Origin of the sequence: Paenibacillus sp. Root444D2 (assembly GCF_001426375.1) — a bacterium.
Taxonomy (GTDB): Bacteria; Bacillota; Bacilli; order Paenibacillales; family NBRC-103111; genus Paenibacillus_E.
The window spans coordinates 230,687-448,956 of record NZ_LMEO01000051.1; the positions used below are offsets into that span (position 1 = coordinate 230,687).

General features: G+C 44.4%; 183 protein-coding genes, 5 pseudogenes, 1 riboswitch and 1 other annotated feature (1 of these 190 cut by a window edge). Of the genes and pseudogenes, 135 read left to right on the forward strand and 53 right to left on the reverse strand.

The features are described from left to right. Window positions 1–486 carry the 3' portion of an acetyl-CoA carboxylase carboxyltransferase subunit alpha gene (locus tag ASD40_RS32545; RefSeq protein WP_057307282.1) on the forward strand. 489 nt of this gene lie to the left of the window's left edge, so only the last 486 of its 975 coding nucleotides appear in the window; the start codon falls outside the window, past its left edge; its stop codon occupies window positions 484–486. Next, the gene (gene pyk, locus ASD40_RS32550) at window positions 479–2,233 is read left to right on the forward strand and encodes a pyruvate kinase (RefSeq protein ID WP_057307283.1); all 1,755 of its coding nucleotides are present in this window, start codon (window positions 479–481) and stop codon (window positions 2,231–2,233) included. Before ASD40_RS32545 ends, pyk begins: the two co-directional genes overlap by 8 nt. 446 nt (window positions 2,234–2,679) lie before the next feature. Here pyk and ASD40_RS32555 read toward each other — a convergent pair whose 3' ends face one another. Further along, window positions 2,680–2,889, reverse strand: coding sequence for a hypothetical protein (locus tag ASD40_RS32555; protein WP_057307284.1), 210 nt, complete (start codon window positions 2,887–2,889; stop codon window positions 2,680–2,682). A gap of 113 nt (window positions 2,890–3,002) precedes the next feature. Between ASD40_RS32555 and ASD40_RS32560 the strand changes: the two genes are divergently transcribed. Beyond that, window positions 3,003–3,467, forward strand: a complete 465-nt coding sequence (locus ASD40_RS32560; RefSeq protein ID WP_057307285.1) for an acyl-CoA thioesterase — start codon at window positions 3,003–3,005, stop codon at window positions 3,465–3,467. A gap of 13 nt (window positions 3,468–3,480) precedes the next feature. Further along, the gene (locus ASD40_RS32565; protein ID WP_057307286.1) at window positions 3,481–3,876 is read left to right on the forward strand and encodes an FxsA family protein; all 396 of its coding nucleotides are present in this window, start codon (window positions 3,481–3,483) and stop codon (window positions 3,874–3,876) included. A 24-nt stretch (window positions 3,877–3,900) separates the two neighbouring features. Here the strand turns inward: ASD40_RS32565 and ytvI are convergent, their stop codons facing one another. After that, window positions 3,901–5,037: a sporulation integral membrane protein YtvI gene (ytvI, locus tag ASD40_RS32570; protein WP_057307287.1), complete on the reverse strand. Its 1,137-nt coding sequence runs from the start codon at window positions 5,035–5,037 to the stop codon at window positions 3,901–3,903. A 200-nt stretch (window positions 5,038–5,237) separates the two neighbouring features. Between ytvI and ASD40_RS32575 the strand changes: the two genes are divergently transcribed. After that, window positions 5,238–7,370 carry an RNA degradosome polyphosphate kinase gene (locus tag ASD40_RS32575; protein WP_082562601.1) on the forward strand — a complete coding sequence of 711 codons (2,133 nt, stop codon included), beginning with the start codon at window positions 5,238–5,240 and terminating at the stop codon, window positions 7,368–7,370. Here ASD40_RS32575 and ASD40_RS32580 read toward each other — a convergent pair. Then, the gene (locus ASD40_RS32580) at window positions 7,336–8,871 is read right to left on the reverse strand and encodes a Ppx/GppA phosphatase family protein (protein WP_057307288.1); all 1,536 of its coding nucleotides are present in this window, start codon (window positions 8,869–8,871) and stop codon (window positions 7,336–7,338) included. The two genes, ASD40_RS32575 and ASD40_RS32580, sit on opposite strands and share 35 nt — an antisense overlap. Window positions 8,872–9,173: 302 nt before the next feature. Between ASD40_RS32580 and citZ the strand changes: the two genes are divergently transcribed. From citZ to ASD40_RS32605, 5 genes are all read left to right on the forward strand, one after another. Further along, a complete protein-coding gene (gene citZ, locus ASD40_RS32585) occupies window positions 9,174–10,286 on the forward strand; it encodes a citrate synthase (RefSeq protein WP_057307289.1) in 1,113 nt (370 codons plus the stop codon). Window positions 10,287–10,668: 382 nt separating this feature from the next. Beyond that, window positions 10,669–11,967, forward strand: a complete 1,299-nt coding sequence (icd, locus tag ASD40_RS32590) for an NADP-dependent isocitrate dehydrogenase (RefSeq protein ID WP_057307290.1) — start codon at window positions 10,669–10,671, stop codon at window positions 11,965–11,967. A gap of 51 nt (window positions 11,968–12,018) precedes the next feature. Further along, window positions 12,019–12,960 (forward strand): malate dehydrogenase, encoded by a 942-nt coding sequence (mdh, locus tag ASD40_RS32595; RefSeq protein ID WP_057307291.1) that lies wholly within the window; start codon window positions 12,019–12,021, stop codon window positions 12,958–12,960. A gap of 198 nt (window positions 12,961–13,158) precedes the next feature. Beyond that, a complete protein-coding gene (locus ASD40_RS32600) occupies window positions 13,159–14,733 on the forward strand; it encodes a hypothetical protein (RefSeq protein WP_057307292.1) in 1,575 nt (524 codons plus the stop codon). A gap of 214 nt (window positions 14,734–14,947) precedes the next feature. Then, window positions 14,948–15,382, forward strand: a complete 435-nt coding sequence (locus tag ASD40_RS32605) for a hypothetical protein (RefSeq protein ID WP_057307293.1) — start codon at window positions 14,948–14,950, stop codon at window positions 15,380–15,382. Window positions 15,383–15,481: 99 nt separating this feature from the next. Here ASD40_RS32605 and yfbR read toward each other — a convergent pair whose 3' ends face one another. Beyond that, a complete protein-coding gene (gene yfbR / locus ASD40_RS32610) occupies window positions 15,482–16,063 on the reverse strand; it encodes a 5'-deoxynucleotidase (protein ID WP_057307294.1) in 582 nt (193 codons plus the stop codon). A gap of 40 nt (window positions 16,064–16,103) precedes the next feature. Continuing rightward, complete coding sequence (locus tag ASD40_RS32615; protein WP_063870882.1) at window positions 16,104–17,240, reverse strand: polysaccharide deacetylase family protein; 1,137 nt, start codon at window positions 17,238–17,240, stop codon at window positions 16,104–16,106. 116 nt (window positions 17,241–17,356) lie between these two features. On the opposite strand from ASD40_RS32615, the gene ASD40_RS32620 reads away from it, so the two are divergent. From ASD40_RS32620 to ASD40_RS32630, 3 genes are all read left to right on the forward strand, one after another. Next, window positions 17,357–18,907 (forward strand): fumarate hydratase, encoded by a 1,551-nt coding sequence (locus ASD40_RS32620; protein WP_057307295.1) that lies wholly within the window; start codon window positions 17,357–17,359, stop codon window positions 18,905–18,907. A 147-nt stretch (window positions 18,908–19,054) separates the two neighbouring features. Beyond that, window positions 19,055–20,851, forward strand: coding sequence for a two-component system histidine kinase PnpS (pnpS, locus tag ASD40_RS32625; RefSeq protein ID WP_057307296.1), 1,797 nt, complete (start codon window positions 19,055–19,057; stop codon window positions 20,849–20,851). Window positions 20,852–20,947: 96 nt separating this feature from the next. After that, window positions 20,948–21,664, forward strand: coding sequence for a response regulator transcription factor (locus tag ASD40_RS32630; RefSeq protein WP_057307297.1), 717 nt, complete (start codon window positions 20,948–20,950; stop codon window positions 21,662–21,664). Window positions 21,665–21,698: 34 nt separating this feature from the next. Here the strand turns inward: ASD40_RS32630 and ASD40_RS32635 are convergent, their stop codons facing one another. Then, window positions 21,699–22,799, reverse strand: coding sequence for a MerR family transcriptional regulator (locus tag ASD40_RS32635; protein WP_057307298.1), 1,101 nt, complete (start codon window positions 22,797–22,799; stop codon window positions 21,699–21,701). Window positions 22,800–22,947: 148 nt separating this feature from the next. On the opposite strand from ASD40_RS32635, the gene ASD40_RS32640 reads away from it, so the two are divergent. Then, window positions 22,948–24,030 carry a Gfo/Idh/MocA family protein gene (locus ASD40_RS32640; RefSeq protein ID WP_057307299.1) on the forward strand — a complete coding sequence of 361 codons (1,083 nt, stop codon included), beginning with the start codon at window positions 22,948–22,950 and terminating at the stop codon, window positions 24,028–24,030. Window positions 24,031–24,214: 184 nt separating this feature from the next. On the opposite strand, the gene ASD40_RS32645 is transcribed toward ASD40_RS32640, so the two are convergent. Beyond that, window positions 24,215–25,087, reverse strand: coding sequence for a helix-turn-helix domain-containing protein (locus tag ASD40_RS32645; RefSeq protein ID WP_057307300.1), 873 nt, complete (start codon window positions 25,085–25,087; stop codon window positions 24,215–24,217). 166 nt (window positions 25,088–25,253) lie between these two features. On the opposite strand from ASD40_RS32645, the gene ASD40_RS32650 reads away from it, so the two are divergent. Continuing rightward, entirely contained in the window at window positions 25,254–26,105 is an 852-nt protein-coding gene (locus tag ASD40_RS32650) for a phytanoyl-CoA dioxygenase family protein (RefSeq protein ID WP_057307301.1), read from the forward strand. 58 nt (window positions 26,106–26,163) lie between these two features. On the opposite strand, the gene ASD40_RS32655 is transcribed toward ASD40_RS32650, so the two are convergent. The 6 genes from ASD40_RS32655 to ASD40_RS32680 form a co-directional block, all read right to left on the reverse strand. Continuing rightward, complete coding sequence (locus ASD40_RS32655; protein ID WP_057307302.1) at window positions 26,164–26,448, reverse strand: hypothetical protein; 285 nt, start codon at window positions 26,446–26,448, stop codon at window positions 26,164–26,166. A gap of 14 nt (window positions 26,449–26,462) precedes the next feature. Then, entirely contained in the window at window positions 26,463–27,941 is a 1,479-nt protein-coding gene (locus ASD40_RS32660) for an alpha-N-arabinofuranosidase (RefSeq protein ID WP_057307303.1), read from the reverse strand. A 9-nt stretch (window positions 27,942–27,950) separates the two neighbouring features. After that, entirely contained in the window at window positions 27,951–28,979 is a 1,029-nt protein-coding gene (locus tag ASD40_RS32665; RefSeq protein ID WP_057307304.1) for a GntR family transcriptional regulator, read from the reverse strand. Between the two features lie 274 nt (window positions 28,980–29,253). Then, window positions 29,254–30,000 carry a type I methionyl aminopeptidase gene (gene map, locus ASD40_RS32670; RefSeq protein ID WP_057307305.1) on the reverse strand — a complete coding sequence of 249 codons (747 nt, stop codon included), beginning with the start codon at window positions 29,998–30,000 and terminating at the stop codon, window positions 29,254–29,256. A gap of 7 nt (window positions 30,001–30,007) precedes the next feature. After that, window positions 30,008–30,592 (reverse strand): TetR/AcrR family transcriptional regulator, encoded by a 585-nt coding sequence (locus ASD40_RS32675; protein WP_057307306.1) that lies wholly within the window; start codon window positions 30,590–30,592, stop codon window positions 30,008–30,010. Window positions 30,593–30,881: 289 nt separating this feature from the next. Further along, the gene (locus tag ASD40_RS32680) at window positions 30,882–31,859 is read right to left on the reverse strand and encodes an AraC family transcriptional regulator (RefSeq protein WP_082562603.1); all 978 of its coding nucleotides are present in this window, start codon (window positions 31,857–31,859) and stop codon (window positions 30,882–30,884) included. A gap of 181 nt (window positions 31,860–32,040) precedes the next feature. Between ASD40_RS32680 and ASD40_RS32685 the strand changes: the two genes are divergently transcribed. From ASD40_RS32685 to ASD40_RS32710, 6 genes are all read left to right on the forward strand, one after another. Then, window positions 32,041–33,027 (forward strand): aldo/keto reductase, encoded by a 987-nt coding sequence (locus ASD40_RS32685; protein ID WP_057307467.1) that lies wholly within the window; start codon window positions 32,041–32,043, stop codon window positions 33,025–33,027. Between the two features lie 168 nt (window positions 33,028–33,195). Next, complete coding sequence (locus tag ASD40_RS32690; protein ID WP_057307307.1) at window positions 33,196–33,564, forward strand: nuclear transport factor 2 family protein; 369 nt, start codon at window positions 33,196–33,198, stop codon at window positions 33,562–33,564. Between the two features lie 414 nt (window positions 33,565–33,978). Further along, a complete protein-coding gene (locus ASD40_RS32695) occupies window positions 33,979–34,374 on the forward strand; it encodes a nucleoside 2-deoxyribosyltransferase (protein ID WP_057307308.1) in 396 nt (131 codons plus the stop codon). 98 nt (window positions 34,375–34,472) lie between these two features. Further along, window positions 34,473–35,186, forward strand: coding sequence for a DKNYY domain-containing protein (locus tag ASD40_RS32700; RefSeq protein ID WP_057307309.1), 714 nt, complete (start codon window positions 34,473–34,475; stop codon window positions 35,184–35,186). Between the two features lie 722 nt (window positions 35,187–35,908). Then, window positions 35,909–36,223 (forward strand): hypothetical protein, encoded by a 315-nt coding sequence (locus ASD40_RS32705; RefSeq protein ID WP_057307310.1) that lies wholly within the window; start codon window positions 35,909–35,911, stop codon window positions 36,221–36,223. A 337-nt stretch (window positions 36,224–36,560) separates the two neighbouring features. Further along, a complete protein-coding gene (locus tag ASD40_RS32710) occupies window positions 36,561–36,836 on the forward strand; it encodes a hypothetical protein (RefSeq protein WP_057307311.1) in 276 nt (91 codons plus the stop codon). A 339-nt stretch (window positions 36,837–37,175) separates the two neighbouring features. On the opposite strand, the gene ASD40_RS32715 is transcribed toward ASD40_RS32710, so the two are convergent. Then, window positions 37,176–38,087 (reverse strand): IS3 family transposase, encoded by a 912-nt coding sequence (locus ASD40_RS32715; RefSeq protein ID WP_235549471.1) that lies wholly within the window; start codon window positions 38,085–38,087, stop codon window positions 37,176–37,178. A 406-nt stretch (window positions 38,088–38,493) separates the two neighbouring features. On the opposite strand from ASD40_RS32715, the gene ASD40_RS32720 reads away from it, so the two are divergent. The 11 genes and pseudogenes from ASD40_RS32720 to ASD40_RS32770 all read left to right on the forward strand — a co-directional run bounded on the left by ASD40_RS32720 (window position 38,494) and on the right by ASD40_RS32770 (window position 51,012). After that, the gene (locus tag ASD40_RS32720; protein WP_057307313.1) at window positions 38,494–40,263 is read left to right on the forward strand and encodes a sensor histidine kinase; all 1,770 of its coding nucleotides are present in this window, start codon (window positions 38,494–38,496) and stop codon (window positions 40,261–40,263) included. Between the two features lies 1 nt (window position 40,264). Continuing rightward, window positions 40,265–41,890 (forward strand): response regulator transcription factor, encoded by a 1,626-nt coding sequence (locus tag ASD40_RS32725; RefSeq protein ID WP_057307314.1) that lies wholly within the window; start codon window positions 40,265–40,267, stop codon window positions 41,888–41,890. Between the two features lie 75 nt (window positions 41,891–41,965). Next, window positions 41,966–43,456, forward strand: a complete 1,491-nt coding sequence (locus ASD40_RS32730; protein ID WP_057307315.1) for an ABC transporter substrate-binding protein — start codon at window positions 41,966–41,968, stop codon at window positions 43,454–43,456. Window positions 43,457–43,649: 193 nt separating this feature from the next. Further along, a complete protein-coding gene (locus ASD40_RS32735) occupies window positions 43,650–44,555 on the forward strand; it encodes an ABC transporter permease (RefSeq protein ID WP_082562625.1) in 906 nt (301 codons plus the stop codon). 19 nt (window positions 44,556–44,574) lie between these two features. Beyond that, window positions 44,575–45,462, forward strand: coding sequence for a carbohydrate ABC transporter permease (locus ASD40_RS32740; protein WP_057307316.1), 888 nt, complete (start codon window positions 44,575–44,577; stop codon window positions 45,460–45,462). Window positions 45,463–45,840: 378 nt separating this feature from the next. Further along, window positions 45,841–47,164, forward strand: a pseudogene (locus tag ASD40_RS32745) (transposase). A gap of 211 nt (window positions 47,165–47,375) precedes the next feature. Further along, a complete protein-coding gene (locus tag ASD40_RS32750) occupies window positions 47,376–48,866 on the forward strand; it encodes a glycoside hydrolase family 43 protein (protein ID WP_057307317.1) in 1,491 nt (496 codons plus the stop codon). Window positions 48,867–49,173: 307 nt separating this feature from the next. Continuing rightward, window positions 49,174–49,374, forward strand: a complete 201-nt coding sequence (locus ASD40_RS32755; RefSeq protein ID WP_057307318.1) for a hypothetical protein — start codon at window positions 49,174–49,176, stop codon at window positions 49,372–49,374. Continuing rightward, window positions 49,355–49,687: a hypothetical protein gene (locus tag ASD40_RS32760; protein WP_057307319.1), complete on the forward strand. Its 333-nt coding sequence runs from the start codon at window positions 49,355–49,357 to the stop codon at window positions 49,685–49,687. Before ASD40_RS32755 ends, ASD40_RS32760 begins: the two co-directional genes overlap by 20 nt. A 401-nt stretch (window positions 49,688–50,088) precedes the next feature. Continuing rightward, window positions 50,089–50,352 (forward strand): NUDIX hydrolase, encoded by a 264-nt coding sequence (locus ASD40_RS38925; protein WP_235549472.1) that lies wholly within the window; start codon window positions 50,089–50,091, stop codon window positions 50,350–50,352. A gap of 57 nt (window positions 50,353–50,409) precedes the next feature. Continuing rightward, a pseudogene (locus ASD40_RS32770) lies at window positions 50,410–51,012 on the forward strand (histidine phosphatase family protein). Between the two features lie 172 nt (window positions 51,013–51,184). Here ASD40_RS32770 and ASD40_RS32775 read toward each other — a convergent pair. Beyond that, complete coding sequence (locus ASD40_RS32775; RefSeq protein ID WP_082562604.1) at window positions 51,185–52,282, reverse strand: phosphotransferase family protein; 1,098 nt, start codon at window positions 52,280–52,282, stop codon at window positions 51,185–51,187. Window positions 52,283–52,692: 410 nt separating this feature from the next. Here ASD40_RS32775 and ASD40_RS32780 point away from each other — a divergent pair, with 410 nt between their 5' ends. The 7 genes and pseudogenes from ASD40_RS32780 to ASD40_RS32800 all read left to right on the forward strand — a co-directional run bounded on the left by ASD40_RS32780 (window position 52,693) and on the right by ASD40_RS32800 (window position 61,686). Further along, entirely contained in the window at window positions 52,693–53,271 is a 579-nt protein-coding gene (locus ASD40_RS32780) for a hypothetical protein (RefSeq protein ID WP_057307321.1), read from the forward strand. 229 nt (window positions 53,272–53,500) lie between these two features. After that, a pseudogene (locus ASD40_RS38930) lies at window positions 53,501–53,674 on the forward strand (EAL domain-containing protein); the annotation flags it as partial. Between the two features lie 932 nt (window positions 53,675–54,606). Further along, a pseudogene (locus ASD40_RS39570) lies at window positions 54,607–55,098 on the forward strand (phosphodiester glycosidase family protein); the annotation flags it as partial. Between the two features lie 72 nt (window positions 55,099–55,170). Next, window positions 55,171–59,157, forward strand: coding sequence for an OmpL47-type beta-barrel domain-containing protein (locus ASD40_RS32785; RefSeq protein ID WP_235549473.1), 3,987 nt, complete (start codon window positions 55,171–55,173; stop codon window positions 59,155–59,157). Window positions 59,158–59,785: 628 nt separating this feature from the next. Beyond that, window positions 59,786–60,220, forward strand: coding sequence for a hypothetical protein (locus ASD40_RS32790; RefSeq protein WP_057307323.1), 435 nt, complete (start codon window positions 59,786–59,788; stop codon window positions 60,218–60,220). A 184-nt stretch (window positions 60,221–60,404) separates the two neighbouring features. Continuing rightward, window positions 60,405–61,223 (forward strand): helix-turn-helix transcriptional regulator, encoded by an 819-nt coding sequence (locus ASD40_RS32795; RefSeq protein WP_057307324.1) that lies wholly within the window; start codon window positions 60,405–60,407, stop codon window positions 61,221–61,223. Window positions 61,224–61,308: 85 nt separating this feature from the next. Next, window positions 61,309–61,686 carry a VOC family protein gene (locus tag ASD40_RS32800; RefSeq protein WP_057307325.1) on the forward strand — a complete coding sequence of 126 codons (378 nt, stop codon included), beginning with the start codon at window positions 61,309–61,311 and terminating at the stop codon, window positions 61,684–61,686. A 787-nt stretch (window positions 61,687–62,473) separates the two neighbouring features. On the opposite strand, the gene ASD40_RS32805 is transcribed toward ASD40_RS32800, so the two are convergent. Then, window positions 62,474–63,505: an alpha/beta fold hydrolase gene (locus ASD40_RS32805; protein WP_082562607.1), complete on the reverse strand. Its 1,032-nt coding sequence runs from the start codon at window positions 63,503–63,505 to the stop codon at window positions 62,474–62,476. A gap of 1,273 nt (window positions 63,506–64,778) precedes the next feature. On the opposite strand from ASD40_RS32805, the gene ASD40_RS32810 reads away from it, so the two are divergent. The 4 genes from ASD40_RS32810 to ASD40_RS32825 all read left to right on the forward strand — a co-directional run bounded on the left by ASD40_RS32810 (window position 64,779) and on the right by ASD40_RS32825 (window position 67,546). Next, on the forward strand, window positions 64,779–65,249 hold the full coding sequence (locus ASD40_RS32810; protein ID WP_057307326.1) for a hypothetical protein: 471 nt from the start codon (window positions 64,779–64,781) through the stop codon (window positions 65,247–65,249). 214 nt (window positions 65,250–65,463) lie between these two features. Next, window positions 65,464–65,679, forward strand: coding sequence for a hypothetical protein (locus ASD40_RS32815; protein ID WP_057307327.1), 216 nt, complete (start codon window positions 65,464–65,466; stop codon window positions 65,677–65,679). A 567-nt stretch (window positions 65,680–66,246) separates the two neighbouring features. After that, complete coding sequence (locus ASD40_RS32820) at window positions 66,247–66,522, forward strand: DNA-directed RNA polymerase subunit alpha C-terminal domain-containing protein (RefSeq protein ID WP_057307328.1); 276 nt, start codon at window positions 66,247–66,249, stop codon at window positions 66,520–66,522. A 451-nt stretch (window positions 66,523–66,973) separates the two neighbouring features. Beyond that, on the forward strand, window positions 66,974–67,546 hold the full coding sequence (locus tag ASD40_RS32825; RefSeq protein WP_200957499.1) for a beta-class carbonic anhydrase: 573 nt from the start codon (window positions 66,974–66,976) through the stop codon (window positions 67,544–67,546). A gap of 526 nt (window positions 67,547–68,072) precedes the next feature. Here ASD40_RS32825 and ASD40_RS32830 read toward each other — a convergent pair. Continuing rightward, a complete protein-coding gene (locus tag ASD40_RS32830; protein WP_057307330.1) occupies window positions 68,073–69,350 on the reverse strand; it encodes an IS110 family transposase in 1,278 nt (425 codons plus the stop codon). Between the two features lie 228 nt (window positions 69,351–69,578). Then, window positions 69,579–69,926: pseudogene (locus tag ASD40_RS32835) on the reverse strand (SDR family oxidoreductase); the annotation flags it as partial. Window positions 69,927–70,210: 284 nt separating this feature from the next. Between ASD40_RS32835 and ASD40_RS32840 the strand changes: the two are divergent. The 3 genes from ASD40_RS32840 (at window position 70,211) to ASD40_RS32850 (ending at window position 71,984) form a co-directional block, all read left to right on the forward strand. Beyond that, window positions 70,211–70,435, forward strand: a complete 225-nt coding sequence (locus tag ASD40_RS32840; protein ID WP_156390262.1) for a hypothetical protein — start codon at window positions 70,211–70,213, stop codon at window positions 70,433–70,435. A gap of 155 nt (window positions 70,436–70,590) precedes the next feature. Next, window positions 70,591–71,514 (forward strand): LysR family transcriptional regulator, encoded by a 924-nt coding sequence (locus ASD40_RS32845; protein ID WP_057307332.1) that lies wholly within the window; start codon window positions 70,591–70,593, stop codon window positions 71,512–71,514. Window positions 71,515–71,615: 101 nt separating this feature from the next. Beyond that, window positions 71,616–71,984, forward strand: a complete 369-nt coding sequence (locus tag ASD40_RS32850) for a hypothetical protein (protein ID WP_235549474.1) — start codon at window positions 71,616–71,618, stop codon at window positions 71,982–71,984. Between the two features lie 193 nt (window positions 71,985–72,177). Here the strand turns inward: ASD40_RS32850 and ASD40_RS32855 are convergent, their stop codons facing one another. Continuing rightward, entirely contained in the window at window positions 72,178–73,062 is an 885-nt protein-coding gene (locus tag ASD40_RS32855; protein WP_057307334.1) for a LysR family transcriptional regulator, read from the reverse strand. A gap of 126 nt (window positions 73,063–73,188) precedes the next feature. Here ASD40_RS32855 and ASD40_RS32860 point away from each other — a divergent pair, with 126 nt between their 5' ends. From ASD40_RS32860 to ASD40_RS32890, 7 genes are all read left to right on the forward strand, one after another. Next, the gene (locus ASD40_RS32860; RefSeq protein ID WP_057307335.1) at window positions 73,189–74,067 is read left to right on the forward strand and encodes a LysR family transcriptional regulator; all 879 of its coding nucleotides are present in this window, start codon (window positions 73,189–73,191) and stop codon (window positions 74,065–74,067) included. A 562-nt stretch (window positions 74,068–74,629) separates the two neighbouring features. Further along, the gene (locus ASD40_RS32865; RefSeq protein WP_057307336.1) at window positions 74,630–76,861 is read left to right on the forward strand and encodes a helix-turn-helix domain-containing protein; all 2,232 of its coding nucleotides are present in this window, start codon (window positions 74,630–74,632) and stop codon (window positions 76,859–76,861) included. A 263-nt stretch (window positions 76,862–77,124) separates the two neighbouring features. Next, window positions 77,125–78,738 carry an extracellular solute-binding protein gene (locus ASD40_RS32870; protein WP_057307337.1) on the forward strand — a complete coding sequence of 538 codons (1,614 nt, stop codon included), beginning with the start codon at window positions 77,125–77,127 and terminating at the stop codon, window positions 78,736–78,738. A 98-nt stretch (window positions 78,739–78,836) separates the two neighbouring features. Beyond that, window positions 78,837–79,733, forward strand: coding sequence for an ABC transporter permease (locus tag ASD40_RS32875; protein WP_057307338.1), 897 nt, complete (start codon window positions 78,837–78,839; stop codon window positions 79,731–79,733). 26 nt (window positions 79,734–79,759) lie between these two features. After that, window positions 79,760–80,632: a carbohydrate ABC transporter permease gene (locus ASD40_RS32880; RefSeq protein WP_057307339.1), complete on the forward strand. Its 873-nt coding sequence runs from the start codon at window positions 79,760–79,762 to the stop codon at window positions 80,630–80,632. A gap of 58 nt (window positions 80,633–80,690) precedes the next feature. Then, a complete protein-coding gene (locus ASD40_RS32885; protein ID WP_057307340.1) occupies window positions 80,691–82,442 on the forward strand; it encodes a hypothetical protein in 1,752 nt (583 codons plus the stop codon). Between the two features lie 10 nt (window positions 82,443–82,452). Continuing rightward, window positions 82,453–84,693, forward strand: a complete 2,241-nt coding sequence (locus ASD40_RS32890; RefSeq protein ID WP_057307341.1) for a glycoside hydrolase family 88/105 protein — start codon at window positions 82,453–82,455, stop codon at window positions 84,691–84,693. A gap of 634 nt (window positions 84,694–85,327) precedes the next feature. On the opposite strand, the gene ASD40_RS32895 is transcribed toward ASD40_RS32890, so the two are convergent. Further along, complete coding sequence (locus tag ASD40_RS32895) at window positions 85,328–86,506, reverse strand: MFS transporter (RefSeq protein WP_057307342.1); 1,179 nt, start codon at window positions 86,504–86,506, stop codon at window positions 85,328–85,330. A gap of 213 nt (window positions 86,507–86,719) precedes the next feature. Between ASD40_RS32895 and ASD40_RS32900 the strand changes: the two genes are divergently transcribed. Next, window positions 86,720–87,598 carry a LysR family transcriptional regulator gene (locus tag ASD40_RS32900; protein ID WP_057307343.1) on the forward strand — a complete coding sequence of 293 codons (879 nt, stop codon included), beginning with the start codon at window positions 86,720–86,722 and terminating at the stop codon, window positions 87,596–87,598. Between the two features lie 89 nt (window positions 87,599–87,687). Further along, window positions 87,688–87,894 carry a hypothetical protein gene (locus ASD40_RS32905; protein WP_057307344.1) on the forward strand — a complete coding sequence of 69 codons (207 nt, stop codon included), beginning with the start codon at window positions 87,688–87,690 and terminating at the stop codon, window positions 87,892–87,894. A 401-nt stretch (window positions 87,895–88,295) separates the two neighbouring features. Here the strand turns inward: ASD40_RS32905 and ASD40_RS32910 are convergent, their stop codons facing one another. Then, the gene (locus tag ASD40_RS32910) at window positions 88,296–89,165 is read right to left on the reverse strand and encodes an AraC family transcriptional regulator (RefSeq protein ID WP_057307345.1); all 870 of its coding nucleotides are present in this window, start codon (window positions 89,163–89,165) and stop codon (window positions 88,296–88,298) included. Window positions 89,166–89,303: 138 nt separating this feature from the next. Between ASD40_RS32910 and ASD40_RS32915 the strand changes: the two genes are divergently transcribed. After that, window positions 89,304–90,077, forward strand: coding sequence for a phytanoyl-CoA dioxygenase family protein (locus ASD40_RS32915; protein WP_057307346.1), 774 nt, complete (start codon window positions 89,304–89,306; stop codon window positions 90,075–90,077). Window positions 90,078–90,120: 43 nt separating this feature from the next. Here ASD40_RS32915 and ASD40_RS32920 read toward each other — a convergent pair whose 3' ends face one another. After that, entirely contained in the window at window positions 90,121–90,312 is a 192-nt protein-coding gene (locus tag ASD40_RS32920; protein WP_057307347.1) for a hypothetical protein, read from the reverse strand. Window positions 90,313–90,467: 155 nt separating this feature from the next. Between ASD40_RS32920 and ASD40_RS32925 the strand changes: the two genes are divergently transcribed. Further along, the gene (locus tag ASD40_RS32925; protein ID WP_057307348.1) at window positions 90,468–92,042 is read left to right on the forward strand and encodes a phytoene desaturase family protein; all 1,575 of its coding nucleotides are present in this window, start codon (window positions 90,468–90,470) and stop codon (window positions 92,040–92,042) included. Window positions 92,043–92,133: 91 nt separating this feature from the next. Next, window positions 92,134–92,889, forward strand: a complete 756-nt coding sequence (locus ASD40_RS32930) for a DUF975 family protein (protein ID WP_057307349.1) — start codon at window positions 92,134–92,136, stop codon at window positions 92,887–92,889. A 643-nt stretch (window positions 92,890–93,532) separates the two neighbouring features. Here the strand turns inward: ASD40_RS32930 and ASD40_RS32935 are convergent. Further along, window positions 93,533–94,342 (reverse strand): HAD family hydrolase, encoded by an 810-nt coding sequence (locus ASD40_RS32935; protein WP_057307350.1) that lies wholly within the window; start codon window positions 94,340–94,342, stop codon window positions 93,533–93,535. Window positions 94,343–94,618: 276 nt separating this feature from the next. On the opposite strand from ASD40_RS32935, the gene ASD40_RS32940 reads away from it, so the two are divergent. The 7 genes from ASD40_RS32940 to ASD40_RS32970 all read left to right on the forward strand — a co-directional run bounded on the left by ASD40_RS32940 (window position 94,619) and on the right by ASD40_RS32970 (window position 100,957). Beyond that, window positions 94,619–95,635 (forward strand): hypothetical protein, encoded by a 1,017-nt coding sequence (locus ASD40_RS32940; RefSeq protein WP_057307351.1) that lies wholly within the window; start codon window positions 94,619–94,621, stop codon window positions 95,633–95,635. After that, entirely contained in the window at window positions 95,635–96,450 is an 816-nt protein-coding gene (locus tag ASD40_RS32945) for a hypothetical protein (protein WP_057307352.1), read from the forward strand. Before ASD40_RS32940 ends, ASD40_RS32945 begins: the two co-directional genes overlap by 1 nt. Before the next feature lie 275 nt (window positions 96,451–96,725). Continuing rightward, window positions 96,726–97,391 carry a Crp/Fnr family transcriptional regulator gene (locus ASD40_RS32950; protein WP_057307353.1) on the forward strand — a complete coding sequence of 222 codons (666 nt, stop codon included), beginning with the start codon at window positions 96,726–96,728 and terminating at the stop codon, window positions 97,389–97,391. A gap of 26 nt (window positions 97,392–97,417) precedes the next feature. After that, a complete protein-coding gene (locus ASD40_RS32955; protein WP_057307354.1) occupies window positions 97,418–98,257 on the forward strand; it encodes an ABC transporter ATP-binding protein in 840 nt (279 codons plus the stop codon). After that, window positions 98,190–98,945 (forward strand): ABC transporter permease, encoded by a 756-nt coding sequence (locus ASD40_RS32960; protein WP_063870883.1) that lies wholly within the window; start codon window positions 98,190–98,192, stop codon window positions 98,943–98,945. The genes ASD40_RS32955 and ASD40_RS32960 overlap by 68 nt, the downstream gene beginning before the upstream one ends. A gap of 35 nt (window positions 98,946–98,980) precedes the next feature. Then, on the forward strand, window positions 98,981–100,009 hold the full coding sequence (locus ASD40_RS32965; protein WP_057307355.1) for an ABC transporter substrate-binding protein: 1,029 nt from the start codon (window positions 98,981–98,983) through the stop codon (window positions 100,007–100,009). Window positions 100,010–100,036: 27 nt separating this feature from the next. Then, window positions 100,037–100,957: an MBL fold metallo-hydrolase gene (locus ASD40_RS32970; RefSeq protein WP_235549475.1), complete on the forward strand. Its 921-nt coding sequence runs from the start codon at window positions 100,037–100,039 to the stop codon at window positions 100,955–100,957. A gap of 641 nt (window positions 100,958–101,598) precedes the next feature. Here the strand turns inward: ASD40_RS32970 and ASD40_RS32975 are convergent. Further along, window positions 101,599–103,284, reverse strand: a complete 1,686-nt coding sequence (locus tag ASD40_RS32975; protein ID WP_057307357.1) for a DUF2339 domain-containing protein — start codon at window positions 103,282–103,284, stop codon at window positions 101,599–101,601. A gap of 132 nt (window positions 103,285–103,416) precedes the next feature. On the opposite strand from ASD40_RS32975, the gene ASD40_RS32980 reads away from it, so the two are divergent. From ASD40_RS32980 to ASD40_RS33015, 7 genes are all read left to right on the forward strand, one after another. Next, window positions 103,417–104,526 (forward strand): GerAB/ArcD/ProY family transporter, encoded by a 1,110-nt coding sequence (locus tag ASD40_RS32980; protein ID WP_057307358.1) that lies wholly within the window; start codon window positions 103,417–103,419, stop codon window positions 104,524–104,526. 15 nt (window positions 104,527–104,541) lie between these two features. Continuing rightward, window positions 104,542–106,110 (forward strand): spore germination protein, encoded by a 1,569-nt coding sequence (locus ASD40_RS32985; protein ID WP_082562611.1) that lies wholly within the window; start codon window positions 104,542–104,544, stop codon window positions 106,108–106,110. An 18-nt stretch (window positions 106,111–106,128) separates the two neighbouring features. Beyond that, window positions 106,129–107,328 carry a Ger(x)C family spore germination protein gene (locus tag ASD40_RS32990; protein ID WP_057307359.1) on the forward strand — a complete coding sequence of 400 codons (1,200 nt, stop codon included), beginning with the start codon at window positions 106,129–106,131 and terminating at the stop codon, window positions 107,326–107,328. 287 nt (window positions 107,329–107,615) lie between these two features. Continuing rightward, window positions 107,616–107,894, forward strand: coding sequence for a hypothetical protein (locus tag ASD40_RS33000; RefSeq protein WP_057307361.1), 279 nt, complete (start codon window positions 107,616–107,618; stop codon window positions 107,892–107,894). A 177-nt stretch (window positions 107,895–108,071) separates the two neighbouring features. Further along, a complete protein-coding gene (locus tag ASD40_RS33005; RefSeq protein ID WP_057307362.1) occupies window positions 108,072–109,829 on the forward strand; it encodes a glycoside hydrolase family 2 protein in 1,758 nt (585 codons plus the stop codon). A gap of 173 nt (window positions 109,830–110,002) precedes the next feature. Further along, window positions 110,003–110,557, forward strand: a complete 555-nt coding sequence (locus ASD40_RS33010; protein WP_057307363.1) for a PadR family transcriptional regulator — start codon at window positions 110,003–110,005, stop codon at window positions 110,555–110,557. A gap of 2 nt (window positions 110,558–110,559) precedes the next feature. Further along, on the forward strand, window positions 110,560–111,411 hold the full coding sequence (locus tag ASD40_RS33015; protein WP_235549487.1) for a CPBP family intramembrane glutamic endopeptidase: 852 nt from the start codon (window positions 110,560–110,562) through the stop codon (window positions 111,409–111,411). Between the two features lie 51 nt (window positions 111,412–111,462). Here the strand turns inward: ASD40_RS33015 and ASD40_RS33020 are convergent, their stop codons facing one another. The 5 genes from ASD40_RS33020 to ASD40_RS33040 all read right to left on the reverse strand — a co-directional run bounded on the left by ASD40_RS33020 (window position 111,463) and on the right by ASD40_RS33040 (window position 119,403). Beyond that, a complete protein-coding gene (locus ASD40_RS33020) occupies window positions 111,463–112,338 on the reverse strand; it encodes a carbohydrate ABC transporter permease (protein WP_057307365.1) in 876 nt (291 codons plus the stop codon). A 16-nt stretch (window positions 112,339–112,354) separates the two neighbouring features. Continuing rightward, window positions 112,355–113,284, reverse strand: coding sequence for an ABC transporter permease (locus ASD40_RS33025; protein ID WP_057307366.1), 930 nt, complete (start codon window positions 113,282–113,284; stop codon window positions 112,355–112,357). A gap of 70 nt (window positions 113,285–113,354) precedes the next feature. Beyond that, the gene (locus ASD40_RS33030; protein WP_057307367.1) at window positions 113,355–115,007 is read right to left on the reverse strand and encodes an extracellular solute-binding protein; all 1,653 of its coding nucleotides are present in this window, start codon (window positions 115,005–115,007) and stop codon (window positions 113,355–113,357) included. A 482-nt stretch (window positions 115,008–115,489) separates the two neighbouring features. Beyond that, window positions 115,490–117,859, reverse strand: a complete 2,370-nt coding sequence (locus tag ASD40_RS33035) for an AraC family transcriptional regulator (protein WP_057307368.1) — start codon at window positions 117,857–117,859, stop codon at window positions 115,490–115,492. A 278-nt stretch (window positions 117,860–118,137) separates the two neighbouring features. Continuing rightward, entirely contained in the window at window positions 118,138–119,403 is a 1,266-nt protein-coding gene (locus ASD40_RS33040) for an MFS transporter (RefSeq protein WP_057307369.1), read from the reverse strand. A 155-nt stretch (window positions 119,404–119,558) separates the two neighbouring features. Between ASD40_RS33040 and ASD40_RS33045 the strand changes: the two genes are divergently transcribed. The 3 genes from ASD40_RS33045 (at window position 119,559) to ASD40_RS33055 (ending at window position 121,003) form a co-directional block, all read left to right on the forward strand. Next, window positions 119,559–119,792, forward strand: a complete 234-nt coding sequence (locus ASD40_RS33045) for a cold-inducible protein YdjO-related protein (protein ID WP_052229221.1) — start codon at window positions 119,559–119,561, stop codon at window positions 119,790–119,792. Window positions 119,793–119,911: 119 nt separating this feature from the next. After that, a complete protein-coding gene (locus tag ASD40_RS33050) occupies window positions 119,912–120,358 on the forward strand; it encodes a DUF2663 family protein (protein WP_057307370.1) in 447 nt (148 codons plus the stop codon). A 21-nt stretch (window positions 120,359–120,379) separates the two neighbouring features. Continuing rightward, a complete protein-coding gene (locus ASD40_RS33055; protein WP_057307371.1) occupies window positions 120,380–121,003 on the forward strand; it encodes a carbohydrate-binding family 9-like protein in 624 nt (207 codons plus the stop codon). A 751-nt stretch (window positions 121,004–121,754) separates the two neighbouring features. On the opposite strand, the gene ASD40_RS33060 is transcribed toward ASD40_RS33055, so the two are convergent. Further along, window positions 121,755–122,954: an ornithine--oxo-acid transaminase gene (locus ASD40_RS33060; protein WP_057307372.1), complete on the reverse strand. Its 1,200-nt coding sequence runs from the start codon at window positions 122,952–122,954 to the stop codon at window positions 121,755–121,757. Window positions 122,955–123,476: 522 nt separating this feature from the next. Between ASD40_RS33060 and ASD40_RS33065 the strand changes: the two genes are divergently transcribed. Further along, complete coding sequence (locus ASD40_RS33065; RefSeq protein ID WP_082588180.1) at window positions 123,477–124,895, forward strand: aspartate ammonia-lyase; 1,419 nt, start codon at window positions 123,477–123,479, stop codon at window positions 124,893–124,895. 397 nt (window positions 124,896–125,292) lie between these two features. On the opposite strand, the gene ASD40_RS33070 is transcribed toward ASD40_RS33065, so the two are convergent. The 3 genes from ASD40_RS33070 to rocF form a co-directional block, all read right to left on the reverse strand. Next, window positions 125,293–125,673 (reverse strand): glyoxalase superfamily protein, encoded by a 381-nt coding sequence (locus ASD40_RS33070; protein ID WP_057307374.1) that lies wholly within the window; start codon window positions 125,671–125,673, stop codon window positions 125,293–125,295. Beyond that, window positions 125,670–126,377: a DUF1361 domain-containing protein gene (locus ASD40_RS33075; RefSeq protein ID WP_057307375.1), complete on the reverse strand. Its 708-nt coding sequence runs from the start codon at window positions 126,375–126,377 to the stop codon at window positions 125,670–125,672. The genes ASD40_RS33070 and ASD40_RS33075 overlap by 4 nt, the downstream gene beginning before the upstream one ends. A gap of 195 nt (window positions 126,378–126,572) precedes the next feature. Then, window positions 126,573–127,490 carry an arginase gene (rocF, locus tag ASD40_RS33080; protein ID WP_057307471.1) on the reverse strand — a complete coding sequence of 306 codons (918 nt, stop codon included), beginning with the start codon at window positions 127,488–127,490 and terminating at the stop codon, window positions 126,573–126,575. A 361-nt stretch (window positions 127,491–127,851) separates the two neighbouring features. On the opposite strand from rocF, the gene ASD40_RS33085 reads away from it, so the two are divergent. The 6 genes from ASD40_RS33085 to ileS all read left to right on the forward strand — a co-directional run bounded on the left by ASD40_RS33085 (window position 127,852) and on the right by ileS (window position 136,599). Then, window positions 127,852–128,541, forward strand: coding sequence for a GntR family transcriptional regulator (locus ASD40_RS33085; protein ID WP_057307376.1), 690 nt, complete (start codon window positions 127,852–127,854; stop codon window positions 128,539–128,541). Between the two features lie 122 nt (window positions 128,542–128,663). Beyond that, window positions 128,664–129,407, forward strand: coding sequence for an ABC transporter ATP-binding protein (locus ASD40_RS33090; protein WP_057307377.1), 744 nt, complete (start codon window positions 128,664–128,666; stop codon window positions 129,405–129,407). Further along, window positions 129,407–130,288 (forward strand): ABC transporter permease, encoded by an 882-nt coding sequence (locus tag ASD40_RS33095; protein WP_057307378.1) that lies wholly within the window; start codon window positions 129,407–129,409, stop codon window positions 130,286–130,288. Before ASD40_RS33090 ends, ASD40_RS33095 begins: the two co-directional genes overlap by 1 nt. Before the next feature lie 46 nt (window positions 130,289–130,334). After that, window positions 130,335–131,462: an ABC transporter substrate-binding protein gene (locus ASD40_RS33100; RefSeq protein ID WP_235549477.1), complete on the forward strand. Its 1,128-nt coding sequence runs from the start codon at window positions 130,335–130,337 to the stop codon at window positions 131,460–131,462. A gap of 83 nt (window positions 131,463–131,545) precedes the next feature. Next, the gene (locus tag ASD40_RS33105; RefSeq protein WP_057307379.1) at window positions 131,546–132,916 is read left to right on the forward strand and encodes an allantoinase; all 1,371 of its coding nucleotides are present in this window, start codon (window positions 131,546–131,548) and stop codon (window positions 132,914–132,916) included. Between the two features lie 263 nt (window positions 132,917–133,179). Next, window positions 133,180–133,438, forward strand: a binding site (T-box leader). Window positions 133,439–133,518: 80 nt separating this feature from the next. Beyond that, a complete protein-coding gene (ileS, locus tag ASD40_RS33110) occupies window positions 133,519–136,599 on the forward strand; it encodes an isoleucine--tRNA ligase (protein WP_057307380.1) in 3,081 nt (1,026 codons plus the stop codon). A gap of 65 nt (window positions 136,600–136,664) precedes the next feature. Here the strand turns inward: ileS and ASD40_RS33115 are convergent, their stop codons facing one another. After that, window positions 136,665–137,897 carry an aminopeptidase gene (locus tag ASD40_RS33115; RefSeq protein WP_057307381.1) on the reverse strand — a complete coding sequence of 411 codons (1,233 nt, stop codon included), beginning with the start codon at window positions 137,895–137,897 and terminating at the stop codon, window positions 136,665–136,667. 69 nt (window positions 137,898–137,966) lie between these two features. Then, window positions 137,967–138,740 carry a helix-turn-helix domain-containing protein gene (locus tag ASD40_RS33120; protein ID WP_057307382.1) on the reverse strand — a complete coding sequence of 258 codons (774 nt, stop codon included), beginning with the start codon at window positions 138,738–138,740 and terminating at the stop codon, window positions 137,967–137,969. A 167-nt stretch (window positions 138,741–138,907) separates the two neighbouring features. Here ASD40_RS33120 and ASD40_RS33125 point away from each other — a divergent pair, with 167 nt between their 5' ends. The 3 genes from ASD40_RS33125 (at window position 138,908) to uxaC (ending at window position 142,359) form a co-directional block, all read left to right on the forward strand. Then, entirely contained in the window at window positions 138,908–139,717 is an 810-nt protein-coding gene (locus ASD40_RS33125) for a phytanoyl-CoA dioxygenase family protein (protein WP_057307383.1), read from the forward strand. A gap of 115 nt (window positions 139,718–139,832) precedes the next feature. Continuing rightward, complete coding sequence (locus ASD40_RS33130; protein ID WP_057307384.1) at window positions 139,833–140,765, forward strand: VanW family protein; 933 nt, start codon at window positions 139,833–139,835, stop codon at window positions 140,763–140,765. A gap of 193 nt (window positions 140,766–140,958) precedes the next feature. Beyond that, window positions 140,959–142,359: a glucuronate isomerase gene (uxaC, locus tag ASD40_RS33135; protein WP_057307385.1), complete on the forward strand. Its 1,401-nt coding sequence runs from the start codon at window positions 140,959–140,961 to the stop codon at window positions 142,357–142,359. Window positions 142,360–142,458: 99 nt separating this feature from the next. On the opposite strand, the gene ASD40_RS33140 is transcribed toward uxaC, so the two are convergent. Continuing rightward, window positions 142,459–143,280: a helix-turn-helix transcriptional regulator gene (locus ASD40_RS33140; protein WP_235549478.1), complete on the reverse strand. Its 822-nt coding sequence runs from the start codon at window positions 143,278–143,280 to the stop codon at window positions 142,459–142,461. Between the two features lie 168 nt (window positions 143,281–143,448). Between ASD40_RS33140 and ASD40_RS33145 the strand changes: the two genes are divergently transcribed. The 3 genes from ASD40_RS33145 (at window position 143,449) to ASD40_RS33155 (ending at window position 146,615) form a co-directional block, all read left to right on the forward strand. Beyond that, window positions 143,449–144,732, forward strand: coding sequence for a Gfo/Idh/MocA family protein (locus ASD40_RS33145; protein WP_057307386.1), 1,284 nt, complete (start codon window positions 143,449–143,451; stop codon window positions 144,730–144,732). 24 nt (window positions 144,733–144,756) lie between these two features. Then, window positions 144,757–145,782, forward strand: a complete 1,026-nt coding sequence (locus ASD40_RS33150) for a dienelactone hydrolase family protein (RefSeq protein WP_057307387.1) — start codon at window positions 144,757–144,759, stop codon at window positions 145,780–145,782. 215 nt (window positions 145,783–145,997) lie between these two features. Continuing rightward, window positions 145,998–146,615, forward strand: coding sequence for an SLOG family protein (locus ASD40_RS33155; protein WP_063870884.1), 618 nt, complete (start codon window positions 145,998–146,000; stop codon window positions 146,613–146,615). Window positions 146,616–146,684: 69 nt separating this feature from the next. On the opposite strand, the gene ASD40_RS33160 is transcribed toward ASD40_RS33155, so the two are convergent. After that, window positions 146,685–147,275: a TetR/AcrR family transcriptional regulator gene (locus tag ASD40_RS33160; protein ID WP_057307388.1), complete on the reverse strand. Its 591-nt coding sequence runs from the start codon at window positions 147,273–147,275 to the stop codon at window positions 146,685–146,687. 161 nt (window positions 147,276–147,436) lie between these two features. On the opposite strand from ASD40_RS33160, the gene ASD40_RS33165 reads away from it, so the two are divergent. Further along, window positions 147,437–148,099: a DUF2306 domain-containing protein gene (locus ASD40_RS33165; RefSeq protein WP_082562614.1), complete on the forward strand. Its 663-nt coding sequence runs from the start codon at window positions 147,437–147,439 to the stop codon at window positions 148,097–148,099. 238 nt (window positions 148,100–148,337) lie between these two features. Continuing rightward, window positions 148,338–149,543: an MFS transporter gene (locus ASD40_RS33170; RefSeq protein ID WP_057307389.1), complete on the forward strand. Its 1,206-nt coding sequence runs from the start codon at window positions 148,338–148,340 to the stop codon at window positions 149,541–149,543. A gap of 7 nt (window positions 149,544–149,550) precedes the next feature. Here the strand turns inward: ASD40_RS33170 and ASD40_RS33175 are convergent, their stop codons facing one another. Genes ASD40_RS33175 through ASD40_RS33185 form a run of 3 tightly spaced genes read right to left on the reverse strand, consistent with a single transcriptional unit; the run spans window position 149,551 to window position 152,949 of the window. Then, window positions 149,551–150,630: a mannose-1-phosphate guanylyltransferase gene (locus ASD40_RS33175; RefSeq protein WP_057307390.1), complete on the reverse strand. Its 1,080-nt coding sequence runs from the start codon at window positions 150,628–150,630 to the stop codon at window positions 149,551–149,553. Continuing rightward, the gene (locus ASD40_RS33180) at window positions 150,623–151,729 is read right to left on the reverse strand and encodes a hypothetical protein (RefSeq protein ID WP_057307391.1); all 1,107 of its coding nucleotides are present in this window, start codon (window positions 151,727–151,729) and stop codon (window positions 150,623–150,625) included. Before ASD40_RS33180 ends, ASD40_RS33175 begins: the two co-directional genes overlap by 8 nt. Then, entirely contained in the window at window positions 151,729–152,949 is a 1,221-nt protein-coding gene (locus ASD40_RS33185) for a glycosyltransferase family 4 protein (protein ID WP_057307392.1), read from the reverse strand. Before ASD40_RS33185 ends, ASD40_RS33180 begins: the two co-directional genes overlap by 1 nt. A gap of 207 nt (window positions 152,950–153,156) precedes the next feature. Between ASD40_RS33185 and ASD40_RS33190 the strand changes: the two genes are divergently transcribed. The 16 genes from ASD40_RS33190 to ASD40_RS33265 all read left to right on the forward strand — a co-directional run bounded on the left by ASD40_RS33190 (window position 153,157) and on the right by ASD40_RS33265 (window position 172,805). Further along, the gene (locus ASD40_RS33190) at window positions 153,157–153,456 is read left to right on the forward strand and encodes a helix-turn-helix domain-containing protein (protein WP_235549479.1); all 300 of its coding nucleotides are present in this window, start codon (window positions 153,157–153,159) and stop codon (window positions 153,454–153,456) included. Then, window positions 153,422–154,363, forward strand: a complete 942-nt coding sequence (locus tag ASD40_RS33195) for a DUF1861 family protein (RefSeq protein ID WP_057307393.1) — start codon at window positions 153,422–153,424, stop codon at window positions 154,361–154,363. The genes ASD40_RS33190 and ASD40_RS33195 overlap by 35 nt, the downstream gene beginning before the upstream one ends. Window positions 154,364–154,459: 96 nt before the next feature. Further along, entirely contained in the window at window positions 154,460–155,029 is a 570-nt protein-coding gene (locus ASD40_RS33200) for a 50S ribosomal protein L25 (RefSeq protein WP_057307394.1), read from the forward strand. A gap of 1,054 nt (window positions 155,030–156,083) precedes the next feature. Then, the gene (locus ASD40_RS33205; RefSeq protein WP_057307395.1) at window positions 156,084–158,153 is read left to right on the forward strand and encodes a bifunctional rhamnulose-1-phosphate aldolase/short-chain dehydrogenase; all 2,070 of its coding nucleotides are present in this window, start codon (window positions 156,084–156,086) and stop codon (window positions 158,151–158,153) included. 32 nt (window positions 158,154–158,185) lie between these two features. Next, window positions 158,186–159,406, forward strand: coding sequence for an L-rhamnose isomerase (gene rhaI, locus ASD40_RS33210; RefSeq protein WP_057307396.1), 1,221 nt, complete (start codon window positions 158,186–158,188; stop codon window positions 159,404–159,406). After that, window positions 159,403–160,902, forward strand: a complete 1,500-nt coding sequence (gene rhaB, locus ASD40_RS33215; RefSeq protein WP_057307397.1) for a rhamnulokinase — start codon at window positions 159,403–159,405, stop codon at window positions 160,900–160,902. The genes rhaI and rhaB overlap by 4 nt, the downstream gene beginning before the upstream one ends. 10 nt (window positions 160,903–160,912) lie before the next feature. Continuing rightward, window positions 160,913–161,680 (forward strand): DeoR/GlpR family DNA-binding transcription regulator, encoded by a 768-nt coding sequence (locus ASD40_RS33220; protein WP_057307398.1) that lies wholly within the window; start codon window positions 160,913–160,915, stop codon window positions 161,678–161,680. Window positions 161,681–161,791: 111 nt separating this feature from the next. Next, the gene (locus ASD40_RS33225) at window positions 161,792–162,535 is read left to right on the forward strand and encodes a (Fe-S)-binding protein (protein ID WP_057307399.1); all 744 of its coding nucleotides are present in this window, start codon (window positions 161,792–161,794) and stop codon (window positions 162,533–162,535) included. Continuing rightward, complete coding sequence (locus ASD40_RS33230; RefSeq protein WP_057307400.1) at window positions 162,522–164,039, forward strand: LutB/LldF family L-lactate oxidation iron-sulfur protein; 1,518 nt, start codon at window positions 162,522–162,524, stop codon at window positions 164,037–164,039. The genes ASD40_RS33225 and ASD40_RS33230 overlap by 14 nt, the downstream gene beginning before the upstream one ends. Next, entirely contained in the window at window positions 164,032–164,775 is a 744-nt protein-coding gene (locus tag ASD40_RS33235) for a LutC/YkgG family protein (RefSeq protein WP_057307401.1), read from the forward strand. The genes ASD40_RS33230 and ASD40_RS33235 overlap by 8 nt, the downstream gene beginning before the upstream one ends. Window positions 164,776–165,636: 861 nt before the next feature. Continuing rightward, window positions 165,637–167,070 (forward strand): PTS mannitol transporter subunit IICB, encoded by a 1,434-nt coding sequence (locus ASD40_RS33240; protein ID WP_057307402.1) that lies wholly within the window; start codon window positions 165,637–165,639, stop codon window positions 167,068–167,070. Between the two features lie 64 nt (window positions 167,071–167,134). Continuing rightward, window positions 167,135–169,174 (forward strand): BglG family transcription antiterminator, encoded by a 2,040-nt coding sequence (locus ASD40_RS33245; protein WP_057307403.1) that lies wholly within the window; start codon window positions 167,135–167,137, stop codon window positions 169,172–169,174. Window positions 169,175–169,196: 22 nt separating this feature from the next. Then, a complete protein-coding gene (locus ASD40_RS33250; RefSeq protein ID WP_057307404.1) occupies window positions 169,197–169,634 on the forward strand; it encodes a PTS sugar transporter subunit IIA in 438 nt (145 codons plus the stop codon). Beyond that, window positions 169,631–170,788 carry a mannitol-1-phosphate 5-dehydrogenase gene (locus ASD40_RS33255; protein ID WP_057307405.1) on the forward strand — a complete coding sequence of 386 codons (1,158 nt, stop codon included), beginning with the start codon at window positions 169,631–169,633 and terminating at the stop codon, window positions 170,786–170,788. Before ASD40_RS33250 ends, ASD40_RS33255 begins: the two co-directional genes overlap by 4 nt. 29 nt (window positions 170,789–170,817) lie before the next feature. After that, complete coding sequence (ptsP, locus tag ASD40_RS33260) at window positions 170,818–172,545, forward strand: phosphoenolpyruvate--protein phosphotransferase (RefSeq protein WP_057307475.1); 1,728 nt, start codon at window positions 170,818–170,820, stop codon at window positions 172,543–172,545. Further along, on the forward strand, window positions 172,542–172,805 hold the full coding sequence (locus ASD40_RS33265) for an HPr family phosphocarrier protein (protein ID WP_057307406.1): 264 nt from the start codon (window positions 172,542–172,544) through the stop codon (window positions 172,803–172,805). Before ptsP ends, ASD40_RS33265 begins: the two co-directional genes overlap by 4 nt. An 85-nt stretch (window positions 172,806–172,890) precedes the next feature. On the opposite strand, the gene ASD40_RS33270 is transcribed toward ASD40_RS33265, so the two are convergent. Next, the gene (locus ASD40_RS33270; RefSeq protein ID WP_057307407.1) at window positions 172,891–173,757 is read right to left on the reverse strand and encodes an aldo/keto reductase; all 867 of its coding nucleotides are present in this window, start codon (window positions 173,755–173,757) and stop codon (window positions 172,891–172,893) included. 308 nt (window positions 173,758–174,065) lie between these two features. Between ASD40_RS33270 and ASD40_RS33275 the strand changes: the two genes are divergently transcribed. The 9 genes from ASD40_RS33275 (at window position 174,066) to ASD40_RS33315 (ending at window position 182,334) form a co-directional block, all read left to right on the forward strand. Further along, window positions 174,066–174,524 (forward strand): MarR family winged helix-turn-helix transcriptional regulator, encoded by a 459-nt coding sequence (locus ASD40_RS33275; RefSeq protein ID WP_057307408.1) that lies wholly within the window; start codon window positions 174,066–174,068, stop codon window positions 174,522–174,524. 24 nt (window positions 174,525–174,548) lie between these two features. Continuing rightward, window positions 174,549–175,343: a flagellar motor stator protein MotA gene (motA, locus tag ASD40_RS33280; protein WP_057307409.1), complete on the forward strand. Its 795-nt coding sequence runs from the start codon at window positions 174,549–174,551 to the stop codon at window positions 175,341–175,343. After that, window positions 175,340–176,146: a flagellar motor protein MotB gene (gene motB / locus ASD40_RS33285; protein ID WP_057307410.1), complete on the forward strand. Its 807-nt coding sequence runs from the start codon at window positions 175,340–175,342 to the stop codon at window positions 176,144–176,146. The genes motA and motB overlap by 4 nt, the downstream gene beginning before the upstream one ends. Before the next feature lie 153 nt (window positions 176,147–176,299). Then, the gene (locus ASD40_RS33290; RefSeq protein WP_057307411.1) at window positions 176,300–177,148 is read left to right on the forward strand and encodes an MBL fold metallo-hydrolase; all 849 of its coding nucleotides are present in this window, start codon (window positions 176,300–176,302) and stop codon (window positions 177,146–177,148) included. 160 nt (window positions 177,149–177,308) lie between these two features. After that, window positions 177,309–177,641 (forward strand): metal-sensitive transcriptional regulator, encoded by a 333-nt coding sequence (locus ASD40_RS33295; RefSeq protein WP_235549480.1) that lies wholly within the window; start codon window positions 177,309–177,311, stop codon window positions 177,639–177,641. A gap of 17 nt (window positions 177,642–177,658) precedes the next feature. After that, window positions 177,659–177,862, forward strand: a complete 204-nt coding sequence (gene copZ, locus ASD40_RS33300; RefSeq protein WP_057307413.1) for a copper chaperone CopZ — start codon at window positions 177,659–177,661, stop codon at window positions 177,860–177,862. A gap of 94 nt (window positions 177,863–177,956) precedes the next feature. Beyond that, window positions 177,957–180,386, forward strand: coding sequence for a heavy metal translocating P-type ATPase (locus ASD40_RS33305; protein WP_057307414.1), 2,430 nt, complete (start codon window positions 177,957–177,959; stop codon window positions 180,384–180,386). 215 nt (window positions 180,387–180,601) lie between these two features. Further along, window positions 180,602–180,916, forward strand: a complete 315-nt coding sequence (locus tag ASD40_RS33310; protein WP_057307476.1) for an ArsR/SmtB family transcription factor — start codon at window positions 180,602–180,604, stop codon at window positions 180,914–180,916. A 95-nt stretch (window positions 180,917–181,011) separates the two neighbouring features. Continuing rightward, window positions 181,012–182,334 (forward strand): NAD(P)-binding domain-containing protein, encoded by a 1,323-nt coding sequence (locus ASD40_RS33315; RefSeq protein WP_063860346.1) that lies wholly within the window; start codon window positions 181,012–181,014, stop codon window positions 182,332–182,334. Between the two features lie 111 nt (window positions 182,335–182,445). On the opposite strand, the gene ASD40_RS33320 is transcribed toward ASD40_RS33315, so the two are convergent. Then, window positions 182,446–184,374, reverse strand: a complete 1,929-nt coding sequence (locus ASD40_RS33320; RefSeq protein ID WP_057307415.1) for a methyl-accepting chemotaxis protein — start codon at window positions 184,372–184,374, stop codon at window positions 182,446–182,448. A 296-nt stretch (window positions 184,375–184,670) separates the two neighbouring features. Here ASD40_RS33320 and ASD40_RS33325 point away from each other — a divergent pair, with 296 nt between their 5' ends. The 5 genes from ASD40_RS33325 to phoU all read left to right on the forward strand — a co-directional run bounded on the left by ASD40_RS33325 (window position 184,671) and on the right by phoU (window position 188,977). Continuing rightward, window positions 184,671–185,579: a phosphate ABC transporter substrate-binding protein gene (locus ASD40_RS33325; RefSeq protein ID WP_057307416.1), complete on the forward strand. Its 909-nt coding sequence runs from the start codon at window positions 184,671–184,673 to the stop codon at window positions 185,577–185,579. Between the two features lie 158 nt (window positions 185,580–185,737). Further along, window positions 185,738–186,673, forward strand: a complete 936-nt coding sequence (gene pstC / locus ASD40_RS33330; RefSeq protein WP_057307417.1) for a phosphate ABC transporter permease subunit PstC — start codon at window positions 185,738–185,740, stop codon at window positions 186,671–186,673. Further along, the gene (gene pstA, locus ASD40_RS33335) at window positions 186,670–187,527 is read left to right on the forward strand and encodes a phosphate ABC transporter permease PstA (protein ID WP_057307418.1); all 858 of its coding nucleotides are present in this window, start codon (window positions 186,670–186,672) and stop codon (window positions 187,525–187,527) included. The genes pstC and pstA overlap by 4 nt, the downstream gene beginning before the upstream one ends. Next, window positions 187,528–188,292: a phosphate ABC transporter ATP-binding protein PstB gene (gene pstB, locus ASD40_RS33340; RefSeq protein WP_156390264.1), complete on the forward strand. Its 765-nt coding sequence runs from the start codon at window positions 187,528–187,530 to the stop codon at window positions 188,290–188,292. 25 nt (window positions 188,293–188,317) lie between these two features. Then, window positions 188,318–188,977: a phosphate signaling complex protein PhoU gene (phoU, locus tag ASD40_RS33345; protein ID WP_057307420.1), complete on the forward strand. Its 660-nt coding sequence runs from the start codon at window positions 188,318–188,320 to the stop codon at window positions 188,975–188,977. A gap of 53 nt (window positions 188,978–189,030) precedes the next feature. Here the strand turns inward: phoU and ASD40_RS33350 are convergent, their stop codons facing one another. Next, on the reverse strand, window positions 189,031–190,608 hold the full coding sequence (locus ASD40_RS33350) for a response regulator (RefSeq protein ID WP_057307477.1): 1,578 nt from the start codon (window positions 190,606–190,608) through the stop codon (window positions 189,031–189,033). Between the two features lie 191 nt (window positions 190,609–190,799). Between ASD40_RS33350 and ASD40_RS33355 the strand changes: the two genes are divergently transcribed. Further along, window positions 190,800–192,542: a GGDEF domain-containing protein gene (locus ASD40_RS33355; RefSeq protein ID WP_057307421.1), complete on the forward strand. Its 1,743-nt coding sequence runs from the start codon at window positions 190,800–190,802 to the stop codon at window positions 192,540–192,542. Between the two features lie 10 nt (window positions 192,543–192,552). Here the strand turns inward: ASD40_RS33355 and ASD40_RS33360 are convergent, their stop codons facing one another. Continuing rightward, window positions 192,553–193,302, reverse strand: a complete 750-nt coding sequence (locus ASD40_RS33360; protein WP_057307422.1) for an HAD family hydrolase — start codon at window positions 193,300–193,302, stop codon at window positions 192,553–192,555. Window positions 193,303–193,435: 133 nt separating this feature from the next. Between ASD40_RS33360 and polA the strand changes: the two genes are divergently transcribed. The 5 genes from polA (at window position 193,436) to ASD40_RS33385 (ending at window position 199,165) form a co-directional block, all read left to right on the forward strand. Beyond that, window positions 193,436–196,096 carry a DNA polymerase I gene (polA, locus tag ASD40_RS33365; RefSeq protein WP_057307478.1) on the forward strand — a complete coding sequence of 887 codons (2,661 nt, stop codon included), beginning with the start codon at window positions 193,436–193,438 and terminating at the stop codon, window positions 196,094–196,096. 171 nt (window positions 196,097–196,267) lie between these two features. Continuing rightward, entirely contained in the window at window positions 196,268–197,128 is an 861-nt protein-coding gene (gene mutM / locus ASD40_RS33370; RefSeq protein WP_057307423.1) for a DNA-formamidopyrimidine glycosylase, read from the forward strand. A 96-nt stretch (window positions 197,129–197,224) separates the two neighbouring features. Next, window positions 197,225–197,968: an MntP/YtaF family protein gene (locus ASD40_RS33375; RefSeq protein WP_057307424.1), complete on the forward strand. Its 744-nt coding sequence runs from the start codon at window positions 197,225–197,227 to the stop codon at window positions 197,966–197,968. A 25-nt stretch (window positions 197,969–197,993) separates the two neighbouring features. Further along, on the forward strand, window positions 197,994–198,590 hold the full coding sequence (coaE, locus tag ASD40_RS33380) for a dephospho-CoA kinase (RefSeq protein ID WP_057307425.1): 597 nt from the start codon (window positions 197,994–197,996) through the stop codon (window positions 198,588–198,590). Beyond that, on the forward strand, window positions 198,587–199,165 hold the full coding sequence (locus ASD40_RS33385; protein ID WP_057307426.1) for a lytic transglycosylase domain-containing protein: 579 nt from the start codon (window positions 198,587–198,589) through the stop codon (window positions 199,163–199,165). The genes coaE and ASD40_RS33385 overlap by 4 nt, the downstream gene beginning before the upstream one ends. 102 nt (window positions 199,166–199,267) lie before the next feature. On the opposite strand, the gene ASD40_RS33390 is transcribed toward ASD40_RS33385, so the two are convergent. Continuing rightward, entirely contained in the window at window positions 199,268–199,492 is a 225-nt protein-coding gene (locus ASD40_RS33390; RefSeq protein WP_029199330.1) for an alpha/beta-type small acid-soluble spore protein, read from the reverse strand. 115 nt (window positions 199,493–199,607) lie between these two features. Here ASD40_RS33390 and nrdR point away from each other — a divergent pair, with 115 nt between their 5' ends. Then, entirely contained in the window at window positions 199,608–200,087 is a 480-nt protein-coding gene (gene nrdR / locus ASD40_RS33395) for a transcriptional regulator NrdR (protein ID WP_029199331.1), read from the forward strand. A 164-nt stretch (window positions 200,088–200,251) separates the two neighbouring features. Here nrdR and ASD40_RS33400 read toward each other — a convergent pair whose 3' ends face one another. Next, window positions 200,252–200,443: a hypothetical protein gene (locus ASD40_RS33400; RefSeq protein ID WP_057307427.1), complete on the reverse strand. Its 192-nt coding sequence runs from the start codon at window positions 200,441–200,443 to the stop codon at window positions 200,252–200,254. Between the two features lie 39 nt (window positions 200,444–200,482). Then, window positions 200,483–200,578: riboswitch (cyclic di-GMP riboswitch) on the reverse strand. 83 nt (window positions 200,579–200,661) lie between these two features. On the opposite strand from ASD40_RS33400, the gene ASD40_RS37640 reads away from it, so the two are divergent. Further along, complete coding sequence (locus tag ASD40_RS37640; protein WP_156390265.1) at window positions 200,662–200,835, forward strand: hypothetical protein; 174 nt, start codon at window positions 200,662–200,664, stop codon at window positions 200,833–200,835. Between the two features lie 643 nt (window positions 200,836–201,478). On the opposite strand, the gene ASD40_RS33405 is transcribed toward ASD40_RS37640, so the two are convergent. The 6 genes from ASD40_RS33405 to ASD40_RS33430 all read right to left on the reverse strand — a co-directional run bounded on the left by ASD40_RS33405 (window position 201,479) and on the right by ASD40_RS33430 (window position 206,959). Then, complete coding sequence (locus ASD40_RS33405; RefSeq protein ID WP_057307428.1) at window positions 201,479–201,733, reverse strand: hypothetical protein; 255 nt, start codon at window positions 201,731–201,733, stop codon at window positions 201,479–201,481. 103 nt (window positions 201,734–201,836) lie between these two features. Next, window positions 201,837–203,717 carry a molecular chaperone HtpG gene (gene htpG / locus ASD40_RS33410; RefSeq protein ID WP_057307429.1) on the reverse strand — a complete coding sequence of 627 codons (1,881 nt, stop codon included), beginning with the start codon at window positions 203,715–203,717 and terminating at the stop codon, window positions 201,837–201,839. 130 nt (window positions 203,718–203,847) lie between these two features. Then, a complete protein-coding gene (locus ASD40_RS33415; protein WP_057307430.1) occupies window positions 203,848–204,438 on the reverse strand; it encodes a TetR/AcrR family transcriptional regulator in 591 nt (196 codons plus the stop codon). A gap of 45 nt (window positions 204,439–204,483) precedes the next feature. Further along, entirely contained in the window at window positions 204,484–205,560 is a 1,077-nt protein-coding gene (locus ASD40_RS33420; protein ID WP_057307431.1) for an alpha/beta fold hydrolase, read from the reverse strand. 367 nt (window positions 205,561–205,927) lie between these two features. Continuing rightward, the gene (locus ASD40_RS33425) at window positions 205,928–206,587 is read right to left on the reverse strand and encodes an NAD-dependent epimerase/dehydratase family protein (protein ID WP_057307432.1); all 660 of its coding nucleotides are present in this window, start codon (window positions 206,585–206,587) and stop codon (window positions 205,928–205,930) included. A gap of 45 nt (window positions 206,588–206,632) precedes the next feature. Further along, entirely contained in the window at window positions 206,633–206,959 is a 327-nt protein-coding gene (locus ASD40_RS33430) for a winged helix-turn-helix transcriptional regulator (RefSeq protein WP_057307433.1), read from the reverse strand. Window positions 206,960–207,098: 139 nt separating this feature from the next. On the opposite strand from ASD40_RS33430, the gene ASD40_RS33435 reads away from it, so the two are divergent. After that, window positions 207,099–208,268: an MFS transporter gene (locus tag ASD40_RS33435; protein WP_057307434.1), complete on the forward strand. Its 1,170-nt coding sequence runs from the start codon at window positions 207,099–207,101 to the stop codon at window positions 208,266–208,268. A gap of 58 nt (window positions 208,269–208,326) precedes the next feature. After that, entirely contained in the window at window positions 208,327–208,611 is a 285-nt protein-coding gene (locus ASD40_RS33440; RefSeq protein ID WP_057307435.1) for a hypothetical protein, read from the forward strand. Window positions 208,612–208,714: 103 nt separating this feature from the next. Here ASD40_RS33440 and ASD40_RS39185 read toward each other — a convergent pair whose 3' ends face one another. Then, on the reverse strand, window positions 208,715–209,875 hold the full coding sequence (locus ASD40_RS39185) for a VWA domain-containing protein (RefSeq protein ID WP_082562619.1): 1,161 nt from the start codon (window positions 209,873–209,875) through the stop codon (window positions 208,715–208,717). Window positions 209,876–210,162: 287 nt separating this feature from the next. Here ASD40_RS39185 and ASD40_RS33450 point away from each other — a divergent pair, with 287 nt between their 5' ends. The 5 genes from ASD40_RS33450 (at window position 210,163) to ASD40_RS33470 (ending at window position 217,127) form a co-directional block, all read left to right on the forward strand. Next, a complete protein-coding gene (locus ASD40_RS33450; protein WP_057307436.1) occupies window positions 210,163–211,125 on the forward strand; it encodes an ABC transporter permease in 963 nt (320 codons plus the stop codon). Between the two features lie 15 nt (window positions 211,126–211,140). Then, the gene (locus ASD40_RS33455) at window positions 211,141–212,028 is read left to right on the forward strand and encodes a carbohydrate ABC transporter permease (protein ID WP_057307437.1); all 888 of its coding nucleotides are present in this window, start codon (window positions 211,141–211,143) and stop codon (window positions 212,026–212,028) included. An 80-nt stretch (window positions 212,029–212,108) separates the two neighbouring features. Next, window positions 212,109–213,731: an extracellular solute-binding protein gene (locus tag ASD40_RS33460; RefSeq protein WP_162251358.1), complete on the forward strand. Its 1,623-nt coding sequence runs from the start codon at window positions 212,109–212,111 to the stop codon at window positions 213,729–213,731. A gap of 34 nt (window positions 213,732–213,765) precedes the next feature. Then, the gene (locus ASD40_RS33465; protein WP_156396725.1) at window positions 213,766–215,535 is read left to right on the forward strand and encodes a sensor histidine kinase; all 1,770 of its coding nucleotides are present in this window, start codon (window positions 213,766–213,768) and stop codon (window positions 215,533–215,535) included. After that, entirely contained in the window at window positions 215,529–217,127 is a 1,599-nt protein-coding gene (locus ASD40_RS33470; RefSeq protein WP_057307440.1) for a response regulator, read from the forward strand. The genes ASD40_RS33465 and ASD40_RS33470 overlap by 7 nt, the downstream gene beginning before the upstream one ends. Window positions 217,128–218,270: the final 1,143 nt, after the last annotated feature.

Genomic DNA, 218,270 nt, shown 5'->3' on the forward strand with positions numbered 1-218,270 from the left:
CCTGGGAATGCTGCAGAAGAGCGCGGCCAAGGAGAAGCGATTGCCAGAAATTTACTGGAAATGGCCTCTTTTCGTGTGCCGATTATCTGTATTGTTATTGGGGAAGGCGGCAGTGGCGGCGCACTTGGATTAGGTGTAGGTAACAAGGTATTGATGTTGGAGAATGCTATTTATTCGGTTATTAGTCCCGAAGGCGCGGCTTCCATCTTATATAAAGATGCTTCCAAAGCTTTACACGCGGCAGAAGCAATGAAAATTACTGCAGATCATATCTTGGAGCAAAAGGTGATCGACGGTATTATCCCGGAGCCTAAAGGTGGCGCACACCGGGATTTAGCAGCACAAGCAGAATTGATCAAAACAGCTATCTGGGAACAGCTTCAGCATTTGCTAAGTATGAACGAACAGGAGCTGCTCGAGGACCGTTACCGTAAATTTAGAGAGATCGGCCGGTTCACATTCACTCAGGAGGGAAACCATGCGTAAAACGAAAATTGTCTGTACCATTGGACCTGCAAGCGAATCACAAGAGAATTTGAAAAAGCTTCTAGAAGCGGGAATGAATGTTGCCCGTCTTAACTTCTCCCACGGAGATTTTGAGGAGCACGGCGCACGTATCCGCAACCTTCGCGCTGCATCCGCTGAGACAGGCAAAGTAGCAGCTATTTTGCTTGATACCAAAGGACCGGAAATTCGTACGGGAAAATTGAAAGAAGAGCCGATTGAGCTTGTTCAGGACAAGCACATCATTTTGACAACAGAAGAAATCTTAGGCGATGCAGATCGTATCTCAGTTACCTATTCGAATCTGCCGCGTGACGTTGCTGTTGGATCTACCATTCTAATCGATGATGGTTTAATTGGTCTTTCGGTTGTTGGTATTCGTGGAACCGAAATCGAGTGCCGCATTGTCAATGGTGGAACGATTAAAAGCAAAAAAGGCGTAAATGTGCCAGGTGTAAAAATCAGTCTTCCAGGGATCACGGAGAAGGATGCCAACGATATCGTTTTCGGTATTGAGCAGGGCGTAGATTTCATCGCCGCTTCTTTCGTACGTAAAGCAAGTGACGTTATGGAAATTCGTGAATTGTTGGAAAGACACAATGCTTCACACATTCAGATCATTAGTAAAATCGAGAACCAAGAGGGCGTTGACAACTTAGACGAGATCCTCGAAGTATCCGATGGTCTGATGGTTGCTCGTGGGGATCTTGGCGTTGAAATTCCAGCAGAAGATGTTCCTGTTGTCCAAAAACAGATGATCAAAAAATGTAACATCGTAGGTAAGCCGGTTATTACGGCAACGATGATGCTCGACTCCATGCAGCGTAACCCGCGTCCAACGCGTGCAGAAGCAAGTGACGTAGCCAATGCGGTGTTCGACGGAACGGATGCTGTGATGTTGTCCGGTGAAACAGCTGCTGGTAAATATCCAGTTGAGTCCGTGCAAACGATGGCTCGTATCGCTGAGCGTGCAGAAGAAGCATTAGAATATAAAGAAATTTTCCTTCGTCAGGCTCAAGCTCAGCAAGTTACAGTAACTGAAGCGATTTCGCAAGCGGTAGCTAACTCAGCTTTGGAGTTGGGTGCGAAAGCGATTTTAACAGCCACAGAAAGTGGATATACGGCTAGAATGGTGTCCAAATACCGTCCAAAATCACCAATCATCGCAGTTACGCCTAGCGAGCAAGTCATTCGCCGCTTGTCCCTCGTATGGGGTGTTATTCCAGTGATGGGTGTGCAAGCGAAAACGACGGACGAGCTGTTTAACCTTGCTGTGGATAGCAGTATTAAAACGGGTATCGTGTCTCTTGGGGATATCGTTGTTATTACAGCAGGCGTTCCTGTTGGACGCTCCGGAACTACGAACTTGATCAAGGTTCATCAAGTAGGCGAGATGATCGCCAAAGGAACAGGTATCGGCATGCAGACGGCAAGTGGTATCGTTGTAACAGCTCGTACACCAGAAGAAGCGAATGCGAAAATGGTAGACGGTGCTGTACTTGTAACGGTATCGACGGACAAAGAATATATGCCAGCTGTACAAAGAGCTTCAGCGTTGATTACCGAAGTTGGCGGGATCACTTCCCATGCGGCAGTAGTCGCTTTAAGCCTTGGTATTCCGGTCATTGTAGGCGTCGAGAACGCAGTCGAAATAATCAAAGACGGCACAGAAGTTTCGATCTATCCAGAAGTTGGCGTTATCTACTCTGGTCAAGCGAGCGTTCTGTAAGTAAAGCAAAGAGTGAAGCGAGATTAGTCTCGGCTTCACTCTTTTTATTTTGCTAACTATGGAAACTTAAGCATTCATACCCGTCTCGAAGGTGACAGTCGAACTCAAACCGACGCCAAACGGAACGAGAGAACGCTATTTACTGTTAAATCTCGATTTCAGATGATTAACGGAACGTACAAACGTTATTTTTTCGAAATGAAGGGTTAAAAGGCTCAATTTTGCCGAAATAGCGTCACGTAGTTCCGCTTCATCCTTCTAAAAGGCTGAATTCAGCGAAATAAGGCTTCTGGGTTCCCCTAAGCGTCAGAATGTTGCTAACGTACCGAACAAATCATCCCAAAGAGATCATATAGAGAGAATACGGGACTTAGCATACACACTAACCAAGTGCCTAGACCCCGTCTAGTAGGACTTGGGTAATACTTCCAATTTGAGTACATAAATTACTCCCAGCACTCCGCATCACTTGCATCATTACGCGCCACTCCCAGCTCCGTATCATTCGTCTGACTCCGCATCACTTGCATCACTATGCGCCACTCCCAGCACTCCGCCTCACTTGCATCACTACGCGCCACTCCCAGCTCCGTATCATTCGTCTGACTCCGACTCACTCCCCAGCACTCCGCATCACTTGCATCATTACGCGCCACTCCCAGCTCTCCGTATCCTCAGCCTCACTCTACCTCACTCCCAGCACTACCCATCCCTAACCCTAGCTGTGCTATAATTGTTCTAAGACTTGTATTTGGAGGCGTACATCATCATGACTCAGGAGCGCTGGCATCAGCATCAGTTTCGTGTGAGATATGAAGAAACGGATCAAATGGGGGTTGTGTACCATGCCAACTATTTGACGTGGTTCGAGATTGGGCGGACCGAACTTATCAGGGAGCTTGGATACCCATACAGGCGGATCGAGGAGAAGGGGCTGTTGCTGCCGCTTGTCGAAGCGGAGATTAAGTTTAAGAAGCCTGCTCGTTATGATGACTTGGTATGTGTGAACACGCGAGTGATTGACATGAGCAGTGTTCGGCTCCATTTTGCCTATGAAATCCGTAGAGTTTCAGAAGAAATGATGGCTCTAACCGCAGATTCTGCTGCACAACCTACCGGGGACTTACTTGTTACTGGAGCAACTCATCACGTTTGGGTGAATCCTTCTTGGAAGCCAATACGTATAGAGAAGGAAGCGCCAGAATTATGGCAGCTGTTAGCTAAGTATTCTTAAAGGGGCTGAGCTTATGTTTCGAATCATTCTTGCCATTTTTATTCTAGTACCTGCCATAGAAATTACGCTTCTCATCACATTGGGGCATTTTATAGGCGGCTGGACAACATTCGCGCTTATAATTATTAGCGGCTTCCTAGGTGCTTATTTCGCCAAGCGGGAAGGACGCAAAGTACTGGAGTATGCCAAGTTTGAATGGTCGCAGGGCCAACTGCCGGCACAGCACTTGTTAGATGGAATCTGTATTTTCATTGGCGGCATTTTATTAATTACGCCGGGATTCATCACGGATATTTTCGGATTTCTACTTGTTTTTCCTTACACGAGACCGATCTTCAAAGTGATGCTGCTTGCACTGATTAAAAAACAAATCGGCAGAGGCCGAATCAATATCATAAAGCGTAGATAAAGAATAAAGGCTCGGTCACCCCGCCTATTTGGGAGGAACCGAGCCTTTTTGTATGTAAGTCGCAATATCATGAAAGATTCTTGCGCGATAGAACGCTGCAATCAGAATGAGAGTCACAGGACCCACAATAAGTCCGAGGAGTCCGAATAGTTTCAATCCAACGAACATAGCGATTAACGTAGCCAGAGGGTCTAATCCGACTGAGGAAGCGAGCACCTTTGGTTCCATAATCTGTCTGGCAATCACGATGACGCCATACAGCACACTGAGACCGATTCCGAGAAAAAAGTCTCCCTGCGCAAAGAAAACGTACAAAATCCAAGGCACCATGACCGCACCTGTTCCCAAATAAGGCATCAGGTCTGCTAAGCCTGTTAATAAACCGATGGTTATAGCATAATCAACGCGCAAGACCAACAAGCCAATGATGACCACAAGAGCGGTTAGTGAAACAAGAATGAGTTGGGCACGCATGTAGCCGAACAATGCTTTTTGCAAATCCGTCCGTATCAATTGGGTGGTCTTCACAATCATGTCGGAGAAGATCCCTTTATACCGTTTGATAAGCTGATACCAATCTTTACTAATGAAAAAGGTGGCCAGCATAACAATAATGGTGATGGTCGCGATATTCGGTAAAGAAGTTAGAAATCTTTTCAAAGTATCAAAAACATAGCCAATAATGAACTTACTTACGTCTGCAATAGAGCCTGCTGTCGAGGATAAGTTATTGTTGACGGTTTCTTGATATTTCGGGTTATTTTCAAAAAACTGATTAATACGTTCAATCAAATCCTGGAAAGCTGTAGAATTAATGAAAACATTGAATTGCTCCACCCATAGGTTAATTTGAATCTGCAAGGTATCCGCAAGTGAACCTAATTCTACGACTATATTCGCAACTAGTAAGGTTATGGCCGTAACCATGGCACCTATAAATAACAACATAGATAAGGTAACGGCAAGCCAGCGCGGGAATTTCACTTTGAATTGGAAGAAGTTCACAAGGGGATTAAGCATAAGAGCTAGAATCCACCCGAAAATAAATGGGTAAATCAAAGGGATAACATAGTAGAAAGCGAGTCCGATTAGAACAATAATTAGTGCCACCCAAATGCCCCTGAAAATCTGGTGAACTAAACGTGGATTCAGGATACCCATGGTTTTTTCTCTCCTAGTTTCAAGTCTTTTCATTGTAACATGATCTTGGATAAATACGGAAATAACATCACCTTTACAAAATCTTCATATATTGAAACAGGGGATTCTGCATTGTCGGTGCAGAGCACGCATAGTACAATGAAGATATAAATGGCACAGATAACAGATAGAAAACATAAGAAAATATAAGTGGAGGCTTTATGAGTATTGCGCGTGAACCAGATTTGAAAGAAGTTAAAGAGCTCAAAGAAGTTAAGGAAGTCAAAGAGATTTCGACCAAGTACTTAAACCGGGATTTAAGTTGGATCGAGTTCAATTGGCGTGTTCTGGAGGAGGCTCAAGATGCGAGCACTCCACTGCTTGAGCGTGTGAAATTTCTGTCAATCGTATCCAGTAATCTCGATGAGTTCATGAGTGTTCGTGTCGCAGGACTGAAGGATCAAATCAAGGCTGGGTATACCAAAAAAGACTTCACAGGTTATACCCCCGCCGGACTTATTAAACGAATTATGAAGCGCACTGCCAAAATGGTAACAGAACAGTACAAAACGTACCGTGAAGTAACGAGACTGCTAACCAAAGAAGGCATTGTGTTTACGGAATTTGAAGATTTGAATACGACACAGAAAAAAGCTATGGATGCTTATTATCATGATATTATTTTTCCTGTATTAACACCGATGGCGGTGGATCAAAGTCGTCCATTTCCACTTGTACATAATCAATCCGTCTATTTAGCTGTCTTGCTTGTGCGGGAAGGGGATGATCCGGATGATGAGCCTTATTTTGCCATCGTTCAAGTACCGAGCAATTTATCCCGTTATATTCCCGTGCCAACACGGCCAAATAGTAAAAAAACAGAATTTATTCTTATTGAAGAATTGATCGAGCACCATATTGAATCGCTTTTCAGTGGATACATTCCGATTTCCGTTCACGGGTTCAGGGTAACTCGAAACGCCGATTTAACGCTCAATGAAGAAGGGGCTGAAGATCTGCTTGAGGAGATCGAGAAGGAGCTTAGACGCAGACGCTGGGGCTCTCCTGTTCGACTTGAAGTACAAGAAGGCATTCATCCATATGCGCTTGCACAGCTTCAGGATGAGTTCGAGATTGAAGAACAAATTTTTGAAATTGACGGGCCGCTGGACATCACCTATTTCATGAAGCTGGCCGGTACGTTGAATGGCTATGAAAATCTTCGCTATCCGCGTATTGCTGCCAAATACCCCATAGAATTTGAGGATACGACTGACTTCTTCGAAGTTCTTAAGCAAAAGGATGTATTGGTGCATCATCCCTATGAAACGTTCGACGCCGTAACAGACTTCATCATCCATGCTGCCTATGATCCGAAAGTGCTCGCGATCAAAATGACACTGTATAGAGCGAGCGGAAACTCGCCGATTATTCAAGCGTTAGCCAGAGCCGCGGAGTCCGGGAAGCAGGTCACAGTAGTTGTTGAGCTGAAAGCCAGGTTTGACGAAGAGCGTAATATTGCATGGGCTAGAATGCTTGAAAAGTCAGGCTGTCATGTGGTTTATGGACTTGTTGGGCTCAAAACGCATGCCAAGATTACACTCGTCGTGAGACAAGAAGAACAGACGCTCCGCAGATATGTTCATGTGGGAACAGGTAATTATAACGACAGCACAGCCCGTCTTTACACAGATGTAGGGCTATTCACTGCAAATAGTGTGATTGGAGAGGATGCCTCCGCGCTTTTCAATGAAATTACTGGCTACTCCGCGCCTCATGACTGGCAGTCTTTCGCTGTGGCTCCTACGGATTTGAAGGATAAGCTATTCGAGCTTATCGAACGTGAAGCTGAGCACGCTAGAGCGGGCAGACCAGCCCGAATTATTGCAAAAATGAACTCATTATCCAATCAAGAGATGGTAGATGCCTTATATGCGGCGTCGCAAGCAGGTGTAAAGATTGAATTAATTATTCGCGGCGTCTGCTGCTTGCGTCCAGGGGTTCCTGGGATTAGCGAGAATATTACAGTTCGGAGTATTGTAGATCGTTTCTTGGAGCATTCTCGCATTTATTATTTCGAAAATGGCGGACTAGTTGATGTATATTTATCTTCGGCTGACTGGATGACACGTAATTTGACACGTCGTATTGAGCTGATGTGTCCGGTACTTGATCGGGAAATGAAAAAAGTGATGATACAAATTCTGAATGTTACCCTGCATGATAACGTCAAAGCAAGAGAACTGATGCCCAACGGAATGTACAGTCGCATAAAAAATGAACTGACCCCTTATCGGAGCCAGTTCGAGGCGATGAAAATTACTTCTTGGAAAAAACTCCGGCTTGGGTCTTAAGCTTAAGCCCCCAGATTTTTTCAAAATCTTTACTGATAGCCGCGAGTTCCTTAAGCTCCATAATGGGGTTGTGGATACATAACAGCTTGAGAGTTAGGGCTGATTCGGTTTGCGTTGTTTGCAGCTCTTGAACAGGCTGCGTCTCACTATGATCCAAAGCGATAGCTAATTTAAGCAGCGTACCTAACTTTACTATTAATGCCGCGTCGGATTCCATCAAAAGGTCCTTGTAAGCTAGGACTTGTTGGTGGGTCCGGCTTTTTGTTTTGTAAGTAGCAATCAAAGAGCAAATAACAATTTCTCGATGACTGAGACCGTCGATATGCGCCCCTGTCATCATATATTGTGTATGTTTGAGGTAATGGTAATAATGGACGCTTGCTCCGATTCGATGCAAGAGAGCAGCGGTATGCAAGTATCTTTGGCTTCGATCTTCCGATTCGGGCGGAGCAGTGAGTGTGTGATAAAGCTGCATAGCGAATTTATCTACATGAGAGACATGCTTCACAGCGGCGTTCGGATGGAGCATAAGCAAATTATGGATACTTGCTTCAAGTACATCCGCCTTGATTGGGTGCTTAGGATTGAATGTTTCGTAGAAGAGTCCATCACGAAGTCCTGATCCGCTGATAATGCACGCTGATGAACCCGCTGCTTCGAATATGGTGTCCATAATGATCAGTCCAGGAACCATAATATCTGCGCGATCTTTGGAGAGACCATCTATTTTTTTTCGTTTTTCCAAGGGCATGGAGGATAACAAAAAGAGGAAATCACGAAGCTCCCCAGGTTTCAGCGTGTAATTGTGGGCAAGCTGAAGCGAGTATTTGCTTCGTTTTTGGCTGATTTTCCCAAGGGTTCGAATCGTTCCGCCTAGACCAATCATAGGCAGATTGGGAGAACCGGCAATCCAAGGATAAGCCAAAATCGCATCTTCAACCATCCGGCGAATATCGCCCATTTCCTGCTCGGTTAGATTGCCATTTTTCATAAATTGGCGTGTGGTGTTCACCGCACCGAATGGAAAGGAAACGCTGTGAAGCAATTTCCGGTTACGAAGCAAGGTGACTTCTGTACTCCCTCCGCCAATATCAATAATCAAGGCGTCCCGGATATCGATGGTATTGATTACGCCTAAATAGCCATATCGCGCTTCTTCTGCCCCACTCAGAACTTCAATATGAAGTCCGGTCTGTTCCTGGAGAATCCGCACAATTTCAGCTGAATTGGCCGCGTTACGTATGGCTGCCGTTGCTACGGCTCTTATTGTCGGAATCTCATGAACTTTGCATAACTGAGCATAGTGGGATAGAATTGGTACGATAGAGATAATGTCTTTGCTATGTAAGATGCCATCGGAACCGATGCGTTCGCTGAGTCTAGCGGAATCCTTATGCTCACTGACAACACGGTATGCCCCTTGGGCATTAATTTCGTAGATAACAAGTCGAATCGAGTTGGATCCGATATCAATGATGCCGATACTTGTGCTGCTGCTCATGTATTTGCTCCTTTTTCAGAGAAAAATCACTTTTACTTTGCCTACATTGTATCAATCTGGGCACGACTCGACAAACTTTTCCTACAGGGTTGTATAATTCGGGGAAATTAACAAAAACTTGTATCGTGTGTTTTGAAGAGATGGTTCAAAAAAACAGTGCCGATTTCCGCCAAAAAGATTCTTTATGATAGTGATAATGAAGTTTTATGTCTGCTTTTGTTCACTTATTAAACAAAATACTTTATTATTAAGTTAGGAAAAAAGCAATTTTTTGCTAATAGAGTAGCTAAGGAGAGATTCCCATGTCTGCAACCAAAGGTTTAGAAGGAATTGTAGCCACGACCTCGTCGATCAGCTCCATTGTAGATGGAGTGCTAACGTATCGCGGGATTGATATTGATGACCTCGCAGAAAATGCGACATTTGAAGAAGTTATTTATTTGCTTTGGTTCGGTAAATTGCCTAACCAAGCTGAGCTTGAGAAACTGCAAAGCGACCTGAACGCTTACAGCAAGGTGCCTGATGCGGTTATCAATCAGATTAAAGCATTCCCGAAAGATGTTAATTCCATGGCTGCTCTTCGTACAGCAGTATCGGCTCTTGCACTTTATGATGAAGAAGCGAACGATTTGAGCCCTGAATCCAATGTGCGTAAAGCGATCAAGCTGCAAGCACAAATTCCTGGCATTATCGCTGCTTTCGCTCGTATCCGTGAAGGTAAAGAACCATTAGCTTCCCCAGGATATGCTTCCGTTGCTGCTAACTTCTTGTTCCAGCTAACAGGTAACGAACCGGATAAAATCGCGATCGAAGCTTTGGACAAAGCATTGGTTTTACACGCTGACCATGAGCTGAATGCTTCCACATTCGCTGCACGCGTTACTGTTGCAACACTAACAGACATCTACTCAGGTATTACTTCAGCGATCGGCACGCTCAAAGGACCTCTTCACGGCGGTGCGAACGAAGCTGTTATGGCGATGCTGGAAGAAATCGGTACTGTAGAGAACGTAGTTCCTTACATCAACGATAAATTAGATCGGAAAGATAAAATCATGGGCTTTGGACACCGTGTTTACAAAAACGGAGATCCGCGTGCGAAGCACTTGCAAAAAATGTCCTATGAGCTTGGTAAACTAACTGGCAACCTGAAATGGTACGAAATGTCCATTAAAGCAGACGAATTGGTCACCAGCCTCAAAGGCTTGAAACCAAACGTTGATTTCTACTCTGCTTCCGTTTACACAACGTTGGAAATCCCACGCGACCTGTTCACGCCGATCTTCGCGATCAGCCGTACATCCGGTTGGGCTGCCCACATCTTGGAGCAGTACGAAAACAACCGTTTGATTCGTCCTCGTGCTGAGTACACGGGTCCGGTTAACCAAAAATACATTCCAATTAGCGCTCGCTAATTGTCACTTTAACTCTTTGTGCGGGCAGTTCGGTACCCGTCCTCGGCTCACCCCGGGGGAGTACCGCAACTCCCGTCACTTTTTGTGTGTTTACCTTCACTACTACGGTGACGAGTTAAATTTCTTAGGAAATTTCTCGCAGCAGTTATATAACAAAGTGGAGTGCTTGGCAGTGCCTGGAGAAACGTAAGTGTCCGCCTTTAGAATCCTACCCATACCTAATATAGGGATCTTTGATCGAGATCAAAGTCTCTCCTTAAAATCAATTCAATTGGACAGGATGATAACAGCGGTCGGAAGGCATTGCCAAAAGCATGCAACGTAACGCGCAACAGTAACTTTTTCGATAAACTAATCTACATAAATTTTAGGAGGAACTATCATGCCACAATTCGAATCTTACGAACTACCAAAAGAAGGTCAAAAAATCACCATCGAGAATGGTGTTCTGCAAGTACCTAACAACCCAATCATCCCTTACATTGAAGGTGACGGTACAGGTCCTGATATCTGGGCTGCTTCCGTACGCGTTCTGGATGCTGCAGTTGAGAAAGCATACAAAGGCGAGAAAAAAATCGCTTGGTACGAAGTTTTTGCCGGAGAGAAAGCTTTTAACAAATACAACAACTGGCTGCCTAACGATACATTAACAGCTATGCGCGAATACATCGTGTCCATCAAAGGACCTTTGACTACACCAATCGGCGGCGGTATTCGTTCCCTGAACGTTGCACTTCGTCAAGAATTAGATCTTTACGTATGTTCCCGTCCAGTTCGTTACTTCAATGGTGTTCCATCCCCAGTTAAACGTCCTGAGCTGGTTGACATGGTTATTTTCCGTGAAAATACAGAAGATATCTATGCTGGTATTGAGTGGGAAGCTGGTTCCGACGCAGTTAAGAAAGTTATTAAATTCCTTCAAGACGAAATGGGCGTTAACAAAATTCGTTTCCCAGAAACTTCAGGTATCGGTGTTAAACCAGTATCCTCCGAAGGTACTGAGCGTTTGGTACGTGCTGCAATCGAGTACGCGATCAAACATGGCCGTAAAACATTAACTTTGGTACACAAAGGTAACATCATGAAGTTCACAGAAGGCGCGTTCAAAAACTGGGGTTATGAGCTTGCAGAGCGTGAATATGCTGACAAAACATTTACATGGGCACAATACGATCGTATTAAAGAAGCAGAAGGCGCTGAAGCGGCTAACAAAGCTCAAAAAGACGCTGAAGCAGCTGGCAAAATCATCGTAAAAGATGCAATTGCTGACATCGCGTTGCAACAAGTATTGACTCGCCCAACTGACTTCGACGTAATCGCAACATTGAACTTGAACGGTGACTACCTGTCTGATGCACTTGCTGCACAAGTTGGCGGTATCGGTATCGCTCCAGGAGCAAACATCAACTACTTGACTGGTCACGCGATCTTCGAAGCTACGCATGGTACAGCTCCTAAATACGCAGGTCTTGACGTAGTTAACCCAGGTTCCGTAATCCTATCTGGCGTAATGCTTCTTGAGCACCTTGGCTGGTTGGAAGCGGCTGAATTGATCTACAAAGGTTTGGAAACATCCATCAATAACAAAACTGTAACATATGACTTTGCTCGTTTGATGGAAGGCGCGAAAGAAATCAAATGTTCCGAGTTCGCTAACGAAATCATCAAAAACATGGCTTAATTCTTTTGAGAAAAGTTGATCTACTAAAAACTATTAGGAGGTACATCTCAAATGGCAATTCGTCGTAATAAAATTACCGTTGTCGGCGCAGGTTTCACGGGAGCAACAACTGCTCTTATGTTAGCTCAAAAAGAACTTGGTGACGTTGTTCTTCTCGACATCCCGCAACTGGAAAACCCTACAAAAGGGAAAGCGCTCGACATGCTTGAAGCAGGTCCGGTTCAAGGATACGATAGCCAAATTACAGGTACTTCCAACTATGCGGATGCTGCTGATTCCGATATCGTCATCATTACAGCAGGTATCGCTCGTAAACCGGGTATGAGCCGCGACGATTTGGTAAACACGAATGCAGGTATCGTCAAATCCGTTTGTGAGAACGTGAGAGAAGTAGCTCCTAATTCCATCGTTATCATCTTGAGTAATCCTGTTGACGCGATGACTTACGTAGCATTCCAAGCACTTGGTTTCCCGAAAAACCGCGTAATCGGTCAATCCGGCGTACTCGATACAGCTCGTTACCTGACGTTCATCTCCCAAGAGTTGAATGTATCCGTTGAGGATGTTAAAGGTGTTGTTATCGGTGGACACGGCGATGACATGGTTCCACTCGTTCGTTACACATACGCTGGCGGCGTGCCAATCGAGAAGCTGATCCCAGCTGACCGTATTGAAGCGATCGTTCAACGTACACGTACTGGCGGCGGTGAAATCGTTAACCTACTTGGTAACGGTAGTGCATATTACGCACCAGCGGCTTCCCTTGTGCAAATGACTGAAGCAATCCTTAAAGATAAAAAACGTATCATCCCAACCATCGCTCTTCTTGAAGGCGAATATGGTTATGACAACTTGTTCATGGGCGTTTTAACTGTACTTGGTGCTAACGGTATCGAGAAAATTCTTGACATCGAGCTGACTGAGGAAGAGAAAACAGCTTTGGACAAAACAGCAAGCTCTGTTCGCAACGTAATCAAAGTTGTAACAGGTTAATAAGCTTTGGCAGAAGAATCAACTACCTGTGCGAATAGGTGGTTGGTTCTTTTTTTTGCTCATTTTATTGTGGCGATGCCCAATTTTTTGTTAATATTGTAAATTGTTTTCCAACCACTATTCCCAGTTAATGGTCTATGCTACGATAGGCATAAGCCAGCATAATTGGCTAAAAAATCCATAGGATGGTGGGATTTGATGTTGAAGAAAAGCTTGCTAGGGACAAGAAACTGGAGAAGACTCTGTTTAACCGCAGTATTATCCGTATCAATGTTAGGCATTGTTCCACAAGCTTTTGCGGAAGGTCCGAATGACCCCGCGCCATCGATAACGCCGACAACGGCGAATGGCAAAAAGGTGCTGTTTGACAATACGCACGGTCAAACGGCAGGCGCAGCTGATTGGGTTATTGACGGCGGTTTCTCTGATTTTGCTAACGCATTAGGAAATGCAGGCTATTTGGTAAAAGAACTGCGTAAGAGTACAGCGATTACACTCTCCGATTTATCAGCGTATGATGTGTTCGTTATTGGTGAGGCTAACATTCCATATAAGACATCTGAGCAAAGCGCCATGCTGCAGTATGTGCAAGGCGGCGGCAGCATCTTCTTCATTGGTGATCATTACAATGCAGATCGTAATAAAAATCGTTGGGACGCTTCAGAAGTATTCAATGGCTTTCGCCGCGGCGCGTGGACCAATCCAGCTGCGGGAATGAGTACAGCAGAAGCTGCTTCAGCAGCGATGCAGGGTGTTGCAAGCTCTGATTGGTTGTCGGCCAATTTCGGAGTGAAGTTCCGTTATAACGCATTAGGTGATATTACAGCGAATAATATCGTGAGCCCCTCTCAGGCTTTTAATATTACGAGTGGTGTCTCCACGGTTGCTATGCATGCAGGCTCGACTTTAGCGGTTACTGACCCTAACAAAGCCAAAGGTATTGTTTACCTGCCAGCGACAACGACCAAATGGGCTAGTGCAGTGGATCAAGGGGTATACAACGGCGGAGGAGTAGCAGAAGGTCCTTATGTCGCGGTCTCCAAAGTGAGTGCAGGCAAAGCCGGATTCATCGGCGATTCCTCACCAGTTGAAGATGCGACGCCAAAGTATAAGAGAGAAGAGACAGGCGGTACGAAAACGACGTATGCGGGATTCCAAGAGCAGAATGATGCTTCTCTTTTAGTAAATATGGTGAACTGGTTGGCGACCAAAGAAAGTTATACAAGTTTAACGCAAGTGCCAGGCCTTACCTTGGATTCAGCAACTACAATTTACTCATGGGAGCAGCCGGCTAACACAACAGAGCCGCAGGCCGAGCCTTGGGCAGCACCTGCAGCTGGTTATAATTGGTGGGATCCTTCAACGTTTAAAGTAGGATCTTACGGATATAATACCGCCACGAATACAACAGATCCGTTTGCATTTGTCCATCAAGCGCAATTGCCAAATCAGGCGGTTTTTCAAGTGAAGATTATTCTAAATGGCCTAACAGCAAATTCAACAACAACAGGCTATAATATTGGTATTTATAATGGTTCAGGTACCCAGGTCGCTAAGGTTCAAAATAGCAATGGCACATGGCCTTCCACTTACGGTTACAGCACGAGCTTCTCATTAACAGCTGACGCAAGCGGTCATGCGGAGAAGATTGTGAGTATTCAAATTAATCCAAGTATCTCCGGTTCTGCTAATATGCGCTTGAGACAGAACACGACTGCCAAATTTACTGAGGCCGTTACGATCGCTAATGTTCCAGTTGAGCCACTGCCTTAAAACGTTAAGCGTACAGGAATCAGCTCGATCTATAGGAAGTGAAAATAACCCTGCGATCCTGATGAGTTCGTTGGGTTATTTTGCGTAAAATTGGTCACAGTTTTGTGTAGATATAGTGAATTAGCAGGATTCATGGGATCGCTTTCTTGTCGGGACTGTTCCAGTTCGGTTATACTTAATAAAACCAATACATAAAATTGCGGAGGTTGTCAAAATGTATCCAGTTATGATTTTTTTACATGTCGTTAGTGCTTTATTGCTTGGTGCTTATATCATGTTCCCATTCTTAGTGGGACGAGCTGCAACATTGTCTGGAGCTGCCCAAGAGAGTTTTGTCGGCGTGATAGCTAAGATCAATCGCATCGGTCAATTTTCACTGATTGTAACCTTCCTTACAGGTGGCGCGATGATCAGTCAAGTGGATCCAAAGCCGTCCGTCCTATGGATGATCTCTTCCATTGTTCTTCTTCTGATTGTAGGAGCAATTACGGGTATGGTCGGTGGTAGAATCAAAAAGCTGATTGCGAATAGCAAAGCAGGTAAAAGCACAGCTTCTGATGCTGCCAAAATTAAAACCTTCAGCTGGATCGCAGCCATCGCTGTTATCGTAGCTGTACTGATTATGACGAATCCGCAGCTGTTGTCGTAAGCTTAAGGAAACAGAAAAGAAAGAGCATGTTCATCTTCTGGATGACATGCTCTTTCTGCATTTTCGGGATTCGGATCATGTTCGAACAGGGTGCTCTGATTAATCCAATGTGATTTCATCTAATGTTTTCTCAAATGATGCACTCATATGCTCGAGGAAATAATCAACTTCAGGCATGTTCATTTTCTGTAAGCTTTCCAGAATTTGCTGCTTCGCGACGACGAATTCTCGGTTGCCAGTGGAGAGCTCGGTTAAGCATTTAATATACGCTTCGAGCAAGTCGGCGGCTTTCACCCAGCGGTAGAGCTCAGGGTCTGGCTCTTGAATTAAGCTGCGGTAAATACCGCTGATTTCAGGTGGAATCGTTTGAATAAGCCGTTCGACTGCGACATCTTCGATCTCACGGAAATTCCGCAGTATTTGCTCATTGTTATGCTTCACAGGCTGGGGGATATCCCCCGTTAGTACTTCAGAAGCGTCGTGGAACAATGCGATGGACACTACGCGATCCGTTGGCACATTGCGTCCATATACTTCGTTGGCAATGGTGCATAACATATGCGCAATCGTCGAGACATAGAAAGAATGCTCTGCTACGTTTTCTCTACGCATGTTCCACATGAGACTCCAGCGATCAATATATTTAAGTCGATATAAGTAAGCGAAAAAGTGATGATTCATCGGGTTAACTCCTCTTTCTATTAAAGTAAAACAAAACGGCTTATTTGACGCTCGGCGTCACCCTCACTGCCACCTTCCCGGTGGCCGGGGTGAAGACGAGCGGTTGCCCGATCAGCGCGCCAAGATCATCGAGCGCGATCGTGACCAGCCCGTGCTCGCGCAGCACGGGCTGCCGCAGCGTGACGCGCGCGTTCCCGCGCGTCGCTGACTTCGCATTCACCTGCAGGGTGAATGCCTCTTGCCCGAGGCGGAGGCGAAGCGCTCCGCCTTCCATTACAGCGCTGCCGCCGAGCTGCGCTGCGGCAGCGGCCGCGTCCACGCGCAGCGGGGCGTTGCCCGGCTGCGCCAAGACCCGGCGCTGGACCTGCCGGTGCAGCAGCTCCGGCGTGATGCCGGGGCTGCCCGCGTTGATCCGCGGGATTAACAGATGATCGGCGCTTCGCGTCGCCATCTCTGGCGAAATCGTGAAGGCATAGCGGATGCCCGCCTTCGCTACTTGCTCTGTCGCCGCCGGTGACGTGATGCCGTATGGGTACGCCAACGTGTCCAGCGGCGCATCCGTTAAGCCCGCAAGCTTGCCGATGCAAGCTTGCGTATCCTTGTAAACACGCTGCGTATAAGCATCATCGCTCTCCGCATCCAATCTTCCTACAAGCGCTGCTTCACCACTTGGAAGCTTGTGGTGAAGATTGTTGGTATGGCAGCCAATATCGATAAAGTTCGTGGCATGCGTCATCTCACTGATTTGCTCCTTCGACATGGAAGGGATGTAGGACCCCAGCGGATTCGTTAAGTCATTGGTAATAACGAAATTCACAGCAGGAATTCGCAAGCTTTTCAAAATCGGATAGGCCGCTGTGTAAAAGCTTTGATAGCCATCATCGAACGTAACCAGGACAGCATTCGATGGAACGGTAGCGCCCTCCATGTACTGTTTGAACTCTTCTAAGGAAATAAAATGATAGCCTTTGCTAAGTAGGAATTGAAGCTGATTTTGAAAAAGCGAGCTTGTAATTGTGCTAGAGCTGGTGTCCTTTTCATGTACATGATGATACATAAGAACGGCCACTTGGTCCTGGTAGTAAATATCCTCTGAACGCTTAGCCTGCAGCGGCGTAAGCAAAAGGGTGAGCCCAATCAGGCTAACTAGAATCGAAATAGCGATTCTTTTGTACATGTCAGTGAATCTCCTTGTTTTCCTCACAAGAACCGTCGAACTCTTCATGGGAGGTATGTTATAATAGTTTGTAATTATTATTATGTGTGTATTTGAGAGAGGAGCCAGACCTAGTCATGCAGCATTTTTATCAAAGCGTCTACGATTTGATTGTCGAAACTTCCACAAACCTTCCCGGTGATGTGCGCCGTGCGGTGCAAGCCGCTCAGGAAAATGAGGACAAAGGCACGCGTTCTGCGTTATCTCTATCCCGCATTGCGGATAACATCCATATGGCGGAATGCAATGTATCCCCAATTTGTCAGGATACAGGTATGCCAACGTTTATTATACACTGTCCGGTTGGGGCAAACCAACTTATCATGAAGAAGCAAATCTTAGAAGCGGTTGCTAATGCAACCAAAGCCAGTAAGCTGCGCACGAACTCCGTAGACTCCCTTACAGGTACAAACAGCGGAGATAATCTTGGGCCTGGTACGCCGGTTGTTCATTTCGAGCAATGGGAACGTGACGATATCGAAGTGAAGTTGATTCTAAAAGGCGGCGGCTGTGAGAACAAAAATATTCAATACAGCTTGCCTGCTGATCTTGAAGGTGTAGGTAAAGCAGGACGTGATCTTGACGGCATTCGCAAATGTGTCATGCATGCGGTTTACCAAGCGCAAGGTCAAGGATGCAGTGCGGGTTTCATCGGCGTAGGTATTGGAGGCGACCGTACAAGCGGGTACGAGCTGGCTAAGCACCAATTATTCCGTCATGTTGACGATGTGAATCCACATCCGGAGCTGCGCAAGGTCGAAGAGTACGTCATGGAGCACGCCAATACGCTTGGTATTGGAACAATGGGATTCGGCGGTCAAGTGACTCTGCTTGGCTGTAAAGTTGGCGTAATGAACCGTTTGCCAGCAAGTTTCTTCGTTTCTGTTGCGTACAACTGTTGGGCTTTCCGTCGTCAAGGCGTAGTCTTGAATGCGGAAACTGGTGAAATCAATGGCTGGTCTTATCCAAGAGGGACAGAGGTTTCTTTCCAAGAGGCTTTCGAAGCGAGTGCAGAAGAAGCTAAGAATACGCCAAAAGAAGAGCGTCGTGAGATCGTATTGACAACGCCAATATCGGAAGAGCAAATCCGCAGCCTCAAAGTCGGTGATGTCGTAGTCATCAATGGTACGATGCACACGGGACGCGATGCGCTGCATAAATATTTGATGGATCATGATGCGCCGGTTGATCTCAATGGGGCTGCGATTTATCATTGCGGGCCGGTGATGAGTAAGGATGAAGCTGGCGAATGGCACGTTAAAGCGGCGGGACCAACGACTAGTATCCGTGAGGAACCTTACCAAGGTGATATTATCAAGAAATTTGGCATTCGAGCAGTCATTGGTAAAGGCGGAATGGGGCCGAAAACGTTAGCAGCTTTGAAAGAACATGGCGGTGTTTATTTGAACGCTATCGGTGGTGCTGCGCAATACTACGCACAGTGCTTTAAGAAGGTTGAAGGCGTAGATTACATGGAATTCGGAATTCCTGAAGCGATGTGGCACTTGGAAACAGAAGGATTCGCTGCTATCGTAACGATGGATTCACACGGCAACAGCCTACATGCTGACGTAGAGAAGAATTCACTTGAGAAGCTGGCAGCTCTGAAAGAGCCTGTATTCAAATAATTTTCTAAGCGATGCACTTAACCTTCATCTTTACAAAAAAAATACTGGATTAGGCACGGAAGAAAGGGTTACTATGTAGAGTAGCTCTTTTCTTTTTGTTTTTCACCCATGAAATGGACAGACTGAACCATCGGAGGCTAGTATCAGATGACCAAATTCCGTGCCAAACTAACTTTTATTTTGATTTTATTGATTGGTTGTTCGATGCTGATTGCGGGCATTTTCATGGCTAAGGTACTTGAGAATTCTCACATAAAGTCTTTACAAGACAATATGGAACGCGAGCTGCAAGTTATTACGGCAGCTTTGGATTGGAACCGAAAAGGGACCGATGTAGAGTTGATTTCTTACTATACGGAACAAGCCAAACATCTTAAAGAAGCAACGAATGAGAGACTGACGTATGTTCGAGCGGATGGCAAAGTATTAGGTGACTCTGATCAAAGGCCCGAACAGATGGACAATCACTTGAATCGACCGGAGATTGCTTCGGCAGCAGCGAATGGCGTCGGCTACGTTACGCGTTACAGCGATACATTGAAAGAAAATATGCTTTATGCCGCTATTCCAGTGAAGAATGAAGCGCAGGAGACAACAGGTTTTCTACGTATTTCTATGAGCTTGGAACAAGTAGGGAAGTCGATTCGCAGCTTATGGTACTTCCTGATTTCTGGGTTGATCATTTTATTTCTGATCGCAGGAATCGTTAGTTATCGAATTGCCAAAGGGATTACTCACCCCATTGAGAAGATGACGAAAGTAGCCCAGCAAATTACGAATATGAACTACCAATCTCGCGTTCCGGCTTACAGTAATGATGAGGTTGGACAGTTAGGTCAGGCGATAAATCGCATGTCCGAAAGCTTGCAGCAGCAAATGGCACGGATTCAGGAAAATGAACGCAGGCTTCAAGGCGTTATGGAAAATATGATGAGCGGCATTATGATGATTGACCGTGAAGAGCGGATTATGCTTTTAAATCCTGCTGCGGAATACATTTTAGGTTTCTCCTCACAGGAGCTTCTAGGGAAGAAATATAATGAAGCGAAGCAGCAATTTGAATTTACAAAGTTGATACAAGAATGTATTGAGACACAAGATCCAATTCGCGATGAGATGGTTTTCTATTATCCGGCAGAGCGAATTCTCGATATTCATTTGAGTCCAATTGCCCATGAAGATGAGGAATGGTCAGGTGTTCTTATCGTAATTCACGATATTACGGCTGTACGCAGACTTGAGCGGATGCGCAGTGAATTCGTCGCGAATGTATCGCATGAGTTAAAGACGCCAATTGCCGCGGTTAAAGGCTTTGCCGAAACGCTGCTGGCTGGTGCGCTTAACGATAAGGAAACGGCAGTGTCGTTCTTACAAATCATTTTTGATGAGAGTGAGCGGTTGAATCGATTAATAGGGGATATTCTAGAGTTATCCAAAATTGAATCAAAGCGGATTCCGATGAATTTTTCGCCAATTTACTTGCCTGAATTCCTAGAAAGATCGTTAAGTGTGTTGCGAAAAGAAGCGGAGAAGAAGCATATTGAACTAAGTATGCTGGTCGATGATGATATTTATATCGAGGCGGATGAAGACCGGTTACGGCAAATTATCATCAATCTCCTTTCCAATGGTATTGCTTACACCCATGATGGCGGCAAAGTGAAAGTGCGTGTAGAACCACTCGATATGAATGCTGATGGGGATTATGAACGGCTGCGATTAATTGTTTCGGATACGGGTATGGGCATACCTAAGAAGGATTTACCTCGAATTTTTGAGAGATTCTATCGTGTTGATAAAGCGCGCTCCAGAAGCTCAGGCGGAACGGGATTAGGATTATCGATTGTGAAACATTTAGTTGAGCTGCATAAAGGAACGATTCGGGTCGATAGTGAGGTTGGCGTCGGTACGAGGTTCACGATTGAATTGCCTGTTATACACTAATTTACACAGCGATGACGAAACATTTACATTGTTTTTACAATCATGTGGTAAAATGAGGTTGTGCAATGTAAATATACTGTAAACGCGGGGGATCCCATGGCACAAAAAATACTAGTTATTGAAGACGAGCCAACTCTAGCTCGATTGCTATCGTACAATCTATCTCAGGACGGGTATGATACGAAAGTTGTCGACCATGGTGGCGATGGACTTCAAGAGGCGTTGCAGCAGACTTATGACTTAATTATTCTGGATATCATGCTGCCTGGACTGAATGGCTTCGAGGTATTGGCGAAGCTAAGGCAGAAAGGAAACAGCACACCTGTTATTATTTTAACGGCACGCAATGCCGAGGATGAAGTGGTGCAAGGTCTTAAGCACGGTGCTGATGATTATATAACGAAGCCCTTTGGGGTGGCGGAATTGCTTGCCCGCGTCTCTGCCGTTCTGCGAAGAACACAATCGGAGGACGTGGCAGCGGACAAACTTAAGAGCAATGAGAAAGTGATTCAGGCGGGTGAATTGTTCATTTATCCGGAGAAATATGAAGTTGTCCTGAACGGGGATTCCATTCCGTTAAGACCGAAGGAGTTTGAGGTTCTGCTTTATCTCGTGCAGCGCCCGGGTGTCGTCGTAACAAGAGACGATCTAATGAATATCGTTTGGGGATTCGACTATATTGGCGGTCAGAGAACCGTAGATGTTCATGTGAGCTCGCTTCGTAAGAAGTTGGAAATGAATCAACAGTCTGTTCAAATCGATTCGATTCGTGGCGTTGGCTACAAGCTGGTAGCAAGTATGATCAAAAAATAATGAGCCTTGGGTGCTGGTTAACAGCGGCCCAGGCTCATTTTTGTGCGTAAACAACGTAAATGCTGTTCCCCAATGGCTCCGATTTGACTTGGCTTGTATGAGAGAGCAGCCATTCTGTTATATGAGTATGCGTCATGTAGAGGTCGACCTGCTCATGCATCATAGGCAGCTTGGTTGCCTTAGTCGAGATGAGGTTGGCTAGAAATACATCTGCCTCATTTCGATCTTGCATCATATAATCGGCTAAGCACACGATTCCGCCAGGCTTCAATACCCTCAGCATTTCACCCCATGCGAGTTCTCTTTGAGCTTCTGTCAGATGATGAAGGGCAAACGAACTGACAACATAATCAAATGTGTTATCCATAAACGGAATGGCCAGCACGTTACCAAGCTTGAGTTCAATGTCAGCATATTTGGCTGCGCAAAGCTTGAGCATTTGCTTGGATTGGTCGATGGCGGACATGGTTAGGCCGATCTGCTGCAGCTTGCCGGCTAAGTTGCCGGTACCTGTTCCTACATCAAGCCCCTTAAGGCCATGAGAAGGAGAGATAAGCTGGGCGATTTTGTCTAAAGCTGCTTCGTAGCTTGAATATACGGGAGGGCTGCTCATCTCAATGTCGTTCAGCAGGCCGTTTTCTGTGACATCTACAATCGAGGAAGCAGGATGCAGCAGCTCGTCAAACTGTAGGGCCTTTCGATCGAAATCCCAATGGTCGCGCCAGCTTGCTCTTAGGTCGCGCAGCTCCTTGCTTTGCTGGGCTAGCTCGTAGAGGAGCTCAGTCGGCAGTATGCTGCTTCCTTGAGCGGCTTGGATCATCTGATCCATTGTTCCGATAATTTGTTTCATTTCTGTCCACTGTTGAAATAGCATCGAACGCTGCATTTGCAGAGCGCTTAGCACTTCTTCTTGTTGATTTAAATCGGTTTGGGCTAAGGTTTGACGAATATCTTCAAGTGTCATCCCGACTTCCCTTAGAGAAATAATGGTTTGTAATCTCCACGCATCTTGTTCCGTATAGGTTCGATAGCCATTCTCTTTCTGCTTTGCAGGAGTTAATAGGCCTTTCTGCTCATAGAAGCGAATTGCTCTGGCTGTGATGCCAAGTTTGCGGGAAATTTCGTTAATCAGCATGTATGGTCCTCCATCATGGCACAATTGCATACAATTTTCGCCAGATCAGAAATTTTATTTTTGTGGGTTTTTGTTATACTCTTATATAGTACTAGCTATGAGCAATTGTGAGAAGCCTAACGGTTATACATATCTAAGGAGGATTATCATGTCAAAAACGTATCGTATAGCGATTATTGGATGTGGCGGTATTGCCAATGGCAAGCACATGCCAAGTTTGAACAAATTAAAGAATGTAGAGATGGTTGCATTCTGTGACATTATTTCTGAAAAAGCGCAGGAAGCTGCTGCTAAGTATGGCAAAGAAGACGCTCGTGTCTACGAAGATTACCGCGAGGTTCTGAAAGACAGTTCCATTGACATCGTTCATGTCTGTACGCCAAATGATTCACATGCGGAAATCACGATTGCTGCATTAGAAGCAGGCAAGCATGTCATGTCAGAGAAGCCGATGGCCAAAACAGCTGCAGATGCACGCCGTATGGTGGAAGCAGCTAAGCGTACAGGTAAGAAGCTGACAGTTGGTTACAACAATCGCTTCCGTGGCGATAGCCAGCATTTGCACCATTTGTGCTCGGAAGGCGAACTAGGTGAGATTTATTTTGCTAAGGCTCATGCGATTCGTCGCCGCGCAGTACCTACTTGGGGCGTTTTCCTTGATGAGGAGAAGCAAGGCGGTGGCCCGCTGATCGATATCGGTACGCATGCACTTGATTTAACGATGTGGATGATGAACAACTATGAGCCGAAGGTTGTACTGGGTACTTCTTATCATAAATTATCCCAACGAGAAAATGCAGCTAATGCTTGGGGACCTTGGGATCCTTCCAAGTTCACCGTTGAGGATTCCGCGTTTGGTATGATTACCATGAAAAATGGTGCTACGATTATTCTTGAATCGAGCTGGGCGCTGAATACACTTGAAGTGGATGAAGCGAAATGTACACTTAGCGGAACTGAGGGCGGCGCTGATATGAAAGGCGGTCTTCGCATTAATGGTGAGAAGCACAGCCGTTTATACACGACCGAAGTTGAATTAAATGCTGGCGGCGTAGCCTTCTACGATGGTGAAACAGAAAGTGCGCCGGATTTAGAAATGCGCTTATGGATTCAAGCGATCGAGAATGATACAGATCCGGTTGTAACTCCTGAGCAAGCATGTGTCGTATCCGAAATCTTAGAAGCCATTTATGAATCAGCCAAAACAGGGAAAGCCGTTTATTTCGACTAGTTTCGACTATTTCCTGGGAAATGAAGGAACCCCTTCTTCGATATGGTTATCGGAGGAAGGGGGTTTTTTTGTGCTACCACATAGGAAAGCCGTTTTCTGTTCCAGAAAACGGCTTTCCTATTGGCGATAAAAACTACATCTAAACGCGGTCGCTCATCTTTAAATGGCTTCGATAGAGGTTTTCTCATAAAATGCTCTTGTTAGCTTTCCGATATTCACCAGGTGTAGAGCCCGTTCTTTTCTTGAACATTTTGGAAAAATGGTGTAAATCAGCAAAACCGCAATAGAGTGCTATAGATTCGAGACTAAGATCTGTATTTGTGAGCAGCTCCTTGGCGTGATTAACCCTCATGTTGATTAAATACTGGTGAGGCGAGATGCCATATCGCTGCTTGAACATGAAACTGAATCTGGAAACAGAAAGGCTAGCTCGATTCGCCATGTCCTCTAATGAAATGGGTTCGCTTAGATGATTGGAAAAGTAAGAAGTAATCCAATTGAACGAATGTACAGGTGTCTGTGTCACCTGATAGTAAGTCTCTAGTAGAGAAATGATAATTTCCGTAACGAGATGTTGGGTTTTCAGCTGTATGAGCGGATCCTGCTGCTGGGCATACTCAATAACCTGAAAAAGCGTTTCTTTCAATTTAGAAGGGTTAGACGGATGGACATGAACTGGCATTTGAATCCCATACAGATCGTTGATTGTTGGCTGCATCAGGTTCATATAAGCTGATAAATCAATCTGACCGGGTCGGGTTGGAAAGCTATTTTCACGTTCGGAATTATAGCATAAATCAAAATGAATAAAAGGCGTAACTGTGTTAGTCAGTCCTTCGAGTGTTAGTAAGCTTCCCGGCTGTACGAGGCAGAATTGACCTGATTGAAACATATACTTCTTATGATCTACCCAAAAACAGCAAGTACCCTCTTGAATATAAACGAATAGGTAATCAAGCAACCTTCGCTCCGGATATGACCACGGCTTACGAACAGCAAACTCACTTTGCCTAACAAAAGGAACAATCGCATGTTGTTTCAATAATTCGGTGAGCATGCAGAATCCTTTCTTGTACCAATAATTCTTTCTTATGTCTTATTGTAGTACTTCATGGAACATCTAATCCAGTTGTTTTTGACAATAATAAAACCTTGTTTGACAAAGATTTCGCACCATTAGCCTCCTATAATAAAGCTATAATTATACAAGAGGTGAGCAGAAGATGAGCATTCCGGAAACAAATAATAGTCATGAATTACCCTCCATGGAAGACAACTATGAATTGTCTGAGCAACAGAAAGAAAGTTATCAGAAAAAAGGACATATTGCTCTTAGACAGGTGGCAAGTAAGTCAGAAATCGCTTCTTATGAGCCTATTATTAGTGACTTGGTGAAAGAGTTGAATAAGCATGATAAGCCGCTTGAGCAACGAGATACGTATGGTAAGGCCTTTATCCAGATCTCAAATCTATGGGAGAAAAGTGAAGCGATAAGGAGATTCGTGCTAGCAAAACGATTTGCCAAAATCGCAGCTGATTTAATGGGGGTGGATGGGGTACGAATTTATCATGATCAAGCCCTGTTTAAAGAACCTCACGGAGGTCATACGCCGTGGCATCAAGATCAAATCTATTGGCCGCTAGATACAGATAAGACGATTACCATGTGGATGCCGTTAGTTCCCATTTCCCAAGAGGTGGGATCTATGACCTTTGCATCGGAGTCTCATCTTATGGGCTACATTAATAAAATGGTCATCTCCGACGAATCTCACCGAACACTTGCCGGATACATTGAAGGCAAAGGATTCGAAACGATGTCTCACGGCGCCATGGAGGCAGGCGATGCAACGTTCCACTCCGGGTGGACACTGCACAGCGCGCCTGGCAACCCTACGGAAACCATGCGTAAAGTGATGACTGTGATTTATTATGCCGACGGAACAAGAGTGGCCGAACCGGATAGCAAAGCGCGTGAGAATGATTTGAAAGCATGGTTTCCCGGCATTCAACCAGGCGATGTGGCGGCAACTGCGTTAAATCCATTGGTTTACACCCATAGTAGCGCAAATTAAAAAAGGCTCGCTCCCCCTCATATTTTGAGAAGGGGAGCGAGCTTTGTTATGAAAAGAGCTACCATTTGCTCCCTTGCGGAGCCGGGCAACGGGCAGCCGTTAGTTTGGCCTTGATGGCCATGAGACAACCACACCAACGGCATGTTGTACCGAATTGATAGTCTTTGCAGCCATTGCATATCGCGATCCGCCGATCATACTCTTCTTCCGTAGTCAGCTTAAGATTACGTACTTTGAGGGTTTCGCCAAAAAGTTTGGTGATCTCTTCAGGCGTCACATGTACCGTTGTGGAACAACCTTTGCATGCAGGCATAGCTTCCATATTGTTATTCTGGCTTTCCATATCGGATAGGCTCCTTAAGAAAGACGAAGCGTGACAACAGATTTGGCAGGAAGTGTAACGATAAGCTGATTATTTTCAAATCTGTAGTTGGTGAAATCCGTTAGGTTTACTGTTTCAGGCTCATCGAAGGTATTATGTGATTGTATGGTATCCGAAGTTAGAATTTGACCCGCGACTGATCCCACCGAACGTCCGCGAACGTCACAGTTCACTTCGAGTTGGTCTGAATGGTGCAGATTACATAGCGAAATATGTAATTGGTTAGCCGTATCTAAGGAGGCGGATACGCTGAGTTGATCGATTTTTTTACCATCCATCTCATATGATGGGCTCTCTGCATGAGTGCTAATGAGGCTAGCACCTTGATGAACCTTGTACATATCAAAGACATGATAAGTAGGTGTAAGAAGCATGTCGGCGCCTTCGGTTAAAATGACAGATTGCAAGACATTGACGACCTGAGCAATGTTTGCCATGCGAACACGATCACTATGCTTATGGAAAATGTTTAAATTAATTCCAGCGACGAGCGCATCACGCATCGTATTTTGTTGATATAAGAAGCCAGGATTCGTTCCAGGCTCTACATTGAACCATGTTCCCCACTCATCGACAATAAGGGCAACTCGTTTCTCAGGATCATATTTGGTCATAATGGTATCATGGCGTGTGATGAGTTCGTCCATAAATAAGGTATTCTCAAGGGTTTGGAACCATTCTAGTTCCCCAAAGTCGGTAGCGGAGCCTTTATCCTTCCAATTCCCAGTAGGAAGGGTATAGTAATGAAGACTTAAGCCATCCATATGCTTAGCAGCTTCTCTCATTAATACTTCCGTCCAGTTGTAGTCGGCACTGTTTGCACCACATGCTATTTTGAAAATGCGGTTATCCCCATAATTTCGTACATAACACGCATATCGGCGATAAAGATCAGCGTAGTATTCCGGACGCATGTCACCGCCGCAACCCCAGTTCTCATTACCTACGCCAAAATAGGTAAGTTTCCACGGTTTTTCACGCCCATTTTCTTGACGCCAGTTCGCCATGGGGGACTCGCCATCGAAAGTCATATACTCAACCCATTCGGACATTTCAGCTACGGTACCGCTTCCAACATTTCCACTAATGTAGGGCTCCGCTTCAATTAGCTCGCATAAACGCAAGAATTCATGTGTCCCGAAATGATTATTTTCCAAGACACCGCCCCAGTGTGTGTTAATCATCCGCTTACGTTTCTCAGCTGGACCTACGCCGTCTTTCCAGTGATACTCATCGGCAAAACACCCGCCTGGCCAACGCAAAACAGGAATTTGAAGTTTTTTCAAAGCCTCGATCACATCGTTGCGCATACCTTCCGTGTTCGGAATCGGAGAATCCAGACCAACCCAGATTCCCTCATAAATACAGCGTCCCAGGTGCTCAGAGAAATGACCATAAATATTGCGATCGATCGTGCCATTCGGTGAATCCGCGTTTATAATCAGCTTGGCCATAGTGAGTATCTACTCCCTTAATTGTTTAATATTGGAAACCGACTCGCGACTAACGTAAGCAGCCGAAAGTACGATTTGTTCCCTAGAATCAGTCTGATTGGAAAGGTTCCGATGAATCGCCGAAAGCAGCTCTTCAACTAAATGCTTAGCATCCAAACTAAAAGTCGTAAGTCGTGGAGAAATTTGCGCAGCGAGTGGAATATCATCACATCCGATAACGGAAACATCCGCTGGGACTTGGTAACCATTTTCTCGCAGGCCTTGAATAAAACCAGCAGCCATCCAATCGTTGACGGCAAAGACGGCATCTGTAAGACCGCTTGAAAGCAAAGAGTCAGCTGCTCGCCGTCCGCCTTCCCAATTCATTTTCTCGGTAAAGACCTCTACATGGACACCTTGCTGCTGGCAATACTCTAGAAAGCCTTGTTTCCTTAAGCGCGACGAGTCGTATTTATCAGGTCCTCCAAGAAGGGTGAAGGTACGGTGACCGCTATCGTAAAGTGTTTTGGCTGCTTTGCTGCCGATGCGATAGTCATCAAAATAAATTTGGATGATATCATCACGATGCGCATAACGTTGAATGGCAAATAACTGCCCGGATGCTGACTTGATCTCATCCAATGTCTCGTCATCGATTTGACCGATGATAACAAGCGGACTAGGAATAGAAGATTCCATAGGATGCTCAGGATTAACCATAGAGATCTTAATGGCTTGTTTGGCAGCCAAGTTGGTAATCTCAACAAGGAAATTCGTAAAGAAGGGGTCATTTCCTTTAATATCCCTAGAGCACAATAGATACAGTGTGTCTAAGAGGACAGAAGGGACAATATAAGTTCCTTTGCCGCGCAGTTGGACCAATAGGCCCTCGTTAGCGAGAATTTTAATCGCAGCACGTACGCTGACTCGGCTAGCATCAAAGCTTTCGGCCAAATCACGCTCAGAAGGAATCTTAACAAGTTGATCGGTTTGTAAGGATTGAATCTGATGGCGCAGCTGTTCGATCAGTTTTTCTTTGACAAGCGGAGATTTTTCCATGCAAGCAGGACCACCATTCAATACCAAATTAAAGACTATTTAATACCAATAAGATACCACGTGGTGTGGGGTTAGTCCATCTTTATTTTGTTGTTGTTGTTGTTGTTGTTGTTGTTTGTGTTGAGAGGAAGTGTCGCAGGCGTGGTCGTCCTCGTTTACTGAGGGTCATCTGGCCTTTCCATTTTTACATGATCGCCTGTAACGAATAAAGAAAGATGCTATGCCGAATACGAAAAAAGAAGTCGACCATTTCGTTGGTCGACCTCTAATTTTTCTATTGCGCGGTCAAAATTTGTGGACCTTCAGCCGTGATGGCGATCGTATGCTCGTATTGGGCGGCGAGCTTGTTGTCCATCGTCCGTGCGGTCCAGCCGTCCGGATCGATTGTCATGAAGTAAGTGCCTTCGGTGATCATGGGCTCAATCGTGAACACCATACCTTCCTTGATACGGAGGCCTTTTCCAGGCTTGCCGACATGCATATAAGTCGGCTCCTCGTGCAGGTCGCGGCCGATGCCATGGGCGAGAAGGTCGCGCACAACGCCGAAACTGTGTGATTCCGCATGCCGCTGAATCGCGCTCGTCACGTCGCCGAGTCGATTGCCGGGCTGCGCCTGCTCGATGCCCAGGTCAAGACATTCTTTCGTGACACGCATCAACTTCTCGGCCGTCGGCGAGATCTGACCGACCGCATAACTCCAGGCCGAATCGCCGAGCCAGCCATCGAGCTCAGCGACCGTGTCGATCGTCACGATATCGCCTTCCTCAAGTGGCTTATTGCTAGGGAAGCCATGTGCGATCACATCGTTGGCGGAGGCACAGGTCGCATATTGATATCCCTTATAGCCTTTTTGGTATGGCTTTGCGCCGTGCTTCAACATAATGTCCTCGAATATGCGCTCAATCTCGTTGGTGGTAATACCCGGTTTGATAAGCGGTGCGATTGTACGATGGCATTCAGCCACCACTTGGCATGCCTTGCGGATAGCTTCAATTTCATGTTTGCTTTTTAAAATGACCATGTTTGTATCAGGACTCCTTCGTAATAGCTTGCATAGCGAGTCGGGCGATTCGATCGACGTCCAGGTCGGAATTGCTCGCATAGTAGTGCAGCCCACAGCAACCGACCAGCACGGCAAGCATATGGTCGACGCTGTCGTCTTCGCACTGGGCGATCGATTGGAGTGGAATGTACAGCCGTTCCATAAATTTACTTTTGGCGTGGTGTCGATCCCTTTCAGGCAAGCCTGCATAATGTTCCGCCGCCATTTTGTAGACGAGATATGCGCGGGCGTCCGACTGCCACAGCCGGAGCAGCGCTTTACAATACGTCAACAACTGCCAGTCATCCGGGGGGCTGCCGCTGATGTTCGCCCACTTTGCGATAACTTGCTCGCATCGCTCGAAGCCGCTTCCTAACACATCTTCAATTAATAAATGCCGGTTGGGGTAATAATGGTATACTGTGCCGTAACCAAGCCCTGCCTCGCGGGCGACGTCGCGAATATCAAAGCTGCCGCCCGTGCGAAAGTAGGAGCGCGCGGCGACGTCCAGGATCTGTTCTCTGCGCTGTATGCGTATGAGCTCATTTTGTTCTTTGGTACGGGGGCACATAGCGTGTTAACCTCCTTATATAGACCTGCAAATTTGTCGATATAAAAATAGTAACTCATGGGGTGGAGAAATGCAAAAGATTTGTTGGTGTTCGATAAAATGAAGTACTGAACAATAAAGAACTGTGATAATAAAGTTGTAGACTGGGCGCTGGCGTTAACCTAACTGAGAACGATAGCGCGGCGATGGAACCGATCCATCGCCGATTTGCATTGCTGCAGGCACCCCCCATTGGGGGATTTTATATATTAAAGTATACATATCCAAAGATCCGTGTGACGACAAGTCCTCAATCGATCTCCTGCACCGTCTCTTCCCGCAGCCTTCTGATGTCACTGATCGGCGGGAGTCCGAAAAGCTTTGCGTATTCGCGGCTGAAGTGCGAGGGGCTCTCGTAGCCGACACGGTAAGCGGCATCGGCGGCATCGAGGGATTCAGCCAACAGCAGACGGCGCGCCTCTTGAAGGCGAATCCGTTTCAGGTACTGCAGCGGGCTCAGCGCAGTCACTTCCTTGAAGTAACGGTGCAGCGACGAGGGACCCATATGGGCCATTCTTGCGAGCTCGTCTATATGAAGCGGCTGGGCATAATCCAGCTTGATGCGGGCGATGACTCTGGCGATCCGGCTAGTGCCGCTGCCGGCGAGGGCAAACTGCTTAAAGGCTCCACCTTGGCTTCCCTTCATTATCCGGTAATAGATTTCGCGGACGACCAGCGGCGCCAGATGAGGAATGTCCCCAGGCGTATCCAGCAACCGGACGAGCCGAACCGCCGCGTCCAGAAGCTCGGGACTCGTCCGGTCGACGAAGGCGCCCCGCTTCGCCTCCCTGCCGTCTTCCGCCTCCGGCTCCGCGCCTTTCATCACTTCCAGCACCTGAGCGGGATCCAGTCCAAGCCGAATGCACAAATAAGGCGCTTCGGGAGAAGCCTGAATAAGACGTGAGGTGACCGGCAGATCGACCGATACGACAAAATGCGAGGAGGGACCATATGTAAAGTTGTCTCCTCCCAGCATAACGACCTTCGTGCCTCTGGCGACGATGACGATTGCTGGCTCATAAACCGTATTGACCGGCAGTGTGGTCTTTGAGCTGCGAATCAAATGCAGCGATGGCACGGACGTTCCGAACATCCCGTCACTGCCCGTATGACGCTCGATCAACCAGACCAGCTCGGCGAGCCGGTCAACTGTCTTATGGCCAAAATCGAACGAATGCCTGTCTTGATCGTCGCCTAACAGCGGCACTGCGAGTTGCGGATGCGGCATTTTTTCCCCTCCATCGTTTATCCCCTTTGGTAAGTTCATTATAGCACCGATCGAGGGCACCGTCTGTTCGGTTGGAGGATTAGGCAATAACTTGGTACAAACCGGCTACCCGGTATGGCGCCCATCGTCGCATAATAAAGGCGAAGATCAAACTTACCTAAAAAGAGAGGCGAAACCGAATATGAAAAGAAGAACGTTAGGCAAGAGTGGCCTTGAAGTGTCGGCGCTCGGACTCGGCTGCATGGGAATGTCCGACTTTTACAGCGGCAGGGACGATGAGGAGTCCCTGCGCACGATCGAACGCGCATTGGAGCTAGGCATCAATCTGCTGGATACGGCGGATATGTATGGCGTCGGCAAAAATGAAGAATTGGTCGGCAAAGCGCTCAAGGGACGCCGCGACATGGTAGTAGTGGCGACCAAGTTTGGCAACGTGCGTAGCGAGGACGGCAAGTACCTAGGTATCAACGGCCGTCCGGAATATGTGAAGGCCGCCTGCGAAGCGAGCCTGCGTCGTCTCGGCGTCGACTATATTGATCTGTACTATCAGCACAGAGTCGATCCGAACACGCCGATCGAAGAGACGTTCGGCGCAATGGCCGAGTTGGTACGCGAAGGCAAGGTGCGATACCTTGGCATGTCCGAGGCGGCTCCGGCTACCATTCGCCGTGCGGCAGCCGTGCATCCGATCGCCGCGCTGCAGACGGAGTATTCGCTATGGAGCCGCGACGTCGAAGACGGCATCTTGGCTGTATGTCGGGAGCTTGGCATCGGCTTCGTGCCGTACAGCCCGCTCGGTCGCGGATTTCTGACCGGACAGATTCGCAAGTTCGAGGACCTGGCGGAGGATGATTACCGCCGATTCTCCCCCCGCTTCCAAGGAGAAAACTTCCAACGTAATCTGGATCTCGTCGAGCGGGTCTCCGAGGTGGCCGTCGATAAGGGCTGTGAGCCGTCACAGCTGGCACTTGCCTGGTTGCTGGCGCAGGGAGACGATATCGTGCCAATCCCTGGTACAAAGAGAATCAAGTACTTGGAGGAGAACATAGGCTCGCTTGCAGTCGAGTTGACAGCAACAGACTTGGCGCGCATCGACGAAGTGGCTCCGCGAGGAACAGCCTTTGGCTTGCGTTATCCCGAAGCTGCGATGAGTGGCCTCAACCTGTAAGGCTGGTTCTCACGATCTAATTAAATACGTTAAAGGCGGCCGATCTTTGAGGGAGGCCACTGAAAAACTTACGTTTTTTCGGAAGATCGTCGATTCTTATATGTGAAGTCAAATAAAAAACGAAAGCCGACCAGATAAACTGGTTGCGTGCGCTGGGAGGATTGAAGAATGAGTACAATGAATGAGCTAATGCAAAAACACTTCAAAATCTGGAGTGAAACAGATCACGAAAGAAGAAGAATGGCAATCGATGAGATTTACTCAGAAAACTGCCGTGTGTATGACCCTTTCTATGCAAATGTATTCGTTGGTCGCGATGCACTTATGACTTTGATAGATGAAGTACAAGGTAAGTTTCCGGGGTTTGGTTTCACTATTATTCCTGGATCTTTAGATGAACACCATGGTCATGTAAGGATTAGTTGGTATTACGGATCGACGGACAAGCCTCAAACTTTCACCGGGCAGGAATTTATGATTGTTGAAAATGGATCGATCCATTCTGTGACTGTCTATTTTGACGCACCTGCAGAATAAAGTTTTTTAATTTTATAAACTCGGGGAAATGTTTGAAACCAACTAAGGCTGGAACATATAATTGCGTACGTCCAGAGAAAAGCAAAAAAGCTGACGCCTGTTGCTCACAGACGCCAGCTTTATGCTTTTTAAGGAAGATCAATAAGCATAAATCTTGTATGATCTATTGCAGAAATGTCGGATGACAAGAACATTGTCCTAATCAAGTCCGTGTAAATTGCGGGCTTTTTAGTTATCGGATCAAGTTCTTGTCAATTGGCAATGTCAAGAACTTGATCCGATTGCCGATTTGTGACAAGAACATTGTCCGATTGCCGACAAATTAAAATAAACCGCTCCGCTAACGGGCAGGATACTTCCAATATGTGTTAATATAAAACTGCAATGATTAGAATGTTGAAACGGGGGAATCATATGCAATTTTACATAGCTTCTAGTCTCAAAAATATAGAAAATGTACGGCAAGTCGCAGAAAGTTTGAAAGCCCGTGGTTTTCAACAAACTTACGATTGGACAACGCATTCAAACATAGACTCCATAACCAAACTCCGTAACATAGGCCAAGAAGAAGTAGCAGGGGTTTTGGATGCAGATGTTGTAATTGTCATGTTTCCAGCAGGGAAAGGGAGTCATGTTGAGTTAGGAATTGCTCTGGGGGCTGGAAAGAAAATTTATTTATACTCCTCAACAAATGAACTGAATGAAATTGGAAACACATGTACGTTTTATCATGTTGATTCAGTTGAACAGCGGATTGGCTCATTAGGTGATTTGATAAACTCTGTATGCCTTGAATACCAGCATCATTAAACTAAAGGGCAGGAGAGTACGATAACCTAAACGAATATGTATTAAATCAATGTCTATGGCTTTTGTTTCCTTACTATTAATTAGAATGAGTGGTGTTAATGAAAAAGAAGTTAGCGATAACCGGAATTGTTGTTTGCACCCTTATTGTTTGCATCCTTACTATAAGTCTATATTTATGGTTCTCATTCAAACCGGGATTTGTATATGAAAATGGAACATGGAATTATGTTTCCTATGATGCGGGAGCTGGCAGAAGAGTTAATCCGATCAATGTAAAAAAGGATGAATTCAAGGTTTTAAAGTACAGTGATTTTGCAAGAGATAATAATAGTGTGTTTTTTAAAAACCATAAAGTAGAAGGGTCTGATCCGGAAACCTTCAAAATTATTAGCACCAAAGGCAGAAATCATTACGCAAAAGATAAGAATAATGTATATATTTACGATAGTAATGACTGGTCAATATTTAAAGTAATCAATGCAGACCCAGATAGTTTTAAAGTACTGGAGTATCCTTATTCAAAAGACAAAAACGACGCTTACTGTGGTAGCTTACCACTTTTTGTAGATGATGTTTCTAAATTTGAAGTCATCGAGAGAGCACGTTTTTCAACTCTGTCTTCGTTTAACAGCTTCTTGGGTAAAGAAAATGACCCGAGAGAAAAATCATCAGAGTATGAACGAAATAAGCACGAATATAATCGTAAAAAGTATGGGTTTATTACTGAGAGTGTTATTTATTCTGAGGATGGAAAAGCAAAAACGGATAAACTTACTTATATAGGATATAAATTAGTGGAAGATAAAAGATAAAGAATAAGTAAGATTAAAAGTTATTGAAGACAGATACTGCTGAGAACCATATCATTCATTAAACTAACGGAAACGATAGTTGAATAACACACATTAGATGAGCAGGCACTGCGGTGGCCTGATCATTTTATTAAGCTAGCTGGCAGGGTAGCTTAATAACAAAGGAGAAATTGATTGATAACATCATAAAAGCGAGGACCCCGCGAATTATATCGCAGAGTCCTCTTATAGTGGGAAGCGGTTAATTTCAAAAATGCACTTCTAATGCTAAGTCTTACTCAAAAAGTATCGAAGCAGAAATCTCGATCTTTTTATCCTTCTTAGTGTTTTCATGGTGAATCAACAACCTTTCGAAAACTAAAATTGAATTCCGTTTTTCGCTGGTTTTTAATACCACTTCCCACTTATCGTATGTTTACCCTTTTCCTAATATTTTGAATCAATAAGGGTAATATGGCTCTCAGAAAATAAAGTTTTAGATTGACTTTACCCATGCGACAGAGTGGATGGAAAATAGATATATGATTAATGCTCCTGCTATCTTCGTGGTGGCAGTATTTTTTTGTTTCCATCTTTACTTTTCTCTAGAATCATCTTTTTTCAATTTCAACGTATTACTCCAAGTAAATATGAAAAACGTAATTGTGATTGCAGTATTCTTGAACTTGGGAACAATAGATTATTACAGAGTGATTTATTCATCGTATGTTAGGAGTATAATAATGGAAATAAAGGAATTGCTTATAGCCTGGTTTATTGGCTTTGTGATGATGCTTGGTGGTGGTTTCTTTGGTTATAGAACTTTAAAAGATGTAATTGAACATGGTAAAAGGTACAAAGAAGAAAAAGCAAATAAAGAAACTTTACGGTTTTGGTATCTGGACTGGATTTTTTTATTATTGGAAGCGTTATTAGGGACGCTTACACGACCTGCTGTAGTAATATGTTTAATTTTTTTCTTGATTGGAGCAGTTACTTTCGTTCTATATACCATCAGGATTATTGCCAAATTATTTGGTTATGACCTTGTATTTTAACACTTTCACAGTCCAACTCATGTTTATGGCCTTCGCTCAACTAACGGGAGTTTTACGTAGACATTGTTATTTTTATCCAAATGAAATTTACAAATATTCCAAAAATTGTAGTATAATAAATAAAGCAGTAAGGTGTGTGGGTTGGCACAAGATGGTAAAACAAATTTCAGATTATTTATTTGTTTATGTGTTCCTTATTTTTTTGGTTACAATTTGTCTGTTTTATTTAGGCGGAGACAAAGGGTTGTCAAACAAGACTACGAATATTTAACCAAAAGGATGGGATTTCATCATGAAGTAGAATCAAATAGTTATCTGTCTAGCAAGTCTTATCTTAATGAGTGGGTGTTCTCAGGTAACTAATCAGGAATCTGAAACTGCAACCCCACAAACAACTCAAACGTCGGACAATAGACAAGCTTCACAAAAAGAACCAGTTATAGGAATGACTGCCGGTGAAGTATTAAACTCTAAATGGGGTATGCCTAATAGTATTATTGATGCTAATACTGGGGCTCCCGCCAACATGGATAATGCATCACAAAAATGGGTTTACTCAGGGCATAGATATGTTTATCTAGAAAATAATGTTGTTACATCAATCCAAAAGTAATGGCATGATCCAATCAAGGTATCTCAGCAGTGGTGCTTTTTTATTGTGTTTACTTTTAGAGGGTTATACTGGTAATTGAACATTACGCTAACGGGAAACGATAGTTGAAGAACAGAAAAAAGCAGCCCAAGGACTGCACATGAACTGTGACCCTAATTGTGGACGTTTTAAAAGAAAAACCCCCATGGCCTAATTAGGCCGCTAAAAGGTGGCTTCTGAATTCATCGAGACCACTGAAAAAGTCTTAAGTACAATTTAAATAGTCTTTCAGAACACAAAAAAATCCGTTTTCAGCCTGTGAGAGGGCTTTAAACGGATTTTTTCGTTTTTTATTTGACTTCAACATATAAAATCGATGATCTTCCGAAAAAACGTCAGTTTTTCAGTGGCCTCGAATTCATCAGGAGTCATCTTTTTTAATCCCCATTGGTAACGTTCCGAGTTGTAATACGAAATATAATCGTCCACACGTGCTCTTAATTCGTGTAGTGATTCTGAATCTTTGTATGTCAGATCATCTTTCATATGACCGAAAAATGATTCCATTGATGCATTGTCCCAACAGTTACCTTTGCGAGACATGGATTGGATGAATCCTGCTTTGCTTACTAAGTTTCGGATTTTAGGATGCGTATAGTGTATGCCTTGATCCGAGTGAAAGATGGCTGCAGGATGAATATTACCATCCAATCGCTCTAGGAGTCTGTAAATTGTTTGCTCGACAATAGAGAGCTCTAACGAAGATGAGAGATAGTGAGCTAGTATCTGTTTCGTCGCACCGTCTTTAACGCAAGAGAGGTATGCCCATTGCCCATTCCCATAACGTAGATAGGTAATGTCTGTAAGCAATACTTTCTCTGGTTCTCCTTGGTCAAATTGGCGCTTCAATAGATTTGGACATGTCTGGTGCTCTTGTGTCGATTTAGCCATTTTACGGTATGGATTAGAACGCCTAATGGTCGCAACGAGATTAAACTTACTCATTAACCTTCGGATCTTCTTGTGGTTCATAACGACGCAACTCTTGCGTTCTAATCTCATTTTAATCGCCTGAGCTCCTGCTTTTCCATTCAATGCAAAGTAGTGCTCTTTAATAAGGTAACCGTCACGTTCGTCTGCAAACGCCCTGAGCTGCCGCGATTCTTCAGCTCGTAACCATCTGTAATAACTACTTGGGACAGCACCTGTAAGCTTACAAAGGTAGCGCGTCATACGCTGTAATCCATGTTGACGAATGGTCTGATTGACCAACTGGAAGCGCTCGGAGGGTGTTAATGTTTCCTCAGCATCTTTTGCTTTTCGAGCGCTTCCAGCTTTTTTAAGAACTCATTCTCGACCTCAAGGAGCTTAATTTGTGCCTCGGCTTGCGATCTTGTTCCCGCCGAAGCCCTTGGTTATTACTCTCAGCCTCACACCAGAACGAAGCGTCGCTCGTCAGCCGCTCAGGTATCGAATCAACCGTCGTTCCAACGTTCACGTGTGGAGAGTTTCTTCATCCTCTTTGTGTTTTCTGATAAGATGAACAAATGGAACAGAATGTCTTGAAGCGGATCTTTTTCGATGAGAATAAGCACTGTGACAGATTTGTTCAAAAACATCAGTGGAAAATCCGAGTGAAAGTACTGATGTATATAAAGAAGACAAGGGGTTGAAAATAATGGCTGCAAAAAAAAAGATCGGCGGTATTCCACGTATTTCCTGGAACTCGATTCGCTTCAAGCTAGTCATCGCCGTTTTGCTCATCCTCGTGCCTCTGATCTCGCTGCTCATGTATTTGAGTGATTACGCCGTTCATGTCGTCCGAAATCAGATTGCCGAATCCAACAAAAACCTACTATCGCTATACATGGGACAGATCGATAATAGTTTACAGGTTGTCGACGAGTATTTGATTGGACTCGTGTTAGAGGATGCGGATTGGAAAGACTTGAGGTACTTTGCTGAAGACAAGGACCGTTATTATTTGGCCATTACACGGCTAAGCAACAAGATAACGAACATTCTATCCTATCAACCGATAGACGGCTTCTTTATCTACTCTGTCCCCGGGGATGATTATATAGAGGCGGTTTCAGCAAGAACAACTTTTGAGGAGAGGCAATACGTAAGGACATATATCGAACAGGCGTCCAAAACCGATGCCGCCCCCCAAAAATTATATCAAAATGGCTGGATTGTACAGCGATTTCAGGCCAATTATTACCTGTTTCGGCTGTTGAAAGAAAATGATACTTTTGTCGGCGCATGGATCAAAATGGACAACTTAATGATGCCCCTCAGGTTAATAAATATTGGCGAAAAGGGAGCATCTTTGTTTGTGACCGACCGCGGTGAGCCGATGGTCAACCCAGACTTCGTGTATAATAATGAAATTGATTTAAATCAAGACCTTCACAACTTTTATCTTACCGGAACCGACAATCGTTATTTGGCGGTTGCCGAACATTCCTCAAAAGGTAATTTCAGCTTATTTGCGTTTATACCGGATGAGAAAATACTCGAAAATTTGCCAAACTTGCGAAAAATCATTATTTTCATTCCTCTCGGGTCGGTCATTTTGTTGCCGATTTGTTTTTTGTTCTTGAGAAGATCCTTGATGATACCGATCAATCGTTTGCTACAAGCCATGAAGCGGATCAGGGACGGAAATCTGGACGTCCGTATTCAGCCGTTTCCCACCTCGAATGAGTTTCAAATCGTTAACGATACCTTCAATAATATGATGTCCCAAATTCAAGAGTTGAAAAATAATGTTTATGAGGAACAGTTGAATAAACAAAAGGCTGAGCTTCAGCATTTACAGCTCCAAATTAATCCCCATTTTTATATGAATTCGCTTAATATACTATATACGCTTGCACGGACGAAAAATATTGCGCTCATGGAAGAAATGTCGTTATGTTTAATCCAGTATTTCCGTTATATGTTCAAGAGCAATCTGACCTATGTCGCTTTAAACGATGAGCTGAAGCATGTTCGCAACTATATCCGGATTCAGGAGTTAAGATTTCCCGACTATTTGAAGTGCGATATCGAGGCTCCCGAATTTCTTCTTCCTACTCCCGTGCCTCCTCTGGTGATCCAGACTTTTGTCGAGAATACAATTAAGCACGCGGTTACGATGGATGAGCCGATCCTGCTGTCGATTCGGGTTGAATTGCACAGCTGTTCGGAGGAGCCCTGTTTGCTAATTAGGATTCGAGATACCGGAAAGGGTTTCAACGACGACGTTCTGAAGGAGATACGCAAAAGCATGCGTATAGTGGACGAAGAAGGAGACCATATCGGAATATGGAACGTTCAGCAAAGGCTTCGATTACTGTATCAAAACAGGGCACAAATTTCATTTGCGAATGCAACTCCTTCAGGTGCTGAAGTCGAGATCGTGGTGCCTTTACAACCGGATATCAGAAAAGGGGAATTTTAAAATGCTTCAACTGCTTATAGTGGATGATGAAATCCTCGTCGCAGAAGCGGCAAGAACTGTGATTAATTGGGAAAAGTTCGGTGTTACGTCTGTCTTTACCGCTTATAATATCCGACAAGCTAAAGAAAAATTCGACAGTCACTCGATTGACATTATGTTCTGTGATATCGAAATGCCTCAAGGGAATGGGCTGGAGTTAATGTCATGGGTAAGGGACCATTATCCGGAGACAGTATCAATCATCATGACCTGTCATGCCGATTTCAAATTTGCCCAGCAGGCTGTACAGTTAGGAAGCTTTGATTACTTGTTGAAGCCGGTTCCGCCGGATGATATGGAGAACATTGTTGTCAGAGTCATTGATAAAATCAACAAAGAGAGCGAATTAATGCACTACAGCCAGTTCGGCCACTATTGGTTCCAGCATCAACCGCTTCTTGTCGAGCGGTTTTGGCTGGATATCATTCATCAGTCGATCCCTCCGAACCCTGAGGCGATCAAAAACGCTGCCGAGGAAAGGAACATTCCCTTTTCGGAGCAGATGAAATTCATCCCTATCTTGATCAGTGTGCAGCGGTACTATAAAGAACTGAATTTGCGCGATGAGAAGCTCCTAGAATTCGCTTTAAAAAATTGTGCCGAAGAGGTGATTCTTGCCCAGCGGAACGGCCAAATCATTACATTAACAGAAAGAAAACTGCTTGCTATTTTACCGTTTGAAGGGGAAAACCCGACGATGAAAAAGCTAAAACAAAGCTGCGAATCTTATATCGCTTCTTGTAACCGGTTTTTCTATTGCGATATCTCATGCTACATCGGACATCCAGGATATAGCCACGAATTGTCCGTGGTGATGCATCAATTATCCCTACTGGAGAAAAATAATGTCGCTTGCAATAACAAAGCATTTTTGTTAAGCGGACAAGCCGATTCATGCGCCGTTATCCCGACGCCGGATATGAACCTATGGTCTGTCATGCTGAAAGATGGATCGGAGCAAAAACTGCTCGCCGAAGCGGAGGCGTTTCTCGAACGCCTCATCAATACGGAGGGATTGAACGCGAAGACGCTGTATCAATTTCAGCAGGATTTCCTGCAGATGGTGTATTACGTGCTAAAGCTCAAAGGTATTCAAGCCCGGCAGTTGTTCAGCGATACGTATTCTATGGATCTTACAGCTGATGCGACCCGTTCCGTGTTGGATATAATCGCGTGGATCAATCACATGATCAGCAAAGCGATACAGTATGTAACGGCGGTGGAACAGTCTCAATCCATCGTGGAGAAAGTCATCAAGTATATTTCGCTCCAACTGGATACACAGGACATGTCCCGAGAAGAAGTCGCGAACCATGTCTTTTTGAATCCGGATTATTTGGACAGGACCTTCAAGAAGGAAACAGGAATGTCGGTGACGGAATATTTGGTACAGGAGCGTCTCAAAATCGCGCAGGAGCTGCTTACCAAATCGGACATGACTGTGACCGCGATTGCCGCCCATGTCGGATATTCGAATGTGTCGCATTTTTCTAGGCGATTTAAAAAGCTTACCCGTATGAATCCCAATGAATATAGGCAGCTTAATAGTCGAAATCGGGCAAATGACAAGTCGAAAATGGAGCAGTAAGCTTCCAATGAAGGTGATACGATAAATACAGATTCGAAGCAATCGAGTCGAAATGAATAAATATGGGGGAGTAACATGAAAAAGTTTGGTTGGTTAAGTGTTCTTCTGGCATTGGTGCTACTCGTTTCAGCCTGTGGAGGAAACTCAAATGGCGGCGCAAGCACGAATGCGGGTAATTCAGGCTCTAAGGCCGCAAGTGAAGAGCCGTACGAAGTCGTTTACGCATTCCCTTTCTGGGGAAATATTCCGAAAGACCTTCAATTGGTACAAGATGAAATCAACAAAATTTCCAAAGCGAAAATTAATGTTAAAGTAAAATTTCTGCCTATCAACGGCAGCGCAATGGATCAACAAATCAACTTGATGATGACAAGTGGCGAGAAGCTTGACATGTTTTCAATGTTCAACTACAGCAACCAAGTTACGACTGGAAAACTCTATCCGATTGGCCAGATAATGGAGCAAAACGGCAAAGGCATTATGGATGCTTTGGGCCAGGCTTACTACAATGCAACCAAAATTAAGGGTGTGAGCTATGGTGTGCCTAGTAATCGCGATATGGCCCAAGAATTTGGATATGACATTAGAAAAGATTTGGTGGAGAAGTACAACATCGATTTAAGCCAAGTGAAAAAATTTGATGATTTAGAAAAGATCTTCCGTGTCATTAAAGAAAAAGAACCAGGCATTGCGGCTATGAAACCCTCTGCTTACAGTACAATAGACCCTCTGGATAACAACCTCGGAGTATTGCTGAATAACGGCCAATCCGACTTGAAAGTCGTGAACTGGTTCGCTACGGATGAATATGCTCAGTATCTGAAGACGATGAGAAAGTGGTACCTAGCAGGCTACGTCTTGAAAGATGCCGCGACTACCAAAGAAAGCGAAGAAACGCTTATTAAAGCAGGTAAAATCGCAGGCCATACGACAAATATGAAACCTGGATTCGAAGCTCAAGAGAACCGAGGAATAGGAAAGGAAATGGCCGTCGTCAGATATACTCCTGCAGTTGCAAAGACAACCACAGTAACGAACGTGATGCTGGGTGTATCAGCGAAAGCAGAGAAGCCTGAAAAAGTTGTCCAATTCTTGAATCTGATGTATACCGATAAAGATATCGTGAACTTGTTCGACTGGGGTATTGAAGGCAAGCACTACGTGAAAATAAATGGTCAACAGAACATGATTAAGTATCCGGATGGTGTTAATCCCGAAAATGTTGGATATTCTGGTTCCGGTTGGATGCATGGCAATCAGTTATTGTCTTATGTTTTCGAAGGCGATGATCCAGAAGTATACAAGAAACTAGCGGATTTTAACAAAACGGCCCTCAAATCGAAGGCGCTAGGTTTTTCGTTTAACGCTGAGTCCGTAAAAGCAGAAGTTGCAGCATGCACGGCGGTTCTGGGTGAATATGGAACACCTCTGAATACCGGTGTATTGGATGTAGACAAAATTCTTCCAGAATTATTGAAGAAACTTGAAGATGCGGGTATCAACAAAATTATCCAGGAGAAGCAAAAACAATTGGATGAGTGGGCGAAAGAGAACAACGTCAAGTAATAAAATATGGAATAGGTAAAACGACCGGAAACCTGTATGCACGATCCAATCGGCTGAATAGTTGATTGGATCGTGCACTTTAACCAAGCCAATTACATGGATCTTATAAAAAAAGGAATTGATGATAGTGGAACAAACAGGTCAAATGTATGATACATCTGCAGCTCAAATAACTTTGAAAAATATGTCAGGCATGAAGAAGCTCAAGAGATATCTCCCTTTATTTCTTCTTATGATTCCAGGCTTATTATACCTCATAGTGAACAACTATATGCCGATGTTCGGAATATTCATCGCTTTTAAAAACATCAACTACTCGAAGGGGCTTCTCGGCAGTGAATGGGTTGGTCTTAGGAATTTTGAATATTTGTTCAAGACCTCGGACGCCTTTATTATTACAAGAAATACGATTATGTATAACCTAGTTTTTATCGTGATCGGGACGATCCTCTCCATCGCGGTTGCACTTTTGTTGAACGATATCCGGAATAAAATTCTTAACCGCTTTTATCAAAGTATCATCGTATTGCCCCACTTGATTTCTTTCGTTATTGTTGGGTATCTCGTATATGCGCTGCTCAGTATTGATAGCGGCTTTATGAACAAGACCATTTTGCCAATGTTAGGCATTAGCGAAATTTCTTGGTACACGGAAGCGAAATATTGGCCATTCATTCTGACGATTGTTCATTTTTGGAAATCTGTTGGGTTATCTTGCATCATATACTTGGCTTCGATCATCAGTATAGATCCGGAGTATTATGAAGCGGCAAAGTTAGACGGCGCTTCCAGATGGCAACAAATCCGCTCGATTACACTTCCTCTCATCACACCGGTTATTACGATACTGACTCTGCTTGCGATCGGACGCATTTTTTACGCCGACTTCGGATTGTTCTATCAAGTGCCGATGAATTCCGGCGCCGTAGCGGAAACAACCAACGTTATCGATACGTATGTATTCCGCGCTCTGATGAACGCTGGCGATATCGGCATGTCCTCCGCAGCAGGCATCTATCAATCGATCGTCGGTTTTGTTCTCGTCATCTTATCAAACTATATCGTTCGTAAAGTAAATAAAGAGAATGCTTTATTCTAATTGTCGGGGGTGGGAAACGATGCAATTTGAAAGCAAAAGCTACCAATGGATCGCCAGCATCATCATGATGACCCTATCCATCACATGTATTATTCCTTTCGTTCTATTAATAATGTCCTCCGTAGCAAGTGAAGAAAGTATCATACAATATGGTTACTCCTTCTTTCCGGCGGAATTCAGCTTAAAAGCTTATGAGTATTTGTGGAATCATGCGTTGGAGCTGGGCAGGGCTTATGGTATTACCGTTTTTATAACGGTCTTCGGGACGGCTGTAAGTCTTACGATCACGTCCATGCTTGCTTATCCGATGTCCCGCAGCGATATGCCGCTGAAAAATTTATGGGCGTTTCTCGTATTCTTTACGCTTCTTTTCAATGGCGGATTCGTTTCGAGTTATTTGATCTATACGCAAATTTTTCACATCAAAAATACGATTTGGGCACTGCTATTTCCAGGTTTGCTGATGAATGGATTTAACGTTTTGCTCATGAGAACCTTCTTTAGGACTTCGATTCCGTCTGCTCTGATTGAAGCGGCGAGTATAGACGGAGCGAGCGAAATCAAAATTTTCTACCGCATCGTGCTGCCGTTATCGTTACCGATAATGGCGACGATCGGTTTGTTTCAAGCGATTACGTATTGGAATGATTGGTTCAACGGTCTAGCCTATATAACGGATCCGAAATATTTTAGTATTCAGATGATTCTTAACAAGATGATGGAGGATATTCAGTTCTTGACAAGCAACAGCAATATTTCTGGACGCGCCACCCATGAAATAGGTCAAATTCCAAGCACATCGGTACGTATGGCTATTGCCGTGATCGGAGTTCTGCCGATTCTGATCGCGTATCCGTTCTTCCAGAAGTATTTTATCAAAGGGATTACCATCGGCTCAGTGAAATAAGCGTTCAGATGTTCTTCTTCATGGACTGGAGGTATCGGCCGATTATTCTCCCAAAAAAATAAAAGACGGCGCATGCCGCCATGTGCCATCTTTCGATCTGCAAATGTTACGCCGACGTCGGAGGAGTGAACACGTGCAGGACGAACTCATTGTCAATCATGAAGAACGCGTTGCTTCTGACTACATCTATTGAAATCACATGAATGAATTTCATAATTCAAAAGCCTTACCACACCTGAGTTTTAAGACGCAAAAGAGGGAGTACCTCCCCAAATCTCGAAGTGTTTAGTACCACTACCACACACCTGAGAGAGGGTTGAACTCCCGATGTATAGTATTCGCTAAGAAGAGCTATTTTCCTTGCACGAATTATTAGAAATGTCACCCAAAGATACATACACCCTGGTGTTCGGAACACTCGACATTTCGCCTTTCCTGAAAGTAGTTTCCAAAAAGAGCTTAAACGGAAAACCAACGCAGCTAAATTATGCTGCAATGTTAGTTTCTTTGTTCGTTCGCGTCATGGAACGGATTCCAACAATGAAAGACCTCATTAAAAGATTGGCCCGAAGTGTGGAATTCAGCACGCAATGCGGATTTACCGGTTCAGACCGAATCCCGAGTGAAGCATCTTTCAGGAGAATGATCCGTAAACTGCAAAATTCAGCCGTCTTCCAGGAAACACATAACAAGCTTATCCATCAGGCATTCCAAGAAGGATTTATTGACGCTTCGATTGTTGCTATGGATGCTACTCATATCGAGGCCAGAGATCGCCAGCCGGAAAAGAAAGTGGAATTCACGGATAACACAGATGAATTGCCGACTGAACTTCCAAAGAAAAAGCGCGGACGCAAGTCCAAGACCGAGAGGGATCATGGTTGAAAGAGCAAGCAGAGTTAGAAGCCAATCGGCCTTTGTTTGAGAAAAAGGTTGAGGAACAGCTTCGACACTCGTATTTTGAGCTAGATAAGCAGATTCCACTTGCGCCTGAATGGGGCATTAAAAAGAACTCAGAAGGCAAGAATGTGTTTTGGTATGGCTTTAAAGGGCATCTACTAGTGGACTCTAAAAGTCAATATATCCTGACGGCCCTTCTATCTTCAGGCAACATCAATGATGGCAAAGTGGCGATTCCTTTGCTCAAATCGCTGAGGGAGTTTCATCCATACCTCAAAGTGAATTACGTGCTTTCAGATGCAGGCTACGATCTCGCACCCATTTACCAGCAAGTACAGGTCCTAGGAGCTTCAGCACTCATCGATTACAACAAACGAAATGAACAACCCATCGAAGGAAAAGATAAGTATTTTCGCCCTACCTGCAAAGAAGGAAAGAGCTACAGGTACGATAGTTTCGATCCAAAGTATGAAACGCTCAAGTACACGTCACCAAAGGAATGTGGGAGCTGTCCATTTAACGATAGAGAATGCCAGAAAGTACACAAAGTAAAAGTCGAATCTGATATTCGTAAATACACAGTTCCAGCTCGCGGAAGCGATCGTTACTAGGAGTTATACAAAAACGAACGGCTGTTGAGCGTGTAAATGCTTATCTGAAGGAGTGTTTTCAGCTCAATGATATCCGTCATCGAGGAAAACTAGCAAGCGTAGACTTTCAGTTATCTTGTTTAGTTTATACAGCATGCAAATTAACAGTAGACCGTGTTAGAAAGAGCCAATCTCACAAGGCTGCCGCTTAATTTTTTTAAAAATAGATCGTAAAATTTCGGATAACACTAGCTTCATTCAAAAACATTATGAAATTGATTCACATATATATTAATTTATTGGATTTAACCTGATCTTTCAACCCCTCTCCATTGCAATCATTTGTACGATGGTGTTTAATTTCTTTATCTGCTTATCATATTGAAATCTTATATTTGTGAATTTAAAAAAAGAGGTGGATCAATGAGATACAATAACCCGATCATTAAAGGTTTCTACCCGGATCCAAGCATCTGCAAAGTGGATGGCACCTATTATCTGGTTTGCAGTTCTTTCCAATATTTTCCTGGTGTCCCGTTATTTGAAAGTAAGGATCTGATTAATTGGAGACAAATCGGCCATTGCCTAACCCGAAAAAGCCAGATTCAGCTGGGCACCGTGAATAGCTCCGGCGGCGTGTTCGCTCCAACCATTCGGTACAACAACGGGCGGTTCTATATGATCACGACCAACGATACCACTCGTCAGAATTTCTATATATGGACTGATAATATTTACGGGGAATGGTCTGAACCGATCTATGTGGATCAAGGGGGAATCGATCCGGATTTGTATTTTGAAGACGGGAAGACTTTCTTTATGAGCAACGGGACAGACGATAACGGTATTGGCGGAATCGTTCAGTGTGAAATTGACATTGAAACGGGTGGCAAACTGACGCCGAGCCGTTCGGTATGGCAGGGATCAGGCGGGCGCTATTTGGAAAGCCCTCATTTGTTTAAAGTTTATGGACGTTATTACCTGTTGGCAGCTGAAGGCGGAACCGAATATGGCCATATGGTCACTTATGCAAGGGGAGATTCCCCTTCCGGCCCGTTCGAAGCCTATCCGAAGAATCCCGTACTGACTAATCGTAATTTGGGTGGTTACGAACTGCAAGGGGTTGGCCATGGCGACCTGATTCAGGACCACGAAGGAAATTGGTGGCTCTTTCATTTGGGATTCCGTCAGATTGGACGGTGGCTTCCCTATCATCACCTTGGCCGCGAAGTATTCCTTACGCCGGTTACCTTTGGCGAGGACGGCTGGTTTACGGCAGGAGATAAAGGCACTAGTCTTACCAGTTTCGAGACTGATCGTATCTTCAACACGGTGATTCAGCAGGAGAAAAAGATTTTTACGTTCGAGAACACGGATTGGAATCTGGATTGGTGCTATCTTCGTCATCCTGTTGCAGAACAATATCTGTTAGAACTCGACAAGGCAAAGCTGAAAGGAACCGAAGTGACACTGGATGTTCCGGCATCCCCGACATTTATCGGCATACGCCAAAAAGACTTTTACGTAACAATCTCTTGCGATGTAAGCCTTACGAACGGAGAGGCCGGCATCACGCTCTATATGGATGAACATCATCATTATGATTTGGCTATTCGCAAAGATGAGAACGGGTATAAAGTTATCGAGCGCCTTAATATCGGGGATATCAAATCAATCGAAAATGAAGTGGACCTGGGAAGTGAAAATCATGCCACACTGGTTATAAGGGCAAGCCCTGAACGATATAGCTTCTTCACTCATGCGGACGGCAAGGACATTCTTTTAGGCACGGCACACACGAAATATCTATCTTCGGAAGTTGCCGGAGGATTTACAGGCGTTATCATTGGATTATATGCCTATGGGGAAGACTCTTTGGCTGAGTTTTCTAAATTTAAGTGCGAGTATGTTTAAAGGCTTCATTAATGGTTTATAGTTCAACTGTCAATTTCAAAACCGTTGAAGGACATTAAAGTATTGAAATAGACAATAAAGTCTTGAAGTAACAAATTAAGCTTTGAAATTAAATAGGTGTTCACTCTATTGGGTGAACGCCTATTTAATTTTGTGTATGGAGGGAGGAGGAGGGAGTCCTTAGTCATATCCAGGGCATGGGAGATTAAACTAACGAGCAGGTTAACGCAACCTTTTCAGTTGTTCAACGTCCTATTTTATGGAAGATCTTCAAAGGAAAAGATGATTATAAGATGGGGGGGATGGTATGAAGCAGAAAACGGTTTTCAAGTTTGCTGTATTGATGCTTACTGTTTTACTATTGATTTTTCTTGCGGCTTGTTCTTCCGAAAAAGCCCAACAAGTTCAAGATATAAAAACCGCAATGGGCAACGCAAATATAACTTATGAATCCATTCATCATATCGAAATAATTGATGAAGGTGTTGTTGTTTTATTATATAACTAAAGGTGGTTTAAACGAGGGATTCATTGAACGAAAAACTGATGGATGGAAATGGGTTTTTGGTGGAGGAAGTGCTGAAGAGTTCCCTCAAAATGGTGTTTCCTGGAACGTAACAAATGTAATTGATCGGGGTATTGGTTTAGCTTGTGGTGTTATAACAAACGAAAAGATTATCGGAATAACTTTTAATGGTGAACCCGCTAAGGTAGTTTCTACTAGTGGAAAGACGATTTGGTTTACTATTACAAATTCTCCAATAACTAATTTTCAAGTGAAAGGCTATACAAGTGATAATCAAGAAATTGTAGTCAATTAATTAAATCAATTGCCTTTGTTCAACGAAGAACTATAGTTGAGGGGCTTGCTTCGCGGCAGCTCCTCCTTTTGTTCATTCAAGTAACGGGCAGATTAGTGTAATAACGAGTGTGGATTTAATAGCTTTTATGGAGGGATTATTGGGAGAATCTAGAAATTTATATGGAAGAAAAAGAAGGGTGCTGTGATGACGTATGTTTTTAGTTAATTCTCGTGCAATAATTGAAAGAACTTTGGATGGAACAATCGAAATTGTAGTTCAAACACGAAATAAACCTGGTGAATCTCAACGGATTGAACTTCCTGGTGGGAGAATAGAACAATACGAATCAGAGAAGTAAAGGAAGAGAGACTGGGCTTGATGTAGTAGAAATTGAAGGTGAGGAAACAAGGATTGATACAGTGGGTATCGATCCAAGTTTTGAAGTTGAATGTATAAAACCCTTCGGGGCTTATCAGACCATTAATGGACCCTTTGATACGGTTGGTGTGTACTTCCGTTGTAAGGTACAGGGTGAGTTATTAAAATTAGGTGATGAAACTAAGAACCCCAGATGGATTACCGTAGAAGAATTAAGACAACTAATGAATGAGGATCCCCTCCAATTTTCCAATGTAGACAGAGCAGGAATTATATTTTACTTAAAATATATTGAAATGTTGTAAAACTATACTAACATATGCTCTGATTCACTATCGGATTGTTAGGAGGTATTTTTTAAATTGAAAAATGTATATATAGTCAGACATTGTCAAGCAGAAGGACAATCTGCTGATGCACGATTATCGGATTTAGGTCTAAATCAGGCAAACAAACTTACTGAGTTTCTTATACCGAAAAACATTGATTATATTATTTCAAGTTCCCAAACGGTGATACGCGGTCCCAAGGATGGATAAAACATTGATTATATTATTTCAAGTCCTTATGAAAGGGCTTATCGAACAATTTCTCCATTAGCTGAAAGACTTGGTATCGAAATTGTAACAGATAATCGATTGACCGAAAGGATATTATCTGAAAAAAATCACCCCGATTGGCGTGAAATGCTTCGACAAACGTACTACGATTTAGATTTGTTTTATGAGGGTGGCGAGTCGAGCAATGTAGCTACGCACCGTGTAATTGCTGTGGTTAAAGAACTATTAAATAGTCGGTTTGAAAATATTATAATAGCTTCACATGGAAATCTCATATCTCTGCTCTTGAAATATTTTGATGATCGGATTGGGTATAAGGAGTGGGGAAACCTGTCTTATCCAGACGTGTTCCACCTCTCCTTTATGAAGGATACTCCAAATATAGAACGAATTTGGACTGACTAAGTGAACTATTTTAGTTAGTGGCTTCTTCAAATATCATTAAACTAACAGGTAACGATATTTGAATAAATACCCAAGAATAGACTGCCTGCATGAACGGCACCATTCTTGGCCCTTATAAACTGATTGCAACGTGCTACCTGGATCGTGGAATTAAACCTCCTCGTGATGTGCTTTACAACAGCTCACTGACCTTTAGATCGAAGAAGGCGTTTATAGCTTTTTTTAGTTGCGGGTACCATACCCATCTCATCGGTTCTATCTGTGACGGGTCGGCGCACCATTGGACAGCAACATAAAGGCTCTGCACTACACACAGCCTGTAATCTAGACAAAGCTGCTCCCATGAATAGTGGTTCACTCCATTGCTGCGTAGCACATCATGATACTGCTGTAAAACCTGAAACTCAAGCGCCCTTCGGCTCTCAGTGTCCCACCAATGAATCATAGCGTAAGACAGATCGCTTACGCCTAGCCAGCAGGTCAACGACCAGACAAACGGCTGGCGATCAATCAAAAACAAGGGTACTAGGCCGTTCTGACGAATCAGGATATTGCCAGGATTCAAATCTCCATGAATGATGGTGAAACCTTCAAGTGACCGGGTTCTCGCTAGCATCCGCTCCGGATGCTTCTTCATAATCAGCGGCAATGCTTCAGTCCAAAGGTTGGGAATATCCTGTCGGCATGCTTCAAGCAAAGGGTCAAGCCCAGGGCGGATTGCTGAAAGATAGCGCTCAATCTCCTCCCTCTCTGGAACGGGCTGTCTTCCCGGTCTTCCTGCCCCTTGTTCGTTCGTCACCCAGTGATGGGCATGCAGTTTGGCAACAGCTTCCGCGAGCGCTCTACCGTACTGCGGGGTTGGCGGAACTTCCCAGCTCGGTCTGTGGGTGTCTGTGACATCCTCCAGCAGCAGGTGGTAGCTTTCTTCCGCCGCGTCATACCCTACATCGTAGCATCTGAGCAGGGGCGCATTCTGCAGGGTGATGTAGTCACGGGCATAGTAGGCGGGTTCAGATGCGGCGACGAATTGTGCTGAATCGCACAATTTGAGGAACAGGCTCTGCGGAAGCACACCTTTTGCCTCTTCTGAATAGGACACCCGTACCCGGTAAACCCTTGAGTTGTCGCTCCGCGCCGGAAATACTTCGAGCCCAGCCACTTCCCCTACAGTCAGCGCGCCTGTCCTCCGGAGAATCTCCGTCAACTGTACTCGCGACAGTTCGTATGGATGCCTAATCATCTTACTTCTATTCATAATAAGACCTCCCATAAATTAAAACCTCGACTATTCATAGTCACACGGCCGAGCACGCGCAATGGCGCCGCAAGCAATTTGTCCTGATCGTTCATTTTACGTATGTATGAATTAGATATGCATGAGGAGGTTGCGTTTTTTATGCAAGTTTGGATTCCATATGAGAGAGTCAGAAATCATCCTCCTAACTTTAGATGAGACGCGAATTTTATACAATCGAATTAATTTAGGCATCACTGGCTATTTTGAAGATTGGGACAAGTCAAGGTAATTGAAATCCTTAGCATGAACCGAACGCGGGGACGTTTAACTAACGGAAACGTTAGCACAATAATAGAGAAATTTGATTAAGCCGCTGCATCGTTTGCGCGGCTTTTATTGATTAACCGAAGAAAGCTAAAACTTGAACCAGTAATTCACATTGCATGATAAAACGCCTGGAGGTTGATGAACCAAAAGATATTATTGATCCACCGTTTGGGCAACGAGCATTTCCGTCAAAATTGAAGTCGCCACAAGACATAATCAGAAATGGCAATCAGCCTCCGTATAAGGTATTGCTCGATAACCCTGATTGGAAGCGTCCAGTTTATAAGTCATACTGGCATAGCAGCGTTTCTGGCGGTAGATGGAGTTATGTGCCGACTCGCTTGTATTACGCTCAACACCGTTTGTTTACGGATATTACTGCTGGCGCATCAGAGTATTACGATTTTGTTCACGACATTGGCTTAGAAGAAGAATTAGGTCACAGTTCAACAGAGCCAAAAGACGAAAGTCAGATAATACGTCTTGGTCAAATTGTAGTTGTTGTCATGCAAGCGAAAATCGAAAAAGTGCTGACAAGTGGAAATCAAGTCGTGATTGTTGCAAGACCGAAGAGGAATGGCGTACAAGTGGTAACGGTGAATAAGGTAAATATGATGCTTGATGATCAGAAAGAAGCGATACTGTTTCAGCTTGTAACGCCGGAGGGTGATGAAATTGATTATTCGGTGTTATAGAAGTATCGTGTCGGGAACTTCTTGGATTATGAAGGTAACCTTCTAAGACAAATTGTTCAACTAACGGAAACGTTAGTTGAACAAGAAGGAGTAGTATGCTGCAGCAGCTGCTCCTTCTTGTTTTTTATTGCAAGAAGTACTTCACTTTTTTGAAGTAACAAGTGACAAATTAAGTTTTGAAGTAAAATATGCGTTCACACTATTGAGAGAAAGCATACGAACGGGCAGATTAGCGTATGTGGAAGCCATTATCGCACTTGCGCATAGTCTGGGACTTGATGTCGTGGCCGAGGGCGTGGAGACGGAGCAGCAGTATGCGATTTTGGATGCTCTGGGCTGCGACCATATTCAAGGCTACTATTCCACAGGCCGATGCTTGCGAAAGAAGCCGCTTCAAAACTGAAAGCATTGCATAACGGTAAGCCGCACGGTGTGTGACCTGATAGGTTGCGCACCGTGCGGCTTTTTTCGAATGGTGCCGCATGCCGGAGGATCATAAAGGGCGAAATTTTCAAAACGTTAATATAAAACATGAATGGTTCTTACAAACTGAAAATATAATTTACAAATAGACGCGGGGTGCGAAAAAAAATTTCAGACAAATCGACATAGAAGCGCCCCGACATGATCCCAAAGAAACAGGAGGTAAGCTACAGAATGAGACAGACGAATCGAAGAATTCTCCATGTGCTGCTCAGCCTAAGCATGGCCTTTGCCATGCTGGTTCCGCTGCAGACGGTACAAGCTGTCGACAGTGACCCGGCGGCTGCGCAATTACTGGACACAAGGAGCATGGAAATTGCACCGAACGCGACCTACAACTGGTACAGCATGAAGATGCCGAGAGGATTGGAAAAGGTCCATAGCGTAGAGTTCAGCCCGACCGATCCGAACTTGGAGCTGTTAGCAGGCACCAAAGGCGGAAAAGTATATGGGATGCAAGGGGTCACCGAGATGGCCCAATATTACGATAAACCCGGACAACGGGTGATTGCAGGTGTAAACGGTGATTTCTATGATTTGAGCGGCTACGGCTCCGGGGTTCCTGGCGGATTGTTCATGGGCGACGGCAAAATCCTTAATACGCCGGACTCGAACTATGCCGTCTTCCTTATGGACTACGACGGTACGACGCGTTATGTGCCTAACCCGAAGCTGACTCGAACGCTAACCATTAACGGAGCGACAAGCAATATCACGCATATTAACCGTTATCGTGGAAATGATGAGCTGATTCTATACACGTTCGACTACGCCGACACGACGAAGACGAACGAGTTCGGTGATGAAGTGGTGCTCGATGTTCTCGAGGGGGAAGCGAAGAGCGGCCAAACGATGAGGCTTAAGGTCTCGGAAGTGCGGAAGGATGCAGGCAATACTCCTCTTGCAGCGGGCAAAGTTGTGTTGTCGGCAAGCGGAACGGCAAGACCTGTTCTTGCTGGGCTTAAAGCCGGTGACGAGATAACGGCGAGCTTCAACTTCCCGGCAGGGTTCGAGAACGTGAAAGTCGCCATGAGCGGGTACCAACTGATGCAGAACGGCACCGTATTGAACAACGTCCCGCCTGCAGGCATTCACCCGCGCACGGCGATCGGCTCGAAAGCCGACGGGACCGTAGTGATGATCGAGATCGACGGACGACAGCCGGGCTTCAGCGAAGGGGTGGAGACGTCAGAGCTCGGTGATATCATGAAGAACATGGGTATCGTGAATGCGATCAACCTCGACGGCGGCGGCTCCTCGACCTTCATCGCCAGATTGCCCGGCGAGTCGAAGTTTAAGCTGCTCAATACGCCTTCCGACGGAGGCGAGCGGCAAACCGGCAACTCACTGCTGCTCGTGAACAAAGCATCAGAGGGGGCGGCGGCCAAGCTGGTCGTGCAGCCGCAGCTGGAGCGCGTGCTGGCCGGCACGAAGCTGCCTTTGAAGACGGCGGCGGTAGATGCCACAGGTCATCCTGCCGCCATGCCAGCGGGGACGCTCAGCTGGTCCGTCGATCCGGAATACGGAAGCATCGACGAGGCGGGTGTGTTCACCGCAGGTACGAAGGCCGGCATGGCTGCGATCCAGGTGACTGGCGGTGGCTTAACCGGTACAGGCACTGTGGAGGTTGTCACGGAGCTGACGGAGCTGAAGTTTCCGGACGTGGAAAAGGCGGTAGATACCGCAGCCTCCGTACCTTTGAAGGTACAGACGCTTCGCAACGGACAGCAGATTGTGGCTGAGAATCGCCTGCTCGAATGGAGAGTGGAGGGCGACATCGGCACGATCGATGCGAACGGAGTGCTTAAGGCGACAAGCGAGAGTGGCAAGAGCGGCAAAATTTTCGTCAAATACGGATCGGTAGAAACCTCTATGAATGTAAACGTCGGCACACCGCCGGTCATATTGGAGGATTTCGAAGGGGGTCTAAGTAAATATTTGACGACGGCGGGAGCCAGCTACAATAAAGCGGTAGCCAGCATCACCAACGAAGATGAATTTGTGCGCTTCGGGACGAAGGCGCTGAAGCTGGAATATGATTTTACAGGGAAGCCGAGCACTTCAGGGGTGTACTTGCAGTCGACGAATGCGTCGAACTACATTGACATCCCGGGCTATCCGAAGAAAATCAGCATGTGGGTGTACGGCGACGGCAGCGGCTACTGGCTGCGATCGCAGCTGCGTGCGAAGGACGGCACCGCGAGCGGTACGCCGATTAACTTCACGGACGATGTGACTGGCGTCAACTGGAAAGGCTGGAAATACGTCGAGGCGGACGTGCCGGCCGGATTAACTCCGGGGCTGAAGCTGGACATGCCGGTTCGTCTAATGGCTACAGCCGCTAAGGTAAAAGGTGCAGGCGCCATCTATGTCGATAACATCCGAGCGCTTTACGGACCATCAACTGATGACATCGAACCTCCTATTATCAAAAATCTAGAGCCCGTCGAGGGCAGCACCATCACCACGAACCTTCCGAACATTCGGGCGATCGCCGAGGATGCCGGGTACGATCGAACGCAGCATCCAGGTACGACGCTGATTGATCCGGAGAAGATTGCATTCTTCATCGATAACAATCCGGTGACGCATACGCTGTATCCTCCTGAAGGACGGATTTCGCACAAGGTTGACGTACCGTTGGTGGACGGCTTGCATAAGGCAAAGATCCAGGTTCGCGACCTGTTCGGAAATCGTACGGAGAAGGAATGGACCTTCAACGTTAATACCGGCTCAGCCAAATTTCAATACAGCGCACCTGCGGTTACGAACGCCGGAGGCACGTATTCGGTGGACATCAAAGGCGGCAATGTAGGGCTGATCGGAGGAGGCGAACTGAATTTCAAACTCGATCCGGCTAAGGTGGAGGCGCTGCAGTTCATTCCCGGCGGCAAGCTGAGCGGGAGTCAGGCGCAAGCGTCGGTGGACTCGGTTGCGGGTACGGCCAAAATTACGTTTGCAGGGTTGAATAGCCTCACGCTGACGGATTCCGATGTTCTCGGCAGCCTGCAATTCCGGGTGAAGTCGGATGCAGTCGGCAAGCATACGATTCAGTTCCAATCGGGCACGATCAAACTGGCATCGGATCCGAGTCGCGCTTGGCCATTCTTCGGACTTCCGCTCGAGGCGGATATTCAATACGGCCTGCAGGTCGGGTGGGATGAATTCGGTGTCGTGCAAGGTCATTCGACGAATTTTACGTTAACGGGTGAGTCCGGGGCGGCGGCCTCCGGGGCCAAGCTGCTGGTAGACGGGGTGGAGCGAGGTACCGCGGACGGCGCGGGCAAGCTGACGCTGTCCGACCTGACCGGGGCGCTGAAGACGTACAAAATCCAAGCGGTGAAGGATTCCGTCTACAGCCCAGTGATGACGCTGACGGTATCGAAGCTGTTCGGCACGATGACGCCGTACAACGTGAATGTGAGCATGGGCGGCGATCCGAAACACGAGCGCGGTTTTACATGGCATACGCATCCGAGCGTTGAGGGCACGGTGCTGGAGCTCGCGAAGAAGGACGGGTTCACCGGCTTTGATCAGGCAGGGGTTATGAAGGTAGAGGGCGACAGCTCGCTGTTCGTCACGTATGATATCGGTACCGTTCGCGTGCATAAAGCGACGGTCAGCGGTCTGGAGCCGGGAACAACGTATGTGTACCGGGTCGGCAATGGCAGTGGCGGCCAAGTTAGCGGTCAAGGCACATTCACGACGGCGCCGGAAAGCGGCGATCATTTGAAGTTTGTGTTCTTCGGCGACTCTCAGGCGTCGGACAGCGCGGGCTATGACAAGTGGGCGGCTACGGTGAACAAAGCGGTGGCGGAGCATCCGGATGCGGATTTCCTGGCTCATGCAGGCGATATGGTTGACTCCGGCCACTTGGAAGCGCAGTGGAACATGTTCTTTGACAAGGTCAAGGATCCGCTGATGAAGACGACATTGGTGTCCGTGCTCGGCAACCATGAGGTTACGGGAACGAAAGGCATCAGCGATTTTATGCAGCATTTCAATCAACCGGGGAACGGGTTGGATACGCTAAAGGGGACTCATTTTTCCTTCGACTATAAAGATGCGCACATTGTTGTTCTGAACAGCGAATACCAATATGCAGAGCAAAGAACATGGCTGCGTCAAGATCTCGCGGCGACGAAACAAAAGTGGAAGATCGTCCTGTTCCACCGCGGTCCATACGGCAGCATCTATGATACGGTGGAAACACGCGAGCAGTGGACGCCGGTGTTCGATGAGTTTAAGGTGGACTTAGTGTTGAACGGACACGATCATATTTATTTGCGCAGTTACATGAAGAACAACCAGCCGGCAGCTGCCGGGGAAGGTACGGCTTATGTGACCGCAGGTTCGACAGGGCCAAAGTTTTACGATTTGGTGCCGAAGCCTTGGACGCAATTTACCGATGGTGAGCAAACGCAAATGTACGTAACGGTGGAGACGGCCGGCGATGAAATGTCGGTTGTGACGAAAACGGTCGGCGGCCGTGAGGTGGATCGGTTTACCGTGTCTTCGAAGGCAGCCGATACCGCTCAGTCCGTCGTGATTAATAAGCCGGAGGTTCAGCTTCCGTTCGGCGGCTCCGTCAAGCTGGAAGCGACGGTACTACCGGAGACGGCTCAGGACCGCTCGGTGACGTGGTCGGTGTACAACTCGACGGCTCCAAATGTCGTTGAGGTGACAAATGATGGGGTCGTCCATGCGGTTGGGTTAGGTACTGCCGTCGTGCGGGCAACCAGTGTGAACGCAGATGTGTACGCGGACAGCGTGGTAATGGTGCTGGATGAGACGGCTCCGGTCACTACAGCCGAATTACCTCCGGCCAATGCCAACGGATGGTATCATTCGGATGTAAAGTTGACCTTAAATGCGTCGGATCCATTATCCGGTATCGATAAAGTTCAATATCGGATCAATGGCGGCCAATGGCAAACCTATGATGGCGCCATAGACGTTTCAGCTGAAGGAACGAATACAATTGAGTATCAAAGTAAGGACAAAGCAGGAAACACGGAAGAGCTAAAGAGTGTAGTCGTGAAACTAGATAAAACAGCACCGGAAATGCAAATGAATCAGAATAAAAACGAGCTGTGGCCGGCAAATCATAAAATGGTGACCGTAACGGTCGGAACTTACGGCGCAATAGACCTTTCCGGCATTCAGTCCATTGTTTTAAAATCCATCACCTCCAACGAACCGGAAAATGGTCTTGGGGACGGAAACACCTCGCTAGATATTCAAAATGCGGACTTTGACACACCGGATTATGTGTTCGATTTGAGGGCTGAGCGATCCGGAAACGGAGGAGGCCGTGTATACACCATTACTTACGCCGCTACGGATTATGCAGGTAACGTGAAAACAGTAACATTGACGGTAACAGTTCCGAAGAACCGATAACAAGAATGATCTGATAAATAATGGCTCCCGCTCTAATGGTGGGGGCCATTTATCGTTGTACTTTTACGATATTGGAGCTGATGCCAGCCATTTATGAGGGGTGTTGTTACGAAAACAGCAACTTTGCTTGAACGAGATTCAACTGTGACTTCTTTATTGCGGTTTCCCGAACAATATATATGATGATTGGGAGCGCACGAAAACAATAAATTTCAGAGCATTAGTAATAGTTTCTTCCTTCCGGCTTTGATAACCAAGTGTAAACCTCTTATTTTCCCGAAACCATGCTCGATTATGAAAAATTAAAAAAACAAACGTGGTTTCAGGAATATCAAGACAGTGATGCCAATATCAATGGAATACCAATGACCCAATCCTCAATCCTTATATAACTAAAGTCTTGAAGTAACAAACAAAGACTTGAAGTAAATTAGACGTTCACTCTATTGGGTGAACGTTTATTATTACTTCTTATGTAGAGGAGTCCTTAGTCGTATGGAAGCAACTCAGTCAACCCGTGGTGATTAAACTAACGGGCAGGATAGTTTGGAATTAAATAGAAGTATTAAAGGTTATAAAGAGGTCAATTTAAAAATTTTTATGACTATATAACAAATGGAGGAATAGCATGTATAAATATTTAGCACTTAATGATCAAAATTTATTAGGCGGTTCATTCTTTACATATCCAGGAGTTGAATATGGGAAAGAAAGTGCAAAGTTTAGGGGATCATTAATTACTTTATTTGCAGAACCTATATATAAAACAGATAATGCTTCCAATGCTTATACATATGTGATCCAAGTCAAAGATAACAATCAGAATTCATGGATTTTCACGATTTACGAAGGACCTAGCGGAACAGCAATTGGTTATAACGGTAAGGGAGATAAGGAAACGGAAAGGGCAGCTGAAGCCTTAATAAATGAAATTAAAATGACGATACCTAGTGATTTTGAAGAAGTTGTTTTTTATCATGATTTTGGTAATAAAATCACATATGGATGTAGTAATGGGGTTTGCTATTTTAATGAGGAATTAGGTGATACCTATTTCAACTAATTGAAACGCTGCCGTGCAGTTCACGCCGATGCGGTCGATAAACCGGGACAGCGGCATGAAGTCCATCATTTCAATTCCATCCTTTACAAAAAGTCTCCTCTCCATTATTGTGCAGGGAGAACCGTTTCTGCAAATCTCTTTACAAGCGAGCCATATCCAGACGTAATAGGAGGAAGAGGAATAGATGACGCGTTTTTATCGCCCCTTGCATGCTCCCCAATTGCAGCCGAAGCTGCATCGACCCTCGCACAGCTTCCGGGAGTTTGCGCCGAGCCACCGCCTGGCGTCGCATGTCGCTACCTATTGGACGGTGGATTTCCAGCCGGTACCGGGCAATCAGGGGCATCGAGTCATACCCGATGGCTGTGTTGATATTATCGTGGATCTGCTGGCTTCATCAAGCCGGCAGGCTGCTTATGTCGTAGGGCTAACGACGCAAGTCGAAGTTTTGCATTTTGCAAAAGCACGTTCGGTATGGGGCATCCGGCTGTATTCGGAGTCGGCCCGCACGATCCTAAAGTCTCCCATATCGGAATTTACGGCAAATCGTGTGTTTATGGAGGAACTCTGGGGACAGGAAGCGCTGGATTGGGTCGAAAAGCTGCTGACTGCCAAATCGATTCCGGACAGGATCGATGTCGTCGAGCAGCAATTGGGCCAAATGCTGGCTGGAGCCGAGGCGTCTGCTCCCACTTTGGTGTACCAGAGCATGCAGTATATATACGATTACAAAGGCAATCTTTCCGTAACGGATTTGGCGGATAAAGTGAATTTCAGCGAGAGGCATCTGCGGAGGGCCTTTGAACGAGAGCTTGGCCTCAGCCCTAAGGAAATGCTCGGTATCGTCCGCTTTCAAAGCGTGCTGGAGGAATTGTACAGCGGAAACTATTCCAGCTTGACGGATCTGGCGCTTCAACACGGGTACTACGATCAGTCGCACTTCGCCGGCGCTTTTATGCGTTATTACGGGCTGCCGCTCAAACGTTTGACCAGGCAGGAGTGAGGAAGTCCGTTTTTTACTATTTTTCGGTGCGGAACAATCGCTACAATGGGGGTGAAAATCTAACAAGGTGAGGGAGCTGCAAGACATGACGGTAAAGTTGAAGCGAGTTGGGATTTACGTAGAACAGATGAATAGGGCATTGGATTTTTATCGTGTGCTGGGGCTGGCTATTCCGGACGGTGCTGACGAAGCGCATCACGTAGACGTGGAGCAAGACGGAATTGTGTTTGCATTCGACATGGTGGAATCGGTAAAGAGCGTTTTTGAAGGTTGGGAAGTGCCTACCGGCTATCGGACCGAGCTCGCCTTTCAGCTCTCTAGCCGTGAAGTGCTAGATAACTTGTACCGTCAGCTGACGGCACTTGGACATGACGGCTACCTCGAGCCGCGTGATACGCCGTGGGGCGAGCGATATGCGATTGTAAAGGACCCCGACGACAATTTAATCAGTCTCGTCGCTTAACGGAGAGGAGGAATACGGCATCAAACAACAAGTAGATGGGAAGCACTGCCGCCAGTATTTCTCCGTCTGCTTATTTTCAACGTTTGTCGGAGGACAAGTACATCTATCAAAGGAAGTCGCATAAACTGCGGCTTTTTTATTTTTTGTATAGAAGTTCTTGTCGTTTGCTCAAGACAAGAACTTCAACTTCTATACAATCCCGTAATCCCCAGAATGCCAGCTTATTAAGCAAACGGGCAGTATACTTCCAATATGTGTTAAAATGAGCAAGCAAAGTATTAAAGGCAAAACGTAGGAATCTGTTAGGTTATTAACAACCCCAAATATGGTAGTATGTTGAAAAGATTCAGTTCCGGAGGTGGAAAGTTGAAAGTACTTGGAATTGTAGGAATTATCTCTGGCATCTTTCTATTAGGATTAAGTGGGTTGGAAAGGTATTGATATTTGTTGCTGTTGCCGATAAAACAATTCAAATGGACGCAGTGAGAAACTTAACTCCATCGTATATTTGGAATATAACAAACTGGACATTTGGAACCGGTTTATTTCTTTGTTTACTTGGGTGTGAATTATTTCCTCGTGTGCGCCGCATTGGATGATAATCAATGGAAGATAGTCTTAGCCCCAGTTAAATCAATAATTACAGATATGAGTGAGAGCCGCCATATCCCCTACCTCGATTTTCTTGGTGGATAATTCGAAACATTAACCCGTAAATCATTTTATCGTTCTTGATGAAGGAAAAATGCAGTGCATGGCTGAGTCTTGCCAAGCACTGCTTTTGTTGTTACTGGAAAAACTCATTAAACAGTTTAATGGTTTCCTGCGGTTTCTGCTCTGCGATCCAGTGTCCTGCTCCATCCAGTTTCACCGATTTTACATCAGTCGCATATTGACGCAAATGTGCATCAAGATTATTAAAAGTGGATTCAAAACCTCCAATACCGAGAACTGGCATTGATAGTTTTGGATAAGTTTTCAAATCTTCAATATCTTGCCTGAATGTTTTATACCACCCGTTACTTGCGCGAATTGCTTCAGCACTTGAATATGCCGCATAGTAGACTTCTTTGACCTCTTTGGTCATAGAAGGCTTGCCATAGGCCAAATAGTCAAAGAGCCAATCTTGATAAATACGCATTCCATTTCCTTGCAGCAATTTCTCAGGCAATTCTGGAACAGAATTGAGTCCAAACCACCAAGGGTAAATAGGATGGTCTTTAACGCTTGTATCGTACACTCCCGGTGGCGGCAAGAGAGGGAGTCCCAGATAGCGTTCAGATGGATGAGCAACATCCAACAAAGCTAGTTTTGTCGTAGCTTGAGGGTAATTAGCTGCATAAGCATAAGCAACAAATGCCCCAATGTCATGCCCTGCCATATTAACTTTCGTATAGCCAAGCTCTTTGACCAAGGCATAGACATCTGACGCCATTGTCTTCTTGTCATAGCCTGAGGCAGGCTTGTCAGAGCTGCCCATTCCACGATATTCAACGACATAAACATGATATTTCTTTGCTAGTTCCGGCATAATTTTGTGATACGCATACCATGTTTGCGGCCAGCCTGGAAGAAGGAATAGCGGTTCACCCTTACCCCCTTCAACATAGTGAAGCGTGATTCCATTTACCTTTTTGTATCCGTTTTTGAATCCTGGAAGTGTTTTGACGAGCTCCTTATCAGAATAAGCTTTGTTTGCGGATGCATCATTATTCTGGTTGTTGTTTGTTGTGAAAGCTGTAATAAGAGCAGACACAAGCGCTAACAACAGAAAAAATGCACTAAATTTGGCATACTTTCTCGTTGTTCCTTTTGACATAATAAATCCTCCATTAAAAATATTTTGGTAGTTACAACATAAAGCCTAGTTTCCCCCCACTTACAACGTCATTACAATTCCCAATTGCAAGGTAAGGTATGTATGAGTTCAGATACCGATTTGTTGCCTCATTTTGAAGGAGAATGTAGTGTGTTCGGGGATGGGGTTCTCATTAATTATGAAAATTACTCTTGATAAATCAAGGTTTTCCTATGCATTTTTCTCACTAAATATGACGCCACACACGTCGGTGAATCTAACGACACAATATGACCCCATAAAACTCATTGAAAAGACCACGCCAACGTGCTTTTGGCACTTTCGTGTCGCTCGCCGCGACATAAAAGTGCCGACATTGTACTCAAACGACACAAATGTGGTGACATTACAGATCCTCGAAACGGTCAGTATAGGTTGCGAAAAGGTCTTTTATCACAACCAAGTCTAATACTTTAACTTTAAGAAATCCTCTGGGCTGTTTTGCAGCTTAGAGGATTTCTTTTTTGAGACAAGATTCAAAATAGTCGTACATTCATAGGTTCAGTCTAAAACTTATTTTTCTTAGCCGACAAAAAAAAGACTCGGTATCCCTCTGAATAAAAGGAGCTCCAGTCTAACACTATATTTTCACTTAACACAAGGAAAGCTTCTTTGACACAGATCGAGCAGCATGGTGTTAATAGGTAATGTCGGAACTGTTTGCTTGTGTATTTTGATAATTGCAGGGACAATTAATATTTTAGCTTTATTATAGTGATGTTATGACCCTTCCTATAATCGTCTGTACGCAATTTTAAATTTTCCACTCGCGAATATGTGTGTTCTGTATCTGTAAATGGCTAGAAAGTGGCAACGAGCGCGTTAGATGAGGATGGAGAGGAGATTTTAATGAAGTGGATTAGACAATTGTTTTGCAGACACAAAGTTTGCAACTTACGATGGGGATGTGACGTTTCACTTGGGCAAAATGCGGTAAGAAGCAAGATATAGTCTGGTGAATGAAAATTAGACCTACAACTTTCTAGCGCTGTGAGTCCAATTTCCTATATGTTATAACTGGGTTTGGTAGAACACAACCCGCTTCTCATAATAAATAAGAAGCGGGTTATCTTGGGCTGCTTTTGTTTTTTACATCGCTCGAAGCTGGTAGGACTAGCTTTTGACAGACCGTTACTAATTGCTCCACAGAAATTTTATTGAAAGCATCTTCCAATAGAAGTATTATTTATATGACAAAATGTCAACTTTGGGGCAGCGGGAGGGATGGCTAATAGTGAACGGAAAGAAAAAAACAATGTACACAATATTAGGTGTATTACTATTTGTTTTGTTGTTTCCTGGTTGTTCTAATAATCTAAGATATAAATTTGAGAAAACCTTCGGTAACCCACATTCATTTTTTTATGGTCTAGGCCTTGGAATTGCGAAAGGTAATCACCAAAATTATTATGATGATGAGTTTAACATGGATGATCACAAATCAATCTCATTTAACCTTGGAACGAGTCATGTGACAGTCTATGGTAAAGTAACAAATAGTGCAGATCCTCTTATTGTTATTCTAAATCAGAAAGTAATATACAACGGGGGGATGTCAAACAGTGATGTGCCGGGATTTTGGAATCATTTTTACATTAACAAGTATTTCGCGGTACCACTTGAAAACGTAAGCGCCGGTATGAATGAGCTCATTCTAACTAGTGGCAATGCGTCCGAAAAGATTATGATTGATGCGAGAAAGTAATTCCTTTACAGGGGAATTGTAAACAGCCACCAACTACGACTGCCACGTCATCAACCAATCATAAATACTACCTTCAATCCGCTTGTAATGAACCAGATACTAGCAACCATAGATCTAAGCCCCACCACCTTAATGCGGATTCATACTGATTATATTGTACTAATGGTATTATAGTTTTTGTGATTCCACTAAATTAGCATGGGGGAGTAACTAAATGAATGAAAGACGTGAGGAAATAAAAAGAGCCCTTCAAGAAGAGAAGGCAGCGAGAAACAAAAAAGATTACTATAAAGGACTCTATAAGGATAAGAATCGAAATAGACGAACTGTTGGTACTATTTTAATAGGTGTTTCGGTACTAACTGTATTATATTTTATTTTCACCAAAACACACTCAGGCACTATTGCTGGCTATGCTTACGCTTGCTAAAAGGGGCAATAGAGATAGTAATCCCCTCGTATTGGTTTCGTCCGTAATTCCCTTCGCCCTGTTAATTTTCTTTGGTTTTGCGAACTATCAAGCCCACCAACTCCCTGATGCCCCACATGTAGTAACAGAAAACGAGCAAGATGAATTGAATTGGGAAGCCCAATGCTCAGAGGATTGGGACTTAAATTGTCAGGACCATTTTTATGGCTTACAGGATCCGCCAAGCTAAGGATCAAGTTCGGGTACCGGCACACACTCAGTACGTGGATATACGCGTAGCGATGGAACACGCGTTGACGGATAGACTAGGACTAATCCTGACGGTATAACTAGCAACAATATTAGGAAATAAATTAAGGAAATGTTGTTTGCTGACAACTAACGGGTCGCGCGACCGTGTTATAATGTCCAGTAAATAAAGCCGTTACTAACCCTAGAACGTTTTTCAAGTCTCTTTATTATGTACAAAACTTAAATCCTCTGGAAATAGCAAGATTAAGTGGAATATCTGAAGCCCAGTTATTAAGAAAATTTAAATACACGTATGAAAAAATCAAATGCAAGAAGGTGCAACTTGACGGAGACACCGATCCACTAATTGAAGACCTGCTAGTATCAAAGGCGATTAAATCAACTTTACTTAAGGCAGGATTTAAGCGACTTAGTGATATTAGAGATTATTCTGTTGAAGAACTCTCTCGAATTCGTCAACTGGGAATCAATTCGATTCGGGAGCTTAAGGAAGCCTTGAAAGATTACTACAATATTTCAATAATTGAAGAATCAAATGCTAGTGTAAAACTTAATAAAAAGACAGAAATAGGTAAAGAGATATGCTTATAAATTTATTGGGTGATCGGTAGAGCTGCTGACGTGACGAGCGGCTTTTTGTCGGGTGACAAGAACATTATCTCATTAATTACCGCGTAAATCGCGGTTTTTTTATTTTATGGGATCAAGTTCTTGTCAAAACCCAATGACAAGAACTTGATCCCATTCCCGATTTTGACAAGAACTTGATCTCATTCCCGACAGAGCCATTGTAAGAGCATTATTGTTACGCTAACTGGCAGCTTGGACAGGGCTTCAAAACCCTACATTACCAATCATTACGACAGTATCATCAGTTGCGTACTGGTAGTGCTTCTGATGGTTCTTTTGCTTTGCATGGATGTTGCAAGACTAGATTCATTTATCGAAACCAACTAATAAGAATAAGGTTTGGCATGTTGAGTGTACTTCGTAGGTTATGATAAGATTATTAGATATCAAGAGAGAAATTGAGGTGAGAAGCTTGGACCGACTTTATGATATGTTACACTTTAACTCGGAGTTTGTAGAGAAGAAGGAATTTGAAAAATATAAAGCATCTAGATTCAAAGATAGAAAGATGGTTGTTGTAACTTGTATGGACTCAAGGCTTACCGACCTTCTTCCCCGAGCGTTAAATATTAAGGATGGAAATTCCAAAATCATTAAAGATGCTGGAGCGATTGTTTTGCATCCATTTGGCAGCGTTATGCGTAGCGTTATTGTTGCTGTATATGAATTAAATGCCGATGAAGTGTTTGTGGTCGGACATCATGATTGCGGGATGAGCTGTATTGACCCTAGCGAAACCATTAATAAAATGAAGGAGAACGGCATATCTTCCGAAACTATCGACACCCTCGAAAGCTCCGGAATTAATTTGCAACAGTGGCTACACGGTTTCGATAGTGTTGAAGATTCCGTCAAAGGAAGCGTGCAAACGGTCAAGAACCATCCCCTCCTGCCAAAACACATTCCAGTTCATGGCCTTGTAATCGACCCGGAAACAGGAAAGTTGGATTTAATAGTTGACGGTTATAAACATAAGGAATCGTAGGGAAATCCGAATTGAATGAAGCCTTCCTAGATCACGAAACGCTATTCTGGGTAATACTGAGCTATCGAGAAACGTTAGTTACATACACTATCAAGATAAGGCTGCCGGCAAAATCGGCAGCCTTTGCTCAACTCCCTCAGAGAATAAGGATTTTCTCACGAATGCTCGCTCATTCGCAGGATTTCAATATGCATGTTAAATAGGAGTTCAGTTGTTAGAATAGTGTGTGGCAAGCAGTTCCGTTAGAGCGCATGCGGGAACAGAAGGTGCTGATCATATTTACAACATCTTCCATAAAAAGTTATACTGCACGCTTCTCTCCACAAGGTCCTCAGGGATTCACTCTCCCAAATCTCGACGGGTCTTTGCCCTCACATTCCTTCGTCCTATCTTTCCAAGGTGTGGAGTCCGATCAACGTTAACGGAACGGGTCTATGCCCTAAAGCTGAATAATCTCGGTACTCGTGCTTTCTTTGTGAGATCCTGCGAATGAGCCAATTTACGTGTCAGGGTTAGGATTTACCTATTATGCTGCTAATGATATTTGAGCCTTATCCATAGAGAATGTTTGTCCTTCTCTCGCCATGGCTACAAGCATCCGGGCCAGTTTCCCAATCAGCTTCATCATGGACTGCATTTTTGTCATTCGTTTCACTTCGGTATTGTGTGCATGCATGGCTTGGAACGCTTCATTGAAAGATAACAGGTGAAACACAGTGAAGTAGAGATGTTTGCGCAGTAGTGAGTTGCCTCGTTTGGTGAGCTTGATTTGCCCCTTATACTTGCCAGAACTTCGTTCTGCTAAGTTCAATCCTGCCTTGCGCAATAACTGATTTCCGTGAGACAGCTTACGTAAGTCCCCGCCAAATGCCAATATGGCAGCCGTTGCAGGAACGGAAGCACCGACAGATCGAATGAGATCTGAGCAAGGAATTTCAGGCAGTACCTTTTCAATCATCTCGTCCGCTTCATCAATGATTCGGCAGATTCTTACATACTCTTCAATGAGGTGCCTTAGCTCCCATTTATCTTCTTCAAGGGCAGTAGTATCTCCCACGCTATGTCTAGCGAGTGATTGAAGTTCCATCGCCTTGTTCTTACCTCGCACCCCGCCAGGTCTGACCATATACTCACCCCAGATCTGTACCATTTGCTCTGGAGTTAGCTGCAATAGGTCAGAAGGGGCTGGGAACCGGCGTAAAGTGGCCAACGAACGATCGCTAAAAATATCATCAAATGCTTGTCTGTATTCTGGAAAACGGATATCGAGCCAGCGGTGGATTCTATTCTTAATCCGTCCTGATTTAACAACCCAGTGCTCTCTGTTTGTAACCATGACCCGTATGCGGCGGAATGCTTCATCCTTAGGAGCGAAGGGTGTGTAGAACCCGCGACTCACCGCATCGGCGATGACCAGAGCATCCTTTGGGTCGTTCTTGGAAGGTGAGTTATCTCTATTTTCCTTATTGCGTTTGGTCGTCATTGGATTGACAAGAGCCACATCAATTCCTTGATCCACCAACCAGTTGGCAATATTGAACCAGTAGTGACCGGTGCTCTCCAATCCCACAACGAAGTCATTCATGCCGTGCATCTTCTGTAATTTCCGAATGCTGTGTTCTAAATGCTCATAGCCGGCTAGGTCATTCGAAAATAGAATAGGGCGCTTGGTGAGGACAATACCTCGAAAATTAATGGCTTGTGCAGCATGCTTCTCCTTGGCAATGTCGATGCCTATGACCAGAGTGGTAGTGGAGATACGTTCTACACGTTGATTTTGAGAATTAATTGGATTAGACTTCATAATAACGCCTCCTAAGGTGAGTTCTGAGGGCTGCAACCCAGTACATACTCATCCTAGCGAGGTGTTCTTTTTTCTGCAAGTTCAATCTACTAACACCTACAGGAATGTTAACGGGCAGATTAGTTTAATAATGATTAGCTAAACCATATCACAAGCAACGCCAAGATCTAGGGATAAAACATTAATACTAATAGTTTCAAGGAATACAGACTTCATCGAAACCTTCAGTTATAACCACGACTTCCGTTCCCAAATTGTTTTCTTACACTTGCGCCGTGGGACGATCTCGTTAACATCAATATCGTCCGGCTGCTCGATTGCGAAAGCAATCGCTCGCGCTACCGCTTCTGGCGGCATTCCCAAATCGTCTCTGACCCTTGCAAGTCGGTTTCTTACCTCTTGATTGGTTATACCCTCGATAAAATTTGTCCGTACGATGCCAGGTGAAATGATCGTTACACGCATGTGTTCGCCAGCCTCCTGCCGGAGCCCTTCGGATATCGTGCGAACGGCAAACTTACTGCCGGAATAGACCGATTGGTTCGCAACTGTTTTATGTCCTGCCGTAGAGGAGATTTTATGATTAACCCACCAATACGACCAGTACCTAAGTCTGCAGAGAGCTTACGAGGTTTTGTAAGTAGAGTTGCATTAAATTATTATTACTCTAATTCGTTCTACTTATATAAAATTTTAGAATTAACAAAAGGAAAACATCAAGAAAAGCTATACATGTTGCTAGAGGAACCGCTAGAGATAGTCATTGTAAAAGGCACGCCAGCTTGTTTAGGAGCAAGCTTAACAAACCATTGCCCCTACCGCTTCTGTCGATATCAACTCTCCGCAAAAAAGACACGATTGTGCTGGATGATATTTTGATAGAAGAAGTATGGATAGTAGGCGGACAGTCTAATATGGAATGGCCGCTTAAACGTTCCGAGGGTAGAAAAGAAGAGATTGCCAAAGCAGTAATTCAAGGGATCATGATGAAAGAAAGTTTTTCTCTGCGAAATCCTCAAATGCCGCATTCGTTACTGGATAAGCAGATAGAAAACATAAGCAATGCCTATATGTCACATAGATAAACTTGTATTGATAGATAGTAATCTTACTTATAGAATGATGGGGACTGAACTTTCCAGTCTAAGGGAGTTGTTCACGCATTCCTACGTTTAATTTCTTTTTGTATGCTTTCATTTCACTTAATTGGTAATTTCATAATCTTAGAATGGGGTATCAAATGGAATTAAGACAACTAGATTATTTTATACACATATGCAAAGAGGGTAGCTTCACTAAAGCAGCGGAAGTATTAATGGTTTCCCAACCTACTTTAAGTCAACAAATTCGCGTTTTAGAGAATGAATTTTGTACTCCTTTATTTTATAGAGTCGGAAGAGGAATTCAGATTACGGAGGCAGGTCAAATTCTTCTTGATAAGGGGCTTTCAGTGAAGCAACTTATTGAAGAATCTCGAATAGAAATCTATGAGTTAAAAAATATTCAGAGAGGCGAGCTTACAATCGGTGTATTACCAGGCGATCTATTCTACCTTATGCCAATCTTTGATCAATTTCGTGAACATTATCCAGATATTTCTTTGAATTTTGTGGAGATTGAAGACTTTTCGGAACAGTTATTGCAAAATAAAATCGATATCGGAATAACTACGGGTTCGGAACAAAACAAGCATACTGAGAGTATTCACTTAACCAAAGAAGAGCAAGTACTTATTATTGCAGAAAACCATCCTTGGGCAGAAAAAAAGATGATTTCATTTCGAGAGCTACAGCATTTAGATATTGTATTGTTTTTTCAATCTACCATGTGCCGGGAAATTATTGATTCTTATGCTATGAAATTAGGTATGACCTTAAACTCAACAATTGTAGCAGTATCATCATCATCCCTTCTATCTATGGTGCATCATAGATATGGAGCAGCATTAATATCCTTACCCCTCGTTGAAAGCTACAACCATCCCAAAGTGAAAATTATTCGAGTAACTGATCCTACACCTACAAGAGAAATAAAGCTTAGCTATCGTAAAAATAAATTTCCAAAACTTGCGGTTCGAACTTTTATTAAAATAATGCTAATGCAAGCAAGAGTCAATTTCATAATTCAATTTATCCGAGGCGATACTAGCCCCCAAATAGAGTGACGTTAGAGAAAATATGCAGCTTGCTAGGCATGTCGTATTTTTTGTTCAGTATATCGAGGGCGTACTACCGCCATGTCCGCTTCTGCTTTCGGAACAAAGATTTGCGCTGGATTTTAGACCATGCCGAAACAATCCGAGAGAAGGATTTGGAACGTGTTATCGCATTAGGCCTGTCTGATGTTTTCTTCCGCGTCTCGGATGAAGAAGTCAAACGCATCGAATCGCTGCTTACGGTAATAGGCGGAAAGATTGTTTATGGATCTCTTGAATTCCAAAAATTGTCGCTTCCAGCTCCTAAAGCCAGTCCGGACTGGGCGCCACACAATTACTATGGCGGTTACTATAATGCCTCCAATCATGGAGGCGGTGGTACTGGGCTACATGTACCACAACAGGGACATCATCATTATAACTGCAATCATCATCATCACGGCAATGGTTTCTGCGACTTGGATTGTTTCGTCTTTTGATGGGACTATAGGAGCTTTCGCAGGGCACTAGGTTGCAGGTCATATAAGTTTGTTTATAAAAAGTAGATTCGAAATAGAAAGGGTTTGGGATACTTAAATAAAGAATAAGCTTAGGCCGGTTAACTCGAACACCGGACTAAGCGTTATTTACTTGGTTGAGCTATACCCGAAATGGTGGATTCCGTTCTGTATGTTACTGAGTTTCACCAGTATGCGGAAAGAGATCTGTTATGGTTTTGATAAACAAGTTTACCGCAATTGAAGATTCTTTTAATGAAGGACGTGCTAGGTTAATTTCTCTAAACAGTATAGGATCTAGGCTGCGTGTTATAACATTAGGTGGTAACGTTGATAATGATAGTTTTGGTAAGATAGAAACACCCAGTCCTTCTTGTATCATGTTTAGTACGATGTTAACGTTTTGGAACGCAAATTTTACTTGAAGAGTTAAATTGGCTCTCTCAAAAAGTTCGAAAATAAATGTATCATAACCACCTTTGCACATAATCATCGGTACATTATTTAGGTCTTGAATATGGATTGTAGAACAGCTTTGTAAAGGGTGGTTATCTCGAAAGACTACAAACATTTCTTCTTTATATAAGGGGATTATGTCCAGCCCATCGTTCGGTGGGATAATCAGTCCGATATCAATAGTGCGTGACACCAGCCATTCTTTAATTTCAAGGATCGTTCCTTCATAAAGATTAAATTTCAAATTAGGATAACTATCTTGAATTACACGAATAATTTTAGGCAAAATGACGGCTGAAGCAGTTGGAAATATTCCAATTCGGATCGTTCCGACTTCGAGTCCTTTTTCGGCGGCCACCTCTTGTTCAACTTTCTCTAAATCTTTCAATATGTTTCTAAACAAAATAAGGATCCGTTTTCCTATATCGGTGAGAATCAGCCCTTTTTTCCGATCACGGATAAAAAGCGCCACATCCAGCTCTGATTCAAGTGCAAGAATTGCACGACTTACAGCAGGTTGGGTCATATTAAGTTCATGTCCGGCTTTTGTAAAACTACCGGTTTCAGCAATTTTTACAAATAACTGTACTTGGCAATTCGTCATAACTAAATTGGTATACCCCTTATGATTAACTTTCATTTTATTAACTTTAAGTCATATTATATCATTTATATACATCAAATATTCATGACTTGATTTAATTGGTGAAAACAAAACTGGGGTGAATAAGTGGAATTTCGACAACTAGAGTATTTTATTCAGATCTGCAAAGAAGGAAGTTTCACTAAAGCTGCGGAAGTATTGATGGTTTCTCAACCTACATTAAGTCAACAAATTCGTGTGTTGGAGAAAGAATTTGGAACTCCATTATTTGATCGAGTCGGAAGAGGAATAGAGATTAATGAGGCTGGAAAAATACTTCTTGAAAAGGGAATTGAAGTGATGATGCTTATTGAAGATTCCCGAAAAGAAACATCTGAATTAATAAATATTCAGAAGAACGAGATGATAATTGGTATCTTACCTTCTGATCTGACCTATTTAATGCCAAGATTTGATCATTTTCATGAACAGTACCCGAATATTTCAATAAAATTTGTTGATTTGGAAGATAACCCGGGACAGTTACTGGAAAATAAAATCGATATAGGAATGTCTACCGATCTCGAACCGAACAAACATATCAATAGTATCCACTTATTCAACGAAGAACTAGCGTTAGTAGTTTCTAAAGACCATCCTTGGGCAGAAAAATTAGAGATTCCATTTCGAGAGCTTGAAAAGCTAGAAACTATACTTTTTGTAAAAGATACCAAACTCCGGAAACAACTTGATGCATATACAAATAAAACAGGTATTTCTCTGCATTTAAATGTAGAAGCAACATCACCATCAACCCTACTTAATATGGTACATCTAAGAGTCGGGGAAGCAATTTTATCCCACCGTCTTGTTAAAAGCTATAATTGTCCCAATATAAAAATCATCCGATTAATTGATCCTAAACCTACACGTGAGATTAAGCTTTTCATACGTAAAGATAAATTGATGCCTCATACAGTCCGAGCCTTTATTAATCATATTCCAGAATTCACCAAAGACTTATAAGAAGCGCAACCTGCAGATCTTGCTCGGATGAGCGTGTTTTTGAGTAATATTGTGGCACTCAGATAGACATGGAAAAACCCCTCAGGGTTATTATTTAGTAAATAAGTAAATTACTCTATATTGAAATTTAATTTTATATATATTTAGGGCTATCGAACATTGCCGATAGCCCTTTAATTTTTTGTTTAGTGAACATGACGTCAAAAAGAGAACTTGAGGTAAAGACATGAGGCGCTTTTTCATTGACTCCGATAAAACCAGTTTGGTAAGCTAGTAAAAAATCACGAGGCAAGTTTTTACTTCTTAATTTTTTTCATCAACGCAAAAAGGAAGGTATTGAGATGCTAGAGTGGAAGAACGTATCTTATTATAAGCTTGCGCGCAGCGCCGTTTTTGAATCTATGAATATAAGTTCGTGTCTTTTTTGGAGGACAGGAACTAATATACGAGCTGAGAAGCTTCTTTTTATTTTGAGAAATATATATTATTGATCTTATTAAAAACTGGGGAAGCTAAGTGATAATATTACCTATATTTCGGATTCAGAAGGAGGACGAATTAAATGAATACGTTTTCGAGAAAATTTTTGTTAATATACATGCCGATCTTCCTTCTGACGGTAACGGTGCTCATTTTCATGTCATTTCTTATTGTTAATGATATCTCTAGAAATGAAACTTCCAAAGCCAATCATATCTCGACAAGTTATATTGTGGACACTGTTGATCGCACGATGAGTGAAATGGAGATGAAAGTTTTGCAAGAGCTGGAACTGGAGAATTCCTATACCGATTTTCTTTATCCGTCCGCTGATGCAAGGTCGAACGAACGTTATTATGATGTAGTAAACAATATGAATACCTTAACAAACAATTACAGCTTAATTGATTCCATTTATATTTATCGCAAGCAAGGTGACATTGTGCTTACACAGAGCGGACTTGTCGAGCTTAACGCTTTCGCTGACGCGAACTTCCTTCGCCAAAGGCTGAAGGAGCCCGAAAGCCGTGGTTGGAGTAAGGTCCGCGATTATCCGGAAGCGAATGAGACAAATCCAGTGCCCGTTATTTCCCTCAGCAGATCCTTGCCAATTCCATTTGGCCAGGACGGGATGATGGTTATTAATATAAGCAAGTATAGACTAGAAAGAATGATTAACGACCTCCTAAGTGGGAACGTTTCTTATCTCGACGTATATGATGAAAGCGGTAATCAGGTGTTTGAATTCTTGGGTAGCGGTTATTTGAAGAAGGGCAAAGTGCTAACAACCATTCATGCGAAACACCTGAACTGGACATTTCAAAGCGGTATTCAGGCTGGGCAGCTATTTTCTTGGGTATCCTTGATCTCTTATATATGGATTGTAATTGGGATCTCTACCATTATTGGTGCTATGGTGTTTATCTTTTATATGACAAGGCGAAATTATCAGCCTATTACGAAAATGATGAAACGTTTACAATTTCTCCAACTACCAATTACAGACGCGAAGCTTACATTAAAGGACGACCTTACAGTAATCAGTTATGCATTGGATAATCTAATTGAGCAGACCACTGATTATGAGAAGGAGCGCCGGAGTAATGAACATGTCCTTCGCAGACAGCTATTCCGCGGTTTAATTGAAGGCGAACGTATGGAGGACCTAAGCGAACGTATCGAGAAAATGAAGCCCTTCGCCGGCGATGCCAAGCCTAAAGGATTCACGGTTTTTATCGTCGAATTGAACCGCTATGGTCAATTTCAACAGAATTTCTCCCTCTCTGATCAAAATATTCTGAAATACGCAGTGATGAATGTATTGAATGAAATCATCAATGACCATCATATGAGCGGCTGGTACGATTGGATAAGCAGTGATAAGCTGGGAACGATAGTTAGTATGAAAGAGGATAATCCCGATAAAACTGTACTCAGAGCCGTTGGTGAAAAGTGTCACAGTTGGATAAATGAACATTTGCGCATTTCATTAACGATGGGGATCGGAATCGTCGTGACGGAACCGGCAGAGATTTACTTATCGTATCAGGCTGCCGACTCAGCCCTCCATCATAAGCTGTCTCTTGGGCAAGAAGCCGTAGTCATGAGCGAGGAGCTGCCTGAACAATCACACTTTCATAGCTATCAATATTTTCAGTCCATGTCTCAGTTCGTTCGGGAGTTCCGATTGGCGGGAGATGGCTGGCGGTTAAGGTTGGATGCCATTTTTCAGTCTTTTGTAAATGATAATTTAAGAAATGAAGAAATACACCTGCAGCTTGAAACCTTGATGAAGATACTGGAGAGGGAGGTCGGAGAGTTATCTGACTCCTTAGCAAACAGGTTTAAGGGACAGCAGTGGGATGAGATGTGGACATCGGTCGTGCAGGCCTCCAGTCTTCATGAAGTTCAGAAGATTGTATCGGATTGGTTAACGGAGTTATTCCAGACTTATGTATCGGTGAACGAATCCAAGAGCTACAGGGCTTTGATTGAGGAAATCAAAAAGTACATTGAGAATAATTATTCCAACCCAGATCTGTCATTGAAGCATCTGAGCGACCAGTTCCAAATTTCCGGAAAGTATGCCAGCTACTTATTCAAAGAAGAATTCAATACGAAATTCGTTGATTTTCTTGTACATCTCCGGATGAATAGGGCAGAGTCGTTACTTGAAAACACCAACGATACGATTCAGGATATCGCCATGGACGTGGGATATGCCAACGCTATTACTTTCGGTAGAGTTTTCAAGAAGGTTGTTGGTGTAACGCCTGGGGATTTCCGCAAACTGAAAAATACAGAGAAAAAATAAAAAAAGGTGCTTATTCCCCAGAGTGATGGTTCATTCTGAGCGGAATAAGCTTTTTTTTGACCGCGAATGGCTTTTTGGTTTATCGGGAAAAAAGTTTATTCACGCCTTCTTTGAGTTTCCAACGGTTGAAGTTTATCATGTGAAACTAGTTTATTGTCGAAGTCAGCATAAAAGCGCAATAATGTGTTCCAGAGGCAGTTCCACAAACGGGATCGGCTTCGGAGCTCTAAAAAAATTTAAAAAGTGGGTAAGGTGAGGCATTCATGCAAGAAAGAAAAACGAAGAAGTTCGCTGTACTAAGTCTTTCCATGTTATTTGCAGGCATGACCGTATTGACCGCTTGTTCTTCTGATAAGAAAGAGCAGGCAGGCCAGAGCGCAGTTCCGGCAAGCAGCGGTGCGCCAGCCAAAGCCGGCAACCTGAAAGTAGAGCTTTGGGATCGCGGCAATCCGCCGGATGGAGTCACGATTACGAACTCGTTCCTAACCAACTATGTTAAAGAAAATTTCGGCAAGCCGAACAATATTAATGTTGAGTTTGTTCCGGTGCTGCGAAGTGAGGAAGTACCCAAACTTAATGTTTTGATGGCTAGCAATACGGATGTTCCTGATCTCGTGATCACATACGATAAAGGTACTTTTAGTAAATATGCGACTCAAGGCGGTTTAACAGAGGTTACAGATTTGTTGAAGCAATACGGCCCGAATGTCAGCAAACTCCTTGGACCTGAAATTTTGAGCGTTGGTCAATACAAAGGGAAGCAGTATGCGATTCCGGCGAAGCGAGCGGAAACAGGCAAGTATGCGTCTTTCATTCGTCAAGACTGGCTGGATAAATTGAATCTCCAGGCTCCGAAAACGACCGATGAACTTTATAACGTATTAAAAGCATTTAAAGAAAAAGATCCGGGACAAACAGGAGGCAAAGTGATTCCTCTTGGCATGAGTATTGCCCCTGCCCAGTACGAGCCTATTATCTGGTCCTTTATCGGTAATATGAGCGATCAAGAGCGCTTCGAGAAAACGCAAATTCGTGAAATTCCGATGCTGGATCCAGGTTTCAAGGAAGCCATCCGGTTTATGAACAAGCTGTACAACGAAGGCTTGATGAGCCCGGACTTCGCTTTGGATAGTAAAAAGGAAACATTGACTAAAGCTATTTCCAACGGTAAAGTTGGTTTCTTCAGTGAGGATACCATCAACATTTTCTACAACGATGGGACTTACGATGCTCTGAAGAAGAACGTCCCTTCTGCGTTACTGACTCCAGTGGATGCCTACACCAATAAAGACGGTAAACACGCTAAGCCGCTCGATGCTCCGAACGGTATGTACATCATGATTCCGAAGTCGAGCAAAAATGCCGTCGAAGCCGTTAAATATCTGGATTGGATAGCGACGGGCGACAATCTGTTAACCATGCTTAAAGGGGTTAAGGGCCAGAACTACAATCTGGATGCTAATGGAATTCCGGCTGTGATCGAGAACATGGATGATAAAGTTAAAAACAACACGTTCAGCGGCGGCGATATGGGTATTCTCGCTAACGGTCTTGTTCTTGATACACAAGAGAGAACTGACGCGGCATTTATTAAGAACTTCCCAGAAAGATATCAAAGCGATGTTAAAAAAGTGCTTAAATTCGCTGTCACAGACGGGATTAAACAGATTGTTTCTCCAAGTCCGATTGAAGCGGAAAACAAATACGGAACAACATTGAGTGCGAAAGAGGAAGAACTGATTGTGAAAGCAACGATGGCTAAGCCAGATAAATTCGACTCCGTATTTGACTCAATGATGAGTGGATACATGTCCAGCGGCGGTCAAGCTATTGCTGACGAACGCAAAGCAGCATGGAAGGAAATGCAAACAAAGTAACCGAAGGTTAAGCCCACGGTTACACCAAATCAAAGGAGCGTGAATCAGGCGCTCCTTTGATTTTAATAGACTGGGTGTAAGGGGAGGAAGCAGCGAATATGAACGTATACCTTCGACGATACTGGCAGCTGTATGCCTTAGTCGCATTGCCGATTGTTTACTTTTTCATCTTTAAATATGGACCGATGTATGGCGCACAAATTGCATTTAAGGATTTCAATTTTTTCAAAGGGATTAACGGAAGTGATTGGATAGGTTTTGAGGCATTTCGGGAAGTATTCAAAAATCCTGATTTTGTTATAGCGCTTCGTAATACGTTTATGCTGAATTTGCTTGATCTTCTGGTATCTTTTCCGGCACCGATTATTTTGGCTATCATCCTGTTTGAAATAAAGGTCGTATGGTTTAAGAAGCTTTCCCAAACGATTTTATATATTCCCCATTTTATATCCTGGGTCATTATTGGTGGTATCGTTTACCAAGTTTTCGGCAATGAATCCGGCATGATTAATAACATACTCACCGGTATGGGCTATCCATCCATCCCGTTTCTATCGGATAAAAATTACTGGCTGATCACCTATTTATTAACGGGGGTATGGCAAAGCGCCGGGTGGGGAACGATTCTATATCTGGCAGCCCTAACAGGAATCAACAAGGAATTATTTGAAGCAGCCGAGGTTGACGGAGCGGGAAGGATGAAGCGCATCTTGCATATCACGCTGCCGGGAATCAAAACAACCGTGGCAACGCTGTTGATTCTTAATCTAGGCAATATGGTATCCATCGGCTTTGACAGACCGTATATTATTGGAAATCTGATCGTCCGTGATTATTCGGAAGTTTTAAGTACGTTCGTGTATCGAGTCGGACTTGAATCCGGACAGTATACACTGGCGACCGTGGTCGGATTGTTCCAAGCCGTCGTAGGGTTGATTTTCTTGATTGGCGCTAACTTCGCTTCCAAAAAGTTGACTGGTGACGGCATTATTTAAGTGAGTTGTAGAGGGGAGTCAGTACGATGAATGAACGGGCAGTAAACCGAGTATATGATACAGTTTTTATTGCATGTATAGCAGTTAGCGTAGTGCTCTGTCTTATTCCTTTTATCCATATTATTGCAGTATCTTTGAGCGGAACAACACCTATTACATCCGGTAAAGTTTCCTTATGGCCGCTTGAAGCGAACTTGGAATCGTACAAGAAAGTGTTTACGAATATGTCGATGATTCGTTCTTTGGGCTTTACGATCTTCTTGACGGCGCTAAGTACGGTATTAAGCATGATCATGACCATCGCCGCCGCGTACCCTTTATCGAAGAAAGAGCTTAAGGGTCGTCAAATCCTTATGGTGATCATCATTTTTACCATGTTTTTTAGCGGAGGCATGATACCGGAATATATTTTAATGCGCAGCCTGAATCTGCTGAACACCGTATGGTCTTTAGTGCTTCCCGGTTTAGTCAGTGCATTTAATCTAATCATTCTCATTTCTTTCTTTAATGGCATCCCTAAGGCATTGGAAGAATCTGCGGAAATAGACGGATGCAGCTACTTCGGCATGCTGTGGCGGATTACCTTGCGCTTGTCCATGCCGGCGCTGGCCACACTGAGCCTTTTTTACGCGGTGGGAAGATGGAACGGATTTCAAGATGCTTTAATGTATATTACGAAGCAGGAGCTCTATCCGCTTCAATTGAAGCTTTATCAGATGATACAGAACAGTCAGGTCAACGACCTGATGAGACTGGAAGGCAGCCAAATGCAGTTGGTTGTGCCAGAAAGCTTAAAGGCCGCTACTGTCATATTCTCTACAGTTCCGATTCTCATTGTATACCCTTGGCTGCAGCGCTATTTTGTTTCCGGAGTCATGCTGGGCGCGGTTAAAGAGTAAAGGGGGAGAATAGCAACACAAACAGGATTCACTTCTAAAAAGAAAGAGGGTAAACCGTATGGTCTATCATAAGCTAGTGAAGATTAACGATCAATGGGTGAAAGAGGCGTTCGATCGTCAGGTGCTGGATAACGAAAGCCGCTATTTCGGAGGCGTTGTTGATCCGGCAACAGGGATCCCATGGCCTAGTCATACGAATTCTCTAATGATTATGGGTTTATGGGCAGCTGCTCTAATCAATCCGGATTCTACTTATTATCACGACAACATACTATTGGAACGACTGAAAAAACTGTCGCGGTTTATGTTGAATTTTCAGCATGATGACGGCACCATTTCACCGGGCTGGACCAACTATCACTCGCCACCTGACACAGCCTTCAACGTAGTAGGGCTATCCCAAATCTACAATCTGCTGTCGTCAAGCGAGTGGCAGCCGGCCGAGTCCGTTGCTGCCGATGTTCATCGTTTTCTGGAGCGGACGATTCCTGCCCTGCTGACAGGCGGCATTCATACGCCTAATCATCGTTGGGTGATCTGCTCAGCCCTCGGTTCCTTATACGATATCTTTGGCATTGAAGCGCTCAAAGAACGCGCCTCGGAATGGTTGTCCGAAGGGCTGGACATCACTCCGGACGGAGAATGGACGGAGCGCAGCAACGGTATTTATAACGCTGTCAGCGACATTAATCTTTACTATGCGGCTCGGTACCTGGACCGGCCGGAGCTGCTCGAGAGTGTGCGAGCTAATCTGAGGATGATGATGTATTTGGTTCACCCTGACGGCGAGATTGTGACGGACTATTCGGGACGTCAAGATTTTGGTCAAAAGTTCACGCTTGCCGACTATTATTCCATTTATCAGCTCATGGCGGTACATGACCGGGATCCTTTGTTTGCGGCCATGGCCAGCTTGGCGGGCGAAGCGATTACCCATCCCGGCGCCCTTCCGAACAACGCCATGCTGAACCTTTTGCTTCATCCGGCTTTGCGGGAGAGCTCGGTGCAACCGGCGGAGCTTCCTACCGAATATCGTAAAATCATCAATGGCGATTTCAATCGCTCCCTGTACTTATCCAAAATGGAGCAAGCCGGTCATAACGGAAAAATCTCGCATAGCAGCTTTCACCCGGAATTCGGCGCCCCGGTGGCTAGACACCGGAGCGGCAAAACCAGTGCGACCGTTATGACGGAGGCCACCTCTTTCTTTGCGTTACGGCACGGCCATGCTAGGCTGCTAGGCGTTCAAGTAGGCTCCAACTTTGAGCCAGGCACGACCAAATTCAAGGAGCTGAAGGAGCATAATGGCGCATACCTTTTGAAGTCGCAAGAGAAAAAGGGCTATTATGGCCCAATCCCGCAGGCGCAGCTTCCAGAAGATGCATCGGAAAATCTAAGCCCGTGGTACCTGCTTCCGCATCACAAAAGGTCCATGACCCATGAACAGACACATGAGACCTTCGTTGAAGCGGCAGAGACCAAGGAAGGATGGACTCTGCGTATTCGGTCAGACAAGCCGGCGGATGTGTTAACACAGGTTGTCTTTCTCTTCGGAGTGGAAGGGACGCTGCATACCGATGGCTGTGAGCCCGTCGGTGAAGATAAAATGATGTGGCGCAATGGCAGCGTCAGATACGAGAATAATGGAGATTGGATAGAAATAAAGGGTGCTGCTTCTGAGCATTCGTCAACAGCCATCCGCAATATGGTTTATCCGAGGGGCTGTCAGATGCTTCTTGTCAATCTGATTACACCGATCGATCATACATTCAATATTCGGGTTTCACCGAATTCTGCTTCGAATGGTTAGGAGAGATAACATGACTGTTTATTTTCAAGAACAAGAAAGCGCCCATTACCGCTTTGGCGACAATGACGCCGAAATCCTGAAGGTTCTGGCGCAGCGGTACATAGGGGCCAATCCGCAGGCTGGGTTTGTCTACCGTACATTTCATCAATCAGGCGTGCTGCAAAATAAGGAAGGTCTATTTGAAATCGACCTAAGCCAGCGGTTTCCAAGCGCCAAGCCAGGGCAATGGGCCTATGGTGCAGGCGTTGTTTGGAGCGATGAGGAGCGGAATCTGGATATCATCATCCGCTGCCTGGGTCCGGTCCGCTTTTTTTTTAACGGCAGTTTAACCTATCGCTCCAATGTCATAGACGAGATGAGTCCGGACGCAAGCGTGAAGCTGAATGTCACCTTTACAAAAGGCTGGAACACCTTGTTCATCAAAATGAAGCATACACCAGCCGGCTTTGGCTGTTTGATCGGATCGGACGAAGCGAAGGTCCGCATACTGAATGTACTGGCTCCGTTTAAGGAAAGACAGGGAAAGGCGGGATGGGTATTCTCCGCACCCGTCGACAAGGATGTTGTGCCAGATGAAACCAAGCTGCCCGATCTGTTTTCTTTCGAAAAGAACAGCGGATTAAGCTGGTTTCCCGAGTGCCAGTGGAACGAGGAAGAACGTAAGCTTCCTTCTTTAGAAAGAATGTATGGCCGCCAGTCGGGCAAGCTTGCTTTTGCTTGGACCCGCTTTCGTCAGCATTTAGCCGGAAGCCATCCTGTGAATATGGTTATCACTTCTTTGGGACCCATTACGGTATGGATTAACGGAAAAGAGACGGTGAAAGAAAATAAGGCCGGCCATTATGCTCTTGAGCTTCCGTTATTTAACGGAGTATACGATTTGCTTGTGAAAAGTATTTGCGGTGAAGGCGTTTGGGAGTATACGTTAACTGCTTCCATAGGCGGCGCTCCCATTGATCTATATGCTCCCCATCAAGTGCATGGATCAGGAGATGCGGCCTGGCTGTATGTCGGACCGTTCCAAGTGGAGGCGGATCCCGAGCTAAGCGACTTGCAGCGAACAGATCGTTTGTATGCGACAACAAGAGAAGTAAAGGAAAAGGCAAACTACGCTTACTGGCGGCTGGACCTTCCTCATGCTTGGATTCGTCCTTATTATGAGAACTCTATGCTGAGCAACAAATGGACAGTAGGCACAATGACCAATTATGCCCGTTGGGATTATCCGCTCGGTGTTACGATTTACGGGTTGCTTCAAACAGGACGTTTTCTCCATAGACCGGACATGATTCGTTATGCCACGGAACACGTTCAAGCATGTACGGATATGTTCGAGTATTCTCTCTGGGACGCTGAGCAATATGGCTTTCCCGCTATCAACCAGCAGCTGGTTATGATGAAAATGCTCGACAACTGCGGTTCCTTCGGCTCGGCTATGCTCGAAGCCTACCGGGAATGCGGCGATAACGCCTTTTTACCTGTGGCCTCCCGGATCGCGGACTTTATGCTGAACAAGCTGGAACGTCGTGAGGACGGAGCGTTTTACCGAACGTGTCCAGGGGAATATTCAGCGGATACCATGTGGGCCGATGATTTATACATGAGTACGCCGTTCTTGCGCCGTTACGCTGAAATATCGGGTGATGCCCGTGCGCTAGATGAAGCGGCAAAGCAGTTTTTACGATTTAGAAATTATTTATTCATGCCGGAGCAGCGGATTATGTCCCATGTTTATGATTTTAAGTATGGGCGTGCAACAGGCATACCATGGGGCCGCGGAAACGGTTGGGTGTTGTTCTCCTTGACGGAGGTTTTGGAAGTTTTGCCGGAGACGCACGAAGACCGACCGGCGCTGCTCGAATTTTTTAATGAGCTGTGTGAAGGCTATTTAGTCCTGCAATCGGACAGTGGTCTATGGCATCAGGTGTTGAATGCTTCCGAAACCTATTTGGAAGCGTCGTGCACTGCGATGTTTGCCTATGCTTTTGCTCGGGGCGTCCGTTTTTCTTGGCTTCGCGAATCAAATCGTTTTGCGGAGGCCGCCATTTTAGCTTGGAACGGTCTAAGCCGAATCGCCATAGACCGCCAAGGCAACGTACACGGTGTGTGCAGCGGCTCTAGATATGCGTTTCATCCCGAATATTACAATGAGGATCTTCGTACGGTAACCAATGATAATCATGGAATTGGCATTATGATGCTGGCCGGAACTGAAGTCGCGAAATTGAAGGGGTACTTGTCATTCGATTGACTTTGTGTAATGAGATCATTACTTAATATGATCAGTGGGAAAGGGTGCTTGTTTGAATATTTATGCATATATTGCATAAATGGAATTTTACTAACAAAACAAACGGAGTCACGCGGGTTTGCGGGCTCCGTTTTATAATTATTTATGAAACATCACACGAGGCGTGTTAATTTTTTAGGATCTTCTTCACCGTTTGCAATGGCGTTAAGCATGTCCTTAGATGAGACCCCCATAATATCTGAAACCACAAAGCCCTGTTTAATCAAGACGAATAGACTGCGTGGAGACAAATGGAATGGGGTTTTTGAACTTGATTTCTTTTATGAAAATGGTCTGCAACCAATTATTAAATGTGTATTTGATACATTTTCAAATAATAATTCTGTTTTAAGTATATAAATGTAATTTAAATAGATTGCTTAATATAAGAGAATTTGAAAAGCAAACACCCCGTAACTTATTTAATAAGTTACGGAATGTTTTGCGTGTATTTGTGGATTTAGTTTGAAGGAACAGTATTCATTTTTATGTATAGAGTTTACATTTTGTGAATGCTGATAGTCTCAACAATTATGAAAATTTAGATTAATTTGAACAACTCAGTTCATTCATTTTCTCACTCGTAGAAATCTTTTTAAGAGGCGGACTTTCTTGCTTGTGCACCAAGGAGACGCCGCGACAACAGCAAGGCAAAAGCCAGAAAAGCTAATACGATAAAACTAAACATCAGGAAATAGCCACCCATATGGTAGAATAGACTGCCAACGATCGGGCTACAAGCCATTCCCATATAGCGAAAAAAGTTATAAGCACCGACGGCGGTCGCACGGTTTTTCGTGAAAGCGCCCGTTAGCAGTGTCGTCTGCACGGGGAGCGAGAGCCCGAGGAATAACCCGAAGCAGATAATACCGGCCAACAACCAAGTTATTGAAATCGAGTAGAAGATCATGAAAAACAACACCGAAGACACATTTAGAAAAGTAGTCAGAACGATGACCTTTTTTCCGTCTATCCGTGCTTGGATTTTGCCACCGAAGAAGCTGCCGACCACGATGCAAAGGGACATCGGCAGAAATACGAGTCCCTTTTGCTCGGCCGACAAGCCGTAACGTTCGCTTAAGATGTTCGGCAGAAATACAAGAAAATTGTAAAACACGTAATATTGAATAAACCCAAGATAAATAACCGACGACCCGATCCGATTCTGTAGTATCGTTGCGAAATCCCGCAGTTGAAAGCGGGTGGCCTCGCCGCTGTCGGGCTTAGTTTCCTTCAGATAAAGGTAGTTGAGGATCAGCACAAGCATACCTGTAGCTGCAAGAGCGAGAAACACGGATTGAAAATTGAACAAACCGCTGAGGAAGCCGCCGATGACCGGCCCGAGCACAGGGCCTAATGAAACCATCATTTGAAATGTCCCCATAGCTTGGCCGCGTTCTTTTCCATCGAACAAGTCGCTGATGACTGTAACGGCAACGACTGATCCCGCAGCGATTCCGATCGCCTGCAACGCTCGGAAGACCAGCAGAAGCCCTATATTTTCGGAGAAAAAACACCCAACCGAAGCGATAACATACAGCGAAATCCCGAAAAGAATGACTTTGCGGCGCCCCTTCGAGTCAGTGAGCGGACCATAGATCACCTGCATGATGGCAAGAAATAAGGTAAACACCGAAATCGTCAAGTTTACGACGAATGAGGTGGTGTGGAGTTGACTGGCAACCTCGGGTAACACCGGGGTGTAAATGGTTTGCGTGAACGGCCCAAGAAATGCGGCAAACGCCACAATATAAACAACGAATTTACGATTCATGATGTGTAAACCTTTCTATGAAGTCTGTCCTATTTACTATTCAATAGTATCCCTAGACCAACTGAAATCATTAACCACCTGTTGGCGAGCACTCAATTTTGGTCCCCCACCCCCAACGCGTCTTATTGTCATCGTACTTGAAATCGATTATTTATTCCAACGCATTTCATGCTATAATCTCATTGACTTGAAGGAATGAATGGAGAGTGCGAAATGGAACTTCTTCAACTGCAATATTTTCTCGCGGTAGCTCGTTTGGAACATGTGACCGAAGCGGCACGAATTCTGCACGTTACTCAATCGTCACTAAGCAAAACGATTCAACGCTTGGAGGAGGATCTAGGGGTCCCTCTATTCGATCGAATAGGTAGGAAGCTGCGATTAAATGAGTTCGGAAGCAGATTCCTTCGACGTGCAGAAAGGGCTTTGTTTGAATTGGAACAGGGGAAGCTGGAGCTTAGCGATTTATCCAGCCCGGATCATGGTACACTAGAATTGGGGGTGACCACCGCTAGCATATTACCAAATATCCTTCGAGAGTTTCGGAAAAAGCGGCCCTATATTCAATTTCATGTGCAAATGCTGACCACGCAGGAAATGGTTACGCTTCTTGATAGAGGAGAGGTTGATTTTTGCTTGTCCTCACCTCCTATAGAAGGGGATGACATCGAATGTCAAATCGTGTTTATCGACCCAATCCTTGTAGCTGTTCCAAAGGGGCATCGACTGGCAGATCGAAGCAGCGTATCCTTGACAGAGCTAAAGGATGAATGGTTTGTAGGAGTAAAGAAGGGCTACGGTACTCGCGATTTAATGGACTCTGTATGCAAATCGGTTGGATTTGTACCTAAATATGTGTATGAGGGGGATGAACCTGCTAGGCTTATCACTCTTGTGGAAGCCGAAATTGGCATAGCCTTCATACCAAGCACGGCAAGGAATTCACGGGAACAAATCAAATATCTCCAAGTAGAAACTCACGAAGTGGTACGGGAGATAGCTTTATTATGGCACAGGAGTCGATATATTTCGCGGGCTGCTCTGGAATTCCGTGAGGTAGTTGTAGAATATTTTGGGGCGATATCCAAATAGACAATTTAATCCCATATGTAAGCGAAATAAAATTTTTGGGCATACCCAGTTTATGGGTTTATTGAAGTAACGGGTCTGGTTTACCCTTAATGAAAGCAAGCGTTTATAATCAATTCGCCAAGCAATTAAACTTGAAAACCGTGTCTATCCGTGAACAAGAAGCCATTAAAATCGTCCCCCCTGAGGAAAATGACGGCATAAATCGCCTAGAAATTGAAGGAAATAGCATCCAAATAACAGAAGACATACGTGTAAAGCTATTGCAGGATCTTGGCGTATTGTTCTTGTTTCCGTAAATCGTGGCAACCATTCATTCCGCCGTTGCTTTAGGAGCGCTGCAAAGGCTATTTAAAGTAGAAGTCGGCGCAGCCGCGGTTACCGTTATGGGTATCTTCTTGCTCCTTCAGATCGTTTATTTCTTGTTCATTAGAAGGAATTATTTGAATGTGATAAAAAAGCATCTCACCAACAGCTGAAGCAGGTTTATATTAAAAGGCATTCAATAGGAGTAATTGGATGCCTTTTTTGCTGCTTGTTTTATTTTGCTACTTTGATGATGAATCCTGAAGCAGGTCAATGAAGTGGGTCATCATTCCAAAATTCAACACAGCAGCATGCATTTCGCTAATCATTTATTTGTACCCAAGCAGACAAAACGCTTGAGTTTTTACTTCTTGAAGGCTCTGTTGAATAGAGCTCACAAACGATTCTTCTCCTGCTGTCGGAATTTGCCTGGTGGCAGCTTCTTCTCTTCCATAAAAGTACGAGAAAAATAATGGACAGAAGAAAAGCCGGTGACTTCGGCAATTTCTTTAATTGAAAGCTCACTTGTCAGAAGCAAGTGGGCTGCTTGGCGTATGCGTTCACTTCGAATGAAATCGGTGAAAGTCTCATGTATGCCCTCAGAAAACAAGCGGGATAGATGACGTTCTGAGACGTTGAGATAACCAGCAACATGTCCAAGATGAAGCGGCTGGGATAAGTTATCACGGATATAAAGCTTGGCGCGCTGCAGCAGAATATGTGTATTTTTACGGTGAAAGTAAGGTTTAGTCATGTCTTTTCCGAATAATGAAAGAAAGGATACTAGAAGTGCGTAGGCAAGCGAGGGAATCGCAGCAGAAGGCAAGCTCCCTTTCCCTTCTTGAATCAAAAGTGACTTCCACAAGTGGGCAGTTGGGTGATTGTCAGCTTCATGAATGCAAACCTCGGCATGCTCAGCTAGATCGCTGAAGGCTTCACGCATCGTATCGTCGCTCAGTGTTTCATCTAATTCGAATGCGACATAAACTATTAATAAGCCCTCTTTCGTACGAATTTGATGATTAATCCCCGGTCTCGAACAAAAGTGTGTACCTGCCCTGAGTGGATAGACAACACCTTTTTCCGTATACTCACCCTCACCATTAATGATATAACAAACCTCAAAGAAAGAATGCTTATGGGGCTGATTATCGAACAGGCAAGGGTTAACTCCCCAATATTGAATTTTGAAGCAAGCAGCGGGTCCGTGAATGACGTTTAGGACTTCATTAAGCATTGAATCGGTTTCTTTACATAGATACATAGGCTTCATCCTTATATTTAAATGTCCTTATTCTGCAAAAAGGTGTCCTTATGAGAAAAAGACAGAATCCATTGGTTTTCCTATAATTATAAATAAGAAAGCGAATAAATATCAATGGGATAAATGGAGGAATGGCCTGTGATCGAACAAAAAGATGTAGATTTTTATAAAGAAAATGGGTATTTGCTCGTTAAGGGAGTTTTCAATCAACAGGAAGTTGAAGAAATGAGACAAGGTGTAGAGGGGATCATTAGCCGTGCTGCACAATCAAAGGCTGATCATAATTCCCAATGGCAGGGGGACTTTCTTCCGGCAGCGGAGCTGAAAAAGCTTGTCTTAAAAGGCTTTCATGATGTGCATTATCACGATGCCGCGTTTATGCGAGCCGTGATTCATCCGAATATGACTGCTGTGCTGACGCAGATTATTGGTCCAAACGTACAGCTGCACCATTCCAAAATGCTTGTTAAACCGCCAGAGAATGGCGCAGCTTTCCCGATGCATCAAGATTACCCTTATTTTCCGCACGAAAAGCATTCCATGCTAGCTGCAAGTGTACATCTGGATCATGCCGATGAGGAGAACGGCTGCCTGCGTGTCATTCCGGGTTCGCACCGCACTGGCTCCTTGCCACATGTAGGCTCTTATTATTTGAATCATAAGGAATATCCGATTAAAGAGGGGACGCCTTGTGTAGCAGAAGCGGGTGATGTTCTGTTCTTCAATTACTTGACCATTCACGGCTCAGAGTCGAATAAGAGCTCTAGAACAAGAAGGAATGTATTGTTCCAATACCGTGAAGCCAGTGATTTTCCGACCGAAAATACGCATTTTGACTGGGGAATGGGTTTGATGGTTAGCGGGAAGAATCCGAATTTCACGAAGGTGAAACCTGATTTTAAAATCATCTAGTAGAAGGAAGTAGGAGGCGCCTTAGGGTGGCCTCTTTTTTTTCTCATTGCTTCTGTTTGGAGTCCGCTTTTGGTTCAAAGTTCATACAGGGCTTGCCAGAGGAAGAAAGTACACGAAGACTGGGCATTGTCTGTGTTTTGAAGCCGTATGCTTTGCAGCCTCTAGGGAAATTGGCATCCCATGTAATATAGAAATGTTCGCATTTCATGCAGTTGATACGTTGTGATTCCGTCATATCTGTCCCTCTTATTTTAAGATAAATCTATTATAACGTATTAAAATAGCGAATGGATAATAGGATTGAATCTGTCGACAAGAAGAGGCAAACCTCTCACAGCTATTGGGTTAGTATTATCCATGATGGAAGTTACTGTGAGGAGGGAATGGGAGTTGAAATCGTTCGATGTCATCCTAATTGGGAGTGGCCACAATGCTTTAATTACGGCTGCCTATTTAACACGTGCCGGGAGGAGCGTACTCGTTCTGGAGAAAAATGATCGTCCAGGCGGTTTCCTGCGTACAGAGGAGCTTACTTTACCGGGGTTCAAACATGATGTTTATGCAGCGGCACACCCTCTTCTATTGACAGGTCCGGCCTATGCAGATCTCGGCGAAGCTCTTGAAGCTCGCGGGTTACGCTACTTAAACACGGACTTGCCAACGGGAGTCTCCATGGAGGACGGGCAAACGGCTGTATTCTCACGATCGTTCGAGGCGTTAATTGCAGAAGCAGAGCGCCTTGCTCCTGGAGATGGAGCAGCCTTATCGGCCATGTTCGAGGCATTCAATCCTTATGCAGCGGATGTTTTTGCATTATTTAATCTGGATCTATCGCGCTCCAAAGCCTCAACTATCATCGAGAAACTATTACATAATAAGGGAAGTAAAGGATACTCCGAATTTGCGGCATCCATCTTCTCAACCGCTCGCAACACCGTAAGTTCCTTTCAATCACCTGTACTCCGAGCTATGTTGGCACCGTGGGTATCTCATCTTGGGCGTACACCTGATGAAGTCGGCAGCGGGATTTGGGTGCCTCTTACAGCAATGGCTTTAATGGGAGGGGGAATGCCAATTCCCGAGGGTGGAAGCGAAAAACTTGCTCAAGCACTTGCCAAGCTCATTCAGGACCAAGGCGGTATCATCCTCACGGAACAGGAAGCGGAACGAATTATAGTGAAAAACGGACGTGCAGTTGGTGTGCGAACTTCGAAGGGAGAGGAGTATCGGGCGAAGCAAGCCGTCGTTGCGTCAACAAGTCCAGATCGACTATATCTCTCACTTTTGTCTGATGCTGAGATTAGTCCTCCGTTGCGTGAACAGGCGAAGCGGTTCCGCTATGGCAGGGGTTGTGTGCAGATCCATCTCGCTCTGAGTGAACCGCCGCAATGGCCAGATGCTCGGTTTACCAAGGTCGGTCAGCCGCATTTAACGGATGGGCTGGATGGTTTCACACAAGCCATTGCACAAGGAATGGCGGATTTGCTTCCAGCCAAGCCGACTTTCACTGTGGATTGTTCCACGAATCTGGATCCGTCTCGTGCGCCAGAAGGAAAGGCTATCATGCGTATTCAGGTGCTCGAGGTACCATGTCGTCCTCGCGGCGATGCCGCTGGTCTTATCGATGTTGGTGATGGCAGTTGGACACCGGAGTTAACAGAGCGTTTCACTGAGCGAGTACTTTCGATTGTAGGTAAGCATATCCCTAATATCCCGAGTGCCATTATTGGCCATGCCGTTGTTACGCCAGACACGATTGCCAGATTCAATCCTAATTCTGGTCCAGGTGATCCTTATGGCGGAGCACATGATTTGGCGCAAAGCTACCTGTTTCGTCCCCTACCGGGGCAGCCGAGTCATCAAACAGAAATTTCAAACGTATATATGTTGGGTGCGGCAACTTGGCCAGGGCACGGGATCAATGGAGGATCGGGTTATATCGTCGCGCAAAAGCTGTTGAAATAAAAGGAATAGCAGAGTTCCTGAGGGTATATCGCTTTTCTGATTTATGCTGCACGTTAGGTGGTAAATATAGTAAGTATAGGGGGGCGGTAACTTGTATTGGACGCGTAGAGATTTAAAGATCAGAGCCAAGAACGTTCTGAGGACATCGTATTGGAAAGCTTTTTTGGTTAGTTTGGTACTGGCCGTGGTTAGTGGCGGGGTATCAAGCTGCTCATATAATTCGGGTGGAAGTACATCGATGAGTCTTCCTGGGTTTAGCGGCGGAATGGGTGATGTCTCCGACGGAGCAGGTCTTGCTATTATCCTTATCATTGCCTTCTTGGCAGTCGTGATTGGACTAGTGGCGTTAGCTTTTAATATCTTCGTTGTATCTCCGCTAAAAGTGAGCGTACAGCAATATTTTAAACAAGCTGCACAAGATGATGTAAACATGAACTATCTCGTTTATTCGTTTACGAAAGGCAATTACTTTGCAATTGTTAAAGGTATGTTTTGGAGCGGCCTGCTTAACTTCTTATGGTTTTTGCTGCTCATTATTCCAGGTATCGTGAAGTCGTATGCATACAGCATGACGCCTTATATTTTGGCGGACAATCCTGGGATTGGGATGAAGAGAGCTGTTGATCTCAGCAATCAAATGACAAGCGGGCAGAAGTGGAAGATGTTTGTGTTGGATCTTTCCTTTATTGGTTGGTTTATTCTAGGAACGATAGCACTGGGAATAGGTGTTTTATTCGTACTGCCTTACTATAACTCAACCAAAGCGGAGCTTTACTTGGTCCTTCGTAGGCAGGCGTTGCATGACGGTTTAAGCAGTAGTGCGGAGTTGAATTTGCCTTATGTTTAAAAAGAGACACTTGTGAGAGAGATAGCAAAAAGGAGCCTGCCGATGAAATCGATAGGCTCTTTTTTTGTATCTCCAAAAATAAAATTCCTCTTCAAGAGCCTCTAAAGTACTTAGCTGGGAGAGAAATATGTGTTCCAAGAGTCAGAACTTGAGCTTGAGCGGTTAATAGGATTAAATCCATTGGAGGAAATCCAATGAAATTCAACATGCTATTCGTGAATACATGATTCCATTGGACAATATGCAATGGGATTTTCTCTTAAGCCTACTCACGAGCCATTTTCGGAAAAAACATTGTATTTACTCCAATGGAATTGCTATGAACACTTCCTGTATGATATTCCATTGGATACTGTCCAACAGAATCTATCCGGACATCTATTCTTCTTATATAAAACAACCTCACAAACCCAAAACAATCTCAATATCGTCCTAATAAACTCACAAACCCAAAACAATCTCAATATCACCCTAATAAACTCACAAACCCAAAAACAAACTTCTTCTGTAGTCGACGGAATTCCTGAGTCAGCCGTAGCGCGACCTTAAACGGACTATTTAGCGGAACGTCAGTATTTAGAAGAACGTGGTGAGCTATTTGCTCCAATTGGTGGGTGTAGCACATGAAGCAGCATACCTCAGCTCATCCTTCGTTAACACTATCAGGTTCCAAAATACCCAGCAGTTCAGGTAATGTGGCTATTTCATAACTTGGGCGATTGTGAATAGGTGCCGTGCGGTTATGATGATTGATCCAAACATTCCGCATGCCAACCCCTAATGCCCCTCTAATATCCGTATCTAAATTATCGCCAACCATGATAGTTTCTTCCACAGTGGTTCCAAGCAAATTCAGAGCATGCTCAAATATTGTAGGATCAGGTTTCCCTTTGCCGAAGGTGCCGGATATAAGAATATGATCAAAGTAAGCCGCTAAACCAGGAATGCTGTCTACTTTCTCTTGCTGCAGGTCTGGAGCGCCGTTCGTCATTAGCAGTAGTTGATACTTGTGATGCAAAGCATTCAAGACCTCGAAAGTTGTCTCATAAACCAAGGGACGCTCTCTTCGCTCACGAGCAAATCGCTCGGCAAGCTTCTCACCTAATAAGGGATCATCGATACCTAATTTGAGCAAGCCCTGTGTCCACGATTCCTTCTGATAAATAGGGGCGAACTGTTCCAGTTCAAGAAAGGATGGATGCTCTTTCGAATCGAAGCGTCCCCAGAGTGCTTCCAAGTGAGTAACCTCAATCATTTTGGCAAATTCATAGCAGGCCATTGTACGAAATAGGTGCTCAGATGACTCTCGTACCGCACTTTCAAGTGCTTTAGGATCAACGTTGGCTGACTCAGAGGCTGCTTGGCAGGTTGCCTGAAAGGCTTCATTTATACTTTGTTCATCCCACAGCAACGTATTGTCTAAATCAAAAATAATCGCTTTGATAGGTCTCATTGTCCACAATCCTCCCCTATGTCCTATACATAATTTGCTTCATAAATAAAAGGAAGTCAACCGTAAAGTAAGGGAAAATCATTTAAAAAATTGTAAACAAATAACTAAACCAAAAGTATTGTGCTGGGTTTTCACTACAGTAATCTTGATTCCATTATTCCGTTAAAATGCTGCCGTAGATCCTGCCTTGCATGATCTCATATCCATTATCCTGTCTATGTCATTAGCTATGACATATAATATGTGTAAAGAGACAAATTTGAGGAGATGATGGGTTTGTCAGTCCTGGTACCAGTGCCGCAATCGAAAACGAATATCGGAAATTTCAAGCATACGATCACGATGTTGATGGGGATGTGGCTTATCATTGGTTTGTTTATTGACGGCTTTGCTCATAACCATGGTGCGGTTGAAACCTTTTTCACACCTTGGCATGCCATCTTGTATTCGGGATATCTGGCTTGCGCAGTGTGGATTTTCTATCTGACTTATCAGAACAAATCTAAGGCTAATCATGCAACTTGGGTGCAGGCGATCCCGACTGGTTACGAGCTTGGCGTAGCAGGAGTAATCATCTTTTTCTTAGGCGGCCTTGGTGATATGTATTGGCATACGGTGTTTGGAATTGAGAAGAATATCGAAGCATTGCTGAGCCCAACACATTTGATCTTATTGACAGGTGCACTTATGATCCTAACCAGTCCGTACCGTGCGATTAGTCACGCTGAAGATAAGGTCTCACCTTCCTTTCGCCAATTGCTGCCTGCTTTGACCTCGATTGCATTAACCTTTGCTGTCATGGCCTTCTTTCTCATGTATGCTTGGTCATTCCGTCAAAATCTATGGATGGCTAGGGAAGAAGATGCGGTCGCAAGAGCCGTCGTGGATTTCCTGATTACAACGATGCTGTTAGTCTTACCTGTTATGCTGGTTATAAGGAGATGGAAGCTTCCATTCGGTACCGCCACTTATTTCTTTGTTTTCCAAGCGGTGCTAATGGCGATACTGGATGGCTTTTCACAATACGGATCTATTGTGATTCTACTGATTAGCGGGATTGCTGCTGATTTGATGTTTAGGTCTATTAAACAGAGGGAAGCGAGCGATTGGCGATATAAGGTTGTTTTCTTTCTTATTCCTGTTTTAATCTGGGGCTTATACTTTGCGGATTTGAGCATTTATCATACATTGGATTGGGCGCCGGAGCTTTGGGGAGGAACGATGTTCATCTGTGGGCTCTGTTCACTGGGGTTAAGCATTCTCACGGCTCCAATTGTGCATAGAAAAAGCTAATGAAAACAACGTTAATTGTCCTTATGAGTATGACACTCCTTTTAACCGCATGCGGTACGCAGCCCTCAAAACATGACATGATGGGGATGCCGATTACAACTATATCTCCTACAACACATGTCCACCAAAATGACGCGATTGCTCATTTTTCCGTCGCGTCGAAGCAATATTTGCCTAATGAGGAAGCATCTGTGACGATTCTCATCCAAAATAAATGGAATAAACCGATTGATCAATTCGACATCATGCATGAAAAGCTGCTGCACTTGATTGTTGTCAGCAAGGATCTCACCTATTTTGACCATCTTCATCCCGAATACGTCGGTGGAGGTCGATTTGAAATCAAGACAAAGTTCCCGGCAGGTGGGCATTATCAGCTGATCGCCGATTTTACGCCGCAAGGCATGGGGGAGACGATTCAAACCCACTGGGTAACGATTAACGGGCAGCAAAAGAAAGAAGAGAAGCTTCTACCTGATACGAATCTTACGAAAATAGTCGGCGACAAAGAAGTAAATCTTTCTTTCGACCATTTGATGGCTGGGATGGATTTAAAAATGAACTTTACCATTAGAAATGCTGCAACGAAAGAACCTGTAACTGATTTGCAGCCTTATCTAGGCAGTCTAGGTCATGTGGTGGCTATAAGTTCAGATGCCAAGGAGTTCGTCCATGTGCATCCGAATGATTCGAAAGCTTCCGGACCTGATGCAGCGTTCACTATCCACTTTCCCAAAAGTGGCATCTACAAAATCTGGGGTCAATTTCAGCAGCATAATGAAGTGTTCATTGTTCCTTTTATCATAAAAGTATAATTTGTAATCAAAAAGAAATGTGTTATTCATCTGAGCTTAATGAAACAGGCTTATAATAAAACTCGACCCCCTTTAAAATATATATACCTTAAGACCCACGGCCCGTTGCTGTGGGTCTCTTTTTGCGTTTAGACGTGCATAGTCTAAGAATTTTTTGTATTTGTCGGGAATCCGACATTCTAACACGTTATCATGTGGTAATATAAATATAACACATCGGAATACTCAACATTAAAATATAGCGTCAAAGGAACTTGGCAAAGGGGTTTTCACATATGGACCAATTGAATGAACTTGCTGATCTTCAGGAGAAGGACCCTACCAAGGAAATCATGATTGAGGCATTTCGTAAACATGGAGCTATCCAAACCTACAGGAAAAACGAGTTTGTTTTTCAAGAGAATGATCAACCCAGCGGTGCTTATTATGTTGACTCGGGATTAATTAAGATTTCCCAATCCTCTGAAGAGGGGCAAGGGATTACCTTATTTCTACGCTATGAGGGAGAAGTATTCGGTAATGCGGAAATTTTGACGAACATTCCCAGGAAACGTTACGCCAAGTGTTTGGTAGACAGCCAAATCATTACGCTAGACAGGCGTAAATTTCTCGAATTGGCCAAGGAGAATGCCGAGTTTTCTTATTCTGTAGCCGTTCTAGGAGCACGCCGACTTCTGCAAACACAGAAGATGGTTGAAACGCTCATTTCCCGCCCCGTAGCTTGGAGGCTAGCGTGGTTCCTCATGCAGCTGGGCAAACAAACGGACATTAAGCTTGAAGTTCAGGTGCCGCTCAGTCATGAAGAAATCTCTTATGTCATTGGCTGCAGCAGACAAACGGTCACAGAAACACTCAATAAATGGCGCGATAAAGGGCTCATCGACTACGCCAAAAAGAAGATCGTTATTTTTCACCCGAACCGTTTCTTCACAGACATATGACGGACAGAGGTCTGGAGGGTATTCAAATGATTACGATAAACAATGTGAATAAATTCTTTTCGCAGCGGAAAGGCACTACCTATACGGCGTTGGATCAAGTATCGCTCACGATTAAGAAAGGGGAATTCGTCTCCGTGGTAGGCCCTTCAGGCTGTGGGAAGTCTACACTTTTGAACCTGATAGCAGGGTTTGAAAAAGTGAGCAGCGGCACCATTACCGTGGGTGGGCAAAAGGTTACGGCACCGGGGGCTGATCGGATCGTTGTTTTCCAAGAGCACGGCCTATTTCCTTGGCTTACGGTGCTCGATAATGTCGCCTTTGGTTTGAAGCAAAAGGGGTTATCGAAGAAAGAACGCTATGCACTCGCTTTTGAGCAGATTAAAGCCGTTCACTTGAGCAAGTTTGTCGATCGTTATCCACACGAGCTATCCGGGGGAATGAAACAAAGAGTAGCCATTGCCAGGGCGCTCGTTATGGATCCCGACATCCTGTTGATGGATGAACCTTTTGCGGCATTGGATGAACAAACGCGATTTATTTTACTGAAGGATTTGGAAGAGATCTGGCTCAAAACAGGGAAAACAATCCTGTTTATTACACATAACATTCGCGAAGCTGTCATTTTGTCAGATCGAGTTATCGTGATGGCAACGCAGCCAGGCAGGGTCAAGAAGGAATTTGCCGTACAAGCAGCAAGGCCTCATCAAAGCGGTGATCCGCTCATTCATGCCTTGGAAAATAAAATTATGGAAGCTCTGACGGATGAGCTCGAAAAGGTAGTCAGAGAGGAGCTCGGCCATGAATACAGCCTTAAGAAGAACCCTATTTCTAATTCTTCTGCTGATCATATGGGAGTTGGGATTTAGGGTTTTTCAGTGGGGGTGGAAGTTTCCTTCACCGCTGCAAACCTTTCAAGCCTTCTATGATGGCTTTACGCAGGGGCATCTCCTTAACGCGATTGCAGCTAGTCTTCGTCGCTTGCTCATTTCATTCGCTATTTCAATTGGGCTTGGTACGATTTTAGGCTATTTATTTGCCCGTTATCGGTATTTTGACGAAACCTTCGGCTTTGTGGTTGTTGCCCTTCAGACGGTTCCGAGTATAGCGTGGCTTCCTTTTGCGATTATTTGGTTTGGACTTAATGATACATCAGTTATTTTCATTACAACGATAGGTGCGACTTGGACGATGTCGATGGCGAGCAGGACGGGGATTTTGAACATTTCACCGATTCATCTGAGAGCTGCGCAAATGCTCGGAACAGGAAGTGGTTACCGCTTGTTCTTCCAAGTGCAGCTGCCAGCTGCATTTCCCCATTGGATCACAGGAATCCGAGTGGCTTGGGCCTTTGCTTGGCGGGCACTTGTAGCTGGGGAGCTTATTGCCAAGGGAGTGGGTCTCGGACAAATGCTGCAGGATGGACGCGGCCTTGGGGATACGGCATCCATTCTGTGCGTGGTCATTATTATCGCCGTTATAGGCACGATTTCGGACCATTTCTGTTTCAAACAGTTAGAGGATAAAATCGTGCTTCGCTTTCAGCTTAAGAAATAAATAGCGTTTCATAGAACAAATAAGGGGGAATTATTTTGAAAAAATTAGGATGGGTCATGAGTTTGGTATTAACCGGAGCACTGCTATTGTCAGCTTGCGGACAGAGTAAAGAAGCAGTTTCAAGCGCTGCGAGTACGACGGTGAAAATTGGTATTTTGAAAAATGTTACACATGCTCCGGGATTTGTAGCACTGCAAAATAACTACTTCCAACAAGGCTTTGGCCAAAATGCCAAGATTGAAGTCACGGCTTTTGACAACGGAGCGGACTTCGCAACGGCGATTGCGACCGATCAGATTGATCTTGGTTATGTTGGCCCGGGACCGGTCATTAATCAATATTTGAAAAGTAAAAATATCAAGGTGATCTCTGGCGCGAATAATGGTGGAGCGGTATTGGTGGCTCGTAAGGATGCTGGCATCCGATCGGTTAAGGATCTCGTAGGTAAAACCGTGGCTGTTGCCGCCAAAGGTGGGACACCTGATCTGTCCCTTCGCTTGCTGCTGAAACAGGAAGGATTAAAAGTATCCACAGATACTTCCGGTGTACAAATTGTTACACGTGCTCCAGCTGATACCTTGATAGCGATAAGGCAGAAAGAAGTGGATGCTACATTAATTGCAGAACCTTGGGGGACACAAATCATTCAAGAAGGTTCCGGAACGATTTTAGTCGATTGGAATAAAATCCCGCCAAAAGACGGGAATTACCCGTTAACGATTCTCGTAGCGAGCGATAAATTTCTCAAAGAGCACCGTGATTTGGCCAAAAAAGCCGTGAAAGCCAACAAACAAGGTATCGAATTCATTCAGCAAAACCCGAGTAAAGCCTATGGTCTGATTAGCGATGAATTAAAGCAGTTAACTGGAAAAGGGATGGATCCGGCGCTCATTAAAGCGGCCATCGATCATTTGAAACTAACGGAAGATATCACCTTAGAGGATATTAACGAGCAGGCTAAAGCCTCATTTGATGCTGGATATTTAAAAGTGAAAGCGGAAGAACTGGACTTCAGCAAATTCCTCGATTTAACGCTTTTGAATGAAGTGAAAAAAGAAAAATAATCATTGTTTACTTAGGAGGTCATTCATTTGCACATACAACCACAGGAAAACCTATTGCCGGATTTTCATGAGCATATCAAAGTAGTGATACTAGGCACAGGTACACCGAGGGCCTTTTATGGGAGAGCCAAAGCAGGGGTCGCCATTCTCGCAGGGGATAAAACCTTTCTGTTTGATTGCGGCGGTGCGACCGTTGATCAACTGATTAAGGCGGGGATCATGCCGCAACGGATCTCGGATGTCTTTTTCACTCATCATCATAGCGATCATAATTCTGGATTTTTCGATGTATTCATTACTAGCTGGCGAACACACGTAATTGCGGATCGGGTATTTGAAGGGCGTAAAGGTCCAATGAACGTGTATGGACCAACGACGACGAAAGCGATCATAAGTAAAATGAGAGAGTCTTTTGATTTCGACGTGAATCTTCGCGTGAATTATAATTTCTCAGCCGGGGCAGGTGCGGACATTCAATACTTTGAAAGCAATGAGGGTATTGTTTACGACCAGGGTGGTGTTAAAATTACCGCGTTCGAAGTGGATCATAAGCCTGTTTATCCAGCTATTGCTTATAAATTCGAATACAACGGCAAATCGGTTGTCATTTCGGGGGATACGATTCCTGTTGAAAATATGGTCAAACATAGTCAAGGTGTCGATTTACTTGTGCATGAATCTTACAACAAAACGTGGCTGGACGCGCTTATTGCCAAATTTCCCGAGCAGACGATTGGCTTGTCCAATCCTGCAAAGTATCATTCAACTACGCTGGAGGTCGCTGAAATCGCCCGTGCAGCTGGGGTTGCCCATCTGGTGCTCACCCACCATATCCCTGCGCCTGCGGCTAATGATGAAGCCGAGGCCGATTATACCGAAGGCATGCGAGATATCTACTCGGGTCGAATCACGATGGCTAGAGATTTAATGGCATTTGATCTTTCATAGTTATATTGGAAAAGCCGCCTCGATCTAATACTCGGGGCGGCTTTTCCATATAACTATTTGTTTTGGGATTGGGGTAAAGCGACTAAGCTTATCTTATTTAGGATAGTTAGCTATGGATTCTGCTAAGCTAAGTGAGATAGTGGATATGCATAATAGGTTATACACAATTTTAGCCATTTTTATAGGCTGCAGAGCTACGTAAGACTAGAATTGTTGTATGTTTAAGATCGTCTATTCACTCATCCAACCTAGTTATACAGTAGAGGTGGCTTATATCGGTATACATCGCCATACTTGCTCTCTTGAGGTTGCAGGATGAATGAATCTATATTTTCGGATGAAGTGATGTTGTAGAATGTACAACAATTTCTGCCAATATCCCGCATCTGCCCCTTCATTGTTGCATATTGTACAACAATTGGGCCCGATAAGGGCGATTTTGCAATCAATAGGCTCGAAATGTTGTACGGAGTGCAACATAAAGTTGCAAAATTGCCTTTTGGCATGTGAATTGTTGTAGAAATTACAACATTGGTAGCTTCGGCACGCATAGCTCTCGCTGTAAGCGTGGTTATCGCACTTATTTGCTCGGGCGCTCCAGATTAAGCGCTGTTTTCGCGCTTATTTGCTCCGCGAGAAATCTATTCCTTGCGCTTATAAAACAATCTAGAAATACCAACGCCAATGGCTCCAAGTCCAATGAACAGGATAGCGCGAACAGCCGTTGATACATCTGGTAAATCGATGAAAATAATTTTGAGTAAGGTAACGAATAAGAAGATGATACCTACAAGCCTGGCTTTAGGCTTTTGGACAATGAGTCCAAAGACAATGAGTAGAATGGCGTAAACAACCCACACTGCTGAAAGAATCAAATGCTGGTAATCGTATGTGATCGTTCGCGTCAGGGAATTGGTCAGTTGTGTGAGATAGACAAGTAAGAGAATTAACTCCATCCACAGCAGGATAAGACTAATTTCTGTTCGAGCGCGGCCTTCTTCAAGTATGGCACGGTAGAAAGCATACAAGCCGCCAATAGTTGCCACGAGTATAAGCCACGCAAAGGATTCGGATGATAATAGATCACGTATCGGATGCGTTAGGACGAATAACATCCCAATGAAATATGTGATAGCCCCGCTGATTTGCTGCAGTTTGCTTTTGAATTTAGCACCTAAACATAGCGCAATTGCACCCTCTACAAGAATGGCGGAGCCGGCTTGATCCGCGTGCAGTACGTAGATGAGCCAAAGGAATATGCTGAACGTTGCAATGGATAGCTGAACGGAAAAAGCTCTCTTTTGACGATACAGCCAGTAAGAAGTACCGCTATAGAGAAGCGACCATATCGCAAGCATCCATTCATAGAAGATACGATCTTTGGAACCGCCATATAGGCCATACGTCCACGCTGCGAGCATGCCGAAGCTTAGGAATAATGCGATTCGCTGCCCAATCAGGCTGTCTTTGGAACGGAGAATTGAAATCGCAAAGAGGAGCAAATGCTGCAAAATAACGACGGTAAGGATCGCGGGTCGGCTGCCGATGTCACCTGCGAACAAAGTTGAAAAGAGTAATGGCAGATGAAGGACTCCAAACGCAGTAAAATAAGCGCCACAAAAGGAATAACGTAACGATAAAACGATCATGACCATTGAAAATAACCCTTCATAGCCTGCAAATACCCAAATATTTGGTTTGGCTGAGTCGACTAGAAAAGGCACTAGATAACCGGCGAGCAGGGTAATGATCATGAGTGCTTGTGAGCGATGACGGACTGCAGTAAGTACGCTTGCAGCAATAGAAACGACATATAGAACGAACGCAAGTGTTGGCGGAATCAATGTGAATAGCATATGCGCTGCGAAAAGAGATAAAATAAGGACCCCGCTGGATCCGCCGAGCAGCACTTGCCCCAAAGCCATGCGTTTGCGGCGAATTTGGACTTCTCCTTGCCAATACATGAAGCCAGCGACGATGACGCCCAGTATGCAGCGAACTGGTTCGGTGATAATCCCCGCATTAACGGCAGCTGTAAAGGCCCATAGGACACCTAACAGAAAGACGACAATGAAAATCCGCGGCAGCCAGACGCGAGCGATCAAATGCTCCCAATCCCTTGGTGGCGGCGCCGGTTGCTTGATGGGTATTGTCACCTCATGCTGACGGTGCTGCTGCGTGGATTGCGATTTTTGATCAAATGTCGGTTGCGTCGTATGTACTTGCTGATCTTGTGACTTGGTGGTTTTTTCAAGCAGGATGCTCAGTTGTTCTTCGAGTTCTTTGACCTTCATTTCCAGTGCTTCAACGCGTAAATCCAAATTCATACAAGCCCCCCTTTTATTTATACTTTAATGCTAATCACGATGTGAAACAATTAGAAAATCCATATCTTGCTAATGATTTATGGGAATATGGGAATAGTATCAATAAATGGAATCGCTAGGTGAGGGAATTATATGTTGAAAGACGTTAAAATATCCGTACGCCAATTTGCTGTGCTTGTGATGATTTACACGATTGGGACTACAATTTTAGTTATTCCATCGGGGCTTGCTGCTGATGCTAAACAAGATGCCTGGCTCGCAGCAATTATTGGAGTTAGCTTAAGTTTGTTAATCGTATGCTTATACAACAAGGTTGGTAGTTATTTTCCCAACATGACCTTAACTGAATATAATGAAAAACTGTTTGGAAAATGGTTAGGGAAGTTACTGTCCCTATTCTTTGTTATTTTTTCTTTTATCGGAGCTGCCACGGTCTTGTTTTATATGGGGAATTTTGTGAACACACAAGTCATGCCTGAGACACCCATTCAATACATCAATATTATTTTCGCCATGGTGGTTGTAATGGGGATACGACTTGGACTCGAAACTTTAATACGAGCGGCAGAGATTTTTTTTCCATGGATCATATTACTTTTTATTATTCTGGTCGTAACGCTATTGCCAGAGATTCAATTTGAAAAATTGCAGCCTATATTTTCAGTGGGAAGTAAACCTTTGATCAAGGCAGCCCTATCCTTTATTGGGACTTCTGCGCTTCCCTTCATCGTGCTGCTCATGGTATTCCCGGCACATGTCAATAACTTTCAAAAAGGAAAAAAAGCGTTCCTAATTGCTACATTATTAGGTGGAGCTTGTATAGTAATTATTACCTTTTTGTGTATATCGGTATTGGGAACTAAAACGACCTTAAGACAAATGTTTCCAAGCTATGCGTTAGCCAAACAGATAAGCATTGGTGATTTTTTTGAAAGAATTGAAATTCTTATCGCGGGAATATGGTTTCTAACGGTTTATTTCAAGACAACCTTCTATTTTTATGGTTTCGTTATGGGACTAGCTCAAATTTTGAATGTAAAAGATTATCGCCCTCTTGTTCTCCCTTCAGGAATGCTTCTGGTTGTTTATTCGCTCGTTGTATATCCGAATGTTGCTTATATGGCAGAATTTGATAGCAAATCTTATATCCCCTACGCTCTAACGATTGGACTTCTGTACCCTCTCCTCATCTTAGGGGTTTCAGCAATTCGAAAGTCAATGACAAAAACGAAGATCACTTGAATAGGTTGGGATACCGTGGAGTTCATCAAGAAAATATTTCGGAGTAACGATAACCGATCAACGGACACAAGGCTCTTTCAAAGTGGCTCAACGATCTCAAAGGAATCACTTGAGGAGTCAATAGAACTTAACTTTGACAAGATCAAGAAAGATTTTGGAAATAGTAACGATATTGTTATGCAGACCATGCTTCTGAATGGAGCAGATCCGATTCATATTGGCGTCATTTACATCAATGGACTGATTAGTCCAACTTCCATTCAAACCCTGCTCACCGAAAATCTAAAAGTTGATTCAAGTGAGTTCCCGCTTAATGCTTTAAGAAATGCCATGAGCACACTCGGTCAAGTTCACGAAATTCCCAATTTTGAATCCTTATATCAGTCTATTTTATCGGGGTCAACGGTTATTTTGCTGGATGGCAGTGTACAGGGGTTGGCAGCGAATACACAAGGCGGGGAGCATCGATCCGTCGAAGAACCAACCACCCAATCGGTTGTGAGGGGGCCGCGGGAAGGGTTTACCGAGCTAATAAGCACCAACACCGCACTTATCAGACGTAAAATAAAAGACCCTAACTTATGGATGGAATCCATGACAATCGGACGTGTGAGCAAGACGGAGGTCGCCGTCATGTATATGAATGGCATTGTGAATGACAAGCTAGTGGAGGAAGTAAGAATTCGGCTCGGACGCATCGATATTGATGCGATTTTTGAAAGCAACAATATCGAAGAGTTGATCCAGGACGAAACATACACCCCTTTTCCTACTTTGTACAATACGGAACGCCCCGATGTTATCGCCGCCGGCTTAATGGAAGGGCGTATTGCTATTCTTGTCGATGGCACTCCCTTTGTGCTTATGGCACCTGCGTTATTCACTCAATTTTATCAATCTGCAGAGGATTATTACCAACGAGCGGATTTTGCAACACTTCTTCGGTTTCTACGTTACATATGTTTTTTTATATCTTTGTTGGCTCCCTCCTTATACATAGCCATAACCACCTTTCACCAAGAACTGCTGCCATCCACTCTTCTGATCAGTTTAGCCGCTCAAAGAGAAGGGATCCCTTTCCCAGCTTTTATCGAAGCGGTCGTCATGGAAATAACGTTCGAAATTCTTCGAGAAGCGGGTGTGAGGTTACCGAAGACGGTCGGACAAGCTGTTTCAATTGTAGGAGCGCTAGTCATCGGTCAAGCGGCAGTAGAAGCTGGTTTGGTGTCTCCTGCGATGGTGATTATAGTTGCCATCACGGCCATTGCTAATTTTGTCATTCCCTCATTTAATATGGGGATTACGATTCGGATTTTAAGATTTCTTTTAATGCTTATTGCTGCTTCCTTTGGTTTGTATGGCGTTACTGTGGGGGTTATCGCAATCGTTCTTCATCTGTGCAGTTTAAGGTCCTTCGGTGTTCCATATATGTCTCCAGTGGCACCGTTTATTTCTGCGGATCAGAAAGATACGATATTTCGCTTGCCGCAATGGGCGTTATCTACTAGGCCTCGACTCATCAGTCAGAAAAATAACATTCGAGAAAACAATGCTTCTTCGAATAAGCCTGAAACCAGGACCTAGATAAAGGAGTCATCTATAATGCGGAGATGTGTCATACCGTTTGTTGTTTTGCTCCTCATGATTGTATTACTCACGGGATGCTGGAGTCGGAGTGAACTTAATGATCTTGCCATATCGGTTGGTATGGGTTTTGACAAAAAAGATGATCAAGTGCAGGTGACGATTCAAATAGTTAACCCTGGTGCAGTCGCTTCAAAAAGGGGCGGAACGGGAGTGACTATACCTGTAAGCACCTTTAAAGCTACCTCCCAGACCATCTTTGAAGCTTTAAGAAAAATAGCCACACAAAGTCCGAGAAAGGTATATTCATCTCATCTTCGGATTCTTGTGATCAGCGAAGAATTGGCAAGGGAAGGCATTACGCCTATTCTGGATGGGATTTCTAGAAATCATGAAATGCGAACTGATTTCTATATTGTCGTAGCCAAAGGAACAACGGCTGAGCATATATTAAAAACACTTACCCCCCTCGAGAAAATTCCCTCAAATAATTTGTTCACTACATTAGAGGTGTCAGAAAAGACTTGGGCGCCTACGGTAAAAGTAAGATTAGATAATTTAATTTCTGATCTGCAGACAGAGGGAAAAGATCCTGTGTTAACAGGCATACAAATCAAGGGTGATCCCAGAAAAGGTCATACATTAAGTCATGTGAACCGAACAGACCCTACTACTTACCTTCAATATTCAGGTGTAGCAATTTTTAAAAATGATAAGCTTGTCGGCTGGCTTAATGAACAAGAAAGTAAAGGATACAATTACATTTTAAACAACGTTAAAAGCACAATCGGACATATTACTTGCCCAAAAGGCGGTATTTTAGCAGTAGAAGCGGTGCGAACTAAGTCGAAAATGAAAGGGAAAGTGGAGAATGGCAAACCGCAAATTGATATTGATATTTCCCTTGAAGAGAATGTGGGCGAAGTCCAATGCAAAATCGATCTTATGGATCCCAAAATCATGAAGGAACTGGAGAAAATAGAGGGAAAAGAGGTGGAAAAGATTGTTGATTCCGCTATTCAAAAAGCCAAAAAATATGATGTGGATATTTTCGGCTTTGGTGAAGCGATGTATCGCGCGGATCCTAAATATTGGGACAAAAACAAAGGCAACTGGAAGGAGACATTTCTTGATTTACCCGTACATGTGAATACAAAAGTGAAGATTCGTCGTGTGGGCACCGTAAATGATTCACTGGTACAAAAAACAAAGGAATGATCTAAATGTGGAATATTGCTGCGATACTTTCGATAACTACAGTTATCGCGATACTGGAAATTCCATCGCTTCTGAAGAAAAGGAAGTATAAAGAGTTCGTAATTGTTTGTTGTTTATTATTATTAGGTACTGTACTAAGTATTGCCCAAAGTTTACATATGAAGGTGCCTAACCCCTTAGATTTCATTACTTTTGTTTTTCAACCTTTTAGCAAGTTAATACTCAGGCTTCTGCAATAAGGTTTTGTGCTACAATAGTTATAAACAACCATTAGGAGATGACATCATATGACGGAGCAATTAAACGAACAAGAGCTATTACAATTCATCGTAGACAAAACGAAGGCTGATCCTAAGCAAATTCAATTGGTATTGAAATATGAGAAGGATTTTATTGTCAAAGCAGAAGAAAATGCCAAAGGGGAAGTTGATATTGATAGCGATGAACTGATCGATCATATTCTGGGCAGACCCGATGTGAAATTGACAGAACTAGCGGTAGATACCATTCTGGAAGCTGAGATGGACTATTTAATGAAAAAGGGATTTGCCGGATACATCGATTAACTATGTGGTAAAAAGGAACAGGACACCTCTGAGATGAGGTGTTCTTTTTTTCGTAACTTAAAAGTTAATTGAATAACGCATATTGACAATGAGAGAGCTTGATATGATAATAATCTAAGAGTTATTCATGTTATTTAGTTAACTTTTAAATTAATTATATGGAGGCATTGATTACCGATGACGAACCAACCACGAGCTGAGTACCCTAGACCTCAATTTGTTAGAGATAGCTGGATCAATCTGAATGGCGAATGGGAATTTGAATTTGATGATGATCGTGTGGGCAGTAAAGAGAAGTGGCATTTAGGGAATAGAAAGTTATCCAAGACCATTCAAGTGCCATTCGCTTTTCAAAGTAAATTGAGCGGCATTGGGAGTAATGAGTTTCACGATGTTGTATGGTACCGCCGAGATCTAACTCTGCCCGAAGCATTCCAGAATAAACGGATTCTGCTTCACTTTGGAGCGGTGGATTACGAAGCTTCAGTTTGGGTAAATGGGGTGCTGGTTGCTAAGCACGATGGCGGGCATACCCCTTTCCATGCAGACATCACGGATGCACTTCAGGCTGGAACGAACAAGCTGGTTGTCAAAGCAGTTGATTATAGCAAAGATGTTACACTGCCGAGAGGGAAGCAATATTGGCATACGGATTCGGCAAGTATTTTCTATACAAGAACGACAGGTATCTGGCAAACGGTATGGATGGAAGCGGTATCTGTCGACGGCTACTTGGATAAAGTGAAAATTACCCCGGATATCGATGAGAAACAAGTGGAATTCCAATTCTTTATCCAGGGTTCTGACGCAAATGCCAAGCAACAGCTGAAAGTAGAGATTTCATTTAATGGAGAACTCGTTTCTGAAGATACGTATGGGATGAGAAGCAGCTCTGGGGCGAGAAAAATTCGTCTGAATGATTTCAACGATCATGGACTTGGTGCCTGGTGGACACCGGAGCATCCAAATTTATATGACGTCACGTTCACGCTGCTGGTTGATAATAAAGCTGTAGATGTGGTAACGAGTTATTTCGGCATGCGTAAAGTATCCATCGAAGACGGTAAACTATGCTTGAACAACCGCCCTTATTTTTTGAAAATGGTTCTGGATCAGGGTTATTTCCCAGATGGCAATTTGACGCCGCCTAGTGATGAAGCGATCAAGCAAGATGTCGAGTTAACGAAGGCAATGGGCTTTAACGGTGCGCGGAAACATCAAAAGCTGGAGGATCCAAGATTTCTCTACTGGTGCGATAAGCTCGGACTTGTCGTTTGGAGTGAGGCGGCTAATGCATACGAATATACAGAGAAGTATGTGAGTCGATTTACGAATGAGTGGATAGCTTCTATGGATCGCGATTACAACCATCCTTCCATTATTGCTTGGGTTCCCTTGAATGAGAGCTGGGGAGTGCCTAATATTCAAATCGATAAATTGCAGCAGCAGCATGCCCTGACCATGTATCATTTGACCAAATCGCTTGATCCGATGCGTCCAGTTGTGTCGAACGATGGGTGGGAGCTAGTGAAAACGGATCTGTTCACCATTCATGACTATGAGTGGCGTGGAGATGTGTTGGAAGAGCGCTACAGTTCTAGCGATAAAGCTGTTCATGCGATGCCAGCGAATCGCCGACTATTTGTAGAGGGCTTCCCTTATGAAAATCAGCCGATTCTTGTTACCGAATTTGGCGGTATTGCTTACAAGAAAAGCGAATGGGAAGGTTGGGGATATTCCGGGGCGGATAATGACGAGGATTATGAGAAAAAGCTGCGCGCTGTCATACGTCCTCTGCTAAACTCCGGTGTTGTACAGGGTTATTGTTACACGCAGTTAACCGATGTTGAGCAGGAAATTAACGGCCTTCTCACGTATGATAGAAAGCCGAAAATTCCTGTAGAAATCATTAAAGCTATTAATGATCGTAAGTAATCTGGGTTAAATGATTGAATACAAGGGAATCCTTAGGGGTTCCCTTGTTTGCTTGTGTGATGGTGTAGGATTTAAAAGTGTAACTATGTTGACAGAGGCAAAAAAAGGGAATAATATCTATTTTATATATGTCTAGTAGACATGTCTGTTAGAAATAAAAGGAGGTGTCCATCATGCAGGACAAAATCATTCTGGGTTTGCTGCTGGACGGGGATAAGTCGTCCTATGATCTTAAGAAAAGCATGGAGGCAAGCACCGGATTTTTCTATAATTCCAGCCAAGGGAGCATACAACCAGCATTAAAGAAACTCGTTCAGAATGGGCATGTTCATCTTACGGAGGTGCGTCAGGGGGGGAGGAACAAGAAGGTTTACTCGATCACAGAAGAGGGAGAAAAGGAATTCCTAAGTTGGGCTGGTGAGCCGATTGCCTTAGACAAACCAAGGGATCCGGCACTTGTCAAAATGTTCTTCTTCAACTACGTCGAAGATTCCAGAAAACTAGAACTCATCGAAGTGTACTTGAATGAGATCGAAACGGTCCGGTCCACATTGAAGATGTTTCAGCAAATGAATCGGGAACAACTCGGGAAAAACCAAGAGCTTCTCAACAACCCGAAGGTGAAAAGCAGGCTGGATACTTTGGAGTTCGGAAGTGATTATTATGAATTCTTGAAGGCGTGGTACGAGAGGTATGCGCAGAAAATAAAAGAGGAGCTGGGATCTTGAAAATGAAGGATAACAGGACGCTGAGGAACGTGATTATTTTCTCGCTTGTTGCGTTATGCTGCGGCTGGATCGGCCGACTGGTTGATTTGCAGGCTGGAACGGATGCGAATGGGAGTCTGGGGCAATTGATTTGGATTGTGTCTCCCCTCCTGATAATGGTCGTTTTGCGCAGTTGGATGGGAGATGGGTGGAAAGATTTCGGCATCAAACCTCGAGTCAAAGGAAACGTATTTCTCTATGTATTCAGCCTGTTATTCTTTCCTTTAATGACGATGGTGATTGTCGGAATCAGTTCAAGCTTGGGGTGGACGGATGTGTCCCCGATGTCTTCTCACTATTTGACGGCAGTCGGTGTAGCTCTTATACCAAGCCTCATCAAAAACATTTTTGAGGAATTAGCATGGAGGGGCTATTTGGCTCCAAAGCTATATACGCTTGGTTATCATCGTTTTATCGTTCATATTGCCGTGGGGTTAATTTGGGGCGTATGGCATTTTCCTTATTTATTTCTATTCGTGGATACCACGGAAAGCATGATCACCTATATCCCTCGCATGATGCTTGGCGTAATCGTCATGGCGGTTCTATACGGTGAGATTCTGTTGATGACTCGAAGCGTTTGGCCTGCTGTCTTCATGCACATGGCTGGAAATGCCTTCATTGATACGTTGATTCTGAAAAAGTTCGTACTCGTGCAAGCAGAATTTAGTTATTTGGCTATGCCTAGTCCGGAAGGAATTATCGCCATTGTCTTAACGGCACTTGCCGGTCTATGGATGTATAAAAGAAGAAAAAGAACAACGCTTCGGCAAGGACCTCATGGCTTCCCAACACAGCCGGAGCTACCGGTCTAGAATAAAAGTAATCGCCGTCACCTCATTTAAGAGGCGAACGGCGTTTTGTTTTTACCCTTTGACAGCGCCAATCATGACGCCTTTGACGAAATACTTTTGCACGAAGGGATACAAGATTAGAATAGGCACCGAGGCTATCATGATAGTTGCATATTTGATCGTTTCCCCTATTTGAAATTGCTCGGCCGCATTAGCCCCTGATGACATGGAATCGGTATTATTCGCTATTAATATTTCTCGCAAAGTGAGCTGGAGCGGGTAGAGGTCACGATCCTTCAAGAAGATTGAGGCATAGAACCACCCGTTCCACTTCTCAACGGCATAGTACAAGATCATCACGGCAATGACAGGCATGGAGAGTGGGATGATGATACGAAAAAGAATCACGAAATGATTGGCCCCATCCATTTTAGCAGATTCCTCCAAGCTTTCTGGGACCGCCATGAAGGCTGTACGCATGATGATCAGATTAAATGTGTTGACGGCAAAGGGCAAAATGGTCGCCCAAAGCGAGTCAATTAAACCAACACCTTTTACAACCAGATAGAGCGGTATAAGTCCACCGCTGAAAAACATCGTTAATACGACAACGAAGATGAAGACACGATTCCACATCACATTTTTACGGGAGAGCACATAAGCGCCTAGAGCAGTAACAATAAGGTTCGTAATGACGCCGAAGAAAAGGATAAACAACGTATTTTGGTAGCCTTTTAGAATAGCAGGGTTATGAAAAACACTTTTGTAAGCTTCTAAACTGAAGCCTAGAGGCTTAATCAGGAACCCTTTATGCGTGATCAATTGGCCAGCGTCGCTAAACGAAGCAAAGGTGACATAAAGAAGAGGATACAGGGTAACAACAACAAGCATAAGCAACAAGATGTGGATTAACGTGACGAATAATCTGTCCGAATAGCTCGTTTTCATCTCAACACCACCTCCATCACCATAAGCTGTTTTCACTTATCTTTTTACTTATTTTGTTTGCTGCAATGAGTAAGGCTAGATTAATCAAAGAATTGAACAAACCAACCGCTGAGCTGTAGCTCCAACCAAATTCTACGAGCCCTTTACGATAAACGAAAGAAGAGATGACGTCCGCCGTATCGTAGGTGCTGGGGTTATAGAGCAAAATGATTTTCTCGAAACCAACGTTCAATAAATTCCCCATGCGTAGAATGAACATGATCGCAATAGTTGGTAGAATGCCCGGTAAGGTAATATGCCAAATTTGCTTGATTCTGTTGGCCCCGTCCATTTTCGCCGCTTCGTACTGCTCCTGGTCAATGCCCATGAGTGCGGCTAGATAAATAATGGATTCCCATCCGATTTTTTGCCATATTTCAGATAAAATATAGATCGTTCGGAACAATTCCGGTTTCTGCAGCATTGCCGTATCATTGAAGCCAAAGTAAGTCAGAAAGTTATTAATTAAACCGCCGTTATTCGTAAAGTCTTTGATCATCCCGACAATAACGATGAGTGAAATAAAATACGGCATGTAGGTGACCGTCTGAACGAAGCGTTGAAACTTTTTATTCGTAAGCTCATTAATAAGAATCGCCAAAATAATCGGAGCCGGGAATTCAAAACATAGCGAGTAAAGGGAAATAATGACGGTATTCTTGAGAATTCGCCAGAAATAATAGCTGCTGAAGAAATCATTAAAGTGCTGGAAGCCAACCCAGCTACTACCCAGAATGCCTTTATTAGGGGTATACTCTTTAAACGCAATCAAGGCTCCATACATCGGCGCGTAATGGAAGATAATGTAGTAAGCCAGAACGGGAACCATCATCAGGTATAAATATTTATTCAGCAGAAAATCGCGCTTGAAGCGTATTTGGAAGGTTGCTTCCCCTGCTTTACGCATGATATCTCTCCTTTCGCCGTGAGATTCTAGTAAAGTGGGGAGAGCCGCTGCCCTCCCCCTGGCCTGTCATCTACCTTTTGTTGTAACGATCTAAGGATGCCTTTTTAATTTCGAGTGCACGGCTTAGCTTAACGGATTTGAATTTTTCCATGTATTTATCAAAGCTATCCACTGGTTCTGTTCCTAAAATAATTTTGAGCGTCATTTCATCGACTAGTGTATTGAGGTCAGTCATGATTTTGGCAAGCTCTGTGCTTTCTTCCGGTGTAGCTGTAATAGGAGGCAATTTGTGTTTATCAACATCCGTTTTTTGCCAAGTGGTAACAGCATCGCGTTGTGTTTGCAAAGCCAGATATTGCTCGATATAGCGTTTATCTTGAACGAAAGGACCATTATAGTTACCACGGATGTACAGTGACAGAGCTTGTGCCGGAGCCAATTTATCCGGATTTTTCATGAGAAGGTCCGTATATTTCGGGTAGCCGTTTTCCATTTTATACGAAACGCCTTCGGTTCCAAAGTTGAAATAATTATGGCCATCTTCAGAGTAACCATAGTCAAGAAGCTTTGCTGCGGTCTCAATATTCTTGGAAGAAGCTGTAATAGCAACCATACCTCCAGGCGAATTCGCTGGATCCTTCTGACCATACATCGCGATGTCGCCTTTTTTGAGAACCGGATATGGAGCCCCGATGAGAACGCCTTTAGCATCTTTAGCTGTAATTAGCGGCTGCCATTTACCAATACCGCCACCCGCATTTTGTACGGTAACACCTGTTGCGCCGGAGGCCATGTTGGCATCTAAGGCTTTGCCATCCGCCGTTGCGAAGTTTTTATCGATAAGTCCTTCTTCATACCATTTGTGGAAGGTAGCCAGGAAGTCTTTGTAGCCTTTCTCAGCTGGACCAAATTTAATTGTTCCATTATCGATGTAGAAATCACGTGTCACACCGAAGGCACCGGCGAAAGCGCCGTTTCCTAGCTCGTTAAAAGGTCTGGGAACACTTACGACAGAGAAAGCGGCTGTAGCGCCTTTTTTCTCCTTGAAGGCTTTAAGTGTTGTGTACCATTCATCAATGGTTTGAGGGACAGGCAGACCTAGATCATCAAGCCAATCTTTCCGAATGATAGGACCTTGGTACACACGCAGATAATCATCGCCGCGGATAAAAGGGAACGAATAATAGCTGCCATTATCGGTTTTTACTTGTTTATCAACATCCGGATGCTCTTTGAGGAATTTTTTTAAATTTGGAGCAAATTTATCAATCGTATCGTTTAGTTTCAAAATGTAACCGTCTTTGATCGCTTTTTCAGGTCCGCCAGGGAATGCTCCCTGCCAATCAAACTCAATCATATCGGGCAGATCACCTGATGCTAACATAACATTAAGAGCCTGAGCGCCCTGGTTCGTAGGCGGAGCTAGGAATTTCAATGGAACGCCCGTTTTCTTCTGCCAATCCTGGAAGAAGGGAACATCTGCATGCGCTGCTTTTACACCCGTTAGGTTACCGGGAAGCTCGCCCCAGTAGGTCAATGTTTTGTCCACTTTTAGCGGATAAGTGACAGCGCCACCACTGGAAGCGGTCGTTCCACCGGCAGTTGCTTTGGGACTAGCGCTGTTGACTGTACTCGGGGTGTTGGATGAGCATGCGACGACTAAGCTCCCCATCAATGATGTTGTAACCAGCATGGTGAACATTTTTTTTCTGTTCTTTTTCATAGGTTGACCTCCTAAGCGTTTTTCGCCAGAAAAACTGGCCGTGTAAGCATTTCCGAATTTAGAAAACTGGTATCGAAGCAATACGGAGTTTCCCTGGAAAACTGTTATTAAGATTGTGTGAGGTGAAGAGCTGTATGTCTAACCTAACTATATGATAGCGTTTCCAATATAACTATCTGCAAAATATCCAATTGGTTCTCGAATTCTGTGCGTAGACTCTTCAAAATATCCAATTGCTTCATCAATTTAGCCAATATTACTTGTTACACAGCAGAAAGTTGCAAAAGTCTAACGTTGTATTCGGGGAAAGCCCGGTGATTGTACCGGATGGATGAATCCTACTCTCTCGAACTACAACATTTGCAGTTTTGTAAAAACAAACCAGCGAAATTGGTTGTAAGCTGTACAACTTTCACTATGTTAAAGAAGGGACAGCCCAGCGGCTATCCCAATCAAATGTGTGCTTTATTGCCTTATCTCTTTTATTTTTCAATCAGCTCTTTGTATTTCCCCGGAGTGATGCCCTCAACCTTTTTGAAAACACGAATAAAAGCATTAATATCATTGAACCCCACCCCGTATGCCGCATCACCGACCGACTGTTCTTGCTGCCCCAGCAGCTGCTTGGATTTCTCAATTCTGACCTTATTAATGCGATCAAGCAGCCCCTCTCCCACATAATCCTTGAATAGCTTCGAGAGGTAGGTGGCTTTGCGGTTAAAATGACTGCCAATCATCGTGACATTCAGATTGGCATCTGTGTAATTATGTTCGATGTAGGTCGTCACTTCATTTACCAATTGCTCCAGTGCTTTCTGTCGTGTAAGTGAAATCGTATGCTGCCGTTTGGCTGATGTGTAGGCACATACTTGCTCGAGCATATCACTGAGCTGGACCTGCATGTCTTGAACGGTTTTGCTGCATAGAAGGCGGTCGAGCAGTTTGGGGTTGCGTATAAAGAAGCTTTCCTGGATATCTCCGGTTTCGCTAAGGCTTTTCATCATGGTGGTTACCAGGTTGAGCATGAGGCACTTCATTAAGGAGACTGAAATGCCAGGATTATCAAAGTTTTTATTCATAATCTCGGTAAGAATCATCTGTGCTTCTTCAAGCTCCCCCAGCTTAACGGCATACATGAATTGCTGCTCAATCTGCGTTGGATAATAATAGCCGGTATTAGAGTCGCAAGTGGTATTTGATTGCAAATCGTCATACGATAGAATCTCTGGTCCACCCATAACAAGCTTGAAGGCCATGGAATCTAGAGCTTCTAAGAAAGCTTGCGGTACATTAGCGATACGATCATGGATACTGCTTATTGAAATTGTTAAGTTAATGTCGTAGGTGGAAGAGAGGAAAGTTTGCGCTTTGTCTGCAATTCTAAGTAACTCCAGCTTGGAGCTATTGCCATCTTCCGTAGTTAAATTGACTAAACAGGCGAGGGTATCATCAATCTCAGATGCATAGCCGCGGTGCCGTTCCGATATTAGTTCCTCCACGACATTCATAATAATAAATTGAAGAAGCTTCCATTTATCCCCTTCAGGCGTATGGTTAATCCGCTCAAAGAAGGTTGTACTCTTATCGACAACAAATAGCATAACGGCAAAATCCTGCCGGTCCAGCTTCATTTCAAAGGTCGTTAAGGCCTCATCGATCGGAAGCTGGCTGTCCAGTTTTCCTTTAAACAGCTTTTCGATAAAATGAGAGCGGACAATGTGCCGCTGCTGCTCCATTTTACTTTTGAAATTGGCAATTTCGATCAACGTACTGTCCACGGCTTCTTGAAGGAAATGAAATTCATTGTACCGTTTATTAGATTGTAAGGTTTGTTTTTTGGAAAACGCATGAACCAAGCGACGTACTGGGTTGTAATTTCTTCTTAGAAATACGTAGGTTAGAATACCCCCGCCAAGCAAACTGATTGCCATGCTTGTATAAGTCAGGTTACGGATGTGAGCCGCTTTTTTCCAATACATGGTGCTGGGCATCATAGACACATATTTTAGTTTGGAACGTGGTGACTGAATGTTGAAAACTTCATATTTCTCGCCACTAGAGTCGGTGTAATAGAAATTGGACGAGCTCTCTAATTGATCAAAAGGAAAATCAGTTGGAAGTGAATCTGTGGAGTTGGATGCCAGAATTTGATTTTCATTATTAAGGATGAGTACGTGACCTTTGTTGAAAATTTCCATATTTTGAATGGCGCCAATAATACGAGATTGATCGACCATAATGACATTGGTAGCTAGCGGTTTATTATGCTCTTCGGGGTATGTGCTGATGTAGGCTACCGTTTTTCGCAGCTTATTGTCGTCGCCAATTCGGTACATGGGAATAAAGCCTTTGAAATTGCTTCGAGTCACGATAGCTTGCCAAGCAGAGAACGAGAATTCATCGCTCATATGTAAAGTTTCATAGGCAAAGCTATTTGTTCTAACGGTGGTAGGAAGAATAGTAGATTGATCTTTATTCAAATAAATATAGAAAGAATCAATCAGCGGGTAGGAGGTTTTGTACATGGAAAGAATACGTGAGATTTGATAAGCATCATATCGATATTCTTTGGGAAATGCCTCATACTTATTTGAATAAAGCAGCTCCTGGACGCTTACATTCCACGTAATCTCGAAGTTCAGCTGCTCCATGGTTTTAAACTGATTGTCCATAATTTCCCGAACTTGTTTTAAAAGAGAATCATTAGCTTGCTGAATTTCTTCCTTCAGTGTTTTGCTGGATTCCATATACAATAATAACCCGATTGCCACGGGTAAAAGTAGAATGACGATATAGGAAATCATCCAGGTTAAGACAATACTTTGTCCATTAAAGAAGATTTTATTCCGCATAAGCAAATTCATCCCCTCACAATCGATCATCGATAAGGAGCACTAGGATATTGAAATGAATGCGCTCTCATGTATTGTATTTCCTTTCCATCGTTCAAGTCAACGATAGAAAGAACCCATTTTTTACCAAATGGGAATTTATAAGTTTCTAATTTAAATCGGAGAACGAAATTCTTATTGGCGAATAAACGTAATATAGGGATCTTTGGTCGTAGATCAAAGTCTCTCCTCGCTAAGCGCGGTCGCTCATCTTCGAAAGACCTTGATAGAGGTTTATCTCATGCGGATTCCTCAACGGGTTTAAACCGATTTTTTCCGAAAAAGAAGTAGAATAAATAGGAGATTACTGTATAGACTACAGCTGTGATGCAGAAAGCATACGCGTAGCCGTAGTAAGAGCCATAGCGGAAAACAAGGCCCGTACTTACTGGTGAAGCAAGGAACCAACCTAGATGAAAAACGGCTTCCCCTGAACTGGATGCTAACCCCCGAAGAGATCGGTTGACGTAACTCATTTTGATCGAATTATAAAAAGGATTAGCAGCGTTCATTAAGGCTTGCCGGAACAAGTACCCACCCGATGATAAGTAAAAGTTAGCAGAAAAAGCGGTCAGGAGGAGAAATGGGATTGAACATAACTGCAGGTAGACGACAGATTTAACCTCTCCGAATCTCTTTACAATCATGGGTCCAATGAGAAAAGCAACCGCCGTTGCAGCTTGACCTAAAGCTACAACGATACCAATTGCGGATTTCGAAGCGTCAAAGCGATCTTCAAAATACACATTTAAATAGGGGACAATCATACCCCCGCCCATGGATGACAACAAGCCTAATAAACAAAAAATACCAATTACCTGTAAAGATGGTTTATGTACACTCCACACTTGTTTCCAATTTAATGATTCGCCACGTGGCTGTATTTCTTGCTCACTTTTCTCAAATAAAGCCATAGGTATAAAACCAAGTGCTGCGATACCAACTCCAATTAATAAAGTAAATCTTAAGCTTCGAATTTCGTCTAAACCTATAATGAATTGAAAAAAGTCACAAAGAACGCCCCCCAGTGCAATACCAACTACATTCGCTAGCATGACAAGAGCCATATTAAAGCTAAATAGGTGAACGCGCTGCTGTGGGGTAGAGTTGTTGGCCATAAAAGGTAGAATGGTTGCAGAAACAACAGCAAGAGCCATACCGCCCAAGAATGACGAGATGAGCATCCCCTCTTTGACTTCAATAAGAGAGCGAGCCGTCAAAGTTACGATGGTAAAAATGAGACCAAATGTAATGACTCGCTTAGGTCCGAAACGATCATTCATTAGGCCCGCGGGAATGAGAATAATGGCCGCTGCCAGTGATGCCATTCCAACCATGCTGCCAACTGTCGTTTGGTCATAGCCGAGACTTCTAACATAAAGGTTATAGACGAGACCAAACATACCTAAACCTAAGTTCCATACAAAATTAAACCAAAAGAAGAGCATAATATTTCGGCTGTACCCCTGAAATTGTGACTTCCATTCACGTAGTAAGTTTGTCATTTATATTCCTGCCTTTGTATTCTGTGTCTAAATTGTAACCGCCTTATCCATTCTACCACTGGTAAATAATTTTGAACACGGGAAAGACTTGATATTCGATCTGATCTGTATAATAATAAGTAGTCTAATCTACGAAGCAGGGAGCACATAACTGAATGTCTACACCAACGAGTACCGTGACCGAAGATCAAAAGCCAGAAGTCGAACAGATAGAAATTTGGAAATGTAAAGAGACAGATTGTAAAGCATGGGTTCGCAAAGAATTCGTTACGGAAGCTTTACCAACTTGTCCATTATGTAAAAATCCGATGGTTCGCAGTTATAAGCATGTGCCTGTGACAGCTAAAAAAGGAAATAAAAAGTTTTTAGTTGGGAAAAAACGATTCTAGTAAAATTCAAAAGACCAGTAGCATCTTCGCCCTAGCGTGAAGAGAGATGCTCTTGGTCTTTTTTTTGGAAAGAATGGCAGTGTCCAAGCATAAGATGGTAGAGAGGGGGAGTGTGCCTAATGCAATGGCCTGAACTTAATCTAAGTGACGACGCGACCAAGATACTTTACAAACTTCGGGATAGGAAGCAGGAATGGGACAAACTCAAAGATACGCAACCTTTATTCGCCATTCTGACAGGTGGCCTGATTCTCTATTTCATTATCTCTTTCTATCGAAAGATCATATTGGTTTCAGGCGGCAATGCATTAGCCATCCTCGATTTGCTTATTTCTAATAAGCTTCTATCAGGTTCGCTTCTGGCTTGTATATCATTGTTCCTATTTACACAGAATCGTGTGACTAGGATTGAAAAAGCGAAAACAAAATACGAGAATTTAAGAATAGAAGTTATCGAAAAGTTTGACGCTTCCTGGTTAAAGGACGTGAAGTCGGAATCTCGGGATCAAATTTCTAGCTTTCTAGATAGCGAATATGATATTAATATTGTATATAAAAGTAAGTAGGGAGCGAGGATGACAGAACGGATGAGATATGAATGTCGCTATGTAGATGCAGAAAACGGAAAATTGAAGTGGGAAGATATTGAGGTTGAGACCCCTTATTTAAGGGAAGTTGTAACGGGAGAGAAGCCGCGGCTTAAGACTCGCTTTCGCGCATGTTGGACAGCTGATGCATTGCACATACGATTCGAATGTGAGGATGATCACGCCGTGGCAACGATGGAGCGGCGAGATGATCCTATTTATTTGGAAGATGTGGTTGAGGTGTTTATTGATAAAAGCGGAACCGGAGCGGTATATTACGAGTTCGAAGTGAGTCCACGAAACATCGTATTCGATGCTTTGATCCATTATAACGGTGGAGATAAAGAGATTGATGTTGCATGGGATGCGAAGGGAATGCATACTCAAGTTTTGGATGGGGCCGATGGGTGGAGGACTTACGATCTGCGGATTCCTTTTGCAGATTTGGATTGGGAGCGGGGGGAAAACTTTACACCTCATCATGGTGCTGAGTGGCGTTGGAATGTATATAGAATTGATGATGATCTTGAAGGGAATCGACATTATTGGGCTTGGTCCCCCACAGGGAAAGTCGATTTCCATATACCGCATCGATTTGGGACACTTGCTTTTGTGAAAGAATAGATAGAGTAGAATAGTAGGTGCGCTGTAACGATGTTTTACATCGTTAATGTGGGGAAGACGCGCGAAAGTGCCTCTGTAGTGATGAAAAACATTCTTAGAGTAGATGGAAAAGAGCGACGTCCCCAGAAATATGGGCTGTAACGATGTTTTACATCGTTAATGTGGGGAAGACGCGCGAAAGTGCCTCTGTAGTGATGAAAAACATTCTTAGAGTAGATGGAAAAGAGCAACTTCCCCAGAAATATGGGCTGTAACGATGTTTTACATCGCTAAAGTGGGGATGGTACGCGAAAGTAGCTCTGTAATGATGAAAAACATTCTTAGAGTAGATAGAAAAGAGCGACGTCCCCAGAAATATGGGCTGTAACGATGTTTTTCCTTGCTAATTTGGGAAAGACGCGCGAAAGTGGCTCTGTAGTGATGAAAAACATTCTTAGAGTAGATAGAAAAGAGCGACGTTCCTAGAAATATGGGCTGTAACGATGTTTTACATCGCTATTGTGGGAAAGGTGCGCGAAAGTGACTCTGTAGTGATGAAAAACATTCTTAGAGTAGATGGAAAAGAGCGACTTTCCTAGAAATATGGACAGTAACGATGTTTTACATCGCTACTGTGGGAAAGGTACGCGAAAGTGGCTCTGTAGTGATGAAAAACATTCTTAGAGTAGATGGAAAAGAGCGATGTCCCCTTAAAGCAAAAGCAAAGCCCTCCAGCTTTATTAAAAGCTAGAGGGCTTATTACATTTGAGCGCTAAGCTTCATTCAGCACGTCATTTACCTGCTGCCAAGCCCAATCGAGCTCTTCTTTCGTAATTGTAAGAGGCGGAGCCAAACGAATAATGTGCTCATGTGTCTCCTTGCATAGCAGACCCTTCGCTTTCAGCTCTTCACAGAATGGACGCGCTGAAACCTTAAGGTCAATGCCAATGAACAGCCCCCGACCGCGAATCTCCGTAATCTGCGGAGATTGAATTTCCTGAAGTCGCTTCAGGAAATAAGCGCCAAGCTCATCCGAGCGCTCTGCGAGCCGCTCGTTAAGGGTGACCTCAAGCGCCGCGATCGCGACGGCGCAGCCGAGCGGATTACCCCCGAATGTCGAGCCGTGGGAGCCCGGCTCGAAAACATCAAGAACCTCCCGATCACCGGCGACCGCCGAGATCGGGAACACGCCGCCGCCGAGGGCTTTGCCCATGATGTACAGGTTCGGCGTTACGCCTTCCCAGTCGCAGGCGAAGCGGCGACCCGTACGGCCGAATCCCGTCTGGATTTCGTCCGCGACGAACAACACCTTATTCGCCTGACATAGCTCATAGCATTCCCGCAGGTAACCGGCCTGCGGAATCACAATGCCAGCTTCGCCTTGAATAGGCTCAAACAGGAACCCCGCCGTGTTCGGCCCGATGGCCTCACGCAGTGCCGCCGCATCCCCGTAGGGAATAATGCGGAACCCTGGCGTAAAAGGCCCGAAGCCGCGTTGATATTCCGGCGAAGATGAGAAGGAAGTGATTGTCACCGTCCGACCGTGGAAATTTCCTTCACAAACGATAATTTCCGCTTGATCGGCGGGGATTCCTTTCACTTCGTAGCCCCAACGACGAATAGCCTTTAGAGCGGTTTCGACCGCTTCGGCCCCAGTATTCATCGGTAAAATCATCGGCTTACCAGTGTAATTCGCTAATTTTTCATAAAACGAACCTAACGTTTCGCTATGGAAAGCCCTAGATGTCAGTGTAACCTTCTCGGCTTGCTCATGAAGCGCTCTCAGAATGTGCGGATGACGATGTCCTTGATTTAAGGCGGAGTAAGCACTAAGCATATCCATGTAGCGGTTGCCTTCTGGATCCTCGACCCATACGCCTTCCGCTTTCGATATCACGATAGGCAGCGGATGGTAATTGCGTGCCCCGTATTTTTCCGTTTTATTAATAATCATCGCACTCTTCGTATCCATAAGTATTCCTCCCTGACGTGCAGCTTGTAAGCCAAACTCGCCGGTATTCACTGTATCCTTCTAATTGTCTCACATAGCGAGCTTGTTTAATCCATTGTATTCGTCAACTCATGAACGTTGCAATATAAATCCTAGGAGGTAAATCCCCTATGCTTTTGTGCTTCTCCTAGCATATATAAATACATAGCTGTAGACAGTGATACAAGTCTTCACGAAATTGGCCAAGTTCAATCATTATGTGCAAATCCTATTGTATGTTTGAGATTAGGAGAAGACTTGAATTGTTAAAATAGGAAATATTATTAGAAGTGGGCAAATTGATCAGTGGTCAAAAATTTATTACAGAACGTGTCAGATATTGCAGGATTCTTGAAAGCGGTCGCGAATTCTTCAGATGAGCGCTTATGAATGCCATGCATGGCGTTCAATTGTTCTAGCGGCAGAGAGTTAGAAGGAATTTCGGAACACCTACTTCGCAACGTCGAGCAATATACTTTGTAGAAAAAAGGAATGGTGTCTACGATGACTCATCGCATTGAAAAAGACTTTATTGGTGAAAAACAAGTTCCATCCCAAGCTTATTACGGCATTCAAACGATGCGTGCATTAGAGAATTTCCCGATTACGGGTGTTAAAATTCATGCAGAGCTCATTACAGCCTTAGCAGAAGTAAAAAGAGCAGCTGCAATAGCGAATATGGAAACACATATGCTCCCTAAAAAAATCGGCGAACAATTAGTCAAAGCAGCCGAAGAAGTGCGACAAGGTCAGCTCCTTGAGGAGTTTATTGTTGATTCTATTCAAGGCGGAGCGGGAACCTCCATTAATATGAACATGAACGAAGTGCTTGCTAACCGGACGTTGGAGCTGCTAGGCGAGGAAAAGGGCAATTATTTCCATTGTAATCCGAACAACCATGTCAATATGTCGCAATCCACAAACGACGTTATCCCTACCGCCATCAAAATTGCCGCTTACCGTTTATCTGAGCAGTTGACAGAGACTATGACTTCACTCCAGCGTGCTTTTGCCCGTAAGGAAACGGAATTTGATGATGTCATCAAAATGGGGCGAACGCATCTCCAGGATGCAGTTCCTATTCGTATGGGCCAAGAATTCGGCGCTTATGCACGTGTCATCCAGCGCGATATCAACCGTATTCGCCATGCTTCTAAGGGGCTTTTGACCGTTAATATGGGGGCTACTGCTGTAGGAACAGGGCTTAATGCAAAGCCTGAGTATGTGGAACGCGTTATGTTTCATCTAAAGGGACAGGTGGGAATCCCCATTGAACTAGCCGAGCATTTGGTTGATGGTACCCAAAATATGGATGCTTACACGGAGCTATCCGCTTCCTTGAAAGTATGCGCCGTTAACCTTTCGAAAATATGCAATGATATCCGATTAATGGCTTCAGGTCCTCGCGTAGGCTTAGGGGAGCTGAAACTGCCGCCTAGACAACCGGGGTCTTCCATAATGCCAGGTAAAGTAAACCCTGTTATGCCAGAAGTTGTGAATCAGGTGGCGTTTCAAGTCATTGGCAACGATCACACCATCTGCTTGGCCTGCGAAGCAGGTCAATTCGAACTTAACGTAATGGGCCCCGTACTTGCGTTTAACCTTCTACAATCGCTGAAAATACTGCGGAACGCGGCCGACGTGTTCGAGCGTTTTGCGATTGAGGGCTTGGAAGCTGACCGCGAGCGCTGCAAGACTTACGTTGAGCAAAGCTTTGGCATTGTCACAGCTTTGAACCCGCATCTCGGCTACGAAGTCGCCGCGCAATTAGTGAAAGAAGCTGTGCGCACTGGCATGACGCTCAAAGAGCTCATCCTAGAGCGTGGGCTGCTTACAACTGAGGAGATTGAAGAAATCCTCAATCCAATTCAGATGACTACTCCGGGCATCGCTGGTGAAAGATTGCTGCAGCCTGCCGACTAAGGCTGGGTGGTGGAAGCTTTGAAGTCTACGACTGTTGGCTAAAGCCTGCTCATAAAACGAACGCCCCCGACCCATCGGTTGATGAGTTGGGGGCGTTATTTTTGGATTTACAAGAATCGACTAGGCAACGCCTGCGAGGCCAGATGTACCAAGAGGAACGACGATGCCTTATTTATTTTAAATTGCATCTTTTTGAACATTAAAGGGAAGCTGGATACTTTATTTAGCCATTTTTGGACTAAATTGGACTCTTAAAGTGGAATAAGGCATTGACGTTCCGCCGCGCTAGCTTTTATAGCTAATTTCAGGCAAATAAGGCATCGACGTTCCCTTTCGAAAGTAAAAGACCCGAGATTTGACCATTCCACAGGATTAACTGTGTTATAGAAGTGAGGAATCAAACGTTTAACGATTCATAAAAGGTCAGCTTATTCCCGAACGGATCCGTGATGCAGACTTCTTTGGTCTGCCAGGGGCTCATTTCTATGCCGGGGCGAGAATAGGTATATTTTTTATTTGTCAAGCTAGTATGAAAGGCTACGATGTCCACGATTTCTATCCGAACCGCTGCACCCGGGCTGCAATCCCCATAATGCTCAGATAAGTGCAATTTGCATTCACCTAAACTGACCTCCATGTAAAGCGGCATATCACTCTCAAAGCGATGCTCCCACTCTAACGAAAAACCCAAATAATCTATGTAGAATTCCTTTGCCTTCATCTCGTCGAACATTCTAAAAATGGGCGTGACACCTTTAATAGTTGTTATAGCAATCATCTCCTTGTTTTATCGTTTGTGTAAGGACTTGAATGTTTTGAGCCGCCTATAGCATTTACGAGTACATAAAAGGTTAGGTAAACCGTCATGATAACAAACCCGACTAATAAGCAGAAAACGAAGGCTTCTTGATGCAAAGTTTCTCGCAGGATTTCAAGTATTCTGTTCGTGTGTAAAGCGTCCCAGCTGTTTAAGCGATATTCTCTTCCCAAAAGTATGCCGTACCCGCATAGAAATGCGGTCAATGCGATGATTAGCCAAGAAACAAAGTGATTGAATCGCTCTTTCCATATCTTTTGAATGATGTACATGGAGCTGCATCCTAGCAATAGACCGTTCCATGCAAATAAGAAGATGATGAAAAAATCATACCAATAGGCAAAGGAGAGCGTTCCCTTTTGTACATAAGAGTCTTTCAAAATCGTTAAATGAATGAAATCTGTAAGGACATATGGAGAGTTGGGCAGGAATAACAACCAGGCTAAACCTACTATGATTAAAATGAACTTTTGCAAGATCGTAGATTTTCGAGTGTGTATAAAATAGGCTGCGGCAGCAAGGATATACGGAATCCAAGCAAGGAATAAGTTCCAAATTAGAAATTCAAAGTAGGTTTGGTTTTTGAACAAAAAGTAGACCCCAATTGTGGAAAGCGAGAGCAAGATCAGAAAGAGATGCAGGTACCAGTGATTCAAGGTTTTCATTGTAGCTCCACGCTTGGTCTATGTATTTGGCAGTGAGTGATGCCGCCTTACCCAAGATTATGTCTATATCTTACATTTATTTCCTACCTGTAACAAGCAAATAACCCGTTATCCTCGCAGCTTGGCGGAGAGTAACGGGTTTTGTACATTCGATATGTGGTGAGCCTCGCGAAAATGACTATTAATAGTTTCAACCTATAGAATCTGCTTGCCCAATAAAGAGCTGATTAAGCCGACGGCTAATTGGGATGTTTTGTTATTGTCGTCGAGAAGAGGATTCACCTCAACGAATTCGGCTGATGTCACAATCCCTGCTTCATGCAGCATCTCAACAGCTAAGTGAGCTTCGCGGTAATGAAGTCCACCTTTTACAATCGTGCCTGTTCCAGGTGCTTCAATCGGATCCAGAGAATCGACGTCAAAACTAACATGCACGCCGTCTGTTTTACTGCTTATATAGTCAATGGCATCTTGCATAATGTAAGCCATTCCTTTGCGATCTATATCGTACATGGTATAGCATTTGATTCCCAAAGAGCGAATGAGTTTCTTCTCGCCCTCATCGAGAGATCTTGCTGCAATAAGGACGATATTCTCCGCTTTCACCTTATCATGGCTGCCCATAATGTTGGTTAATAAAGGATGACCCATCCCTAGACTGACGGCCAATGACATCCCATGAATATTACCGGATGGACTTGTATCCGCTGAATTTAGGTCGGAATGAGCATCGATCCAAATGACGCCCAAGTTTTGATAATGGCCGGATAATCCAGCTAAAGTCCCGATAGCTATGCTATGATCGCCGCCAATGACGAGAGGAAAACGTCCTTGTTCCACGACCTGAGAGACTTGTTTAGCCAGAAGTGTGTTTACTAGGGTAACCTCCGCCAAATACTTGAGGTTCGTTTGATCAATTTCAGCTGCCAAGGGAGTCGCCTTATCGTCCGGCAGACGGATATCAGCAATATGATCGACTGTGATATCCATTTGCTGTAGACCTCGAATTAAACCTGCTTGCAAAATGGCTTTCGGTCCTTTGCTGGCTCCGCGTCGACCTGCTCCAAGATCAAATGGCACAGTAATCGCAGCAATTGTCGGCTTGTTACTCATGCGATCAGCTCCTCTTGTTCGGGCTTCAGATAAAGCTTCGTTTGTAATTAGATTATCATAACCCAGCTCATAATTGGAGATTTTTAATTTGGTTCCTGTGGCAATTGCTGCCGTAAACAACAGGTTAACTCATTTACCAACATCGTTATATGTTAGGCAATATAACACAATGTGAATAATAAATATAAAATGCAAGTTCAAACAGTCTTTATTTATCATTATAAACAAAATGAAAGTGATATATTGTTCTGAATCCTAAAAGATAGTGTTTTATGTGTTATGTATATTGACATGATATCTCATTTTCATTACGATCATGGTGAATTAAACAATTCATCATGGGATTGGAGAACAGGTCCTTATGTTACAGGCAAATGAATTAGACATGTATACCGCGATTAAGGATGCCATTATCGAACAAAAGCTTCGTCCCAATATGCAGTTAGTCGAAGAGGTGCTGGCAGAGTCTTTTGGAGTGAGCCGCACTCCTGTGCGCAATGTACTCCGCCGACTGGCGAGTGAGAAGTTGGTAACTGTCATTCCTTACAAAGGAACTTTTGTTGCTTGCCCATCCACACACGAGGCTAAAGAAGTGTTTGAAATGCGCAGAGTGATTGAAGCGGCGGCGATCCGCAAAGTGTGCGATACGTTGACAGACGATCAGTTTCAACAATTGAAAATAATGCTGGATGATGAGCATGAAGCGCATCAGCAGGGTGATCTACTAGGAGCCCTACGAATTACGGGTGATTTCCATCTCCGCATTGCTGAGTTAGCGAGCAATTATTACTACTATCGTTATTTAGAAGAATTGATTGCTCTCACTTACGTGATTATCGCCTTTTATGGGATGAAGAAAAATAGGTATTGTCATGATCATGAGCAAATTTTAGCAGCTATTAAGCTTGGGGATGCGGATTTAGCTGAGCGATTGATGGTTGAACATTTAAGCGAGATTGAAGCATCTTTGGATTTCGAAGAACATAGTACGAAGCCGCATTCACTTACAGATATTTTCAAGTCCAGTAGTTATGCAGTTGTTAAAAGATAAATGAGTGGAGTCCATTTTTTTACGGTAGATTGTATACAATCTTGTGTGTGATGTGGAGTGCTAATTGCATACAACATGTGAAAGCTTCGAACAAAGTTGAGAACTACGGAAGGGGCGAGGGAATGAAATTAACGGCAAAGCAAGTGGGGAAGAGCTTTGGAGATCGAGTCGTGCTTAAACAAGTTGACTTGACGGTGTATTCTCATGAATTTATTTGCATCTTAGGGCATAGCGGCTGCGGTAAATCAACACTTTTGAATATGGTGGCCGGATATTTACTCCCTGATGAAGGTGAAATAAAGGTCGATGGCGAGATGATTAAAGGCCCATCGAAATCGAGGGGAATGGTCTTTCAGGATCATGCTTTGTTCCCTTGGTACAATGTTCTCGAAAATATTTCATTTGGGCCTGAAGTACAAGGCGCGTCCAAGGCAAAAGCCAAAGAAATCGGCAAGGAATTCCTGAGTCTGGTTGGACTTGAGGCTTATGCGAATCATTATCCAGCTGAATTGTCTGGGGGTATGAAGCAGAGAGTGGGAATTGCTAGAGCACTTGCGAGCTCACCGGAAATATTGTTGATGGATGAGCCGTTCGGTGCTCTCGATATTTTGACCAGGGATATGATGCGTAGAGAACTTAGGCGCATATGTGCGAAGCTAAGGCCGACTATCCTATTCGTTACACACAGTATTAGCGAAGCGGTCTATTTAGCTGATCGGGTTGTTGTGATGAAGGATGGCGAAATAGCAGAAACGTTTTCCATCCAAATTGAGCATCCCAGAACGTTTGAATCCCCTGGATTTAGTGAAGCGATGAGCAGCATTGAGCGAATTCTGATGGAAGATGAAACAGAGGAGGCAATCTGATGAGTAAAACATCGGTAACGGTCATTGCTGACAGTGATTTGCTTCCAACTGAGACTAAGTATGTCGAGCAGCCGAAGAAGCGCAAAAGGTTCAAAGAAAGTGTTATGCAGAGATGGAACATCATGCCGTTCGTTACCTTCTTCGTCATCTGGGAACTATTTGCTCAACTGAATGAGAGATTTGCTTGGTTTAATCCAATATTCCTGCCTCCACCATCCCTGATTGTGTCGGATGCCTGGGTATTGGCTAAGACGGGGATTGTGTTAGAAAGTTTAGTTTCCAGTTCTATTCGTATAGCTTTAGGATTCGTCATTGGCTGCTTATTCGCCGTATTGTTCGGAGTGTTAATGAGTAAATTTCGAACGTTTGAACGTTGGATGTCGCCAATCCTCAATCTCGTAAGCCCGATTCCAGCCTTGGCTTTGCTGCCGCTATTCATTATCTGGTTCGGTATCGGAGAGTTTCCCAAGGTACTCCTCATAGCTTGGACAACATTCGTTCCTGTACTTGTTTATACAGTTGACGGTTTTAAATCCGTGCCGTCTACACTCATTCGATCAGCCCTTAGTTTAGGCGCTTCAGAGAGGCAAATCTTTACCCGGGTTATGATTCCGTCTGCGATTCCGAATTTTATAGTAGGTGCGCGGGTCAGTCTGGGTCTGTCTTTCTCGGCTTTAATTGTCTCGGAAATGATGGGTGCGAAATCAGGGCTTGGTTATATCATCGTGGATGCCAGAAATTATTTCAAAATTTCCAACATGTTTGTCGCCATTATTTTAATTGGCTTGTCATACAGTTTGTTTTCAGGTTTAGTGAAAATTTTGGAGAGGAGGGTCTTGGCGTGGCGTAAGGGAGGCATGAGAGATGCTGTTGAGAAATAGAAGCAAATGATGACCAAAAAAAGAGAAGAAAAGTGGAGGGAAACACATGAAAAACAAAAGAATATGGGCTCAATCTTTCCTGGTATTCGTAACGGCAGCTATGGTAGTGACAGCATGTAGTTCCAAACAAACGACGACAAGTACAACGGCACCTGTGGCAACAACATCAGTTGCGGCAACGACAGCACCAGCAGCTGCAACTGCGGCTGCTACGGCGTCCGCTACAGTTCCGGAAGTGAAAGATATTACATTAGTCGGCGTACGCGATGCACAGATTTCCTCACAACAAATTATTGCAGATAAGCTTGGCTATTTCAAAGAAACGGGACTGAATGTGACCAGTCAATTGATTGAAAGCGGCCCGGATATCGGACCGATGGTTGCCGGCGGCAGCGCGCCACTATCGATTCAAACGAATTTTATGGACATTATTCTAAAATCATCGAATGTTCCTGTGAAAATTGTTACACCTCTGGCGCAAATTGCGGGTACGCAAGCTGTAGTCGGTTCCAAGAAATTAGAACTGAAGTCATCCAAAGACTTAGAAGGAAAGACAATTGGGATTCCTAACGGAGCAGATGTGAAGATCGCCATTGATAATATGGGCAAAGAACTTGGTGTAGATGTGAGCAAAATAAAATACGTCAACATAGCACCAAGCGATGCGGTAGTTGCTTTGCAAAAAGGGGATATCGATGCCCTAGCTTGTTGGGAACCGTTCATTACCAAGGCGATTCAAGGTGGAGGCAAATTCTTGTTTAGCGGTACGAAGAGTGAGCTGCCTGACAAAAAAGGCGATGTGAAATGGATGAGTGTACATACAACCATGCAGGTTTCTGACGATTTTATTAAGAAAAATCCGAATACGATTAAAGCCGTGCTCGCAGGCCTCAAAAAAGCAACAGATTATATTAACAAGAACCGCGATGAAGCGATCAAGATTCTTGCTCCTGAGCTTCACTTAAGCGTTGAAGAACTGACGCAAATTATGAGCCGAAATGTATATTCGATGGAAGTAGATGATACTTACGTGAATGGCAGCAACGGAGCGGCAGTAGGTGAATATCTAAAAGCTGTTGGTAATATTAAAATCATTCCGAAACCAGATACTTACCATGATTTGAGCTTGTTGAAAGCCGTAGATTCTACACTAGTTAAAGTTGAATTTAAATAAGTGAGTTCATTTTCAGGGCCGAGACAGCAGTACTTGTTTCGGTCCTGATGATTATGAATGTGAGTACAATTGAGGTGAACAGGGTGAGCGAACGATTAGATATGATCATTCGAAACGGATCCGTTGTTTTGCGAGATGAAGTCCGTTTATTGGATATAGGTATTAAGAATGGCAAGATTTCGCAATTGGATGAGCGGATAACGCTGGAAGCAGAGCAAGTTGTTGATGCTTCTGGCATGGTTATCATGGCTGGTATGGTAGATGTCCATGTCCATTTGAATGAACCGGGATTGGGAGAATGGGAAGGATTCGCCACGGGTTCTGCCGCATTAGCAGCGGGAGGATGTACCACATACATCGACATGCCGCTTAACGGCGTTCCGCCAACCGTTACCGTCTCCGCGATGGAGATGAAACTGGAAGCCGCCCGCGAACAATCATCGGTTGATTACGCCATATGGGGTGGACTGGTGCCAGGGCATCTGGATGATTTGGAGCCCATGAGCGAAGCTGGTGTCATTGGCTTCAAAGCTTTCATGTCTTCGCCGGGTGACCCGGACGAGGATGCATTTCGCGAGGTGGATGACCTCACCTTGTGGGAAGGGATGAAGCGAATTGCGCGAATGAACCGGGTGCTGGCGCTTCATGCTGAAAGCGAGTCGCTTGTTTCGCGCTTAGGGCGGGTGAAGCAAGCAGAAGGCAAAGTCACGGCCAAAGACTATACGTCCACACGCCCGATTCTTGCTGAGCTCGAAGCGGTGAATCGAGCACTGTTTTATGCAGAACAGACAGGGTGTCCGCTGCATTTCGTTCATATCAGCAGCGAGGCCGCAGTGATGATCATTATGGAGGCGAAAAGGCGCGGCGTTAACGTGACATTGGAGACTTGCCCGCACTATCTGATCCTAACGGAAGATGACTTAGAACGTATAGGGCCTACGGCCAAATGTGCGCCTCCGCTGCGTAGTGAAGCGGAGAAGGAGCGGTTGTGGGAAGTTTTGCGACTTGGTTATATTGATATGATTTCATCGGATCATTCCCCTTGTCCAAGCGTATTGAAGGAATCCCGCAATTACTTTGAAACCTGGGGCGGCATATCGGGAGCCCAAAGCTCGCTAGAGCTTATGATTGATGAAGGACACTTGAAGCGGGGAATCGGGCTTAGTCAGTTAAGTCATATGCTGTCCTACGCGCCGGCTGAGCGATTCGGTCTTCTTCCTAACAAAGGAGAGATCCGTCTAGGCGCTGATGCCGATCTAGTCATGATTTCACTGAATACCCCATATGTGCTGCAAATGGAGCATTTATTATATCGACATAAGCATAGTCCTTATGTAGGGAAAGAATTGGGGTGCAAAGTGCGGGCTACCTGGAGCAGAGGGAATCTTGTATATGAAGAAGCGAAGGGGATCGGTGATGTGAAGGCTGGGAAATGGTGTCAAAGGAAGATATAGTAGGTACATCAAATAAGCAGGCGCCGCGGCGACCTGCTTTATTCATTTAGGTATTATATCATTGGCTTAATCCGAGAACGCAATTGCATTGAAACTTTCCATTCCAATTCGGGTGGCTTCTATTGTACAGAATAGAAACAAGGTATATACGAGTTCATTTGTTGGAGGGTATTGCGGCCGATCCCGAAAAAATCATATTTTAGTAAACTTGACATTCCATGAAGTTGATGTAAAAATGAATTAACGTATTGTTCTTAATTAATTTAAATTCATTGACGAGTACGAGTAAGCTAATCGCCTTGATTTCCAGAGAGTTGGCCTAGAGCTGAAAGCCAACATTCGAGACTTAGCCGAAAATCCACTCTGAGAAGGAAAGCTGAAGGTATTCTAGTAAGCTGACCCGGGATCCCGCCGTTACAAGGGCCGCGTATGATAGTACGTAGTACGAGAGCTATGATGATCATATGTTTATGATCATTATGGAACTAGGGTGGTATCGCGAGATGTAATCTCGTCCCTTGCGGGACGGGATTTTTTTGTTTTTCATTAACAACGTTTCCGGATTTACCCCCATCATTTTAATAGAGGAGTGTGTGGTACACATGAGAAAAATTGATGTGAAAGAAAAAGCGAGAACCCGCGAACTGCGCGTTTTAGAGCAATGGAGATTGAATGGTACATTCCGCAAGTCGATCGAAAACCGCAAAGGTAAAGCGAACTTCGTCTTTTACGAAGGACCGCCGACGGCAAACGGATCACCCCATATCGGACACGTGCTTGGTCGTGTTGTGAAAGATTTCATCTGCCGCTATAAAACTATGTCAGGGTACCAAGTCATCCGCAAAGCGGGTTGGGACACGCATGGCTTGCCCGTCGAGCTTGGTGTTCAGAAGCAGCTTGGTATCTCGGGGAAACAAGAAATTGAAAAATACGGAGTAGCCGAATTTGTTGAGAAATGCAAAAGCAGCGTATTTGAATATGAAAAGCAGTGGCGTGAACTAACCGAAGCAATCGCTTACTGGACGGATATGGATAACCCTTATGTTACGTTGGATAACGACTATATCGAGAGCGTTTGGCATATTTTATCCGAAATCCATAACAAAGGACTGTTATACAAGGGGCACCGTGTGAGCCCTTATTGTCCGGACTGCCAAACAACGCTCAGTTCTCACGAAGTGGCGCAAGGCTATGAAGATGTGAAAGATTTAAGTGCCACTGTGAAATTCAGGAGTAAAAACGGACCGGAAATCTTTCTGGCTTGGACGACGACCCCGTGGACACTACCTGCGAACATAGCGTTAGCCGTAAATAAAGACATGGATTATGTCAAAGTGAAACAAAATAGCGAAGTGTACATCGTTGCAAAAAATCTTGTAGAAAAAGTATTCAAACAAGACTACGAAATCTTATCTGTGCATAAAGGCTTGGAATTCGTCGGCACTGCCTACGAGCCGCCTTTCGGCTATATTAGTCCAACCAAAGGACATATCGTCGTAGATGCTGACTATGTCATGGATACGAGTGGTACGGGTATCGTCCATATTGCTCCGGCGCATGGTGAAGATGATTACCGAACAGCCCGTCGACACGAGCTAGATTTTGTGAATGTAGTGAACTTGGCAGGTCGTTACAATGAACAGATCACTGACTTCGCCGGACGCTTCGTCAAAGATTGCGACGTCGATATCGTGAAAAACTTGTCTGAACGCAGCTTGTTATTTTCCAAAGAGCGCTATGAACATAGTTACCCTTTCTGCTGGCGCTGTAAATCCCCGCTGCTCTATTATGCGATGGAGAGCTGGTTTATCAAAACAACCGCAATTAAAGAGCAATTGATCGAAAACAACAGTAAAATCGACTGGTATCCTTCCCACATCCGCGAAGGGCGTTTCGGCAAGTTCCTTGAAGAGCTTGTCGATTGGAACATCAGCCGTAATCGTTATTGGGGTACCCCGCTTAATGTTTGGTTATGTGGGGATTGCGGAGCGGAATATGCACCGGGAAGCCACAAAGATTTGCGGGAGAAATCAGTAGAGCCAATTGACGAAAGCTTGGAGCTACATAAGCCCTACATCGATGAGGTGAAACTGCGCTGCACTTGTGGAGGCACTATGGAAAGAACCCCTGAGGTGATCGACGTCTGGTTCGATAGCGGTTCTATGCCTTTTGCACAGTATCATCATCCATTCGGAGATGAGACGTTGTTTAATGAGCAGTACCCAGCAGATATGATCTGCGAAGGGATTGACCAAACAAGGGGCTGGTTCTTCAGTCTGCTTGCTGTTTCAACGTTGTATAATGGCAAATCGCCTTACAAGGCCGTTCTTTCTACCGGACATGTACTCGACGAGAACGGACAGAAAATGTCGAAAAGCAAAGGTAACGGCATCGATCCATGGGAAATCATAGATGAATTTGGAACGGATGCGTTTCGATGGGCCCTGCTGTCAGACAGCGCACCTTGGAACAGCAAACGGTTCTCTAAGCAAATTGTTGCCGAAGCGAAATCCAAATTGGTTGATACGATCAATAACACACATGCTTTTTATGCGTTATATGCAACGATTGACCAATATAAGCACGAAGACCATCCGGCTCAAAAGCACACGAACGAATTGGATCGCTGGATACTATCAAGACTGAACAGCACATTGCAAAATGTATGTAAGGGCTTGGAAATTAACGACTTCCTAAACCCCGCGAAGCAAATCGAGATGTTTGTCGACGAGCTGAGCAACTGGTACATCCGTCGCTCTCGCGATCGTTTCTGGGGAAGTGAAATGACCGTTGATAAAGTGTCAGCGTATCAAACACTGCGTGAAGTGCTGCTGACGCTCTCGCGGATGATAGCACCATATGCGCCGCTCATTGCCGAGGACATTTACGGAAACCTTGGAGGAGAAGGCAGCGTTCATCTGGCTGATTATCCAAAAGTGATCCATTCAGCCATCGACATAACGCTCGAGAATGACATGGAAACCGCACGGCAGATCGTTGAGTTGGCTCGAACTATTCGGAATGATACAGGTATCAAGACACGTCAGCCTCTCTCCGAGTTGATCGTTTCGCTCGATAGCCATTTCGATCTAAGTCGTTTTGAGGCAATTATTAAAGATGAAATAAACATTAAAGGAATCCGAGTAGAACAAAGTGACAGCGGCTTTGTTGACTTCAACTTGAAGCTGAATCTTAAGGTGGCTGGGAAAAAATATGGCAAATTCGTTAGCCCTCTGCAAAACCACTTGAAGCAATTGTCTACTTCAGAAACCAAACAAGCGGTCGATAACGGTTTTCTTGAAGTAACGATCGATGGAGAGGAATTCCATATCCTACTTGATGAGATGCTTGTGGAAAAACAAGCCAAAGAAGGATTTGCTTCAGCTTCCAGTAACCAGATCACGGTAGCCTTAAACACATTAATAACGGAAGAATTGGAGCAAGAAGGTCTTGTACGGGAAATCATACGTGCCGTTCAGGATTATCGTAAAAAGCTGGAACTGCCTATTGATAAACGAGTTGATCTTGTTCTCGATGTCAATTTGACATTAAAAGACGCGTTGGAGCGTTTTGATCATGTTCTGCAAGAGAATGTACTGCTTTCCAGTGTAAGGTATGCTAAGGAAGAAAAAATGGAATCCATTTTGATTGGGGACAACAATTTCCGCTTGCTTATAGAGTAACTGAAAAAAGGGTAGCACCTAGAGACATGGTTATCATGACTCTCGGTACTACCCTTTTTTAATTTCTAGAATGCCCAATTCCCCTTACGGAAAATGGGTTCAATCGTGCCGTCTGCGTGTTCGCCATCAATATCCATCTCGGCAGAGCCGATCATGAAGTCAACGTGAATCAGACTGTTATTAAGGCCAGCTTTCTCTTGCTCTTCCTTGGACATCGAAGTACCGCCTTCGATGCATGTAGGAAAGGCTCTGCCAAGGGCCAAATGATTAGACGCGTTCTCATCATACAACGTATTAAAGAAGATCAAGTTGGAGTTCGAAATTGGCGATACATGCGGCACGAGTGCGATTTCACCCAGATAATGTGCTCCTTCATCCATTTCGATCATCGCTTGAAGCGACTCGAGTCCTTGTTCAGCTGTGTAGTCGACAACACGTCCGTTATCGAAGGTGATCGTGAAATTGTTGATCAAATTTCCTTGATAGCTTAATGGTTTCGTGCTGCGCACTGTACCCTGGGTACCCATTCGATGAGGAGAAATAAAGACTTCCTCCGTCGGGATATTCGGGTTGAAATCGAAGCCTCCCGTTCCGTTGGTGGCGGAACCGCCTCGCCATATATGATTAGCAGGCAGCTCAACCGTTAGTTCTGTGCCTGGTGCGCGGTAATGGATCTTAAGAAATTGCTTATCGTTAAGCTGTTCTCTTTTGCTCCGAAGCGTTGCATTGTGGTCGACCCAAGTCTGGATTGGATTTTCTTGATCTACGCGAGTGGCTTGGAAAATGGCATCCCATAGCGCGCTGATCGCAGCTTCTTCTTCCAAATCAGGAAACACTTTCTTCGCCCAAGCAGTAGAAGGCGCGGCGATGATCGACCATGTCATCTGATAGGAGGACATGCTTTCTCTCCATTTTACTAATTTCGCGCCTGCGGCTTTGGAATTTGCAGAAATGCGACCTGGGTCGATATCCTTCAGCAATTCAGGATCATCAGCATCGATCCATAAATAGGCGCCGTTATTATCAGCTAATTCATCTAGTGCTTGCGCTCTCCATGATGGATATTCATGAAACGCTTCATCAGGTGCGTAGGTATATTTGATTTGTGTGCAGATTTCATCTTGCCATTCAATATGTACATGTTTGGCTCCAGCTTGATAAGCTTTACGGGCAATGAGTCGAACGAATTCGGGATGATGAATAGGGGCGTTAATCCAAAGCGTTTGGCCGGATTGAATGTTCAGAGCGACGCGGACGGTTAGCTCCGCATATTTATCAAGATTACTTTCGAAAGACATAGGAATCCTCCTCTTTTTTCTAATCTTGCTTGCAGTTTATCCTGCCAAGAGTCAACTGTCAAATAAATTTTACCGTCGTTCTTTCATGAATGTACTTGGGTTCATACCATGCCATTTGCGGAACTGATTCGTGAAGTGATTATAGTTTTGAAAACCCACATCATAACAAACCTCCGAAGCGCTCCGTCCGGTATGTTCTAGCATTAGTACGGCTTGTTGTATCCGCATCCGATTGAGCGTATCGATAATGGAATACCCTGTGCTGGCTTTGAAAAGATGGGACAATCTCGAGGGGGAGAGCCCGACGGTCTGAGCCAAATCCTCAATCCGAATAGGATGACGCATCTGTTGGGACAGCAGGTGAAGAACCTCCTCGATTCGCGCATCGACTTTTTTGCTAGTTTTCTGAGCCATGATAAGGAGGATTTCCCGTAAAGAGCTGCTGCACAGTTCGAACCAATATTCACCGCGCTCACGGGAATCCTCCATGATGCGAATGAAAGCTTGATAAATGCGCTTGCGAATCGACTCACTTTCGATGGTAAGGATGAGCTGCTCTGTATCCGGCAATAAATTGGTTTCTGTGAAAAGCGAAGGGAAATGTACCCAGACAAACTGCCAGGTTTGATCTTTCCTAGTACCGTAGTGATGCGGTGTTCCAGGCTTCAGCAGGGTGAGATCACCAGGCTTGCAGCATTGTTCATTTCCTGAGTTGTTAAAGAAACCTTCACCTTCAAGTGTGAAAGTAAGGAGCCAATCGTCGCGTCCCTGCGGACGCTTGGTTACATACGTATCTTGCTCTATAAAATGTCCGGCTAAGAAGGTAAAGTCATCGAATATCATGGCCCTGTGGTTCCTTTCATCTTCTGCAGCAATTTACTACAAGTATATCAGGAAATAGCAGGATTGTATGAGTAATTAGCATCATTCTTACTTCAATGTCTGTGGAGCTTTCGATATGATTATGTCATAAGGAATACAATCCTAACTTACTCGTGGAGGGGACCAACATGTCACGGACAATGCTTAAGCTTTCAAATGAACAAAAACAGCAATTCGAATCGGAAGGTTATTTAATCGTAAAAGGATTGTTTTCTGAGCAAAATTTGGCCGAAATCGATCATACTTTTGAGGAGATTAGTCACCATACGGTACCCGGCTTATTTGAACCGGATTTACAAGCGGATGGATCTGATCCGTTAAAAAGATTTCCGCGAGTCATGCATCCACATCGCTTTAATGAGACAGCAAAGAAATATATGCTGCACCAGCCGGTTATGGATGTATTAGCAGATTTGTATGACGAAGAGGCACTAGCCGCGCAAAGTATGTTTTATTACAAGCCGCCGGGCTCCCGCGGCCAGGCGCTTCATCAGGATAATTTCTATCTGCAGGTCGAACCGGGTAATTGCATAGCGGCGTGGACGGCCATTGATGCTGCAGACGAAGAGAATGGCGGCTTACTCGTTGTACCCAAAACGAATGCATTAGAAATCACTTGTCCGGATATCGCGGATGCCAAAGAATCATTTACGACTCACTACGTGAAGCCGCCGAAAGATGAAAAAGCCATGCCAGTCATCATGCAGCGTGGCGACGTTCTTTTTTTTAACGGGAATCTCATTCATGGCTCTTATCGAAATAAAACGAAGGACAGATTCCGTCGAGCGTTCATTTGTCATTATGCGAACCAATCGGCAACCCATATCAGCGATCATTATCGCCCTTTGTATCGGCAGAATGGAGAGAATGTTGATTTAGAGGTTAACCCTAAAGGTGGGCCTTGCGGCGAAGAATTCCAAGTGGTTTATCCTCACTAATCTATTATGTAGCGATAAGGGATCGGTCTGACATCTGTGGATGTTGGCTGGTCCCATTTTACATAGTATGGAATCATTTCAATTGTTTACACTAGAGGAGGGGGTGATAGCATTCATGAGCTATAATTGGATACTGGGTTTGTTGCTTCTTGCGCAGCAGAATGAAGTGCCATTTCGAATAACGAATGACAATATGGGTCATAGCTTAGCGAATGTACAGAGGGAATCGTATACAATCAATCTTCTGGATATGCCAATCATTGATGATGGACGATTAGATCAGCTTACGAACGAACTTGATAAGAATATGTATCGTAAACCGATCAATGCAACCATTAATGCTGAAGGGACAATCGTGAAGGAGATTGCAGGTTCAAGGTTGAACCGTCAAGCTTTTGTTGAGCAATTTTATGAGCATTATTATCGTGAGGGTCCGATGCAATTTGAAGTGCCTCAGTTATCTGTATATCCCAAAGTAGACAGTGAGCTGCTAGCAAATATTCGTGTGCGACCTATTGGTTATTATGTAACCTATTTTAACTCGAATAATAAATATCGCTATACGAACATCAAGCTTGCAGCTCAAGCGATTAATAATTATGTTGTTCAACCAAATGAAACGTTCTCTTTCAACCGTGTTGTTGGTGTTCGGACGCGAGGAAAGGGGTATATGCCGGCGAAGATCATTGTAAGGGGAGAATTCTCTGAAGGGATTGGCGGAGGCATTTGCCAAATTTCTTCTACGCTGTATAACGCAGTGGATCGCGCGGGTCTCAAAATCGTAGAAAGATATTCGCACAGCAGGTCTGTCCCCTATGTACCGCCGGGCAGGGATGCTACTGTAAATTGGGGAGGGCCTGACTTCGCCTTTAAGAACAACTACAATCAACCTATCTTGATAAGGGCTCAGGCATTACCTGGTCGGGTTTTCGTTACTATTTCGTCCTCCGATGTCATTAACTATAAGCCGCGGCATGTTCCGAGTGCATCTGATAATCTGCCTGAGGAAATACAAGCGGGGACAAATGTAGGTCAGCCTGTTCCCTAAATGATAAGCTCCGTTCCAACGTGACTGTTGGTGTATGGGGCTTTTTGTTTGTTTGAGACTGAGATATGGCTGATATGAGGTCAATATATGCATATTTTATAAAATGAAAGCAAAAAATCACAAGATTTTCGGGTCACCTTTCGCTAGAATAGAGGGCAGATCATTCAGCTTGAGAAGGGTGGAATTTAGCTTTATGAAAACATTTTTAGATGAGAATTTTATGCTTACCAACGATACCGCGGTTCATCTATTCCACGAATTTGCCAAAGATCTGCCGATTATTGATTATCACTGCCATCTAAGTCCTAAGGAAATTTATGAAAATAAACAATTCAATAACATAACGGAAGCTTGGCTGTACGGCGACCATTATAAATGGAGAATGATGCGTGCCAACGGTGTGGAGGAAGCAAAAATCACTGGTGAAGCTAGCGATTACGATCGTTTCTTGGCATGGGCTGGAACAGTTCCAATGGCTATAGGCAACCCGCTGTATCACTGGTCTCATATGGAGCTTCGAACCTATTTCGGTGTTTATGACATTATTAACGAGCAGAACGCGCCTGCCATCTGGGAGAATGCGAATGCGAAGCTGGCAGAGGGCGGTTCACGCGCCAGAGATCTCATTACGAATTCCAAAGTAACCGTTATTTGTACAACGGACGATCCGGTCGATTCACTGGAATATCACATTAAAATTAAAGAGATCAAAGATTTTAATACGCAAGTCCTGCCTTCGTATCGTCCTGACAAAGCGCTTGAAATCAATCGCGCCACTTTCCTTCCATGGATCGGTCAATTGGAGCAATCCGCTGGCATCACGATCAGCTCGTACGATGACCTGCTGTCAGGCTTAGAGAGCAGAGCACAGTTTTTTGATTCGGTTGGTTGTAAGGTGTCTGATCATGCTTTGGATTATGTGCCATATGCGGCTGCAACCAAAGAAGAAGTGGATCAGATTTTTAAAACGGCTTTGGCTGGCAACACGGTTAGTTTGGAAGACGAGAAGAAATATAAAGCGTACACCTTGCTGTTCTTAGGAGCCGTGTACAAGAAGCTGGATTGGGCGATGCAGTACCATATTAATGCTTCCCGCAACAACAACGGACGAGCTTTCGCGAAGCTGGGCCCTGACACCGGATTCGACTCTGTTAATGATAGCCCGGTAGCAAGCGCATTAACAGGTTTGTTATCCTCACTTGCTGTTGCTGATTCGCTGCCTAGAACGATTCTGTACTCTTTAAATGCACGCGACAATGAAATTCTCGCTTCCCTCATGGGCAGCTTCCAAGGCGATGGTATTCCCGGCAAAATTCAATTAGGATCCGCTTGGTGGTTCAATGATACCAAGGATGGTATGGTTTCGCAGATGAAATCGCTAGCGAATTTTGGACTGCTTGGCCGATTCGTAGGGATGTTGACTGATTCCAGAAGCTTCTTGTCCTACACAAGACATGACTACTTCCGCAGAATCCTCTGTAACATGTTAGGCGAATGGGTCGAAGCGGGAGAATTCCCGAACGACGAACAGCTGCTGAAACAGCTGGTTCAAGGGATTTCCTATAATAATGCTAAGCAATATTTCGGCTTTTAAAATAGAAACCTTCGTGCGGGTTATTGCCTGCTCGAAGGTTTTTTAATATGTAGAGCTTACGGCAGTGGTGAGTAGCGTTGGAAGGTATCTCCGCACTTTTTACATACTATGTCGCATCAATTTGCGGCATTCCAGTGGCGTCTGTTTGGTCACTTGTTTGAACACGCGGCCAAAATGAGCCACACTATCGAAGCCGGATTGCTCGGCGATATGGATGACTTTCAACTTCGTTTCCCGCAGCAGCCGCTGAGCCTCGCGGATGCGAACATTGTTCAAGTATTCGATGAACGAAAAGCCAGTCGTTTCTTTGAAAGAACGGCAAAAGTAGCTTGGACTGATATAAAAACTTTCGGAAATCGAAGCTAACGTCAAACGGTTTCTAAACTGTTCGTTGATATAAGCGACAATTTCAAAAATTTTGGGATTGAGTGATTGCTGATGTTCCTGAACGGAGCTTATCTTATCCGTGAGACGCGAGCAGAAGATGAGTAGCTGCGTGAGTAGGGCTTTGCTGTTCAGTTGCCAGCCGCCAAGGGCCTGTTGCTGTTCGCGCAATAAGCTGAATAGAAGGTTCTCAACAAAAGTGCGATTCGTACCTGTTAGGGAAAAGATATGCTGTTTCTGCCCAAAAGGAACGAGTAAATGTGCCGATGCATCCTCATCGATAGAACGTATCCAACTATCATCAAAGCTGAGTAGAATCCGCTCGTGATGAAGGACATCCGCATTTCGTGTTTTATGAAGCTCATTTTTATCGATAAAGACGAGGTCGCCTTCTTGAATTAAATAGGAACGGTCCTGTATAAAATAATAGCGTTTCCCGCTGAGTAAATAATAGATTTCATAGTGATCATGAAAATGATTCACTGTCATAGAGTAGGGGCGATCTCTGCGCAGTCTTTCAATTTCGTAGAGTACCAAAAGTGGACACCTCTTCGTTCGGTCTTTTATGACTATTATATAGCAAGATATGCAAGGAATGAAAGTCATTAAGCAAGATTTGATTAGAAACACAACAAATATTGTATTAATCTTGAGGTAGGACATTGAACTTGAAGTCATATCCATACTCGAGAGGGGTTCACTTTTATGAAAAAGCGTTATGCACTAGTCGGTACCGGAGGAAGAGCAGAATTTTTCTATGGCGCTATCGTGAAGGATTTTCAAGAAACGTCAGAACTAGTTGCGATTTGCGATATAAATCAAACGAGAATGAATTTTACGAATGGCTTACTCGTCAATAAATATGAATATAACGCTGTCCCCACTTATAAAGCGGATCAGTTCGAGGAAATGATTCGTAAAGAAAAGCCCGATTATGTCATTGTCACCTCTGTTGATCGTACACATCATACTTACATAATTAAAGCAATGGAGCTTGGTTGCGATGTCATTTCGGAGAAACCGATGACTGTAGATGAAGAGAAATGTCAAGAAATTCTCGATACCATTAAACGCACAGGGCGGCAGCTTCGTGTGACATTCAATTACCGTTATGCACCGCATAATACGAAAATTCGTGAGTTAATCATGGATGGGACGATAGGTGATGTTCATTCTGTCCATTTCGAGTGGCTGCTGAATACCGAGCATGGGGCAGATTATTTCCGCAGATGGCATCGCGATAAACGCAATGGCGGAGGTTTGCTTGTACACAAATCAACGCATCATTTTGATCTCGTGAACTTCTGGTTAGGAACACGTCCGGAGACAGTATTTGCGATGGGCGGCTTGATGTTCTATGGCAGAGAAAATGCCGAAAAGCGCGGCGTGACCAACTTCTATCAACGTGCTACAGGGAATGAGAACGCGAAGGGCGATCCTTTTGCGCTTCATTTAGATAAAAATAAAAACCTCAAGGGTCTATATTTAGATGCGGAACACGAAGATGGCTACCAACGCGATCAGAGCGTTTTCGGAGATGGAATTAGTATTGAAGATACAATGGGCGTTATGGTTCGATATAAAAACAAAGCCATTCTCACCTACTCGCTTAATGCTTATATGCCTTGGGAAGGCTTTAGTGTACAAATCAATGGCAGCAAGGGTCGTATTGAAATGAAAGTTGTTGAGAAATCCTACGTAAATTCCGGTGGTCTTAAAGAGGATGAAGGTGCATTGAAGGAAAAGACGATCAGGGTATTTCCGATGTTCGCGGCTCCTTATAAAGTAGAAATTGAAGAAGGTGTCGGCGGCCATGGTGGCGGTGATCCTGTGCTCTTGAAAGATATTTTTGATAAGCCATCCGATGATCGCTTCGAGCGAGCTGCTTCACATGTTGATGGGGCGATGTCGATTTTGACGGGGATTGCCGGGAATATTTCTATGCGTACGGGGCAACCGGTTGCGGTGGATAAATTGGTTACTTTTTAAAAAGGTAGACGGAGGTGGGGTTGCTTGTGGAATCCAGATTCAATCATGGAAAATCTCTATCACTCCTACGAGAATAAACGTCTGTTGCAAAAGCAAGCCGAGAATGCGGAACATACTTGGGTTAGGTTGAAGCAGGGCCTAATCAAATCTCTAAGTGCAGGTATAGAAGAACAAGATGAGCTTCGTCCTGTTCTCATAGAGCGCACTGAGCTCGAAGATCATTTTCGAGAGCGTATCGAATTCGGTACGGTCTGGGGATTTCGAGTTCCGGCCTATGTGTTGTTACCTAAAGTGTTGACCGAACGAACAGCAGCTGTGCTGGCTCTGCACGGACATGGTTACGGTAGTCGGCAGATTGTTGGACTCCATCCGGATGGAACTGCAAACACAGGTAAGCCGGATCTTCACGGCAATTATGCCTTGGAATTAGTGAGACGCGGCTTCATCGTAGTCGTACCTGAGATCGTCGGATTCGGAGATCGGAGATTGGCTGCGGATCAGAAGGATGGGCAAGTCGGAAATTCATCGTGTCAGACACTTGCATCACATCTGCTTTTATATGGCATCTCGCTGGCAGGATTGCGTGTGCAAGAGGCGAGGCGGGCGCTCGATTATGTGTTATCACGCGAGGATGTGGATCCTGCAAGAGTGGGATGCTTCGGTTTCTCGGGAGGAGGACTTCTCGCCGCATATACCGCGGCGATAGATGAACGAATCAAAGCCACGGTACTGTGCGCCTTTGTGAATACATTCAAAGGAAGCATTATGCAGATCCGTCACTGCATCGACAATTACTTGCCAGGTGTCTTGGAGTATTCGGAGCTCCCCGAATTACTCGGGTTACTTGCTCCTCGTCCGCTATTCATTGAATCTGGCCAGCAGGATCCGATTTTCCCGATAGAAACAATGGAAGTGGCGATTCAGTATTTGCGGCAGGTGTACGCTGAAGCGGATGCGGATGAAAAGCTGGGGGTTCATCTCTTTGAAGGTGTTCATGAAGTGAATGGGAGTCAATCCTACCCTTGGCTGGTTGAGGCTTTAGAAACTTAATCGTATAGAAAAAGAAGAGCTGCGGCTCTTCTTTTTGCTGTATTTGTCTAACAATGCGCGATGGTTTAATTTCTTATTCCGTCCCGTTCATTCTCAAAGTATCATATTTCGGATCTCTTCACGCCAAGCGAATCCGCTCTCCATGGCCTTACCTTTATATCGAGGCATATCTATGTTAACCTGATAGGTAGAGTCTACAAGGTGGTGTACCTTTTTTGAAACGAGTCTTAATAACGGGTTATAAAGCATCTGAACTTGGCATCTTTTCATTAAAGCACCCAGGCATTCCGATTATCAAAAAAGCGATCAAAAAGAGACTCATCGCACTTATGGATGAAGGCTTAGAATGGGTCGTTGTGAGTGGACAATGGGGAGTTGAATTGTGGGCGGCAGAGGCTGTGCTTGAGCTTCGAGGAGGCGCCTACCCAGAGCTGAAATTAGCTGTCGTCACCCCTTTTCTTGAGCAAGAAGAAAAATGGAGCGACGATAAGAAAAATAGCTATAATAGCGTCATGGAACGCGCGAATTACGTGAACAGCGTGACAAAAACCAAATATGAAGGACCATGGCAGTTCAAGGAACGGGACAAGTTTCTGCTCCGTAATTCGGACGGCATCATCCTTGTTTATGATGAAGATACTGAGGGGTCACCCAAGTTTATGAAACAGCAGGCTGCGCAGATTGCTGCGAATCATGCCTACCCGATAATCATGATTAATGCTTATGATTTGCAGAATATCGCCGAAGATGAACAGGGTGACCAGTCGGGAGATCTGGCTGGAGACTTCGATTTCGCCGATGTCGGCAGCAATACGGATTTTGATGAGATATAAACAATAAATAGCCGTCTCAAAAGGTTATAGACCTTGAGGGACGGCTATTTTTTCATAATGGCATATAGCTTACTTTTTAAAAGAAGTCAGCAGCAGTTCGATATTCTTCCTGGCGTAGCCAACATGCTTGTTGTCGCGGGTCAAACGGCTTGCCATGATGCCGCCTTCAATGGATGAGAAGAGGAAGGAAGCGACGGATTCGGTGTCGATATCAGATCGGAATTCCCCGTCGTCGACTCCCTTTTGCAAAATCCCCTGGATGAAGGCCATCATTTGCTCGTAAGCGCCCAACGCACGATCTCGCAGAATGGGATAGGAATGATCGCTTTCTACAGCTGTATTGAGAAAAGGGCATCCACCTTTAATAGGGGGATTATGCACGGTATCGCTGTACACGTCACACATCGCTAGGACTTTATCCGTTGCTGTAGACGCACCTTCAATCGCCTCAGCGAAATGTTCCCAGAGCACTTGTCCGGCGTAGGCGAAAGCTTCAAGCGCAATCTCATCCTTATTCGCGAAGCTGCGATAAATCCCGCCTTTGGTTAGGCCGGTTACCGTCATAATATCCTGTATGGTTGAACCCGCGTAGCCCTTTTCGTTGAATAGTTCAGCGGATTTCATAATAATATGCAATCTTGTTTTTTCACCTTTACGCATGTGCAAAATCCTTTCACAGAGACAATGTCATTCTCGTAATATTGTAACATTTTATTAGTGAATCATAGCATAGAACGTTGTATAATTTTAAAAAAAGACCGTACGGTTCGGTCTCAAAACATCTAATCAGCAAACATATTAACGAAAAGGATGAGGTTTCTATGTCTAAAATGGCAAAACGGACTAAGAGCTACGCGTATCCGCTACTCCTGGCAGCAATAATTATTTACATGGTATACATTTTGTTGACTAATTTATTTTTTGATCCGCAAGCAACGGCTTTTCTGACTCATAAAATGAATCTCAAACGTCCTATGAATCTCCCAATTTGGTTAAACGTTATGCATATTCATGTAGGTGCTGCTTGTTTGGCTATGCTGACAGGGGCGCTTAATTTCTCAAGCACGATCTTACGCAAAGCTCGCATATTCCATAGAGTCAATGGTTATCTCTACGTTATCTTTGTCTTTGTCGTTGTTCTGACCTCGGGTTACATGGCTCCGTATTCAACAGGCGGAAAAATCAATAGCATGGCTTTCAATCTGGTGAGTATCGTCTGGCTCGCCATGACTATTACAGCGATTGTCCAAATTAAACGCAAGCAAGTCAGCAAACATCGGAAGTGGATGGTTCGCAGTTATGCTTTCTGTTTCACAAATATGTTCATTCATCTTATTAGTTTTATTCTCCATGAAGGAGTTGGTTTGAGGTATGAGTCGAGTTATACGTTTGGTATTTATGGAGCAATCCTGCTTAATTTCATACTAGCAGAACTTGTAATTCGTTATGTGTACGTCAAAGCTCCGAATGTAACAGTTAAATAAATAATGAAGGAAATATTAATTATGTAGGATAAAAGAGGTGGGGTGTTTGTACATTTATCATGTACAAAGCAACCCCACCCTTTTTTCTGCAACGAAAACGATGATCTTTAACTCAGCCATTCTCATGATGTAATTTCTAATCTTCAGATAATGATGATAAAATATACATATCTAAGCAAGGTTGTCGGGAGAACTTTAGATTTGTTCGTTCAGTCATCAAGCATCAGGGGGTAAACACATGGAATTTTCCTGGAAACGTAATCTCATCACTTTATGGATCGGTGTATTTTTCTGCGGCATGGCGTATACGATTTCGGTTCCTTTCTTACCTATCTTTCTGCACACGGAGCTCGGTATTGATAAAGGACTGGAAGCATGGTCAGGTATTACGTTTGGCATCACCTTTTTGGCTAGCGCTTTAATCGCACCTTATTGGGGCTCTTTGGCGGACAAGTATGGCCGCAAACCGATGCTGATTCGCTCAGGCTTCAGCCTAAGCGTTCTTTATTTTGCGACCTTTTTTGTCCATGATCCTTACGTATTTCTTGTCGTTCGGATTCTTCAGGGGTTGCTTGCCGGTTTTGTTCCTGCTTCCATTGCCTTAGTGGCCACGAACACGCCTGAAAAAGAAGTGGGTTATGCGCTGGGGGTGATGTCAACGGCAGGAGCCGCCGGAAGTGTCATCGGTCCGCTGGTTGGCGGATTCGTCAGCCACTGGGTGGGAAACCGAGAATCGTTCCTAGTCTCGGGGTGTGTTGTCTTAGTCGCAGCCTTTATCGGGCTGTTTGGGGCTAAGGAAACGAACTTTAACCGCTCGGCTGCGAGATCGGGTGTTATGGATGATTTGAAGTCGGCTGCTCATAATCGCCCTTTCATGATGATTCTAGGTGTCACCATGTTGGTAGCAACCTCAGTCATGATTGTCGAGCCGCTCCTTACCATCTATGTGCTGCAAATGGGCGGCAGCCAAAGCTCGGCTTCGCTGAGTTCAGGCATTATTTTCTCTGCGGTAGGCATTGCAACCGTCATTGCAGCACCGAGATGGGGGAAACTCGGACAGAAAATCACCTACTCCAAAACATTATTCATCGGCTTAATTGGCGGTGGAATAGGGAATCTGCTTCAGTTGGGCACTCACCACCTGCTGGCCTTTGGCATTCTGAGGTTTAGCTATGGGTTGTTTTTTGCTGCCGTCTATCCGGCGTTAAACGCGCTCATCGTTAAATTTACGGATTCCAGCTTTAGAGGCCGAGCATTTAGCTTAAATCAATCCGCTACGCAGCTTGGAACCATGAGCGGTCCGATTATCGGTGGCTTTTTGGGCGGCTGGATCGGTATTCCGCTCGTTTTTGCCATCAACGGCTTGGCGCTAATCTGTGTGGCCTTCTTCTTCAAATATCGCGGTCCCAAAGTGGCCGCTGTTTCATTATCTTCATCAGAGTAATGGCTGGCTAGATATACTCAGTCATTCCTTTTTCCTTCAGCAGGTCGACGATATCTTTAACAGATTGTGCTTTATCTTTGGGACATATTAGAAGTGCATCCCCAGTATCTGCAATGATGAAGCCGTCTACGCCAATTGTCGTGATTAGTCTGCCATTTCCATAAATGATCGAATTTCGTGTATCTATGCCCATATGATTTGCTTTAATAATGTTTCCCGATGGATCTGGAGGGAAGATCGCGCCGAGTGCATCCCAGCTGCCAATATCGTTCCAGCCAAATTGACCAGACAGTACAACGACTTCATCGGAGCGCTCAAGAATCCCGTAATCAATCGAAATGTTTTGAAGCGTTGGATAAATGTTATTAATGATTTCCTCTGCCTGATCCGTGCCCAGATAATCGCTGATTGGAAGCATGGTCTTATACAACCGAGGCAGGTAACGCTTGAAATTATCAATGATGACGGAAGTTTTCCAAATGAAAATGCCGCTATTCCATAAATAATTACCGGACGACAGATAGCCTTGTGCTTTCTGGAAGTTCGGCTTTTCTACAAATTCAGCTACTTCGTATACAGCTACAGGATTTGAAGAGATAGGTTCCTTGTCAAAGGCGATGTAACCGTACCCGGTAGAAGGAAACGTCGGTTTAATTCCGATGGTAACGATTTTGTCCGTCTTCATCGCGACCGTACAGGCTTCGTCTAACGTAAGCCGAAATTGTGCTTCATCCGTTATATAATGATCGGAAGGCAATACAACCATTAAGGAATCACCATGTGATTTTTCTATAGATAACGCCGCGAAAAGGATGCTTGCAGCTGTGTTTCTGGCGACGGGCTCGATCAAAATGTTGCTTTTTGAAACACTGCTATGCATGATGCTCTCCAGCAGAACCGCTTGAGAGCGATTCGTTACAATAACGGTATTTTCTTGAGGGATAATGCCTTTGAATCGTTCGATCGTATCGTTTAGCATAATATCATTTCCGCTAATATTTAGAAGCTGCTTTGGAATCTCTTGTCTAGACAGCGGCCAGAAGCGGGTTCCGCCCCCGCCTGCAAGGATGGTAGCAAATTTATTCATGATGCATCACCAAATGGGCAATAGAGAAGGAAATGATACTTTCGGAGCCTTGGTTAAGGTTCAATCCAGTGGCATGGATGCCATCATAACAAGCTCCTGTTTGAGGATCAATGAGAGAGATTTTTAATGAATTATGGCCTAAATACCATTCATAGCATAAGGCTGCTATCTTCAGATATGCTGGGTCTTGGAGTACGACCGCGGCTTCTTTACAAGCGAGAAGCATTTCACAAGCCTCAATCGGCTGTTCGTCGTAAAGAGCGGCCTTTTGGTCTCGCAGCTGCCAGCCATGGCTGCCAATCGGCTTATAATATCCTTCTTTAGCAAAGGTTTTGGATACTAGAAAATCCAAGCTTTCCTTAGCTGTTTCCTTCAAACTAATATTTTCCGCGATATGTGATGCTTTTAAAAGTGCCCATGGCAGCATGGAGTTTCCGTAGGTAAGGCTGTCTTCAAACCATTTCCAATCGTTACCCTTATTGCGAACATATTGATTGTGTAGCCTGACCGCTATTTTTTCGATCAAATTGATGATGAATGCTCTTGGTAGAAAAGCCTTTTCTTCTGCGGTGCTTGGCGTGTGGGGATAGGGGAAGGAGTAAGTTAGAGCATCAGGGGTTTCTATTAAATAACTTAGACCGATTATCGAATAGGCTCCAGCACGAGGAGAACCTAGCTTCTCGATATGCGGTAATGCCTGATTGATTAAATAACGGCAGGTATTAAGTACATTGTCGGGGAGCAAGGAGGAATGAGCGAGAGCGAATCCTAATGCCCATAGTGTGCGTCCTTGACAATCCTCAGAGCCGCTATCCTCCATGAATGTTCGGTTATAATCCATAAAGTTTCTAAAGTTTCCATCTGTATTCTGTGCGTGGTGAATGAAAGAAACATAAGTATGAATGAGGTCTAACGTTCTGGAATCTTTTTCGGTGCTGTACAATAAAACGGCTGCGATTAATGCCCGCGCGTTATCATCCGTTGTATAACCCTTCGACCGGTCGGGTACGCCAAACTTGGTATGTTGAAAAATGCCTGTATCATCGGTTATCCTGCGCATGTAATCGGACTTAAACTGCCGTATCGTTTGTACTTGCATTAAATCACTCCTAAGTGTTTTACTTTAGCAAAACTGGCATCGTAAGCCTGTACATTTGTTGACTCTGAATCTAGTATTTTTTCTTGGAAGATGACGGCATAGGTTTTGGCAATTTCGTTCCACAGCATGGTTCTTCCGAGTTCGAGCGTACGATTTTCCATTTCAGCTATTCTAGCGGGATCATTAAGTAATTGAAGGATGCAAGCTTCCAAGGAGGCTGAATCGCGGAAGTTTGCCAGTAAGCCCCTGCCCTCTGCCAGCATTTCCTCGGCATATCGGTAAGGTGTGGAGACAATAACCCTTCCGTAACCGACTCCGTAGGCCAAAGTTCCGCTAACGGCCTGATCCTTGCCTAAATAAGGAGTCATATAAATGTCTGACATGACCAACGATTGAATGACTTCATCCTGCGTCAAAAGCTTGTCGACGAAGCGAACGTTATGAGTTAAATCAAATTCTTCCACAAGACCCATCAACTTTTGTCTGTATACCTCGCCTGTTTCTTGTTTAACGACCGGATGTGTTTTCCCCCAAATGATATAGAGAGAATCCGGATGCTGTTTGACCACTCCGCGCATAGCCTCAATGCTGTATTCAATTCCTTTACCAGGACTTAAAAACCCAAAGGTGGATAAAATTTTTCGATCTGCAAAGCCATACTGCTCTTTAAGCTCTGATCTTGATCCGGTTTGGACATGAGGTACGCCATGATGAATGAAAGCGATTTTGGCGGCATCAACGCTATAAATGGAGATCAAATCGGTTACTGTAGACTGCGCCATCGTGACAACTTTAACACTTAGCTCGGCAACTCGATTCATGATGTGCAGCTGCTTGGCAGAAGGTTTGGTTAACACGGTATGAAAAATGACGACATACGGAATAGTCAGTCTTTCGACGAATGGAATCAAGTATTCACCGCTTTCTCCGCCGTAAATACCGAATTCATGCTGGATAACGAGAAGATCTATGTTAGACGTGCCAAGATAATCAGCCGTTTCTATATAATCTGATAGCTTATGTTGGTCAATTTCCCTCATCACTTGCTCCTGATAGTCGTAAGTTTCGTTGTTATTGATTGCAATGATACGAGGCTTGTTAAAGCCTTGGATGTGCTGGAGTTCATCTAATAAATCTTGTGTAAATGTAGCTATGCCGCATTCTCTCGGCAGGCTAGTGCCTAGAAAAACGATATTCCGATTGCTGCTTGTATACTTCATATAATGAGCCTCCATGTTGGTTCGCGATTTTTGGAACACAAAAAAAAGAATCTAAAGATAGATCTTTAATTCTTTTGGGGGAAGGGGTATTTTATTTTCAGAAAATTCCAAATTATTTCCTGTTTTCACTATAACATGACCATTTTTTCTTGTCAATTCATTGACTCTCTATCCCATACCCTATATATTTATGAAGGAGGTGTATGTGTGTCAGTCATACGCAGTAAACTAAAAGAAGTCATGGAAAATCACGACCCCAAATTATCGATACGTAAGCTTGCTAAAGAGATTAACTACCACTTTGACTCCGTTCGTCGTATGTATAAGGATGAGATGGTACAGTATCCTAGGGATTTATTGCTAAAGCTTTGTCTGTATTTTAATGTCCAGCCTGGACAGCTCATTGGCATCGAAATGGATGTGGAAAGTGATTGGACGATAGATGCATCGATGGATTATCAGGAGGAAGTAAATGACAAGGAAATCGATAACAACAGAGAGCTGTAAACAGCTTCTGGAAACCTTTTATGCAAACACTAGATTAACAAAAGTGAAGAAATTAGTGTTCTCTGGGGTTGGAAATCGCGATGTATACAATATAACGGCCCCGTTTCAGTACGACGGGGAGGAAGTCATCTTAGGAAGAGTTGAGGAACGGGATAGCGAGTTCTCTCAAGTCTTCTTTTTTACATGCAAGAATCAGGTTTGGAGTCCCCGAGTACATACTCACACTTATAACTTGCAGGATCCATGTATGACCATCATCAAAGGCGAACTAATAATTGGCGGAGTTGAAGTCATTACGGCTGTCGAGAATCCGAGTAAGATTGTATCGTGGGTTACCCAATTTTATCGCGGTTTTCAAATAGATTCCTTATGTCACTTCTCGTCCGGACCCGGTACGATGAAAGATATTCGTCTAATTGAGCTTAACGACGGTAGAGTAGGTGTCTTTACTAGACCGCAAGGAGCAAGAGGTGGAAGAGGACAAATCGGATTTACAATCATCAACTCGCTGGAGGAACTCAATGAGCAAACCTTCATCAATGCGGAAATTCTTAGTGAGCAGTTTGTCTCCGAAGAATGGGGCGGTGCGAACGAAGCACATTTACTGGGGAATGGTCATGTGGGCGTTCTAGGACATATAGCCTGCTTTGATACCGTAGGAAACAAGCATTATTATTCCATGGCTTTTTCGATAAACCCTGAGACCTGTGAGAAAACACCCATGAAAATTATTGCGGCAAGAAGTGATTTTCCAAGAGGCCCTGGCAAACGGCCTGATCTTGAAGATGTTATTTTTAGCGGTGGGCTTATACGGTCAGGCAATGGGCGAGCCATACTTTCTGTTGGCGTTAGTGATGCAGAGGCTTATCAGATTGAGATCCCTGATCCATTTATGGAGTATGAATAGTAACGAGTAGTTTTCATCAAAGTTTGACTAGATTTTATGGTCATGTTATAATTGCTTTGACAAGAATTTATGGTCAAAGAGAGCAGGAACAAGCAAATGAGTAAATTTATTCAATTGAACAAGCGCACTGGTGAAACAAAGTCCCACATGAATCAAGCAAGAAAACAGGGACGCATCCCGGCTGTGTTGTATGGGATTGGTAAAGATACTTTATCATTAGAAGTAAATGAAAAAGAAATGCTGGATATTTTGAAAAAAAATCCACGAGCTATCCTTCAAGGCAATACATCCGATGAAAAAGTAATTCCGGTTATTGTTCAGAGTGTCCAAAAGGATGCTATGTCTGGTAATCTGCTGCACATCGACTTTCATCATGTGAACATGACTGAAATCATGGACAGCAAAGTTACTATCCAGTTTTCTGGTGAAGCAATCGGAGTCAAATCGGGTGGCGTTCTGCAGATCGAAATCTACGAAGTAGAAGTTCGCTGTATGCCTGGCGATTTGCCGACTTCCATGGAAGTGGATATCAGCGGTCTTGATACTGGCGACAAGCTTCTTGTTTCCGACCTAATTTTCAAGGATGGCATTGAAGTGTTGACGGATCCGAATACGGTTATGATTCAAATCAAAACCGTGCATGAGGAAGTCGAAGCAACAGCGTAAAAGACTCGATATATCATATATGTAAATCCCCTTCTAGCAGAATGTGTGAAGATTCATGGTTCCATGAATGTAATCACGCTGCTAGAAGGGGATTTTTTATTTTCTAGGGCGATAAGCGTGCCGAGATAATTACGCGAGAACATCTTTAGCTGTAAAATGTGCACCTAATTTCGCACCAATGGCGCTTTTCAGCAAATTAGCTGCATTTCCGAGTCAATTTCATAATTCAAACCTCTTGCTACATAAGGACTTATAGCGCATTCAAAAACAGTCACCTACCCAAGGCATCCATTAGGTGCCAAGATATCATGTTATTCTCCCATAAGGACTTATAGCGCATTCAAAAACAGTCACCTACCCAAGGCATCCATTAGGTGCCAAGATATCATGTTATTCTCCGTTTAAGCATTACAAATCAGGGCATTWAAACGGATAAATCCCTTTCTGAATTCTGTAACTACCGAAWCTACACTTCACTTAAACGTTAAGAGTCTCTAGGGACTYCTATTTTTACAAAATACGGTGAAAATGAAGAAATAGCAGTCTCTAAAGGCTCTTATCCAACTGCATTTCTTCCGAAACCATACTTGGAAAAATCGGACTTTTATTATGAAATTGACTCTTTCCTACATCTAAACGTGCCAGAAAGGTAGGAATTTACTTTTTATGGCTGGATTTGGCTGCACTTTTTGCAGCAAGATCCCTCAAAAGCCACTGAGGATGCATATGAACTGCACTAAAGCAGTTCATGTATCACGGGTGTCTTCCAGCACAATTGCGATCAGCTAGAAATGCGGAGAGCAGCATTTTCTTCTATTCTCATTATGTTTGTATTATGCCCGTTTCATTTTTTCTTCTACCTTTTCTTCTAATTATGAATGTGATACATCACATTTATGTATTTAAATCCTTTGAAACAAAAATAAAAATAAATATTCAAAAATAAACAAAGATATGTTACGATGAATCCATCAAGAACAAACACATACTCATGGGATGTAAAAAGGAGAGACTTTGAGCTACGCTCAAAGATCCCTATATTAGGAGGATACTAATGATTGCGAATTTGTGGGAAGCGGAAAAAGCGAATGCAGTATCGAAAGGCGTAGAGGAATTGGTGTACCGTTCCAATTTATTAGGGACAGATCGCGCAGTTGCCAACTGGGGCGGCGGTAACACATCGTACAAAACAATCGAGAAGGATTTCCGCGGTCGTGATGTAGAAGTGATGTGGGTAAAGGGCAGCGGTTCTGACCTTGCTACTATGAAAGCAAAGAATTTCACAGGTCTTCGCATGGAAGACATTCGTCCGTTGTTCGAGAGAGATGAAATGTCCGACGAAGAAATGGTTGCTTACCTTGTGAATTGTATGATCGACAGCAAACATCCGCGTGCTTCCATTGAGACGCTTTTACATGCATTTTTGCCTTTCAAAAACGTTGACCACACGCATCCTGATGCGATTATCGGTCTATGCTGTGCACACAATGGTCGTGAGTTGGCGAAAGAAATTTACGGCGACCGTTTCGTGTGGGTACCTTATGTGCGTCCTGGCTTTACACTTTCCAAAATGATCGCGGAAGGCGTAAGAAACAATCCAAAGGCTGAGCTCGTGTTGATGGAGAAGCATGGTTTGGTTACTTGGGGCGAAACGTCGGAAGAAAGCTACCTCAAAACTTTGGCTATCATTCAAGAAGCAGAAAGCTTCATTGAAGCTCGTGTGAACGAGAGCAGCCTTTATGGCGGAGCGAAGTACGAGTCCCTTTCTGAATCCGAGCAAAAAGATATTTTGGCACAAGTCCTGCCTATCGTTCGTGGAGCAGTGAGCAATGAGAAGAAAATGATCCTGACCACTGACAGCGCGGATGATGTTCTGAAGTTCGTTAACAGTAAAGATGCTGCTGTGCTATCCCAAGTTGGAGCGGCTTGCCCGGATCACTTGGTTCATACGAAAATGAAGCCTCTTTACATTGATTGGAATCCAAACTCCCGTGATGTGGCCTCGTTAATTGAAGCTTTAAACGCTGGAATCGCGGCTTACAAAGAAGAGTACAAGGCTTATTTTGACCGCAACAAAAATGAAGGCGACGTCATGAACGAAGCGGCACCTCGCGTTATCCTGATCCCAGGTATCGGGATGATCAACACAGGTAAAAGCTGGTCCAATGCACAAGTAAGCGGAGCTCTCTATCACCGTGCGATTGCCGTAATGAGAGGCGCAACAGCTCTCGGAACGTTCGTTTCTTTAAGCGAAAATGAATCTTTTAATGTCGAGTACTGGCCTCTTGAACTTTATAAATTAACTTTGGCTCCGGCTGAAGCGGAGTTTTCCCGTAAAATTGCTTTCATCACAGGCGGCGCAGGCGGAATCGGAAGCGTAACGGCTCGTCAATTTTTAAAAGAAGGCGCGCACGTCGTTCTAGCTGACCTGAATCTTGAAGGCGCACAAAAATTAGCAGACGAATTGAACGGGCAGTATGGCGAAAACAGAGCCATTGCCGTTAAAATGGATGTAACGAAAGAAGAGGAAGTGGAAGCCGCTTACCGCGACTCGATTCTCAGCTATGGCGGTATCGATATTATTGTGAATAACGCAGGTCTTGCGACTTCTAGTCCTTTTGACGAAACATCACTTAAAGAGTGGAACCTAAACATGAACGTGCTCAGCACGGGTTATTTCCTCGTAGCTAGAGAAGCTTTTAAAATTATGAAAAAACAAAGCATCGGCGGCAGCATGGTATTCGTCGGCTCCAAAAACTCGGTATTCGCAGGCAAAAATGCCTCCGCCTACTCGACAGCCAAAGCGGCTGAAATTCACTTAGCACGCTGTATTGCCGCTGAGGGCGGGGAATTCGGCATTCGTGTAAACTCGGTATTGCCAGATGCGATTCTTCAAGGCTCCGCGATTTGGAATTCCGGTTGGCGCAATGAACGGGCTGCAGCTTACGGTATTGAACCGGATCAGTTGGAAGAGCATTACCGCAAAAGAACGACGCTGCTTGTCAACATTTTCCCGAAAGACGTTGCGGAGGCTATCGTATACTTCGCTTCTTCCAAAGCAGACAAAACGACAGGTTGTATGATCACAGTTGACGGCGGCGTTCCGGCTGCCTTCACTCGCTAATTACTTCCACAACCAAAAGGAGATATAATCCGATGAGCGATAAAGCATACGCCTTGTTCGAAGAGCTGCAAGCAAATAGAGGCATTGATCTAGCAGCCGTTAAAGCTAAGCTAAAAGCCCTTAAAGTAGAAACCCCATCATGGGGCTACGGAGATTCAGGAACTCGCTTCAAAGTTTATAAGCAAAATGGCGTTCCGCGTAATCCCTTCGAGAAATTCGAAGACGCTGCGCAGGTCCATAAACTGACGGGTGTTTGCCCGTCGGTTGCTATCCATATTCCATGGGACAAGGTGGACGATTACGCAAAGCTTAAGCAGCATGCAGCTAATCTCGGTGTTTCTATTGGAGCTGTAAACCCTAACCTTTTTCAAGAGGATGATTACATCTTTGGTAGTGTGACGAATTCGAACGAAGCCATCCGCCGCAAAGCGACGGATCATTTGCTGGAGTGTGTGGACATCGCTAAGACAGTAGGTTCTGATGTGCTGAGCCTATGGTTCGCAGATGGTTCCAACTATCCAGGACAAGTCGACATTCGAGCTCGTAAAACATGGATGTATGAAGCGCTTAAAGAAATGTACGGAGCCATGACGCCAAGCATGCGTATGCTGATTGAATACAAGTTCTATGAGCCTGCGTTTTATCACACAGATCTAGCAGACTGGGGGATGGCATTCAATTTGGCGAACAAATTGGGGCCTCAAGCTGAAGTGCTAGTTGATACAGGGCATCACCCGCAAGGAACGAACATTGAACATATCGTGACTTACTTGTTAGATGAAAATAAACTGGGCGGCTTCCACTTCAACTCCCGCAAATACGGGGATGATGATCTGATCGTTGGTTCGGTCAATCCGTATGAGTTGTTCCTTATTTTCTACCAAATCATTGATGCAGCGAACGATAAAAATCCACAAATCCGTCAGGCTGCTGACAATATTGCCTACATGATCGATCAAAGCCACAATATCGAGCGTAAAATCCCTGCAATGCTGCGTTCCGTGCTTAACGTTCAAACACAGTATGCCAAAGCTTTGCTGATCAATCTCGATGAAGTTAGAGATGCTCAAGAGCGTCAAGACGTTCTAGGCGCAGAAGACGCTGTGCGTAAGGCATTCGAATTCGATGTTACTCCGCTTCTTCAAGCAGTACGGGAAGAGATCGGTGTACCGGTAGATCCGATGAAAGCTTACCTAGAAAGCGGCTACGACGAAAGCATTAATGCTCGTGGCAAAGGCGGTGCCAGCTGGTGAGTAAGCCCTCCTGCGTACTGGCCTTTGATTTGGGAGCAAGCAGCGGCAGAGCGATCGTCGGACGACTTGATTCCGAAGCGGGCATCGTTACGATCGAGGAAATTCACCGCTTCTCGAATGATCCGGTGAAGGTGGGCAACCACCTTCATTGGGACATTTTGAGATTGTTTCATGAATTGAAACAAGGTATTTTACAGATGAAGCATCTGGGTTATACGGATATCGAGAGCTTGGCCATAGATTCATGGGCGGTTGATTTCGGGCTGCTTGCAGCAAATGGTGAGCTTCTCGGTAATCCCTACCACTATCGGGACCATCAAACGGACGGCATCATGGATAAGGTCATTGATCTTGTTGGCCGTGAAAAGCTGTATGCCAAAACAGGTCTTCAGTTCCTTCAATTTAATTCGATTTTTCAACTATATGCGTTAAAAGAAAGAAATCCAGAGCTTCTGCAGCGTGCAGATACATTCTTGATGATTCCTGACTTGCTCCGATACTTCTTAACGGGAGAAAAACATAGCGAGTACACCAATTCCACAACGACACAGCTTTTGAATGCGACAACGCAAACATGGGATACGGAGCTTTTAGAGCAGCTTGGTCTTCCAGGTGAGCTATTACTGAAACCGGTTTCGTCAGGGACTAGAGTCGGTGCCTTAACCAAAGAGATTTGTGATGAACTTGATGTTCCTTCGATTCCTGTCATTGCCGTAGGCGAGCATGATACAGCCTCTGCTGTTGTCGCGGTTCCCGCTTTAGAAGAAGATTTTGCTTTCTTAAGCTGCGGTACTTGGTCACTGCTCGGGACGGAGACGTTGGCGCCCGTGCTTACGGAACAGGCATTAGCTTGGAATTTCACCAATGAAGGCGGCGTTTATAGTACGAACCGATTGCTGAAGAACATCATGGGCTTATGGTTAATTCAGGAATGCAAGCGTACATGGGACAAGGAAGGCAAGAATATCAGCTTTGCTGAGCTAGTCAAGCTTGCCGAGCAGGTGAAGCCATTCCAATGCTTCATCGATCCGGATGATGACATGTTCTTGAATCCTGAGCATATGCCAAAGCAAATTCAGCAATACTGCCGGGAGACGGAACAGGTTGTACCGCAAACGGAAGGCGAAATTGTTCGTTGTATGTTGGAAAGCCTGGCTTTGAAGTATCGGTTTGTTTTAGAAAGAACAGAACTGCTATCGGGGAAGAAGTATCAAGGTCTTCACATCGTTGGTGGCGGCATTCAGAACGAGCTGCTTTGTCAATTCACGTCAAATGCTATACAGCGCGAGGTTTGGGCCGGTCCTGTTGAGGGTAGTGCCTTAGGTAACCTTGTAGTACAATGGATATCACTAGGGTATATCGCGAATTTGCGCGAAGCCAGGAAGCTGATTCGGAATTCGTTCCCGGTCAAAACGTACCTCCCTCAGGATGGAGCGGGTTGGCAGGTAGCGTATGCAACATTTTGTCAGGTGGCATCCCGATCGACGGTGAAATGAGGGAAGTACGATGCTGGTAGCGGAAAGATGGCAGAGAATCGTTCAGTTGGTGAATGAAAGAGGAAGTATTAGAGTGACTGAGCTAAGTGAGCTGTGTCAAGTGACGGAAGAAACGATACGACGTGATCTGGATCGGCTAGAAAGCGAAGGAAAGCTGATGCGCAGCCATGGCGGCGCTGTAAGTGTGAAGGAAGCGCAGTCGGAAGTCCCTTTTATGGAAAGGGAAACGGCGCAGTCGGATTTCAAGAACAGCATCGCGAGGGAAGCGGTATCGCATATTCGGGAGCATGATCGGATCATTTTAGATGCAAGTACAACGGCTTGGTATATGGCCAAAATAATTCCTGATATGCCGCTAACGATCATCACGAACTCGATGAAGGTTGCGCTTGAGGTGAGCAGTAAGGAGAAAATTCAGGTCATATCTACAGGTGGACTCCTTTCGCCAAAATCGTTGTCCTATGTAGGACCACTAGCGGAAAGATCCTTGGATATGTATCACGTTCATAAGCTGTTCCTGTCATGCAAAGGGGTTCATATCCAGCGTGGAATTAGCGAATCCAACGAGTTGCAAGCGCTCATTAAACGCAAAATGATAAGTATTGCTGATGAAACATACTTGCTAGCTGACCATAGTAAATTCGGCATGCAATCTTTGACGCAAGTAGCCGGCTGGCCTGAGATCAAGCACTTGATCACGGACGGTCAAACAAACAAGGATGACGTTGATCAGATTCGCGATAAAGGTGTATACGTTCTCCAATTAGATAAAGGTTAAAAAAGATGTTCCTCCCATCACCAGTATGTTCTCTCTCGTACTGAGGATGGTTTTTTGTATAACCAAATACCTCTGAGAGGGAACGATTAAGGAAGGGAGTTAGCTGCAATCATGAAAGTATCCTTATTCATTACGTGCTTGAGCGACCTTGTTTACCCCAAGGTTGGTGAGTCTATGGTTCATTTACTTGCAAAATACGGAGTCAAGCTAGACTTCCCTGCGACTCAGACATGCTGCGGTCAACCTGCCTTCAATAGCGGCTATTGGGATGAGGCGCGAGGTTCCGCATTGACACTGCTTCAAGCGTTTGAAGACAGTGATTTTGTGATATCACCTTCGGGTTCATGCACAAGTATGATTCATCATTATTATCCGAAGCTGTTTGAAAATGATCCTATCAATCTAGCAAGGGCTAACCGATTAGTAGAAAAAACATATGAATTCACGCAGTTCCTCGTGCAAGTATTAGGTGTGACTGATTTGGGGGCTGTGTTCCCGTACAAAGTGACCTATCATCCGTCCTGCCACGGCAGTCGACTATTAGGCGTCAAAGAAGAACCGATGCAATTGATGCAAAATATCCGTGATTTGGAGCTTGTTCCCCTTCCTCATGCGGAGGATTGCTGTGGATTTGGCGGGACTTTTGCGGTGAAAATGTGCGATATTTCAGGTGCTATGGTATCTGAGAAATCGGATCATGTGCTGGAAACGGAAGCAGAAGTACTTGTTGGACTGGATATGGGATGTTTAATGAATATTGCAGGCAATTTATCCTACCGTGGAAAACCCGTGAAGGTCATGCATCTAGCGGAATTACTGGCCGAAGGAGTGAAGCTGGCGCATGAGCGATCATAAACCTAGTGGGACCGTCAAGGAAAGATCCAAAGTCGCGCTGAACAATGACTTTCTTCGCAATGCGGTTAAGTTCACGACCGAACGGCTCAAAAACGGTAAACTGGGCGCCTCCGAAGAGCTTGGGAACTGGGAAGAGTGGCGTGAGCGAGGCAGGCAAATTAGGCTGCATACGATTGCACACTTGGACTACTATCTTGGCAAATTCGTTGAAAATGCGAGAGCGCAGGGCGTTCATGTTCACTTTGCAGCCGATGCAGCTGACGCTGTTCGTTTGACGATGCAAATCGCCGAGCACAAGAAGGCTAGAAGTGTTGTAAAGTCAAAGTCGATGGTTTCCGAAGAATTGCATATCAACCATGCGCTTGAACAAATCGGTGTCGAGGCGATTGAAACGGACCTTGGCGAATATATTATTCAGCTGGCAGGCGAGACGCCTTCGCATATTATTATTCCGGCGATCCACAAAAATCGCTATCAGATCGCCGATCTGCTTTCCGAGGATGCAGGTGAGAAGCTTGAGCCGGACACGGGTATATTGGCTGGCTATGTTAGAAGGAAGCTGCGCGAGAAGTTCCTTGAAGCCGACATTGGGATGACGGGCTGTAATTTTGCTATTGCAGAGACAGGGTCTATCGTTCTTTTTGAAAATGAGGGCAATGCGCGGATGGTTAGTACCATCCCTAAGACACAAATCACATTCATGGGTATGGAGCGAATCATTCCTACTTTGGACGATCTCGAAGTGATGGCGACTTTGCTGCCGCGTTCGGCTACTGGACAGAAACTTACGGTGTATATGTCTGTGATTTCTGGACCGCAACGGGAGCAGGACGGCGATGGACCGGAAGAAATGCACGTCATTATTTTGGATAATGGACGTTCCTTGCAGCTTGGAGATCCGCAATTCCAGGAATTGCTGAACTGCATTCGCTGTGGTGCATGCTTGAACGCCTGCCCGGTTTACCGTCACATCGGTGGTCATGCTTATGGCGGGGTGTACAGTGGCCCAATTGGTGCCGTGCTTACACCTGCACTTAACAAGAACGTCGACCAATGGGACGACATCGCGAGTGCTTCGAGCCTGTGCGGTGCCTGCTATGAGGCTTGTCCGGTGAAGATTCCGCTGCATGATATGCTCATTTATCTTCGTCAACGCAAAGTAGAGCGCGGGTCGACGGATTTTGTTGAGAAGACCGGCATGCAAGGCTTTAATTTCTTGATGTCCGACGCGAAGCGGGTTAAAGCGTTAATCAAAATCGGTCGCATTGGGCAGAAATTGTTAGTTCGCGATGGTCATATTAAAGCGAAGATAGGTCCGTTAAAAGGTTGGAATTCGTATCGTTATGCGCCAAGTATAGCGAAGAGGACATTCCGCGAATCGTGGAAAGACATTGAGCAGGGATTAGAAGGTACATTCCCTGAACTAGATTCTGTGATGAAAGCTCGCATGGAAAAGCTTGTGGCTGATCGCAAAGACGGCGGAGGAGGACATCATCATGGCTAAATCAGATGCAGCATTTCACCAAAAGCTTCACCAAGAAGCCCTTAAGGATCAAGAGGCCTTCTTTGCTAATATTTCGAATCGACTTGGCAGAGCTAAGCCATTGCAAACAGCTCCTTCGCATAGCACGAAGGGGGCTCCTGAATTCTGGGAGCAGGTGAATCTCCCGCTAGAACAGCGCATTCAGTTGTTCATGACGAATTGGCAGAAAGCTGGAGGCCATACGAAGCGTCTTGCTAGCATGGCTGAAGCAGAGGAGTTCATTGCTAACTTCATCGCAGAGACACAGGCCAAACACTTGATCATTCAGGATCAACCGGAGCTAGAGCCCCTTCGTGCTGCGCTTGCTGGCACGGAAACGGACATCACGGTGTGGAACGCAGAAGGTGCTGACCCTGCTGCCAAAGACGAGCTTGTCGCTAAAGCGGCAGGAGCGGACATCGGCATCGTAGCCGTAGAACACGCTGTCGCATATACAGGTTCACTAGTGGTAACTTCAGATGCGACTAGAGGCAGAAGTGTCAGCTTGCTGCCAACCACGTTCATTGCGATTATCCCGGTGGATCGTATAAAAACAAAGCTGGGCGAAGTTTTGCGCCCATTCGATGAACTTTCGGCCGAAGATAGACCGGCAGGTATTCATTTCATCTCGGGTCCAAGCCGCTCAGCCGACATCGAGAATGATTTGACCATTGGCGTCCATGGACCCGGCATCGTATATGCACTTATCATTGAGTAACCAAAGAGCTGTGAGGGAGTAATTTCCCTAGCGGCTCTTTTTTATTTATGTATGTGAGGGAAGTGTTTGAAGTAGTGGGAGTGTTGGAATTGCTGGAATTGCTGGAATTGATGGAAGTAATGGAAGTAATGGAAGTGGGAGGTGTGGAGAAGTGGTAGAAGTTAGTTGAATTGGTGGAAGGTGTTGAGAGTTTTAAAAGTGATGAAGGTGATGGAAGTTTTGAAGTAATGGAACTTGTGGGAGTGATGGAAGTGATGGAAGTAGTGGTAATGCTGGAAGTAATTTGAAGAGTTCGAAATAGTGCAAATAGTACAAGTAGTAGGAGTGTTGAAAGTGATAGCAGTGGAGGAAGTAGGAGAATTAGAGAACAAAATGGTAGGGAAGTTGTACTCCGTACAACAATTTCCTTGATATCTTCTTAGAAAGCTCAGGATGTTGTATTTTGTGCAACAATATAACCTTTTTTCCTCCAATAGAGCTAGTATCTCGTGAAATTGTTGTATGATTTGCAATATTCGTGGGGATAACGTGGATTAGCTTGCTAAATGTTGTACTAAATACAACTCCACTTGGATGGAGCTATCGAATACAACAAATATTAAAAGAAGTGTTGACCACTGCGTCAAGCGGCGGTGCTACAACGTGTGCCCTCGCGTCTGTTTGAGAATTATGTTGGGCGTAACTTGCTTTGCATCAACAATGAAAAACATGCTCGTCCATGGACGGCGTAAGCCGAGACAACTTACTGCTTAAAATGTTGTCAACATTGTTCATGACGAAAAGGGATTTTGATTTGATTGAATATGTAAGCGCTTTTGCATTACGATAGTAACATGAAACAGACAAAGGGAGGTTATCCTAATGAGTGCAACTGCTGCACAAAAGCAAGCATCCTCCGGAGGATTCCGGGTGAAAGTTCAAAGTTTCGGTCGTTTTTTGAGCGGCATGGTGATGCCTAATATTGGCGCATTTATCGCTTGGGGATTAATTACGGCTTTATTTATTCCGACAGGTTGGATTCCAAATGAATATTTGGCTAAGCTCGTCGGTCCCATGATTACTTATCTACTCCCTATTTTAATTGGTTATACGGGAGGTACGATGATACACGGAACACGCGGCGGCGTCATCGGCGCTGTAACCACGATGGGGGTTGTCATCGGAACGGATATTCCCATGTTTCTCGGGGCTATGATCGTAGGTCCGTTCGCCGCGTGGGTGCTCAAGAAGTTCGATAAATCGATTGAAGGAAAAGTGAAATCCGGCTTCGAAATGCTCGTCAACAATTTCTCTTCAGGCATTATCGGCGCTATACTTGCCGTTCTTGCTTACACAGTAGTTGGTCCTGCGGTTCAGGTCGTGAGTAAAGCTCTTGCTTCCGGAGTTCAAGCACTGGTGAATGCCGGTCTGCTCCCGCTTGCGAACGTTTTGATTGAACCAGGTAAAATATTGTTCTTGAACAATGCGATTAATCACGGAGTGTTAAGTCCGATTGCTTTGGATCAAGCCTCCAAAACAGGCAAGTCGATCTTGTTCATGCTGGAGTCCAATCCGGGTCCAGGACTAGGTATCCTGCTAGCGTATTGGATAGTAGGACGCGGTGCAGCGAAGCTTTCAGCCCCTGGTTCAGCTATTATTCACTTCTTTGGCGGTATTCATGAAATCTACTTCCCGTACATTCTCATGAATCCGCGTCTGATCCTGGCTGTAATCGCAGGCGGCGTAACAGGAACGTTCACGTTCTCCCTGTTCAATGCAGGTCTAGTTGCTCCGCCATCACCAGGAAGCATTTTCGCTTACATTGCCATGGCTCCTAAGGGTGGTATGCTGCCGATTTTCAGCGGGGTTATCACATCTACGATTGTCTCTTTTGCAGTCGGTGCATTGTTGTTGAAAACAACGAAACAAACCGAGAATGAAGAAGATTTGGAGCATGCTACTGCGAAAATGAAAGAAATGAAACAAGCTCCCGCCGCTGCGGCAGCTGAAAAAGTTAGCGCCTCAACGTTGACGCCAGCTTCCGAGGTGCAAAAAATTGTGTTCTCCTGTGATGCAGGCATGGGTTCAAGTGCGATGGGAGCTTCCATTTTAAGAAAGAAAATGAAAGAAGCTGCTATCGATGTCATCGTGGTCAACACAGCAATTAGTGAGATTCCATCTGATGCAGATATCGTAATCACCCATAAATCATTAACTGATCGAGCACGTAATAAGGCTCCGGAGGCTGAACACATTTCCATCGAAAATTTCATGAAAAGTCCAGAATACGATGAACTTGTCAAACGATTAAGTTAATATACCTTACTAACGCTGGCTAATTGCCGGCGTTATCTCCATTTTGTTCGTGAGGAGAAATATCATGAGCCTGTCAAACAGGAATCGTCAAATTCTAGAGCTGTTAATGAATCGAACGGATGATATTACAGCAGGAGAAATCGCTGCCGAAATCAATGTAAGCACAAGAACGGTTCATCGGGAGCTGTCCGAGTTGGAGACGATTTTGGCAGCTTATGGATTAACTTTGCAAAAAAAGTCGGGGAAAGGGATTCAATTACAAGCAGAACCTGAAAAACTTGAGGCGTTCCGGCGCTTGTTATATGGGATGATGGACATTGAATTTTCTGCCGACGATCGCAAAATCATGATTCTTTGCACCTTGCTGCAAGAAGAGGAGCCTGTCAAGCTATTCAGTTTGGCTCATGATTTGGGCGTAACGGTTCCCACCATCACTCACGATCTCGATGAGCTGGATAGCTGGATACAGAAGTCTGACCTAATCCTTGTACGTAAACGAGGGTATGGCGTTGGTTTGAGCGGTTCCGAGGCGAATAAACGCAGGATGATGGTAAAGCTCGCCAAAAACGGTCTCGATGAAGCTGATCTATTTGGGAAAAATGTGAACTCGCATTCACCAGTTACACAAAGACTGTTGGAGCTCATTGGGAAAGAAAACTTTACGAAGGTGGAAGCAGCACTTTGGCTTGCTGAAGATGAAGGTTTAAGTGAACTATCGGAGCAGGATTACACCAATCTGCTCATTCATATTTCGATAACTATCGCTAGAATTCAGCAGGGTAGACAAATCGAGCTACATCCTGAACCGTACTCACTTCGCCCAAATAAGCTGCTTACACATACAATTGAACACCTATCTAAGGTAATTCCAATTGAATTAACAACACCAGAAATTTTCTATATAGCCGAATTACTGGAGCCCAATACACTGAAACATCCGAATCAACTGCTTCCTATGGAAGAACTAAGTTATATGGAAATTGTATGGAAGCTCATCCGAAACATGGAGAGCAGTATCTCGGTCCGTTTCAGCGATGATCGTTCATTACGAGAGGGGCTGCTGAGCCATTTGGAGTCCGCTTTGAAGCGGCTTCAAGCAGGAGCGACCATTCGTAATCCGCTTTTATCGCAAATCAAGAAAGATTATGAGACACTATTTGATGCTATACGGAGAGCTGTAGATAAAACAATAACCGAAATTGCCGTGCCAGATGAAGAAATTGGCTTTCTAGTCATGCATTTCGGAGCTTCTATCGAGAGGCAAAAGCAATTCAGGCGTAATGTAAAAGCGATTCTCGTATGTACAAGTGGGATCGGGACTTCCAAAATGTTAGCCGTAAGACTTACAAAGGAACTTCCGCAAATTGATATTATCGGTCATGCATCTTGGTTTGAAGCAGCGCGCATCCCCGAAAAGGAATACGATTTGATTATATCAACGGTAGATTTGCCTCTGGATGAAGATCAGTACTTGAAGTTAAGTCCGTTATTAACGAAGGAAGAAGCTGAGCGACTAAGACTATTTATTCAAAATGTTACGTTGCAAAAAGAAGCTGGAGATCGTAATGAATCGCTTCAAGACGCTGATTCAACGGACAGATTACATCGCATTCAACACTATGTAAACGAAATTGTCAGCATCATCGATCCATTCACGGTGTATCATATCGATCAATCCTTTCACAGTCTGAGAGAAACTCTGGAGGTCATTTGTGGATATGTTAGACACTCAGGTGTGATCGATGAAGTGGAGCCAATCGTCAACCTGCTGCTAGAAAGAGAACGATTAAGCAGTCAAGTTATCCCAGACACGGGCTTGGCCCTCTTTCACATTCGAAGCGAGCAGGTTAGGAAGCCATCTTTCACATTGTTTCGATTAAAAGAAGACTTGCTGTTAGACCAAGGTATCGGGTCAGACGTAAAGCAGCTGCTGCTCATGCTTGGTCCGAAGGAGCTTTCCAAAGAAAGCCTAGAAGTGCTCAGTGAAATAAGTTCTTTTCTATTGATTCCAGAAATGATCGAACTGTTGAAATCTGGGACGCAGTCCGAGATCAAGCACTTTTTATCCCAGGAACTCGCTGCCTTTTTAGAAAATAAAAAATAAATCGGATATAGGAGAGATAACCATGACGATCTTATCAACGAATAAAATTAAACTAAACGCTAAGCCCAAGGATAAATTCGAGGCTATTCGGATGGCAGGTCAACTATTGGTAGATGCAGGTCATGTATCAGCGGCTTACATCGATAAAATGCTGGAACGAGAACAAACTTTATCAACCTATATGGGAAATGGTCTGGCCATCCCGCACGGTACGCAGGATTCCAAATCATTGATTTTATCGACAGGATTGTCGATCGTACAAATTCCGGAGGGCGTGGATTTCGGTGAAGGTGAAAAAGCCAACTTAGTCATCGGTATTGCAGCTGCAGGTAATGATCATCTGGATATCTTAACGAATGTCGCGATGATTTGTTCCGAAGATGAGAACATAGAGCTGATCATGAAAGCGGCGACGCCTGAAGAAATGGTGAAAATTTTCGAAAGCGGGATGGAGTCATGAGGGCTGTCCATTTTGGTGCTGGGAATATCGGCAGGGGGTTTATTGGTTTAATTTTGTCCCAAGCCGGTTATGAGGTGATCTTCTCCGATGTGAACGATAGCTTAGTTGAGCTATTGCAGAAGAGGAAGTCATATTCAGTACGCTTAGCTAATGAGGAACAAGAAACGTTCAACGTTACTAATGTTACAGCGATTAATGGTAAGAACTTAGAAGATGTAGCTAGAGCCGTCGCTGAGGCTGATCTGGTTACAACCGCAGTGGGCGTAAATATTTTGAAACATATTGCCGCTGGCATCGCCAAGGGGATTGAAATACGGATCGAACGCGGAGCGGCGCCGCTGCACATCATTGCCTGTGAGAATGCAATTGGTGGAAGTACGCAGCTGAAAGAACAGGTATACGTTCATCTAAGTGAAGATCTGCGAGCTAAAGTAGATGGAAGTATCGCATTTCCTGATGCTGCTGTCGATCGGATTGTTCCAATCCAACATAATGAAGACCCACTGCAAGTCACGGTTGAGCCCTTCTACGAATGGGTCGTTGACGAGTCGCAAATGCTCGAGGGCTTCCCCCGCATTGAGGGTATCCATTATGTGAAGCATTTGGAGCCGTATATTGAGCGAAAGCTGTTTACTGTCAATACAGGGCACTGCAGCGCTGCGTATCTTGGATATTTACATGGCTTTACGACGATTCAAGATGCGATGGCGAACTCGCAAATCGCCTCGCTAGTGCGTCATGTAATGCATGAGACCGGCGCCCTGCTTATCAAAAAGCACGGCTTCGATCTTGCTCAGCATGAGCAGTATATCGATAAAATATTGAACAGATTCATAAACCCCCATTTGATCGACGAGGTTACTCGGGTAGGAAGGTCACCGATTCGCAAGTTATCCAGCAATGATCGTCTTGTTCGGCCCGCTTTACAGGCCTATAAGCTTGGTATGAAACCGACCTATTTAGCTATGGCAATGGCCGCTGCCTTCTTATTTAAGGATCAGGAAGATCCTGAAGCCGTAGAGATTCAAGCAGATTTACGAAAGCTTGGAATTGCCCAAACGATAACGAAGTATACGAGCATCGGTGAAGATCACCTAATCCATGAGATGATTAAAACCCAATATGAACAATTAAAACAATCAGATCGATCTTGAGAAAGGGGAGTTCCCTTATGGCTAAAATGATGACAAAACGACTATCAGGCATTGCTGCTTCCCCCGGCATTGCGATAGCGAAAGCTTTTCGGTTGAACAATGATCATTACGTACCTGCCCGTGAGAAGGTGGCAGATGCTCTTATAGAAGTAGAACGTTTCCGTAAAGCTGTTGAAGAAGCGAGACTAGAGTTAGAAGAGATTAAAGATTTGACTGAACAGCGCATGGGTGCAGCGAAAGCTGAAATTTTCGAAGCACATTTGATGCTTTTGGAAGATCCCGATTATATCGATGCTATTATCGAGGGCATTGAAGACGAAGGCTTGAATGCTGAATTTAAGCTGCATGAAGTTGCGAGCAGCTTCATCGAAGTGCTTAGCTCTATGGATAACGAGCTGCTCCGGGAACGCGCTAGTGACGTGCGTGACGTCACCGGACGGATCATGAGCCGGCTTCGCGGTGTCTCCTATGCGGCGATTGCGGCCATCAACGAGCCGTGCATTTTGATCGCGGAAGATTTGACGCCGTCCGATACCGCCCAATTAAATCTCGATTATGTGCTTGGCTTTGTAACGGAGATCGGCAGCCGTACTTCTCATTCCGCGATCATGGCTCGCTCGCTTGAGGTGCCAGCTATTGTTGGAGCAGGAGCAGCGGCCGCGGAAATCAAAACAGGCACAATGATTATTATGGATGCCGTAGAGGGCGCCGTACTCATCGCTCCAAACGATGAAGAGATGGAGACCTACAAAGCTCGTAAAGCAGCATACGACCAACGAAGATTCGAACTGCGCAAGCTATTGGATCAACCTACGATCTCAGCAGACGGGCGCCGCGTAGAATTGGCTGCCAACATCGGCAGTGTGGAAGATTTGCAAAAGGTTTTAGCTAACGGTGCGGAAGGTATCGGTTTGTTTAGGACGGAATTCCTTTATATGGGGCGCAGCTCTCTGCCTAGTGAAGAAGAACAATTCCAGGTCTATAAGCATGTATTGGAGCGAATGGACAATAAGCCTGTCGTCATACGAACACTCGATATAGGGGGAGATAAAGAACTGCCATATATGAAGCTCCCTGTTGAAAGCAATCCATTCCTAGGCTTGCGCGCGGTGCGTTTATGTCTGAGCAAGCAGGATCTGTTTCGTACACAGCTAAGGGCGCTTCTGAGAGCAAGCAGTTATGGAAAATTGAAAATCATGTTCCCTATGATTGCCGTTGTAGATGAGCTGCTGGCTGCCAAACAATTGCTTCAAGAAGAGAAAGAGAAGCTAGTTCAAGAAGGCATTGCCGTGCCCTCTAATATAGAGGTCGGTATTATGATTGAAGTGCCGGCGGCAGCGTTAGCTGCGGATTTCTTGGCGAAAGAGGCCGATTTCTTCAGTATTGGAACGAATGATCTTATCCAATATACAATGGCAGCTGATCGGATGAATGAAACCGTTTCTTACTTATACCAACCTTGCCATCCATCTATATTACGATTAATTCAAATGGTTATTCAGGCAGCTGCGAAAGAAGGGAAATGGGTTGGCATGTGTGGAGAAATGGCCGGTGACGAAACGGCCATACCGATTCTTCTCGGCATGGGACTCCATGAGTTCAGCATGAGTGCCAGCTCGATTTTGCCAGCGAGAGCTTTAATTAAACAAACCTCACATAGGGAGTGGGCGGGCTACACGGAGCAGATTTTATCCATGAGCAGTCAGGCCCTAATTAAACAATTCGTAGAACAGAAAACAAGGAGTGACTTGAAATGATATCTCAAACCTTTACTGTCTTAAATCCTTCCGGCTTTCACGCCCGTCCGACGAAAGTATTCGTTCAGAAGGTTGGCACCTTCCCATGCAAAGTGAATGTGATCAAAGGCGAAAAGAAGGTCAACGGCAAAAGCTCGCTTAGCATGCTCACACTTGGCATTCAACAGAATGACGAAGTCACTTTGGAAGTGGACGGCGAGCAAGAGGAACAAGCGATCAAAGAGCTAGGGGAGCTGCTGACTCACATCTTCGAAGAATAAGCGAATGACAACCCAGTTCAATTCAATTGAAAAAGCCAGCAGGTTAGTGCCGATAATCATGGCACTTAACTGCTGGCTTGTTTAATTAGTTACGAACGTACCATTCACCAGATACCCAATCGGTTGTTTTCCAACGCAGCACATCAGGGGTGGCGAGATGAGCAATTTCTTTGAGGAACTCAAGCTGCTCAAGCTCAGTCATAGGCTTGAAGCTTTTAGCAATGGCCAGATTTTGTTCCAGCTGCGCCATGGATTCCATGCCGACAATCGCCGTAGATATTGGCAGCGAGAACGTATATTGGAGCGCTTTCTCGTACCAGGGAGCCAGCTTACCGAGCGCCATAACCTTCATGCCAATGACAGCGACACCTTTCTCGTTCGCTTTAGGTAAAAACTCATGAGCGAAGCTGTAAATGAGATGATCCGCTGCAGATAAAGCTACAAGAGCGCTGTCAAAAGGGAACCGTTCAATCGCTTCCAGCTGAACTCTAGGGTTCGTGTGACCGCTGATCGAGATATGCTTGATGATCCCTTGTTCCTTCGCCTCAAGAAGCGCTTCTAACGCTCCGCCTTTGGCGAAGCACTTATCGAGCTCCTCCATTGTCATGATATTATGCAATCGCCATTCTTCAACGTGATCCGTTTGCAGTCGCTTCAGACTTGCTTCCAGCAGCTTCAGGGAACCGTCTCTTGTTCGATCATGCGTTTTGGTAGCAATCCATACGTCATTCCTTCGTCCATCGCGTGCTAATGCTTTACCAAGTCGTTCCTCGGATTGCCCATCCGAGTAGCTTGGTGCTGTATCGAAATAGGTGATTCCTTCGTCAATCGCACGATTGACAATTTGAATCGCTTCCTCTTCCGTACATTGGTGTTCGTCGACAATGCGCTGAGCACCAAAGCTCAGGACAGGAAATGGCTGGCCGGTCGAACCAAACGAACGTTTCTCCACATGATTCACTCCTCGTATGTAAGATGGCGACTTTCATTCTTTCCTATCGTTTCCAAAAGGGATACCTGGTCATACCAAATTGTATTATGAAACATGTTTCCTTCCTACTGATATCGGTTCAAGCAGGAATTAGTTCTCCTCAAGTATAAAATAAGTAAGAGAAGGACGCTAGCATTCGTCAAATTGCTAGCATATTCACAAAAAAAACATGACTTTAGTCCTAGTTTTCGACAAAAAATGATGTATAATAATAAATAAACTTATTATATGTACATATATAACTTTCTTGTTGAATTATTGGAGGGTCAATGACATTTGAACGCTTAAAGCCTTATGACAGCCCAGGATTTCATCTTTGGCAGGTTACGAATCTATGGCAAAAAAATCTTCGTCATGCCCTGCATGAGTTGGATCTTACGCATGTTCAATTTATTTTGCTAGCCACCACAGAGTGGTTAAATTCTCAGTCCCCTTTAGGGGATGTGACACAGGTTCAAATTGCCATGCATGCGCACATTGATCCCATGATGGCCTCACAAGTACTTCGTAGCTTAGAAAAGAAAGGGTTCCTCATTCGCAAGGAACATCCCACGGACACTAGAGCCAAGTCAATCTCTTTAACTCCAGCTGGAGAGAGTTTGATATCCAAGGCCTTAGACATTGTCGAGCAAGCCGATCGCCGTTTTTTTTCTAAACTGGGGGAAGAACAGGAAACGCTGGCAAGCTTGTTGAGATCCTTAGGGAGCTTGACAACTCACGAAAATTAGATCATAGGGAGAGGTGCCTTGAATATGGAGAAGTCATCACTAATCGGAATCGTTTTAGCTTTTATATCCATTGGTGTGGGTATGGTATTGAAAGGGGCAAGCCTGGTAGCACTGTTGAATCCAGCAGCTGCCTTAATTATTTTCGGAGGTACAGCATCGGCCTTATTTATCGCTTTTTCAATGGATGAAATAAAGAAGATTCCGACCTTATTGAAAATTATTTTTACCGAACAGAAATTAATGCCTAAAAAAGAGCTGATTGAGACATTCATCGACTGGGTGTCCATTACACGCCGTGAAGGATTACTTTCCTTGGAGAAGCAAGCAGAAGAGCTGTCAGACCCTTTTATGAAAAGCGGCATGCGCCTGATTATTGATGGGAATGACGCAGATTTTGTACGTGACGTATTGCTCGAAGATATTGCTGAAATGGAATCAAGACATAAGAAATTTGCAGGTATTTTTACGCAAGCTGGTACATATGCACCGACACTCGGCGTACTTGGCGCGGTTGTTGGACTCATCGCAGCTCTTGGTAATTTGAGTGAAGTAGAGAAACTAGGCCATCTGATTTCAGCGGCATTCGTTGCAACGATGTTCGGGATTTTCCTTGGTTACGTTATTTTTCACCCATTCGCAAATAAGCTGAAGCAGAAGTCTAAGAAAGAAGTTGAAATTAAGCTAATGATCGTAGAGGGGTTGCTCTCCATTCAATCCGGTGTATCTGCCAATTCCGTGAAGCAAAAAATGATGATCTTCGTTGCCAATAATGAACGTGCGTCGTATGACGAAGATTCGAAGGAGGCCGCTACACAGTGAGTAAAAAGAAGAAGCATGAGGATCATGAAGAACATATTGATGAAACCTGGCTCATTCCCTATGCGGATTTGCTTACCTTGCTTCTAGCCCTCTTTATCATTCTGTTTGCATCCAGTCAGTTGGATTCTAAGAAATACGACTCGATTATGCGGTCCTTGAATAATGCCTTTACCGGAGGGGAAGCGCCCTTCGCCATGTCAAATTTGATTCCGATTGATGATGCGGCGAATTCTACGAAAAATAATTACAAGAACCAGAATCCGCCAACGAAAGAAGAAAGTAAAACCGACAGCCAGCTGGCTGCTAAGCTGCAGAAGGAAGAGAAGGATCTCAAAGAATTAAAGCAAAGCATGGATGCTTACATTAAAGAAAACAACATGAGTGAGCAGCTAACCACGAAGCTGGATAATGAGAAGCTGACCATTACGATTAGTGACCGTGCACTGTTCGATTCAGGGTCGGCTATAATTAAACAGGAATCACAAAAGCTGGCTGTTTCGATGTCTAATCTGCTGGGTAGTTATCCAGGATATGAGGTTCAAGTCGCAGGTCATACGGATAATATCCCGATTCACCGGGCTGACTTTGAAACGAACTGGGATCTAAGCGCCAAGCGTGCGGTCAATTTTATGAAAATACTTCTGAATAACAGTAAAATTGAGCCTGCTTCCTACTCTTCAGTCGGATTCGGTGAATACCGGCCGATTTCAGAAAATGATACAACGGAAGGTAGAGCCAAGAACCGCCGAGTTGAAGTGAGCATCTTGCGCAACATTAAAGCGACGGATGAGATTGCGAAATAAGAGTAATTATCAATGAAGACTAATTAGGCTAAGAGTCGCTAGACTCTGGCCTTTTTTTGTTCAAAAACACATTTGATATCGAGAAGTACGGATTAATTTAACAGCGAAATGGGGATAGTAAAATGGAATTTGTATTGATGAGGAGAGGTTTACATGGAGCCAACAGAACATACATATGAGCATACGTATATCCCGTTAACTACATTATCCAGCGGTGAAGGCAAGGAGATAGCCATTGATATATATGGTTACTGCATTCAGATCGTGAATATTTGTTTCATTGGCAATCCAACAAGCAAGGATAAAGAATGGTTTTTAGTTGACGCTGGTATGCCGCAATCGGCAGATGAGATCATTCGTGTCGCTGAGGAGCGTTTTGGAGCACATAAGAAGCCTACGGCGATCATTTTGACGCATGGACATTTCGACCATGTCGGGGCCATTGAGAGTCTTTTGGAATACTGGGATGTTCCGGTATATGCGCATGAGTTGGAAATCCCTTATTTGACGGGAAAATCCAATTATCCAAAAGGGGATTCTACGGTAAATGGCGGGCTTGTTAGCGAGCTATCGCCACTATTTCCAAACCACGGTATTAACATAGGTAATCATGTACATCCTTTGCCCGCTAAGGGTATCGTTCCTGGACTGACAGGATGGCAATGGATTCATACGCCGGGACACACACCAGGACACATTTCTCTTTTTCGCGCCAAAGATGGTTCATTAATAGCAGGAGATGCCTTCGTTACCGTTAAGCAAGAGTCGCTTTACAAGGTGTTCACGCAAGAACAAGAAATAAGCGGACCGCCAAAGTATTTCACGACAGACTGGCAAGCAGCTGGCGATTCGGTTAGAAAGCTTCGAGATTTACATCCATCTTTAGCGCTAACGGGACATGGAAAACCGATGAACGGTGAAGAACTCAGTCGCGAATTAGGTCGTCTGGCGGAGGATTTCGAGAAGATAGCGATTCCGGAGGAAGGTCGGTTTGTGCATTAGGCTGCATGAATGTATGTCTTCAAAAGTATGGGGCTATCCCAAAAGCCGTGAAAATGGCTGAGGGAAGCCCCACATTATTTTTTATCTGTGTAAATGTAATATTAGGCTTGATATAGGGTATGGGGGTATGGTATATTCAAAATGTGAGGAGGTAATGTTAATGGAACAACATGATAAACAAGAATTACATGAGGACAGCTGCCATTCGGGCAGTGCTCGAAAAAGTCATCATTCTGATAAAACAAAAAACAATTTGATTTCTAGGCTCAATCGCATCGAAGGCCAAATTCGCGGTGTGAAAGGTCTTATTGAGAAGGATACGTATTGTGACGATGTGTTAAATCAAATCGCCGCGGTTCAATCAGCTTTAAACGGTGTTGGGAAACTGCTTCTCGAGCATCATCTAAACAGCTGTGTGATCGAACGCATTCAAGAAGGCGATAATGAGGTTATCAAAGAACTCATGATTACCATGAATAAATTAATGAAATAATAAAGGAGAGATTAGATATGCAAACAGTTACTCTTAAAGTTGAAGGTATGTCCTGCGGTCATTGTGTAAACTCCGTTGAAGGCGCAGTTAAGAAACTTGGAGCTTCCGGCAAAGTTGATTTGAGCGGTGGTTCCGTTACTGTAGATTTCGATGCGTCTAAAGTTTCTTTGGATGCTATTAAAGAAGCAATTGAAGATCAAGGCTATGACGTTGCGAAATAAGATAAATGAGCCGCTGCATGCGGCTCCAGTGTAACACCTATTTTTTTTCAAAAAAATATACCCCATAGGGGTATTTGTGGCAGGGGGAAATGAAATGGCGAAACAATTAGAGCAGCAACAGGCAAGTCTGCAAATTGCTGGCATGACTTGTGCGGCATGCGCGAACCGGATCGAAAAAGGCTTGAAAAAATTAGAAGGTGTTTCAGATGCCAATGTAAATTTTGCCCTCGAGAAGGCATCTGTGATTTATAATCCGACTCAAATCAGCGTATCTGCCATGGAAGAAAAAATACTGGATCTGGGTTACAGCACCGTAAAGGATGCAGTTGATTTTAATATCGTTGGCATGACCTGCGCAGCATGCGCTACACGTATTGAAAAAGGCTTAAATAAAATGCCAGGTGTTAGCAAAGCAACTGTTAACCTTGCATTAGAAACTGCCCATGTTGAGTTTAGCGCTGTCGAAGTGTCAGTAAGTGATATGGTTAATAAAGTTGATCAACTGGGATACAAAGCCATACGTAAAGAGGAGGCGGAAGCTAAAGGCGATTATAAACAAAAGGAGATACATCAAAAGAAAATACAGTTAGTGGTATCGGCAATCCTTTCGCTACCGCTTCTATGGGCCATGGTGAGCCACTTTACATTTACATCATGGATTTACTTGCCAGAATTCATGATGAATCCTTGGGTACAGCTTGTGCTGGCCACACCGGTACAGTTTATTATCGGTCGTCAATTTTATGTAGGAGCATACAAAGCCCTTCGTAATAAAAGCGCCAATATGGATGTACTTGTTTCTCTCGGAACATCAGCCGCGTACTTCTATAGTTTATACCTAACGCTTCAGTGGGCAACTTCTGCTGATGTCCACAACCATGCGCCAGATATGTATTACGAAACAAGCGCAATACTTATTACTTTGATTATCTTAGGGAAGTTATTTGAAGTGTTGGCAAAAGGGAGAACTTCTGAAGCCATCAAGAAATTGATGGGGCTCCAAGCGAAAACAGCATTAGTCATTCGAAATGGTGAAGAAATGGCTATACCGGTTGAGGAAGTTGTCATGGGAGACATTGTTCTTGTAAAACCGGGTGAGAAAATCCCAGTCGACGGTGTAGTTGTAGACGGTTTGTCCGCTGTTGATGAATCCATGCTTACTGGGGAAAGTATCCCAGTCGAGAAGAAAGCTAGTGACGCGGTTATTGGCGCTACAATTAATAAAAACGGAAGCTTAAAAATAAAAGCAACCCGTGTTGGGAAAGAGACAGCTCTCGCTCAAATTATCAAAGTTGTAGAAGAAGCCCAAGGCTCTAAAGCGCCTATTCAGCGTATCGCTGACGTGATTTCGGGTATCTTTGTCCCGATTGTTGTAGGAATTGCTATTGTAACCTTTCTGATTTGGTATATCTGGGTTGCTTCTGGTGAGTTTGCAACTGCGCTGGAAAAGGCTATTGCTGTCCTTGTCATTGCTTGCCCTTGTGCTTTAGGTCTTGCAACACCAACATCGATTATGGCCGGATCCGGCCGCGCGGCGGAATTTGGCATCCTATTTAAGGGCGGGGAACATTTAGAATCGATGCAAAAAGTGCAAACCATCGTGCTTGATAAAACGGGTACGGTAACGAAAGGCAAACCGGAACTTACAGACGTTAAAATTGAAAACATGGATGAAGAAGATACAATCCTTAGATTAATCGGCTCTGCCGAAAAACAATCTGAGCACCCGCTTGCTGAGGCGATTGTTGATGGGATTGTTGCTAAGGGTATCCTACTTACCGCTACTGAGCAGTTTGAAGCCATTCCCGGTTACGGCATTCGAGCCATCGTAGAAGGCAGGGAAGTGCTGGTTGGAACCCGTAAGCTCATGCAGCGTAAAACCATCGACTTCGGTAAAGCAGATACGGCTATGGAAAAGCTCGAATCCGAAGGTAAAACCGCTATGCTCGTAGCGGTGGATAACAAGTACGCAGGTATGGTAGCCGTAGCGGATACGATCAAGGACACATCGAAAGAAGCGGTCTCTCGTTTAAAACAAATGGGCATCGAAGTCATTATGATGACAGGTGACAACAATCGGACAGCGCATGCTATCGCGCAGCAAGTTGGTATTGATCATGTTCTTGCTGAGGTGCTTCCGGAAGGTAAAGCTGAGGAAGTGAAGAAGCTTCAAGGGCAAGGAAAAATAGTGGCGATGGTTGGCGATGGTATCAACGATGCTCCTGCTCTTGCGACTGCAGACGTCGGCATAGCGATTGGGACCGGCACTGACATTGCGATGGAAGCAGCAGACGTAACACTGATGCGCGGAGAACTTACAAGCATTACAGATGCCATTTATATGAGCCGTAAAACGATGACGAATATTAAACAAAACCTATTTTGGGCACTCGGTTACAATACGCTCGGGATTCCGATTGCGGCACTTGGCCTTTTAGCACCCTGGGTAGCCGGTGCTGCTATGGCACTAAGCTCGGTATCCGTTGTGTTAAACGCCTTACGCTTGCAACGCATGAAGTTATAATCGGCATACATGGGAGGGGGGAAAAGGCTTCGGCAAATTTTTTTTGCTGAAGCTCTTTTAATAAAGGCGTTTAAACCATAAGCAATTACTTAATCAAAATTAATTGATTAAGTAATTGCTTTTTAGCTTGTAATGTTATATATTGTTAATAAATCAAAAATAATTGATTAATAAAGCGGGTGAAATAAGTGAAAACAATCATTCCATTACAAACGATACATGCAAAATCCACACCAGACGATTCTTTTTTTGAAACGTATGAAGCAAAATTTAAAGCACTAGCAGATCACAAAAGACTACAGATCATGTATGAGTTAACACAGCGGGGAAAAACCTGCGTATGTGACCTTTGTGATATCTTTGATATGGCTCAGTCTAAACTGTCTTATCATTTGAAAATTCTTTTGGATGCGAAAATGATCACCAAAGAGATCATTGGTACTTGGAGTTACTACGAGATAAACAACTCTGAAGTAAACGGATTACTCTCAGCTGATCTTTGCTGCATATTTAGACCTACTCGTTCTTAATTTTTTTATTTTTAACATCAATTTTTTTTGATTAATAAATCAATTTAATTTGATTAATCAGTCTATAGCATGATATTGAGAGGGAGGTATATGCAATGAATGATAATAAGTTACCTGTGGCTATCATAGGTGGAGGGCCTGTTGGCCTTGCCGCGGCAGCACAGCTAGTTATGAGAGAGGAACCATTTGTTTTGTTTGAGGCGGGGGAAGAAGTGGGGGCTAATGTACGCAGCTGGGCTCATGTTCGAATGTTTTCCTCTTGGGAATACAATATGGATAAAGCTGCTAAGCAATTGCTTATTTCTCATGGTTGGCAAGTCCCGAATCCTTTAGGAATCCCTTCAGGACAAGAGATGATTGATAAATACTTCAATCCTTTTGCTGAATTGCCTGAAATCAAACCTTATCTATACTTAAATACTAAAGTTATTGCTGTTAGCCGTAAAGGTCTGAGCAAAGTGAAAACACATGGCCGTAAAGATCTTCCGTTTGTCCTGCATGTTGAGAAAAATGGGGAACGAATCCTTATTGAGGCTAAGGCTGTTATTGATGCATCCGGTACCTGGTCGAACCCGAATCCCATAATATCAGAAGGGATATGGACGACAGAAGAGCAGGCTTTAAATAAGCAAATTTACTATGGAATACCTGATGTTCTGGGTAAGCATAAGGAACGATATAGCGGCAAAAAAGTTATTGTTGTGGGGAGCGGTCACTCTGCAATCAATACCTTATTAGAATTAGGTAAACTGAAGGAACAAGTTCGAAGCACAGAAATCGTTTGGATTTTAAGGAAATCTAGGCTAGATGATGTTTATGGCGGTCAGGAGCAGGATCAACTTCCTGCAAGAGGAGAACTTGGTACGCGTATTCAAAAGCTAGTTGATTCAGGAAAAGTTAAGGTTCTGACGCCATTCCACATTCAAGAATTGAAACAGGAAAAAGATAAAATGGTTGTGATTGGCTCTTTAAACGGTTTATTGGTTCATCTAGATGCTGTCGATGAAATCGTGTCGAATACGGGTTCTCGTCCAGATCTGTCTTTTTTACGAGAAGTTAGAGTAATTGCCGACCCAACATTGGAAAGTGTTATGGAGTTAGCGCCATTGATCGATCCAAATGTTCATAGTTGCGGTACGGTAAGACCGCATGGCGAGAAGGAGCTGCGTCAACCTGAAAAGGATTTCTACATTGTTGGTTCCAAAAGTTATGGAAGAGCACCAACATTCCTAATGGCAACAGGATATGAACAAGTTAGATCCGTCGTAGCTGCTCTTGTCGGGGATCTGGCAGCAGCTGAACGAGTTGAGCTGGAACTGCCGGAAACGGGCGTTTGCGGTATCGGGACCCAAGAATGTTGCGGACCTTCACCAGTTGAGAAATCGGAGGCAGTGGTAAAATCATCTTGCTGCGGTTAACGGTTATACCAGTGTCGTCTTAGGTATAATAGGTTCGCTTTTGTTGTATTTCTCGAAATTAAAATCCCTCTAGGCTTCCAATTAGAAGTAGAGGGATTTTGGTGATAGCTATTATTTTCCTACGAGAACAAGCATTTTGTTCTCTTTCCTAGATTCACCTTTGTCCAGGTCATCCTGTGGTGTTTCCGTTGTTGAGTTATCTTGTTCCTTTTGAAACGAATCCATTTGATTATCTTCAAAAACCTCGAAGTGCACTTCATTCCTGACTTGAATAGGCTCCGATTGAAGATCAAATATTTCCTGATGATTTTCCATAGCACTCTCACCAATCTGGAATTTGCTAATCTCAGCAAATAACTGCTGAGAAAGAACAAGGATATCATCCGACTCTTCAGCAATTCGGCGGATGGATGCATCCTGCTGAATCGAGGTTGAGCTTACTTCCTCGACACCAGCAGCTGTTTCTTGCGCGATGGCTGCTACGAACTGAACGGAATTTACTAATCTGTCATTTTTGGATTGTACGTGCTCAATTTTTATATGGATTTGTTCAATTTGCCCGATAATACCCTTCATCGATTGTTCGATGCCTTCGAAAGAACCAAGTGTGTCTGTTACCCGATGGTTTTGTGCAACCGCAGATTCGCGAGCTTCGATCAGTGAGCTCTGTAATTCTTTGATTTGCTTCTGAAGCGCTTGAATGATGCCGCCGATTGTCTTGGAGGAATCATTCGTCTGCTGTGAAAGCTGACGCACTTCATCTGCAATCACAGAGAAGCCGCGGCCGTTTGCGCCGGCTCTTGCCGCTTCAATCGCAGCGTTCAAAGCAAGCACGTTCGTCTGTGTAGAAATTTCCGTGATCGAATGAATAATAGCGCCAATTTGCTTGGAGCTGTCAGACAAGGTCTTCATGGCAGCATCGACCTTCTGCAGGACAGCCTGGGACTGGTCAGACGATGACTTCAGCGCCCTTACGGATGCTGTCCCTTGTAATGTACCGGACGCTGCCTCTTCACTGGTACGCTTCATTTCATATGTATAAGCGGTTATTTCACGAATCTCCGCTTCCAATTCTGCAATGATCATCGAGCTTTGCTCCGTTTTCATGGCTTGCTCATCAGCACCGGTCGATATCTCTGTAATTGCCTTCAAGATATCTGTGTTGGCCGATGCCGTAAGCTTAGAAAAGCGGTGAAACTCATGGGAGTGCTCGGATAGTGACGATGCAATCTGCATCGCAGCATTCAGCATCTTGCGAACTTGAATGATCATATGGTCGAAACTGTTACTTAGCTTACCTAACTCATCTCTGGATGTAGAATTTATCGTATGGGACAAATCTCCTGCGGCAATAAGCGACACGGCATTTTGTAAAATTTGAATAGGCCTTGTGAAGGAGCTAATGATTAGAAAAGCGATAATAATGGTTACAATAACGACAATTGCGAATGCAATCAACATGACTCTACTGCTATCATTAAGTGCTTTCGTTGAGCTGGCAATTGCTTGTTCAGCTGACTCTGCATAAGTTACATAGAATTTATCAACAAGTTCAAAAATCTTATCCTTCAGTTCCTGAGACTCATTATATAGGTAGAGAAGGTTAATTTGCAGATCCGTCGGCTTCAAGTTAGGATCCTGGACCATTTTGCTGGCAGAATCGAAGTTATTTATGTAATCAACAGATAATTGAATTAATTGGCTTCGCCACTTCTTTTGATCAGCAGTTGAAGCCGTATCTCCAATCTTTTGAATGAAATCATTGTAGGGCTTTCGCTTTGCATTGTATTTTGCGATGTATTCCGGTTTCTTGGAAATCTCCAGCCCTGAGGCAATGATGTTCATTTCCTGTACCATATTTTTAAGCTCTAGAGCTAGCACCTTAAGCTCGACTTTATCGTTCTGGTCCGTCATATGGTTCTTGATTTGATTGACTTGATTCAGATTAAACAAAGCAACGGAAAGGAAAATGAGAAGCACTCCGCTGAAACTGGCAATTAATTTTAATCGCATGGTCATATTGATTTTGATCTTCTTCATAAGTCATTCCTCCTATATATTACTTGACAATATTCGACTGTTTTCGTATTGATACTTATTAATATAGGTTGCTTCTATTAACTAAAGCATCTAACTATGTTAAAGAAATGTAAATTTACCCAAATTTTTAACGAATGAAAGAAGAATTAAAAGTTTTACATTACGTTTACGTTTCGTGGGTTTGGATTTTACATTCGGTTGTTAAGATAGGGAAGTAAGTTAGTTCGACAGACAACAAAGTGGAATCGAGACTAACATAACAAGTAACATACAAATCAAAGGAGGACATGCTAACTATGTTTAAGTTCATGTCGAAAAAAGGAATTACATTCACACTTTCCGCGGTATTAATGATGGGGTCATTGGTTGGTTGCGGCGCAAAAACAGATACTAAAAATGCTGCTTCTCCAACACCTGCTGCTAGTGCAGCTGCTTCAGCTGCTCCAACAAAAACAGAACTAAGCGGTACGGTTACTGCTTCAGGTTCAAGCGCGCTTCTTCCATTAGTTAAACAAGCAGCTACTGAGTTTATGGAAAAAAATCCAAAGGTAACGATCAACGTTACTGCAGGCGGATCAGGCACAGGAATTAAAAACGTAGCGGACGGTACTTCAGACATCGGTAACTCCGACGTTGAGCCAGCTGCTGAATATAAAGATAAAGGTCTTGTTGACCACCAAGTAGCGATTGCTCCATTCGCATTGATCGTAAACAAAGATGTAAAAGTTGATAATGTTACAAAACAACAAGCAGCAGACATTTACATGGGTAAAGTTACGAACTGGAAAGAAGTTGGCGGCAATGATGCGAAAATCGTTCTTGTTCACCGTCCAGACAGCTCAGGTTCCCGTACATTAGTTAAACAAATCATTCTTGATGGCAAAGAGTTCACGAAAGATGGTATTACACAAGAAAACAGCGGTGCAATGAAAACAGCTGTTGCTGGTCAGTCCAGCTCCATTGGTTATGTTGATACGCCTTACGTTGATGATACTGTAAAAGCATTGAAAATTGATAATGTAGCGTTCTCCGAGGACAACATCAAAAACGGTACTTACAAATTGTTTGGTGTTGAGCATATGTACACGAAAGGTGAAGCGAAAGATCCTGCTAAAGCATTCATCGCTTACATCTCAAGCAAAGAATTCCAAGGTAAACAAGTTCGTGACTTGAAATTCTTACCTGCTGATTTGCTTAAAAAATAATAAATAGAACAAACTAAGAGCGCTGGCATCCTATGCCGCGCTCTTTTTTAATTTGAAACGTGAAACTTTTACATTCCCTTAACAATTCTTTGACGATCCAATTACAATCATGCTCTATCATTAAAGTAATGTGATTTAAGAGAAAGGGGAATTATCCATTGAATTCCGTAGCAGACAAACTAACGAACGCGAAATCAGACGAAAGCCGTCCAATCGTCACGAAATGGACCCAAGGACAACATAGACAAGATAACATCATGAGGTGGGTGTTTGTTGGAAGTGCTGCCCTAGTGTCTGCCATCATTTTTTCTATCATTGTTTTCGTGGGGATGCAGGGGATTAAGACTTTCCAAGGAGTCAGTCCTTTAGAATTTTTCTTTTCAACGGATTGGACGCCAGGTCAAAATAAATTCGGAGCTCTTCCATTTTTATACAGCACGCTGCTCATGACATTGGTTTCGGTTGTGTTTTCAGTGCCGCTTGCTTTGTCAGGGGCATTATTCATGGCTAAAATTGCGCCGAAATGGATGCGTGAAATCATGCGTCCTGCGACGGATCTATTCGTAGGTATCCCTTCGGTTGTTTATGGCCTAATCGGCTTGACGGTTATCGTTCCTGCACTCGGTAAAATTACAGGCGGGGTAGGTTACGGTATTTTACCAGCTTCCATCATTCTCGCTATCATGATCTTACCAACCATTCTCTCGATCTCAGAAGATGCTATCCGCGCATTGCCGAGTCGTCTGGAGGAAGCATCACTGGCATTAGGAGCAACACGTTGGCAAACTATGTGGCGGGTCCTTTTGCCTGCAGCTAGACCTGGTATTCTAACAGCAATCATCCTTGGCATGGGGCGTGCAATCGGGGAAACGATGGCTGTATTCATGGTTATTGGTAACTCTCCGCAAATGCCGAAATCACTCCTTGACTCAACCACGGTATTAACGACCGCGATTGTGAAGGATATGGGGAATACGAATTACGGCAGCACTTGGAATAATGCGCTCTATTTAATGGCGCTTCTTTTACTCGTGATCTCCTTGTCCTTAATTCTTATAATCCGTATCGTAGCCAAAAGGAGTGAACTTAAATGAAAAGCAAAACAACGGATCGTTTGGCCACGTTGTACTTCTGGGCATCGGGCATTGTTATTATATTGATTCTAGCTTGGTTTTTATTTCGAATATTAGGTGATGGTGTTCCACATCTATCATGGAATTTCATCTTTGGGAAGTCTGAGGAGATCAAAGCTGGCGGCGGTGTAGGTCCGCAATTGTTCAACTCCTTCTATGTCCTATTCTTATCTCTGGTGATATCCATTCCAATCGGTTTATTTTCGGGGATATACTTGGCAATTTACGCACAAAAAAATTGGTTTACTGATCTCGTGCGTATCTCGGTTGAAGCCCTAGCTTCTGTTCCTTCTATCGTATTTGGTTTGTTCGGGTTCTTACTATTTGCCAATTTGTTAGGTCTGAAGTTTTCCATTATTGGTGGGGCCGCGACAGTCGCCCTGCTTAATTTACCCGTTATGGTAAGGGTCACAGAGGTGGCTATCCGAACAGTTCCTGAATCTTATTGGGAGGCAAGTCTTGCCCTTGGCTCAACCAGATGGCAGGCCATTCGCAAAGTGCTCATCCCTGCGTCGCTGCCAAGCTTAATTACGGGGATTACTTTGATTGCAGGACGCGCGTTAGGCGAATCTGCCATTCTCATTTACACGGCCGGCTTATCGGTTTCTCGCTTCTTTCCGGATTTCAATCCACTGAAGATGGGGGAGACGCTATCCGTTCATCTGTGGTACGTTGGCGCTGAAGCGTTAGTTCCAGATGCCAAGGAGATTGCTAAAGGAAGCGCCGCGCTGCTCCTGATCGTTGTACTCATCTTTAACCTGCTTGTCAGTATTCCAAGCCGAATTTTACAAAAAAGACTTTCCGGGGGGAAATAAATCGTGGCGACCAAGCATAAGATTAAAGCGGACAAATTAAATTTATTTTACGGAGATAATCATGCTCTCCACGATATTGAATTAGCCATTGAAACGGGTACAATCGCCGCTTTGATCGGTCCTTCAGGCTGTGGGAAATCCACCTTCCTGCGCACCTTGAACCGTATGAATGATCTCATTGATAGTGTACGTATTACTGGAAAAGTTGCCGTTGATGGTCACAATATCTATGATTCCGATTCCGATGTTGTTTCACTGCGTAAGCGCGTAGGGATGGTATTTCAACGTCCAAATCCATTTCCCATGAGCATCTATGACAACATTGCCTATGGCCCTCGCATTCATGGAACTAAGAAGAAAGCGGTCCTAGACGAAATCGTAGAGCGCAGTCTTGTACAAGCAGCTTTGTGGGATGAAGTAAAGGATCGATTGCATAAATCTGCTCTAGGGCTGTCCGGTGGACAACAGCAGCGTTTATGTATCGCCCGGTTACTAGCTGTTGAACCCGACGTACTTCTTATGGATGAGCCTACATCAGCGTTAGATCCAATCTCAACGCTCAAAGTTGAAGAGTTGACACAAACACTGAAAGAGAAATATACCATCATTATCGTTACGCACAACATGCAGCAGGCGGCAAGGATTTCGGATATGACCTCCTTCTTCCTCAATGGATACTTAGTGGAAACGGACAAGACGGATAAAATTTTCACCAATCCGAATGATCAACGTACGGAAGATTACATTACGGGAAGATTCGGTTAACTACAACTGAGGGGAGAGACGTAAAATGGACGCAAGACCTGGGTTTCATCAATCATTGTCAGTTTTGCAAAGTGAATTGCAGGATATGGGGGAAAGAGTTAAGGATTTGATTCTTAATTCCGTAGAGTCGTTGGCCAAGTTCGATGAGAATATGGCACGGCAAGTCATTAAGAATGATGATCACATTGATGATTATTTAACGACAATCGATGAGCTTTGCCTTCGATTAATTGCTTTACAACAACCAATGGCAAGTGATCTGCGAATCATTGGAACGGCTATGAAAATCGCTACAGACTTGGAACGAATTGCTGATCATGCCGTAGATATTGCCAAGATTACGATCCGTCTGGCTGGAGAAGAGCTTGTTAAGCCGCTGGAAGTCATTCCTGAAATGGCCGATATTGCCATTGAGATGCTGCATGAGAGCCTCCTTTCTTATACGGAGCGCGATGTTCATAGGGCTGCGTCGCTTGCCGAGAAAGATGACCGTGTGGATAAGCTATACAGCTCGGTCATGCAGGAATTGATGGGGATGATGGGTTCGGATTACAATCGCAACCGTCAGTTGACCCATTTATTGTTTGTTGCCCATTTCTTAGAGCGCGTAGCTGATCACACAACGAATATCGGTGAAGGTGTTATTTATATGGTCACAGGGAAACGCAAAGACTTGAATGTGTAAGTAGATCCAAAAGGGACGCTCCTAAGTCATCATGACTTGTGAGCGTCCCTTTTTCATGTGCGTGCCGCTTTAATCGGAAAACGAATGAGGAAGGTTGTTCCGTTCTCACTTGACTGAACTTCAATCGATGCGTGATGCCTGGCAGCGATGCTGTAGCAAATAGCTAAACCGAGCCCTGTACCTTCATCTTTGGTCGTGAAGAAAGGTCTTCCTAGCTTCTCCAGATGTTCCTCATTAATTCCAATACCTTCATCAGCGATCAGAAGGACAACATGTTCTATCTCGGTATAGGTTTCAATTCTCAGCTTACCACCGAGGCTCATGGCTTCCAGTCCATTCATACACATATTCAAAATGAGTTGACGCATTTCTTTATCGTCGAGTTGAATGACAGGACAATCCTTGAATTGGAAATGAACATGCTTGCCGGACATGACGGCTTCTGCTTGGATGAGGGGGAGGAGCATTTCAATAATACGGTTGATGCTTTCAGGCTTTTGGTGGGACTGTTTATTTTTGGCTAGGGATAAATATTCGGTAATAATTTCGTTCGCTCGGTCCAACTCTTCCAGCATGATAGGGATGTATTCTTTTTGCATATGACGATCGTTCTCGCGAAATAATTGGAGGAAGCCGCGAATAGTCGTCATCGGGTTGCGAATCTCATGGGCAATACCGGCGGCCATTTCCCCAACTAGATTGAGTTGAGCTAGACGAGCCATTTCCGATTCAAATCGCAAGCTTTCCGTGATATCGACGGCAACTTCGAGCAAGCATCTTTCATTTTCTATATCAATGATTTCCGTTGAAAGCAGGGCCGTTCGAATTTCCTTAGACTTGGTTTCGTACTTGACCTTGCAATTATGGATGACATCATTAAAGTCTCTTGAATCACCGACTTCAATTCGTAAGAGATCTAGTGTTGTTCCAATGATTTCATCGCCGTAGCCTGTATATTGTTTCCAGCTTTCATTGATTTCGAGATAGGTGAGGTCTGGTAGGCGGCGAATAGCCATCAAAGAAGGAGAGAGCATGAACATTTTCTTGAAATGTTCCTGTGATTTTATCAGCTTTTCATGGGCATCCACTAATTCGGAGGTTCGCTCTTCCACCCATTGTTCCAAAAGAAAATTTTGCTGCTTTAGTTTCTCTTCCGCTTCAGCTAACTTGCGATTCGTCTCTTCGAGATCTATCGTTCGCTTATGCAGCAGTTCGCTTTGATATTTAATTTTTTGATGATTGAGGTGCATGTTAACGAAGCCATCGACTTTCATTCGCAGCATTTTAGGGTGAATAGGTTTGAATAAATAATCAATAGAGCCCACATGATAGCCCTTCAACACATGCTCGATAGAGGTGCTTAGAGCCGTTAGGAAGATGATGGGAATATCCTGACAAGCTTTCCGCTGCTTGATCAGTTCGGCCGTCTCGAAGCCGCTAAGTCCAGGCATTTGCACATCCATCAAGATGACAGCGATGTGATCAGCGGGTTCTTTTAATAAATATCTTAGAACTTCCTCGCCCGATTGCAGAGAAATAACGTCATAGTTGGAAGAGGCCAGAATGCTATTCAGAGCCAGCAAGTTCTCGTAGCGGTCATCTACCGCCAAGATTTTTACTTGTTGTTCCATTTCAAATCCTTTCCGTGCTTGTACAAGCTTGTACGCACCTAACAATCCATCCCTCTCTTTTTCGGGAAAAAGATTGAATTCCCTCTTTTTTTTTTGAAGTCTTTACATACATTTTACATATGGATAATAAAGCCAGTCATTTGATTTGATAGACTAGAGTAATAAGTATATTCAGGTAAGGGATGATGGACATGGATGCTCAGTCAGAAATGCTGGAACAATTTTATAATATGATAGATAAAGAGTACATTTATTCCGTTTATCAACCTATCATCTCACTGCAGGATGGTCAAGTAATGGGGTATGAAGCGTTAACGCGAGGTCCCAAAGATAGTCCATTTCATTCACCTTTGGCCATGTTTCAATTCGCAGAGCAGCAAGGTGAGCTCTATATGCTTGAGCAGCTTGCTCGTGAACAAGCGATCAAAGGATCCATTTTGGAGCATTCGCAGCAATTGCTTTTTATTAATATTTCATCCCAAGTGCTTTACGATCCGGGTTTTGTTCCTGGTAAAACGCTTGAGATTTTACAGAGATACGGACTCCGCCCAAGCAATGTCGTTTTTGAAATTACGGAAAGAAGTTCGATTGAGGATTTCTCCTTAGCGCAAAAGATTCTGGAGCATTACCGTAAACAAGGTTATCGAATTGCCATAGATGATGCTGGTGCAGGATACTCCTCTCTTCAAGCGATTGCGGAACTTCAACCGGATTTTATTAAAATTGATCGTTCCCTCATAGAAAATATACATAAAAACAAAGTAAAAGAGTATATCCTTGAAACGTTCGTAACTTTTGCCCATAAAATGAACATTTCCCTTATTGCTGAAGGCATTGAACATGCGGATGAACTGACCAAATTAACACGGCTCGGCGTGCATTATGCCCAAGGCTTTTTGCTTGGAAAGCCCAATGAATCTCCCGCGAAGGTGCAGGATATCCATAAAATGTTGATTTGGCAGCATCGCAAAGTACAAGGAGGCAGTATGACTTGGAGCATTGGCGACCTCAAAACGCCTGTGAAAGTGTTTGACAAGAAAAAGCTGATTTCGGAAGTGGCGGATTACTTCAAAAAAAATCAAGAGGCCGTGGGTGCTGTCATCGTGGATGAAGAAGTGCCGGTTGGCCTCATGATGAGAGACCGCTTATTTCAGCAACTAACCGGCCAATACGCCTTCTCCTTGTTCTGGAATCGAACTATTGACAACATCATGGATGAATCGCCACTAATTGTGGACGAGTTCATGCCTGTTGAGGAAGTATCGCAGATGGCTACTTCACGCGCAATCAACCACTTATACGACCTAGTCATCGTTACAAACAATGGCAAGTTGGGAGGAGTAGCCTCCATCAGAACGATTCTTGAGAGTATAACGAATGTACGAATGGAGTCTGCGCGTGTGGCTAATCCACTAACTGGACTGCCAGGGAATTTGCAAATCAATCGCGAATTGAACAAGAGGATAAGTGAGAACAAACCGTTTCATGTGGTTTATGCGGATCTGGATTACTTCAAATGGTTCAATGATCGGTTTGGATTTCAAAAAGGGGATCAACTGATTCAATATACAGCGGATGTTATGCAGCAATCCATTGCGGTTTGCGGGACACCGCATGATTTTGTCGGGCACGTGGGAGGCGATGATTTTATCGCGATCTCTGCCACTTTATCTCCAAAACAACTGTGTCAGGAAATCATTCGCCGCTTTGAACAAGGTGTGCAGATGTTCTATGAGGATGAGGAGTGGGAGTATGTATGGGATCGGAGCGGCAATAAGGTAAAGAGCGAGGGAGTTACGCTTTCGCTCTCTTTAGTCGTCTGTGTCTGCGAATCTCCCATTTCACTCGAACACATTTCCCAAACAGCCGCCTTACTCAAAAAGAAAGCCAAAGCACATCAAGGAAGTATTTATTATTTCGAAAAAATTGGCTGAGGAACTTGAATTAGAAAGTGTGTAACAATTGTTTAAAAGAACGGATAATGATGACCTTCTGTTTGCCGATTCGGCGCTCGGATATTTTCTTGATATTTCCCGGATGTATCCAGATTGCATCCATACCGCTTGACGCGGCCCCCACCACATCATTACGCCACGAATTTCCAACCATAACACTTTGGTTTGAAGCCGTGCTCATCGTCTTTAGGGCTCTCTCAAAGATAGCTGGGTGCGGCTTTCGCGGTCCATCCTTCTCTGAACTAAACAACCGATCTTGATCGAACCACCTCGTTAGTTTCATTTTCTCCAAATTGCTGTGAAGTCTTTTCCGATTTCCGTTACTGATGATAGCCAGTTTATAGTTATGTGATAACGCCTCAAGTGTTTCTTCAACGCCGGGAAAGAGGGCAACGAAGTTGTCTTCCTGTTCTTCTACCTGTTCGAAAAAAGACCGCGTAAAAGCAGGACTGACGTTCACCGGCATAGGCTGAAGAGCTTTGCGTAAACAAATGTGGCGCAGCTCATCAGGGGATATGGGACTCCTTATTGGCGCCTTTCGGTGACGGCTCCACTCCATCTTATAGCTTTGCAGGGCTTCTTGGCTGGTAAAAAGCATTTCGCCCGGATCCCATCTCGCCGTAAAGTCGTTCATGACCTCAAGGAATGCCGAATCAAAGCATTGTCTGCGATCCAGAATCGTATTATTCATATCGAAAAAAATAACCTTTTTGCGTATTGGTGAGAAAAAAGGGCTCATATGGAGAACCTCCTTCTGAAGACCGGCCCATTGAATAATGGATTCCATACATGTTTATGTGCGGAACCGTTTTTTTATTTTAATTTCGTATGCTATGATGAAGGAAGTATGTCAAAAATCGGGGTGCGAACTTATGGATAAGCTTATTATTATTGATGGTAACTCTATCGCGAATCGAGCTTTTTATGCTTTACCTTTGCTCAGTAATTCCAGTGGTTTACACACGAATGCGGTTTATGGATTTACAACGATGCTGCTGAAATTAATAGAAGAAGAAAAGCCTACGCATTTTCTCGTTGCGTTCGACGCGGGGAAAATAACGTTCAGACACAAAGAATATACGGAATATAAGGGTGGACGCGCCAAAACGCCGTCTGAGCTCTCCGAGCAGTTTCCGTTGATCAAAGAGCTGCTTAAAGCTTTCAAGATTCCACAGTTTGAGCTGACAGGCTATGAGGCTGACGATATTATTGGAACCTTGACCAAGGCAGCTGATGAAAGAGGTGAGAAGGTGCTTCTCGTTTCTGGAGATAAGGATATGCTGCAGCTGGCTTCCGAGCATGTGACCGTTGCGATCACACGTAAAGGAATTAGCGAAGTTGATCTTTATAATCCTACAGAAATCAAAGAGAAATACGGCCTCACGCCTGCGCAAATTATCGACCTCAAAGGGTTAATGGGCGATACGTCGGATAATATCCCAGGCATTCCGGGTGTTGGGGAAAAAACGGCACTCAAGATGCTGCATGAATTTGGAACCGTAGAAGAAGTGCTTGCTAATGCATCAAGCCTCAAAGGCAAAATGAAGGAAAAAGTCGAGGAGCATGCGCAAAGTGCTATCATGAGTAAAGAGCTAGCGACCATTTTCCGCGAAGTGCCGATGGAAACGGAGTGGGATGTTTTCCGTTACGATGGCTTTGATGGACAAGCTTTATCCAGTATGTTCCGCAAGCTGGAATTCAAATCCCTCCTGGAGAAGATGGATTTCGGCCCAAGCAGTGTCGATGAGGAACGAGTTGTCGAGAGTTTGGATGCGGTTGTTGTAACGGAAGACAACATGGATGAGTTGATTGGCAAAATAGGCGATAACGCTGCGATCCATGTTGAGGCGATTGGGGAAAATCCCCATCAAGCCGTGATGGTAGGCGTTGTCTGGTTTACGTATGATGGGGAAACGAATACATCATACTTCGTACCCATAGCGCTGCTGAAGTGCGAAGCGGGTGAGCCGCTGCGTACTTGGCTAAGCGATGATTCCAAGAAGAAGCAGCTCTTTGACCAGCATCGTGCCCAGCTGGTGCTGGCTTGGCAAGGCATCGATCTCAGAGGTGTGGATTTCGACGCTCTGCTGGCCGCTTACTTACTCGATCCGACAGAGTCGAATCTCAGCTTGAGCGGCTTGACGGGCAAGTACAGCCTGCCGGGCGTTAAGACCGACGAGGAAGTGTTCGGCAAGGGAGCGAAGTTTCGCTTGCCTGAGCTGGCTGCGCTTAGCGACCACTTGGGTCGCAAAGCGATGGCTATTGCGCGCATCGTGCCGGTGCTGCGCGAAGAGCTGGAGAAGAGCGAGATGCATAGCCTCTTCTACGAGCTGGAGCTGCCTCTCGCGGGCGTGCTCGCGGAGATGGAGCTGCGCGGCATCGCACTCGATGCCGAGGGGCTTAAAGCGTTCGGCGTGGAGCTTGCAAGCAAGCTGGATGCGATCATGACCCGCATCTACACACTCGCCGGCGTAGAGTTTAACATCAACTCGCCGAAGCAGCTTGGCGAGATCTTGTTTGAGAAGCTGGGGCTGCCAGCTTGGAAGAAGACCAAGACCGGCTACTCGACCGATGCCGAGGTGCTTGAGCGCCTTGCACCCTACCATGAAGTCGTAGGGGAGATTTTGAACTACCGTTCGCTAGCGAAGCTGCAATCGACGTACGTCGAGGGGCTGCTCAAAGAGGTGCGGCCGGAGACCGGTAAGGTGCACACCTATTACCGGCAGACGATTGCCGCCACGGGCCGGCTCAGCAGCCAGTTCCCGAACCTCCAGAATATTCCTATTCGTCTGGAGGAAGGCCGTAAGATCCGCAAGGTATTCGTTCCATCCGAGCCTGGATGGTACATTCTTGCTGCGGATTACTCGCAGATCGAGCTGCGCGTGCTTGCGCACATCTCGCAGGATGACAATCTGAAGGAAGCGTTCCTTCAGAATATGGACATCCACACGAAGACGGCTATGGATGTCTTCGGGGTGGAAGAGAGCGCCGTCGACGCGAACATGCGCCGCCAGGCCAAAGCCGTCAACTTCGGGATCGTTTACGGCATCAGCGACTATGGTTTGTCCCAGAACTTAGACATTACCCGCAGGGATGCAGCTCAGTTCATTGAACAGTATTTTGCTGTTTTCCAAGGGGTTCGCAAATATATGGATGAGATCGTGAAGGATGCTCGCAGGGACGGTTATGTCACGACCTTGCTGCAGCGACGCCGCTATCTTCCCGAGATCACGGCATCGAACTTTAATCTGCGTTCCTTCGCCGAACGAACAGCGATGAATACGCCGATACAGGGGACAGCCGCAGATATCATTAAACTAGCCATGGTCCAAATGGCCGACCGTTTGAAACAAGACGGACTCAAGAGCCGCATGCTGCTTCAGGTACACGATGAGCTCGTCTTTGAAGTCCCTGAAGAGGAACTTGAGACCATGCGCAGCTTAGTACCGGAAGTCATGGCTGCAGCGCTTAAGCTGGATGTCCCTCTGAGCGCGGATGTTGACTTCGGACTTACTTGGTACGATGCTAAGTAAGTCATGATCTTTTTGTAAGTGGTTTTCATCACGAGTTTCTGCAATACGGTGAATATTAGCTTGTTTAGGAAATTAGATGACTTGGACTAGCCATTCGCATTGGAAGCTATTCAACTAAAATTTGCTATACTTTTTGCAACAACTCATATTACACAAAAGAGGTGAACATCCATGCCTGAACTACCCGAAGTCGAAACGGTCAGACGTACGCTGAATACTTTAATCACCGGAAAAACGATTGAGCATGTTCAGGTCAGACTGCCTCGCATCATCCAAAAGCCGGACGATATTCAGATGTTTGAGGTTCTGCTGCAAGGTCAGACGGTTGAAACCATAGAACGCAGAGGGAAATTTCTGCGCTTCATTCTTACCGATTACGTCATGGTTTCGCATCTGCGGATGGAAGGACGATACGGTCTGTATGACGGTGAAGATCCGTTGGAGCCTCACACCCATGTGTTGTTCCGCTTCACCGATGGCAGCGAGCTCCGCTATAAGGATGTTAGACAATTTGGAACGATGCATCTGTTCCCCAAAGGCGAAGAGCTCACGCAGCCACCACTGCATAAGCTTGGACTTGAGCCGTTAGATGAAGGCTTCACCTTCGAGGCTTTTCGTGACCGGATCGCTCATCGTTCGACGAAGATAAAACCGCTGCTGCTGAATCAAGAATATATCGTGGGCATCGGGAATATTTATGTAGACGAGTCCCTTTTCTTGGCTGGTATTCATCCAGAACGCGAAGCCTCTTCACTGAGCAAGAAGGAGCTCGAACTTCTTCACTCAGCTATCATTCGTACACTTCGTGAATCGGTTGAAGTTGGAGGATCCTCCATCAAATCATATGTGAATGGACAAGGCGAAATTGGCTTGTTCCAGCATCAGCTGAACATTTATGGCAGACAGTCCGAACCCTGCAAAACATGCGGGAGCGAGATCTACAAAACCGTTGTTGGCGGCAGAGGAACGCATATTTGCCCAACTTGTCAACCGTTAAAGCGCAAGGTAATCCGAAAGAAGTCAGAGAAATAGGCACGTGAAGCCTCCCCTTCCCATATGATATGGAGTACTTAGCCTAGATAACGGCTTACAAGCTAGTTTCTAGGTAAAACTCTTAGGAGGGGTATTATGCTTCCTGTAGTTTCTCTACTTATTCTTGCTTTCGCAGTTTCTTTGGACGGCTTCGGCGTTGGTGTGATGTATGGATTACGTAAAATACGAATTCCGCTCCTATCCATTGGGATTATATCGCTTTGGTCTGGTATCATTATCTACAGCTCGATGCAGATCGGTGTATTGATGTCTTCCTTCATGTCTCCCTTGGTTGCTAAGCGTATCGGTGCTCTCATCTTGATTGGGATTGGCATCTGGGCACTGGCACAAACAAGACAACAGAAGCCTCAAGAGCATCAGGAACGTGGAGGAGTCACATCCTTAGATCAAGCATCGATAAGCGGTGTTCTTCCTTCATCAGAGGGTAAGCATCCTGGTTCTGGAGAGATTCTCACGTTTGATACTTTGCAGCGAACGAAGGAAATTCTGAATATCGAACTGAAACGCTTCGGACTGGTTATTCAAATTTTGCGAACGCCATCCATTGCAGACGTTGACAAATCGGGCAATATTTCTGCTTCAGAAGCTACATTGCTAGGTTTGGCGCTATCTTTGGATGCATTCGGTGCAGGCATTGGCGCAGCATTAATTGGTTTCGTTCCACTGTTAACGGCTTCTGTCATTTCGATATCAAGTGGTTCATTTATTGCATTAGGTTTGCGGTTTGGCTTACGGTATGCGGAGATGAATTGGATGAAGAAACTGTCTGTACTTCCGGGATGTGTACTCATTATTATGGGTCTTTTGAAAATGTTGTAGGACGCACGTTAGGAGAGATTTGCCCATGAATATCGGGTTAACAGGAGGAATCGCTTGCGGCAAAAGCACGGTTAGCGCCATGCTGGTCAGCCGCGGCGCCCTATTAGTAGATGCGGACACCATAGCCCGCGATGTCGTCGAGCCCGGCAGCCCTGTTCTTGAACAGGTTGCTGCACATTTTGGACAAGCCGTCCTTCTGGCAGACGGCTCGCTTCATCGCAAGAAGCTTGGCGAGATCATCTTTGGGAATACCGAAGCGCGCAAGCAGCTGGAAAGTATTCTGCATCCGCCAATTCGTGCACAAATACGTGAACAGATGGAAACCTATGAACGGCAATTTCCAGACAAGCTTGTTGTGGTTGATGTCCCTTTATTAATCGAATCTAATTTATCCTTCATGTTTCAAGAGGTTATGGTTGTTTATGTGCCACGTCCAGTTCAGTTGGAGCGGCTTATGCAGCGGGATGGACTGACGGAAAGTGCGGCGAATAATCGCATTGATGCTCAGATGTCCATTGAGGAGAAACGTAAATTCGCGGATGTTGTCATTGACAACAGCGGGACATGGGAAGAAACTAACGCTGAAGTGGAGCGGTTTTGGTTAGGGAAGGGGCTTTCATGACCTTTTTACGTAAAAAACGAGTTTTTGCCCTGCTTCTTGTTTGTTTTATTCTAGTTCTTTTTATGAATAGCGATTTTATCGGGAGAAAGCTGTACCCGATCTACTTTGAGCAGGAAATTAGGCAGAGCGCGGCGAAACACAATATAGATCCATTTTTAATTGCTGCGATTATTAGGGTGGAAACGAATTACAAATATCATTTGGAGTCAAGCAAAGGGGCATTAGGCCTTATGCAGCTTATGCCTGACACGGCAGAGTGGATTGTAGAATCCACGAATCTGGGACCTCATGTTCAGGGCGATTTATTAAAAGTGGACGTAAATATTAATCTTGGTTCTTGGTATTTGAGCTGGCTAAAGAAGCATTATAATGGTAATTTAATTTATGCGATTGCGGCTTATAATGCAGGTCAAGGGAATGTGAATAAATGGAAGCAAAATGACGTTTGGGATGGTTCGCAAGAACATATTAATCAAATTCCATTCGGAGAAACACGTCATTATGTACAGCGGGTGCTCTATTATTACGAGAAATACACGAAGCTTTATTCTCAGCAATGGGGAAAGAAGGATTAAGATTTCCTTCTCTCATAAACAAAGAAGCATTGGACTAGCTCCTTTTGGGGGCTTAGAGTCCAATACTTCCTGTTTTTGAGCTTCAGTAGCTAGGATTCAAGATTACTTGAATTGACCAGCCAAGGATTGCTCAGCGATTTGTACTAAGCGACGAGTGATGTTACCACCAATGGCACCAGCATCACGAGTAGCCATATTACCCATATAACCATCTTGTGGGATGGCGATACCAAGTTCTTGCGCTACTTCATATTTTAGCTGATCCAAGGCTGCGTTAGCTTGAGGAACAACTAAAGTATTGCTGTTACGGTTTTGTCCTGCGCCCATGTCTGTTCACCTCCTTGTCGTTTGGTAATAGTATTGTGTGCATATCTCCTAAGTTCATGACATGTAACATATGGTAATAGATCAAAGAAGAGAAGAGAGAAAGGAGAGATAGCGAATGAAGTGTCCGTTCTGTGACTATTCCGGTACGAAAGTTCTTGATTCACGTTCAGCCAATGAAAACAAATCGATTCGTCGTCGTCGAGAATGTGAGAAGTGCGCGAGAAGATTCACCACTTTTGAGATGGTGGAAGAAACGCCGTTAATCGTGATTAAGAAAGATGGAAGTAGGGAAGAATTTAGTCGAGAGAAGATATTAAGAGGCTTGATTCGAGCTTGTGAGAAGCGGCCGGTATCGATGGAAAGGCTTGAGATGATGGTATCTGAAGTGGAAATGCAGCTTCGCACCACGGCTCATGCTGAAGTGGATAGTTTAAGCATTGGAGAAATCGTCATGGAACAGCTGTACCCCGTCGATGAAGTGGCGTACATTCGCTTTGCCTCCGTATACCGACAGTTTAAGGACATTAATATGTTCCTGAAGGAGTTAACGCAAATATTGGGAAAGCATGACACCGGACTGCTCCGGGATAAATAATCTCTAAATATGACAAAAACTAAGAAAAAGACAGCGGGATTCCCGTTGTCTTTTCTTAGTTTTTCCCATGAAATCAACAATCATGCGATTAATATTTATTTGAAAAAAATAAATCTTTAGACATCAACCGACTGTATTTTTGTATGCTTTCGTGCATAATTCCTTTATTGAGTTCGTTTGTCCAGTTCACTTCTGAGAAAATGAATAAACCGAATAGCTTCATCTTGGGTTAAAACGTTGTTATTAAACTTAAAGGAGAACATGTTCAAAAGATCATTTTCTGAAAGGTGCAAGTTATCAATCAATTGCTGTACATCCATGCTCATTTTACCATCCACCATAATTTTTTCCATCATCTTTGTTCCCTCCTAGTCTTTCTACATGAATCGGACGGAGGCGGTAGCTGGCTGACATTTTGGACATTCATCGATGCCATTTTAGTCCCTTTAGCTTTGCGTCGCCACTTTTCAGTGGTTTTGCCTTTATCGTACCGATTTATGTTTGTAAGAAAACTATATCATATTTACGGATTGAGTATCCATTAATTACATTATTCGAAGGATGGTTGAAGCATATGTCCGTCAAGTCCAATCAAATTCCAAGTATTTCTTATGAATTAGACATCGTAAAAGTTGCTAGCTCTCTCGGAATTGATACAGATCGTTTATTGGCTTATGTGTATGCAAACTCGGACTCGAAGAAACAATATGAGGTAAAGGAAACCTTTCCCGATTATAAAAGTGGTTGATCATATAAAAAAGAAAATTCATGATTCTATTGGAAAAAATCCAATGGAAGTGACTTTTAGGTCGCCAAAATCCCTACTTCACTGGATTAATCCAATGAAAGTAGCATACAGTCTACAAAATACATAAAGTGGGATTTCATTTTTCTGAATATGACTTTTAGGGCACCCCCATTTAGCCTTCGTGACGATAGATGGGCTATAGGATTACGAATGTTGTATTTTCTACAACAATTCTCACGCCCAAAGGCTATTTTGCAACTTGAAGTTGCAGTTTGTGCAACATTTTGAGCCCATTTGTTGCGAAATGGCCTTTATTGGACCAAATTGTTGTACATAATGCAACAACGATGCGAGGACGGCGAGATTAGGCAGCTATTGTTGCACTTTCTACAACATCTTTCAACCGCGAATATGGATTGATTCATCAGAAACCTCAAAGAGAGCAAATTCTATCTATTAAATTAGCGCGATCAGCCAATTAGAGTGATAAAGTATAGTACACCGAGCATGTGGATCTGACATATGACGATGTCCTCGATTTAAGAAACATCCATATAAATCGAACGCGCGGCGTATAATCACTAGAACTTCTCTTTGTACGCAAAAGGGTCTGTCCCAAGACATAAATGACTTCAATGTAGATCTAACTTGCGAAAAATCCCTTAGGGTCAACTTGCTTCACGTGCAACTTGAGCTCTACTTTGTCGACGGCCAATTGAAGCCATTGCCAATCGGTATACCATTGTTTGAGGTAATGCCGCCCAGAAGCATAAGGCAAAGGGTTCGAAAATGTTCCTGCTTCGAGGCTTACCCAAAGCAAGGTCTGGAGGTCGGGTGGCATTCGCTTGCCCACACTCACTGCGGCGGTGGACGCCAAAAACAAAGGAGCTAAGCACATACAAGCCGCTTAGCTCCTTTTTCATTCAAATATTCACTATTTTAAACAATTAGATCTGTCCCATACATATCATGTTACTTTTGGGACAGCTTCTTTCATCCTATTAAACCATGATTTTGCAGATATCGTTCGTGAATTCAACCGGATCTTGAAGAGGCAAACCTTCGATCAAGAGAGCTTGATTATACAGCAGGGCCGTATAAAGATTCAGCTTCTCTTTGTCTTTGTCAAAAGCATCTTTTAAGGATGCGAATACTTCGTGATTGACGTTGATTTCCAGTACCTTCTCAGCCTTCACGTTAGGATTATTCGGCATCGCATTTAAGATTTTTTCCATCTCGATCGTTACATCGCCGTCTGTCGATAAGCACACAGGGTGTTTTTTAAGACGCTTAGATGCTTTTACATTTGTAACCTTGCCGGACAACAGATCTTTCATATAATCGAAAAGCTCTTTGTTGTCATTCTTGTCAGCATCGGTTTCCGTTTGGTTATCATCCACTTCAATCCCAAGATCGCCGCTTGAAACGGATTTAAATTCTTTTTCTTTGTAGGTCATGATCATTTTGATCGCGAATTCATCGATATCATCGGTGAAATACAAAATCTCATAGCCTTTATCTGTCACAAGCTCGGTTTGTGGAAGCTTATCGATTCTTTCCATCGATTCTCCAGAAGCGTAGTAAATGTACTTCTGATCTTCCGGCATTCTTGCCACGTATTCGTCCAATGTAACCAGTTTTTTCTCCTTGGAGGAATGGAACATTAATAGATCCTGCAAGACGTCCTTATGGCTTCCGTAATCGCTATAGACACCAAATTTGAGTTGTCGGCCGAATGATTTGTAGAATTGCTCATATTTTTCTCTTTCGTCTTTCAACAGGCTTTGCAGCTGGCCTTTGATCTTGCTCGAAATGTTTTTGGCAATCAGCTTCAATTGACGGTCATGCTGGAGCATTTCTCTGGAAATATTGAGCGATAGGCTCTCTGAATCAACCATTCCTTTAACGAAGCTGAAATAGTCAGGAAGCAGGTCCGCACATTTGTTCATGATCAATACGCCATTGGCGTAGAGCTCCAAGCCCTTTTCGTACTCTTTGGAATAATAGTCAAAAGGAATATTTTCCGGGATAAAGAGGATAGCTTGATAGACGACAGCTCCATCGGCGCTAACGTGAATATGTTTGAGCGGCTTGTCGAAGCCGTAATGTTTCTCGTGATAAAACTTCTCGTAATCTTCCGGAGTCAATTCACTTTTGTTTTTTCTCCAGATAGGAACCATGCTGTTGACATGCTGCTCTTCTTGGTAATCCTCGAATTCGCTTTCGCTGCCTTCTTTCAGCCTTTTTCCGGTAATGTCCATTTTAATAGGGTAACGAATGAAATCGGAATATTTTTTGATGATCGCTTTTAAACGATACTCGTCTAAAAATTCATCAAAGTTCTCATCTTCCGTATTATCCTTAATTTTCAGGATGATCTCTGTGCCCACTTCGTCTTTCTCTGCTGTTTCGATCGTGTAGCCATCAGCACCGGTGGACTCCCACTTGTAGGCAACATCGCTGCCTAAAGCTCTACTAATAACCGTAACGACATCTGCAACCATAAACGCTGAATAGAAGCCAACACCGAACTGGCCAATGATATTGTGACCGTCTTTTGCTTCATTTTCTTTTTTGAAAGCCAAAGATCCGCTCTTCGCAATGATCCCCAGGTTATTCTCCAAATCTTCCTTCGTCATACCAATACCCGTATCACGCAGTGTGAGTGTACGATTCGTTTTGTCGGCAATCACTTTAATGAAATAACTATCTTTGTCAAAAACCAACGTGTCATCGGTCAAAGCTTTGTAGTAAATTTTGTCGATAGCATCGCTGGCATTGGAGATAAGCTCTCTTAGAAATATCTCTCTTTGCGTATAAATCGAATTGATCATCATTTCCAATAAGCGCTTGGATTCGGCTTGAAACTGTTTCTTTTCCAATGGGAGATCTCCTTTCAAATATGTAGAAATTAGTCAGAGATAATTATTAGCACTCTCAGTCTTCGAGTGCCATCCCTATCTTTATAACATTCCTCTTTTTCAATGTCAATTGGTATGGCAAAACAGAGCTCTATTTCGTAATAATCCGCATGAGAATATCCGCGCTTGGAAACCCATATTCTTCATATTCTTGTTCTTGCATAATCAGACTGTTGATGATGTTAAAATACCACGATAACAGTTCCCTAGGATCGCCTGCAGAGAATTCTCCAGCTTGCTGCCCTTTGATAAATATAGGGACTAGCTGATCTATAAGAACTTTCGGGGAATGCTGTTCAAGGGCTTGTTTGACCTCTTCGGGCACATCATCCGTTTTTCGTGCTTGTTGAATAAGCATGAAAGCATGCTTGTTTTCTTCATCCAGCATTCCTTGAGTCAACGCTTTAATTTGTTCCGCGGGAGTGCCAGGTATTTGAGCAATGTAAGCAATTTCCTTGCCTGCTTCTTCCATGAGTTCTTGAACGAGTGCAGTGAATAGCGAATCTTTGGAGCTATAGTAACGGTAGAAGAGGCCTTGACTGATGCCAGCCTCTGCCGCGATCATGCTCATTTTGGTTCCTGCGATTCCGTGGCGGGCAAATACGGTAAGAGCTGCTTTCTTAATTTGTTCTCTGCGATCATCACGAATTTGAGTCAATTGTTGTTCATTTAATGGGGACAATGGCCGTCAATCTCCGATCTGCATAATATCATTTCATTAAACTTATTATATAGGCTTCTCAAGTTGAAGTGAAATAGCATCCCTATTGCTTGCCGAGTCTACAAGCGGACATATCCTCATCCTAAGTTCATCTAGAAATTGTTCTGTTCGAGCAAAGGCTGCGAGATGGCCCGCATTCTGGATAAGAACGAATTCTTTATGAGGTGCTTTAATATCAGCGAAATAGGCTTGGGCTAATGCGGTTGGTGTTATGGCATCAGTATCACCTTGGAAGATGAAGAATGGTAAATCAAATGCTAACCCGAGGTTGCGGACGTCAAAGGCCATGAGTTCATCAAAAAGAAAGTCCAAGGAGAAGTTCATGCCTTTGAAAATGTCTATAATATCACGTATGGTGTGGCCCGGCGACGACAGAATAGCAGGCAGTATGATGTCCATAATCATATTAGGAACCGTTGTAATAGATTTAATGATCCATTTGTTCATTTCATCGAAGTCTTTGCGGCTCCACTGCGAGGGATCGGGCCCAATTCTCTCGATTGCCATCATGCCCTTATTGTTCCCAGCAGCGCGAAGTCCTTCCAGTGTCATCTGATATGACAGATGGTTCGGATCTGGGCCGACGTTCTGATCAGTCCCGACATAGGCATGGAAGAGGTCTGGTCGGCTCTTAACCATCATGACACCAATACAGCTGCCCACAGAGCTGCCAACAAGAATAATTTTTTCTTGATTGAGATGCTTACATAGGAATTCGGCAACCTCGAGTCCATCCTGTGCGAGTCTGGCAAAAGTAATTTCTCCGCTCCCATTCACGCCATTCCTGCGGAATGTCTTACCTGCACCGCGATGGTCCCATTGGACGATGGTAAAGTGCTTCTCCCATGAACGCAGCAATGGAGTGAAGACGGTATAAGTTGATGCGGGACCGCCGTGTATGAAGAACAGCACGGGCTTGCTGCGATCTTCCCCGCGAATGGTGATCCATTGATCAATGCCGCCAATCTGAATGAAGCGTTCCTGGGCGATGCCATTTGGTGTATGAAAGATAAGCTTCTTAGCATTTCTACGCTGATTTAGCTTTCGTAGGAGTAGATCCCAAACTAAATGTTTTTTATTCATTCGTGCACCTCGCTCTGATATTTTTAAATGAATAATTCATTCATCGATAAATCTTAACTGTAGCTTAATTCATTTTCAATCCGCAGTCAATAGGTTATTGACTATGCAAATAATAAAAAACGCTTGGGAACCCAAGCGTTAAGCAGCTGTTTATGTAAGTAAATCTTGTTTTAACTTTTACCCTTAGATGTTTCATTAAAAGCTTTTACGATCTTCGTAGGAGCTACAAGGCACCAGGCCAGCGTAAGCATATTACGACATTCCTCAGGATGGACACGATCCATTCGAATAATCATGAACGCTAAGTTGACAGCGCGATGCTTCTAATTTCATCCGCAGTAACCATAATTGTCTCCTCGAATTCTTCTCAAATGAGATTGATATCACTGCTCTCAATGATTGATTTTGGATAACCTTGCTTGGCAATTTTGATCATTGCGCGTCCGATCTTTTCTGAAGTCGTAATCGAATTCGGGAACCACTTTTCTAACAAAGGATAGAGAGGTTTCGATATGGTGTAAATGCTCTGGTACAGTTTAGTCTTGGACTTGACGCCATGCAATGGAAGAATGCCTCCTGGACGGAACATGTAAGCTGACTTGAAAGGCAGTTTAAGCAAATCATTCTCCGTTTTTCCCTTCACCCGTGCCCACATACTGCGACCCTTTTCCGTACTATCGGTTCCCATTCCTGTTACATAGAAGAACGACATGTTAGGGTTCAATCTCACTAATGTCTCAGCAACATGCATGGTAATATCATAGGTTATTGCCCGATATCGGTCTTCGGTCATACCCGCGGAAGAGACACCAAGGCAGAAAAAACAAGCATCAAAGCCCGACAGTTTATGCTCAATGACAGATAGATCCAGAAGATTAGCATGTACCTGTTCGTGTAATTTGGGATGATTCTGACCAGTGATGCTTCTACCTACCGATAGCACGCTATGAACTTGAGGATCGAGAAGGCATTCTCGCAGGACGCTTTGTCCCACCATGCCCGTAGCTCCAAAAAGAAGGACGTTCAATCTATCACACCTTTCAATTCAATTGTCTCAAATTTGCGTTAATGGTTATTTGCTTTCCCATCTCTTGGCCCATTTATCCATTTCTTTGAGAGCGGTCTGAAAATCAATTCCTTTTTCCGTCAATGAATATTCGACCATGATGGGTACAGTAGGGGTTACTTGGCGTAGAACAATCCCGTTCTGCTCTAAATGCCGCAGCACATCCGTTAAGGATTGTGTCTTGACGATTACTAAATCTCGATGAAGCTGCTTAAATCGTTTCGGGCCTTTTGATAGCTCAGCTATAACTAGGAATGCCCATTTGGCACCAAGTATGGTCAATACAGAACAGATGTTAGAGAAGTCATGCACTTCTTCTTGTAAAGGTTCCATGTGGCTTCACCTTCTTACTTATAGTTAGTTAGTCAAAATACTTGGATAATGTCCAAATACTTTGCCTTCTTACATTATTTTCGTAACCTTATTATACTTCAATAAAACGATCACGGAATAGCAGAAAGGAATGAATCGAATGAATCGACTGTCTATCTACATCCTTGCCCTAGGGGTATTTCTAACGGCGACCTCCGAGCTGGTTGTTGCCGGAATCCTTCATATCATCGCTGAAGATTTAAACATTTCTATCGCACTTGCGGGGCAGCTAATTACAGCCTATTCTCTTGCGTTTGCGATTGGAACCCCCATTGTGGTGTCACTTACTTCCCGGATGGGCCGCAGGAAAGTACTGCTCGGCTCACTGGCTGTATTTATCTTGGGCTGTCTAGCTTCTTTTGGGAGTTCAGAGATTTCGATCTTAATGGTTTCTCGTATAATTCTTGGGATAAGCGCAGGCGTCTATCTTGTTGTAGTGTTTGGTGCGGTTGCCAAATTAGTGCCTGCTGAGAAACTAGGAAGTGCGATCGGCACGATCGTTCTTGGGTTTAGCAGCGCTATGATCTTAGGGGTCCCGATTGGAATTGCTATTACCAACTGGTGGAGTTGGCAAGCGATTTTCATTATATTAGGCTTATTCAGCCTGTTAATTACTTTCATAATCTTCCGCCTTCTACCAGAAATTGAGGGGGACGCACCGGTTCCATTCGTGCAGCAATTTAAAGTGTTGGGAAGTCTCGTCATCGTAAGCGGTTTGTTCCTCACCTTTTTTAGAGAATCGGGTAACTCGATTTTATTTACGTATCTGACGCCGTTTATTCAAGACGTCCTTCATGTGAAGGCCTCCAACATAAGTATCATTATGCTTGTTTTCGGTATTTTCGGAGCCATCGGATCTCGTTTAGGCGGTTATGGCATTGATAGATGGGGAGCGGCTCGCATCATTACGCTGAGTATTATCGTTCATGTAGCAGTTTTAGCTCTACTGCCTTTTTTTTCCGAATCATTAGTTATCAGTTTAGTGTTAATCGCCCTTATGGTGTTCTCCATGTTCGTGACCGGTCCAGCTATCCAAACGTATTTTATTCAACAAGCGCCGCAGTCATCCAATTTCGTTCTCAGTTTGAATACATCCATCATTCATTTGGGAATAGCGATGGGAGCTGGCGCGGGGGGAGTGATGTCGAACGCGACTTCGACTGTCTTCTATCATCCATGGATGGCAAGTATCATTGTAGCGCTCGGGTTGGCGGCTGCCTTCGTCAGTTTTAGGGTAGGTAAGAGGTTTCAAAGTTATAGTCCTGAATAATTCTTGCCCTCCGTAACTATCCTTACAATTTACACAATTAACCATGATATCATTCCGAATGTCATTGCAGAGCAAACTGGTTATTTCATTCGCTTATCCGATCGAAAGAACCGTCAAGCAAGGGGTGCGAATAGTGGACGAAATGTCCAAAGATGTCTTAGAAAACGCTTCTAACGCTCAAGCAGTTTCGGATCATGCAACGCAAGCCACTCATATATCCATGGATGGTAATATGGATACCATTTTCAATGTTGTGGAGAAAAGCGCATCGGCACTACTCATAATGTCTCCGCAGCGGCATAGGAGCAGTTGGCATCGATGGAAGAAATCGCAGCTTCCTTAGAGTTATTATCTAAGATGGCTATTGAGCTTCAAGAGATAAATGAAAAATTTAAGACGTAAAATGGAGCAAGGACAACCTTTAACGGGTTGTCCTTGCTTGTATTTTAAATCCGAATAATTCTTTTGGCTGCGGCCTCTTTTAGCCATAACGGAAATTCATTCAAAAGATGATTATATAGCGTTTCATCCGAAATCGAAGCAATGTCTTCAATGTGAATAAAATTAGCGTTATCTACGATTCGTCCTTCCATCGTGTCCAACTGCTTCAGCACATCAAAATCAGAATCGCCAATGCCTACGAATTGCCAGAATATCGGTTGTACAGCAGATTCGGTGATGACTTTCTTGATGGGTTTTACGACACCGCCGTCATTGATGAACACCATAAATACGGGTATGGATGAATCTTCCTCAATGGTATATTTATGAATCACGTCCTGCATGACGGGCGGCTCATTATTACGGCCGAATTTATGTATCGTCTTGTTATTCATAATATGCTTTTGTACATATTGGTCGAAATCTTCCTCCGTAGCGGAAGGCAACCTGCTGAATTCATTGTCGTAGATCCAGACGTCTAGTGTCGCATTATCATCAAACTTACAAGCGACAGCCAGTATGCGCTCAACCACTTCCTGAACCGTTCCGTTCTTGTACAATGTCTGCATCGATCCTGAGATATCGAGAACTAAGCCTACTCTGGCGGTAAAGTTGGTCAACTTCTTCTTTTCCAATGTGATCTGAACGATTTTCTTACGTAAATCGATAGATGATAAGATCGTTTTCTCGTTGAATTTCCATTCCCCATTGTGCCTATATAACTCGCCGACAACAATGGCTGTCTCCTTGGAAAGATCTGAACCATATTCAAATCGGAATATTTCTTCACCATTATCGGCATTAACGAGTCGTAAATAAGAATTCGATATATCCTTCATCCTATGTCCATGCTTCTCGCCCTCGTGAATCGTTAGGGTAAAAGCCATTTTCGCAACACTATTCGGGAGCTTGGATAAAAAGATACTGATTGCTTCCTTGTCTATGCCATCTAATGGTTTATGATTCACTGCTCCGCTCTGGGCAGACGAATTGCCGTAAAATATAAAATCCTCATCCCGTTCGCATCGGTTACTATCCGATAACATAAAACAGGCAGCGTCAATGTTCATTGCGGCAACTGACGATGACCACCCGAATTGCAGGCTAAGGTTAGACAGACTTGTTCCTCTTGTGATATCAACTTTTTGTCCTTTCAACAGTAACATGTGTTCATCTCCTCAAATCATGGCCATTAGATAAGCTGTCATTCAATACTTGGAATATATTTTCGACAGTTTACAACCGTTTACCTCTTGATATCTTGCGCTACCTCGGATTTGGCAACAACTACAGTCAAGCAAACGTGCTCAGTTCTTTAATTTTTGGACAATTTATTGAAATGCGGTGCTATTTTCGGTTCTGGTTCGCACCTATAATTATTTATAGATAGCATTTGTAAGCGCTTCACAATTGAATTGACAATATCGGATCGTTCCGGAGATGGGGGAATTTCATGCAAGCCAGCAAGTTGACCATAACGGGACAAACTGTCGTAACGCCCAAAGATGCAAGGAGCGGTTTCTGGCGGACGATTGCCAAGTATCGCTGGCTTTACATACTGACAGCGCCGGGGCTGCTCTATTATCTAGTGTTTCATTATGCGCCGATGGTCGGCTTGGTTATTGCTTTCAAGGACTACAATCTGATGAAAGGATTCTGGGGGAGCGACTGGATAGGGCTGGACAACTTTCGGAAAATATTTAACTCGCCTGAATTTCCTCTGCTGCTCAAAAATACGGTATTGCTAAGTACTTACCGGATTTTATTCAATATGTTTCCTGACGTTATCCTCGCACTGCTGCTGAACGAGGTGCGGGTCAATTGGTTCAAACGGATCGTCCAGACAATCACGTATGGTCCGCACTTCTTGTCGTGGATTATCGTCTACGGCCTTGTGTTCTCGTTCTTCGCGCCTGGATCAGGTCTGGTGACGACACTGTTTCGTGACATGGGCTGGGGCAGTATCGACGTCATGACGAATTCCAATTCGTTCCGGCCGATGCTGTTAATAACGGACGTCTGGAAAAACACGGGCTTCGGGGCGATCATTTATTTGGCAGCCCTGTCATCGATCAATCCAGAGCTGTACGAGGCAGCTGTTATGGACGGAGCAGGCAGAGGGCGTCAAATGTGGCATGTTACACTACCCGGCATACGTGATGTGTTCATGCTGATGATCATTTTGCGAATCGGACATATTTTGGATGCGGGCTTCGATCAGGTGTACATTTTTCTCAATGCCAGGGTGTACGATGTTGGCGACATTCTCGATACCTGGATATTCCGGCGAGGCATTGAGCAGCTGGATTTCAGCGTCCCAACCGCAATGGGCGTATTTAAGTCGGTGATTGGGCTTATCCTGGTGCTTGGCGCAAACAAGCTCGCCAAACGGTTCGGAGGATCGGGTATATGGTGACAGGAGGATGCTGACATGTCGATTGTATTAAAGAAGAGAACACCCGACAGGATATTCGATGTCGTTCTGTACGCAGGGCTAGGCTTGTTCTGTCTAGCAACTCTTTTTCCGCTTTATTATGTTTTCATCGTATCTGTTACACCTTATACGGAGGTGCTGCGCAGTGGTGGATTCGTGCTATTCCCCAGTGTCTTCACACTCGATGCGTTCCGGACTGTGCTGGGCAGCAATGTTGTGCCAAACGCGCTGCAGGTGACCATATTTATTACCGTAGCAGGCACCATGCTCAATTTGATCGCCACGACGGCGCTTGCATACCCATTATCCAAAAAGTTTTTGCCAGGCAGGAACGCCATGCTGCTTGCTATCATTTTTACGATGCTGTTCTCAGGAGGTCTTATTCCCGTCTATATGATCGTCAAAGCGCTCGGAATGATGAATACCTTATGGGCACTTGTTATTCCCGGTATGATTTCGTCATTCAATTTGCTGATCATGAAGACGTATTTTGAAGGACTGCCGCACGAGGTTGAGGAGGCAGCGAAGGTGGATGGCGCCGGCGATTTGGCAACACTGCTGCGCATTGTACTGCCGCTTTCGCTGCCGATTCTCGCGACGCTCACGCTTTTTTTCGCAGTCGGGCATTGGAATACCTATTTCGCCGGCATCATGTATTTGCACGAGCGCGAGCTGTACCCTCTTCAAGTCGTGCTTCGCAACATGATCATAGCGCCAAGCGTCAGCCAGGAGCTGTCGGTGCCGCAATCGGAGTTGCAATCACTTCCTCCAGAAACAGTCAAAATGGCCGTCGTGGTCATAGCGATTGTACCGGTTCTAGTCCTGTATCCATTCCTGCAAAAATATTTCATGAAGGGCATGCTGATTGGTTCGATCAAAGGATGACGTGTCATCCTTTACCGGCTTGCCTACTTAAGCAGCAAACGAACCAAATACATAAAAAACATTAGGAGGTCTAAATGCGCATGAAAAAGACAACGACAATAACAGCGATTTTGCTGGCAACAGCCCTTATCGCAGCAGCGTGCAGCAATAAATCGGACGGTGGAACGAATGGCTCTCCTTCCGTTTCAGCGAAAGCGGGAGAGTCGCCTGCGGCCTCGGTGAAGAAAGAAAAGCTGGCGCTCACTTGGTTTGTCAACGCGGCTAACAGTTCGCAATTGCCCGCAGCGGACAAAGATTTCGTTAAAAAAGCAATCGCAGAAAAATTCAACGTCGATCTGAAACTTTTGTATATGGCGTCGGGACCTGATTATCTCAGTAAAATCAATACGATGATCGCTTCCGGCGACATCCCGGATCTGTTTTATATGGACGGACTGGAGTCGGTCAAGTACATCAAGGACGGCATAGCACGAGATATGACGAATCTCGTCACCCCTGAAGCGATGCCAAACTACTTCAAATATTGGATTTCGCCGACGGATCTGAAGCAGTATCAAGTGCAAGACGTTTTCAAACGCGCCCCGGTTCCGTATACGAAGAAGGTGTCTCGCTCGTATTACGTCCGGAAGGATTGGCTTGATAAGTTGGGCTTGAAGATGCCGGAAACGTACGACGAGATGGTTACCGTCATGAAAGCGTTCACTGAAAAAGATCCAGACGGCAATGGCAAGAACGATACCTTTGGCTTTTCGACAAGCGGTAACGGTACATCACTGCCTTTCGATTTCCCGGAATTCATTAAAAACGGGCTTGTAGGCGATTTCGTGCTCGAAAACGATCAGTTTATCGATGTCCGTACCGATATCCGGATGCAAAAAGTGCTGGACGACGTCCGAAAACTGTTAGCCATGAATGTGGTTGATCCCGACTGGCTGCTAAATAAAAGCGGACAACACATAGAGAAAGCGACGCAGGGTAAAGTCGGCATCGTGCTATCCGCAGGGGGCAACGACGCCTATGACAATAATGCAAACGGCTTACAGGTGAAGACGAAGGCGGTAACCGGTGTGGCGAATGTCGATTGGCAGCCGTTCCACATCGGAGCCAAGACCGGAACATGGGTCGAGCTGCTTCCGGGCAACCCATTCCTGATCAGTTCCAAAACGTCGGAGGAGAAGGCGAAGCGATCGATCGAGATTTTGGATTGGCTGGCTAGCGAAGAGGGGTACTTGTTAACTCAATATGGGTTAGAAGGCATTCACTACAAGCGTAATGGAAAGCAAATCGAACGGATCGAGGATGCATACAAGAGAGATGTTCTTGATAACGGCAATTTCCTCAATATTTATAATTGGTTTGCCAATTTTGTACAGGGTCAGACAGATAAATTCGGCCTCGAGATTATCGACAAAAACATCACAGCACGGGATAAAGCAATTTCTGAGAAGCTGAATGCTTACAAGCTGCTGCCGTCGGTCGGAACCAGCCTGACAATCAAGGATGGTATGGATTTGGCGACACTGCGTAAAAAAATGAGCGAGTATCATATCCAGATTTTATTCAAGGAAAAAGATGCCTCCAATTGGCCCCAATACCGGGCTGAGCTTATGAACAAATACGGCGGCAAAAACATCTTCGGTTATTACGCTGAGCAGGTCTCGCAAGCATCCGGAAAATCGATCAAATTTATGAGTGATAACTGAGACGCCGCTTGACATTGGAAGGGACTGTTTGGCAATGTGGCTATTGCGTAGGTTAAGGAACCGAAGGTATACAGGAATCAGTAGGAAGTTGTTCGTTCTCGTCTTTCTATCGGTGGTGGGTCTATTTTTCGTGATCGGATTGTTCGGCTATCAACGGCTGTTCAATCCGATTAAACAAAACAATGAGGCCGTACTTCAGGATTCAGTCGTACAGGTGGAAAATTATTTGAAAACGTTCATGAACAATATTCAAGGCCTACTGATGCTTTTGTCCAATCCAATCATTAACGACAGTCTGGGGAAAGAGGATATCGCAAGGCTGCTGGAAACCATGATGATCCAGCACCGGGAGGAATTCGAGGCTATTTACTTGATTGAGGGAGAGACTATTTCAAGCAGCTCTCCTTTTTCCTATCCATTTTTCGTCCCTGAAAAACAGGTTGCCGATATCGTGCGTCAAATGTCAGGCGACAGCGGTGTTTGGTGGAGTCCACCTTATCAATCGGGGGGGAGACAGTCGCTATCAGTCGCCAAACGGATCGATGCGAAGCGGATTATCGTGTTCGATTTGAATTTGTCCTCGCTGACGGGTCCTTCGGTGGTACAAAACAAGGAAAAGGCTGTATTTCTGTTTACCGGCCCCGGTCAGCCTATCGCCTTTAATATGCCGTTAACATCTCTTACCGCAATAAAGGAATATGAATCTATTGTCAGTCAACTGCAGTCTCTTACTGCTGCCAGTCAAATGTCCTACGATAGGGTCCACACAGAGACCGCTGCGTATAAAGTGCTAAGGAGCGATCAGAACCGCTGGAATTGGGTTGTCTTCTCGATCGTCAAGGAATCGGAAGCATATCCGTTGCTAACCTTACTGGAGCAGCAAATGGTGGTGGTGCTTCTTGTCGCGATTATCCTTGCGGCTTTCCTGTCCATGTGGATCGCGAGGTACATCCAAGTACCAGTTAGCGCGATAACTCAGCAAATGAAGGCGGGAGCACGAGGGGCGCTGAACGTGAGGGTATCGCTTAAGCGCAACGATGAGTTCGCCTACATTGCCGATGCGTTCAATCGGATGATGGACAGTATTCAGACGTTGTTTGATGATCTGCGATTGGTGGAGGAGAAGAAACGACAGCTCGAATTGAAAGCTTTGCAATCGCAAATTCATCCGCATTTTCTTCATAATACGCTGAGCGCGATCTATTGTTTGGATCAGGCGGGACGCGCAGCAGAGATGGCTGGAATGCTGCGTGCCCTGACTGGCCTGCTGCAGTATTCGACGGACAAGACGGGTGATATTGTAACGGTGGAGGAGGAATTGCGACAGCTGGAGCAATACGATGTGCTCATGAAGTTGCGGTACGGGGACGTCTTCCGGCTCGATCTCGTTGTACGCGACGAGTCGCTCGTCGCCCCGATACCTAAGCTCACGTTGATTACGCTCGTCGAGAATAGTATTTTCTATGGACTCGGCACAGGCGAAACGAATCATATTATCGTGGCAGGTATGGCTTCCAATGAAGGGGGAACATTGCTCGAAGTGTCGGATACGGGCCCTGGCGTCGATCCTTCTAAGCTGAGTTGCCTTCTTGCCGGTGTTCCTTCATTAGGGCGTCATAAAGGACTGAATAATTTGGGTTTGCGCAACATTCACGAGCGAATCCGGCTTCATTTTGGCGAGTCATACGGTTTAAGCTTTCCCGAGGAATCGGAGGAGGGGCTGCTGGTTTGCGTCAGACTACCCGAGCCGGATGGTCCTGAAGCATGCCAGGTTAAGAGTGAAGGGGGGAGAGAAGCATGCTGAAGCTGTTGCTGGTGGACGACGAGCAGTGGGTAAGGGAGCATTATTCGCAAAGGGTTGACTGGGCTTCTGCCGGTTTTACACTGATCGGACCAGCCTCCAGTGCGAAGGAAGCGATCCGCATCATGGAGCAGGAGAATCCCCACCTACTGCTAACCGACATCATGATGCCTGATATGGACGGACTGGAGTTAGCCGACTATGTACGGGAGAGATATCCGCAGATTCATATCATGATTTTGACCACTTACGGCGAATTCGATTTCGCCAAGCGCGCTATATCGATTGGCGTCTCAGGCTACATGATCAAGCAGGTACAGGAGGCGGATCAGCTTCTGAAAGCTTGTCGCAAGGTCGCCGAAGAGATCTACCGCGACATGGACGTAGCGCACCGGCTGCAGCTTCAAGGGCTTCAGCAGCGGCAAAGCGACTGGCAAGAAAGACGACACTGGCTGGAGCGGATGTTATCTGCTCCGGCATCCTTGGATGCACATCCACTGCCGCCGGGACTTGGCTCAATCGAAAGGCAGTCGGGCTTCGTCGCTTTACTGTCCGTCGGTTGGAGCGGGCGCGAGTTGTTCGGAATCGCGAGTCAGCAGGGCGAGCAGGCATTACGTCTGCAAGCGGAAGCCGGACAAGTTATCGAGCGTCGATACTTAGAGAGCGAGGGTGATGGCAAAGTCGTCGCTGTCACTGTACCTTGGAGAAGCGACAGGCTGTTTGTGTTCATGCGCTTGCCGAATATCCATAGCGCTGCAGCTAGGCTCAGCTTACTTCGTGTGGAAGCAGTGGCTGTTCTGGATGATATACGTGCCGTAATTGGCGTTCCGGGGCATGCGCATGCCCTGCTTAGACAGATCGGCGAAGTGACTTGGACGGAGTTGGTCCGCGCTGGAGCGGATGGTCTGGACGCTTTCTTCTATCATCCAACGCCGATGATTTCCGACGCGGTGCCTGAGCGGTTCACGGTGATACCCCCCTCACAGTATCGGGAATGGGCTGCTGCGGTACGAAAGGCACTGCAGCAGCGTTCTGCCATCTCGTTCCGCGAGGCGATCACGCCACTGCTGCAAGAGGGAGTTCCGCCCTTACGTCCTGCGGAGTTGATACATGTCTCGCACAAGCTGCTTGATCCGGCTTTGTCGGAAATCCCAGTTTCCGTAACGGAGCGAATGGACGATCTTGCATCGGTCGAGACCTGGGAGGAATTTGTCAGCTGGTGGGAGCAAACTTTCCAAGAGCTGGAGCGGGCATTCGGGGAGCATGTGAGGATGTCCTACCGCAAGGAGATTCAAAGCATGTGCCGCCTTATTCACGAAAGGTATGCAGAGGATATTCAGATTTCCGATCTTGCGGAGCGCGTACAGCTTCATCCTTCCTATGCGGGGCAATTGTTCAAGCAAGAGACGGGTGAGCATTTTACCGATTATTTGAACCGGTACCGAATGAAGAAGGCCGAAGAACTGCTGACGCAGACGACGATGAAAATATATGAGGTGGCGGAGGCTGTCGGCGTAGACAATTATCGTTACTTTTGCAAGCTGTTCAAAGCTTATACGGGGTTTACGCCGACGGAATATAAAAAAAATCAATAGTTAGGAGACCGCCCATCCTCTTATCCCGGATGAATGAAATTATATTCTCAGTAGAATATGTTTAGAAGGGAGTCAATTTCATAATAAAAGTCCGATTTTTCCAAGTATGGATTCGGGAGAAATGCAGTTGGATAAGAGCCTTTAGAGACTGCTATTTCTTCATTTCCAGCGTATTTTGTAAAAATANAAGTCCGATTTTTCCAAGTATGGATTCGGGAGAAATGCAGTTGGATAAGAGCCTTTAGAGACTGCTATTTCTTCATTTCCAGCGTATTTTGTAAAAATAAGAGTCCGTAGAGGCTCTTACCCGTCAAGTAAAGTGTGAACTCGGGAGAAAAGCAATCGGATAAGAGCCTTTAGAGACTGCTATCTCTTCATTTTCAGCGTATTATGTAAAAATAGAAGTCCCTAAAGACTCTTAACGTTCAAATGAAGTGTGGATTCGATAGAAATACCGTCGGATAAACCTTAAGGAGCTAATATCACTATTAAAGCACTATTTTCCCACAAGGCCCCATAAACATCGTACGAGCTATTGACATTCAAACCAATTACAGAATTCAGAAAGGGATTTATCCACTTAAATGCCCTGATTTCTAGTACTTAAACGGAGAATACCAATTACAGAATTCAGAAAGGGATTTATCCACTTAAATGCCCTGATTTCTAGTACTTAAACGGAGAATAACATGAAATTCTTGGCACCCAATGGATATTTTGGGTAGGTGACTGTTTTTGAATGCGCTAAAAATCCTTATGTAGCAAGGGTTTTGAATTACGAAATTGACTCGAAGGTGCAACAATTGTTACCTAGATCCCGCTTATCTCCCTACATTGTTGCATAATGGAGACCGTCGATTCATTCATCCAATCTAACTCTTTATTGAGGTGTCATAAATCGGGATCAATCGTAATATATGCCCAATTGAGGTTGCTGGATGAATGAATCCATACTTTCGGTTGAAGATGTTGTAGAAAGTACAACAATTGCTGTCTAGATCCCGCGATTCTCCCTTCGATGTTGCACAATGTACAACAATTCTATAAAGCCCCCTAATTAAGTTGGACACTTTTAGGCTAAGAAAATACAATGAAATTAGCCGGAGGTTGTTCGTATGAGGGTAAAGCATAGCAAGTTTGACG

What these genes read in the sequence shown, in the direction of transcription:
- pyk (WP_057307283.1), top strand. Translation starts at nt 479, where the DNA reads ATGCGTAAAACGAAAATTGTCTGTACCATTGGACCTGCAAGCGAATCA.
- ASD40_RS32560 (WP_057307285.1), top strand. Translation starts at nt 3,003, where the DNA reads ATGACTCAGGAGCGCTGGCATCAGCATCAGTTTCGTGTGAGATATGAA.
- ASD40_RS32565 (WP_057307286.1), top strand. Translation starts at nt 3,481, where the DNA reads ATGTTTCGAATCATTCTTGCCATTTTTATTCTAGTACCTGCCATAGAA.
- ytvI (WP_057307287.1), bottom strand. Translation starts at nt 5,037, where the DNA reads ATGGGTATCCTGAATCCACGTTTAGTTCACCAGATTTTCAGGGGCATT.
- ASD40_RS32575 (WP_082562601.1), top strand. Translation starts at nt 5,238, where the DNA reads ATGAGTATTGCGCGTGAACCAGATTTGAAAGAAGTTAAAGAGCTCAAA.
- ASD40_RS32580 (WP_057307288.1), bottom strand. Translation starts at nt 8,871, where the DNA reads ATGAGCAGCAGCACAAGTATCGGCATCATTGATATCGGATCCAACTCG.
- citZ (WP_057307289.1), top strand. Translation starts at nt 9,174, where the DNA reads ATGTCTGCAACCAAAGGTTTAGAAGGAATTGTAGCCACGACCTCGTCG.
- icd (WP_057307290.1), top strand. Translation starts at nt 10,669, where the DNA reads ATGCCACAATTCGAATCTTACGAACTACCAAAAGAAGGTCAAAAAATC.
- mdh (WP_057307291.1), top strand. Translation starts at nt 12,019, where the DNA reads ATGGCAATTCGTCGTAATAAAATTACCGTTGTCGGCGCAGGTTTCACG.
- ASD40_RS32600 (WP_057307292.1), top strand. Translation starts at nt 13,159, where the DNA reads ATGTTGAAGAAAAGCTTGCTAGGGACAAGAAACTGGAGAAGACTCTGT.
- ASD40_RS32605 (WP_057307293.1), top strand. Translation starts at nt 14,948, where the DNA reads ATGTATCCAGTTATGATTTTTTTACATGTCGTTAGTGCTTTATTGCTT.
- yfbR (WP_057307294.1), bottom strand. Translation starts at nt 16,063, where the DNA reads ATGAATCATCACTTTTTCGCTTACTTATATCGACTTAAATATATTGAT.
- ASD40_RS32615 (WP_063870882.1), bottom strand. Translation starts at nt 17,240, where the DNA reads ATGTACAAAAGAATCGCTATTTCGATTCTAGTTAGCCTGATTGGGCTC.
- ASD40_RS32620 (WP_057307295.1), top strand. Translation starts at nt 17,357, where the DNA reads ATGCAGCATTTTTATCAAAGCGTCTACGATTTGATTGTCGAAACTTCC.
- pnpS (WP_057307296.1), top strand. Translation starts at nt 19,055, where the DNA reads ATGACCAAATTCCGTGCCAAACTAACTTTTATTTTGATTTTATTGATT.
- ASD40_RS32630 (WP_057307297.1), top strand. Translation starts at nt 20,948, where the DNA reads ATGGCACAAAAAATACTAGTTATTGAAGACGAGCCAACTCTAGCTCGA.
- ASD40_RS32635 (WP_057307298.1), bottom strand. Translation starts at nt 22,799, where the DNA reads ATGCTGATTAACGAAATTTCCCGCAAACTTGGCATCACAGCCAGAGCA.
- ASD40_RS32640 (WP_057307299.1), top strand. Translation starts at nt 22,948, where the DNA reads ATGTCAAAAACGTATCGTATAGCGATTATTGGATGTGGCGGTATTGCC.
- ASD40_RS32645 (WP_057307300.1), bottom strand. Translation starts at nt 25,087, where the DNA reads ATGCTCACCGAATTATTGAAACAACATGCGATTGTTCCTTTTGTTAGG.
- ASD40_RS32650 (WP_057307301.1), top strand. Translation starts at nt 25,254, where the DNA reads ATGAGCATTCCGGAAACAAATAATAGTCATGAATTACCCTCCATGGAA.
- ASD40_RS32655 (WP_057307302.1), bottom strand. Translation starts at nt 26,448, where the DNA reads ATGGAAAGCCAGAATAACAATATGGAAGCTATGCCTGCATGCAAAGGT.
- ASD40_RS32660 (WP_057307303.1), bottom strand. Translation starts at nt 27,941, where the DNA reads ATGGCCAAGCTGATTATAAACGCGGATTCACCGAATGGCACGATCGAT.
- ASD40_RS32665 (WP_057307304.1), bottom strand. Translation starts at nt 28,979, where the DNA reads ATGGAAAAATCTCCGCTTGTCAAAGAAAAACTGATCGAACAGCTGCGC.
- map (WP_057307305.1), bottom strand. Translation starts at nt 30,000, where the DNA reads ATGGTCATTTTAAAAAGCAAACATGAAATTGAAGCTATCCGCAAGGCA.
- ASD40_RS32675 (WP_057307306.1), bottom strand. Translation starts at nt 30,592, where the DNA reads ATGTGCCCCCGTACCAAAGAACAAAATGAGCTCATACGCATACAGCGC.
- ASD40_RS32680 (WP_082562603.1), bottom strand. Translation starts at nt 31,859, where the DNA reads ATGCCGCATCCGCAACTCGCAGTGCCGCTGTTAGGCGACGATCAAGAC.
- ASD40_RS32685 (WP_057307467.1), top strand. Translation starts at nt 32,041, where the DNA reads ATGAAAAGAAGAACGTTAGGCAAGAGTGGCCTTGAAGTGTCGGCGCTC.
- ASD40_RS32690 (WP_057307307.1), top strand. Translation starts at nt 33,196, where the DNA reads ATGAGTACAATGAATGAGCTAATGCAAAAACACTTCAAAATCTGGAGT.
- ASD40_RS32695 (WP_057307308.1), top strand. Translation starts at nt 33,979, where the DNA reads ATGCAATTTTACATAGCTTCTAGTCTCAAAAATATAGAAAATGTACGG.
- ASD40_RS32700 (WP_057307309.1), top strand. Translation starts at nt 34,473, where the DNA reads ATGAAAAAGAAGTTAGCGATAACCGGAATTGTTGTTTGCACCCTTATT.
- ASD40_RS32705 (WP_057307310.1), top strand. Translation starts at nt 35,909, where the DNA reads ATGGAAATAAAGGAATTGCTTATAGCCTGGTTTATTGGCTTTGTGATG.
- ASD40_RS32710 (WP_057307311.1), top strand. Translation starts at nt 36,561, where the DNA reads ATGAGTGGGTGTTCTCAGGTAACTAATCAGGAATCTGAAACTGCAACC.
- ASD40_RS32720 (WP_057307313.1), top strand. Translation starts at nt 38,494, where the DNA reads ATGGCTGCAAAAAAAAAGATCGGCGGTATTCCACGTATTTCCTGGAAC.
- ASD40_RS32725 (WP_057307314.1), top strand. Translation starts at nt 40,265, where the DNA reads ATGCTTCAACTGCTTATAGTGGATGATGAAATCCTCGTCGCAGAAGCG.
- ASD40_RS32730 (WP_057307315.1), top strand. Translation starts at nt 41,966, where the DNA reads ATGAAAAAGTTTGGTTGGTTAAGTGTTCTTCTGGCATTGGTGCTACTC.
- ASD40_RS32735 (WP_082562625.1), top strand. Translation starts at nt 43,650, where the DNA reads ATGAAGAAGCTCAAGAGATATCTCCCTTTATTTCTTCTTATGATTCCA.
- ASD40_RS32740 (WP_057307316.1), top strand. Translation starts at nt 44,575, where the DNA reads ATGCAATTTGAAAGCAAAAGCTACCAATGGATCGCCAGCATCATCATG.
- ASD40_RS32750 (WP_057307317.1), top strand. Translation starts at nt 47,376, where the DNA reads ATGAGATACAATAACCCGATCATTAAAGGTTTCTACCCGGATCCAAGC.
- ASD40_RS32755 (WP_057307318.1), top strand. Translation starts at nt 49,174, where the DNA reads ATGAAGCAGAAAACGGTTTTCAAGTTTGCTGTATTGATGCTTACTGTT.
- ASD40_RS32775 (WP_082562604.1), bottom strand. Translation starts at nt 52,282, where the DNA reads ATGGGAGGTCTTATTATGAATAGAAGTAAGATGATTAGGCATCCATAC.
- ASD40_RS32780 (WP_057307321.1), top strand. Translation starts at nt 52,693, where the DNA reads ATGATAAAACGCCTGGAGGTTGATGAACCAAAAGATATTATTGATCCA.
- ASD40_RS32790 (WP_057307323.1), top strand. Translation starts at nt 59,786, where the DNA reads ATGTATAAATATTTAGCACTTAATGATCAAAATTTATTAGGCGGTTCA.
- ASD40_RS32795 (WP_057307324.1), top strand. Translation starts at nt 60,405, where the DNA reads ATGACGCGTTTTTATCGCCCCTTGCATGCTCCCCAATTGCAGCCGAAG.
- ASD40_RS32800 (WP_057307325.1), top strand. Translation starts at nt 61,309, where the DNA reads ATGACGGTAAAGTTGAAGCGAGTTGGGATTTACGTAGAACAGATGAAT.
- ASD40_RS32805 (WP_082562607.1), bottom strand. Translation starts at nt 63,505, where the DNA reads ATGTCAAAAGGAACAACGAGAAAGTATGCCAAATTTAGTGCATTTTTT.
- ASD40_RS32815 (WP_057307327.1), top strand. Translation starts at nt 65,464, where the DNA reads ATGAATGAAAGACGTGAGGAAATAAAAAGAGCCCTTCAAGAAGAGAAG.
- ASD40_RS32830 (WP_057307330.1), bottom strand. Translation starts at nt 69,350, where the DNA reads ATGAAGTCTAATCCAATTAATTCTCAAAATCAACGTGTAGAACGTATC.
- ASD40_RS32845 (WP_057307332.1), top strand. Translation starts at nt 70,591, where the DNA reads ATGGAATTAAGACAACTAGATTATTTTATACACATATGCAAAGAGGGT.
- ASD40_RS32855 (WP_057307334.1), bottom strand. Translation starts at nt 73,062, where the DNA reads ATGACGAATTGCCAAGTACAGTTATTTGTAAAAATTGCTGAAACCGGT.
- ASD40_RS32865 (WP_057307336.1), top strand. Translation starts at nt 74,630, where the DNA reads ATGAATACGTTTTCGAGAAAATTTTTGTTAATATACATGCCGATCTTC.
- ASD40_RS32870 (WP_057307337.1), top strand. Translation starts at nt 77,125, where the DNA reads ATGCAAGAAAGAAAAACGAAGAAGTTCGCTGTACTAAGTCTTTCCATG.
- ASD40_RS32875 (WP_057307338.1), top strand. Translation starts at nt 78,837, where the DNA reads ATGAACGTATACCTTCGACGATACTGGCAGCTGTATGCCTTAGTCGCA.
- ASD40_RS32880 (WP_057307339.1), top strand. Translation starts at nt 79,760, where the DNA reads ATGAATGAACGGGCAGTAAACCGAGTATATGATACAGTTTTTATTGCA.
- ASD40_RS32885 (WP_057307340.1), top strand. Translation starts at nt 80,691, where the DNA reads ATGGTCTATCATAAGCTAGTGAAGATTAACGATCAATGGGTGAAAGAG.
- ASD40_RS32890 (WP_057307341.1), top strand. Translation starts at nt 82,453, where the DNA reads ATGACTGTTTATTTTCAAGAACAAGAAAGCGCCCATTACCGCTTTGGC.
- ASD40_RS32895 (WP_057307342.1), bottom strand. Translation starts at nt 86,506, where the DNA reads ATGAATCGTAAATTCGTTGTTTATATTGTGGCGTTTGCCGCATTTCTT.
- ASD40_RS32900 (WP_057307343.1), top strand. Translation starts at nt 86,720, where the DNA reads ATGGAACTTCTTCAACTGCAATATTTTCTCGCGGTAGCTCGTTTGGAA.
- ASD40_RS32905 (WP_057307344.1), top strand. Translation starts at nt 87,688, where the DNA reads ATGAAAGCAAGCGTTTATAATCAATTCGCCAAGCAATTAAACTTGAAA.
- ASD40_RS32910 (WP_057307345.1), bottom strand. Translation starts at nt 89,165, where the DNA reads ATGTATCTATGTAAAGAAACCGATTCAATGCTTAATGAAGTCCTAAAC.
- ASD40_RS32920 (WP_057307347.1), bottom strand. Translation starts at nt 90,312, where the DNA reads ATGACGGAATCACAACGTATCAACTGCATGAAATGCGAACATTTCTAT.
- ASD40_RS32935 (WP_057307350.1), bottom strand. Translation starts at nt 94,342, where the DNA reads ATGAGACCTATCAAAGCGATTATTTTTGATTTAGACAATACGTTGCTG.
- ASD40_RS32945 (WP_057307352.1), top strand. Translation starts at nt 95,635, where the DNA reads ATGAAAACAACGTTAATTGTCCTTATGAGTATGACACTCCTTTTAACC.
- ASD40_RS32950 (WP_057307353.1), top strand. Translation starts at nt 96,726, where the DNA reads ATGGACCAATTGAATGAACTTGCTGATCTTCAGGAGAAGGACCCTACC.
- ASD40_RS32955 (WP_057307354.1), top strand. Translation starts at nt 97,418, where the DNA reads ATGATTACGATAAACAATGTGAATAAATTCTTTTCGCAGCGGAAAGGC.
- ASD40_RS32960 (WP_063870883.1), top strand. Translation starts at nt 98,190, where the DNA reads ATGAATACAGCCTTAAGAAGAACCCTATTTCTAATTCTTCTGCTGATC.
- ASD40_RS32975 (WP_057307357.1), bottom strand. Translation starts at nt 103,284, where the DNA reads ATGAATTTGGATTTACGCGTTGAAGCACTGGAAATGAAGGTCAAAGAA.
- ASD40_RS32980 (WP_057307358.1), top strand. Translation starts at nt 103,417, where the DNA reads ATGTTGAAAGACGTTAAAATATCCGTACGCCAATTTGCTGTGCTTGTG.
- ASD40_RS32990 (WP_057307359.1), top strand. Translation starts at nt 106,129, where the DNA reads ATGCGGAGATGTGTCATACCGTTTGTTGTTTTGCTCCTCATGATTGTA.
- ASD40_RS33000 (WP_057307361.1), top strand. Translation starts at nt 107,616, where the DNA reads ATGACGGAGCAATTAAACGAACAAGAGCTATTACAATTCATCGTAGAC.
- ASD40_RS33005 (WP_057307362.1), top strand. Translation starts at nt 108,072, where the DNA reads ATGACGAACCAACCACGAGCTGAGTACCCTAGACCTCAATTTGTTAGA.
- ASD40_RS33010 (WP_057307363.1), top strand. Translation starts at nt 110,003, where the DNA reads ATGCAGGACAAAATCATTCTGGGTTTGCTGCTGGACGGGGATAAGTCG.
- ASD40_RS33015 (WP_235549487.1), top strand. Translation starts at nt 110,560, where the DNA reads ATGAAGGATAACAGGACGCTGAGGAACGTGATTATTTTCTCGCTTGTT.
- ASD40_RS33020 (WP_057307365.1), bottom strand. Translation starts at nt 112,338, where the DNA reads ATGAAAACGAGCTATTCGGACAGATTATTCGTCACGTTAATCCACATC.
- ASD40_RS33025 (WP_057307366.1), bottom strand. Translation starts at nt 113,284, where the DNA reads ATGCGTAAAGCAGGGGAAGCAACCTTCCAAATACGCTTCAAGCGCGAT.
- ASD40_RS33030 (WP_057307367.1), bottom strand. Translation starts at nt 115,007, where the DNA reads ATGAAAAAGAACAGAAAAAAAATGTTCACCATGCTGGTTACAACATCA.
- ASD40_RS33035 (WP_057307368.1), bottom strand. Translation starts at nt 117,859, where the DNA reads ATGCGGAATAAAATCTTCTTTAATGGACAAAGTATTGTCTTAACCTGG.
- ASD40_RS33040 (WP_057307369.1), bottom strand. Translation starts at nt 119,403, where the DNA reads ATGACAAACTTACTACGTGAATGGAAGTCACAATTTCAGGGGTACAGC.
- ASD40_RS33045 (WP_052229221.1), top strand. Translation starts at nt 119,559, where the DNA reads ATGTCTACACCAACGAGTACCGTGACCGAAGATCAAAAGCCAGAAGTC.
- ASD40_RS33050 (WP_057307370.1), top strand. Translation starts at nt 119,912, where the DNA reads ATGCAATGGCCTGAACTTAATCTAAGTGACGACGCGACCAAGATACTT.
- ASD40_RS33055 (WP_057307371.1), top strand. Translation starts at nt 120,380, where the DNA reads ATGAGATATGAATGTCGCTATGTAGATGCAGAAAACGGAAAATTGAAG.
- ASD40_RS33060 (WP_057307372.1), bottom strand. Translation starts at nt 122,954, where the DNA reads ATGGATACGAAGAGTGCGATGATTATTAATAAAACGGAAAAATACGGG.
- ASD40_RS33065 (WP_082588180.1), top strand. Translation starts at nt 123,477, where the DNA reads ATGACTCATCGCATTGAAAAAGACTTTATTGGTGAAAAACAAGTTCCA.
- ASD40_RS33070 (WP_057307374.1), bottom strand. Translation starts at nt 125,673, where the DNA reads ATGATTGCTATAACAACTATTAAAGGTGTCACGCCCATTTTTAGAATG.
- ASD40_RS33075 (WP_057307375.1), bottom strand. Translation starts at nt 126,377, where the DNA reads ATGAAAACCTTGAATCACTGGTACCTGCATCTCTTTCTGATCTTGCTC.
- rocF (WP_057307471.1), bottom strand. Translation starts at nt 127,490, where the DNA reads ATGAGTAACAAGCCGACAATTGCTGCGATTACTGTGCCATTTGATCTT.
- ASD40_RS33085 (WP_057307376.1), top strand. Translation starts at nt 127,852, where the DNA reads ATGTTACAGGCAAATGAATTAGACATGTATACCGCGATTAAGGATGCC.
- ASD40_RS33090 (WP_057307377.1), top strand. Translation starts at nt 128,664, where the DNA reads ATGAAATTAACGGCAAAGCAAGTGGGGAAGAGCTTTGGAGATCGAGTC.
- ASD40_RS33095 (WP_057307378.1), top strand. Translation starts at nt 129,407, where the DNA reads ATGAGTAAAACATCGGTAACGGTCATTGCTGACAGTGATTTGCTTCCA.
- ASD40_RS33100 (WP_235549477.1), top strand. Translation starts at nt 130,335, where the DNA reads ATGAAAAACAAAAGAATATGGGCTCAATCTTTCCTGGTATTCGTAACG.
- ileS (WP_057307380.1), top strand. Translation starts at nt 133,519, where the DNA reads ATGAGAAAAATTGATGTGAAAGAAAAAGCGAGAACCCGCGAACTGCGC.
- ASD40_RS33115 (WP_057307381.1), bottom strand. Translation starts at nt 137,897, where the DNA reads ATGTCTTTCGAAAGTAATCTTGATAAATATGCGGAGCTAACCGTCCGC.
- ASD40_RS33120 (WP_057307382.1), bottom strand. Translation starts at nt 138,740, where the DNA reads ATGATATTCGATGACTTTACCTTCTTAGCCGGACATTTTATAGAGCAA.
- ASD40_RS33125 (WP_057307383.1), top strand. Translation starts at nt 138,908, where the DNA reads ATGTCACGGACAATGCTTAAGCTTTCAAATGAACAAAAACAGCAATTC.
- ASD40_RS33130 (WP_057307384.1), top strand. Translation starts at nt 139,833, where the DNA reads ATGAGCTATAATTGGATACTGGGTTTGTTGCTTCTTGCGCAGCAGAAT.
- uxaC (WP_057307385.1), top strand. Translation starts at nt 140,959, where the DNA reads ATGAAAACATTTTTAGATGAGAATTTTATGCTTACCAACGATACCGCG.
- ASD40_RS33145 (WP_057307386.1), top strand. Translation starts at nt 143,449, where the DNA reads ATGAAAAAGCGTTATGCACTAGTCGGTACCGGAGGAAGAGCAGAATTT.
- ASD40_RS33160 (WP_057307388.1), bottom strand. Translation starts at nt 147,275, where the DNA reads ATGCGTAAAGGTGAAAAAACAAGATTGCATATTATTATGAAATCCGCT.
- ASD40_RS33165 (WP_082562614.1), top strand. Translation starts at nt 147,437, where the DNA reads ATGTCTAAAATGGCAAAACGGACTAAGAGCTACGCGTATCCGCTACTC.
- ASD40_RS33170 (WP_057307389.1), top strand. Translation starts at nt 148,338, where the DNA reads ATGGAATTTTCCTGGAAACGTAATCTCATCACTTTATGGATCGGTGTA.
- ASD40_RS33175 (WP_057307390.1), bottom strand. Translation starts at nt 150,630, where the DNA reads ATGAATAAATTTGCTACCATCCTTGCAGGCGGGGGCGGAACCCGCTTC.
- ASD40_RS33180 (WP_057307391.1), bottom strand. Translation starts at nt 151,729, where the DNA reads ATGCAAGTACAAACGATACGGCAGTTTAAGTCCGATTACATGCGCAGG.
- ASD40_RS33185 (WP_057307392.1), bottom strand. Translation starts at nt 152,949, where the DNA reads ATGAAGTATACAAGCAGCAATCGGAATATCGTTTTTCTAGGCACTAGC.
- ASD40_RS33195 (WP_057307393.1), top strand. Translation starts at nt 153,422, where the DNA reads ATGACAAGGAAATCGATAACAACAGAGAGCTGTAAACAGCTTCTGGAA.
- ASD40_RS33200 (WP_057307394.1), top strand. Translation starts at nt 154,460, where the DNA reads ATGAGTAAATTTATTCAATTGAACAAGCGCACTGGTGAAACAAAGTCC.
- ASD40_RS33205 (WP_057307395.1), top strand. Translation starts at nt 156,084, where the DNA reads ATGATTGCGAATTTGTGGGAAGCGGAAAAAGCGAATGCAGTATCGAAA.
- rhaI (WP_057307396.1), top strand. Translation starts at nt 158,186, where the DNA reads ATGAGCGATAAAGCATACGCCTTGTTCGAAGAGCTGCAAGCAAATAGA.
- ASD40_RS33220 (WP_057307398.1), top strand. Translation starts at nt 160,913, where the DNA reads ATGCTGGTAGCGGAAAGATGGCAGAGAATCGTTCAGTTGGTGAATGAA.
- ASD40_RS33225 (WP_057307399.1), top strand. Translation starts at nt 161,792, where the DNA reads ATGAAAGTATCCTTATTCATTACGTGCTTGAGCGACCTTGTTTACCCC.
- ASD40_RS33230 (WP_057307400.1), top strand. Translation starts at nt 162,522, where the DNA reads ATGAGCGATCATAAACCTAGTGGGACCGTCAAGGAAAGATCCAAAGTC.
- ASD40_RS33235 (WP_057307401.1), top strand. Translation starts at nt 164,032, where the DNA reads ATGGCTAAATCAGATGCAGCATTTCACCAAAAGCTTCACCAAGAAGCC.
- ASD40_RS33240 (WP_057307402.1), top strand. Translation starts at nt 165,637, where the DNA reads ATGAGTGCAACTGCTGCACAAAAGCAAGCATCCTCCGGAGGATTCCGG.
- ASD40_RS33245 (WP_057307403.1), top strand. Translation starts at nt 167,135, where the DNA reads ATGAGCCTGTCAAACAGGAATCGTCAAATTCTAGAGCTGTTAATGAAT.
- ASD40_RS33250 (WP_057307404.1), top strand. Translation starts at nt 169,197, where the DNA reads ATGACGATCTTATCAACGAATAAAATTAAACTAAACGCTAAGCCCAAG.
- ASD40_RS33255 (WP_057307405.1), top strand. Translation starts at nt 169,631, where the DNA reads ATGAGGGCTGTCCATTTTGGTGCTGGGAATATCGGCAGGGGGTTTATT.
- ptsP (WP_057307475.1), top strand. Translation starts at nt 170,818, where the DNA reads ATGACAAAACGACTATCAGGCATTGCTGCTTCCCCCGGCATTGCGATA.
- ASD40_RS33265 (WP_057307406.1), top strand. Translation starts at nt 172,542, where the DNA reads ATGATATCTCAAACCTTTACTGTCTTAAATCCTTCCGGCTTTCACGCC.
- ASD40_RS33275 (WP_057307408.1), top strand. Translation starts at nt 174,066, where the DNA reads ATGACATTTGAACGCTTAAAGCCTTATGACAGCCCAGGATTTCATCTT.
- motA (WP_057307409.1), top strand. Translation starts at nt 174,549, where the DNA reads ATGGAGAAGTCATCACTAATCGGAATCGTTTTAGCTTTTATATCCATT.
- ASD40_RS33290 (WP_057307411.1), top strand. Translation starts at nt 176,300, where the DNA reads ATGGAGCCAACAGAACATACATATGAGCATACGTATATCCCGTTAACT.
- ASD40_RS33295 (WP_235549480.1), top strand. Translation starts at nt 177,309, where the DNA reads ATGGAACAACATGATAAACAAGAATTACATGAGGACAGCTGCCATTCG.
- copZ (WP_057307413.1), top strand. Translation starts at nt 177,659, where the DNA reads ATGCAAACAGTTACTCTTAAAGTTGAAGGTATGTCCTGCGGTCATTGT.
- ASD40_RS33305 (WP_057307414.1), top strand. Translation starts at nt 177,957, where the DNA reads ATGGCGAAACAATTAGAGCAGCAACAGGCAAGTCTGCAAATTGCTGGC.
- ASD40_RS33315 (WP_063860346.1), top strand. Translation starts at nt 181,012, where the DNA reads ATGAATGATAATAAGTTACCTGTGGCTATCATAGGTGGAGGGCCTGTT.
- ASD40_RS33320 (WP_057307415.1), bottom strand. Translation starts at nt 184,374, where the DNA reads ATGAAGAAGATCAAAATCAATATGACCATGCGATTAAAATTAATTGCC.
- ASD40_RS33325 (WP_057307416.1), top strand. Translation starts at nt 184,671, where the DNA reads ATGTTTAAGTTCATGTCGAAAAAAGGAATTACATTCACACTTTCCGCG.
- pstA (WP_057307418.1), top strand. Translation starts at nt 186,670, where the DNA reads ATGAAAAGCAAAACAACGGATCGTTTGGCCACGTTGTACTTCTGGGCA.
- phoU (WP_057307420.1), top strand. Translation starts at nt 188,318, where the DNA reads ATGGACGCAAGACCTGGGTTTCATCAATCATTGTCAGTTTTGCAAAGT.
- ASD40_RS33350 (WP_057307477.1), bottom strand. Translation starts at nt 190,608, where the DNA reads ATGGAACAACAAGTAAAAATCTTGGCGGTAGATGACCGCTACGAGAAC.
- ASD40_RS33355 (WP_057307421.1), top strand. Translation starts at nt 190,800, where the DNA reads ATGGATGCTCAGTCAGAAATGCTGGAACAATTTTATAATATGATAGAT.
- ASD40_RS33360 (WP_057307422.1), bottom strand. Translation starts at nt 193,302, where the DNA reads ATGAGCCCTTTTTTCTCACCAATACGCAAAAAGGTTATTTTTTTCGAT.
- polA (WP_057307478.1), top strand. Translation starts at nt 193,436, where the DNA reads ATGGATAAGCTTATTATTATTGATGGTAACTCTATCGCGAATCGAGCT.
- mutM (WP_057307423.1), top strand. Translation starts at nt 196,268, where the DNA reads ATGCCTGAACTACCCGAAGTCGAAACGGTCAGACGTACGCTGAATACT.
- ASD40_RS33375 (WP_057307424.1), top strand. Translation starts at nt 197,225, where the DNA reads ATGCTTCCTGTAGTTTCTCTACTTATTCTTGCTTTCGCAGTTTCTTTG.
- coaE (WP_057307425.1), top strand. Translation starts at nt 197,994, where the DNA reads ATGAATATCGGGTTAACAGGAGGAATCGCTTGCGGCAAAAGCACGGTT.
- ASD40_RS33385 (WP_057307426.1), top strand. Translation starts at nt 198,587, where the DNA reads ATGACCTTTTTACGTAAAAAACGAGTTTTTGCCCTGCTTCTTGTTTGT.
- ASD40_RS33390 (WP_029199330.1), bottom strand. Translation starts at nt 199,492, where the DNA reads ATGGGCGCAGGACAAAACCGTAACAGCAATACTTTAGTTGTTCCTCAA.
- nrdR (WP_029199331.1), top strand. Translation starts at nt 199,608, where the DNA reads ATGAAGTGTCCGTTCTGTGACTATTCCGGTACGAAAGTTCTTGATTCA.
- ASD40_RS33400 (WP_057307427.1), bottom strand. Translation starts at nt 200,443, where the DNA reads ATGATGGAAAAAATTATGGTGGATGGTAAAATGAGCATGGATGTACAG.
- ASD40_RS37640 (WP_156390265.1), top strand. Translation starts at nt 200,662, where the DNA reads ATGTCCGTCAAGTCCAATCAAATTCCAAGTATTTCTTATGAATTAGAC.
- ASD40_RS33405 (WP_057307428.1), bottom strand. Translation starts at nt 201,733, where the DNA reads ATGTGCTTAGCTCCTTTGTTTTTGGCGTCCACCGCCGCAGTGAGTGTG.
- ASD40_RS33420 (WP_057307431.1), bottom strand. Translation starts at nt 205,560, where the DNA reads ATGAATAAAAAACATTTAGTTTGGGATCTACTCCTACGAAAGCTAAAT.
- ASD40_RS33430 (WP_057307433.1), bottom strand. Translation starts at nt 206,959, where the DNA reads ATGGAACCTTTACAAGAAGAAGTGCATGACTTCTCTAACATCTGTTCT.
- ASD40_RS33435 (WP_057307434.1), top strand. Translation starts at nt 207,099, where the DNA reads ATGAATCGACTGTCTATCTACATCCTTGCCCTAGGGGTATTTCTAACG.
- ASD40_RS33440 (WP_057307435.1), top strand. Translation starts at nt 208,327, where the DNA reads ATGTCATTGCAGAGCAAACTGGTTATTTCATTCGCTTATCCGATCGAA.
- ASD40_RS39185 (WP_082562619.1), bottom strand. Translation starts at nt 209,875, where the DNA reads ATGTTACTGTTGAAAGGACAAAAAGTTGATATCACAAGAGGAACAAGT.
- ASD40_RS33450 (WP_057307436.1), top strand. Translation starts at nt 210,163, where the DNA reads ATGCAAGCCAGCAAGTTGACCATAACGGGACAAACTGTCGTAACGCCC.
- ASD40_RS33455 (WP_057307437.1), top strand. Translation starts at nt 211,141, where the DNA reads ATGTCGATTGTATTAAAGAAGAGAACACCCGACAGGATATTCGATGTC.
- ASD40_RS33460 (WP_162251358.1), top strand. Translation starts at nt 212,109, where the DNA reads ATGAAAAAGACAACGACAATAACAGCGATTTTGCTGGCAACAGCCCTT.
- ASD40_RS33465 (WP_156396725.1), top strand. Translation starts at nt 213,766, where the DNA reads ATGTGGCTATTGCGTAGGTTAAGGAACCGAAGGTATACAGGAATCAGT.
- ASD40_RS33470 (WP_057307440.1), top strand. Translation starts at nt 215,529, where the DNA reads ATGCTGAAGCTGTTGCTGGTGGACGACGAGCAGTGGGTAAGGGAGCAT.